Raw genomic sequence first — 230,686 nt, 5'->3', positions numbered from 1 at the left:
CCAGCTTTATATTGATTCCGTCGGCATCATCCAGCCTTTCTCTGCTCAGGTAATAGGCTCTCTTCATATTTCCCTGAAGAATGTAGAAAACAGAGATGGCAAGACCAATTCCTACTCCTTTTAATAAATCTGTAGCTACCACTGCCGCCACTGTTGCTACAAATGGAATAAACTGGAATTTTCCTAAATGCCAGAAATGCTTAAATGTAGCCGGCTTTGCCAGTTTATATCCTACCAGAATTAATACCGCAGCCAAAGTAGCCAAAGGAATCAAATTTAATACAACAGGAATGGAAAGTACACAGATCAGCAAAAATACACCGTGAATAATAGTTGACAATTTAGAGGTTGCGCCTGCATTAGCATTCGCAGAACTTCTTACAACTACAGATGTCATTGGAAGCCCACCAATAAAAGAACTGATAAGATTTCCTATTCCCTGGGCTTTAAGCTCAAGATTGGTATCTGTAATTCTTCTCTGGACATCCAATCTGTCCGATGCTTCTATACAAAGCAATGTTTCAATAGATGCTACGATGGCAATGGTAGCTCCAACGATCCAGACTTTAGGATTGGTAAAACCATTGAAGTCAGGCATTGTAATCAGATTTTTAAAATCATCAAAAGTCTGCGGAACTGGCAGCGAAACCAGGTGCTGAGTCTGAATAGCCAGGGAACTTCCAGACATCTTAAAGAGTTGGTTCAAAAGGATGCTTATAAGTACTGCTACCAATGCCCCGGGAAGCATTTTCATCCTTTTCAGTACGTGGATTTTATCCCATGCAATAAGAATGGCTACAGAAACCAAAGTAATTACGATTGCTCCCGGATGGATGGCTCCTAATAATTCTGTAAAATACCCGAAATTCAGACCGTTATCGAAAATAGATTCATGACCTTCATAATCTTTATCGAATCCTAATGCGTGCGGAATTTGTTTTAAAATAATAATAATTCCGATGGCAGCCAGCATTCCCTCGATCACGTTATTCGGGAAATAATTGGAAATGCTTCCGGCTCTTACAAATCCTAAAACCAATTGAATCAGTCCTGCAATAATCCCTGCACAAAGGAAAAGTTCAAATGCGCCCAGATCTGTTATCGCTGTTAAAACGATTGCTGTAAGACCCGCTGCAGGTCCGGAAACTGAAATATTTGAATTACTGATTGTTCCTACTACCAGACCGCCTACAATACCGGCAATAATACCGGAAAGTGGGGGAGCGCCTGATGCTAAAGCAATTCCTAAACACAACGGAAGTGCTACTAAAAATACCACGAGTCCTGAAGGAAAATTTTCCTTGATTCCTCCTATTAATGATGTCTTTTTCATAATGTGAAGCTGTAAGGTATAACCGGCTTATTTGCTTTTAAATAAGTCAATTATAAAAAGTTGAAAAAATTAATTTTAAATACGTGCGTATCCTATATCACAAAATGATATGGAAATGGTATCAAAAAATCTAATTATAGGGCTTACGCTTCCGGAGGAGGGGAAAATATGGTAAGTAAAGGTGATAGATGAAAAGAATCATCTATGAGTACAAAAGATACACCCTGAACGTCAGGTTCGGAAAACTTCAGGTAATCAAATACATCTAAAGGCTTCGGAATGGTCTTTTCGTAAACAATAAATGAGGATGGGTGAGAATGCGGCTCTTCTTCATTGATTATTATATTCGTTCTTGCAATATCCCAGCCCGCTACCGCAGCTATGCTTGGCAGCGCTGTAAAATTCAGAAAAAACGTTAATACAATAATACTCCAGAATTTCATGTTACATTCTTTTTAGAAAAACTATGTCGTCTTTCTGCTCATTACCCAATCAGAACCCGTAAGATTGTAGATCTTTTGGATGTCTTTTAATATTTTTTCAAAGTCAATCTCCAGATCAATGATTTTACCCGTTCTAAGATCAAATACCCAGCCGTGTACAATAGGACGCTCTTCTAAGATGTATCTTTCCTGTACGCAGGCCATTTTAATTACGTTGATGCACTGCTCCTGAACATTAAGTTCTACAAGTCTGTCATAACGTTTGTTTTCGTCCTGAATAGAATCCAGCTCTACCTGATGCAGTCTGTAAACATCACGGATGTTTCTCAGCCACGGATTTAATAATCCAAGATCCTGAGGCGTCATCGCTGCTTTTACACCACCGCAGTTATAATGTCCACAGACAATGATGTGGTTTACTTTCAGATGTTCTACAGCATATTGAATAACCGCTGTGGAACTCATATCTAACGTATTAACAACATTAGCAATGTTTCTGTGAACGAAGACTTCTCCAGGTTTGGCTCCCATCAGTTCTTCTGCTGTAGCCCTGCTATCCGAACAGCCAATATAGAGAAATTCCGGATGCTGAGTTTTTGCAAGTTCCTGAAAGAAGTTAGGATCTTCAGCTACTTTAGATTCTACCCATTTTTTGTTGTTTTCGAAAATAACCTCGTACGATTGTGACATAATTTTAAATTTTTTAAGGTTTATAATTATTTATTTCGTTTAAATTATTTTCAAAATCAATAGACCAAATCAATAATTATGCAAAAATATACTTTTTGTCAAAAACTCAATCACTTTTAACAAAGTTTAATATTAAAATATGCTTAAAATCATATGTAATATTCCGGTATTCTTTGTATAGCAATTATTGATATATCTATGGTAATCCAAACGTTTTAAAAAAACTACGATAAAATTACGAAGTAAAAAATTAAAATTTGAGATTTGTGAATTAAAATATTTTTAAATGTTATAAAAAAAAGACCCTTACGGATCTTTAATAATTGATTATTCTGGAAGTTTGTCATACTCCATACTCTTCATTTCTAAATTCAGGTATTTATTTTCTTCATTTTTATAGTGTTGAGGAGTTTCCAGACCCATATATTTCATAATGAGCGGGTAGATATAGGTTGTTTGAGTCTGCTTAGGCTCATGTCCGGTAATTCTGTAACTGGCAGGTACTTTATCCCCGTACCAGATGAAAAACGGTACTTGTGTAGATTCTTTAGAGTCCACGTGAAGCAGCTTGTCTCCTTGTATTTTAAGTCCGTGATCGGATGCGTAGATCACAACAGAATTCGTGTTTTTCAGCGTGCTGAAAATATTTTTGAAAACAGAATCGGTGTATCTTATAGAGCTGTCATAGCAGTCCAGGCCTTCAGAGTTCCAGTTTGGAGGAATTCTGTTACACGGATTCGGGTGGCTTCCCATAATATGAAGAACAATAAACTTATCTTCTTTCTTCTGAATCACATTTTTCAGCTCAGGAACAATAACTTCATCAAAACCGTTAATCCATTTTTTATTTTTAGCCATGGAAGCAATAGCGGTTATTCCTTTGGCACTTGCCTGTGTGCTTAACCAGAAAGAATTGTATCCACTTTGATTGGCAAGATTGATGATATTATAAGATAATTTATCATAGTGGTATGCAAATTCATCAGGATGAATGCTTGAAAGAATCAAGGGGACACTCAGATTGGTAATCCCTGCAGGAGAAACTGCATTGTCAAAAATCATCATATTCCCGACCTGGGCATCTGTATAAGGAGTTGTTTTTTTACGGTAGCCATATAAAGACATGTTCTGCTTTCTTTCAGATTCTCCAATAATAAGAATGACATTTTCTATGCCTGGCTGTATTTTTTTGATGTTAAAAACCGGGATATTTTTTTTAATTTCATTAATGTCCCTCTGGATATTTAACGCTGTATTGAAATCGGATAAATGGTAATACACATTCTTGATCATCTTACCTCCTCCTTTGTTGCTTATGTAGGTGTGTTTCAGATGATAACCAAAGGGAAGGATAAGCCATAACAATGCAATAGTGATAAATTTTGTATTAAATTGTACTATATCTTTTTTCAGGTACTTTACAGAGTAAAGTAACATTCCAAGAAAAACGAAAAATAAGATACCAGGCAGAATAAACATATAAGACATGCTTATGGCTTCATCAGGATTAGATTCAAGAATGCTGATGGCCATTCCCACATTAAACCCGGAATGATAAATAAGATAGCAGGATGCTGAAATCAGAAAGTTAATGCTCAATAAAAAACATAGAATAACAGCAATTACAGAGGTGTATTTATTTTTAAAAAGAAGCGCATTAAATACAAGGAAAGAACAAAACATAGTTCCATACTCAAAAAAGTTTCTGATACTGTCCAGTTTTTCAGCCCCAAAAAGATTATCAAAGATATAGGGAAAAGAAAGAAGAAAACCTGTAAGGTATAAGATGATGAGGAAAATTAGAATTATTTTTTTGATCATATTTGTATTTTATTGCTGGGCGTTCAGAATGAATTTAAAAATTAGCCTTTCTTTTCAGGTAATCTTCTGAGTGTCAAATCATCTGTTACGGAGAAAGAATTAATATCAGATAATAATTCTAGGAGATCAGAAACTCAAAAGAAGTTTTTGAAAGATAAAATTGTTACAATTTTATGACGGAGAGACATGTCTTTCCGCTTAGATTTCGGTTATGAAAGAAAATCTAACTATAGAATTGATAAAACAGATGATGTGTGGGAGTAATAAGAAAGTGCATTTTTCATCAGAAATTATTTTTAGTTAATAATAAGCCCGGGTTGTGTTTTTTAAGATTAAGCGGTTTTTTTCAGAACAAGCTGCATTGAGAGATTGAAGCGATCCGTATTGTAAAAGTATATTATCACAAAAGAGGATGATTGTTTCACTATTTCACAATCAAACAACGCATTGTTTACAAATGTACACGAAAAAACCGATACGTGCAAGTAGAATTTTTACTATAAGTACTGGGTTTACTATACTTTACGGTTGATATAATCCGTTGTTGCGTTGTCTGCAGGAATAATTTTTGCGGGATTTCCAATGACAACAGAATTGGAGGGAACGTCAAAGTTGACATAAGAATTTGGAACAATCAGTACATTATTTCCGATTGTGACAGAGCCTACAATAACGGCATTGGTGCCTATCCACACTTCATCACCAATTACGGGCGATCCTTCATTTTTTCCACGGTTTTGCTGGCCTATGGTAACACCTTGCGCAATATTGCAGTTTTTTCCAATAATCGTTTGAGGGTTGATGACTAGGCTTCCCCAATGCCCAAGATAAAACCCTTCCCCAATCTGGGTTTCGGGATAGATCTGAAATCCGTATTTGATCTGATAATGTCTTAAAACAATTCTCCAGAAAGTACGCAGAACAGGTGTTTTCTGATATTTCTGAGCCATTCTAAAGAGGTAGACGAAATGAAGATTAGGATTAATGCATTTTTTCCAAATCTGAATTGTTGAAAGCCATTTTCCGCTTTCTCTGTAAAAGTCTTTCTGAATGATGGAATAATCTGCCATGATCATATTTTTATGCTTCATCAATTATTTTCTGAAGGTGCTCTACAGACTTTTCCAAAACAAACGGAAGTTCTGTTTGCGAAATCTGTTTTTTATATTCTTCAGTGACATTTTTATCCGTAAGAAATTTTTTCATTCCTTCATATATTCCTTCTTCGGAGTTTTCTGTGATATTTCCTAGCTTTCCATCTTGCAGAAGATCTTTGATGCCGGAAATATCCGTTGCAGAAATAGGTTTGTTCAAAATAAGTGCTTCGGCAATAATAGTCGGGAATCCCTCATGCCTTGAAGACATAATGTAGAAATCTGCTTTTTTCATGTATGGATACGGATTGCTGCTGAACCCCATCATTTTTGCCGTATCCTGAAGACCCAGCCCATTGAGCTGGTTTTGAATAGTATCAAAGTCATATCCGTCACCAATAATCAGAAGCTGGTGTTTTAAGCCTTCATCAATAAGCCTTTTGTGAACATTTAGCAATCTGTCATAGCCTTTCTGGGGATATACCGTTCCTACAGTTACAAAAGTGGGAAGATCACTTTGGAATGGATAATCATTGATTTCAATATCTGCCTTTCTTAACGTATCATTCTTATCAATCGGATTGAAAATCTTTATAACCGATGCTTTCTCCGCTTCATTTTTAGCCAGTTTGTGCATTCCTTCCTGTAATTTATTAGATATTACAAGAATTTTATCAAATTTAAAGAATTGTCTAATTACTTCTGGAGTATATTCTTTCAGGTTGAAAATATCATTCTGTACCCAGATGATCTTTTTGGAGTCTTTTTGGGGGCTGGACAGTATTTCCCTGTGCATTGCATGAATAGCTGCAATCTCAACATCATATTTTTTATTTTTTAAAACAAATTTATAAAGCAGGAAAGGGAACCAAAGAAACATTTTCTGATATAGAACCCTATAGGCTTTCAAAGGGATATCCTGAGGTCTGTTGGTGGTGATCATCTCTCCCTTTGTCAGGTAGTACAGGGTTACCCATGAAGGTACCTCTTTTATATAGAGTCCGGAATAGAGATTGACCAGAAGATCAACGTCATACTTGTCAGAAGGAAGATTTTTCAGAAAATTGATCAATACCTTTTCGGCACCACCGTGACGCAATGAGCCTATACGAATGAGGAGCTTTTTCTTTTTCAAATTTGTTTTTTTGTGCGTTATAATTACAAAGGCAAATTTATTTAATTTTTCTCGCTTTTTTGTATTTATGAGGTAGATTTTCTTTGATGTAAGCATCTAGCTTCTTTCTGTCTTTCTCCAGTTCGCGAGGATATTCCGGATTGTTTTTTAAGACAATATCTCCATAATCCTCAATCGTACACAGAAATTGTGCCGGATTTCCTATAAAAACCGTATTGGGCGGCATAGATTGTGATAATACAGAGTTGGCTCCTAAAATACAGTTGTCTCCAATTTGTACATCCTGCATAATAACAGCGTTGAGACCGATAGTGCAGTTGTTCCCGATTTTTATTCTTCCCAGTATTCTTGCATCTTCATATCCCGGAAGCCTTCTCAATAACGTAGTCGTTCCACCATGGTTGACAAATCTTACATCTCCGGCAATATTTACATTGTCGCCAATTTCTATAAGATAGGGCTCTGTACCAAAATATACTTTATCAGGCATATTGAAATTCTTACCCACTTTCATACCTCTGTATTTTGCGGCTTCAAGACTGGCTCTATTCAAAAAAGAATGATAGAGTGAGTGTATTTTTAATAAAACTCTGAATATAAAAATCATCACACGTGTATCTTTGTTTTTGTTACTTTTGCAAAGAAAGAGAATTTAATTGATATGATGAAAATTTCAAAAATAGAATATTATCTCCCTCAACAAGTGCTAACTAACGAAGATCTTGAAAAATTGTTTCCCGAATGGAGTTCTGAACGTATTAAAGAAAAAGTAGGCATTTCCCAACGCCATATCTCCTCAGAAAATGAAACTGTGCTGGATATGGCTGTACAATCATCGGAAAAAGTTTTTGAAAGCTATGACCGGAACACAATTGATTTTATTTTGTTCTGTACCCAAAGTCCCGAATATTTTCTGCCAACAACGGCCTGTATTTTGCAGGACAGATTGGGGCTTAGAAAAAATATAGGAGCTATAGACTTTAATCTTGGCTGTTCAGGGTTTGTATATGGACTGGCCTTCGCGAAAGGCTTGATTTCTGCTGGAATTGCAAAGAGTATTCTTTTGGTGACTTCAGAGACTTATACCAAACATATTCATCCTGACGATAAGGGAAACCGAAGCATATTCGGGGACGCCTCTGCTTCAGCAATTATTGAAAAAGCAGAAGGTAACAATTATCAGTTCTGTCTGGGAACAGACGGAAGCGGTGCTGAAAACCTTATTGTAAAGCAAGGTGCCTTTAAAAAAGATTTTGAGCTGAATCCTGAGCATGAATTCAGTCCCGAAAATATTTATATGAATGGTCCTGAGATTTTTAATTTTACCATTGAAAATATCCCTGGATTGGTAAAAGAAACGCTGGAAGTAAACGGAATGACCATGGATGATATTGATCATTTTGTATTTCACCAGGCCAATTCTTTTATGCTGAATTATTTAAGAAAGAAAACAAAAATTCCGGCTGAAAAGTTCTATATTGATATGGAAAATACAGGGAATACCGTATCTGCCACTATTCCTATTGCCCTTAAGAATATGATGGATAAAGGAATGCTGAAAGCCGGAGACAAAGTTCTGATGGCAGGATTCGGGGTAGGGTATTCATGGGGAGCTACTATTATGGAAATTTAAAACAACAAACAATATAAAATTATACAATATGAAGACATCCGTTTTTTTAGAAAAACTACAAGAGGAATTGGAAGAGGATAATGCATTAACTACTGAAACGAATTTAAAAGCTTTGGAAAGCTATGACTCTATCAGTCTGCTTTCCGTTATAGCATTTGTAGATGAAAATTTTAACAAAAAAGTTGATACAAAACATTTTAAAGATATCGAAACTGTTTCAGATCTGATGGATGTTATTGGAAAAGAAAATTTTGAAGATTAATGGATGCATCTCATTAAACAATAAAATTATTCTCATCACATACGCTTCTTCCGGAATTGGGAGAAGCTTTTTTTATCGGAAGCAGTAAAAAAGCATCCGCTGAAATAGGACAGCCTGGAGATATAGCGAATGCCTGTATTTTCATGTTATCTCATGTCTGAAATGGATTACGGGAACCAATCTCGTAATTGACGGAGGATATTCCGCACAGTAACTATTGTTGATGCAGTGTTTCTATGATGTTTTCCACACTGTCAAATATTTTCTTATTGTCAAACTGACTTTCAATATTTCTGAGATTTTCTCTGATATGGAGAACAAGAGCAGGATCTGTAAGAAATGCTTTTATTCCCTTATACATCTCATCAACATCATAAGTGATGAGGTATCCTGTTTCTTTGTCTTTGATCATCAGCCCCACATCTCCCACATTGGTGGCCACAATAGGCTTCTGGAGAATCAGTGCTTCTGCAATCACCAGTGGCCATGCTTCAGATTCTGACGGAAGAACAAAATAATCCGCTTTTTTGATATAAGGATAAGGATTCATCTGATTGCCTGCCAGAATAAACGTCTTATCTACATTATTTGCAGCAGCCTGCTCTTTCAGGTTTTTCATTTCGCCACCATCGCCTATCACAATAATCGTGTGATGAAAACCGTCTTTGATAAGCCTTGTATGAGCCTCTATCAGTTTGTGATATCCTTTTCTTGAGTGAAGCCTGCCAATGGAAACAAAAACTGGTCCTTCAGGAAAATGATCAAGGTTTTCTTCTGCCTTACGTTTGATTTCTTCAATCGGAATCGGGTTGATGATGACACTCTCAGCCGGATAATTCAGATCCGGATAATAATCATGCATCATATCCTTAATTTTATGCGAGCAATACACCATATGATCAAACTGAGGAAAGCTCTTTAAAATGTTGGGTACCAAGGGCTGGAACTGAGGTACATTTATTTCAGAATGAAACCACCCGATTTTTTTCGAATTGGTATGCGTTGAATTCAGGATGGCATCGTAATCTCTGTAATCCATTCCAATTTCGATATCAAAAGTATCATTGATGAGCCGGTCTGCAATAGCAGGATTATTTTTCAGTTTTCTCAGCTTCAGTCTTCTTTTAACAAGCTGAAGTTTCTGTAAAAGAGAATTGGTGGAAAAATCTTCTTTTCCATCCGTAAGACATATTTTTCTGACATGTTTTGGAAGTTCATCCCGTAATTTTCCTTGGTTGAGGGTAAGGCACACCGTTATTTCAAATTTGTCCGGGTTGAGGTTGTTGAGAAGGCTCAACAATACTTTTTCTACACCTCCCATTTCCATGGAACGGTGTCTGAACAAGATTTTTATTTTTTTTTCTGACATTATCCGAAGATTGATTGTAAAGTAATTTTTATTTTTTTCATAATACGGAAAGGCATCCTATGCTGGTATTGCAGCAGCTCAAAGATTTCCTCTGCTCCTGTATAATTTTCAGGAACTTTTCGACCATTGATGGTGGTAAGGCCTCTCCGCTTCATCGTGTTGAAAATCACCTGAGCAAAATACTCGTGAGATTTCTTTTTATTATCATGCTGGGAAATACCTCCCTGATGTGTTCTGTAAAGGTAATTGGTATCATTAATGAACTGAACTTTCCCTTTCTCGTACATTTTAAGATACAGATCCTGATCTTCTCCTATCTTTAAATTCGGATTCATTTTTTCCGTCTGTTCATAAACTGCTTTTCGGAAGCTGACAAAATGAGCGATCTGAATGGGGAAATTAAAAAAGTAAGGATCGCCGTTCGGTACCTGCATGGCAGATCTGAACGGGGCGATAGGTTTCAGATCCTGATCACATGTCATAAATCTTGAATAGGTAAGAACCGTGTCTTTTTTAGCCTGAAAGATTTCCATGCATTTTTGAATGGCCGTAGGATGTATTGCATCATCAGGATCAAGAAATCCGCAGATGTCTCCTTCTGCCAGTTCAATCAGCTTACTTTTGGTCACCCCCACGCCGGAATTTTTTTCATTTTCAAAAAATTTAAACCTTTTATCATTGGAGATGATTTCCTGAACCATTTTTTTTTCGTTCTCAGAGGAGGCATCGTCTAAAATAATGGCTTCCCAGTTTGTATAGGTTTGCTGAAGGATACTTTCAAAACAATCTTTGAAAAAAAGGGCGTTGTTATAATGGGCAATAAGAATAGAAAACTTCATTAATGGTCCTTGAATATTAAATCTTGGCGATTGATTACAGTGGTATTAGACGGAATATCTTTGTGAATGGTACATCCTGCACCAATAATGCAGTTGTCTCCTATGGTAACTCCTTTTAAAACGGTTACATTGCTTGCAAGCCAGCAGTTGCTTCCAATTTTAATAGGAGCGGTGGTAAACTCGGATGAGAATAGTTTAAATTCCGGTTGAGACTGATAAGCGTGATTGTGGTCATACAGCTTTACGTTTTCCCCGAATAAGGTATTGTCACCTATTGAAATACTGTCCAGGCAGTTGATGGAGCAGAAGTTATTCATAAAAAAGTTATTCCCGATTTCTAAGGTGGCATTTTTCTCCACGAGAATGTGTACATAGTTTCTGAAGCTGACAGAACTTCCAATGGTAACCTTCTTAAGATTTTCATGCAGAACAAAATGATTACTAATCCCAAGCTTTATCCCCTTAAAAGAAACATGAGGGTGTTTTTTGAGACGAGAAATCTGGCTCCTCCGTTGAATTTTTGCTAAAATTTCATCAAGCATAGCTAAATTTATTTTTCACATTTGTAGGGTACAAAGATACTTTGTTTTGCATAATTATAATAATAAATCTTATTTTTGTGCCTTAAAATTAACACTTTATACGAAATAAAAAAGGCCTTCAGCGTTGATATGGCTCTGTTTTAATAAAGTAATGCATGTTGCAATTCTGTGAAGATAAGTCAGATTACATTTACCCGGTTTGTTGCTGCAATGGCTATCGTCATTTCGCATTTCAACAAAGATCTGTTTTTGTATAAGATAGATTATATTTCCAATCTTTTTCTGAGGGCAAATGTAGGGGTAAGCTATTTCTTCATTCTTTCGGGGTTTATAATGATCATCGCGTATCATAAAAAAGATAAAATTGACTACCTGGAATTCTATAAAAACAGGTTTGCAAGGATTTATCCGCTTTATATGCTGGGCCTGGTACTGTATTTCATAACGAGATATGAGATGTTCGACTGGTATAAGCTGGTTTTATACGCGTTGGGAATTCAAAGCTGGATACCGGGAGAAGCCATGATCCTGAATTTCCCCGGATGGTCTATTTCTGTAGAATTTTTCTTTTATCTGCTCTTTCCTTTTTTATACAATTATTTTTACGCTAAGAAAAATAAAACGATCTGGGTTTTTGCTGCCGGACTTTGGCTGGTAACACAGGTGTTTTCTAATTTATACCCTGTGTATGGTGCTTATGAGGGACCTCACACGAAAAGCCATGAGTTTTTGTATTATTTTCCTTTCTGGCACCTGAATGAATTTGTGATCGGTAATCTGGCAGGGATATTTTTTGTCAGGAATTACAGACAAAAGAATTATGATCGTCAGGTTGTTTTTCTGTTTTTTCTGATCATTGTATCTCTGATGTTTGTTCCTCTTTTTTATCATAACGGTTTAATGGCACTGCTTTTTGTTCCTGCCATTATGATGATCTCAGCTAATAATGGGAGAGTAAGTAAATTCTTTTCGCTAAAACCGCTGGAGTATCTGGGAGAAATAAGTTACGGCATTTACATTACTCATATTCCTGTTCTTTATCTGGTAAGGGAGTTTTTAAAATGGCAGCAGTATACTTTTAATATTGATATTGTATTTCTGATTTATATTATTGTGATGCTGCTCAGTTCGGCGGTTTTTTATCAGTTTATTGAAAAACCGATGAGAGATCTTTTGAGGAGGATTCATTTTGTAAAGCGTTGAAAATAAGTGCCCGGCTTCAAAACTAAATATTTAGTTTTGAAGCCGGGCGGTATATTGATCCCTACAATTTCAGGATCAGAATAAATCTTTTCTGAAATTGATATTGTACAGTCCGGAACGTATACTTTTATAATCTGTAAACAGATATTTAGTAATCATTCCCCATTTTTTCAGGAGTGGCGCATTGGCGATCTGAAAGCTTCGGTACACTCTCCTGATATGAAGCTTAATATCATCGGGAATGGTTTTTTCATTTTCTGCCCAATGATTGACTTCTTTCCACAGTACTACTCTTGTTGAAGCAGGTTTCACTTCTCTTGCATCTATTTTGGTGATTCTGTTATTCTCATGTACTCCTCGTACGGCTACCGCTTTGTCCAGAATTCCCGGGTATAAATTCAGATAATAGGAGAGTCTGAATAGGAACTCTGTGTCCTGATGAAGCCTTAAATGGGTTTTAAAGAAATATTCCATGTTTTTCAAAGAGCTTTTTCGGATGGTTAAAGCATCAATGCTGAAAAGTCCGAAAGTTCCTCTCATATTAAGCTGCCCCGGAAATACCTCTTTTGGATTATGCTTTTTATAAACAGTTGTAAGACGGTCGCCAAACACCCTATAATATTGCTCTTTTGCTTTTTCAGAATAGTAATGTACTCCTATAGCACCATACACGCCATCTACATCCTGACTGGAGAATAGTTCCCTTTCAGCATCAAAACGATTAGGCAAGTAATAATCATCTGCATCAAGGAAAGCAATAAAGTCTCCTTCCGATTTTTCTATTCCAAGATTTCTGCTGGCACCGGCTCCGTGATTTCTTTTATCCGGATGTTGATAGAGCTTTACTCTGTCATGTTTTTCAGCAAGCTCCCGGCATACCTCCAATGCGTTGTCCGGAGATTTGTCTTCTATTAATACCACTTCATATACCTCATTGAACTGAAGAGCAGATTCAACAGCCTGGGAAACATACTTCTCAGCATTGTATACGGGAATAATTACAGAAATTTTCATTATATCAAATTATGTTTTGCGGGTGTAAAACTAAGCTTTTTATTTTATAGCAATGATGGGGAAAGCCTTTTTGATCTTTAAATTAAGCTTTTTGTATAACTTCGGATATTCTTTTTCATTTCCCCAAATTCCATGTCTGGCTTTCCCCCGAATATAGGTTGCGATATTTACCTGGGGAATTTTTGGAATTTCGCTAAGAAGAAAATTGTATACTTCCTTATTTTCTATTTCTTCATCAAATCGGATGTAAATATGAAGAGAGTCTTCCTGTTTTAGAATTTTTGTAAAATCGTTGGCCATACTGCAGAATAATTGGGCATCTGTGAGATCAAACGCTGTAATTTCTATGATATGAAGAAAGGCTACAGGATGATGTCTTATGATCTCAAGCATTCTTGCACACCTCTTTTCAAAGGTATTTCTAAGCTTTGGGTCATCAATAACGGCTTTTGCGTGGGTAAATTCTGCTTCCGGATATTTTCCGGCGTAGGTATTTCCCTTTTCATTTCTTTTAAGATCAGACAGAAAGAATTTAAAATGCTCTTTAATATTCTGACTTACTATTCTAAGTCCTGAAATAGATTGTAAACGTATCCAGTCATAGGGCAGGCTCTGCGTTCTGATGTTGAGAATTTCTAAAGAATGAGCTGCATGACAGTCTTTGCCGATAGGAATAATGTACTTTTCTGATTTGTATTTTTTTTTAACCTCCAGGAAATATTTATACCTGGTTGAAGGGATGTAAAATAAAGGTATTTTCATCTTGAATAGGGTCTCAATTGTGTTTTTTGCATGTGTTTGATTTCCCAGATGTGTAAAGGTTAAATCAAATTAAATAATAATTCATATATTTTTTTTAATTCTTTTTACAGTGAGAAATATAATTCGCTAAAGTGGTAATTATTTATCTGAATTGTAATAATTTATATTTTGGCTGCATGCGAAAATAGCCGGGTAGTAAGAAAGATAATCCGTACCGTGTACTAGCGCTCTTTAATGGACTGTTAATAAAATACAAGAGATGAAAATTTAAAGTGAAGAAAAAAATATCTGTCAGAGTCCTCCGAAGTACATCATCGAGAGGCATAATAATGATACTTCTCAAATTCAAAAAATGATCATTTTGAATTTGAGAAGCTTATGGTAAAATGAAGATAAAACAGATTAGTAATTTACTGAAGATCTTTTATTGTCTGGAATTATTTGATTGGATAGTGATGAAACAATTACTTTTTAAATTTTTTCATCATATGTTGTATCACAAATGGAATTCTGGAAATATTATGCTTCATAGTTTTGAAGCTGTCTATTGTAAAGTCTGTGTCTTTTGTCATTCCAAATTCTGAAAAATTCACTTCAGGAACTGCCTTATGTTTAAATGTTGCATTCATCATATTAAACTGATGGATGATCTGTATGTACATTTCTTTACTGTCTTCTATAGAAAAATGTTCATAATGACGATAACTGTTGTGTGCTCTTTCTTTGAGTACCGTCTTAAAGCTGTCTACGCTTTCTGCCAGACTTACAAACGGGTTGGCTACAGCATTGTATACAGTTACAACGGCTTTACGGTCCGGAAGCATTGTAAGCTGGAATCCTCTTCTTAAATCAATTACGAGGTCATGGATCGGTTTGAAGTGTTCCTGTACCGTTTTTACATAATCTTTGTGAAGCATGTCATCATTATCCAGTTCACTAGTGATTACAAATTTTGTATCTGCCTGTAAGAATTGTGGGATAATTTCTACAGCTTTGGTTTTCATTACATCAAAATCTTCCACAAAAACAGCTTTGAACACAGGATATTCTGTTTCTATTTCTTTAATGATATTTCTGAATTTCTCAGAGGTATTAATATCAAAAAAAGTAAGCCAGATATAATTCTGGTTTGTTTGGTTTTTATAGGAAGGAAGAACGTACTTTCGAAATAACCTGAAGCGGTCCTCTAACCATTCTTCTGTAAGGGGTTTAAAGCCTGAACGGGTTTCGTCCCAGCCTTTTGTAGGAACATTGAATCTTGTCATTATTACGTGTACAAACTGACTCATCTAAATAAATTTATTAAAAAGTTGTATATTCTGTAAGGTTTGCTGTTGTATATTTTCTCCAGTTTTTGCTCATAGAAGGTTTTTCTATTGAGCAACGCAATGTAGCTTGGAAAAAACTCATGGAACAGCGCTTTGTGTTTTTCGTAAACGGTATGGTATATAATCTCCTTTTTGTTATCATTTTTGATGATATCATTGTTTCTGGAGTTTACAGGATGCATTCTATAATTAAATACCGGGTAATCTATTTTAGTAATAGGAAGCTCACGGTGAGAAGAAATCAGTTGAATCCAAAATTCCCAGTCTTCGAAACCGTGTATAAGTTCTTCATCAAAAACGATTCCCTGATCAAAATATTTTTTAGGAAACATAGAGGTACAAAAGAGTCTATTTTGGAGTAACAGCTCTTTCATACTGAACTTTTCCTGTAAATTGGAGGTTTTATTAATATGGCCAAAATACACGGTATCAGAAAAGACAATTAATGTGTCTTTATTTTTTTCAAATACTTCCAGCATTTTTTCTAACGCCAAAGGATTGAGAGTGTCGTCAGCATCTAACGGTAGAATATAATCCCCTGTAGCGGCTTTTATTCCTTTATTCCTTGCACTGGATACTCCGCTGTTTTCCTGACGAATATATTGTATTTTATCATCCGTCAGCTTTGTGGCCACACTTTGGGTGTCATCTGTAGAACCGTCATCTATAATAATACATTCCCAGTTGGTGTAGGATTGATTTTTAACAGATTGTATGCATTCTTCCAAATGTTTTGCATGGTTGAAACTAGGAACAATAATGGAAACTTTGTTTGTCATTCAATATGTTTTTATATTATAAATAGGCTGAGAATATTTTTTTTAAGTAGTCTTCAGAAGAAATTCCTGCAAAAAAAGATTCTGTAAGAGGATTAAACTCAATATTATAATTGGAGCCTTCGTTTATATTCTCGTAAACCGCTTTTTTACCAAGATGAATCTCCAGTTGAGACAAAATCTCAGAGAGAGAATATTGGTAAGGAAAAGTAAGGTTAACGGTTTCTTTGTTGAGGTCTTTTATATGATGTTTTGTGAATAAGCCAATGTCATCTATACCAATCAGTATTCGCCGTGCGTTGCTGTGAATGGTGATTGTCTTTTCTGAAAGAATAGAGTTCTTCAGGAAATTGATGAGAGTATTGGGATTTCCTCCGCGGCCTACAGCGTTTCCTACCCGAAAAATGACGTAGTTTTTGCAATGTTGAGTAATGATTTTCTCTGCATTGAGCTTGTGTGCTACATAAAGGCTGTCTGTTTTGGTAGGATCATAAATACTGCATGTGGAAAAATAGACCAGCTTTTTCTCCGGAAATTTTTCAATAGTAGATTCCAAAAGAGTGATTTCTCTTTCGAATTCAGAAGGGTTGGTTTCCAGTGAATTGGAAACTCCGGATGCAAAATAAATGACATCCTCTTTATCATAAGGTCTTACAGCATTAGCCAAAATTCCGTTACCAATAATCATATTTTCTTTTTCTAATTAAGCAGGTGTTATCTTGTTTACAGCACTTTTATAAATGCTTAAAGAGTTTAAACAATCCAAGTTTATCACCCAATTTAGCCCATCTCGATTTCTTTACACGATCCAGCTTATAAAGCACCTGTTCATATTTACTTTTTGGAACATATCTTTCAAGGAAAAGGTCTTCAATACTGATGTTTCTTCTTTCGGACATTTTAATCATGGCTACCCAGTGCCAGAATACAGCTTTCTCCTGATTGGTCGTAGTAGAAATACCATTTTGGTGAACTCTGTACAGATACAGGTCTTCATCAATGTATTTTACTGGAGCAACTTCACACATTTTCATGTACCAGTCTTTATCTTCTGCAATTTTCAAAAAGGGATCTATCCCTGCAGTTTTTTCATATATACTCTTTTTTAGAGCCGCGAAACTTGATATTTCTCCTTTAAAATTGTAGTAGGATTGGTCTAATTCAGTAATTTGTTTTGCTTTATGAACCGATTGAGGCTTAAGATTCTCATCACAAAATACAAGATTAGAATATACCAAGCCGGCTTCTTTATTTTCTGAGTGGGTTTTTAAAACAATTTCCAGGGCATGAGGAACCAATGCATCATCAGGATCAAGGAATCCGCATATTTCAGATTCTGCGAGAGAGATCAGTTTCTTCTTTGTGTATCCAATTCCCTTATTTTCTCCGTTTTGATGAATTTTAAAACGAGGATCGTTTTCTACGATTTTTTTTATAATCTCAAGAGATTTATCAGTGGATCCATCATCTAAAATGATAGTTTCCCAGTCTGTTTCAGTCTGAGCAATTAAGCTTTGGTAACATTCCTCGAAAAAATGTCCATTATTATAATTAGCAATAAGTACGCTGAATTTACTCATCTTGACTGTATTTGTTCAATATTTTTTTTAGTGCGTTCAAATAGGCGAAACCATATCTTCTATCTGGTTCCAGGATGTTCCCTTCTGCCCATTCATTCCATGATTTTACGATTAAGAATTGTTCAGGATAATCTTTTTTATCGTCAAGATAAGCAATAGCTTTTTCTATTTGCTGTTCAAATAATTCCGGAGAATTGTTAGTCAGTATGATACCATTATAACCACTTCGGGGAGTATTATCCCAGTTCGGTAAAATGCATGGATAGGTTGTTACATTGCTGTCTTCAAACTGTAAATCGTTGACTACTGCATTAGCATCCTGCATTCTGACTTTTGGCTGTTCCTTCTTCTTAATTCCTATTAACCCTTTTATTCTGTTCTTATAATATTGAGAATGAGAAATATATTCTTTTTTTCGGATATGAGGATTCCATGCTTTGTGAAAGGCATTGGATATTTTACCATCATACCCCAAGGATTGGAAATCGATATCATCAGGAAGTTTATTGGATGCCATGAAATATAGATCGTCAAATCCGTTTTTCTTGGCCAGTTCTCTGAATTTTGTAATATAGTAAGGATCACCTTCATTCAGATGATTGGCATCATATACAATGAAGACGGGTTTATTATCTACTTTTATATATCGGCTGTCTTTGAAAAAAGGAAGAAGATATTCGAAATGAGCAATCAGATCCTGCTCATCCGGATAGGTTTGTTTTACCAATATTTTTTCCGAAAGGCCATGCCAGATTCCCGACCAGGTTTCATTCGCCCAACAGAAACAGAAAGGAAAATCAGGCTTTCCTGATTGTAAGACATCGTTGGCTACACGTTCTAATAATTGCTTGCCGCTTCCAAACCAATAGTGATAATAGATGAACCCATGCACACCATATTCTTTCGCCATTTGAGCCTGCTGTTCTCTTACTTCCGGAAGACGAAGGTCATAATATCCTAGATCTGCAGGATATATAGGTTGGTCGTGCCCTTCAAACAAAGGTTTGGCCTTGCTTACGTTCGTCCATTCAGTAAATCCTTTTCCCCACCATTCGTTATTTTCTGGAACAGGGTGATATTGGGGAAGGTAAAAGGCAAGTGGTTTTATTTTTTTCATAATTGATCGGAAAATATTTTCTTAACGGATTCCAGATATTGCGTTCCAAATTTCATGTCGGGTTCCAGGTGATTGCCTTCAGCCCATTCATTCCATGCATTGATGAAAATAAAGTTTTCATCTTCGGAATATGGTGTAAAATCTGTCTTCACATTAGAAAGCCAATGTTCAAAATATTCCGGTGTAGAGTCTTCTAAGATCAGAGTAGGATTTTCTCCCCTTCTGGAAGTGTTATCCCATCCTGGTACCAGAGAAGGGTAGAGCTTGCATTGAAAATCTTTTTGAAGGATTAAATTTTCTCCCATCCACTTATAGGGAACTGAGTTGAATCTCTTTTTTACCGGTTGTTTTATAATGCGCCCCTTTATCTTGTCTATAATTGTTCTTTTTGGGGGTACGCGTCTTTCCCACATTTCTTTAAATACACTTTTTCTGCGGATCCCAAAAGGTTCAAAATCAACGGCTGCATCAAAGCCATCAACTAGCTGATCCCAGTCTTTTTGATAGGAGAAAACCATATGACATATATATAATTCCAATCCGGCTTCTTTCGCTTTTTCTCTCCAGCATTTGAGGGTTTCCTGTATGTTAGGGAAAACATTGGGTTTATAAATAACAATAACGGGTTTGTTATTTACTTTGATATATCTTGTATCCTTGAAGATAGGCAGAAGAAAATCAATATGATCTTCATCGTCCTGTACAGAATACTTTTGTTCAATCAGTACTTCATGCTCGTTGCCATCCCAACGTCGTGTCCAGTTTTCGTTGGCCCAGCAAAGCATGAAAGGTAAATCTTCTTTTGGGTTTTTTAATTTTCTGTCAATAGGTTCATGCATTAAGCGCTTCCCATTAAACCAATAATGATAATAACAAAACCCGTAGATTCCATAATGTTTGGCAAGTTGCTCCTGTGCCATTCTTGCTTCTTCCAGTCTCAAGTCATAAAAACCGAGATCTGATGGAAGATGTGGTTGGTAATGGTTATCAAATAGAGGTTTTGCTTTTGCGACGTTCGTCCATTCAGTAAACCCTTTTCCCCACCATTCATCGTTTTCCGGGAACGGGTGATATTGTGGTAAATGTATGGCGATTGGTCTTATTTTCATATTTATGTGCTTAAATTATCTGTTTAATAAATATCTGATCGTTTGTTTTCGAAGCAAAATTTTAGCCATTAAAGATTAAAAGATCATGCTATAATTTTTTAAATACATCATCATTGAGGTAAAAATATTCTTACCAGCTTTTATGATAAACTTTTTGAAGATAGAGCAACGTATTATAAGTAAATTTTCCTACGTTTTTCAAAATTAACTTTTCAGAAAGCGTTCTATTTTCGAGTTCTCTGAGGAATTTTTTATGGTCTTCAGTCAGTTTATTTGCCTTATAAGCATCATGAATAATTTTTAAAATTTTCTTTTTCATTTCAGGCTGCTCCTTGTGCTTGATATAAATATCAAAGAATGAGCTGGATAGAAAATCACTCTTTTTATGAGTGTTGGTGTTATGTATTCTATAACTGCATGATTGGGTGTTATCATAGATGAAATCATATTTCTGACTTAATCTCAGCCACATATCATAATCTTCAAAGGTTAAGTTTTCATCCCAGCCTCCTATCCCCTTTATCACAGAAGATTTTGTAACACAGGACATTGCGGGAAGAAAATTATAATCCAGTAATCTCTTGTAAAAATTTCCTGATTCAAGACTAAGATACTGATGGAAATAGGGGATGAACGTATTTTGGAAACGTACCGAATTCTCATCAATGATATAAGCATTTGAAAACACCATCGCTTCATGAGGAGATGAGTTTTCAAGTAATGCTACATGCCTTTCTATTTTATCGGGCTCTATAAGGTCGTCCAGAGCTATTGTAATGAGATATTTACCTTTTGAAATATTCAATAAGTCATTCAAAGACTTGCAGATCCCTTGATTTTGAGAATGGGTAATAAACTGGATATTCAGCTGGGAATTATCTTTGATCCAATTATTAATAACTTCCACAGAATTATCTTTAGAACAGTCGTCACAAATCAGGATCTCTATATTGCGATAGTTCTGAGATTTGAAACTTTCTAAAGATTCTACAACAAACTGTTGCTGGTTGTAGCTGAGGCATAAAATCGAAACCAGAGGGAGTTCTGTCATGATACTTTACTTTGTTGAATTCAAACTTTTTTTAGCGTTGAAAACCTTAAAATTTGTTTAGAATTTCTATTACTTTTTCAATTTCTTCTGCTGTCATTACAGGTGAAATAGGTAAACTTAATATTTCTTCATGAATTTTTTCACTAATCGGGAAAGATTGCTCACTCCACTCTTTGTAAGCTTGCTGTTTGTGAGGTGGAATTGGGTAATGTATCAGCGTCTGAATTTCGTTTTCCGTCAGATATTTCTGTAAAGCATCTCTTTGTGCTGTTCTGATCACAAAAACATGCCAAACGTGCTCTTTTTCATTTTCAGGATATTCCGGAAGTGTGATAGCAGGGTTTTTAATCTCAGAAATGTAACGCTTTGCAATTTGTCTTCTGGTTTCGTTTTCAGAATCTATATATTTTAGTTTTACATCTAAAACGGCTGCCTGAATTTCATCCAACCTTGAGTTGAGTCCCTGGTATATATTGACATATTTTTGATTTGAACCATAATTGGCCAAAGCTTTTATCGTAGCAGCAAGTTTTTCGTCGTTGGTGGTAACAGCTCCTGCATCTCCAAGAGCACCAAGGTTTTTCCCGGGATAAAAGCTGAATCCTGCAGCATCAGCCAAATTTCCTGATTTTTTACCATTCCATTCTGCACCAATGGTTTGGGCATTATCTTCAACGATCTTCAGGTTGTGGGCTTGAGCTAACTGTTGTAATTCTTCAGAAAAGACAATTCTTCCGTACAGGTGAACAATGAGAATTCCTTTTGTTTTTGAAGATATTTTTTCTTTAATTTTTGAGATATCAATGTTGTAATTATTAATATCGGGTTCTACAAGTACAGGAACCAATCCGTTATCCGAAACGGCAAGAATAGAAGCAATATAGGTATTGGATGGAACAATGATTTCATCACCAGGGCTCATGATGCCTAATTCTATATAGGCCCGTAATATAAGACGTAATGCATCCAGGCCATTTGCTACTCCGATAGCATATTGGGCTCCTATATATTGAGAAAGGTTTTCTTGAAAGGTTGAAAGCTCCTGTCCCATAAGATACCATCCGGAACGGAAAACCTGGGAAAGTTTTGCTTCAATTTCTTCCTGGTGTAGCAGATTTATTTTTTGAAGGTCTAAGAATTTTATCATTTGTTAATTATTATTAAGTGCTATAATGTTCTATAGGTTATACTTTATGATTAAAAGAATTCTTTTTCAGGATCAGTGAAACTGTTATAAAAGTAATGATAAATATAACACCATATATCAATGAGTTGTTTGTTGACAGCCATGGACCCTGAAATTGGAAGTACCTTTGAGCGGGAAATCCAAAAAAGTTTTTTGCCGGTAAGGCTTTATCCAGAAATCCTTCAGATACATTGATAGTGTACCAGAATCTTGACCATATCAACTGGAATGTAAAAATACCAATTAATTGATACTTGCTAAAATCTACTTTCTTTATGGAATCTAGAAACACAAATACAACAAAAGGGAAAAATTGTAAAAACTGTCTTGTTTCTGTCCCTAAAATAAAGAAGATGGAGAAAAGTATTATTATAATTTTCAGAAATGAATCTGCATTTTTTGCGACATAAGAAAAGAATGTATTACGATAGTATATGATCAGAACCACAAATAATCCGTAGTATATAAAATGCGTAATAAGAAACTTTAAAGGAAATGAAAATGCCTGAAACATTAGATTAAACAAAAATTCACCCGAGGAAAGAGTCTTCATATCTCTAAAATTCACGGTAAGAAATTTACTTGCAGCAAAGAATGCAAGTAAAGTAATTAAAGAAAAAATAAAATATGGCGAGACGAATCCTTTTCGGTTTATATTAAAACCATTGAGTAGTTTTAGAATATACCGGATGGAAAAAAATATAAAAGAATTGAGTAATATAAACGTTACTGGAATCAAAAACAGGGCAGACTGTACAGTATAATCCTTATGAGATATGGCGACAAACAATTCGTAATTTGAATATAAATAAAAGCCCTCAAATAAAAGACACAACGCAAAAGCTGGATATAAATACTTGTTGAAGTTTTTTTCAATAGCAAGTCCTTTTTCATCAAAGGAAATAAGGCTGGAGGTAATAAGTGATACCGCAATTAAAAAAGTGGTGGGAAAAACAAACATAGATACCATCAGTATGGCTAAAAAAGCAATTCTGTTTTTGATGATATAATAATAGTATAAAATAATCCCGGATGTAAAACCAAACAGATCCATCAGAATAGGATAATAGTTTGACAGCTTAAGTACAAAGAAATTGACGAAAAGAAAGCAAAAGCCAAGAATCGTAATATTTTTGCTATATCCTTTTATCTGTACAATTTTGTAATAAAAGTATAACGCAATGAAAATCGCAAGACCATTCAGCAGTATAAAAAGCCCCTGAATAGTTTGCAGTGTAAAAGTTATCCCAAACAGCCTATGGATAAAATGAGCTATTCCAGGCATTAGTAACCTGGAAACATAATAGGGATTAAAACTTTGTTCGGAAAAACTTTTCGAAAAATTTTTAACGATCCCGATATAGCTTTTTTCATCAAAAATATCTACGTATTTGAACGGTAATCTATCATTTGAGAGAAAAGCATAGAACAGGCACAATAGAAATACACCTATTATGTAATATGCAGAAGGTATTTTTTTTAATGTTGTCAGCATAATAGATCGTTATTGTTTCTCAATATCATTTTTTTCTTTAATAATATAGCCGGGACGATCTTTAACTTCTTCGAAAATTCGCCAGATATATTCTGCTATGATACCAAGAGAAAACAGGATAAGTCCTCCAAAAAAAGAGATAAACAATATGATACTCGTCCATCCTTTAGGCTGTATATCATTAAAAAAAGGACTGCCGAAAATTTTAATATAAATATAGAACAGAATAAGCAGGAACGAAATTAAGGAAACCCAAAGGCCAAGATTAAATATGAATTTTATAGGAAATGAAGAGGAAGAAAAAAAGGTATCCTTTGCCAGCGTTAGCTTCTTTTTTAGCGTCCATCTGGATTTTTGATTAATACCGAGGGGTCTTTTATATCCAAAATGATAAGGGTTAAATCCCAATCTCAAGATTTCCGCAACAGTTGATGTATTTCTGGGGTGTATTCTTTTGTTAAGGATGTCAATTATTTCCCGATCAATGAGGAAAAGATCGGCACCGCCTTTAGGAAATTTTACTTCCGTAAGATTGTTCATGATTTTGTAGTACGTTTCTGAAAAGACTTTGCTTTTCCAATTGTCATCACGCGTTATTCTATGAGGAATGATGATTTTTTCTCCCTGCAGCCAGATGTTGTACATTTCTACAATCGTATCATATGGTTGCTGTTCATCATCTACGATGGGCAATGCACAGGCTCCTTCAGCCAGAGAAAGTCCTGCAAAAATAGAATAATGGCTGGTGTAGTTTCTGCTAAGTTGATAAGCTCTTACGTTGCTCTCTTTTTTTTCCAGCTCTAATGCTACCTTGTAAGAATTGTCCAGAGATCCATCATCCATGATGATAAACTCAAAGGGAATATTATTTTGATCTAATAATTCTTTAACATTTTCGTACACGCTTACAATGCGTTTTTCGCTATAGTAAGAAAGAAGAATCAGAGATAGTTTTTTAGTCATCGTAAGGTGTTTTTTTAAGTAAGAAGATTATGGGCGTTTGATTAACTGTGCATTTTCAAAAAAATACTCATTGCCTGACTCATCTTTCATTTCAAGGTTTATGATTAAACCTGCTGTCGTAATATACCCCTTATGTTGAGCAGGATTGCCATACCATACCGTGTGGGCGGGTACATCTTTTGTAATAACGCTTCCGGCTCCGATTAAAGCATTTTCACCAATAACGTTACCTGCAATAATGGTAGAGTTGGCACCTATGGAAGCTCCTTTTTTGATTAACGTTTTACTGAACTCCAACGGATATTGCTTCGAGCGGGGAATAAGATCATTGGTGAAAGTAACATTCGGGCCAATAAATACATTGTCCTCAAGCGTTACTCCATCCCAAATCTGTACGCCCGGTTTAATGGTTACATTATCTCCGATTTTTACATCGTTCTCGATAAATACATTACAGTTGATGTTGCAGTTATTTCCAATTTCGGCATTCTTTAAAATAACGCAGAATTGCCAAACCATAGTATTTTCACCTATGTTTTCGGTTTGAACATCAGATAAGGGATGAATATTATTTTTCATTTTGTATTGTTAAATAAGTAGCATAATTTCTTATGTAGTCATTTTCGTTATAAGTATGCGAAGCCAATACCAGGCAAATAGCACCCGAAGAAAAGTTGATCTCCGAAGCCCAGATTCCCGGAGGAATATGAAGGCCTATATTGGGGCGGTTCAGGAAAACCTGTCTTTTGAACTTTCCGTCATCTAATGAAACTTCAAAACTACCGCTGGCTGCAATCAGAAACTGATGACATTCCTTATGAGAATGGGCACCTCTGCTTTCTCCTCCTGCAATATCATATAAATAGAAAACTCTTTTTACATTAAAAGGAAATGCAGAGTTGTTTTCAACCACCGTAAGGTTTCCTTCATCAAAACTGATTTTACCTAAATCAATAACATTACAATCAAATACTGAAACACTATTTTTCATCGGTCAATGTTTTAAATTCTTCAAAGTTTCTTATATAGTCGTCTTCATTGTAGGGTTTGTCGGAAACAATCAATGCTAATGAATTAGTAGAAAAGTTTTCCAATCTTCTCCAGAACATTTTAGGAATGTATAATCCGTAATAAGATCTGTTTAAAGAAAATCTCTGTTCTTCCTTTCCATTATGTATCACCACATCAAAGCTTCCGGAAAGAGCAATGATGAACTCCTGCTGTTCCTTGAATGCGTGGCTGCCTCTTACTTCACCTCCGGGCACATCGTATATCCAATAGGTTCTTTCTATTGGGAAAGGCAATTGATTGGGGTTTTCAAAAAAAGATAAATTTCCTCTTTTGTCGTATATTTTAGGAAGTTCTATTATTTTTGGAATCATGGGGTCTGTACTTTATATTCAAAAAGTGGTCGGGTTACTCCTGGGTAAACATACATTACTGTTCCTACCTTTACATTCTCTACTTCAAATCCTATAAATTCGTCTATACCAAAGAGAAGAATTCTCTGATCTTTTCCAAAATAGAGCTTGAAATAATAGTTTCCTGCATTGAGAAGTCCTGGAGGGATATCAAATTCTACAGTATATTCTCCAACTTTAGAATCATTATTTTCAGTAATGAGTTTTCCAACATGGAAAATGACCAGTTCTTCATAATTTTTCAATTCGAATGTCGTATCCAGTGTAATATCCGGACAGTAATTGTGAAAAACCAATTTGATCCGGACTCCGGAATCAATATCTATTAAATTTCCCTTGATAGGAGTTGCTGAAAACTCTTTTATTCTTATATTTTCATTCCCTATAGCTTCATTCAGATTACCGTTGTAATGATAGGAGCTTTCTCGGGCACTGCTTTTTTGATATTCTATAATGGTGCTGAGAATGTCGCCCTGGTAATCAATTTGCCCCTGGTTTAAAAGAATTCCTTTGGTGCATAATTCTTTAACGGCTGTCATGTTATGGCTGACAAAAAGAATAGTACGGCCTTCTCCTCTCGTCACATCATTCATTTTTCCAAGGCATTTTTTCTGAAACTCTGCATCTCCCACAGCTAAAACTTCATCAACGATTAGAATCTCAGATTCTAAGTGGGCTGCTACAGCAAAAGCCAGTCGTACATACATTCCGGAAGAATATCTTTTAACGGGAGTGTCAATATATCTTTCCACCCCTGAAAAGTCTACAATCTCATCAAATTTTCTTTTGATCTCTTTTCTTGTCATTCCCAAAATGGCGCCATTAAGAAAAACATTTTCGCGCCCGGTCATTTCAGGGTGGAATCCTGTGCCTACCTCAAGCAGAGAAGCAATTCTTCCGTTAGTGTAAATATTTCCGGTAGTGGGTTTAGTTACTTTACTTAATACTTTCAGCAAAGTAGATTTTCCTGCTCCGTTTCTGCCGATTATTCCTACGGCGTCTCCCTGTTCAATTTCAAAGTTGATGTCACGGAGCGACCACACATAATCCGAAGAACCTTTAGTTGTTCTATCATTAGCTTCCCCTATCTTAAGATATGGGTCTTCTTTTCCTCTTATTTTATACCAGAATCTGTTAAGATCGTGAGACAGTGTTCCGGTACCGACTTGTCCCAGTCGGTATTGCTTAGATATATTTTCTGCTTTTAAAGCGAGCATGATTTTAAATTTAAATTATTACAAGAAAATAATTACACGGTATCCATAAACGTTTTTTCAACTTTGTTGAATACAACAATCCCTATCATTAATAGGATAAGTATAATACCGGTGCTGATTGCAAGCATGGCAGGGGAGAAATCTCCTACGCCGATCCATGCATATTTAAAACATTCAAAAATACCAGTCAAAGGATTGTACAAAGCAATCTTTTTAAAGATACCTCTAAGAGCGGAAGTTGGATAGATAACCGGAGTTGCATACATATAGAGGCTTATTCCAAAGCCAAGCAGCATACTCAGATCTTTATATTTTGTGGTAAGTGATGAGAAAATCATTCCGACTCCTAAAGCAAAAAGTGCCATCAGTATTACCAGAAACGGTGTTGCAAGAACCCAGATATTGGGATGCACCTGTCCTTTACTCAAATAATAGGCCCATACAATAATGAACAGAATGAGCTGTACTCCAAATCTCATAAGATTGGATATTACTATTGATATTGGAGTCACCAGTCTAGGGAAGTATACTTTTCCAAATATTCCTGCATTCCCCGTAAAAGTAGAAGAGGTAGCTAACAATGAGGACGAAAAATAATTCCAAAGGGTAACGCCCCCTAAATAAAATAAAAGAGGTGGCGCCCCATCTGTAGATAGTTGGGCAATTTTTCCGAAAATAACCAGATAAACGATGGTTGTAAGAATGGGATTGATAAAAAACCAGATAGGGCCTAGAACAGTCTGCTTAAAACTGGATACAAAATCTCTTTTTACAAACATATAAACAAGATCTTTGTATCTCCAGACTTCCTTTAGCTTCAAGTCAAATAACGAATGATCTGCATCAATCGTTTCTGTCCACGTCTGTTGTGGTTCATTCATTTGTGTAATTTTTTGCAAATTTATAATAATTATTTATTACCCTGTTATTTAATTTTAAATTTTTCATTTTAATAAAATTAAAAATTAACAACTAATATATTGATATTTGCTGGTATAAACAAAAACTACTGGCTTTAAAGCCAATAGTTTGAGAATTTTATAAATTGTATTTATTATTTTACGATAAGTTGCTTCAAGTACTCTCCATAGCCACTTTTACCGTATTTGGCAGCGGTTTCTAGAAGTTTTTCTTCATTGATGAATTTGTTCCGGAATGCAATCTCTTCAATACAGCCAATTTTAAACCCCTGTCTCTTTTCAATAACGCTTACAAATTCTGAAGCATCATGAAGAGAATCAAAAGTTCCTGTATCCAGCCATGCCGTACCTCTGTCCAGAACAGCTACTTCAAGCTTTCCACTGTTTAAATAAACATTGTTGACATCAGTGATTTCCAGCTCACCTCTTGGAGAAGGTTTAATGTTTTTCGCGATGTCCACTACATTATTATCGTAGAAATACAGTCCGGGAACGGCATAATTTGACTTAGGTTGTAAAGGTTTCTCTTCAATAGAAACGGCTTTCAGATTCTCGTCAAATTCTACAACCCCATATCTTTCGGGATCTGCAACGTGGTAGGCAAAAACAACTCCTCCCTCGGGATTAGTTTTATTTTTTAATAAAGTTCCCATTTCGGAACCATAGAAAATATTATCTCCCAGTACCAGTGCAGCGGGATCATGGCCAATAAATTGTTCACCCAGAATAAAAGCCTGCGCTAAACCATCCGGGCTGGGCTGTACCACGTATTCTATATTACATCCGATTTGAGAACCGTCACCCAGAAGCTTGATAAAACCTTCCTGGTCGTGTGGTGTAGTGATAATCAGAATGTCTTTAATTCCTGCTAAAAGAAGCGTGGAAAGCGGATAATAAATCATAGGTTTGTCGTAAACAGGCATCAGCTGCTTGCTTACGGCAATGGTTAGAGGGTAAAGTCTGGTTCCGGATCCTCCGGCTAATATTATTCCTTTCATGTATTGGTGCGTATTATTCTTATTGTATTGGTATTGGTAGAATTTCTTTGTATATAAGGAAATTCTACTTCTCCTTTATTACGTCAACAGAAGATTTCTAGTTGTACTGCTTGCTATAATAATCCTGGTAGTTCCCTGAAGTTACGTTCTCCAGCCATTCTTTATTCTCAAGATACCAATCTATGGTTTTTCCCAAACCTTGTTCAAAAGTTACTGAAGGCTTCCAGCCAAGATCTTTATTTAGTTTTGTCGCATCAATGGCGTAGCGTTTATCATGGCCTGGTCTGTCTTTTACGAAGGTGATCAGTTTTTCAGAATAGCCTTCCGGTCTTCCCAGCTTTGCATCCATTTGTTTGATCAGCTCTTTTACGAGATCAATATTCTGCCACTCATTAAATCCTCCGATGTTATAGGTTTCTCCGGTTTTAGCTTCATTAAAGATCTGATGAATTGCCTTGGCGTGATCAATTACAAATAACCAGTCTCTCGTATATTTTCCGTCTCCATAAATTGGAAGAGGTCTTTCGTTGATGATATTGGATATACAAAGAGGGATCAGTTTTTCAGGGAAATGATTCGGGCCGTAGTTATTAGAACAGTTGGATACAATGAACGGCATTCCGTACGTGTTTCCGTAAGCTCTTACCAGATGATCAGAAGCGGCTTTGGAAGCAGAATAAGGAGATTGAGGATCATATGAAGTAGTTTCTAAAAAGAATCCTGTTTCTCCCAGGCTTCCATAGACTTCATCAGTGGAAATATGATAGAAAAGATTGTTTCGTTTTTCATCCGGAAATCTTCCGTGCGTATGGTCAGGGTTTAAGGTCCAGAACTCTTTACAGAGGTTGAGTAGATTAGCCGTTCCGTTTACGTTCGTATTGATGAATGCCATTGGATCTGTGATACTTCTGTCAACATGGCTTTCTGCCGCAAGATGTACAACAGCATCCGGATTGTATTTTTCAAAAACCTTTCTCAATTCTTCAGGTTTCGTGATATCTGCTTTTTCGAAAACATAATTAGGCTCATTTTCGATATCCTTTAAGTTTTCTAAATTTCCGGCATACGTAAGAGCATCAAGGTTGATGATGGTAGTGTCCGGATTATTTTTTACAAATTCTCTTACAACATGAGAGCCTATAAAGCCCGCGCCTCCTGTAATTATAATGTTTTTCATTTGTTTATTTTGAAATGGTTTTTCTTCCTATACTTTTATAATAAAACCCGTTTTGCTCGGGGATTTCCAGTGGGTACATATTTCTCCCGTCAAAAATAACCTTATTTTTCATTTTTCTGGCCATCAGTTCGAAATTAGGGTTTTTAAATTCAGGCCATTCTGTAGCAATAAATAATGCATCCACTTCCTCCAGCGCGTCATACATTCCTTTGGCGTACTGTATTTTGTTACCAAGAAGTTTCTGAACATTGCTTTCTGCAACGGCATCATATGCTACAATTTCGGCACCCTTTTCCAGTAAAAGGGCTATATTGTCTAAAGATGAAGCTTCTCTGATGTCATCGGTATTGGCTTTGAAGGCAAGTCCCCACATGGCAATTTTTTTTCCTTGGATATTTCCACCGAAATATTTTTCAATTTCAGATACCAAAATAACTTTCTGGGAGGTATTTACATTTTCAGTAGCTTCAAGAATCTGGAAGTTAAAATCTTCCTGTTTTCCGGATTTTATAAGGGCTTTTACATCTTTCGGAAAACAGCTCCCTCCATATCCGATTCCCGGGAATAAGAATCTGTGGCCTATTCTGTCATCACTGCCCATTCCAAGCCTCACTTTATCTACATCCGCACCTACTTTTTCACAATAGTTGGCAATCTCATTCATAAACGTAATTTTTACGGCTAAAAATGAGTTCGCGGCATATTTTGTAAGTTCAGATGATTTCTCATCCATAAATATAATGGGAATTCCTGTATTGGTAAAAGGCTGGTAAATTTTAGACATGATGTCTTTAGCCTTTTCTGAGCTGGCGCCTACAACTACTCTTGAGGGATTCATAGAGTCTTCAACGGCAAAGCCTTCCCTTAAAAATTCAGGATTTGAAACGACATCAAAAGGGATCTGTGTTTTGGCAGAGATTGTTTCTCTTACCCTGTCTGCCGTTCCTACAGGAACGGTGCTCTTATTAACAATCACTTTATATTCTGTCATCAGCTCGCCTATATTATTGGCTACATGAAGTACATAAGACAAATCTGCAGAGCCGTCTTCACCGGGAGGGGTAGGCAGTGCCAGATAAATTACTTCGCTCTTGTCCAGAGCTTCTTTAAGGTTGGTAGTGAAAAATAATCTCTCAGACTGAATGTTTCTTAAAAACATTTCTTCAAGGTTCGGCTCATAGATGGGAACTACGCCGTTTTTCATACCTTCTACTTTTTTTTCATCAATATCAACACAGTATACTGAATTGCCAAGTTCTGCAAGGGTGGTTCCTGTAACCAGCCCTACATAACCTGTTCCTACAATCGTTATATTCAAAATGTCTGTTTTTAAATTCTAATGGCAAAAATATAAAAATACTGTGACATATTCTTTTAATTTGTTGTAAATGAGTGGGGCGCTATTTACCTGATACTTAAGATAATTTTGCATTTTTAGAAAAATATCGTATATTTGCATTGGATTTACGGAAAAAATGGGAAGGCTTCGGAAGAAAGCCTTTTTTCGTACTGTAAATCAAGATAAATATATATGGAGTTTAGAAAAAGAATTGAAGAATTATTAAATGAATTCCTTGAGACCAGAAAAGATCTGTTTCTTATTGATCTTAAAATTTCTGCAGGGGATGATATTACAGTGATTTTAGATGGTGATAACGGAGTTTCTCTGCAAGACTGCCTGGATGCAAGCCGTGCAATAGAATTCAATATGGATCGTGAAGAGCACGACTTCAGCCTGCAGGTGATGTCTGCCGGATTAAGCGAACCATTATCCACACCAAGACAGTTCGGAAAAAATATTGGGAGAGAAATTGAGGTGATGCTGGAGGATTCTTCCAAAATTGAAGGAGAACTGTCAAAAGTAGATGAAGAGAAGATCACACTTACTTTACGTTACCGCAAACCGAAAGATATCGGAAAAGGAAAAGTAGATGTAGAAGAGGAGAAAGAGATTGCTTACTCCGAGATCAAAAAAGCATTAGTAGTAATTAAATTTTAAAAAGAAAAAAAAATAGATGGATAATATAGCGTTGATTGAATCCTTTGGTGATTTTAAAGACGAAAAGGGGATCAGTAAAATTGATCTTATGGCAATTATTGAAGATTCACTGAAGACTCTTTTAAGAAAAAGATTTGATTCAGATGATCATTTTGATGTGATTGTAAACCCGGATAAAGGAGATTTTCAGATATTTTTAAATAAAACAATTGTAGAGGACGAAATGTCTGAAGATGATGATTTGGAAATTGAAATTTCTGAAGCAAAAAAGATTGACCCTACCTTCGAAGTAGGTGAGGACTTTACAATGGAAATTCCTGTTGCACAATTGGGAAGAAGAAATATTCTTACCCTTAAGCAAATCCTGGCTACAAAGCTTCAGGAGCACAATAATGCAATGCTGTACGAGCAGTTTAGAGATAAAATTGGAGAAATAGTTGTTGGTGAAATCCACCATATCCGTCACAAACATGTGATTTTGCTGGATGATGAAGGAAATGAATTTATTTTACCAAAAGAAAACCAGATCCCATCCGATTTCTTTAAAAAGGGTGAGAATATCAGAGCTATTGTTGAGACAGTAGATTTCAAAGGTTCTAAACCACAGATTATTATTTCCAGAACTGCACCTAAATTCCTAGAGAAGTTATTAGAGCTGGAAATTCCTGAGATCCAGGACGGAACAATTATGCTGAAAAAAGTAGTGAGAATTCCTGGTGAGAAGGCGAAGATTGCAGTTGATGCTTATGATGACAGAATTGATCCGGTAGGAGCATGTGTTGGAGTGAAAGGATCCAGAATTCATGGCGTTGTAAGAGAGTTGAGAAATGAAAACATCGATGTTATTCAGTGGTCTAAAAACCCTGAGATTTTGGTGAAAAGAGCATTAGGAAATGTGACGGTCAATAAAATTGACATCAATGAGGATCAAAACTATGCATTAGTATATACTCCTGTTGAAGAGATTTCTAAAGTGATTGGAAAACAAGGACAGAATATCAGACTGGCTTCTTGGTTGTCAGGATATGAAATTGATGTATACAGAGAGTCCAGCGAGGATGACGATGTTGAATTAAGAGAATTTAACGATGATATCGAGCAGTGGATTTTGGATGAGTTTAAGAAAGTAGGACTTACAACTGCAAAATCAGTATTAGATAAAGAAACTGAAAGTCTTTTAAATATGGTAGACCTTGAAGAAGAAACAATCGAGGAGGTTAAACGTATTCTAAGAGAAGAATTTGAAGATTAAGATTTTAAATAAATTTTAATAAACAGTAAAAAAGAAATACTTTAATTTTAAAAATTAAAAACAGTAAATAATATAGATGCCAAAAATTAGATTAAATAAAGCGGTTAAGGAATTCAATATTTCGATGTCCAGATTAGTAGAGTTTTTACAATCAAAGGGTTTCGAGGTTGAAGGCAATCCTAACGCTCAATTGGAAGAATCGGCATATTCTGCATTGGAGGCTGAGTTTGCTAAAGACGGCGAACAAAGAAAAGCTTCCCATGAGGTGGTGATCACTAAAGTTCCGGAAGAAAAGCTGGAAATTGAAGAAAAGAAAACCCCTGAAGTGATAAGAGCTAAAGCAAATAAACCAGAAACTAGAATTTTAGGTAAAATTGATCTAGAACCTAAGACGCCTGAAGTGGAGGAGGCTCCTGCAGCTCCTTCAGCTCCTGTTGCAACACCGGTTGAAGAAAAGAAAGAAGAAATCGTGAAAGAAGAACAGCCGGAAGTAAAAGCAGCTCCTGAAAAGCAGGAATTCAAAGTTTTGGATAAAATTGATTTGTCTCAAATAGAATCTAGAAACAGACCTGTGAAAAAAGACAAACCAAAAATGGAGGAGAAAAAAGAAGAAGTGAAGCCTGTGGAAACAGTAAAAGAAACTCCGAAACCAGCTGTTGTTGAGGAGAAAAAAGTAGAAACTCCAAAAGTTGAAGCTGAACCTGAATCTCAGGAACCTCAGAAGATTGAGACGGTATATCAGAAATTAGACGGTCCTAAAATCGTTGGTGAAAAGATAGACCTTACTCAGTTTGCTCCAAAACCAGGTGCTGGTGCAAAAAAGAAAAGAAAGAGAATTGAAAAACCTGGCGGCCAGAATAACCAGCAAGGTCAGGGAAATAATCAAAACTCAGGAAATAATAACAATAACCAAGGTGGTCAAGGCCAAGGAGGAAACCGTCCGCATAATAACAATGGAGGACAAGGAGGAAACCGTCAAGGTCAAGGTGGTCAGGGAAACCGTCCGCAAGGTCAGGGTGGCCAGGGCGGAAACCGATTTGGAAATAACCAGGGTGGTGGAAACCGTCCGCAAGGTCAAGGTGGTGGCGGCTTCAAGAAAGGAGGCCAGAACAACAGACCTGGACAAAGAGTGATGCCGGTTGAATTAACTGACGAGCAGGTTAAAAACCAGATCAAGGAAACCCTTGAAAAACTTACCAATAAAGGAGGGAAATCTAAATCTGCTAAACACAGAAAAGACAAAAGAACTTTCCGTAGAGAACAGGATGAGCGTCAGCAGGAGCTTGAGGCACAAGACAGAACTCTTAAGGTAACAGAATTCATCACTGTAGGTGAATTGGCAAGCTTGATGAATGTTTCTCCAACTGAAGTAATCTCTGCCTGTTTCTCGCTAGGTGTAATGGTTACCATGAACCAAAGACTCGAAGCGGATACCTTATTATTAGTAGCAGACGAATTTGGTTATAAAATCGAATTCTCAGATGCAGATCTTGAAGATACAGATTCCGAAGAAGAAGTTGATACAGAAGACAGCTTATTGCAAAGAGCTCCTGTAGTTACTGTAATGGGACACGTAGACCATGGTAAAACTTCATTATTGGATTACATCAGAAAAACAAACGTAATTGCTGGTGAATCCGGAGGAATTACTCAGCACATTGGTGCTTATAATGTAAAGCTTGAAAACGGACAAAGAATTACATTCTTAGATACGCCAGGTCACGAGGCCTTTACAGCGATGAGAGCCAGAGGTGCTCAGATCACAGATATTGCCATTATTGTAATTGCTGCCGATGATGATGTAATGCCACAGACCAAAGAAGCTATTGCCCATGCTCAGGCTGCACAGGTACCAATGATTATTGCTATCAATAAAGTTGATAAGCCGAATGCGAACCCTGATAACATCCGTCAGCAGCTTTCTGGCTTGAACCCTCCGGTTTTAGTAGAAGAGTGGGGTGGAAATGTTCAGGCGCAGGAGATTTCAGCTAAATTTGGTAATAATGTAGATGTATTGCTGGAGAAAGTTCTATTACAGGCTGAAATGCTTGAGTTAAAAGCAAATCCTGAGCGTTCAGCAAACGGGGTTGTTATTGAAGCATCTTTAGATAAAGGTAGAGGTTATGTAGCAACCATGTTGGTGCAAACCGGAACTTTAAGAGTTGGAGACTATGTAGTAGCAGGTAAAAACCACGGTAAAATAAAAGCGCTGCTTGATGAAAGAGGTAAAAACCTTAAAGAAGCAGGTCCATCAATCCCTGCAACCATCTTAGGGTTGGACGGAGCGCCTACTGCTGGTGATAAATTCCGAGTATATGCTGATGAAAGTGAAGGTAAAGCTATTGCCAATAAGAGAGAGCAGTTACAGAGAGAGCTATCAATCAGAACGAAAAAACATACAACGCTTGAAGAATTAGGCAGACGTATTGCCTTAGGAGAGTTCAAAGAATTGAATATTATCCTTAAAGGTGACGTGGATGGTTCTGTAGAAGCGCTTTCTGATCAGTTACAGAGATTGTCAACAGAAGAGATCAGTGTGAAGATTCTTCACTCAGGTGTTGGGCAGATCACAGAGTCTGATATTAATTTAGCGGCTGCATCAGATGCAATTATCATCGGATTCAATGTTAGGGCTGGTGCTAATGCAAAAGAACTTGCGGATCGTGAAGAAATTGAAATCAGAACATATTCCGTAATCTATAAAGCAATTGATGAAGTGAAAGAAGCGATGGAGGGAATGCTTTCTCCGGAAATTCAGGAGCAGGTAATCGGTAATGTTGAGATTCGTGAAGTATTCAAGATTTCTAAAGTTGGAACAATTGCAGGTTGTATGGTTCTTACCGGAAAAGTAACAAGACAGTCCAAAGTACGTTTGCTAAGAGACGGTATTGTGAAATTCGACGGAGAGCTTGAAAGCTTGAAGCGTTTCAAAGACGATGTTAAAGAAGTTACAAAAGGTTACGAATGTGGTCTGAATCTAAAAGGTTACAACGATATCGAAACCGGAGATATTCTTGAAGTTTACGAAGAAGTAGCTGTTAAGAAAAAACTGAAATAGTATAAGTTTATGAGTTCATAAGACTCAATATCTCAATATTAATAGGCCGTCTCACTTGTGAGATGGCCTTATTATTATATATTGTTTTGTGGTATTCAAAAAAAACTGACGATGAATAACAAATAATAGAATAGTGGTAATCTCAATTATGGGTATAAAAAAACCTGTATAATAACTTATACAAGGTTTTTTGAATTTTTACTATTAAAATTCTAATAATTATTGATTGATAAAAGCCATTAGCTTAGCTATATCGCCATCATTAAATTTTAAGTTATTTGATTTAATATACGTATTGTACTCTTTCTCTTTTTCAGGGAAAAGTTCTGTTATCTTTTTTAGTGAAGATACTTTATTCATGTTTCCTGAAGTTGTTTTTATATAATAAACGGGATCTTGTTTTACAAACATGGCTGGTTTGCCTGTCTGATAAGTATTAGCTGCTGCAGCTGCGTCTTTAAAAATAGTTTTTTCCTTTTTATACACAGGGTTTTTGCCCTTTGCTATCTCGATCAGATAACCTTTCGGTTCCGTTGTGTTTTTAAAATACACAAAAGCTTGTTTTGATGAAAGAACTTCAATTCTGGCAAAATCATCCTGCTTAGGGAGAACTTCAGTTTTTCCATTGTTTAAAAACTCTATATCATCCGTGTAAGCATTATACCTCACGTCGATATTTCCATACTTTTCTCCCACGGAAGCTTTTTGAAAAAGTGGTGACTGATAAGGAGAACCTTGTATGTCTTCATATTTTATAGGAGCTCCGGTTCCTGAAGCAACTACACTTTCAAATACAGACTGAGAGCCTGTTACATTATTGATATTTAAAGACTGTTGCGCCTCTATAAATACAAATGGTAAAAATAAAGCGATGAATAATAATTTTCTCATTTTTAAATTATTTTTTGATTATCTTATCTATTTAATCGGTTATTATGGGTAAAGTTAGTAAAAAATGATGAATACTATAATGTTCCGATCAGATTTGTTAATTTAATTTCTTTCATAATAAATAAAGATCATCTCTAAAAATTAGATTTTAGAGATTTTTTTCGAAAAGATAGATTATAAAAATTTGTTTTAAGATGATTGCCTTCATAAGCGTTAATTGTGAATGTGAACTTTAACCAGTTTTTTAGCTAATTTTAACTTTTTAGTATTTACTTAATATTTCAAATTTTCTCTTCAGAATTTACTATTGATTACTGTATATAAATAGTAAAACTTAAATAAGTTGAGTTATACAAAGAACCCCAATCCCTGAAGCTTTAAGAAAAATGCAGGTACATACTGTTTCTGAAAAAGTAATGGTATGCTTTAAAGTAAGAGTTCTGATAAGCGATATGATTGAGTTTAGCATACATTATCAATATCTGAAATTTTTGAAATGTATTGTTAAAATATTCGCTTAATGGCCTAAATGCAATCAAAATCTGCATCTTTCCATTAAGGGTAAATTAGAAATATTCTGTAAGTTTACAGAGAAAGAACTGTTCTACGCAAACTCAAATAATTATATCCTAAATAGGTGAAAACCACTTTTTTATATAGGTGTATTTTTATTTTGTAAACCTGTTTAATTTATAAAGATTCTAAATAATATTTTTTATGTTATTAATAATTTGTTAAAATGAATTTAAAGCGCGAAAAAAATAATTTTCACATAATAAAAACTATCTATTATTATGGAATCTTATTTGATTTGCGTAAAATTTAAATGAAATATTAAAAAAAAGCGTAGTTTAAACATTGGTTTAATTTGTGGGTGTTAATATTTATTAACATATTTGCCCATTAAATATATTAAAATTTGTTAATATGAATGTTAAATTACGTGTACTGACAGCCGGTGTGTTATTTTTCACAGGGCAGGTAGTATTTGCTCAAAAAGACACAACAAGTTCTAAAAAAGACAAAGAACAGAAAATTGATGAGATTGTTGTGTTAGGTTATAGCAAGACATCTACTAAAGCTAAATCTAATGCTTCTTCAGTAACCATCGGTTCTGAAACATTAGAGAACAGACCAAATATTTCTGTTCTTAACTCTATACAGGGTACAGCTCCTGGTATAGTAGCGAACTCAGCGTCTGGATCTCCGGGATCTGGTAAGTTTAATATTATCATCAGAGGACTTAGTTCCCTAAATGGTTCTACGGATCCTTTATATGTTATAGACGGAATTATTACATCAGGGTCACAGTTTAGAAACTTAAACCCTAATGATATTGACACGTTCAGTATTCTAAAAGATGCACAGGCTACAGCAATTTATGGAAACAGAGCTGCAAATGGGGTTGTAGTAATTACAACTAAAGGCGGTAAGTTCAATTCTAAGCTTAGAATCTCTTATGATGCATTAACTTCTTTCTCCGTATTGCCAAAAACAGATTACAATATGTCTTCTGGAAGAGAGCTGTTACAGGTTCAGAAGAATGCCGGAGCAGGAAAAGGTTCTACCATGTCTCAAAATGATATCAATAATTTCACTACCAATACAGACTGGAGAGATCTTTTTTCCAGAGTAGGTATGAGCCAGCAGCATACGCTGTCAGTGAGTGCAGGTGGAGAAAACATAAGTAACTTCGTTTCATTAGGTTATGTGGACAGTGAAGGTAACATCCGTGGAACAGATTTCAAAAGATTTACTTTAAGAAATAACCTTAATGGAAAAAGCAACGATGGAAGATTAACATTTGGTGCTATTTTAGGGTTAGGGTTCTCCAAAAGAAATCAGTTGGATGACGAAACCAACACTGCTATTAATGCGAACACAGTACAGAACCCGCTATTTGGAACTGTGCTTTCCGCACCTTATTTACCAGCACCTACATTTACCAATGGATTGGGATTATTCAATCAGATAGGAACAGCGAGTGGTAATGGGAATGGAGCTTATATTCTTTATGATAACATCATGGGTGGTATCAGAAACCAGTTTACTGAAACCAGCTTAACGGCTAACGTAAGTGCTAATTACAAGCTTACATCAGATTTAAGCATCGGAAACAGAACGGGTGTTGATTATAAAAATTATCAAAGACAATTTGCCAGAGCTGCAAACGGTTATCTATCTTTAGTGGTAGCTGCAGGACAAGCTGCAAAATATGGTGGATTTGAACAGTTTAATACGATAAACGATTTAACGTTTAACACGACTACAAACATTACTTATAACCATTCATTTGGTGATCATACTATTACAGCTGCTGCTTATTTAGATTATATTAAAGTAAACTGGCAGAGTTATACTCAGCAGCAGAACGGTCTTGATCCTTTAGTTTGGGAGTTCGGTGCAGGAACGGGTTATGTTCCTTTCAACCCGGCTACTCCAAATATCTATCGTCCTTCTGCAAGTGCATTGAAGGTTACTGCAGGAACACTGGCGTATTTCGGAACATTAGATTATGATTACCAAGGAAAATATGGTGTATCTGGAGTAATAAGAAGAGATGGATCATACAGATTCCCTAAAGATAACAGATGGGAAACTTTCTGGTCAGTAGCGGCAAGATGGAATATTGATAAAGAAAGCTTCATGGAAGGATCTGGGTTCAATTTATTAAAACTTAGAGCTTCCCTTGGAACAACAGGTAACCAAAACTTATTTACGGTTGCTAATAATACCAACGTACTAACAGTAGGTCCTTCTTCGTATTTGGATTATAACGGACCGAATCCTACTACAGCTCCTGCTTACCAGAGTTTACCTGGATATTATCTGGCAAACCTTGGAAACAAGAACCTAAAATGGGAAGAAGTAAAACAGCTTGATTTAGGAGTTGATTTCAACTACAAAGGACTGGTAGAAGGTACATTTGATTATTATCAGAAAAGAACAACAAGATTATTTAATTCCATTCCGGTAACTTACGTTACAGGTCAAGGTGCCCTAAGAGGTAATAATGGTACAATGGATAATAAAGGAGTTGAAGGATCTTTAAGAGTTCATATTCTGAGAAAAGCCAATACAAAATTATCTGTATATGGAAACGTTGGGTATAACTCCAATAAGATTGTCAGCATGGAAGCAAATGACCTTACAGGAGATTTTGTTGACGGAGTTGGAGGACCTGCAGATCAATGGCAGCTTTATCCTTACTTAGGAGTTAATCCAGCTAATGGAGAGCAGTTATTCTTAGATAAGAACGGAAATGTAACTCAAACACCAACTGCTGCTGATAGAAGACTTACAGGAAAAAGCCCTATGCCTAAATATACGGGTGGATTTGGATTTAACTTCCAGCATGACGGGTTCTTTGTTGATGCATTATTTTCTTATCAGAAAGGAGGATATATCTATGATAACCTATATTCTTGGGTAATGAATCCTTCTTATGCAGCTTCCGGGCTTAACGTTTCTGCTGATTTGTTGAATGCATGGACTCCAAGCAATCCGAACGCTACGGTACCAAGCTTATCAGCAGTTAATGCAACATTAGAAGGTTCTTCTGATAGATTCCTTTTCAAATCTGATTTTGTTAGATTAAAGAATGTAAGTGTTGGATATACTTTCAGCAAAAAAATATTAGGCAACTTGCCAATTAATTCTATTAAGGTTTTTGCACAAGCTGAAAACATCTATACTTTCACAGGATGGAAAGGTTTTGATGTGGAGCCTATTACAACGTATTCACTTAACGTATATCCAAACCCGAAAACATATTCTTTAGGGGTTAATGTAGATTTTTAAAAAAAGAAAAAATGAATAAAATATATAAAAAAGCATTAGTGATAGCAGTATGTCTATCGTCAGTTGGTTTTACTTTAAACAGTTGTAAGGATGCTATTGATATAGAGCAACCTGGGTTACTGGATGATGCTACTTTATTTACAAGTGTATCAAATCTTAATGATTATTTAGTTGGATCTGTGTATGCCAACATGGATACTAATAATGATATTTATTTCTCTGCGGTATTTACTGACGAAGTAAAGCCAGGAGCAGGTAGTGGTGGTCAGGAATATGAAATACACCGTTATTTTATAGATCCAACTACGGTTCTAACAACAGGAATTTGGGCTCAGCATTACTTGGTAATTAACCGTGTAAACAGATTACTTGCTGGTGCTGCACAAGTTACTCCTGCTGCCAGTGAAGTAGCTCAATACAACTCGATTATTGCACAGGCAAGAGCTATAAGAGCTTTCTGCTATCTTCAGCTGGAGACTTTTTTTGCTCCGGATATGAAAGATGCAAACGGTTTAGGCGTTTTACTTTTAAAAGATGTACCAGCAGTTGATGTAAAACTTCCTAGAAGTAAGAATCAAGATGTTTATGATTTTATTAATGCAGATTTAGATTATGCTAGAAGTATTTTACCTTATAATGCTGCTGCAGGAAGATATTATGTAGATAAAGGATTTGTAAATGCAGTTTCTGCAAGATTTAACCTTTACAGAGGTAATACAACTTTAGCTAAGCAATATGCACAGGATGTGATATCTAATGCTGGATTGACATTAACCGCTGCGTCAGCATACCCAACAATGTGGAATGATACAGCAAGAGGAGAAATTATTTTCGCATTAAACAGATTAGCTACAGGGAACGGAAGCTCCATTGGAACAAGATGGAATACGAACAGTTCTAGTATTACAGGAAACCCAATGTGGGCTTTAGGAAGAAACCTGTTTAATATCATCAATACAACTCCAGGGGACGTTAGAAGAACCGTATATATTGATTCTTCGTCTCTAATTGATCCTAATTATTTAACAAGTACTTCTCCTAGGGATACTGATCAGCTGGTAATAGACAAATATCCTGGTAAAACAAGTGCTGCTACAAGAAATGATTTAAAGGTATTCAGATTATCAGAAATGTATTTCATCTTGGCAGAGTGTGAAACAGCAGCTAACAATTTTACTGGTGCAGCTACACTAATTCAGCAAGTAAGAGCGAAAAGATACAACAGTGGAACTGCTCCACTTCCAGTATATGCTTCGTCAGCAGCAGCTTATGCAGATATCTTAAAAGAGAGAAGAGTTGACCTTGCATTGGAAGGACACAGATACATCGATTTAAAAAGATTGGCTACTGCAGCTGGTGTTACTATGGATAGAAACCAGACGGATGATGTTGTTACGGTTACAAACCTTCCTAACAATAGCTATAAGTATACATTACCAATTCCAGCTCAGGAGATTAACCTAAACTCTCAAGTGCAACAAAACCCTGGTTATTAATATTAATTAAAAGCGAATTTTAGCTATGAAAATTTTAAAATATTTAAGTATTCCGATTTTTGCATTAATGATCTCTGCCTGTTCAGAGCCAGATGATGCAGTATATGATGGAGATAATTATTTGAGTTTTGGTGCTACAAGCTCAGAAGCAACAGTAGTAAAAGGCTCAACTTCTAAAGAGGTTGCAATAACATATACTACTTTAAGTGAAGCAAAACAAAATACAGATGTAACAATTGCTGTTGATGCAGCTAATTCTACAGCAGTAGAAGGTGTAGACTTTAAGATTGTAAATAAAACCGATAATCTTGCTGCAGGGCAAAAGGTGGGTAACTTTAAAATACAGTTATTAGAAAGTGGAGCTAAGGAAACTCAAAAAACAATTACTTTTAAAATTTCTTCTCCTTCAGTTGCTAATGCTACATTCAATCAGACTCACACGTTGAAATATTCATTAGAATGTCCATTTAACATGTCTGGTTTCACTGGAACGTATAAGGTAGTAACGGATACTTGGGAAGATTACTTACCAGGAGCGCTAATTACTATACAGCCAGGTCCTGCTGCTAACCAGTTTAAGATATTGTCAACTAACAATCCTTATATTAGCAACACAAGTACATCATATATGCTTGTTACTGTTCAAACCAATGGTAATATTACAGTAGCTTCTAATCAAAACTTTCTTTATGATGCGCCAACTGGTAGTATGTCAGTAACTGGTACAGGGACAGTTAATTTCTGTACTAATGGTATTAACATCTCTGCGCTTACTTTCTCAGGTGCTGCAGGTACTTCCAGCGGTAATAAATTTGTCCTAGTGAAAAACTAAAATTTTTCTAACAAATATCTCAAGCCCCACATTTTTGTGGGGTTTTTTATGTCCTTTTATTTCTTATTTTTGCTGTACAATAATGAATAATGAAGTACATCCTTTTCATACTCTTGTCTTTAAGTTTTGCTGCAAGGGCTCAGGTCGTTAATAAAGCCGGTACCAAGCCTCAAACCAAAAAAGCAGAAGACACACTCGTGATAGACTCCGGGAAGAAAGATTCCCTGAAAATTTTCAAACCTACTATTAATGATTACCTGTATCAGACTCAGTTTTCTGAAAAGAAAGTTTTTGATACTGTAATGACTTTTGATAAAACCTATATCTTTTCACAACAAAATAATAAAGATAACTTCGGAAGAATACAGCCAGCCAATATTGGTTCAGGATTTAATCCACTTGTATTCGAGGTAAATCCGGAAGAAAACCTTTCCCTATTACCTTCCAACAAATCGTATATGATTATTGGAGCAAACGATGTGAAATACTATGATGTAAAAACTCCTACCGCTACATTTATTTATCACAATGCTATGCGAAACGGAGCTGCTCTGAGATCTACCTACACTCAAAATATAGGAAAGAGATTCAATTTTGCGCTGGAATATATGGGACTTCGTTCTCAGGGACTTTACAGAAACTCGTTAGCCGCAAATAATAATACTATTTTCTCAGGACATTATGTCTCAAAAAGTGGAAACTATGAGCTTTTTGCCCACTATCTTCACCAGAATGTAAACAACCAGGAAAGTGGAGGTATTACTGAAGATAATCTCTTTATGAATGGAGACAGTAACTACAGCAACAGACAAAACGCTCAGGTTAGCTTAGCCTCTTCCAGCTCGCAGTTTGCTTACAGAAGATACTACCTGAGCCAGCAGTTTACTCCATTTAATTCTGAAAAATTTCCGTTCAGTATTAGACATATTATTTCTCATCAGGGAAATAAATACTATTATAACCAGTCGACTCCTGAAACCTACTGGTATGATGCTCCTACAGATTTAATAAACGGCTTTCCGCTGACAACAAAAAAATATTCCGAAAACTTAAGCAATACAGTCAGCTTAATTTTTAATAATGAAAAATTCAAATTAGACGCAGGTGTACGTTATCAGATCATTAAGTTTGGGGTAACAGATATTGCATCTATTAATAGTGCATTTCCTTTTCCCAATGAACTTAAAGAAAACAGGATTGGGGCTGTAGGAAATTTACAGGTAAAACTTTGGGATAAAATCCAGCTAAACTCATTTCTTGAATTTTCAAACGGAAGCCAGTTTAAAAGCTATCTTAAAACAACCAATAATCTGAAGTTTGAACCCATCAAAGATTATTTCGTTAATGCAAAGGTGAATTTCCAGAGTGCATATCCTTCATTCAACTATTTGATGAATACTTCCGTTTATAATAACTTCAATTATTATCTTGAAAATGCAAACAATCAGTCTGTCATGGAAGTAGGAGGAAGCGTTAACCTGAAATGGTTTAAAACCGAAATCTTTGCTAATTATTTCAGAATTGATAATTATACATACTTTGACAGCAGCATGAGCCCGAAACAAAGTAATAATTCGGTCAATATCTCTCAGATCGGAGGGGAGGCTACTTTCAGCTTCAAAAAATTCCATCTCAATACAAGACTGCATTTCCAAAATACCCTGACTAATAAAGAACTGCTTCCTTTACCTGGTTTCATCGGAAGAGCTAATTTCTTCTACCAGACACAGGCATTCAAAAAAGCGGCAGAAATTCAGGCGGGTGTTAAAGTATACTACTTCTCAAAATTTGCTTCAAGAGAATATTTCCCTGTTCTTAACGAATATATTCTTCCAAGAGCGGATTCATTCTCAATTGGAGGACAGCCTATTGCCGATATCTATATTAATATGAAAGTGAAAAAAATGTTCTTTTTCATAGAAGGGCAGCAGATAGGAACTGTTATTTCCAATAACAAAGCATACGCATTTCCACATTATCCGGTATATGATTTCAGACTGAACATCGGGATTGTGTGGTATTTGTTCAACTAAAAACTGTACAGGTTGAAAACAATTAATAAAATATCATTTAACGATATAGAAAGTATCCCTCAGCTCGTAAAAGATTTTTTACATCAGAAAATTGAGGGCTTTGAAAATCATACATTTTCCTTAGATCATTTTAAACAACAGATTCATCTTAAAAAAGACTCATTTTCATCCAAAAAAAGAGAGATTTTATTTGATGTGTTTGAAAGCCAGCTGTCAGAGCTCACTCTTTCTTCAAAGCAAAGAGAAAATATAGATCATCTTAAGCAGCCTGATACATTTACCATTACCACAGGGCATCAGCTGAATCTGTTTTCTGGACCTGTGTTTTTTGTGTATAAAATACTTCAGACCATCAAAACATGTACGTATCTGAAAGAAAATTTTCCGGATTTTAACTTCGTTCCGGTGTATTGGATGGCTTCAGAAGATCATGATTTTGCAGAGATCAATCATTTTAAAACCGAAAATAATTATTACGAAACCAATGAAAGATCAGGAGGTCCGGTAGGAAGAATAAAGATCAGTGATACTTATTTTATTTCTGAATTCGAGAAAGAATTCAAAGATTCTATTTTCGGTACCGAACTCATCTTAATGATGAAAGAAGCCTATAAGGCAGGAAATACTTTGACCGAAGCCATTAAGGTTCTTGTGAATCGTCTTTTCTCAGAATTTGGTCTTTTAATTTTAGATGGAGATTCTAAGAAACTTAAAAGTCAGATGAAGGAGATTTTCAAAGATGAACTTCTTCATTTTAGCTTACAGAAAACCGCTAAAAATAAAGTAGATCTTCTGACGGAAAAATACGGAAAGGTTCAGGTGAATCCCCGGGAAATTAATCTTTTCTACCTTTCTGAAACCAGAGACAGAATAGAGTTTAACGGACAGAAATACAGTATTGTAGATAAAAATATTCAGTTTACGGAAGAAGAAATTCTGGACGAGCTGGAAAATCACCCAGATAAATTCAGTCCCAATGCTGTGATGCGCCCGGTGTATCAGGAAAATGTACTTCCCAATCTGGCTTATATCGGCGGGAATGCAGAAATTATGTATTGGCTGGAACTGAAAGACTACTTTTCAAAAGTTGCCATTCCTTTTCCGATTCTTATCCCGAGAAACTCAATGCTTTTTCTGAAGCAAAAAACGTTAGGAAAAATTGAAAAGCTGGATCTTAAGATAGAAGATTTCTTCCGGAACTTTACAGCACTTACCAACCAGAAAATTTTAAAAGATAATCCGGTTTTACAATTACTCGAAGAGAAAGAAGAATTGCTTATCCGTAATTTCTCTGCCCTGAAAGCTTCTGCAGAAACCACAGAAAAATCTTTTGGTAATATGGTGAAGGCTGAAGAAGTAAGACAATTAAAGTCATTTAAAAGAATGAAAAAGCGCCTTCTTCATGCTGAAAAAATAAAACAAAATGAATTGCTGGAAAGACTTGAAAATCTGTTTTTAGATGTTCATCCCGCAAAAACATGGCAGGAAAGAGTATATAATTTTAGTGTATTCTTTTCAGATTATGGCTATTCGTGGCTTGAAAATTGTTTGGAAGAGATGGTGGTTCAAGATTCAAAATTAATAATTGTTGCCATTTAATTTTAAAGAAGTATTTTTGTAAATTATAATTATCGAATATGATAAAGAGGTTTTTTATTCTATCCAGTTTATGTATGGTTTTGGGAGTTTCAGCCCAGAAATCACATACCGTTGTGCAAGGCGATAATCCTTACAACATTGCAAAAAAGTATGGAATAACTGTAGATGAATTGCTGAAGCTAAACCCAAAACATAAAGATGGTAAACTGGCCATTGGAGATGTTTTAACTGTTAAATCAGAGAAAACAGCGACAACCGCCGCTGCCAAATCTGCTCCAGCCGAAAAAGCAGCTGCGAGCCCAAATACTTCTTCGTTGGGCAAAATTGTTTTGCAGCCAAAGCAGACAATTTATGGCATCACAAAACAATACAGAATTTCTGAAACTGATTTAAGAAAGCTGAATCCTGAACTGGATTCTCACATGAAGATCGGAGATGAGATTACTTTACCTCTAGCCAGCATAAAAAAATATGGTGGAACTCAACAGGCTGTGACAGGAGAAAAACATGCTGAACCTCCTGTAGAAAAAAATATAACAACCATTACTCCAACTACTACTCCAACTGCTGTAGAAGGAGAATCGTATGTGATTCAGTCTAAAGATAATTATTACAGAATTACAAAACAGTTTGGTATCAGTCAGCAGGATCTTTATGCCTTGAATCCGGGATTGGAAGAAAAAGGACTTAAGCCTGGAGATACCATTAAAATAAAAAGAGCAAGTACTTCCGGCAGTAATGATACCGTTTCCGAATCTTCTAATCCAAAAGCAAAGATGGATTCCGGGAACGAAAAATCATCCACCGCTTCCAATGTTGCTGTAGGTGATGATTATGTAACTTATACGGTTCAGCAGGGTGATACGGTATTCTCTATCGTAAATAAATTCGGTGTTTCCATTGATGAACTTATTGCTCTTAACCCGGAGCTTTCTCATGGGCTGAAGACCGGAATGGTTTTAAAGATCAAAAAACAGGATGCTGCCTATATAAAGAAAAATGGCGATGCACTTAGTGTTATCCTGATGCTTCCATTTGGCTACAGTACCAACGAAACCCAATACAGAGGAATGGCGCTTGACTTTTTAACAGGAGCCAAACTGGCAATTGAAAGGAATGCAAGAGGAGGGCAAAAACTGGATATTAAAATAGTAGATTCAGGAAACGAAGCTTCGTTCAAAAATTCTTTGACGCAGATCAACCCTGATAATACTGACCTTATCATAGGACCTTTCTTTAAATCTAACGTCATTGATGTTCTGGATTTTACCAAAAATCAGAAAATTCCAATTGTAGCCCCATTTGCCAACTCTCCGGAATTGTATAATTACAGTAATCTTATTATTGTTGAAACCAATAATAATACTTATGCTGATAAGATTGTAGAAGAGGTAAAAGCGGTATATTCTGATCAGAAGATATACATAGTGGCAGATGCTAAGAAAGAGGATGCCAACTACATTAAAGCAGGACTTGAAAAAGCAGTAAAGAATCCTAATATTATCATTGTAAACTCTTCCGCAGATATTCAGCCGGATCAGAATATGATGACAGGACAGTCTGCGCCTGTAATTGCTATTTTAGCCAATGATGATAACGCAGCAGGTGATGCTTTTGCCAACAGGGTTGCAGCTATGTCTAAAGAAGTACAGGGAATGAAAGCGTTCAGTATGTTCTATTCTCCAACTTTTGAGAAGAAAGTAGATGAGCTTAGCCAGGCGAGCCTTGTATATCTGATGGATAGAAAGATTAATACAGACGGAAGCTTTGAAAAAGAAATTCTGGCAGCCTATAAAAGCAAATACTGTAAAACTCCACCTAAATATGCAATCGTAGGTTTTGATGTTGTGAATGACATGCTGACCAGAGAAAATAAAAAAGGAGAGATCTTTAAGCAGATGAATAAAGTTCAGACTCAGCTTGCTACAAAATTTGAGTTTGTAAAATCTAAAGCTAATGGTGCTTATGTAAATACCGGTTATAGAGTAATCAGGTTAGTACCTTAAATGATTTATAGCTATTTAAAAGAATATTGTTAACATTATAGTTATATTTGCATAATATTTAATTCAATACATGAAAGCACTTGTATTTCCAGGGCAGGGTTCTCAGTTCGTAGGAATGGGAAAAGAATTGTATGATTCTAGAAAAGATATTAAAGATCTGATGGAATCTGCCAATGAAATTTTAGGTTTCGACATTCTTTCCATTATGTTTAACGGGACGGATGCGGATCTTAAGAAAACAGAGGTTACCCAGCCTTCAATATTTATACATTCAGTAGCCGCATTAAAAGCCGTAAACGGGCTGGGTGCTGAAATGGTAGCAGGACACTCTTTAGGAGAGTTTTCAGCTTTGGTTGCCAACGGCGTTTTATCCTTTGATGACGGTTTGAAATTAGTATCTGAAAGAGCAAAAGCGATGCAGGAAGCTTGTGATGCCAATCCAAGTTCTATGGCAGCGATCTTAGGATTAGATGATGCTAAAGTTGAAGAAATTTGTGCACAGATCAGCGGTATCGTTGTTCCTGCCAATTATAACTGTCCGGGGCAATTGGTGATCTCAGGAGAAACACCTGCAGTAGAAGAAGCATGCGTTAAACTTAAAGAAGCCGGTGCCAAAAGAGCATTGCTTTTACCGGTAAACGGAGCTTTCCATTCACCACTTATGCAGCCTGCACAGGAAAGACTGGCCGCAGCTATCGAAAAAACAAAATTCAGAAAAGCAACTATTCCTGTATACCAGAATATTACCACAACAGCGGTAACCAATCCTGATGAGATCAAACAAAACCTGATCGCTCAGCTTACCGGTCCGGTAAAATGGACACAATCTGTTCAGAATATGATTAAAGACGGTGCCTCTAACTTTGTAGAAGTAGGACCGGGAAAAACCCTTCAGGGATTGATCAAAAAAATTGACGGATCTGTAGAAGCAGCTTCTGCAATCTAAACAAAAAATATGAGCGCGATATTTTCACCGGGAAAGCTTATGCTTACTTCAGAATATTTCGCAATAGATGGAGCTCTTGTCTTAGCGGTACCTACCAGGCTGGGACAAGAGTTTTTCTTTGAAGAAATAAAAGATGGAAAGTCACTTATTCTTTGGGAAGCCTATCATCAGAATACATTATGGTTAAGAGCTGTCATTGATTATAAAAACTGGCAGATCTTAGAGACCAACCTTCCATCAAGTGCTGAATTCATTACCAAAACATTAAAGAATGTTCAGCAGCTTTCTAACAGTAAATTCAAAACTGATCTTACTTATCATTTAAAAACAAACCTTCAGTTTCCTGCAAATTATGGATTGGGGAGCAGTTCTACCCTGATGAATAATCTGGCAGAATGGGCGGAAATAGATCCTTTTTATCTTAATACAATCAGTTTGGGAGGCAGCGGATATGATATCGCCGTGGCGAAGGAAAAATCTGCCATCCTTTTTCAAAGTAAACCAGACATAAAATATGAGAAGGTTAATTTCAGTCCTTCTTTTAAAAATGAGCTGATTTTTATCCACTTAAATCAGAAGCAGGACAGTAGAGAGGGAATCAGTTTTTACAAGTCCAAAAAGAAGTCTCCGGAACTGGTGGATGAATTTTCAAATCTCACAAAAAAAATATTGTTATGCAATGAATTGGAAAAATTTTCCGAATTAATGATGATTCATGAGCATAAAATTGCGGATTTTCTTGAAATATCGACAGTTAAAGAAAAATTATTCTCAGATTGCCCTTCTTTTGTCAAAAGTTTAGGCGCATGGGGTGGAGATTTTGTAATGAGTGCCAAATTTGGGGACTATAAGAACTATTTTTGGGAGAAAGGTTTTACAACTATTTTTGAATGGCAAAATATAATTGGTTTGTAATCAGATAATTACGAACCCGTTTTTTTATTTGTCATTCTGACTTATATCAGTATATTTAAACCACCTTTAACAAATAATTAATATTATTTTTGTTGAAGTCAATAAAGAAATAGAAAATATAAGTAAAATGAAAAACACTAAAATCATCCAGGATTTAGAGAAATTAGGGATTAAAGGAAACTATGAAGTAGTGTATAATCCTTCTTACGAAGAATTATATCAGGCTGAGGTTTCTCCTGAAAATCAGGGGTTTGAGCAGGCTGAGCTTACAGAGTCTGGCGCAGTATCAGTAAAAACAGGAATTTTCACAGGTCGTTCACCTAAAGACAGATATATTGTTCAGGATGATGTTACAAGAGATACAATTTTCTGGGATGGTAAAGTAAACTTACCTACAACCGCAGAAATTTTCGGTTCTTGTAAGGAACTAGTGATGAACCAGCTTTCTGAAGCTAAGAAAATCTATGTAGTAGATGCATTCTGTGGAACAAATGCAGATACAAGACTTAAAGTAAGATTTATCGTTGAAGTTGCATGGCAGGCACATTTCGTGACCAACATGTTTATCCGTCCTTCTCACTACGAACTGGAGAATTTCGGTGAGCCGGATTTCACCGTAGTCAACGGATCAAAAACTACCAACCCGAACTGGGAAGCTCAGGGATTAAACTCTGAAAACTTTATCATGTTCAACCTTACTGAAAAACTACAGATCATCGGAGGTACATGGTACGGAGGTGAGATGAAGAAAGGGATGTTTGCCATGATGAACTATTACCTTCCATTAAAAGGTATGGCTTCTATGCACTGCTCTGCAAACGTAGGAGAAAAAGGAGATGTTGCTTTATTTTTCGGCCTTTCTGGAACAGGTAAAACTACTTTATCAGCAGATCCTAAAAGATATCTTATCGGTGACGATGAGCACGGATGGGATAACAACGGAGTATTCAACTATGAGGGAGGATGCTACGCCAAAGTTATTGACTTATCAGAAGAAAAAGAACCGGATATTTATAGAGCGATCAAAAGAGATGCACTTCTTGAAAACGTTGTTGTGAACAATGGAGTAGCAGATTATACAGACGGATCTATCACAGAAAACACAAGAGTTTCTTATCCAATTTACCATATCAACAAAATTGTACTGCCTTCTAAAGCAGGTCATGCTAAAAAGATTGTATATCTTTCAGCAGATGCATTCGGAGTACTTCCTCCGGTTTCTATCCTGAATGAAGATCAGGCTCAGTACCATTTCCTTTGCGGTTATACTTCAAAATTAGCCGGAACTGAAAGGGGAATTACAGAACCTCAGCCATCTTTCTCACCTGCATTCGGTGAAGCATTCCTTACATTGCACCCAACAATGTATTCTAAAACATTGATCGGGAAAATGCAGGAACACGGAGCAAAAGCCTATCTGGTAAATACAGGTTGGAACGGTACCGGAAAAAGAATTTCTCTGAAAGATACAAGAGCGATTATCGATGCCATCATTGACGGATCTATTGACAATGCTCCAAAGACTCAGGTTCCAATTATGAATCTTGAAATTCCTACTGAATTGCCAAACGTTTCTTCAGGTATTTTAGATCCTAGAGATACATATGAAAATGCTTCAGAATGGGAAGAAAAAGCAAAAGATCTTGCTTCAAGATACATTAAAAACTTTGAGCAGTACTGTGATACTGAAGAAGGTAAGAAATTAGTAGCTTCAGGACCTCAACTGCAGGAACAAACAATCTAATAGTTACCCATCAACATATAAAAAAGCCTCATCATTGATGAGGTTTTTTATTAATATTTTTGACAGTTTTCAATCAATTCATCCTGTTCGTCAAGTTTTAAGACTGTTGATTTGATTGATTCTTCAGTTAAATGTTTTATGATCATAAAATGTTTTGAAGAAAAGTAAGATTCTTCGTCCAATATCTTATCTAAATACTTTGGAGTAGTAAAAGTCATCCAGTATTTTACTTTGTTGGAAAAGGTAATGGTTACTTCTATGGCATCAGATTCAATATTTTCTATTGGATCATCTATGTTAATAGAAGTTATTTCCGGTTCATTGTCTGCGCTAAAAAAAAATTGTGAATACCACCTTAGTTTTCCTTCATCATTCTGAACTTTTACATTTTCAGTATCTATTTCTTCAACAATATAAGATTTTTTTTTCGTTAATTGCCCCGAATATACCCCAATGCCTGTGCAGTAGATTTTGTCCTTTATCTTCATAAATTATGTTCTAATTATCCACATACATCTGTGAAAATCTGTGCAATCTGTGGTAAAATAAACAACTGATTTATTTTAAACTCAATAAAGCCAATCTATACCCATTCATTCCAAAACCAGACAAAACCGCATCCGTATTAGCTGCTGTTACAGATTTCTGTCGGAATTCTTCTCTTTTGTAGATGTTACTAATGTGAACTTCTACTTTGGGCTTACGAATATTTTTTAAACAATCAGCAATTGCATAAGAATAATGGGTGAAAGCTCCGGGATTGATCACTACCGCATCAAAATCATCCTCCTGAAGTCTGTTGATAAGCTCTCCTTCAATATTAGACTGATAATATATTAATTCATGAGCCTGGAATTCGGACTTTAGATTTTCCAAATAATTTTCCATAGATACATTTCCATAGATTTCCGGCTCTCGCGTTCCTAATAAATTGAGGTTAGGGCCATTGATGATCAAAACTTTCATACCATAAAATTAAAAACTTTTTTCAATTAAACGTAAAAAATTTCATTACTGATCAGTTTTAATGCTTATTGAATTATTGATAATGATATTTATCATGTCTGAGAAAACGATAAGCTCTGTAACTGTTTATTGTTGCGTGTTTTATTAAAAAATTACGTTAATTTTTGAAAAATTATCATGAAAAACAAATAAGTCTACTTGTTTTGTAGACTAAAAGTTTTTAGCTTTGCAACCATATTTCGATCGGCTTATACAGAAAGATGGAGGGAACTGACCCTGTGAAATCTTAACAACCTACCCGTTGGGCAAGGTGTTACATTCAGCCTTTTTAGGAAAAATAAGCATTTGGTTTATCGTATTTATCGGTGCCCTTTGCTGACTTTTCTGCAAAGGGTAAAATTTTAATATATGATAAATAAAATGGATTATGATTAGCAAAAGTTTACTGAATTCAAAAGCCTGGATACCTCCGGTTGCAGCATTTTTCTTTGGCATTACCACTGCAAATGCGCAAAATTCAAAGCCCCAAAAAGATAGTCTTCGGGAAAAGGAGATTGATGAAGTAGTTGTGGTAGCTTACGGAAAGGCTAAAAGAAACAGTTATACCGGTTCCGTGGCCACAATTTCCAGTGATAAGATCAATAACAGACCAGTAACCAACATTACTAAAGCGTTGGAAGGTCAGGTGGCCGGAATTCAAACCACCAGCGCATCCGGGCAGCCAGGAGCAGTTTCTACGATAAGAATCAGGGGAATTGGTTCTATCAGTGCTTCCAGCGACCCTTTATATGTTGTAGACGGAATTCCTTTTGACGGAAACCTGAATGCTATCAGCCCGAGTGATATTGAGTCCATTAGCGTTCTGAAAGATGCAACAGCAAGTGCTTTGTATGGTTCAAGAGGAGCTAACGGGATTATTATCATCACTACAAAATCAGGTAAAAAAGGAGAAGCTAAAGTCAATTTTAATATCAGTCAGGGATTCTCCGGAAGAGCCGTAAAAGATTATGAACAGATTAGTACCGACCAATACTTTCAGTTATATTGGGAAGCATTGCGAAATGGATATCAGTCCGGCAAAGTGAATGCCCAGCAGGCTGCTCAGATGGCGACAGACAATCTTGTTTCATCACTGGGAATTAATCCTTACGGAACAGCTTATCCAAAACCGGTAGGAACAGATGGAAAGCTTTTACCAGGTGCATCAGCACTCTGGAAAGATGACTGGAGAGATATTTTACAAAGAGTAGCTTCAAGAAACCAGGTAGATCTCGATATCAGCGGAGGAAGTGAAAAAAGCAATTACTTCTTCTCTCTCGGATATCTTGACGATAAAGGAATGGCGATTGAGTCCGGGTATAAAAGGTATAATACCCGTTTAAAAATTAATTCTGAAGTGAAAAAATGGTTAAACGTAGGGGTCAATTTAAATTATACCAACAGCATTCAGCAGGCGCCGACTTCTTCAGACTCGAAAGCAAGCAATATCATTAATGCAGCAAGATTTATTCCTTCATTCTATCCTTATTATGAAAGAAATCCGGACGGTACTTATATTTTGGGTGCTGATGGAAATCCGATTTATGATTTTGGAAAATACAGACCTACGAATGCTCTTCAGAATCAGAATGCAGCAGCAACATTGCCTTTAGATAAAAACGATAATAAGGAAGATAATTTTTCAGGAAAAGGTTTCATGGAATTTACTTTCTTACCGGAACTGAAATTCAGAACAAGCTTCTCTGTTGATTTGGTGAATTATAACGGTCATTATTATTCAAATCCATTATTGGGACAAGGCGCAGAAACGGGAGGTTCGGTAACGAAAACCAATACCAGAACACTTTCTTATACCACAAGTAATATACTTACCTACGATAAGAAATTCGGGAAACATCACATCAATGCTTTGGCAGGACACGAATTCTACAAATACGATTATCAGACGATTTCCGGAACAAGAAGTCAGTTTTCACTTCCCTATTACTATGAGCCGGATGCTGCTTCTCTATTAGGAAGCTTCAGCGGGAACAGTAATAAATTAAGCCTGTTAAGTTTTCTCGGAAAAGTAGAATATGATTATAATAATACCTATTTCCTTTCTGCTTCAGGAAGAGCGGACAGTTCTTCAAGATTTGAGAAGGATAACAGATGGGGAAGATTCTGGTCGGTAGGAGGTTCATGGAAGATTTCCAATGAAGAATTTGTTAAAAATCTAAATGCCTTCAATCAGTTGACATTGCGTGCCAGCTACGGAGGTCAAGGGAATGATAAATTGCTTAGGCCAAACGGACAGCCGCTTTATTATGCGTATCAGGAGTTATACAGGTTTATCAGTCTTGGAGGTGAGCCGGGGACAACACTTGAAAAAACATCAACCAATAATGTGAAGTGGGAAACCAACCTTAATTTAAACGTAGGATTGGAGTTCGCAGTTCTGAATAACAGGATTAAAGGTAATATCGAATACTTTAAAAGAAAAAGCCAGGATCTTCTGTTTAATATGCCGGTCGCTCCTTCATTGGGAATCAGTGATTATCCCGCAAATATCGGAACCATTCAGAATACAGGATTTGAATTCTCATTATTCACCACTCCTGTTAAAACTGATGATTTCCAATGGAATGTGGATGTAAACCTGAGTACTTTAAACAATAAAGTAACCAAATTACCAGGAGGTTCTCTTGTTGTAGGAACCAAATTATTAACCGTGGGAGGGTCGGTGTACGATTTCTTTATCCCGGAATGGGCTGGGGTAGATCCAAACAATGGAAAACCATTATGGAAAACAGTTACAACGGATGCTAACGGAAACTCAGTGGAAGGAACTACCTCTGAATATTCTAAAGCTACAAAATTGTTGCAGGGATCTGCACTGCCTAAGCTGACGGGAGGGATCAGTACCAGCATCAACTATAAGAATTTTGATTTTTCAGGATTACTGACTTTCAAAATAGGAGGTAAGATTCTGGATAATGACTATACTTCTATCATGCATAACGGAAGTGCTGGTGGACGTGCATGGAGTGCTGAAATGCTGAACAGATGGACTCCCGATAATCCCAATACAGACGTTCCGGGATTGAGCACCACAACGAATAACTGGACTTCTACATCTTCTAGATTTTTATATTCCGGAACGTATGCAAGACTTAAAAATGTAAGCATAGGATATACACTTCCTGAAGCTTATTTTGAGAAAATAGGATTGAAAAAGTTCAGAATTTATATTCAGGCAGAAAACCTTCTGACCTTCTATAAACATAAAGGGATGGATCCTGAACAGGCTTTGGACGGGACCACCTATTACAGATATCCTGCGATGAGAACAGTTACTTTTGGTCTTCAGGCAACGCTTTAACCTTTTAAAATTGAAACAATGAAAAAATTACAATATATATCGTTTGCAATCATCGGATTTTTGTCGCTCGCAAGCTGTGAAAATGATCTGGACACGGCGCCAACGGACCAGGCTAACAGTGTGGAGGTTTTCAAAACCGCCGAAAGTGCAGAAACCGTAGTCAATGGTACCTGGGCAAAATTTAATAACGATGGGACAACATATGCCAATATCGGATATTCTACGGTTTTAAGAGCCAGCGATGCCATGGGAAGTGATGTGGCGGTTTTGACCAATAAATATGGTTTTGCTTCTACCTATGCCTTTACAGAAATGGTGAACAGTACATCAAGCCGTCCGCTATTTATCTGGTCTCTGTTATATTCCACTATCAATAATATGAACAATGTGATTACAAGAATTGATGGAACGGAAGGCAGCCAGGAGAAAAAAAATCAGGTGAAAGGACAGGCCAAAGCATTACGGGCTTTCTGTTATCTGAATCTGGCGAGTTTTTATCAGTTCAGCTATCTTAAAGATAAGTCCGCGTTGACGGCTCCGATTTATACAGAACCTTCTACGACAAGTACAGCTGGAAAGAAAAAAGCAAGCCTGGAAGAAATTTATACTTTAATTAAGAATGATCTTACCGATGCAGATAATCTGCTGAAAAATTATACAAGAAATAATAAAGACAAGATCAACCGTTCTGTTGTGAACGGTCTTTTGGCAAGAACCTATCTGAATACCGGTGAATGGAGTAAAGCATCAGCATCAGCTAAAATTGCCAGAGAAGGCTTCCCTCTGATGGCCCCGGAAAAATATAAAGATGGCTTTAATGACATCAATAATGCGGAATGGATCTGGGGACATGCACAGACGCAGGAACAGTCTGATGAAAGTTATGCGTTCCATTATCTTGATGTGTCTTCATCAGGAAGTTTTTATTATAGCTTTATGGCTGATCCTTATTTTAAAGATCTTTTTGATGCTAGTGATATCAGATTCCAATTGTTTTCATGGGATGGCCAGAAAGGAAGAGAAGGATTGCTGAGGTATGCCAAGTTTAAATTCAAACCAACCCTTATTGCAGATATTGTCTATATGAGAGCAGCAGAAATGTATCTGATTGAAGCCGAAGCCGAAGCCAGAAACGGAAATGTCTCTCAGGCAGTAGCCGTTCTGAATCAACTAAAATCTGCCAGAAATGCTAATGTTTACAGTGGCTCATTGTCACAGAATGCGGTAATAGATGCTGTTTTGATTGAAAGAAGAAAAGAATTGTTCGGAGAAGGATTTTCTCTTTCAGATATTATCAGAACGCAGGGAACAGTAGTAAGAAAACCATTTGTAGATGCAGAGGGTAAGCCGATAAAAGTTCAGATCACTACACCGGACGGAACGGTAAAAACAGTAGATGGCAGAGGACATTCTGTTCTTGATTTCCCGGATAAATCTGCTTTCACACCCAACAGTAATTATTATTTATTCAGTATTCCACAGAGAGAATCTGAAAACAACCCGAACTTATAAGGAGACATACTTATAATTAGATTTGATTTTTAGCCACTGCTTTTGCGGTGGTTTTTTTGTGAAATAAAAATCCCCCGATTATTCGGGGGATTGAGTTATGGATTATTGTAAACTTTATAAACTAACGGGATTTTATTTGAATATATTTGTCCAGTAAATATGGTAAACTGTTGTTCCTTATCTTTATTATGTAGTACGCTGTAATATTTGGACATTATCTCCTGTGGGTTTTGTAAACTTACCTGGAAATAATAATCTTTGGAATTCTCCATATTAAAATATCTGCCCATATAGCTTGGAAAATTAACTTTAGTACCAAAGGTTTTCTTTTCTTTAGATTTTATGATGATAATTTTTTTTGAAATTCTATACGCAATCTTCATCTCGTATTCATCGTATTCTTTTTGAAACTGTTTTCTAAATTTTTGAAATTCTATTGAGGTTAGATCAAATTGAGGATAACTATTGGTACTACTGGCTCCAAAAGAAAACATTGGTGATAAGCGTGTATTTTTTTCATAGAGATAATAGTCTGGCAATCCAATGAAAAAAGGTTCTACTTCATATTCAGGATCTTCATTGAATTCCAAATTATCCAACACCAATAAATAGTTTTTTTCTGAATTATTAGTAATTGTGTATATAATATTATTTTGATCAAAATAAGAAACCTTTTTTATCGTATCATTTAAAATTCTTATTTCGAGGTCATTTTGTCCAAAGTAATAGTTTGAAATAAGAAAAAGAAATATAAATAACATTTTGTTCATAATTTATTAAAGTAGTTATTATTTGTCCAATACAACATAAAAGACTTTTTCTCTATTAGGCTTTAGTATTATAGTATCCATAGTTTTCTCTACCCCAACCCCACTGATAATTCCTTTGTCTTCAAAAGCTGTTAATTTTTTATTTTTGAAAAAAGCTTCCCAATAAACATCTTTAATTCCTTCAAATTCTTTCACCGTTGTTATTCTCAAAGATATTTTATTTTGTTTGATTTTCTTGTTGTTAAAAACATTATAGCTTCTCGCATATTCAAGCCATGCATTACTAGTTTCTTTTCCATTTACATCATAAACAAAATACTTATTAATTAATGTTTTTTCTTTCTCTGCCTCTTTTAAGGAATTGGAATAATGAAGTTTTCCAACTCCCTTATCCATAGCTACAGCTCCAATTATAAAATATAATAAGGCTGAAAATGATGCTAACAAAATTATTATTGCGAAATAATTATAACTTTTTTTATCATTTCTTTATTAAGGATATAGGATAAATAGAGATCAATGATAATGCAATTATAGAAAGTGCAATTTTTTTATGTCTATCAATTTTACTTTTTAGTTCTTCCGCAGATTTGATTTGCTCTTTCGTTGGATTTAATCCTTCTAACTGTGTTTCGTATTTTTCAGAAATACATAAATCAAGATATTTTAAACCTGCTCCTACTATTGAAGCAAATAATACTATCGTAAGAATTTTTTTAATTTTCATAATCTACTTATTTAGGACCCCAAAGATGTTGAGACGGATTATATCCACGTTTATAATACTCTAATTGCTGAAAATCATATCGCATTCCTGCTGGTGTTTGGGCAGGTCTAATATTTGCCCCCCCCCTGTTGACGCGAGCGTCTCGCTCGTGTCTATCTATTACAAATATATAATTTTAGATTAGAGGAAAAGCCACTGCTTTTCAGTAGTGGCTTCTGATTATTTGAAATCACGAGCGAGACGCTCGCGCTAGCAGGGGGAATTTCGAAAATCTTTTTTGATTCTAAGATTTTTCTTTCCTTTTGTTATCTTTTTGTTTCTTGAAATTAGCTTGGTTATAGTTTCTTGATCTCACTCAGGTCTTATAGCTCTTTTACCGCCCTTCTTTTATACGAAAATAGAACTTACAAGGAAATGATGCTCAGAAAATAAAAACAGTCTTAAAATAGGCCTGTTCGTAGGTTGATTTTGAGAATTTATTCATCCTACCCAGAACTTATTGGAAGTTGTTGTTTTAATACAGTAAAAATTAGAATGAAAAATTCCTGCATCAATTGATACAGGAATTTGAGAAATATTAAAATATTACGGCTTTATAATTAGACTATCTCTAACATAAAAATCCTCCAAATATAATTTATAGCTATGTTCATTAAATTCTAAATATTGATTAATGACACCTACGAAATATTTCTGATTTAATAAATCCCTCATTTTGGGAATATACTGTTTATATAAATTTCCATGACCGAAATTGGTCTTTTTATTCACCAGAATATCATATAAAATTTCTTTTTTCTCGTTACATTTTAAATCAACAGCAGTAAATTCATATTTTGAATCATTTTCATGAAAATAGCTAAAATAGCTTTTTTTTAGAATCATAGCAGATTTTGAAGGAGAGCGATTTTTGATATTACAATGAATTACTCTTTCAACATTTTCCAATATATTCTTTGTGTCTTCTTCATCTGTCTTGTAATATAAAACAAAAGCTAGCTCATTAGGTACTAAAATGGTTAAATTTTCATTCGTCTTATTTGAAAATATTAAATAATATTCTTTTTTATTCAAATTGTATTTATATTCCAATGTAACGGTATCCTTTCTTCCTTCCTGTTTCTTTGAACAGGAGAATAAAAAAATCAATAGGAATATCATTATATATTTTTTCATTTGGATTTATTAAAAAAGTTGTTCATAATTTTAAGCATCAAGTCTTTTTGAAATATATGCCCTGGAGATGCAGGCATTAATCTGTCCAAATTAATTAGAGGTAATTTATTAATTGGGAGATTTTGCCATCCTTTATACTTCAAAAACTTATCTTCCCATACAGAGATTACACCATGGTGGTTTGTCAATTCATCAGGGAATGCTGTAATTCCCCAATTCGGAATCACCATATCAAATGAGCCTATACCTTTTGAGAAAAAAGTTCCATGCAATAGCTCATGTCCTGTAGTCTTTACTAACTGCTGGTAAGATCTTGACACATTGGGAGCAAAGACATATCGCATATATTTATTTTTATAGAATGGGGTTGTAGTTGCCAAAACTTCTTGTTTATCGCCATTTCTCAGAACCGTGCCATCAAAGGTATATCCTTTATCTTTCAAATATTGAGGGAGGTCATCTGCATCATGTAATGCAAGGACACTCGCATTAGTAGGTAATGCTCCTTTATATTCTTTATTTATAACTTTTAAAACCTGATCCGAACTATGTTCAACAGGAGTACCATAAATTCTTTCAGACTCGGTATCTAATACGTCTACTGTTTGACCTTGATAATCATTAGGTGTTGAAAAGAATTTAGCGCCATAATAAGATATTCCTGCTACAGCCCCACCAATGACAGCACCTTTTATTACTCCCTCAAGAAAGTTTTGTCCGGTAAGTAAAGCTGTTACACCTCCTGTTCCTGCTCCAGTGAAGGCACTACTTCCTACAGACCCCCAGAAACCACTGGCACTGAATACCTGTCCCAGTCCACCGGAGACTCCTCCTGTGACTGCGCCCATTAACAGCGCATTGGCAAAGCCATTCCATGACCAGCTATTCATGACCAGTGCCTGTATTGCATACATCCCTGCACTGATCAGTGTTCCTACTGCTACTCCCCAAATAATTGGGGCTAAATAAGTTAAAAAGAATCCGGCAACCCAAAACTCTCCACTTGGATCATTAAACATCAGAGGATTATTCAATACGTACCCATACTTGTTATAGTTTTGGGTATTGTAAGGATCCTGAATATTTTCATCTGCATTTAAGAATCTTCTCAATAAAGGATCATACAGCCTACCATTCATATGGATGATTCCTACCTCTGAAAAATGCTCATGACTAGTATAGCCTCTTTCCAATAATAACGAAGCATCGTCAATTATATTTTTATCAGTGACGATTGTCCCATTTCCTATTTGTAAATGTGTGAAATTACCCCATGCATCAAAATGTCTTTGTTCCAGTTTGTTTCCGGCTTCATCACTGATCGCTAAAATACTTCCAATATAGTCTTTATGCAAAAATTTATAAGAACCACTACTCTCCGCAAAGTTTTTTAAATATACAATATTTGATTCATAAGGATTCCCTCCAATATAAAGAATGTGCTTTTCTTTTCCTGTGGTGTTATCTTTTACCACTTCAAAGCTTCCATCTTCACTATAAAACTTAGTAAACTTACCATCACTATCGGAACTAAAATTACCTCCATAAGTTACTCTCTGTCTCATTGAAGTTAAGCCATACTGGAAGGCTGCATCACCTTTCATTCCATCAATGAATACAGGGTCATTGTTCTCATTGTAGGTAATGCTTTGTATTAAATCATTATTATAATTCTGCTCTCCGGCAGCATTTAATGTCATTCCTGTAGCTTGGTAAATCTTAGCAGAATTTTCAAACTTGATCGTTCCTATCTGATCGTTTTGGGTAATTCTTCCTTTGATGTCATAGACATTTCTGTTAGTTTGAGGCTTAACTCCCGTTACAGGATTCGTCCAGTTCACCAAACGATTATTATCATCATAATCAAAAGATTCATTAATGTTAAAATCTCCTCCGGTAGTTCTGCTCTTGAGTTCATTCCTGATTGCATCGAATGAATAGGATAGTTGCAGGATACTTGGTTTTACCTGTGAGGAATGATTCACATTTGTCAGGAAACCACTCGTATCATAAGTATTGTTAACATCTGTTGCGCCTAGTCTGGATTTTAGTACCTGACCTTTGGCGTTGATTTCTTTGAGTTCCCATAATATCTTACCTGCGGACTTATCTTTAATCTGGTACAACTCACCATTCCATGCACTGTACACATTTTCAATCTGAACTTTAGTAAGAACACCCGAAGAATAGAGTTGTTTTTCATAAGAAATTACCCTTGCTTTATCATCGTAAGTAATTCCTTTCTGGATAAAATATTTCCCATTACTGCTTTCGGATGAAGATAAGAGTCTTCCTTGTGGATCATAAGAAACATTGAAACTATACGGTTGTCCTTTAGATGTTCCCGATTTGGAAACAAGCCTTCCTTTATTATCGTATGAATACGAAATCAATTTATTGGTTGCCTGTCCTGCGTCTGTTGTGGATAATTCCTTTTGAGAAATAAGCTGACCTAAGTTATTATAGATAAATTCTTTCGTTCCTTTTGGACTGATTGTTTTTCTGGGTTGTCCGAAGCTATCATACTCATATTTATAGATTCCATTGGAAGGATCGTTAAATTCTGATTTTCTACCCCAGGAGTCGTACTTAGTAGTCACAATATTTTCAGCATATTGTGCCTTTATCTGTTCTCCTGCCGCATTGTAAGTAAACTGGATTGTTCCACCTTTATCCGTGGAAGAACTTACATTGCCTAAGGCATCGGTAGTTTTTGATGTTGTTCTCCCATATCCATTTAGTTCTTTTACAGTAGATGTTAAACCGGAAACAGAGGTCTCTATTTTTTTACCATTAAATGAAGTTGCCGTTATTTTAGCAGGAAAAACTGTGTCATCATAAACAATGGTATTAAATTGACTAGGACTCAGCCCTTCAAAGTAAGGCTCAGACTCTTTTATTTTTCTGCCCAGCACATCATACCCTGTCTCCTGAGAGACAAATTGTCCCTGTCCAAATGCCTTCGTAGAGACTTTATATTCCTGTCCCAGCTTATTGGTATATTTTTTTGAAATATCTCCATCTGAATCATACTGGGTAACGGTAATATTAGAATCGCTATCTCTGTTATATTGATAGGTGGTTGTGCCTTCAAGATTGGTTTTAGAGGTCAATAATTTCCCCCAAGCATCATAGGTATTAACAAGCGTATTTCCTAATGCATCAGTTTGCTTTTTTATCTGCCCCCAATCATTATATTCAATGCCTGTTTCTAATCCTAAATTATCTGTTTTCTTTATAACAAACCTTCCCTGAGGATCATACAGAGTAGCGTTTGTTTGGGTTTGGGAGTCCACACTATTGTTGATTGTCTTCTGAATAATATTTCCGAAACCATCATAATTGTATGTTTCAAGCAAATACCCTGTATTGTCCCGATTCCATGTTTTTAAGGTTTTTAATAGATTGTTTTCATAGACATATTCTTCTTTAGCAGATTTTGTATCACCATAAGCTTGCAGCGTTTCTGTTTTGCTTTTTGGACGTCCCACAAAATAATCAGAACCTGCTGCTGATATATTATGAATGTATTCAAAATCAGAAGTAGTCACTGCGTAGCCATTATTCACATTGGTTACTGTCTGTTTTGGAAGATAGTAATCTCCATAAATAATAGAACTGTTTGATAATGTTCCAATTAGGAAGTCTTTTGTTTTAGTGCTTTTTGGAACAGTCGCTGTAACAATCCTTGGCTTATCTGTATCAGAAACAGGAGTACTTACTATCTGTCCGTTCAACAATTTATAAGACTCATATAAAGTGGATTTAAAGCTTAATAACTGAGTATTGTTCTCAGAAATATCTGTTGGGAAAATGTTGTTTTCATTGGAGGTTCTGATGCTCCATTCTTTTACCGGGGCACCATCAAAAAGAGGATCAATCTCTACTCCTGACCAAATTTTAGTATTTTCAAATCCATCAGCATACCATGACGAGCGGGCAGACTGATGATATCCCATCATGCCTTTACCTTGTAAATGTCCTGTCATTCCTCTGTATCGGAAATCCTGCTTTCTGCCTTCTTGTCTAAGCTGAGAAACTGCATAGGACTGGTCTGCTCTGTTTAATGAAAAATATGGGTAATATTCTTTTTTTACTTTTTGGTAGAAATTGGGAAGGGCTGGATCATTCGGAATCACTTCCAGATAGTCTGCTGATGTGATGATACCTCCTTGCGTAATGGATTGTACTTGGGCTAATTTTCCAACGGGTGAAGAGGATTTTAGCTTATGCATTCTCTCTTTCCAGAATAATAGTACATCATAATAATTATTGTTGACTTTTACCTGTGTAGTAATCGGAGAGAATAAAGCAAATTCACTGGTACCTGTTACATAATTAGATCCTCCATAAGTATAACTGGTATAGAAGTCAGGATCGCCATTTGCCATAGCTCCATTAGCTGTATAGGAGGCAATAGTATAGCCATAATACCTGTTAAGTATAACTCCACTTGAATTTACCTGACCAGCTTTGTTAAAAGAGTTAATGTGTACAATGTCTGATTTGCCGTCTTTATTAATATCTGATGAAGTATAAAAATTCCTGTAAATATTAAAAGTAGGATAATTACTGTTTTGATAATCATCAGGTTTTCTATATTTCAAAAAGTCAGTTTTTAGGATATTGGAAAACTCTTTTCCAGTACCCATATAAAACCTCCAGTTATCTTTTTCCTTGTTATCTGTAGTTGGGATCGTAAAGTCAAGGTTTCCATCGCCGTTGAAGTCTCCAAATAATACTGTAAATTCCGGGGCTTTTGTTTCGGCTAAATTGCCTGTAAATTTTATCTTTTTGAGATACTGATTAGGAGCTGTTTTTATAAATTCAAAAACAGTATAAGCGGTATTGGAGACATTAATAATATCTACTTTCCTGTCCCCATCTATATCCAGATATTGTTGTTTATAATAAGAACTTTCATTGATTCCAGAATCTAGAGTATATGTAGATAAAGGATTATTAGCATTTTTTAAATCAACAATAAAACTTGCTATAGTATATGTATTGCATTCAAGCATACTGCATGGAGGAGGGCGGTTAGCCGTGTCATTGGATGTTTTATTAGCACAGTTAGGATCATAAACCCACTGGCAAATTTCTTTTTTTAATGTTAAAAATATATCTGAGATACCGTCCCCATTAATATCACCCTCATTTAAAGATGGTTGTTCTACATGACAACCTGCCGGTGGTGGTTGATTTTCTGCTGTACAATCGGTTTCGTCATACACTAGTTTTTCAAATACTTTTACAAAAACACTATTTCTGAATATATAGCCTACTAATTTACCTCCTTCATATTGAACAATTCCATTCCCATTATAGACTTGCCCTTCTTCATCGAGCAATGTATTAACAACTTTAGCTTCTGTATTAAAGGTTTTGCCTGGAGAAATATCAGTAAAGGTATTGTTAAGTCCTCCAAGCTTCACCACACCATTATTTAGAGAAAAATCCAAATATCCGTCACCGTTAAAATCACCTGTCAGCTTTACATTTTCAAAGCTATCTACATTATTGTTTGAAAATTCTAAAACAGGCTGTGTAGGAGTTGGATAAGTAAAAGATGCGGGATTGGCAAAATTATTATTAGTATTGCTATCAGCATTGTACTCTATTATGTTATCAACAATCTCATAATTCGTTCCATTTTTTAGATAATTAATTGCATATCGTTTAAATGGGTTTCCACTTGACATGACTTTAATTTCAGATAATAATTGGGTCTGTAAGAAACGAATACCTCCTACATAAGAGTCCTCAGCTAAGCTTCTATTAATATAGATAAAATCTATTTTGTTAAAATTAGGTTTATTTAACATCTCATTTCCTCCCCATTGGATACTTGAAATAATAGCTACATTTGAAACTCCTGTTTGTAAATAATCATATGTGATATAATTACCTTTATTGTCTTTCCATTTCACAATATTATATTCAATCGGTGTCCTGGCGCTACTAAGCCCTGAAGTAGTTGCTCCATACCATGCCTGCGATCCGTCCTCAAAAGTCACTTCCCAAAATTCAGGTCCTTGCCATGCCTGTCCGTTTATAGATCCAACAGATTTTATTTTGATATTAGAATATTTTTCTGTTACATATTCTGCACCATCTTTACCATATTCTCCTGATCTTAAAATTAATCTTTGACCATTGAAGCTATAACGATCTGTATAGTCCAATTGAACACCCTTAGCCTCAGCATCTTTATCAATTGTTTTTCCGGCTCTTGAAATAGAGGTAATTCCTGACAAGTTCCAGCCATATCCAGCTATACTGTTTCCTGTTCCACTGGTATATATAAGGTTGACTTGTGGGGCTACACTTTTCACTCCCGGAGGTAAGGCTATAGGTAAAGTAAACTGCAATTGCCCAGCTCCGTTAACTTCAATATTTCCTTTGGTATCATGAAAACTTTTCCCATCAGGAGCTGTCGTTCCGGAAGGATTATTAGCGCCGGCATTAGAATCAGTTGGTCCTCCGCCAGGATTCTCTGTTGCAGTTCCTATTTTAGCAATAAATGGATTCGAAATATCTGCTTTGGCATGAAATCCCTGAGCCATGACCACGGTCTGTGGATCCTGAACAGTTCGGCTGATGGTTTCAGTCTGATATAATATAGTTTGTGATAAGCTTAATACTGACCATAGAGACAGTATGAATGCTGAAAATAGTTTTATTTTCTTATCGTAAAGTTTCATGGTAATTATCGTTTGGTGATGTTTTTGCTGAAAGTTCTACCGTCTTTTAGCGTAAAGCGCAAAACATATACTCCCCAGTCATAACCTGTCATATTGATTTTAAGCTGACGGTTTAAGTCGGGGATGTTTTGCTGTTGAAATTTCCAGTGAATGGTACTATGCTGATACAATGAAACAGATTCTATGAGTCCATCAACTTCTTCTGTCCAGTCTATGGTAAGATAATCATTAACAGGAACAGGGTATAAGCGTATTTGTTTAAGGAATTCTTTTTCATCAATAACAGGAGCTTGTCTGCTAACGGCTGTTACTTTAGCTTCTTTTGCAACAATGTCTTCAGCCTTTTTACCAGCAGCGTCAATTCCTCTGTATCTTTGATTTCCGGCTTCATCATATTTGAAATAAACTTCGGTTTGGGAAAACCCAAGAAAACCTATCATCAGGGATGATAGAGAGAATAATTTTTTTTTCATTTCTGGTTATTTTTGTGTTGATAAGAGTTTTTGAACCTGTTGTTCTAGCTTTTCAATTCTTTCAGATTGTGCTTTTAAAGTTTTATTTTCATCCTGAAGTTGTTTTAATTGCGCAGCCTGATCCTTTATTTGCTTATTCTGATCAATAGAGTAGAGTGTAAGTTCTTCTATCTTTTGTAATAATTTAATTTGGAATTCACCTACATTTACTCCTTCTTTCTCCATAACTTTTGCGGAAGCAATTTCAGGAAGGTGCTTTTTCTCTTTAATATGCTTTTCAATATTTTCTAATGTTGGTAAATTATATTTCTCATCGAAAACAAAATCGGCAGTAGGAGTTAGAGTAACTTTTACTTCTTTAGCTTCAAATTTACCTTGCAAAGAAGTATTACCATTAGGTCTGATAGCCATTTGTATCTTCTTATTGGTAATAAAATTAATGGCTCCGTAAGTTGGGGAATCACTGTCATTTTCAATATTAAAATCTGCAAAATTTCCATATCTCAATCCGGAAGAAGAATACGCTGAATTTATTTCTAAATTAGCTTTATTATGAAACCCAATACTTACAATATTGCTTCCTCCTGACGCCCCTGACCCTAAAAATTGAGCCATTACAAAATTCTTGTCATTAGTAATCTCATGAGCAACTTCGAGTTTTGCTTGAGGATTAGTAGATCCAATTCCGACATTTCCATTCACATACATCTGCCCATCTTGTCTTAAAGAAAAAGTAACATCTTCTGTGCCTGTCCCGAAAATGATATTTTTCATGAAATATCTGTCAGGATTTCTTAGATGATTGGTTCTTAATTCAAAATGATTTGATCCTATGCCTCCACCTTCATAAATAGTCAATCGTGATTGTGGGGAGGAATAGTTTATTCCCACATTCCCGTTAGGCTTTATTTGAATTCCCTCTGTATTATTAGATTTTAAAATAAGAGATTGGGAATCTGTTGTTCCTATGAAATTATTTGATGAGTTGGTTCCTGAATTTCCTGTGGTATTCCAGGTTTGAGCAATTGTAAAGGATGACACTAATAAAGCAATCGAAAGTAATTGTGTTTTCATAATCATTAATTAAGATTTATATCTTTTTATTGTTACAGTATACATAGACAGCCACAAAGCTTGTCGTATGAGATTCAATTTATATAAAATACGAGTTGCGAATTTATAAAAAAATAGCTTAAATAATAAAAAATTATTCAAACTATTAACTTTATTTAATGAAAAATAATTAATTATGCTATTTTTTTTAACTTAAATTTGTAATTGCGTTATTTTGATTATAATAATCTTATTTGTAAATGTTTTTTTTAAACTAAGCATTATTAGATCAAATGAGTTACAATAAAAATTACATTATCAGCGAATAGGCGATATCGTAATTATCTATATTTTTCGAAAAAATCTCTACCTTTGCAATAATGAACCTCTTAAGATGGATATTGGCAATTTATTTCATGGCGCTGTCACTAATGCCATGTGCCGACGTATCTCATCCGCAGAATTCCGGGAATAAAATAATTTCTCTTAGTGTTCAGGAAAACCATTCAAAAGAAAAAGGAGATATCTGTTCTCCGCTGTGTGCATGCAGCTGCTGTCAGATGACGGTTTCAGCATTTAAAATAGATCCTTTGTTGGAAATTCCGGAACTGGTTCCGGCTTATTTTTCAAAGAAGATCTTATTTCACAAAAACGACTTTGCTTACCAGGTTTACGATCCTATCTGGCAGCCTCCTAAAATTTAATTTTTATTGATTTTTTAGAAAGTGATGCTTTCTAATAATAAACTGTGCTTGAAACTTTGCAATACCATTGCAGAGGGTTTCAGGATATTTTTGCTGCAGCATACTAATGCTGTATGCATTCATTTTTCAATAAAAATTAAATATCAATCGTGTTAGATAAAATCATAAAATTCAGTATCAAAAATAAGGTGATCATTGGTTTGATGACGTTGGTGCTGATTATCTGGGGAACATGGAGCGCCACCAGATTACCAATAGATGCTGTACCGGATATTACCAACAATCAGGTGCAGATCATTACCGTATGTCCTACGCTGGCAGGGCAGGAAGTGGAACAGCTGGTTACTTTTCCTATTGAACAGAGTATTGCCAATGTTCCCGATATCCAGGAAACAAGAAGTATTTCAAGATTCGGACTTTCTGTAATTACTGTGGTTTTCAAAGAAAATGTTGATGTGTACTTTGCAAGACAGCTCATCAATGAACAGCTGAAAAATGCAGTGGAAGAAATTCCGAAAGGAGTAGGAACTCCTGAGCTGGCTCCGGTAAGTACAGGGCTTGGGGAAGTCTATCAGTATATCCTTCACCCTAAAAAAGGCAGCGAAAAAAAATACAATGCCAAAGAGCTTCGCAGCATGCAGGACTGGATCGTTCGAAGACAGCTGAACGGAACACCGGGCGTCGCAGAAATCAACAGTTTTGGAGGAGAATTAAAACAGTACGAGGTAGCTATTGATCCCAACCGTTTAAAGGCAATGGGAACCAGTATTACTGAAATATTTACAGCCCTTGAAAAAAACAACCAAAATACAGGAGGAGCGTATATTGATAAGAAGCCCAACGCCTATTTTATCCGGGGAATCGGTCTGGTGACCTCTTTGGAAGATATTAAAAATATTGCCGTTAAAAACGAAACAGGAAGCGTTCCTATTTTTATCAAAGACGTGGCTGATGTCCGTCTGGGAAGTGCTGTTCGTTATGGAGCATTAACCTACGACGGAAAAGTAGATGCCGTAGGCGGAGTCGTGATGATGCTGAAAGGAGCAAACAGTAATGAAGTAGTCAGCAATATAAAAGCAAAAATTCCGACCATTCAGAAATCTCTTCCGGATGATGTTATTATTGAACCTTTCCTGGACAGAACAGACCTTGTAGACAGAGCCATCAGTACCGTACAGAAAAACCTTATCGAAGGAGCCCTGATTGTTATTTTCGTTCTTGTGATCTTCTTAGGAAATCTGAGGGCCGGGCTTATTGTAGCTTCTGCCATTCCGTTGTCTCTGCTGTTTGCATTAGGAATGATGAATGTTTTTGGGGTAAGTGCCAACCTGATGAGCCTTGGCGCCATAGACTTCGGGTTGATTGTGGATGGTGCCGTGATTATTGTTGAGGCTACCCTCCATCATTTAGGCGTAAGGAAATCTGCCCTTGCCTTAACTCAGTCTGAAATGGATGAAGAAGTTTTTCTTTCTGCATCAAAGATCAGAAGCAGTGCCGCCTTCGGAGAAATTATCATCCTTATTGTGTACATTCCTATTCTTACCCTGGCGGGAGTAGAAGGAAAGATGTTTACACCCATGGCAAAAACAGTAGGATTCGCTATCCTGGGAGCCCTGATTTTATCTCTTACCTATATCCCGATGATGAGCGCCCTCTTTTTATCTAAGAAAATTTCCCATAAAGAAACATTTTCGGATAAAATGATGAACCGTTTACAGAAAATATACCAGCCATTATTGCAGAAAGCCATTAAAGTAAAATATATTATTGTTTCTGTAACGGCTGTAGTTTTTCTTATCTCCGCGTTTATTTTTAAAAATATGGGTGGTGAGTTTATTCCTCAGCTGCAGGAAGGAGATTATGCATTTCACTGTATCTTACCACAGGGAAGCTCGCTCAGCCAGAGTATTGAAACCTCCATGCAGGCCTCAAGATTGATCAAGCAGTTTGATGAGGTGAAAATGGTAGTAGGGAAAACCGGTTCTGCTGAGGTTCCTACCGATCCAATGCCTCCTGAAGCTACCGATATGATTGTGGTATTAAAACCGCAAAGTGAATGGAAAACCAAGAAATCCTATAATGAACTGGCGGATGAAATCAGTGAAAAACTGGAAACGATTCCTGGAGTGTTTTTTGAGAAAAACCAACCTATTCAGATGCGTTTCAATGAGCTCATGACCGGGATCAGGCAGGATGTTGCGGTCAAGATTTTCGGAGAAAATCTGGATTCTCTTGCTGTATATGCAGATAAAGTGGGAAAGGTTATTCAGACTGTTGATGGAGCTACAGCCCCTCAGATCGAAAGAGTGAGTGGTCTTCCGCAGATTAATGTTCAGTATGACAGAACAAGAATCGCCAATTATGGATTGAATATCGAAGATGTCAACAATGCGGTGAGTACAGCTTTTGCAGGAAAAGCTGCAGGACAGGTTTTTGAAAATGAAAGACGTTTTGATCTGGTGGTTCGTCTGGACAGTCTTCACAGAACGGATATTTCAGATGTGAATAACCTGATGATCACTTCTGCTGCCGGAGCTCAGATTCCACTCTCGCAGGTGGCGAATATAAGCTATAAGCTCGGACCGGCGCAGATCAGCCGCGAGCAGGGCAAGCGAAGAATAGTAATCGGATTCAACGTAAAAGACCGTGATGTGGAAAGCGTGGTGAAAGATATTCAGGCAAAACTGAATAAAATGAAGCTTCCTTCCGGATACTACTTTACCTACGGAGGGCAGTTTGAAAATCTTCAGGAGGCGAGTCAACGTCTGATGATTGCTGTTCCTGTATCGTTGCTGCTCATTTTTATGCTCCTGTATTTTACATTCCGTTCATTTAAACAGGCAGCACTCATCTTTACCGCGATTCCTATGAGTGCAATAGGCGGTGTCTTTGCGCTTTTAGTGAGAGATATGCCATTCAGTATCAGTGCCGGGATTGGGTTTATTGCCCTTTTTGGAGTGGCAGTGCTGAACGGAATTGTTTTGATAGGAACATTCAACCAGTTAGAAAAAGAAGGCGAAACCGATATTCTGAAAAGAGTCTTTGAGGGTACGAAAACCAGACTAAGACCCGTGTTAATGACCGCTACAGTAGCTTCATTAGGATTTTTGCCAATGGCTATTTCCACCGGAGCAGGTGCAGAAGTACAGAAACCTCTTGCCACCGTAGTAATCGGAGGGTTGGTGACAGCTACTTTCCTTACCCTTTTCGTCTTGCCGATGCTGTATATCATTTTTAACACAAAAATTTTGAAAAGAAAAAATACTAATAAAGGAATGTTTACTGCAATGCTTGCTGTAGGATTCATGATGCTGGGACAGAATTTCAAAGCACAGGCCAGACCTATTTCTGTAGATGAGGCGGTTGAGCAGGCAGTGAATAATAATTTAACCCTCCAGTCAAAAGACTTAAGCATTAAATCTGCCGAAGCATTAAGACCCACAGCAAAAGAGCTTCCCAAATTAAGCTTTGAAGCCCAGCTCGGGCAATACAACAGTCCGAAGTTTGACCAGTCGTTTGCTATATCACAGAGTATTCCTTTTCCCACACTATTTAAGGCCAGAAAAGATCTGATCAATGAGAATATCAAAAGCAAGCAGATTGATAAGGAGGTTACGGCCAATGAATTGATAAAACAGGTTCGAACCTATTATTACCAGATTGAGTATTTGCAGTATAATAAAGCTCAGCTTACCAGTCTGGACAAATATTATGAAGAGTTTATAAGAATTGCCACCGTAAGATTCAAAGCAGGTGATATCAAGAAAATTGAAATCAGTACCGCAGAAACCCAGAAAGGAGAAATTGATCTGCTGCTCAGACAGAATGAAGTCTATCTGAATAACGCCTACAAAAATCTAAAGACGCTTATCAATACTTCCGAAGATATTGAAGTTCCTTTTAACAAAGAATACGCACCTTTAAAAGCAGAAAATGTGCTGGATAGTGCCGTTGTTGCGAATAATCCCACTGTAAAAGCTTTTTATCAGGAAATGGAAATTGCTGAAAAGAATAAAAAAGTGGAAAAGTCTCTTGGGCTGCCAGATTTCAGTTTAGGATATACCAACCAGTCCCTTATTGGTCTTCATACCGTCAACGGACAGGAGAATTTTTATAATGCAGGAAAACGTTTTCAGTCGGCAACAGTAGGAGTTGCTATTCCATTGACGTTTGGCGCTACAAAAGCAAGAATTCAGGCATTGGAATATGAAAGACAGGTTGCAGAAACCAACGCAAAAATGCAGCAAAAACAGCTTTCTGCCCAATTGGAAAATGCATTCAGCCAGTATCAGCAGGACATACAGCAATATGAGTATTACACCAATCAGGCACTGCCAAATGCTGAGAAAATTGTAAAAGCAGCTCAATTAGGATATAAAACAGGAGAAATTTCCTATGTAGAATATCTTTTTGCCCTGCAGACTGCCACGAATATTCAATTAAAATACCTGGAATCGATCCAGCAGGTCAATCAATCTGTCGTTACCATTAATTCAATTATCAATAAATAACATGAAACTAAAACGCAATATCATATATCTTACTGTCACGGCTTTTGCCCTTTTAAGCTGCGGAAAACAGGGAAAAACAGCAGAAAAAGCTGCTCTTACAACCGAACAGTCCGAAAAAGGTCACGAAGAAGAGCCCCAAACGATAGCATCACTTACGGAAGAGCAGATGAAATCCGTAGGGGTAGCTCTGGGAACTGTTGAAATGAAAGAACTGACATCTACCATAAAAGCCAATGGTTTGCTGAGTGTACCAAACAGCAATAAGGCAGCCATCACTTCCCTGTACGGAGGAATCATTAAAACAATCAACATTCAGGTGGGAAGTATTGTAAAAAAAGGGCAGGTAATTGCTACCATTGCCAACCCCGAATATATACAGCTTCAGGAAGATTATCTGACTACCAATAGCAGAATAACCTATGCAGAACAGGAATACAGAAGACAGAGAGAACTTTTTGATAATGATGCAGGTGCCAAGAAAAACCTTCAGAGTGCCGATGCTGAGCTGAAAACCTTAAGAACAAAAAGAGCATCTCTTTTGAAGCAGCTTCAGATGATGGGAATAAGTCCGGGTAAAGTCAGCAACGGAAACATGAAATCCGGATTGGTGATTACGGCACCCATCAGCGGAACAATCAGCAGTATTACGGCACAGATCGGAAGTTATGTGGATATTTCTTCTCCCGTTGCCACAGTGATTGATAATGGCTCTATTCATCTGGACCTTCAGGTATTTGAAAAGGATCTTCCTAAAATGAGGGTAGGGCAGATTGTTCATTTTAAACTCACAAACAATCCGGAAACTGAATATGATGCAAGGATCTACAGCATAGGATCTTCTTTTGAAAACGAAAGCAAAACCATCTCCATGCACTGCGAAGTGATCGGAAATAAATCCGGACTGATTGACGGAATGAATATCACCGGAATTGTAAGCCTTGATAAAAGTACAACCCCGGCAGTTCCTACAGAAGCAATTGTAGAAGCGGATGGAAAATATTACGTCTTTATCCAGACCGACAAAAAAGCGGAGCAGGAACATGAAGAAAAGGGAAAGCCACATTCTAAAACCTTAAGCTTTGAAAAAATAGAAGTAGTGAAAGGCACATCTGATATGGGATACACCGCAGTAACTCCGGTGGGAAATATTCCTGACAATGCGAAAATAGTAGTAAAAGGAGCATTTTTCGTGAATGCAAAACTGGTCAATTCCGGAGACCATGAACATTAATGAAAGTAATCAACACCAGCGAAATGTCGATTTTTATCCTTACATTAGAACTGTTTACGGAATAGTTTTATTGAATAAAAACGGCAGGAAAAAAAGTAAAGAGTATCTCACCGAATTTTAATAAATGACCTGATTATGTTATTAAACAAAAAAATATCAGTCTGGTATTTCATCCGTGAAATAAAAACCCAAATCCTGTTCATCGGAATATTTGCCGTAGCCATTGGTCTTCTGGACGAATTACCATGGTTTCGGAAAATCTCACTGCCCTTGAACATTCCTGCATTACTCGGAACAGCAGTATCATTGCTGCTGGCATTCCGGACTTCCCAATCCTACGAAAGATGGTGGGAAGCCAGAACAGTCTGGGGGGCTATTGTAAATGATTCCAGAACTCTTATGAGACTGATCATTCAGTTTGTGCCTGTAGGTGATCATAGAACAGTAAAAGATTTTGCAGAAAGACAGATTATCTGGACCTATGCACTTGGAGAATCTTTGAGAAAGCTGCCTTTTTCTGAAAAAGTTCAGCAGTATTTGGATCAGCATCAGATCAAAGCAGCCAATATTCCCAACGCAATTCTGGACGAACACTCCAGACAGGTGAAAAGAATTGCAGCTTCCAGAGAACTGACTGATTTTCAGCATATGCAGCTCAATGATATCATTACAAGGCTCTGTGACAGCATGGGAAAATGCGAAAGACTGAAAAATACAGTTTTCCCACGTTCTTACAGTGTTCTAGTTCATATTTTAATCTATGTTTTTGCCGCCATACTTCCTTTTGGACTTGATGATTCTCAGTTGATGGTAGAAATTGCAATCACTTTCCTGGTTCCTGTGACATTCATTGCAATTGAAAAAACATCTATCATCATGCAGGATCCTTTTGAAAACGGCCCTGTAGATACTCCAATGACTTCGCTGGCACAGACTATAGAAATCAATATCAGACAGATGACGGGTGAGCAGAATGTTCCCCCTAAAAAAGAAAATACATCTTATTATGAAATGTAATTAAACCATAAACCCTATGGAAAATACACCAACACAAACCGTTTCTGCAGGAAGCAGACATAAAAAGAACCTCCTGATTGTTCTCTGCCTTAGCGGAACCTATCTTATTGCCGAGGTAATAGGCGGTATAGTGACCAACAGTCTTGCTTTACTAGCCGATGCAGCCCATATGCTTACCGATGTGGTAGGATTATTGTTGGCATTTATTGCCATCAAAATAGGAGAAAGAAAAGCAGACCCTTCCAGAACATACGGGTATTACCGTACAGAAATATTAGCAGCCGTAATTAATGCAGTGGTTTTACTGGCCATTTCGGTCTATGTTTTGTTCGAGGCCTACCAGCGTTTTCAGAATCCGCCTGAAGTACAAAGTAAATCCATGCTGATTGTAGCAGGAATAGGATTGATCGTCAACGTGGTAGGAATGATGATTCTGAGAAAAGACTCCGAAGGCAGCTTAAATATGAAAGGTGCGTATTTCGAAGTTCTTTCAGATATGTTAACCTCAGTAGGAGTGATGATAGCGGGAGTGATTATGCTCACAACAGGCTGGTACTATGCAGATCCGTTGATCTCAGCAGCAATCGGGCTTTTGATCTTCCCGAGAACATGGAGACTGCTGAAAGAAGCCATTAACGTTTTGCTGGAAGGAACACCTAAAGATGTGGATATTCATGCGCTTCGGCAATCTTTGGAGAAAACTCCCGGCGTGAAAGATGTCCATGATTTACATGTATGGTCACTGACATCCAGTGTCAATGCGATGAGTGCGCATGTGGTAAAAGAGGCAGGATATTCTCAGAATCAATTATTAACTACATTGACAAACACTACGATTACTGATTTTAAAATCAGTCATACCACTTTTCAGATTGAAGAGGAAGGCTATGAAGAAAATGAAGTTCATCTGTAAAATTTTAAAAGCGAACAATGAAAAAAGATATAGAACACAAACTCATTGATAAAAATACCAAGCCTACCAGTATGAGAATCTTGGTATATGATTTCTTAAGCTCTCAGGAAGCAGCTTTATCCCTTTCTGAAATAGAAAATCATTTTGACAATGCAGACAGAATTACCATCTACAGAACACTGAAAACCTTTGAAGAAAAAGGAATTGTTCACAGCATTCAGGAAAATACAACCACGAAATATAAATTATGTGAAGACGATTGTGATGAAAAAACACATAAAGACTGGCACCTTCATTTCTACTGTAAAATATGCAAGCAGACCACCTGTAAGGAAGATATTTCCTTCCCGGAAAACATTCAGACCAATTTCAGGATTGACGAAATACGGTTGTTTGCCAAAGGAATCTGCGAAAATTGTCTTGAAAGTTTGCAATAGCATTGCATCAGTCTCATCTTTACATTTGTTAAAAAAAGTAAGTTATGGAAAAATGCTGTAGTACAAATCCCCAAAAGCCTGATACAAAAGGGCACAAACATAATCATGCAGAAGGAGACGGACATGACCATGACGGGCATGATCACTCTCACGACTCCGGAGACCAGACGGCCTTTCAGATGTTTCTTCCGGCTATTATATCCTTTATGATCTTATTAGCAGGAATTGCTTTTGACAACTATATAAAACCCGCATGGTTTACGGGCTGGGTACGTCTGGTATGGTATCTGGCGGCTTATATTCCGGTAGGATTTCCGGTGTTGAAAGATGCCTGTAAAAGTATCATCAAAGGAGACGTGTTTTCAGAATTCTTTCTGATGAGTATAGCAACAATCGGCGCTTTTGCCATAGGAGAATATCCTGAAGGAGTAGCCGTGATGCTGTTTTATGCCGTAGGAGAAGTATTCCAGTCTATGGCGGTTACCAGAGCCAAAGGAAACATAAAAGCGTTGTTGGATCAGCGTCCTGATGAGGTAACGGTTATGGAAAATAATCAGCCAAAGACAATGAAAGCCAAAGAAGCTAAAATTGGAGATATCATTCAGCTGAAACCCGGAGAAAAGCTGGCGCTGGACGGAGAACTTCTTTCAGATTCAGCTTCATTCAATACCGCAGCTTTAACAGGAGAAAGTAAACCTGATACCAAAAATAAAGGTGAAATAGTCCTTGCAGGAATGATCAATATGAACAGTATTGCTTTAGTAAAAGTAAATACAGCCTATGAAGACAGCAAGCTGAGTAAAATTCTCGAATTGGTTCAGAATGCTACAGCTCAAAAAGCACCTACAGAATTATTCATCAGAAAATTTGCAAAAGTATATACTCCCATCGTCGTATTTCTTGCCATAGGAATCTGTTTACTGCCTTATTTCTTTGTAAACGATTATCAGTTCAGAGACTGGCTGTACAGAGCATTGATTTTTCTTGTGATATCTTGTCCTTGTGCCCTTGTTATTTCAATTCCGTTAGGATACTTTGGTGGAATTGGTGCCGCCAGCCGAAACGGAATTTTATTCAAAGGAAGTAATTTCCTGGACAGCATTGCAGAGATTCAGAATGTAGTGATGGACAAGACAGGAACCATGACAGAAGGCGTTTTCAAAGTTCAGGAAGTCAGTATGAGTCCTGAATTTAAAAAAGAAGAAATCCTTCAGATGGTTAATGCCTTAGAAAGCAAAAGCACCCATCCGGTGGCAACGGCTATTCACAATTATGTAGGAGATATCAATCACAACATTCCTTTGGAAAATGTAGAAGAGATAGCTGGTCACGGATTGAAAGCGACTATTAACGGAAAAGAACTTTTGGTAGGGAACTTTAAACTGATGGATAAATTCAACATCAGTTATGATCTCAATCATGCCAATATTGTGTATACAGTGATTGCAGTAGCATATGACAAAAAGTTTGCAGGATATATCACGATTGCAGACAGTATAAAAGAAGATGCCAAAGAAACAGTAGACAAACTGCATTCAATGAATGTTAAGGCAACAATGCTAAGCGGTGATAAAAGTACCGTTGTAAAATATGTAGCAGATCAGCTGGGTATTGACAATGCCTTCGGTGATTTGCTGCCTGAAGATAAAGTAAATAAGGTTAAAGAAATAAAATCCCGAAATCAAACTGTAGCTTTCGTAGGAGACGGAGTAAATGATGCCCCTGTAGTAGCCTTAAGTGATGTAGGAATTGCAATGGGAGGCTTAGGAAGTGATGCAACTATTGAAACTGCAGATGTCGTAATTCAGGATGATAAGCCTAGTAAGATCCCAATGGCGATCAATATTGGAAAACAGACGAAAAAGATCGTCTGGCAGAATATCGTTCTTGCCTTCGCGGTAAAAGCTGTGGTGCTGATTCTGGGAGCAGGAGGACTTGCAACGATGTGGGAAGCCGTTTTTGCCGATGTAGGTGTTGCATTGCTGGCTATTTTAAATGCAGTAAGAATTCAGAGAATGAAATTTTAAAAAGTACATAATAAACACAACTCAATTATATTCAATGAAAGCTCTGCTGATCATCAGTGGAGCTTTTGTTCTACATTACACGTCATGCAGCCATTCTGTATAAATCCATAAATGATACACACAGTTTGTCAGTCCGTAGGAATCTCTACAAAAAACAAATCTTTCCTAATTAATAGATAAATGAAACCAGCATTGCAATTTTATCGGAGATAAAATCTTTGCGCCTTAAAACAGTAAGCATTAAAAAAACTTCCGGCTTCGCGATTTCCAACAAAACAAGACATTTTAAAAAACAAAAAGCTCTGCCAAAGACATTAGCAAAGCTTTTATTAACAAGATTAAACTTTTATATAAAGAACTAAGTTTTGGTTAGGTCTTAAGTTTGAATCAAAGTTCGGGATAAAATGATTCCGTTGATAGGCACAGTTTTGAGTTTTTTGTGGGTAACAGTACTCAGTCATAATGACATTCATCATAAATACATCATAAAACAGTTTTGAAGTAGTATATTTGTAACAGAGAAAAAAACCGTTGAAGGTATTCATTTCCATATTTATCATGTTTACTGTTGCAATACGTCCCGTTTTGCCATTGGTAAATTATGCCGTAAACTATGATTATATTGTGAAAAACCTCTGCGAGAACAGAAATGTACCTCAATCAACATGTAAAGGAAAATGCTATGTGGAAAAAGAGCTGGCGAAAACCGAAAAACAGTCCAGTAGCTCTCCAACCATAAAGATCGCAGGGCTGGATGTTTTTGTTTCTCATGACATCCTTTCTTTCATCTCTCATTTTAACCCGGAATCCTTTTCCGAAATTCCGGATTCCAGTTACTTTAATTCGCATTCCTCAGAATATTTTTCAAGAATATTCCATCCGCCATTAGCTTAATTTTTCGATAAACTATATTTTTAGTTGAATAATAAAGGTTCCCGCAGCTTTTATCAATGAGCTATTAGGATACAATTGGACTTTTTTAAGACTTACAGAGACACTTTTTCATAAAGTGAATGCTGTGTTTTTAGACTGTGTATTGTATCATAACTTAATTTAACATTATTAATTTCAATTTAACATTAAAATGAAATCTCCTATTATTTTGACTGCCATGCTGTCAATATCATTACTGTCGTGTGCCAAAGAAACCCCACAGGTAAAGCATGCAAGCCATATGGACTCTTCCGGAAAAAATATGGAAAACGTAAAGGTGGTGAATGAAATAGATCCCGTCTGTCATATGAAAACCGCCGGATCTGTTAAAGATACCGCGGTGTATAAAAATAAAACGTACGGTTTTTGCAGTGTCTCCTGCAAAGGTGAATTCAAAAAAAGTCCCGAGAAATATGCCCAAAAATAAAAAGACCAATAATAAAAGTAAAGTGATCATACCTATTGCGGTATTTGCATTGCTTTTTCTGGGAATCGGGGTAGGAATGGGGTATTTTAAAAAGAACCTCTATACCGTAATGAAAGTTCCGGATTTTGAGCTTACCGATCAGAACGGTAAAAAAATCACCAATAAAGATATGTTGGGAAAAGTATATCTCGTAGAGTTTTTCTTCAGCAGATGCCCTACCATATGCCCGGTAATGAATACCAATATGAAGGCTATTCAGAACCAGGTTAATGATCCCGGTTTCGGGATCATCTCCATCAGTATTGATCCGGAAAATGATACTCCCGCAGCCCTGAAAGAACATGCAGAGAGAATAGGGGCAAAGTCCCCAAACTGGCATTTCCTGACCGGAGACCGCACCTATATTGGTGATCTTGCAGATCAATTTAATATCTACGTTGGGGATAAGGAAGATGAAGGAGAAAGCCTGAACCACAGCGGAATGATTGCCCTGGTTGATAAGGAGGGAAATATCCGCTGCAGGTATAATAAAGAAAATATGCCCATTCTCTATTATTCAGGATTAAACTATGATGATCCGGAAGGGAAAAACCCAAGGCTAAACGGAAAATACCACCCGGACAGAGAAATCCTGATTGAGGATATTAAGAAATTATTGAAATAGGGAAGTGGGAAGCTGGATGTTTGAAGCAGGAAGTTATTCCAGACGTTGAAGTACCGGCGATTTTTGAGATAGAGATGAAGAAGTTATGTTATGACATTAATGGCTTCCATCCTCCATCTCCCATCTTCCAGCCTGATAGAAAATATTGTTCAACCATAAACAAAAACGTTATGAAGATTATGAAAATAGCTGCCTTAAGTGCAGTTTTCGCGGCTCAGTTTGCATTGGCTCAGTTTAAGCAGACACCTCTGCCTTATGCTTATAATGCTTTGGAAGGGAATATTGATGCCCAGACCATGGAAATTCATTATTCAAAACATGCAGCAGCCTATGTAGCCAACCTGAATAAAGCAATTGCAGGAACTCCCCAGGAAAAAGAAACGTTGTTTCAGATTCTTTCCAATGTTTCAAAACTGCCAGCCGCAGTGAGAAATAATGCAGGAGGACATTACAACCACGAGCTGTTCTGGACTGTTCTTACGCCTCAGAAAAATACACAGCCTTCAGCAAAGCTGGCCAAGGCAATTAATGAAACCTTTGGAAGCATGGATGCTTTTAAAGAAAAGATGGCGAAAGCCGGAGCAGACCGTTTCGGATCAGGATGGGCCTGGCTTTCTGTGGATAAAAGCGGAAAACTGTTCGTTTCTTCTACTCCTAACCAGGACAATCCTCTGATGGATGTAGTGGAAGAAAAAGGAACACCTATCTTCGGAATTGATGTCTGGGAACACGCTTATTATTTAAAATATCAGAATAAAAGAGCAGATTATCTCAGCGCCATCTGGAATGTTACCAACTGGAAAGAAATCAGCAGAAGATATGACGAAGCTGTAAGCAAGAAATAATCTGATGAAATTATTTTACAGCATACTTTTTACTTTTTATATGGTGCTAAGGCCTTTGGTACCATTGGTAGAGTATGCTGTAAATTATGATTACATCGTAAAAGTTCTCTGTATCAATAAAAACAGGCCGGAAATTCACTGTAACGGAAAATGTTACCTGAGTAAAGAACTGGCCAAAACGAATGATTCAGAATCTTCACCTTTTCAGAAACTCAAAAATTCAGGACAGAAAATCCTTGATATCTACATTCTGCCGGAAACCACAGAGATCCGCACTCCTGAAAAACGACCGTTTTTCAATTTCAATTTTACCTATGAAACAGCCTATTCTTTTCTGTTTCTTACCCACATTTTCAAACCACCGGTTTTTTAAGTTAACAATCACAATCTTACCCATAAAAGTGGTAAAAGCTGTCAGTTAAAAATCAAAAGTTTTTAAGCCGCTTAGTCATGCTTTTTGTGCAAATAATACAACACTTAAATGAGTTAAGTGAAGGATTTTTGTGCCTTTTATGAAGAAAATAAGCGGTTACAGCAATTCAACTAAAATTCAACTTAAAAAAATCAACAATGAAAATTTCTCAATTGTTATCACCATTCTTTATTGCCTTTACTTTATTCTCTTTCGTAGCCTGTGAAAGCAGCAGGGATAACGAAAATCCGCAGGATACCACCTACGGAAAACTTCAGATCAAATTTGAAAACGGATTTAATAATGTAGGAGATATTGTTTTGAATCAAACGGTTCAGACCTCTTCAAACGGACAGAAACATAATTTTTCTGCCTTGAAATACGTCATCAGTAACATCTCCCTGATAGACGAGAACGGAAACGAATTTAAATACAATGAAAACAATCCTGATAAAGGCGCTTTCATCGTAGATCAGGCAGATGCGGTTGCCGGAATTATCTATCTCAATCTGGATGGCATCCCAAAAAACAATTATAAGAAAATAAAATTTGGGTTGGGAATCAGCCAGAAAGCCTATTTATTAGGACAGGACGGACAGGCAGAATTCTGGACAAAAGCCAAGCAGAAAGGAATGTCTTGGTCATGGGCAGCCGGTTATATCTTCGTGAAACTGGAAGGAAAATATGGCTCGGATACGCCATCTAAAGAATTTATGAACCATACCGGAAATATGGGAAATACGGCAGCCAATAATACCGCGGATCTTTACCGTGAAATCACATTAAACCTACCGACAACAGCAAGAGTAACGGGGCAAATCCGTCCTTCTGTTCATATTCTTGCAGATCTGAACCAGTTTCTGAGTGGAGACCAACCGCTTACACTTACAACGGCCAATGACATGTTGATGGGCTCCAACCAGCACCTGGCAGATGTTACCAACAACCTTACAAAAATGTTTAAAGTAGATCACGTTCACAATGATTAATTTTTTTGTTAAAACGATATTGGTTCTGCTGATATTTCTGTTGAGTTGTATTTCCTGTTCTGATGAGGTGATTCAGCCGCTGGAAAAAGATGAAGCTTACAATCTGCAGTTTCCTTCTTATTTTCCTGAAATGACTTTTGATAAAGCAGCTAATCCAGTAACAAAAAACGGAGTGGAACTGGGACGGAAATTATTTTATGAAGGAAGACTTTCAAGAAACAATACCATTTCATGCGGTTTCTGTCATATTCAGGAAAATGCCTTTACCCATCACGGGCATACCGTAAGCCACGGTGTTGACGACAGAATCGGAATCAGAAATGCACCACCCATACAGAATATGGCTTTTTTAAAAAGATATATGTGGGATGGTGTCATTCACAATCTTAATGATCAGCCCATTAGCCCCATTACAGACGTTAATGAAATGGACAGCTCGATACCGGAAGCTATTTCAAAGATAAAAGATGACCAGAAGTATAAAAAACTCTTCAGAGAAGCCTATGGAGATGAAACCATTACCGGAGAAAGAATTCTGAAAGCATTATCACAGTTTATGGCTTCTTTAATTTCTGCAGATTCAAAGTATGACAGATTCAGACAGGGAAAGGAACAGTTAACTTCAGCAGAATCCCAGGGAATGGCTTTGTTCGGACAGAAATGCGCATCCTGTCATAGTGGAGAACTGTTCACTGATCAAAGCTTTAGAAACACAGGAATGTATTACAGCACAGAATTCAAGGATGCCGGACGCTATAGAGTGACCCTTAATCAGGCAGACTGGATGAAATTCCGGGTTCCAAGTCTGAGAAATGTAGAATATACCGCTCCTTACATGCATGACGGAAGGTTTTACACCCTGGAGGCAGTGCTTAATTTCTATTCGGATCAGGTAGAAGATAATGACAATCTTGATCCGCAGCTGAAACAAAACGGACATGTGGGAATTGCCATGAACAGTCAGGAAAAGCAGTCGATCATCGCATTCCTGAAGACATTATCAGACAAAAATTTTATATCCAATCCAAAATTTGCAGAATAATTGATAGACAACATGAAGAAGATTATAGTGATACTAAGTTTAGCCTTAACGGGCCAGATTCAGGCAAAGGCCATCAGAGACAGTGCGTATACTGCTCCGGAAACCTTGAGCAGAGTAGATTTTGATGATGATTGTGATGCGTGCGGCTGTGCGGCAGGAAACGGATCTTCAGGGTTTGAGTCTTTGCTGAACCCACAGTTTATCGGAATCAAATACTTTGCCCAGCATTATAAAGCCAAGGAAAATTTATTCGTTAAAGACCTTACACAGGATCAGTATTTCAATACCCTTCAGCTTTGGGGAAAAATTCCACTGACAAAAAAGCTGAGCGTTTATGCAAGCCTGCCCTTCCATTTCCATGAGAAGAAAACCCTGCAGGGAGATATCAAAATCAATGGAATAGGAGACCTGAACCTGATGGGAATTTACCAGCTGATGAGCTCTGAAGATAATTTTCACCACCTGAGCGGTGGTTTAGGCGTGAAAATTCCGCTAGGGAAATTTGATGAAAAAGGTGCATCGGGTGTTAATCCGAGCTTTCAGCTGGGAACCGGAAGCTGGGACTATCAGGCCGCTTTAAATTATAAATTTCAGAAAAATAAAGTAGCCGTATTGGTTAATACAGATTACACGGTTAAAACGGAGAATAAGAAAAACTACCGCTTTGGAAATCAATGGAATTATGCAGCAACAGGCTTTTATCAGGTTGCAGGAAGTGAAAAATCTATTTTTTCTGTAAAAACGGGGATTCAGGGAGAAGTATATGCCCAGAATAAACAATTTGATGAAGCACTGCCCAATACCGCAGGAAGTGCTTTGTACGGGAAACTGGGATTTGAAGCCTCTTATAAAAAGCTGAGCCTGGGAAGTGAACTCATGCTTCCTGTGTATACGCATCTGGCAGGCGGAGATATTGAAGCCAAATCGAGATTCAGTATTTTTCTGAATATTGGGATCTAAAGTGAAACCCTTATTGCAGTCATGTTAAAGCTCCTTCGGGAGCTTTAATTGTTTATAAATCATGATTTTAGTTGGGGGTTAGGAATAATTTTTTATCTTTGCCGGAATTTGGTGAGCCGTAAAAAGCTCTTAAAAGGGAATCCGGTGAGAATCCGGAACAGACCCGCTGCTGTAAGCTCCACACCAAAGTTTTTGAAGAATATATCCACTGTTTTTTAATGGGAAGGATTTCAAAAATGGAGTAAGTCAGAAGACCTGCCAGATAAATAATCGTTTGACGCTTTCGTGGAATAAAGCTTAGGACATCAATGATTCTGTGCAGTGACCGCTGTGCTTTGTCGTTGTATTCTTATATCCATTAGCGTCTTCATGATACTAAATGAGCTAATGGCGGCAAAACTAACTACTTCGACACTTCAAAAAGCTGTTTTCACAATACTGGTGATCACATCTCAACTTTTGTCTTCCCAAACTAAGAAAAAAGACAGTCTTAAAGAAGAGACCATTAAAGGAATTAATCTTTACAAAAAGAATTTTAAAGAAATCCTTCCTGCACAAACCCTGCAGGGAGAACAGCTGGAAAGACTGAACAGTCAATCTGTTGCAGATGCACTGAGGTATTTTTCAGGAGTGCAGATCAAAGACTATGGAGGATTGGGAGGTTTAAAAACCATTAATATCAGAAGTATGGGAAGCCAGCATGTAGGTGTTTTCTATGATGGAATTCAACTGGGGAATGCTCAAAACGGACTGGTAGACCTGGGAAGGTACTCTTTGGACGATCTGGAAGAAATATCATTGTATAACGGCCAGAAAAGTGAAATTTTTCAACCGGCAAAAGACTTCGGATCCTCAGGATCTATCTATTTACAGCCAAAAACTCCTGTGTTTAAAGGAACAAGAAAAACCAATTTGGTTATAAGAGCAAAAAGTGCATCCATTGATCTTTTCAATCCGTCATTCCGTCTGGAACACAAGATTTCAGACAGAGTTTCTGCCAGCTTCAGCGGAGAGTTTATGCAGAGTGACGGAATTTACAGATTTCGGTATGCAAAGAAATATCCTGATGGCCAGCAGGCGTATGATACCATTGCAAAGAGACAGGATTCAGATATCAAAGCAAAACGTTTTGAAACCTCTCTCAATGGAACTCTGAATAACGGAAGCTGGAATATAAGAGGATACGGATATATTTCAGACCGTGGAATGCCGGCACCCATTGTCAATGGACGTTTCGGAGGAAGAGGAGCAAGACTTTCCGATGAAAATTATTTTGTGCAGGCCAATCTGAGGAAAAAACTGTTCCCGAAATTTGAAACCCAGCTGAAAGCAAAATTTGCCTACGATTATACCCATTTTATAGACACGGTTCGTTCGCAGTCTATCATTCATACGGATAATACATATATTCAAAGAGAACTTTATCTCTCATCATCCAATATCTATTCAATCACGCCCGATTGGGATGTCAGTCTAAGCGGAGATTTTCAATACAATAATTTAGACGCCAATCTGGATAACTTTTCTTATCCTACGCGTTACACCACATTGGTAGCACTGGCAACAACATACCAGTGGAACAGGTTCAAAATTCTTGGAAGCCTTTTGGGAACTTTTACATTCGAGGAAGTGAGAAAAAACAAAAGACCGGGAGATGCCAGAGAGTGGACCCCTGCTGTATTTATGAGCTATCAGCCGGAAATCATTCCGGAACTTACTCTGAGAGCTTTTTATAAAAGAATTTTCAGGCTTCCAACCTTTAATGACCTGTATTACACGAATATCGGAAACACGTACCTGAAACCGGAATTCACCAGTCAGTATGATGTAGGATTTACTTATCAGAAGAATTATACCAACCGTTTCTTTAAAACCTTTTATGCTAAAGCAGACGGATATTACAATAAAGTACAGGACAAAATTGTAGCAGCTCCTAACGGAAGCATGTTCCGATGGCTGATGATGAATCTTGGAATGGTTGAGATTATAGGTGCTGATGTAAATGTGCAGACTGAGTTTCAGCTGGGAAAAGTTACTCTCAGACCGCTGCTTTCCTACACTTATCAGAGTGCAAGAGACATGAGCGATCCTGAAGACACCTTCTACCGCAATCAGATTCCCTACACCCCATGGCATAGCGGCTCTTTCAGCCTGATGGCTGATTATAAAGACTGGAGCTTCAACTACAGTGCAATGTATGTAGGAGAAAGATATGATGTGAACCAGGACAATATTCAGTACAATTATGTGCAGCCCTGGTATACCCACGATCTGTCCGTTCAGAAAAAATTCAACTGGGCGAATCATCAGTTCAAGGTAAGCCTCGAGATGAATAATATTTTCAATCAGTATTATGATGTTGTCATTAATTATCCAATGCCCGGAAGAAACTTTAAACTTATTCTAAACTTCACCCTATGAGAAAACTAAACTTCTATTTTTTATTCCTTGTCTTAGCTTTTCTTACATCATGCCGTACGGATGATATTATCGTCCGTCAGGAAGTGGTAGAAGGTCTTCCCTCAGAAAACACGGCTATAAAAGGTTTTTATATGCTGAATGAAGGAAATATGGGAAGTAATAAATGCACCCTGGATTTTTTTGATTACACCAAAGGAACCTATTTCCGGAACATCTACGCAGAAATTAATCCCAATGTGGTTAAAGAACTGGGAGATGTGGGAAATGATATTAAAGTATATGGGAGCAAACTCTATATCGTGGTCAATGTTTCCAATAAGATTGAAGTACTGGACGCCAAAACCGCGAAGCGTATTACTTCCATTCCGTTACAAAACTGCAGGTATTTAGCCTTTAAAGGGGGAAAAGCTTATGCCAGCAGCTATGCCGGCCCTGTAGCGATCAACCCGAAAGCGCCAAAAGGAAAAGTAGTGGAAATTGATACAACATCTCTTTCCATCCAGCGTGAAGCAGTAGTAGGATATCAGCCTGAAGAAATAGAGATTGTAGGAAATAAGCTATTTGTGGCCAATTCCGGAGGATATAAAGCTCCCGATTATGACAATACCATTTCCGTCGTTGACCTGAACACTTTTACGGAAATCAAAAAAATAGAAGTTGCCATCAATCTTCATCATCTTAAAAAAGACAATTACGGAGATCTGTATGTAACATCAAGAGGAGATTATTATAATATCCCTTCCAGTCTTTATTTAATAGATGCAGCTACCGGAAGCGTGAAGAAAAATTTCAATCTCTCTGTGAGCGAAATGACCATCGTGAATGATAAACTCTATTTCTACGGCAATGAATTCAATTACAATACCCACAGCTATAAAAAATCATTTGGAATGATTGACGTAAAAACAGAAGAGATCATCGCCAACAGAATTTTTGATAAAGAGTATGAAGATGCCATTAAAACTCCTTACGGAATTGCAGTAAATCCTATTACGGAAGATATTTATATGACAGATGCCAGAAATTATGTATCAATGGGATTTGTCTATTGCTTTGATAAAAACGGGCACTTCAAATGGAAAACAGAAGGCGGAAATATCCCAGCCCACTTCGCTTTTTTATACAAATAACCCAACTTTAAGAAATGAACAGAAATACCTTTACTTATTTGAAAACGGGAATTTTATCATGTTTCCTGATGAGTGTCATAGCCTGTAAACATGATGATGATGAAGAGTTTACATTCAACGGCCTCGATGATTCCTATACCATTGAGCGTTTCAAGGTGCTGAGTATTCCTACTCATGCTTCCGGATCGGTTGTGTGGAGTATTAATGATTCCATTATCTCTCAAAATGCAGAACTTGAATTTATCAGCCCAAAAGCCGATGCGTACCCTTTAACCTTAAAGATTAGCAATAAAGGAAACGAACAGGTTTTTCATTCCAAAATCATCGTTACCAAAGAAAAAACACCTTACAGCAAATACATTTCCAAAGTCCTGGAGTTCCGGCCGGCAATAGGACAGTTTATGAACGAAATACCCGAATATTTGCCAGGAAATACCAGCGCTGCTATGCTTCAGAAAGCCAATGAATCTCTGGTGGGAGGAAATTCTACCATGATCAGTCTGGGAGGATATGGAGGATACGTGGTTTTTGGCTTTGACCATACCATTCCCAATCTCAATGGGCGTGATTTTAAAGTGCTGGGAAATGCATTCTTTGGAAATGATGCTGCTGACCAACGTTCAGGATCATGTGAGCCGGGAATTATTATGGTAGCCTATGACCGAAACAAAAACGGTAAACCCGATACTGATGAATGGTATGAAATTGCCGGCAGTGAATATTTCAAAAACACCACAATAAAAGACTACAGCATCACCTATCATAAGCCTGATGAAAATAAAACCCCGGTACCCGGAACTGAATTCTGGCAGACCGATGTAGAATATATAAAATGGAATGACAATCTGGGAAATCAGGGCTTTAAAACAAAAAATACTTTTCACGTGCAAAGCTACTATCCTTTATGGTTTACAGAGCCATCGTACAGCTTCTCAGGAACCAGGCTGGCCAATAATTTTGTGGATCAGAGCGGAGACGGATCCTATTGGGTAGGAAAATCCTACGAGTACGGGTATGCAGATAATGCTCCGAATACAGATGAGGCTTCCAATATTGATATTTCATGGGCGGTAGACAGAAACGGAAAATATGTGAAGCTTCCCGGGGTCGATTTTATGAAGATCTATACAGGAGTTAATCAGGAAGCGGGATGGCTGGGAGAAGTTTCTACAGAAGTAGCGGGAGCTTATGATTTACATTTCAAATAATAATTCAATCTAATTTAAATTTATAAAAAATGAAAAAGTTTTATCTTTTTATCATGCTTTTTCTGTTTGCATGCCTGTCAAATGCACAGATAAAAGTCCAGGGAGTGCCCAGAAATGATATTTCAGGGACCAGTAAGCTTAATACCACTGCAATCAGCTTTTCTGATATTCAGTATTGGGTAGGATCGGGAGCCAATCAGGCTGCTTTCGTAGTACAGTGGAACGACAGTAAAAATCCGGATGCTATGGTCTGGGGATTCAAGTGGGACGGAAATGCCACAGGGGAAGATATGCTGAAAGCGATTGCTAAAGCAGACCACAGACTCTATACTTTGCTGTATCAGGGAACCCAGTTTGGATCAGCAGTCGGCGGAATAGGGTTTGATCTTAACGGGCAGAACACCAACGCACTGATCAAAAGCGGAAATACTACTTATCCGTTATATCCGGTGAATGGTTTTGTGAATACCAACGCTTATGATTTTGACAGCTATACCATTGTAGATGCTGCCAACGATCACTGGCAATCCGGATGGACTGTGAACGGATATTGGGCCTATTGGGTAAAGAATCCTGCTGATGCTGACTTTGGATATTCTAACGTAGGAGCTTCTTCACGGGTATTGGAAAACGGTTCATGGGATGTCTGGAACTTTAATGTAGGATTTAATGAAACTCCAGTTTCTTCTACACTTACTCCGGTTTCACCCTATGTAGCTTCTACTAACTTTACGAATGGTTATTTCATGGTGAACGAAGAATGGTTTGGCCATACCAACGGTTCTGTGAATTTCATTGACAATAATGGTCAGATCAATTATAGAGTATACAGTAATGCCAACAATAATCAGGCTTTCGGAGCGACTACACAATACGGAACGATCTACGGAGATAAATTTTATTTTGTGTCAAAACAGGCCGCCGACGGAGGAGATACCCAATATACTCCGGGAGGAAGACTTGTTGTAGCGAATGCACAGACCATGCAGAAAATTGCTGGATTCAACAACATCGGAGGTGGTGACGGAAGATCGTTTGTGGGCGTAAATGAGCACAAAGGATACATTGGAACTTCTACAGGAATCGTTCTGTTCAATATTGACAATTTACAGGTAGGTACTCTGATTGCCGGAACAGGCGGAACCGGACAGATCGGAAACATGATCCGTACCTCTCAATATGTGTTTGCAGTGAAGCAGGGAGCAGGTATTTTAGTAATTGACCCTGCTACAGATACAGTTGTAACCACTATCGCCGGAGGTTTCTACTCCGTTGCCCAGGCTAAGGACGGAAGTGTATGGGGCATTCAGGATCAAAAACTGATCAGCATTAATCCTACTACTTTTGCTACGCAGATTTATAATATCCCGACAACAAAATACTTTGGTGACTGGGGAGCCTGGAATGCAGGAAGATTTTCAGCGAGCAATAAAGAAAATGCACTATACTGGATCAATTCAATAAACAGCTTTAGCTCAGGAACACAGATTGTAAGATTTGATGTAACCACAAAGACATTCAACGAAAACTTCGCTGTCATTCCTGGTCAAACAGGACAGTTTAAACAGATTCCTTACGGTGCTGCACTTCGTGTAAACCCGGTTACAGGGGAATTGGTTCTGAATACCACAGAAAGCGGATACGGAGCACACTACCAGAAAAACTGGATTCATACCTACGATATGACCGGAGCGCTTATCAATACCAAAACATTAAATGATTACTATTGGTTCCCGTCACTAACGGTATTTACAAACAATTCAGTTCCTGTTGTAAGCAATGTTCTTCCTTCACAGATTACCGCGGGAAGTACAACGGCAATTGATCTGAAATCAATCGTTTCTGATGCAGATAATATGGCTGTGTCTGTAGTGAAATCCATAAAATCAAACAGCAATCCTACAGCCGTTTCTGTCTCTATCAATAATAATGACGAATTAGTTCTTACCCCTCTTACGACTGGAACCTCCGATATCGTGATCGGATTTAACTCCAATGGAAAACTGGTAGAAAAGACTATTACCGTAAACACTACGGCTTCAACATTAGCCACTGCTGAGGTGAAAAAACTGGAATTTGGTGTTTATCCAAATCCTGTTGTTGACTTCCTTACCATCAAAACACAGGAAAAAATTCAGAATGTTTCTATGTACGATGCTTCAGGAAGAGCAGTCAATGTACAGCTGAACAACGGACAGATCAATGTAAGTGCACTTCCAAAAGGTATCTACATTTTGAAAGCAGTTACAGATAAAGCGGTATATCAGCAAAAAGTAATTAAAAACTAATACGGTTTAGATCGTAATCTTGTTAATCTGATCCTGGCCAGCTTTGGTCAGGATTTTTTTATGATTTGAAAGAAGAGATTCAAAATGATAAGATTGCTGAAATGAATTCTATAAAAAACCCGGCAAGCCTAAAAGGCTTGCCGGGTTTGATTTGCTATATATCGTTTCTATTTGATGATCACCTTCTTAGAGTACGTTTTCCCTTCTTTTGTCTGAAGTTTCATGATGTATACTCCTTGTGGCTGTTGGGTGTTAAAAGTATGGGAAGTAAGCTTGGAACGGAATACCTCTTTTCCTGAAGTATTGGTTAAAGTAACCTCTGAACCCTCTGCCGCAACATTTTTGTCAAGAGTAAACAATCCGTCCTGGCTGTGAGCCATAAAATTGATGAATGGATCTTTGTATTGGTAAGCATAATAGACTCTAAGCTCCCCACCGATATTTAATAATCCTGAATTCACATTAATTTTGATGCGGTCGAATGGAATGTTCATAGTCATCTCAATTTCACCTTTGCTCGGATCTGTATCTCCCAGTTTGATAAGCTTTGTAGAAAGGCTCTGATAATCGTTATTGGAAACATCTCCATTAAATGTTTCGATAGATACACCTCCTAATAACTGAGCAGAAAGAGGAGTCCCGTTTGATCCAATCGCGAGAACAAGCTTGTTGGTATTGTTCGCGATGTTAGTGGTAGGGAAGATTAGCGTCTGTTCGGTTCTTGCCAGAAGGCCCACAGAAACCTGCAGAGTAGAGTAGTCGTTCTCATTGCTTCCTACTGCATTTTGAGGATTCAAGACACCGCAGCCTAAGCATACACCAAGTACCTGGTTGGTTTGGCTGCTTGCGTAGGTTTTTACAATCTGTGCTGAGGACATTGCGCTCGTTAAAAATAGGAATGATGCCAAAATCGCTGCTCTCATAGTGCGTTGGCGAAGTAATAAATAAGTTTTCATATGTAGAAAATTTTGGTTTTTTTAGCTTTATGTAAATTTATAAATAAAAAGATTATGTTACTTAATTTATTTCATAATTATGTGATTTGTTAATAATTTATTGATATTTATAATTATGATTTTGTTATTTTTAATAAGTGTTTTTTATATTCACCTGAAAACGAATGCAAAAAAATACGGCAGACCTTTATGAATCTGCCGTACTATTACTTTATAGTTTACTTATTTTATCATAATCTTTTTAGAATATGTTTTACCTTCCCTGGTTTGTACATTCATGATGTAAATCCCTTCAGGCTGTTTAGGTTCAAAAGTATTAGAATTGACTGTAGATCGGAATACTTCCTTGCCAGAAGTGTTATACAAAGTAATCTCGGAACCTTCTACAGGAACGTTTCCTCCAAGAGTTACCTGTCCGTTCTGGCTGTGAGCCATAATACTTGCTAACGGATCCTGGTAAGCATAATAAATTCTGAATCCGCCTCCAAGGCTTAATACTCCTCCGGTTAAACCGATTCTTATTCCATCATAAGGCTTTGCTGGCTTAAACTCTACAGTTCCTCTGTTTGGAGTTGCCCCCAGCTTAAGGAGGCTTACATCTATCGTTCTGCGGTCGTCATTAGAGGTTCCTCCGTTCATGGTTTCAAGGGTTACTCCACTTAGTAATTGTACGGATAACGGGATGTTGTCTGTTCCGATTCCTACCACAAGCCTGGTGTCTGCCCTCAAGTCAGGGAAAGTCAGTGTCTGCTGAATTCCTCCCAGTAAAGCTGTTCCAAGAACCATTGTTGAGTAATCATCCTCATTGAATCCAACAGCATTCTGTGGATTGTCTACACGGCATCCAAGGCAGGCTACTCCAAATACTCCTGAACTTTGAGCGTGTGCATAAATTCTGTTTTGTGCAAAAGATAAAGTGGTGGATGAAAACAGGAATAAAGCCATACATCCAGCCTTGAAAGAGAATTTTTTTCCCAGAGGTAAATTAATTTTCATGTTATATATTTTTTGAATTAATAGTTTTAGCCAAATTTAAGGATTAAAAGGACAATGAAAAAATAATATTTCCATTATTGGTGATATTTTTAATGAAAATTTAATATGATTTGATCACGGACTTGCCATTTTTCCTTGGTTATTTATTTTAATCAAAAAATAAGCTCTGAAGAATAAAGATGGAATAAGAAAGGGTAGGAGAGAATTTTTTCCCTTTAAATGAAGCCTAAGTGCTAATAATTCTTGTCCTGCTTCAGTAAAAGCATAGCAAAAGGATATATTAGTTAGACTGCCAGGCAGAAATTAGAAATATAGAAACAAAAAAAAGGACTTTCGAAAAAGTCCTTTTGTAGCCCGTAGGGGAATCGAACCCCTCTTACCAGAATGAAAATCTGAGGTCCTAACCGATAGACGAACGGGCCCTCTATCTTCCATTACCGAAGTAATGTGTTAGATTTTGTTTTTATAAGTATCAACTCTTAATGTAGCCCGTAGGGGAATCGAACCCCTCTTACCAGAATGAAAATCTGAGGTCCTAACCGATAGACGAACGGGCCGGTTAGATTTATTTAAATATAGCTTTTTCTACAGTGATCTTTATAAAACCACCGTTGTTACAGTGGTCTTATAAGATGTAAGTAGCCCGTAGGGGAATCGAACCCCTCTTACCAGAATGAAAATCTGAGGTCCTAACCGATAGACGAACGGGCCAGCTATATTATTACGCTAATTTATTAACGTGCTTTGTCAATTTGCTTTTCAAGTTAGCAGCTTTGTTCTTGTGGATAATGTTTTTCTTAGCTAATTTATCCAATAAAGCGATAACTTTTGGCAGTTGTTCTGTAGCAGCAGCTTTGTTCTCTTCATTTCTTAAAGCTTTTAAAGCTGTTCTAGCAGTCTTGTGGTAATATCTGTTACGAAGTCTTCTAGTTTCGTTTTGTCTGATTCTCTTTAGTGCTGATTTATGATTTGCCATATCGTTTAAATGTGAGTGCAAAACTATAAACTTTTTTTAAAACTACCAAATTTATTTTCAAAAATTTTAATTTTCTTCTGAAAGGTACTTTCTAAGCTTATCTATTGCTTGTTCTATTTTTAAATTTTCCTGTTCTTTATCTATTTTTTTGATCGTATTTCCGAGCATGATCAGTGCATTGTTCCATTCCCCAGTAGTGTTGGTGAAAGTGAGTTCGTCAATTGTTACTTCAAAAGCAACCCTTTCTCCAGTCCGGTAAAGCCTGAAACTGATTTTATCATCTTTGCCTGTAATCCCGTCTTCATTGATTTTTAAATCATAACTTTTTGGGTTAGAGTGGATTTTCTTAAAAAGCAATTGTGCTTCTTGTATTTTTAAATCCGGCATGATATAAAATTTGATAGCCTGTAGACAACTACAAACATGATTAATAAATAATATTTTTCATCGGTGTGACCATATTTGTGAGATCAATTATGGTTAAAAATTTTTGCAAATATAATGCTTTTGTCACATATAAGGAAAACGGAATCGGGATTTAAAATAAAATAAAACAGTACGGCTGTTTATTTCTCGTACAATTGCTTTAGTGTTTTGGTGTAATTAGTGCAGATAATTAATACGTTAGGAATATTTATTTTTGATTCGATGCTCATTGTAAATCGGAAAGTTTAAAGATAAAAATGAATATATCTCACCACTTTTCCGGTCAAAGTGATGAGATAATGGTCTGCCTTTTTTCAGACATGGATCATGTAAGCCATTGGCTTATCCACTCAGAATATTCTAAAATCTGGTTACGGTATGTTTTCCTTCTTATCAAATGTTTCCTGAAAAAGGAAAAGCTTCCTTATTATGATTTCCGTTGTAAATAAGCAAAGCCTGTATCTGTTCCTCTACCCGCTGTAGCAATTGCAATGTTTAGATGAGCAATAGCTTCGAGGTATCTTGCGTTTTTGATGCCGCCCACGATCATTCCCTCAAAACCAATATTGTCCGCAAGAGTTTTTATAATACCAGCTGCTTCCGAATCGTCGGATGCAATTAATGCAGTTAACTTATGTCCGCCTATTGATTGTTTCTCAGTTGTCATAACATCTGCGAAAATGGTATTGAATGCTTTTACTACTTTGCTTTCAGGCAGAAGACGGGCGGTTTGTTCCCCGCTGCTGTCGTCTCCTAAAAAGATGGGCGACCAATCTTCGGGATTAATGGCGTTAGTAATGTCTATTACAATCTTGCCTTTCAATCTGCTTTTATTTGTTGTGAGAACTTCATCCATTGCGAAATACGGAATCGCAAAACAGACAATGTCTCCCCATTCACAAGCCTCTGCAACAGATAGCTGGTCTCCATTTGGACGAGGAGTTCCATACTTTACAAGATACCCGGATTTTACAAATAATCCCCCAAGATTTGATGCTACATTTCCTGCACCAATAAAACTGATGTTCATACTATTTTATTTAATTGTACAGCAAAATTGTATATTTGCATAGTAATAACCAAATGGTGAGCAACTAATAAAAAAGTAAGTATGAGAAAAAAAGCATCTACAAACTTTGAAAACGAAAGATTTTTAGAATTCAACTGCCCTTTTATAACCACCCTTAGATTTATTGGAAAGCGCTGGAAGCCTGCAGTACTTTGGAAAATTAATGAGGGTATCATTAGATTTAATCAATTGAAGAAAGTACTCCCTTATATTAGTGACAAAATGCTTTCGGATACAATTGCTGAATTAGAATCGGATGGAGTGATCCGGAAAGAGATTTTTGATGAAATTCCATTACGTGTCGAGTATCAGTTAACAGAATTTGGAAAAGGTCTTTTGCCCGTTTTAGAAGCAATGGATCAATGGGGAGGGAAAACCATTCAGGAAATTAGGTCATAGGATATATTATAAAAAATCCCTGAATCTTACTGATCAGGGATTGTTTTTTTGTAGCCTATAGGGGAATCGAACCCCTGTTGCAAGAATGAAAATCTTGAGTCCTGACCACTAGACGAATAGGCCAAATTTTGAGGTTGCAAAGGTAATAATTAACTCTTTAACCTCAAAATTATTCTTTTAAATTATTTATAGACTTTCTGTATCACGGTGTTTTTGATGCCTTTAGCTTCAAGCTCTTTTTGAAGTTTCACAGCATCTTCCAGCGTGTAAACCTTTCCATAAGTGTAATAGAATACACCACTGTCTTTCTCTCTTTCCACATCTTTCAGGTTCTGAAGAATGTAAGAATTACCGTTCAGCTTATCACCGGAATATACTTCTATCGTATAATACCCCATGTTTATCCTTTGATTAGGCATGAAACCTACGGCAAAAGCATTTCTGAACCCTGCATCCTTGGCTGTTTTAAGATTGATATCTTTCACAGAAGCCATGTTCGTTACAGCGTAGTAATACTTGTACTGTCCGTTTTCTTTAAGCGTAAGAATATAATTAAGGCCTTTCAGGGCTGGATCATTTTCATTGTATTTCACTGGCGAACTCATCAGTAAGATTCTGAAATCATTTTTCAGAGGAACTTCTGCCGGCTTCTCAGGTTCAGGTTTCTTTACCGCAAAGGAACCTCCGGATTTTCTGTCGACTGCTTTTTTATAATCAATAATCGCGTTGTAGATACTTTCTGCAATCTCGGTCTGTCCTTTATCTGAAGCAATATAATGGCTTTCTTCCGGATGGTTGATAAAGCCTGTTTCTATCAGTACAGAAGGCATGGCATTCATACGGAGAACGTGAAGGTTTTTCTGGAAAACTCCTCTTGAGGATCTCTTATCCTTATTCACGAAGTTGTCTTCTACTAATCCTCCCAAAAGAAGACTTGATTCCAGATATTTACTCTGCTGAAGTTTCAGGGCAATTAATGATTCCGGAGAATCAGGGTTATAGGAACCGAAGGTCTGCTTATCTTTTTCGTCCAGGAAAATCACGTCATTTTCTCTTTTGGCCACCTCAAGATTTTCATTATTCTGGTTAGGTCCCTGCACATATGTTTCTGTACCGTAAGCTGTAGGTCTTTGGGAAGAATTACAGTGGATAGAGATAAAAAGGTCTGCTTTACTCCTGTTCGCCAGGTTGGTTCTGTCGGAAAGAGAAGGATATTCGTCAATTTTACGGGTATATATTACTTTGAAATCTCTGTTTTTCTCTAACATAGCCCCTACTTTTAACGTAATGGCAAGGGTAATATCTTTTTCTGCAATTCTTCCAATATCAGAATAAGTCCTGTTCGCTCCGTGGTCACTTCCCCCGTGTCCCGCATCCAGAACGATCGTAAACTTCTTTTGAGAGAAAATAAAGTTGCTGGTAAGGATAAGGAGAAATGATAAAATTATTTTAAAATTTTGTTTGTGCATCTTACAGTTATAAAAATTATATTAATTTTGAGCCTTAATTATATAGAATAACATTGGCCAAAACCGTCCTCAAAAATATATTACAAATTTTAATTATCCTAATTTTTAACAATTTTTTAGCACAGAAAACTCCTGAAAAATTGCCTAAAAATGCGGTTAATGATACTATTTCCAAAAAGGATACCATAGTTGTAAAGAAAGAAGCTTTAGACGATGTTCTCCGTACCAAAGCCGACGATCAGAGAAGAGATATCCCGAAAAAAATGACTTTCCTGAACAAGAATGCGCAGGTAAAGTATCAGGATATGCAGATTGACGCAGATTATATTTCAATTGATGATAATAAAAATCTGATCTACGCAAGAGGAAAACAAGATTCTTTAGGGAAGATCGTAGAACCCGTTATTACGACGCAGGCCGGGAAAAAATACGAAACCAATGAATTCAGCTATAATAAAAAGACCAAACAGGCCATTGCCTTCAATGCACGTACAGAAGAGAGTGAAGGGGTTATTATAGCGCAGAAGACCAAAAAATACAATGACTCCGTGTTTGCAATGAGAAAAGCAGATTATACTACGGATGACTACTTTATTAAGAAAAAAGATACGGCAGCAGATTATTTTATGAGAGCTTATAATATTAAGCTGATTAAAACCAAAAATAAATCGCAGATCGTTACAGGTCCTATTCAGATGTTTATTGAGCAGGTTCCTACCCCTCTTTATCTTCCGTTTGCTATCTTACCATTTTCTGCTAAAAGAGCAGCGGGTATTCTGATTCCCAGTTTTGGGGAAAGGGAAGATGTAGGGTTTTTCCTGAACGGTATTGGATACTATCAGCCGATTGGAGAGCACTTTGACCTTAAAGTTTTGGCAGATATCTATACGAAAGGAAGCTGGAATTTACGCCCTCAGGTGAACTATCAGAAAAAATACCGTTACTCCGGAAACTTTACGGCAGATATTGGGACCATGGTAAGAGGAATTAAAGGGCTGGATGATTATACAAAAAACAGTACGTATAGAATTAACTGGACACACTCCCAGGATTCGAAAGCAAATCCTTTCCTGACCTTCAGTGCTTCTGTGGATATTGTAAGTACAAAGTTTTACAACAATCCGCTGAATAACAACTATATTTTCAACCAGAATGTTTTGAATACCCAGCAGAACTCTACGGTAACCCTTACCAAAAGATTTCTGAAACTTCCAATGACCATTACAGGAACAGCATCTTATTCACAGAATTTTGCAACAGGTTTGGCAGACCTTCGTCTTCCGCAGATGAACGTAGCGATCAACCAGTTCTATCTGTTCAAATCAAGAACAGGAATCAGACAGGGACTTCTTGAAAATATCACCGTGAATACAGGTTTTAACCTTACCAATTTCGTCAATACTCAGGAAAATGAGCTGTTCAAAAAAGAAATGTGGGATAAAATGCAGACGGGACTTAAGAATAACATTGCACTGGCGACCAATACTACGCTGGCGAAATATTTTACCTTCAGCTTAAGTGCAAATATCGACAATGCTTTGACGACAAAAACATTGAACAGATATTACGATCCGGTAAAGAATGTCACTGTGGATGAGATCAATAAAAACTTTACAGGATATTCTACGTTTTCTACCTCTGCCAGCCTTCAGACCACTCTTTACGGAATGTTGAAGTTTAGAAAAGGATCTGCAGTGGAGGCGGTGAGACATATGATGACACCAAGCATCGGGTTTACTTACTCTCCGGACTTTTCAAGTCCTAATTTCGGATATTACAGAAATTATTACAATGCGACAGGAGCGCTGACGCCTTATTCTATTTTCGAAAAAGGAATTATCGGAAGCCCGTCAAGCGGAATGGTAGGAGCGCTTGGTTTCAATATCGGGAACAATATCGAGATGAAAGTAAAGTCTAAAAGTGATTCTACGGGAGTAAAGAAAATCAAAATTTTTGAATCTTTAAACCTTGCCGGAAGCTATAACTTTGCGGCTAAAGATCACCCTTGGTCTGTATTCACTATTAACGGGCAGTCTTCTTTCTTCAATAATAAACTTACCGTAAATACAAGTCTTTCATTAGAGCCGTATAAAATTGATTTCTCTTCAGGACAGGATACAGGAATAAGAACAGAACAGTTCGGGCACTTTAGCGTGCAGGGCTTCAATGTACAGTTATCCTATCCTTTAAGCAGCGAAATTTTTGGCGAAAAGACAGATTATGCTAAAAAATATTCTTCAAAAGGAGAAGTCCGAAATGAAAATTATTATTTTGATGATGATCATTATGCTCACTTTGATCAGGCATGGACTTTGAACATCAGTGCAAACTATGCTTACTCGAAAGGACTGAGCAGATTCGGCAACAAAATTGCATCTATTGGATTAGATGGAAGTATCAAGCTGACTCCTTACTGGAATATCAACGGAAGTACGCATTATGACATGGTGACTAAGGAGCTTGCTTATACAAGGATCGGTTTTTCCAGGGATCAGCGAAGTTTTACAATCAATTTTAACTGGGTTCCTTTCGGACAGTATAAAGTATATGACTTCTTTATCGGGATCAAAGCCAATATCTTAAGTGATGCATTGAAGTACAAAGACAGAAGCTTTACCCAGCCAAATGCGCCTTTCTAATATCAGATTGGCATTTGAGAATATAAATTTTATATTTGCAACCAAAATAAATTCTATTTAAAACACTTTTAGGAGAAAATCTTAAGTGGTGATTGCGTACAACCATAGAAAAAAAATAAATATCCGTATATGAAACAAATAATAAACACAGTTAATGCACCTGCAGCAATCGGACCTTATTCACAAGCTAATATGGCCAACGGAGTTTTGTATATCTCCGGGCAGATTCCTGTAGATCCTGCAACTGGCAAATTGGTGGAAGGTATTGAAAAAGAAACGCACCAGGTAATGAAAAACCTTGAAGCCATTCTTACTGAAGCAGGCATGACTTTCAAAAACGTTGTAAAAGCGACCATCTTCCTTAAAAGTATGGATGATTTTGCTGTAATGAATGACATCTATGCTTCTTATTTGGATTCAGAAAGCTACCCGGCACGTGAAACCGTACAGGTTTCCTGCCTGCCTAAAAATGTGGATATCGAAATTTCTATGATCGCACATCAGGATTAATGAATTTTATAAGAAATACAATTGCGGTTCTGGTAGGTCTTGGTATTGCAGGACTTATCATCACTCTTGGTATAAGAGCTTTTCCGCAATGGGTAACTTTTGAAGCTTTTGCGCCGTTTGAGCACTGGCAAAGGTTTCTTTTCAGCATGAAAGATGATAAGGCGTTTTTCGGCTTTCTATTGTTTATTTCCGGACTGGGAACTACAATTGGCGGAGTTGCTACGGCGATTATCGTAAAATATGCAAAAGTTGCTTATGCTATTCTGATCGGTTTTATCATGCTCTTTATAGCCATGCTGGATGTTATTATCTTTCCCTATCATCCTACCTTCTATAAGATTTCGATCTTCCTTACCTTTTTCCCGTTTTCCTGGATTGGCGGTAAGATTGTAGAAATCATTTATGAGCGGAACAAGAAGAAAAGGATTGCTGAAAAAATGAATAAACCTAAATAAAGATATAAAAAAACGCTGCAGATTTCTGCAGCGTTTTTTTGTGAGTACGAAAACTCATTTATCTTGATTAAGGCATTTTAAATCCTCTCTGGTAATTTCTTCCGTAGTCGTCCATATATTTTATTTGTGCGGTTCCGGAGAATTTATTCAGTAAGTTTTCCACATCTTTCTGTGAATTTACAGGCTTACCATTGATTTCTGTGATGATATACCCGTCTACGATTCCTGCTTTAGCCATTTCACTTCCTTCTACAACATTTTTAGCAACAACTCCGCTATTTAAGCCGTAATACGCTTTCGTTCTGTCATCAATGCTCTGGAATTCTGAACCGATTTTTTCGGTTACGCTAAGATCTGCTTTAGTTCTTGTAGAGGTTCCTCCTTTCTGGTCTCTAAGCGTTACATTAGTAGTGCCCTCTTTACCATTTCTTAAATAAGTTACCTGTACTTTATCTCCTGGACGTTTGCTTCCAATGGACATAGAGAGATCTGCAAAGTCAGTAATATCGTAGCTGTCTACTTTTGTGATAACATCTCCTTTCTTCAATCCTGCATCTTCTGCTCCGCTGTTTTCACCAAATCCTGTAATATAGATTCCTGAACCTACTTTTAAGTTAGTCTTATATTGCTGATTGTATGAAGTTACCAATTGATCATTTGAAAGGTCTAAAGACTGAACTCCCAGGAACCCTCTCTGTACAATTCCGAATTTCTTGATATCTTCAACAATTTTTCTCGCCAGGTTAGAAGGTACGGCAAATCCGTATCCCTGATAATATCCTGTAGTAGACTGAATCGCAGAGTTAATACCGATAAGCTCCCCATTCGTATTCACCAGAGCTCCTCCAGAGTTACCCGGGTTAATGGCAGCATCCGTTTGAATAAAACTTTCAATAGGGTTAGCCGCTTTTCCCTGACTGCTTAAAATTCCGATACCTCTTCCTTTTGCAGAGACAATACCAGCTGTTACCGTAGAATTTAACCCGAGAGGGTTTCCTACTGCAAGTACCCATTGTCCCACATCAATATTGTCAGAATTCGCAAAATTTAAAAAAGGAAGACCTTTTTCCTCAATCTTCAATAAAGAAATATCCGTATTAGGATCAGTTCCTACTAAAGTTGCGATGTATGATTTCTTATTGCTTAATACTACTTCCAGCTTATTGGCACCTGCTACCACATGGTTATTGGAAATAATATAACCATCCGGAGAGATAATTACACCAGATCCCATTCCTGACGGCATGTTGTCCGGAGCCTGCTGCTGCTTCTGTCTCTGCTGGCCTCTTCCCCCGAAAGGATCTCCGAAGAAAAAGTCGAACAGATCCTGTTCTGAAGCTCTGCTTGAAGTTCTGCTCTGGTAATTTTTAATGGTTACTACAGCCGGAACAGTTGTTTTAGCTGCTTTTACAAAATCATCACCTACAGCTCCGGTATTCATTCCTGCGAATGAAGTATTAGGGGCGGCTGTTGTGAAATAAGATTGATCTCCATTGTTGGAGCTGTGTCCGAAATATTGTAAAGCTCCAACGGTAGTAGCTCCGGAAATGACTCCAACTACTGCAAATGGTAATAGTTTTTTTAAAGTACTCTTCATTGTATATCTTTCTTGTTTATTAATTAATTTCTTTTTTATGTTTTTGAGTAAACAAATTTAATGTTAAATAAGTAAGCAATTAGTATGCTATGTTTCAATTTTAACTAAAATTTAACTGCTATTATATCATTTTATACCTTATGTCATAATTGTTAATGTCATGATTAACAAAAATTAAAAAAAAATTAAAGAAAATATGGCAGATTTATACTGTCAGGCAGATTGTAATTCTGTATTGATGGTGGTTTGCTCATGACTTGTGATTGTTGTCATAAAGATACTTAATTCTAAAATGATTATCTTTGCAAAAATTTTATTCTCACTTAAAACGTTTATAGCATGCAACTGTATAACACCTTAAGCGCAGAAGAAAGAGCTCAACTTATTGCTGAAGCCGGTAAAGACCGTCTTACTTTGTCTTTCTATGCGTATGCCAAAATCGAAGACCCTAAAAAATTTCGCGACGAATTATTTATAGCCTGGAATGCACTGGATGCACTTGGCCGTATTTATGTTGCCACTGAAGGAATCAATGCTCAGATGAGTGTTCCTGCAGATCAGTTTGAGGCTTTTCGTGATACGCTGGAAGTGTATGACTTCATGAAAGGAATCCGTTTGAATGTCGCGGTAGATCAGGACAATTACTCTTTTTTAAAATTAACCATAAAAGTAAGGAACAAAATTGTTGCTGACGGTCTGAATGATGAGACTTTTGATGTGACCAATAAAGGAATCCATTTAAAGGCTCAGGAATTCAATAATTTACTTGAAGATCCCAATACTATCGTTGTAGATTTCAGAAATCACTACGAAAGTGAAGTAGGGCATTTTGAAGGCGCAATTACGCCGGATGTGGAAAACTTCAGAGAAAGTCTGCCAATTATCAATGAACAATTACAGGACTTTAAAGAAGATAAAAATCTTTTGATGTACTGTACCGGAGGAATCCGTTGTGAAAAGGCCAGTGCCTATTTCAAGCATCAGGGTTTTAAAAATGTTTACCAGTTAGAAGGCGGGATCATTGAGTATACCCGTCAGATTAAAGAAGAAGGAATTAAAAGTAAGTTTATTGGTAAAAACTTCGTGTTTGATCACCGTTTAGGGGAAAGAATTACAGATGATATCATTGCCCAGTGCCATCAGTGTGGAAAACCTTGTGATAATCACACCAACTGCGCAAATGATGCCTGTCATTTATTATTCATCCAGTGTGATGAATGTAAAGCTGCCATGGAAAACTGTTGTTCTACAGAATGTCTGGATACGATTCATTTACCATGGGACGAGCAGGTGAAGCTGAGAAAAGGACTGCAGGTTGGAAATAAAGTATTCAGAAAAGGAAAATCTGATGCGCTGAAATTTAAAAAATCAGGTGATTTGCCAGATAAACCTTTAGCAAAGGCTGAAACTAAGAATATCCGCCAGAAAATTGCTGTTAAAAAAGAATTGATAGGAAAGGCAGAGCATTACTATTCAAAATCGAAGATTGCACAGTTTTTAATTGAAAACAAAGAGCTGTCAGTTGGAGATAAAATTTTAATCTCCGGGCCTACAACAGGAGAGCAGGAAGTTACCATTACTGAAATTTATGCAAACGGAGGTCCTTGTGAAACTGCAAAACCGGGAGATCAGATTACTTTCGAACTTCCATTCAGAGTTCGTTTGTCAGATAAACTGTATAGAATTGTGCAAAACGCATAATCCAACAAGTGCTGAAGCAGCAAAAGCTTGTTGAAGAGCAAATCTAATTATTATGCTAAAAGCTGAACTTAGAAAAAAATATACCCAAAAAAGAAAAGCCTTGCCCCGTGATGAGGCTTTCTTGTTATCTGAAAAGATTTTTGAAAATTTTGTTCAGTATTTCAGACCTGAAGAATCGGAAAAAGTACATGTTTTCATTCCTATTTTGGCAAGAAGGGAAATTGATACTCAAATCTTCATTGATTATTTTTTAGCCCGGAATATCCGTGTGTACGTTCCTAAAATTGTCGGAAATAAGCTTTTAAATATTGAAATCTTTGAAGACACTCTGTTTGAAACCAACAATTGGGGAATTTCAGAACCGGTTTCCAGTGAGGATTCAGGTGAAAGTGCATTTGATTATGTGATTACACCACTGCTGTACTGTGACCGTAAAGGAAATCGGGTAGGGTATGGCAAGGGTTTTTATGATGGACTGTTCCAAAGTATCTCTGTAGAGGCAAAAAAAATCGGAGTCAATTATTTTGGCCCCGATGAGTATGTGGATGATGTCTGGGAAAATGACATTCCCCTGGACTATTTGGTTACCCCCGTAGAAGTACTGTCTTTCTTAAGCGGCTTGGAATAAAAATCTAAAAAGTAAAATTTAAACTCTTTTTTAAGCTTGGAAGTAGAAAGCAGGATGTACTGTGCATTCTTTTCAAAGCTTCCCAAAGACTTGTTCTTATTGTCAAAATATTCTACATTAAACTTAGCATAGTCTAAAGTATCTTTTTTATAAAACTCTTTATAAACATTCAGATTGCTCACTTTGGCAGTCTTGGCTTTCATACTGTCCAGCTCTTTCAGTAAGGTTTTGAAGGTCAGAGAATCAGGTTTGTGAAAATAGCTTTCCATTTGAGAATAAATAAGCGTGTCTATTTCAGTATTTCTGTTTCCACTGAGGTATAGTGTAGAGAGATCAAGAAGTTCCTGTACCTTTTGTTTGGTGATGGAATTGATGGTCTGCATACTGTCCATCTGTACGGCAGGATAACTTTTTTCGTTGTTGCTGTTTCGGAGTTTATCGAGGTCGCTTACTTCTGAAGTTTTATTATTACAGGCCATAAATAACGTCAGAAGCACGGTGAAAATTAAAAAATTATTTATTCTTTTCATCTGTGGTAGCAATTTTAAATTTGATGGATACAATCTTACCCTTGGTATCCTTTTTCATTTCTATTACATTCAGGTTTTTCAGAGAGGTCGTCGGAGTGGTTACCAAAGTGATATATTTTTGCTTATTAAGGCTTTCTATACCATAGGTGTCATTATCATATACCTGATAGATGACAGCATTGTTGCTGATCAGATTTTCCAGCTGATTCCTTTTTTGCTTAATAAGGGCGACCTGTTCATCAGGATTTCCTCCTTTGATATCTTTTATGGAGAAATAATAGGCAGCCATCTTATAATCATCAGGCTTAAGCTCAATCTTTTCCTCTTCAGGAGCATTTTCCAGGTTTCTATTGACTTCCAGCGGCTCATAAAATGGAGCGCTGATGCGCATTTTTAAATTTTTATCCTTGGTAGAATAATAAAAACATTCACCGGGCTTTATTTTATACATCAAGGGTGACTCATTTTCTTTCACCACCATTATTTCTAAAGTATTAATCACGGAAACCCCTCTGTCTTTATCAATAAAACAATATTTGTAAGTTTTTGAAAAAAGTACATCTTTAAAACCTAAAAGTCCGGTTATGGTAATCAAAACTGAAGTGACCAGTGCCCAGGCATTCTTTTTGAAGAAATTTTTCTTTGCCGGAGCTGGTGAAATTTCAATTTGATTTAAGTCTGGTTTGTTTTGTGTAATGTTTTGATTTTCAGTGTTTGTTTTTTGTAAATCAGCATTTTGGGCGATGCCTGTTTCGGGTTTTTTAGGCTGAATTTCGTTTTTAACGGTTTCTGGAGCTTCAGAAACTGTTTTTTCAAGTTCATCACCATCTTCCTCATCTGGATTTTCATTTTCCTGCAGCAATTCGCCAGCAAAAAGATGCTGTTTCTTAAATTCATACCATGAGTCATAACCTGCATAAATACTCAATAAATTGAGCATATCTATTCTTGGAAGTTTAGTAACCGGTGATGTTTTGAAATAGGTATAAAATGACTTTTCACTGATGTTGCCTTTCGCCTTTTTTCGAAGGTCTTCCTGAAAATATATGATATCTATACCCTTCCACTTGGAAATATCATCCTGTGAAGGGGTATGTTCTTTTAAGTATTGACCCTGAACATCCTTTTTCAGCTGTTCAAAGTGTAATAGATCTAAATCTGTCAATTTTTCAAAAAATAATTAAATTGTTGATTATCAGCTATGTTTTTTTGTAAAACTATTTTACAAAGGTATTACAATTATTTTTCATAGACAAATTTTCTAACTGCTCTACCTTTGTCTTGTTCAAATAACAGAACAGAAGAAAATTTTATAAAACAATATTAACAAAATTAAATTTAATTTATTATGAAAAAGTCATTATTCGTAGCTGCTATCGCTGCAATCTCTCTAGTTGCTTGTAAAAAAACTGAAGCTACTGCTACTGAAGGAACTGCTGACTCTGCTGCTGCTAGCGTTGCTGATTCTGCTGCTGTAGTTACTGATTCTGCTGCTAAAGTTGTTGATTCTGCTGCTACTACTGCTGTAGAAGCTACTAAAGATGCTGCTGCTGCTACTACTGCTGCTGGTGCTGAAGTTGCTAAAGATGCTGCTAAAGGAGCTGGAGAAGCTGCTAAAGGAGCTGCTGATGCTGCTAAAGGTGCTGCTGACGCTGCTAAAGATGCTGCAAAAGACGCTGCTAAGAAATAATTCTAGCATACGCTTAACAATAAAAGAACCGTTTCACTCAGTGAGACGGTTTTTTTATGCTTAGTCATTGCGAGCCGAAGGCGAAGCAATCTCATTCAGAACAAAGTTCAATAGAGAATCTTACCAATCATACTTCAACATTATTTACCCTTTCTTCTGTTTTAAAGATTCATAGCAGGTAATGGCTACTGCATTACTCAGGTTTAAAGAATCTATACTGCCTGCCATCGGAATAAGAGTGTTTTTTCCTTTTCCAATCCAGAAATCGCTTAATCCTGAATGTTCCGTACCGAATAATACGGCTGAACGCTCTCTGAAATCTCTTTTATAAAGATCTTCAGCAGTTTCATCCATAAGCGTAGTATAGATATTGAAGCTGTTTTTCTGTAGAAATTCCAGTGTTTCTTCATTTTCTGCCTGATATACTTCCATTCCGAAAAGGCATCCTACACTGGATCTGATTACATTGGGATTATAAAAATCGGTTTTTCCGTCAGCTACAATCAGTGCATCTACTCCAAAAGCTTCACAGCTCCTTAAGATCGCCCCAAGATTTCCTGGTTTTTCTACTCCTTCCACAATAATTACCGTAGAATCTTCCCTAGGAACAAATGATGAAAGTGGGGTTTCTTTGGCCTGATAAATTCCGATAATTCCCTCTGAACTTCCTCTATACGCTATTTTTTCATACACTTTTTCACTTACATAATGTATTTTTTCACCGGGAAGATTTCCTTTAAAGATATTTTCACAGATAAAGAACTCCAGCGGTTCAAAGTCATACTGCATGGCCCTTTCATTTTCCTGCTGGCCCTCTACAACAAAAACTTTTGATTTTTTACGGAATCTGTTGTCAGTAAGGAGCTTAGTGACATTTTTTATTTTATCGTTTTGAAAACTTTCTATCAACATGCTGCAAAATTATGCAAAATTTATGATTGAACTTCTCTGGTTTTGATAAAAAGGCTTTTCCACGTTACTTCAAACGGGATTTTATTTTTTCTTTTAAAATGAATGATAAGTGCTATTACAACTACAATTGAGATCAGTTTATATAGATTTCCATAGAGGTTTCCTGAAACATTTTCTGATACATTAAAGATTTCCCAGTACAGATTCATAAAGAAATGAAGGAATACGGCAGTCCATAAGTTGTGTTCCGATTCAAAATATACCCAGGAAAAAAATACTGATCCAAGAAATGTAATGGCAAATATCTCTGTAAGTTCTGTTATATTCTGACTTTGATATAAATGGACCTGTGCAAATAGTAAAGAGCCTAATAATGCAGAGGATAAAAAACCAAACCTGGTGAACCTGTACAGTATACCGATAAGAAAAGCTCTGAAAATAATTTCTTCAAAAAATGCCGAAGACAGCGTATTAATAAACAGAGTTTCAATATTTATTTTACGGATTACTTTAAAATGGATCATGTATCCTATAAGCATGGGCAGAGTTCCGATAAGTGTCAAAATGAATCCCCGGATAATGGACTTGTGTAATGAAAGCAACTCTGAAATGTTTCTTTTAGGCAGCAAAATTTTTAATGTAACCATCAATGGAATTAAAGTTACTGAATAAGCAATTACATGAGCTATTGCTTTGCTGTGAAACAGGTTTTTTGAGAACGTCTGAATGTTTTTAAAAAAGAAAAAGTCGAAGAAATAATAGATTGTAAAACCTAGAATAAAGATAGAAAAGAAGCGGATGTTTTTACTCATGTCTGTTAAATTTTGAGCAAAAATGTAGCTTTAAATCTATGCTTTCAATTTAATGTGATGAATGACAAAGAAGAGTGACGAATGACAAAAATTAGGAATTCTGCTGTTGCAATTGTGGAATAATTGAAGGAATAAAACTTCTTGAAACCGGAATTTCAAAGTCAATTTCCGGAAGAATTAATTTATATCCCTGAGCATTTCCTTTGAGGTCTTTTACCTTTCTAAGATTTACAATATAAGAACGGTGGCATTTTTTAACAGAATCAGTTTCGATTTGTTGCAAAGCATTGGATAAACTTATTCTGATCAATACTTTTTTTACGCTGTTCTCCTCTAAAAAGTAAAATGTACAATAATTTTCCATCGACTGAACGCAGAGAAAATCTTTTTCATCGATGGTAAGTTCTATATTCTGAGCTGATATTTTTAACAGATTTTGTCGTTGTTCAGGAACTGAAGCGGTGAGTTGTTGAGAAATATCGTGGGCTTTCTTTTCATGAATATTCTTTAAATAAATGTACCGGGATAAAATATAGATGGTTGAAATGGGAATTCCAACTGCCAGAGAATACAGGAACATATAGAAATAATTTCCGAGATCAAGTTTTACGTGACTTAAGAATAGCGAATTGTAAAAGTAAGATAAAACCGAACCGAGGAATAAGATGGAGATTATTTTTAAAAGCTCTGTCCCAATATTCCAGTTGCTAAAACGGGAAGCTATACTATTGGAAATGAAAAATGCAGTCCCGAAAATAATACAATAGGGAAAAAGTAGTAAAAATTTGTAAGGGTGCTGGAAGTTTTCGGTACCAAAAGGCTGAAAAATTATCAGAAACAAATAGACTGCAATTCCTGCTCCCAGAGAAGAAATGAGGATCTCTTTGAATGATTCTGATTTTGGATAGGGATATGATGCAAAAGAAAACATAAAACCGGGATTTAGCTTTCTGATGGTTCAATGAAGCTGCTGTTGTCAATAAGACTTTGAGGCAGGTCTTTTTTATTTTTGATTCCTAATGACTTCAGTTTCTGAGTCTGGATCACAAGGTTATCATTTCCGGTGTGAAGCTGTTTGTAAGCATCATTAAATACATTTTTTGCCTGATCCAGGTTTCTTCCCACTTTTTCTAAATTGTCTACAAAACCTACAAATTTGTCATAGAGCCTGGCTCCGCGTTCAGCAATTTCTATAGAATTTCTGTTTTGATATTCGCGTTTCCAAAGATCTGCAATAAGCTTAAGAGAAGTAATGAGATTGCTTGGATTAAGTAAAAGGATTCTCCTTTCATAGGCATAGTTCCAAAGATTTTGGTCTGCCTGCATTGCGGCAATATAAGCGGGTTCACTTGGAATAAACATCATTACGAAGTCCAGTGATTTTCCATAGTCATCATAAGCTTTTTGACTTAATTGATTAATATGATTCTTAATAGATCCAAGGTGCTGGCTCAGTTTTATCGCATAAACATCAACATCGGTTTCGTCTACCAATTCTGTGAAAGCGGTCAGTGATACTTTAGAATCAATAATGACATTTCTCTCATCGGGATATTTTACAACGGCATCAGGCCGCATTTTCTTTCCGGAGAATTCTGAAAATAATGCTTTGTTATCTTCATCGCGCAATTCATGTTCCAGGAAATATTCTCTTCCTTTTACGAGTCCGGATTTTTCAAGAATACTTTCCAGAATCATTTCGCCCCAGTTGCCTTGGGTTTTACTTTCTCCTTTCAGGGCTCGGGTCAGTTTTTTGGCATCTTCAGAAATCTGCTGGTTCAGCTCTGCAAGTTCTTTTACTTTTTCTGCAAGAGAGAATCGTTCTTTATTTTCCTTTTCATAAGCTTCATTGACTTTATTTTTTAGATCAGCGATCTTTTCCTGAAAAGGTTCAAGGATATTTTTTAAATTATTTTGATTTAAAGCAGTAAACTTTTCTGTTTTTTCCTCCAGAATCTTATTGGCGAGGTTTTCAAACTGCAGTTTAGAATCTTCCTGAAGCTTGACAATTTCTTCTTTTTGCGTATCAAGAGATTGCTGAAGACTTTCATTTTTAGCAGAAAGCTCAGCGTTTTTAGCAAAGAGGGTCTGTTTTTCCAGAATATGGGTTTCTATCTGAGATGATTGGCTCTGATTGATTTGTTTTAACTCCTGAAACTGGAGCTGCAAAGAAGAATATTCTGCAGAGATTTTTGAAAACTCATTTTTCAGGTCATCCAGAAGATCCTGCTGCAGCATATTGGATTCTTTCTCTTTCAGGATAATCTGATTAAGTTCCTGAATCTTCAAGTGGGAATTTTCAAGATCAGATTGATTTTTAATAGATAAGCTGTTCAGTGTATCATAAGAACTTCTTGAAACCATTGATGATTTCAAAGCAAAATACAGGATCACCGCGCCAAGGATCATACCCGCAAACAACCCAATAAGTAAATATATCATCTCCATGTTTCAAAATTATGAAAAAAGGCTGGAAGTTACCTCTCTCTTCCAGCCTCAAGCTTCCTTTCTGAACAAGATTACTTATATTTATAGGAAATTTCAGAGAATGATGAATATTTTGTTGGTAGAAGATGATCAGAGAATCAGTAATTTCCTGATAAAAGGGCTTTCCGAAGCGGGTTATAATATGACTCTTGCGGATTCCGGGGAAAAGGCGCGTGAATTTCTTCATACCTATGATTTTGATATTATTTTAATGGATATTATGCTTCCCGGCCTGGATGGAATGCAGCTCACCCAGATCATCAGATTTAAAGGAAACTATACCCCGATTCTGGTTTTGAGTGCTTTGAACAGCCCGGACGATAAGATTAAAATGCTGGATATGGGCGCGGACGATTATCTGTCTAAACCTTTTCACTTTGAAGAACTGATTTCAAGAATTAAAGCCTTGACAAGAAGAAATAAACTGAGCTATCAGAAAGAAGACCAGTATTTATCTTGTGGAAATATTACAATTGATACAGATCTTCATAAAGTCACACAGAATGATAAGGAAATTGAGTTTTCTCCAACAGAGTACAAACTCTTTACTTTCCTGATGGAGAACAAAAATAAAGTACTGAGCAGAACTCAGATTTTGCATAAGGTTTGGGGAATTGATTTTGATAATTCAACAAATGTAGTGGATGTGTATATTTCCTATGTTCGCAATAAAATTGATGAGACAGAACACAAAATTATTCATACGGTAAAAGGAACCGGATATTTGATCAAAGACTGAAAATGACGCTCAGAAACAGATTTACCCTTATTTCAAGCCTTTCATTCGGCATTGTTTCTATCATCACATCGGCGGTGATATTTTTTGCCTACTATGACAGTACCAAGATTTTTTATTTTGAAAAGCTGAGAAATACGGCTCTTATTTCTGCTATTTATTATCTTGAAAAAGATGAGCTTCCCAAAGACCGCCACGCTCAGATCAAAAAAGAGTACAACCATCTGATTCAGAATAACAGGGTAGCGGTGTACAATCAGAATAACGAAGTAACTTTCGGGCATAACCTGAACGATAAAAACATAAAGCTTTCCCATTTGCAGGCTGTCCGGAATAATAAAGGAATCCAGTTCATGTCTGATAATCAATTCTACTATGGAATTTTTTATCCGGATAATCAGGGAGATTTTGTAGTATTTGTGAAATCTTCAAATGATTCCTTTCAGTCACAGATTCTGAGACTGGCCATTATTATGCTTTCCGTACTGTTAATTGGGCTGTTTGCAATTTATTTTCTCAGCAGATACCTTTCTAAAGTGGTTTATAAACCTATTTCAAATGTAGTGGAGCGCATCAATAAAGTAGAATATAATACTATTTCTACGGCCATCATTACCTCCACCAATACCCATGATGAGATCGAAGATCTGATAAAATCGTATAATAAACTGCTGGGAAGAATCTCTGAAAATGTGCTGTTACAGCAGAATTTTATCAATTATGTTTCTCACGAATTTAAAACCCCTTTAGCCGCGATCTCAGGAAATCTGGAGGTCTTTGCCCAAAAAGACCGTACACCGCAGGAATATAAAAAAGTAGCCAAAGAGTCATTGGAAAATGTGTACGAGATTGAAAATATTCTCAATAACCTTCTGCTGATGTCCGGAATGACAAAGCTTGAGTCTTCTCACAAACCTATGAGAGTAGATGAACTCGTCTGGAAGATTTATGAAAAATTAGAGCCTAAAGCAAAAGAGAACAATTCTTCTATTAAAATAGAACTTAAGGTAACAAAGCCATCTTTGCTTGAATTTCCCGGAAATGAAACATTGCTGTATCTCGCATTATATAATATTGTGGAAAATGCAGTTAAGTATTCTTACGGCAAACCTGTGGTGATTACATTATCAGAAAGGAATAACCAGCTTTACATAGAAGTCAGAGATGAAGGAAGAGGAATTCCGGCTGATGATCTGGTGAAAATAACTGAGACTTTTTACCGGGGGAAAAATGTAGATCAGGTAAAAGGAAGCGGAATTGGCTTATCCCTTTCGAAAAGTATTTTTGACCATCATCATATTGTGATGAAAATTGATTCTGCTGTTGATGCTGGCACTAATGTTCTTCTTGAATTTCCCGTTCATTCATAATGATATTATACGTAAAAATATCCGTGTCTTTCTTTTTTTAAAAAACTCTAATCAAACTCTAATGTTGAACTAACCGGATTTTAATTTTATTTGAAATTCCGTCTAATATAAGACAAATAGCTTTGTGGTCTTAAATAAGAGACCTTGAAAAAGCTATTTTTTACCCTATTTTATATTCACTGTTTCAGTTTCTTTTCAGCACAGATTTCAGACACCCTGAAAATTGGCAGAAAGGAAGCTGAAACTATTTTTCTCACTAAAAACCTGGACCTCATTGCACAGAAGCTTGAGATTTCACAAGCCGAAGCAAGAGCCGTTCAGGCTAAGTACTGGCCGAATCCCAAATTAAGCATTAGCGAAGTCAATCTGTGGAGAACCTATGACATAGAAGAGCAGCCGGCACTGATTGGAAACTGGGGAAAGAACACCCAGATTTCTGCTGAGATTGAGCAGGTGATTCAGACTGCGGGTAAAAGACGAAAAAATATTGAACTGCAGAAAATAGAAGTGGAAGGAGAAAAGTATGAGCTGCAGGAAGTTCTGCGTGAGCTTAAAAAGACACTCAGGAATACCATTACCGAAATCCTGTACAATCAGGAACAGCAAAAAATCTATCAGGGACAGATTGCTTCCATTGAGAAGTTAACAAAATCATACAATAACCAGCTGAGCCTTGGAAACATCAGTAAAGCTGAATATGTCCGTCTGAAAGCACAGGAAATTGAATTCAAAAAGAAGCTGATTTCTTTAAAACAGGAAATTGAAGATCAGCAGGTAGAGCTTAAAGCCCTATTAATGCTGCCTTCCCAAGCTTATCTGGTGATAACAGACTCATTGGTAATGCCTGAAAAACAGCTTTCTGAGCTGGAAGTGACACAATGGATAGAAAAGGCAAAAGAAAACAGACCGGATATCATGATTTCAAAAAATAAAGAGATTCATGCCGCCAAAAACCTGGAAATCCAAAATGCACTGAAAACACCGGATGTTGCCGTTTCCATAGGATATGACCGCGGCGGAAACATCATGAAAGATTTTATAGGCTTAGGAGTTTCTATGGATCTGCCCATTTTCGACCGTAATAAAGGAAATATTCAGGAAGCGAAACTTGAAGTTGAGAAAAGTAAGCTTGAAACCCGTAAAAATATGCTGAAATCTGAGAATGAAATTGTCTCTGTTTTCAGAAACTATATCAGAACACAGCAGGTTTCAGAAGAGATTGATGGAGATTATGAATCTACACTGGACGGTCTGCTGGTAAGCCATGAGAAAAATTTCAGACTGAGAAATATCAGCATGCTGGAATACATGGACTTTCTGGACACCTACATCGGAAATAAAATGATCATCCTGGATACAAAAAAAGAATTGAATCAATACTACGAAAACCTGCAGTATGTTGTAGGACAAGATTTATAAGATATGAACAAAAATAAGACCCTATACATTGCTGCGGCTTATCTGTCTGCCCTCATGATTTTTACAGGCTGTGCCGGAAAACAGGAAAATAAAGAAGCTGAAAAAGGCTACTGCATCAGCAAAGAACTTAAAAAAGATATTAAACTTGCCAAAGCAGAGATACTTCCCATAGAAGAAAGTATTACTCTTACCGGAGAAGTGGAAAGCAACTCCGATAAAACCGTTCCTTTCGTAAGCCTTGTGGATGGAGTGGTTATAGATACCTATTTCTCCCTTGGTGATTATGTAAAAAAAGGCCAAACATTGGCAAGCGTAAAAAGTACAGCTGTGAATGAAATGCAGGATGATACCCAAACTTTGCAGGCTCAGCTCGCCGTTGCGAAAAGAAAGCTGTCTTCCGTAGAAGCCATGTATAAAGATGATATTGCCTCTCAGAAAGATCTACAGGAAGCACGTTCTGAGGTAGCCATATTGCAATCTAATATTTCCAAAACACGAAAAAATATGCAGCTGTATTCAGCAGGTGGAAATACCATTCAGATCAAAGCTCCGGCAGACGGATATGTTATTTCAAAGAATATTTCCAAAGGAATGCCGGTAACAGCAGGGGGAGATCAGCTGTTTACCATTTCCAATCTGGATAAAGTCTGGGTAATGGCGAATGTGTACGCTACCAATATGAGGCATGTATATGTTGACCAGCCTGTAGTGGTGAAGACTCTTGCTTATCCGGATGACAGTTTCTCTGGAAAAATCAATAATATCTCTCAGGTTTTTAACGAAAATGAAAGGGTGCTGAAGGCTAAAATCATTATGGATAATAATGGAATGAAGCTAAGACCGGGTATGTCCGCAGATGTTGTATTGCCTATTAATTCACAAAACAAAAGTGCATTGGCTATTCCTGCAAAGGCTTTAATCTTTGATAACAACCAAAGCTATGTAGTGGTGTATAAAAAAGACTGTGAACTTGAGATCAGACCCGTAACGGAAATTGCTTCCAACAGCCAGTATATTTATGTAGAAGGCAATTTAAAACCAGGTGAAAATGTCATTGCTTCCAACGGACTGCTGATTTATGAAAACCTGAAAAATCAATTAAATAATTCCACGAAGTAATGCGAAAATTTGTACAGAATATAGTTTCCTTCTCGTTAAAAAACTCATTGATTGTTCTGTTGGGGACTTTTCTTTTGCTGGCCGGAGGAATCTATTCCTATATACATACTCCTATTGAAGCATTTCCGGATGTTACCAACACCAGAGTTAGGGTTATTACCCAATGGCCGGGAAGAAGTGCTGAGGAAATTGAAAAATTCGTCACCTTACCCATTTCCAAAGAAATGAATGCCATCCCGAATAAAACTTCCGTGCGTTCCATTTCATTATTCGGATTGTCTGTGGTGACGGTTATTTTTGATGATCATGTCAATGATTTTTATGCCCAGCAGTATGCTTCCAACAAGCTCGGAAATGTAAGCCTTCCCGCCGGAGCAGAATACAGCATTGAACCTCCTTCCGGTGCTACAGGTGAAATTTACAGATATATTATCAAAAGTAAACTTCCGATCAAAGAAGTGACGGCCATTCAGGATTGGGTGGTGGAAAGAGAATTGCTTGCTGTTCCGGGAGTGGCAGATGTGGTAAGCTTTGGTGGAGAAGAGAAAACTTATGAAATAAAAATTAATCCTACGGAATTACACAATTACGACCTATCCCCCCTGGATGTGTATGAAGCAGTTTCGAAGAGTAATATCAATGTAGGAGGAGATGTAGTGGCAAAAGGTGATCAGGCTTATGTAGTGCGGGGGATTGGTCTTTTGGAGAAAAAAGAAGATATTGAGAATATTCAGATCGAGGTAAAAGGTTCTACGCCTATTCTGGTGAAACACGTTGCAGAAGTAAAGGTGTCGGCAAAACCGAGATTGGGACAGGTGGGATATAACAAAGAGAATGATGTTGTAGAAGGAATTGTCATCATGCTTCGGGGTGAAAACCCAAGTGAAGTCATTGCAAGGCTGAAAGACAGAATTGAGCAGCTGAACGGAGGAGAGCTTCCCGGTGATGTTCAGATTGTTCCCATCATTGACCGTACAGAACTTGTGAATACAACGGTTCATACCGTGTCCAAAAACCTTATTGAAGGAGTTATTCTTGTTTCCATTATTGTGTTTATTTTCCTTTACAACTGGAGAACAACCTTTATTGTAGCATCCGTAATCCCTCTGGCTTTCCTGTTTGCGATTATTATGCTGAAAATTCAGGGACTGCCGGCCAACCTGATTTCTATGGGAGCTCTGGATTTCGGACTGCTTCTGGAAGGAACACTGGTCATTGTAGAACATGTCTTCGTTGCCCTCGAACTTAAAGCGAAAAAGATTGGACTGCGGAGATTCAACAAAATTTCAAAACTGGGAATCATCAAGAAAAGCGCAGGAAGTGTAGCAAGTTATATTTTCTTTGCTCTGTTGATTCTGATTGTTGCGCTGATGCCGATTTTCTCTTTCCAGAAAGTAGAAGGAAAAATGTTCTCACCACTAGCATTTACATTGGGGTATGCATTATTAGGATCATTGATCTTAAGTTTGACCTACGTTCCGGCAATGTGTAAACTGCTATTGACAAAGAATATTGAAGAGAAAGAAAACTTTATTTCAAGATTCTTCAGAGTGAATATCTATAGGATTTATGAATTCAGCGACCGTCACAAAAAAGGATTTATCATTGGTTTTGTTGCTTTGCTTGCTGTTTGCGGATGGAGATTCTCCAATTACGGATCTGAATTTTTACCCAAACTGAATGAAGGCGCCATCTACGTAAGAGCAACTCTTCCCAACAGTGTCAATCTGGATGAATCTGTACGGTTGACCAAAGAAATGAAGGAGATTCTCATGAAATATGATGAAGTGAAATTCGTGATGACCCAGACTGGCCGCCCGAATGATGGAACGGATCCCACGGGATTTTTTAATATCGAATTTAATATTCAGCTGAAACCCGAAAATGAATGGAAGAAAAAAATATCCAAAGAAGAACTCCTTGAGGAAATGAGAGTTTCTCTTGAAAAATATCCGGGGATCAACTTTGGATTCAGCCAGCCGATACAGGATAATGTGGAAGAATATGTAGCAGGGGTAAAAGCGCCGCTGGTCATTAAAATTTTTGGTAATGATCTTTTCGAACTTGAAAATTATGCCAATAAAGTAGCTAATTCCATCAGAACAGTTCCGGGAATATCAGATGTGAATGTTTTTAAAAATATCGGGCTTCCGGAATTGAGAATACAGCTTCATGATTCCAAAATGGCAAAATATGGAGTTTCAACAGCAGATGCACAGGCCGTGATTGAAATGACCATCGGAGGACAGGCGGCCACCAAGTTTTATGAAGAAGAAAGAATGTTTGATGTGATGCTCAGGTTCGAAAAAGAATACAGAGATACTCCTGAAAAGATGGGAAATATTCTCATCCCTACCCAGGACAATAAAAAAGTTCCGCTGAAAGAAATTGCCACCATTGACTATCATACAGGGCCGTCATTTATTTATCGTGAAGGGAACAGCAGATACATTGGAGTTGGATTTAATATTGAAGGACGTGACCTCGGAAGTACCATTAAGGAAGCAAAAGCAAAGGTAGATAAAGAAGTAAAGCTTCCTAAGAACCATAAAATGACCTGGGCCGGTGAATTTGAAAGTAAAGAAAGAGCCGCAAAACAGCTGGCTATGGTAGTGCCTATTTCTTTAGTGCTTATTCTGATGCTGCTGTATTTCAATTTCGGAAACATAAAGGACACATTGATTTCTTCCATTACACTGGCTTTTGCATTCATCGGAGGGTTTTTATCCCTTTGGTTGACGGGAACCATCTTCGGTATTTCAGCAGGAATCGGTTTCATCATCCTTTTCGGAGTGGCAACCATAGACGGGATCGTTCTGATTGGAGTCATGAAAGAGAACCTCCAAAACAGAATGTCACTTAAAGAATCTATTTCTCTCGGGGTAAAAAGCCGAATACGTCCGGTAGTGATGATCGCCCTGATGGGATCTATGGGACTTCTCCCCGCAGCAATGTCCAATGGTATGGGGTCAGAAATTCAGAAGCCTTTAGCCATCATGATTGTAGGAGGATTAATCATATGTATGCTTTTGTCATTTACTGTGCTGCCAATTATCTTTCATTATGCCTACCGTAAAAAGCATAAGGAAACAATATAGTTAGTTTCTTTTATTTTGTTCATTATGAGGCCGGGATCCGTGAGGAAGATCCCGGCCTTTTTTGTTAAGAGTTTTTTGTAGATTCTAAAATCTCAATATTTTTTACCACATCACTGCTTTCGCAATTTTTTAGTTCTTTTTAAGGGGATAGTTATAATTATAATATATTGAATAACTTGAGATTTAATTTTTATTATAGTTTGCATCGAAGTGAATTGAAAAAATATTATATTTAATAACTAAAACTCAAATGAATGAAAAAAAACTTTATTATCATGCAGCTCTTGCTGGCTCTCTTCTGTTTTACTTTACAGTCATGTAGAAATGATCTTCTCCTTGATCATCAGGAAATTTATGATAACAGCAATCAATTTAAACTTTACTCAAAGATAATTACGCTGACTGAAAGTAAGCATAAACCCAAACTGATGTCTGAACTGCAAAAAGTAGAAAATGATTTAAAGAAAATCAAACGATTTGTTAAAGGGAAAACTATTGATTATGATAATTTCACCATAGATACTGATTATATTGTCTTCATGGAAAACGGACCCAATTATCATACGTATACTTTAGATCAGTATCTTTTCAATATGAAATACCTGCATCAGGTGGTAAAAAAATAACAGGCTATAGAGTAGAGCCTTGCCCTTAACTAAAAAATACTATTATGAAAACAAATATTTTATTTACATTTTTTATTACTATAATCATTTTTACACAATGTAAATCACAGACAAGTCAACCTATAAACATAGCAGATTATCCCAACTTTTATAATCAGACTATTTCTAATTTAAATAATCTTATGCCAAATAAGACTAATTATTATAATCAACCGCTTTCAGTTTTCCTCCAAGCATTAGCTCAAAACAATATTGTTATAAAGGCTTATGATCCGGGGCCATTTGATAATAATTTCTTATCACTTATGTTTATTAATGATGCAGAAAGCTCTTCAATTATTTATCAAAATGGTTATGTTCAACCTCATATAGCAATAACATATCAACAAACTTTTGATTACCAACAAGCAAGTTCAATTTTAAATCAATATCATTGGTTTTGGAATCCTACAGCAGAGAACTTCTATAAAAATTTAATAATCAAAAAAATAGAATTCTGGTATGTAAGAGGATTAACAAATAAAGCTCAGGCTCCAAAATAATGAGATTTATTTTCTCTTTTTTTATAATGCTTTATTTTCTTAGTGCCTGTACTATGAAACAAAAATGTGCTGCATATCTTTCGACGTGAATTGAAAATATCAAACTTTTCCCTGCCAATAAAATAGATTCTGCCAAAATTAATTATAATTATAAATGCAAAAAGATCTTTAGAAAAGTGTGAAAAACAAGAAAATGCAATATGTATAGATGATTTAAGTACAATGATTTTGAATGCAGAATTTCTATATGGCATGAGTCACTTTAGATCTGTTTTATTTGAGAAATTTAACTCCCAAAAAATGTAAGAAAAGGAGAAAATAGGATTCGTATAATTTTAGGTATTAATGATAATTTAGAAAATATAGAGATTCTAAAATATACTGATAAAAATACCAAAAAAGCTATTGAAGAAGTTTTTAAAGTAAAAGAACTTAATACTTGGAAATCAGCAAAAATGTATGGTATTCTGGTAAAGGAACAATTTGAAATAAGTATTTTTATAGAAAATAAATAACAAAGACAAGCAATAGAAGTCTTGATAAGAGCATAGATAAAATTTAAATAGACAAACAATCCACCAATTCGGTGGATTGTTTGTCTATTTAAAGATACTGAAAAAGTGAGCCGGAAAGCTCACTTTATGTATTGTTTATTAGAATTATGGGGTAATGATAACCGGATCGGGAAAGGGTTCAAGAATCAGTGGTTTGCACATGGCTGCCGGTTGGCAGGTTCCCCCCATGCATATAAAATTAGTCATGGTGGTAGTACCGTCAGGACATCTGATCATGCCTTCACCATGGCATCCTCCGGGGCATTCTGCAGGATACAGTGTTCCTCCGAATACATCTTTCAATTCTGTTCTCGAAAGTTTTGTAAAATTCAGTTTTTTCATGAGATTAATTTTTAATTATGGTATTAATTTGGGTTAACTTACTTACAATGAGTAATGTAAATTGAATTTTGTTACACTAAAGTAGTTAAATTAATTCATTGGAGCAAGATATATCTTGTATTGCGCAGGCTGCTTGTCAATGATAATAAGATACATAGTTTGTTATGTATAAAATGAGTGTTTTGGTCTAGAAGAGTAAAAAAGGGCTATCCCAAAAGAGGAGATAGCCCTGTATTTTTATTACAAATTTCTCGGAACGTTACTTTTTAATCGCTTTGATTGCTTTTACAGTTCCATCTTCCATGTAGAGGTTGATCAGGTATAATCCTGAATTCAGCTCAGAAAGATTAAGTTCGGTGCTTGGGCTAAGGGTTTTTATTACTCTGCCCGAAACATCGCTTACTATAATAGATTTAACGCCTTTGATATCGGAAATTGTTAATTTATCATTAAAAGGATTAGGATAAGCAGAGATCTCTTTTTTCTTGCTCAGGTTGATATCTGAAGTAGAAAGTACATCCTGAACACTTATGGTGTAGTCTTCTGCCTGACCTTGGTTAAGATCCGCACATGGATTGGATAATTCTGTCCTTACAGATGTTGTTGAGCTGTTAAAATGATATTTGATTCTCATTCGGGTATTACCTAAAGCCGCAGTAGCGGGAACAGCGATAGTCTTATTAACGGTTAAAGGGGTACCGGTACCTCCCGCAAAATCAGAAGTGACAAAGTAAGATTCACCAGCATCGGCAAAACTTCCGTTTTGATTCCAGTCTACAAATACAGTAAATCCAAACCGGTTAGTGGTTCCTACTGAGGTACCTGTCATAGATATCGGATAAGAAGTACCTCTTACAACACTGGCTATTTTATTGGTGAAGTTTTCCTGGCCGTCACCAGTATTTGCAGTAGCGCTGGAAGCGTTTGTCATATTACTGAAAACAACATTTGATATAGGATATACACCAAGTTTGGCCAGAAGAGGACCACAATAAGGAGCAAAAGGATTAGCACCGGTTGTGAATGAAATTTCAGGACAGCCTGTAGCATCACCTAAAGCATTGGTAGGAGTTACAGTGGTATATAATGTTGTGTTTTGAGGAAAAGCACTGGAGGCTGTTGGAGTATAGAATGTATTAAATGTGGTTCCGGTATAGACGTTGGAGGCACCTGAGGTAGTACCTACTTTAATTTTATAGGATTCTGCGCCGGCTGTTGCTGCCCAGGAAATCTGCTGGCGAACCGATGTGCCGGTTGCGCCACTTACAGGAGCACTTATAGTGGTACATGCAGGTAGTGCCGTAACTTCCTGTTTAATTTTTACATTATCTATAAAACTGTAAAAGTCATATGTAGTTCCGGTAGTACCTACCGTCTGAATTCGGAGTATGAAATTTCCGTTTACATTCGCAGTTTCAGGGATTGTACCTGTATAGGAAGCGCACGTTTGGGCTGTGGCAGTTAATGTAATGGGTGTACTGACTGGTGTGTAGGTGGTTCCGCCGTCGGTAGAATATTCAACATTAATAGTTCCTCCGATTAAGGTGGAAGTATCGTAGGCAAGTGTTGAATAGGAAAAAGAAATATCAATCTTTTTTCCATTAGCGGTTACACTTGCCGGCTTGGTGTATAACAGGTTTATAGTCCTGTTAGCGGTACTCGAACCATATGATTCAGCACCTATGGATATTGCGCCGTCACAGTTTCCAACAATATATGTTGTGGGCGTTCCGGTGTATCCGCCGGTTATTGTAAAACCTGGATACGTTCCGTTTTCAAAACTTTCCGTGACTAAAATCTGAGCACTGCCCATTATAGAGAGTGCCGCAAAACTCAAGAATAGTAATTTTTTCATATTGGTAAAAGTTTTATTTACCGAATATAATACTATTTGACGATAAAACCAAATATTGAATAAAATCCACAATTATCAATAAGATCAATTATGGATTTTTATTTTATTTTAGATAATTTTGAATGTTTTGTTATTTTTATTCAAAACTACAAATTTTACCGATGAATAGGTAGGGTTGAGCGTTAAGGGTTTTCTTTCGAAATTTCATCGTGATGCTTCAGGTACAATGGCAGGGCAGCAGAACCATACCAGGAGAAAATCTCGTAGCTGAACACACCCGCCTGAACTGCCGGATCTGTTTTTACCCACTGCTCTGCTTCCTCCTTGGATTTTGTATTGAAAATAAACATGCCGCGGTAGTTTTCCTTATTCTTTTCAAGGAAAGGGCCGGCCACTACAATTTTACCTTCGTCCGCCAGTTTCCCGATATTGGCCATATGACCCTTCATGAGTTCTGCCATTTTGGTTTTGTCTTCCATCTTAACGGAACCTGTTGTCAGCATAACCATAGTATAAGGTTTCATTCCATATTTGTCTGCTCCTAAAGAAGCAGCCAGTTCCTGATTAAATACGGAATTTTCTTTTTTCTGCTGGGCAAATGAAAGTCCTGCAGCAAGAATGGTAACAGTGAGGGAAATTTTCAGATTCATATTTTTAGTTTTTAATTCTTAAAAATTCTTTTGCCAGTTCAATCATTTTTGGATCTCCCGTATATTTACCATGTTCATCAGAAAGTTTTACCGTAGGAATCCATTCTTTATTGGGAGCCTGTACACCAATCAGTTTCATGACGATATTCATTGGCTTCAGCCCTACATCATTGGTAAGATTGGTTCCGATGCCAAATGAGATTCCAATTTTTCCTCTGCAGTAATTGGTAATTTCCTCTACTTTTTCAAGATTTAAAGCATCGGAAAATATAATATATTTAAACATAGGATTGATACCGTTTCTTTGATAGTGGGCAATGGTTTTGTCAGCAAATTCTAAAGCATCACCACTGTCATGGCGGACACCATCAAAAAGCTTGGCAAATTTTTTGTCAAACTGCTGGAAGAAAACATCTGTAGTATAAGTGTCAGACAGCGCAACTCCGAGGTCCCCTCTGTAAACATCTACCCAGTGTTCCAGAGCCAGCTCATTGGCCATTTTGAATCCGTATTCGGCAGCGTGGAACATAAACCATTCATGCGCATGGGTTCCAATTGGCTTTACGCCGTACTTCATCGCAAAATGTACATTTGAACTTCCGATGAAAGTAGACTCTTTTTTCTGGGTTAAAGCTTCCATTACCAGGTTCTGAACCTTATAGGAATGTCTTCTTCTGGTCCCAAATTCTGCAAACGTTACTCCCAGCCTGCCTAGTGAGTCTGCCTTTTCCAGCGTTTTGCTCATAACCACTTCATTGGAGTCTCTTTCCATGTGGTTCATTTCATAATGCAGCTCGCTGATCAATGCCAGCAACGGAACTTCCCAAAGAATTGTTCTGTACCATAAACCTTCTACAATCACGGAAAGATCTCCTCCTTCCTGGCGTATTTTTACTTCGGATGGATCGTAGTGGTAGCCTTCTAAAAAATCAAGATAGGGAAGATCAATATAAGGGCATGTTCTTGCCATGAACTTTTTCTCGTCTTTCGTAAGTTTAAGTTCAGCCATTTTATTAACCGCCTCTCTTAAAGCAACATCAAATCCTTCCGGAAAATGGTGCTTTCCCCTGTTGATGAATTCATATTTTACAATAGAACTCGGGAATAGTTTTACCACAGCATTCTGCATGGTTATTTTATAAAAATCATTGTCCAGGATAGAGTTGAGTCTTACGTCGATCATAATATGTGTAATTTTAACGCAAATATAAATATAAAAAAATAAAAACGCCTAAATGTAAGACGATTTTTTTGAAATATTTTCAGGTTTTTGACGGAGCGATTTCCAAAGTAAGAATTATGTATTCAAACTTCTTTCTTCTGTTCGGTGATAGAATCGCTGACTGTAGAGCGGGCCTTGCGGTGTTGTTTTAATGGTGAGTGCAGGAATATAATGGTGATTTTTTTGTGATAAAATTTAATAATCTACTTTTGTTCTCTATTTTTACACAGGCAGTACAATGAAAAAATACGGATTTATAAGTGTTTTTATCTTTCTGGCAGGCTATTTTTTTTACTTAGTTTCAGAAACTCTTTCTTTACCTAAAGGGGTTGGTTACTTTTATCCTGTGGACGATGTGTATATTCATCTGGAGGTGGCAAAAAATATAGCGGATAAATTTTTATTTTCTGTAAACTCCAATTCATTTGATCCCGCATCTTCATCTATATTGTATAGTTTTTTTTTAAGCCTTTTAATAAAAATGCTGGGGGATTCATCTTATTATCCCTTGTTTATTAATTTTACGTTTGGGGTTTTAACAAGCTTTTATGCCGCCCATTTTGTTTTCCTTCAATATGGAAAAAAGTTTGCTCTTTTTTTTGCTCTTCTCCTGCAGCCCCTTGCAATGATCTATCTCTCCTCTATATTAGGAATGGAGCATACCCTTCATATGTTTCTGATAGTACTTTTTTTTATTTTTTATAATAAATTAGCCATAGGAAGCTTAAACGCTTTCTCGCATTTATTAATAGTTGTTTTCTTTCTTGGAGCGGTAAGATTTGAAAGTGTATTCTTAATTTCTGCCGTTGTTTTTGTTTTCATGCTTCAGAAGAAATTCAAACAGGGCTTGCTGATGGGTATTGCTGGATTTTCTCCCATAATTATTTATGGAATATATTCTCTTCTTATGGGAGGTTTATTTTTTCCCAATTCAATACTTGTGAAGAGTAATTTTCATGTTTCAGATGTAGAAGGTTTGATAGTAATTCTGAAAAGCAGGTTTCTGAGTATGGATTATATCAAATATCTGCTTCCTTTCAGTCTGTTTTATGGGATGTATGTTTTTTACAGGTACAGAAATTTAAAATTTCAAAGTGTTCTCGAAAGGGAAGCATTACCCATTATAATTTTGCTGACTTCTTACGGGCAGCTCATTTTTGGAATAATGACATTTCGATATGAAAATTATTTGATGATCGCCTATCTTTTTATTGTAGTCCAAATTTGTGATTTTTATGTTAAAACTTCAGATTTCTCTATTCCTAAGCTGTTTGCTGCTTTATTTGTAGGCTATTCGGTAGTTTTTGGACTATCTAAAATGTATTGGTACCATCCGGTTCTATATACTGATTCTAAAAATCTTTATTACAATCAATATAAGCTCGCGGAGTTTTTAAAAAAGTATTATCAGTCTGAAACAGTTGTAGCCAATGATATTGGCGCAATCACTTATTTCACGAATATTGAAGTTTTAGATATGTATGGATTGGGAAGTACAGAAGTTGCACAATATAAATATCAAAACCCTCTCCAGGATGATTTTTCGTATTTTATGGGAAAACTGAGTGCCAGTAAAAAAGCCCGAATTGCTGCGATATATCCGGAGTGGTTTGCAGGACAAGTCCCCAAAAATTGGATTTTTGTAGGAAGGTGGAAAATGAATGATTTCAGAAATCCTAATATAAGGTATGTCAACTTTTATGCTGTAACAAAAAGTAACATACCTTATTTAAGAAAAAGTTTAAAAGAGTTTGAATACAATTACTTTCCAAGATAAGAGTTATACATCCATACTTCTTTCTCCTGTTCGGTAATATAGTCGCTCATCTGAGAATTGGTACCTTCGTCTCCGGCTTTATCAGTAATATCTAAAAGCTCTCTCTGAAGATCAATCACAACTTTAAATGCGCTTAGAATCTGCTCTACACTTTTGGTGCCGTCAGTAACTTCTTTACTTTCTTTTATTGTTGCTACTTTTAAATAATCTGAATAATTGTGCGCAGGAGTTGCTCCTAACGTAAGAATTCTTTCTGCAATTTCATCGATCTTTAATACAAGGCTGTTGTACAATTCCTCAAACTTTGGATGGAGTGTGAAGAACTGATCTCCTTTAATATTCCAGTGTGAGCCTCTCGTGTTCTGATAGAATACAGAATAGTTAGCCAATAATACGTTTAGTTTGTCTGAAATGTTTTTGCAATCGGCTTCTTTAAGGCCGATAATACTCGCGTTTTTCATATGTATATATTTATTTTTTTAATGTCAGATACAATCACTTCATCCACTGAGTATATATGGAGTTTTTATATGTGACTGATAGTTTACCATTTTTGTACATCTCAAATTTACGAAATATCGTGCCGAAGTTCCATGAATATTAATAGATCATAACTATGAGAAAGTTTTTAAATATAGTTTGTAAGTATTAATATTGCAGAATATGAAAAGCTTTTTGATTACAGCGGCGGTATTTTTCGGGATTTGTTTTATCTATATCCTGACCATGCTGTCTGTCACGGAGAACAATTTTACCTATATCGTAGACGATGCTTATATTCATATGGCTGTGGCCAAGAATTTTGCTCTGCACGGAGTTTGGGGAATGACAAAATATGCCTTTTCATCATCTTCCTCATCGCCTGTTTTTACATTCATACTTAGTTTTCTGATTGCAGTTTTTGGAAATCATATTCTTATACCTTTGATCTTTAATTTGTCTGTGGCCTGTTTGCTTATCGCCATCCTTACAAAATACTTTTCAGGCTATCTGAGTGAAGCAAAACATATTACAGCAGCCTGTCTATTTGCTCTTTTTCTCGCTGTAATGCATGTACAGGTAGTGGCAGGAATGGAGCATGTATTGCAGGTGCTGATCATCGCTGTTAATATATATTGCTTTCAAAAGTGGTTTGAAAAAGACTTTAAGAGCAATTTTTTCTCCCTCGGATTTTATGGTACAATTCTTTTTCTGGGGCTTATCAGATTTGAAAGTATGTTTTACTTTCTGTCACTTGCGTTTGTCTTTTTATTGATCAGAAAATTCAAGGATGCATTTCTTGTCCTTTTGATTGGTTTCCTTCCCATTCTCTTGTTCGGATATTTTAATCAGCAGCACAGTGGATATTTTTTTCCAAATTCTGTTGTTGTAAAAGGAGCTTTGATTGATTTTTCAGGAAATGTACCAGGGCAGATCGGTAAGATCATTCTGTGGAATGTATTTTTGAATATCACTTTCTATAAAATAGGAATATTTCCTCTGCTGATAATTGCTGTTTTACTGTACAGGGATTATAAAAGTAAGTTGGTGTTTCAGGAAATGCTGAAAAAGAACTTTCTTCCCGTTGTTTTGGCTCTTACGCTGATCTTACATTGTCTGCTGGGCGATGTTAAAATTATCTTCAGATACGAAGCGTATCTGATGGCGGCATTTGTAATGGTTTTAGTTCCCAGGCTTACCGTTTTTATTACCAACCCTTTTTATGCCTTTAGAAAAGATAAGGCAACAGGAATTTTTATTGCTGCTAATGCCTTATTGTTGCTGTATAAGTTTGGCTTTGCCCACTTTATTATTACCAGCGGGAGCGCCAATATTTACGAACAGCAGATACAGTCTGCAAGATTTCTGAAAAAATATTACAATACTTCCCATATTGTTGCCAATGATATTGGGGCCATCTGCTATTATACGGATATTCATTTGCTGGATGTTATCGGGCTAGGGTCTAAAGAAATGTTAGATATTAAAGTCAGAAAAACCGTATTTGATGATGAGGTGGAGGAATTTCTTGCCGGTTATACTAAGGAAAATCACTACCAGCTGGCCATTATCTATGAGAAGTGGTTTGATGGACACATACCGGAAAGCTGGAAGAAAATAGCTGATCTGGAAGTCAGCGGAAAGAGTATCGTATTAGGGGACCGGCATGTGGTAATATATTCCATAGACCCTCTTTCCTCTGATGCGTTGAAAAAAAATATAAAAGATTTCAATTGGAACAGAAATGTGACAGTTAAAATAGTTGAATAAATAAAATTTCATAATTATTTAATACTCATTTTTTAGACTGTAAAATCTGCGGTACCTGATCTCTTTTCCTTTTATATATTATGTTTCTTTGATGAACATTCTGAAACCTGTTGTATTTTGCTGTAAGTATTTGATTTTAATTTTTATATAAGTGTTTGCAGATTAAAAAAATATTATTATTTTTGCACCCTAAAATAAAAAGCAATTAAATGCCTACTATTCAACAATTAGTAAGAAAAGGAAGAGCCACGCTTGCCAAGAAGAGCAAATCGGCTGCCCTTGATTCTTGTCCACAAAGACGTGGTGTATGTACGAGAGTATATACAACTACACCTAAGAAACCTAACTCTGCACTTAGAAAAGTAGCAAGGGTAAGACTTTCTAACGGTAAAGAAGTGAATGCCTATATCCCGGGCGAAGGACATAATCTTCAAGAGCACTCGATAGTATTGGTTAGAGGCGGAAGGGTGAAAGACCTACCGGGAGTACGTTACCACATCGTAAGAGGTGCATTAGACACCGCTGGTGTAAATGGAAGAACTCAGAGAAGATCTAAGTACGGAGCTAAGAGACCTAAACCAGGACAAGCAGCTGCTGCTCCTGCAAAAGGAAAGAAAAAATAATCATTAAATAAGGTACAAAAGCAATGAGAAAGACAAAAGCGAAAAAAAGACCGTTGTTACCAGATCCGAAATTTAATGATCAATTGGTAACGAGATTCGTAAACAACCTAATGCTTGACGGTAAGAAGTCAATCGCATTCAAAATTTTCTATGATGCATTAGATATCGTAGAAACTAAAAAAGGAGATAACGAAAAAACTGCACTTGAAATCTGGAAAGATGCACTTACAAATGTAATGCCTCACGTAGAAGTACGTTCTAGAAGAGTAGGTGGAGCTAACTTCCAAATCCCTATGCCAATCAGAGCCGACAGAAAAATTTCTATGGCAATGAAATGGTTAATCAAATATTCTAAAGCTAGAAATGATAAGTCTATGGCTTTGAAATTAGCTAACGAAGTAGTAGCTGCTTCAAGAGAAGAAGGTGCTGCTTTCAAAAAGAAATCTGATACTCACAAAATGGCGGAAGCTAACAAAGCTTTCTCACACTTCAAATTCTAATCTGAAATGGGAAGAGATCTTAAATTTACAAGAAATATTGGTATCGCTGCTCACATTGATGCAGGTAAGACTACCACTACAGAAAGGATTCTATTCTATACAGGGGTAAACCACAAAATTGGAGAGGTTCACGATGGTGCTTCTACAATGGACTGGATGGAGCAGGAAGCAGAAAGAGGTATTACGATTACTTCTGCAGCGACCACTTGTTCTTGGAACTTTCCAACAGATCAAGGAAAAGCTTTACCAGAAACTAAACCTTACCACTTCAACATCATCGATACACCGGGACACGTTGACTTCACCGTAGAAGTAAACAGATCTTTAAGAGTATTGGATGGATTGGTATTCTTATTCTCTGCAGTAGATGGAGTAGAGCCTCAGTCTGAAACAAACTGGAGACTTGCTGACAACTACAAAGTAGCTAGAATGGGATTCGTAAACAAAATGGACAGACAAGGTGCTGACTTCCTTAACGTGGTAAACCAGGTTAAAGAAATGTTAGGATCTAACGCAGTTCCAATCGTTTTACCAATCGGTGCTGAAGAAGATTTTAAAGGAGTTGTTGACTTAATTAAAAACAGAGCGATCATCTGGGATGAAGCAGGACAAGGAGCTACTTTCGAAGTAGTGCCAATTCCTGAAGACATGAAGGATGAAGTTCTTGAATACAGAGAGAAATTAGTAGAAGCTGTTTCTGAATATGACGAAACTTTGATGGAGAAATTCTTCGAAGATCCGGATTCAATTACAGAAGAAGAAATCAATGCTGCATTGAGAGCTGCTACTATCGATTTATCTATTATCCCTATGACTTGTGGTTCTTCGTTCAAGAACAAAGGAGTACAGTTTATGTTGGATGCAGTATGTAAATATCTGCCTTCTCCATTGGATAAAGATGATATCAAAGGTACTGACCCAAGAACTGATGCTGAAATTACAAGAAAACCATCTGTAGATGAGCCTTTCGCAGCATTAGCATTCAAAATTGCTACTGACCCGTTCGTAGGAAGATTAGCATTCTTCAGAGCATACTCTGGAAGACTGGATGCAGGTTCTTATATCTTGAACACCCGCTCAGGAGACAAAGAAAGAATCTCTAGAATCTATCAGATGCACGCTAACAAGCAAAACCCGGTAGAATATATTGAAGCTGGTGATATTGGTGCAGCGGTAGGTTTCAAATCTATCAAAACCGGTGATACGATGTGTGATGAGAAAAACCCGATCATTCTTGAATCTATGGTTTTCCCTGATCCGGTAATTGGTATCGCTGTTGAGCCTAAAACTAAAGCTGACCAGGATAAAATGGGTAACGCTTTAGCTAAACTGGCAGAAGAAGATCCAACGTTTACTGTTAGAACTGACGAAGCTTCTGGACAAACGATCATCTCTGGTATGGGTGAGCTTCACTTAGATATCATTGTAGACCGTATGAAGAGAGAGTTCAAGGTTGAAGTAAACCAGGGACAGCCTCAGGTAGAGTACAAAGAAAACTTAACAAAAGTTGCTCAACACAGAGAAGTTTACAAAAAACAATCTGGTGGTAAAGGTAAATTTGCTGACATTGTATTTGAACTAGGACCTGCAGACGAAGGTAAAGTTGGTTTAGAATTCATCAATGAGATCAAAGGTGGTAACGTTCCTAGAGAATTTGTTCCTGCAATTGAAAAAGGATTTAAAGCTGCAATGAAGAACGGTCCATTGGCTGGTTTCGAAGTTGAAGGTATTAAAGTTACTCTTAAAGATGGATCTTTCCACGCAGTGGATTCTGATGCTCTTTCATTTGAAATGGCTGCTAAATTAGGATTTAAAGAAGCGGGACGTGCTGCTAAGCCAGTAATTATGGAGCCAATTATGAAACTGGAAGTTGTAACTCCGGAAGAATATATGGGTAACATCATTGGTGACCTTAACAAGAGAAGAGGTACTATCAGTGGTCAGGAAGAGAAAAACGGTGCCGTTGTAATCAAAGGTTCTGTTCCACTTTCTGAAATGTTTGGATACGTAACTACTCTAAGAACACTTTCATCAGGAAGAGCTACTTCTTCTATGGAATTAGAGAAGTACCAGGCTACTCCACAAAACGTTGCTGAAGAAATCATAGCTAAAGCAAAAGGTTAATTTTTAAATTAAAGAAATGTCACAAAGAATCAGAATAAAACTAAAATCTTACGATTACAACTTGGTAGACAAGTCTGCTGAGAAAATCGTAAAAACGGTAAAGGCTACTGGTGCTGTTGTAAACGGTCCAATTCCATTGCCTACGAACAAGAGAATCTTCACAGTGTTGAGATCTCCGCACGTAAACAAGAAAGCAAGAGAGCAGTTCCAACTTTCAGCTCACAAGAGACTGATGGATATCTACTCTTCTTCTTCTAAAACTGTTGATGCTCTAATGAAATTAGAACTTCCTTCAGGTGTAGACGTTGAAATTAAAGTGTGATAAAAGCATACTTTGCAATGATTATACAATCCGTTCCTTTTTAAGGAACGGATTTTTTTATGCGTCCTATTTATAAACAAACCAGAATTAAAGCAGGTTTATCCGTCACCCACTCAGCTTTTTTTATTATACGTTCTACAACCATAAAAAGCCTTCGGGGGATAACTCATAATAATAGAATAGATCTGTTTGGGGATTCTAAAGAGTCTGTAGAAACCATTAAAAATCTGATATTAATAGTTCTTTTCAGCGTGACATATGTCACCTCTCTTTATTTATTTAGAATTAATAAAAATAATAATTTTGTAAAAAATTATCAGATGAATAAAGTAGTATCCTTTTCTCTGCTGGTATTGGGTGGGGTTCTTGCCAATGCGCAGAAAGTAAATGATTCAGTAAAGCACAAGAAAATAGAAGAAGTAGAATTATTTGGTGAAAAAAAGAAACAGCCGCAGGGCCTGGATGCCATTACCAGACTGCCTTTGAAAACCAGAGATCAGATTCAGAGTATTTCTATAATCTCCCATAAAGCGATTGAAGAACTAGGAGCACTTACAGTCACTGATGTAGCCAAAAACGTTCCGGGAGTAACTCTATTTTCAAGCTATGGTGGTGGAAACGAAAGTATGTCCATCAGAGGGTATCGTGGGGTTCCCGTATTGAAAAACGGAGTTCAGCTGGATTCTGATTTCCGTACCGCTGGGATGATCACAGATATGCAGGGAGTAGAAAGTATCCAGGTAATCAAAGGTTCTGCTGCCATTGGCCAGGGAATTGGAAACGGATTGGGATCTGCGGGAGGAGTCATTAATGTGGTGACGAAAAGGCCACAGTTTATTGATCAGACCAATGTAGGATTCCGTTATGGAAGCTGGGATTTTTACAGACCTACAGTAGATTTCCAGAGCGTATTGGATTCTCAGGGTAAAGTAGCAGTGAGATTCAACGGGGCGTATCAGAATAACAATTCATTCAGAAGCCACGTAAAAGGGGAAAGAATTTATGTAAATCCCTCCATTGCTTTCCGTCCTGATGATAAAACGTTAATCAATGTGGAAATGGATTATCTGCATGATAAAAGAACACCGGACAGAGGAACAATCAACCTTGCTCCGGGAACCGTTGAAGCATTGTACCACATGCCAAAAGGAAAGTTTTTGGGATATGCATCTGATTATTCAAAAACAGAAACCTTCAACTTTGCTACAACCATTGTACGTAATCTTACCGATAAATTAAAAGTGAGAGCCGCTTTCGTTAATTCCGTAAGCAACACAGATTCTGAAGCTTCATCCGTATCATTACCGGCAGGTGAAACCAATTATAATATCAGACAGCGTACCATAGGAAAATCGCAGGGTGAAGATATCAATAAAGTATTACAGCTGGACTTCATCGGAGAACAGATCAAAACAGGATTCATCAGCCATACCTTCCAGGTAGGTTTTGACTGGAGAGAAACCGAAACTTCATCTACAACATATGAAGCTTACAAAAACTCAATCGCACCTAGTAATTTAATTACAGCACGTGCCACAAAAATAGGAAGTACAACTTACGCTGCAAATCCACTGGATATTTTTGACGTAGTAAACGGAAGTATCCCGAATCAGCTTCCTGTGAATGTGATTTACAAAAGCCTTGGAAGATCAAACCCAGTTTTGACACCAAGTATCGGGGCGATGGCGCAGGATGTAATGACGATAGGAAAATATGTGAAAGCACATTTAGGAGTTCGTTACAGCAGATTGAACGGTTCTGCCAACGAGTCTGTAGATACATGGAATCCTAATTTCGGATTAATTGTTTCTCCACTTCCCAATGTGAACGTATTCGGATCATATACCACTACAACCTCTTTAAGATCTTCCAATAACTTCCTTTTAGACGGTGGCAGAGTAGGTCCATCAATGACGAAACAATGGGAAGCAGGGATTAAGTCAGACTGGTTCAATGAACGACTTAGATTTAACGTAACCGTATTTGACATTAAAACGGATCATCTTTCTTTCACCATCCTTGACGAAAACTACAACCCTGTTGTGATCAACAAACAAACCATGTATGGTCTTGCAGGAAACCTTAGAAGAAAAGGAGTAGAAGTAGAATTGATCGGAAGAATTCTTCCGAACCTTCAGGTGATGTCAGGATGGGCCTATCTGGATGCACAATATCAGGACAGCCCTGCCTATATCAACGGGTCAGCACCAATGAACGCTCCTAAACACACCGCAAACGGATGGTTGAATTATAAATTCAATAAAGGAACTTTATCAGGACTTGATGTAGGAGCAGGAATTTACTACGTTGGAAAAAGACCCGTTGACGAGTGGACTCAAAAAACATTTACTGCAGGCCACCTGAACAGTGTAAAACCGGGAGATAAACCTTTCGATATGCCTGAATATACTACAGTAGACGCTCAGGTAGGATATACACTTAAAAACGGAATGGGAATAAGAGTGTTTTTCAATAATATTTTTGATAGTGTAGGGTACAGCTCTTATTTCAGAGGAGGATTTATTGATCAGATTCAGCCTAGAAACTTTGCGGTGCAGGTAAATTATAAATTTTAATCAACAAAAGCATTATGAAAAATATCAGAACACTATTCTTTGTATTAGTTCTTGGAGCCATTGCGACGTCATGCTCCGGAGACAAAAAGAAAGGAATAGATTATAACCAGTTCAAAACAGAAGTGAAACTGACTCCTGAACAGGAAAAAAGCTTCAATGAGATCACTGCAAAGTATCAGCAGCTTCAGGAACAGAATTTTCAGGCTGCAAAAGCACAGGGAGGTAATATGGACCGCGTAGCTTTAGGTATCAGAAATGAAGAACTGAGAGCGCAGCAGTCTATAGAAATGGCAGCCGTTTTAGATGCTCCTCAAATGGAGAAGTTCAATAAGTTTGTTGATGAAAATTCCAGAAAAAGGCCAAGATATGACAATGCATTGTTAGAAAGAATCAAAACGGAAGCTCAGCTTTCCGAAGATGAATTCAAAATGGTGAATGCAGCTAATGATGCTTTTGAAAAAGCTTTCAATGATGCTCATGATGTCTATCACGGAAATAATGATCTGGCAAAAGAATACTGGGTGAAATTTGACGCTCAGAGAAAATTGGCCATTCAAAAAGCTCTTACTCCTGAACACTTTTCAAAATTCGAAGAGATTGTAAAAGATGTTCAGTTCAAAGGAAGAAAATAAACGACATTGATACCAGTGAGGGCAGGAAGCGGGAAGGAATAGTTGGATATCACAGTGGCAAAAGTTCTTACTGCTTTAAGAAAACGTATTCAATTTGGTGAATGTAGATTAGAGGTAAGCCAGTAAACTTTTAGACCATCATGGCTTCCATCATAAGCTTAGCGCACCGTTGCCCGAATTTGTATTAACTTTTTTTAATTTATTCATATCAATTTTAATTTAAAAACATTAAGACGGTATTTACTGTCTTAATGTTTTTGCTGTTAAACAATGAGATTATTATTCAAAAGTCTTTACAGGAAAAGAAGAAAAAACGAATCGGTTACCAAATACCTGATGTGGATCATGCACCTCTGGCTGGGACTTTTATCCAGTATTATTGTTTTTGTAATGTGCCTTACCGGATGCCTGTATGCCTTCAAAAATCAGATCACAGATTTCAGCAACAGAAATAAGATTTATATCAACTCAGATTCTGGAACGGCTATGAACCCGGATTTGATTCAGTCAGAACTATTAAAACAGAATAAAGAACTGACGTCACTGGTGATCCCCGATGATAAAACGAAAAGTTATGTGATAGGCTACCGCGAAAATAATCTCGATAAAAGTACTTATTATGACCAGTACACAGGTCAACTTCTGGGACAGCCGAATGTAAGTTCTGCTCAGTTCTTTGACACAGTGCTTGACCTTCACAGAAATCTGATGATGGGAAATGTGGGAAGGCAGATTGTGGGAGCATCAGTTTTACTATTCTGTATACTTCTTTTCTCTGGTTTAATTCTTTGGCTCCCAAAGAAACTTAAATTTCTCAAGCAGGGCCTAACAATCATGTTTAAAGCAAAATTTCAGAGAGTTAATTATGATCTTCATAATACACTTGGCTTTTATGCCTTTTTAATGCTTTTCTTTATGGCTGTTACCGGATTATATGTTACTTATCCATGGGTCAAAAACGGTCTCATTGTCAGCTTGGGAGGATCATCCATTGACTCGGTTTCCGGAGACAAAGATCAGAAGGACGATCCCTTTGGAGGACTGCTCGAAGATATGCTTCAAAAGCAGGATGAAAAGAAAAATCTAAAAAATGCAGCTTCAGCCTCTGTGGATAAAATTTTAAAATTGTCTCATCATCATTTACCTTACGATGCTGTTACCAGTATACAGCTTCCCAATAAACAAAATCCGAGATATGTTGTGATTAAGACTAACAGACAGAACTTTCTCGGGATGATGCTTCCGGATGAAGTCACTTTTGATAAAACCGGAGTCTTCAAAACGAAAGAACTGTTTTCAGACAAACCTCTCCACAAACAATTTACAGCTCTGGCAAAACCTTTGCATACCGGAGAGATTATGGGGCTGCCAAGCATTATTCTTTATTTCATCATTTCTCTTATCGGCTGCTCTCTTCCTGTGACAGGTTTTATCATCTGGTGGCACAAGTTCAGGAAAATGAAATAAAAGATAGGTTAAACAGCACTGAAGTACTTTAGATACCTCATATTGTTTATCTTTTCATGTTTTCAGATTAATTTTTTATACATTTAATGTTCTAAAACAGAGATTATGGGGCATAAAGGGAATCGTTTTTTTGAAAAATTTTCAAACTGGGCTGTAAAATTTACAGGAAGTGCCTATGCATTTGTAGGAGCTTTTCTTATTGTGGTAGTATGGGCAGTTTCGGGACCTTTTTTTGGGTATTCCGAAACCTGGCAGCTCGTCATCAATACCGGAACTACGATCATCACTTTTCTGATGGTATTCCTCATTCAGAAAGCGCAGAATAAAGATTCGAAAGCCATACAAATTAAGTTGAATGAACTTATTGCTGCCCACGAGAAAGCCAGCAACAGAATTGTAGATATTGAAGATCTTACAGAAGCTGAATTGGATCAGCTTCATATCTATTATGAAAAACTGGGCGAGCTTGCTAAAAAAGATGCAGATATCCACACTTCGCATTCTATTGATGCTGCCCAAAGAAATCAGGACTATAAATATGATTTCTTTAAAAGAAAACATGAAGAATGGATGCGGAAGCAGGACGAGAAAAAATAATTTTAGTTAAAAATTTTCTCAATATTTCGAATATTATAATATTTTTTTTATTTCCCTGCTGTGTTATTTATTTTTTAGCGCTTATTTCTGCTTTTTTGTTTATTTTTTAGTGTTTTTTTTGATAAATATTTACATTTGTTGAAAAAAATATATGAAAACAAAATTATTTTGCCTGCCTGCACTACTGTTGGCTGTTGCAGCAAATGCACAATGGAGCCGAGGACTGCCTGAGCAGAAAATCATTAAGAAAAGTGATCATTCAGTTTATTATCAACTTGATTTGGATCAGATAAGAACGCAGCTTCTGAGAGCCCCTAAAATAGGTGAAGGCGCACCCATCACAATCAGTATTCCTACCCTCGAAGGGAAAATTGAGAAATTTACAGTAAACAGTTTTCCGGTAATGGATGAGACGCTGGCAAATCAATACCAGCTGGGGTCTTATGTAGGAATAGGAATTGATGACCCTTCCAAATATATAAGATTCAGTGTTGCTCCCAATGATTTTCAATCCATGATCATTGGTACAGATGGTAAATATGAATTTATAGAACCGGCAACATCGGATAAGTCTTACTATTCTGTACACGGAAAAACCAATAAGAGTGGACATGCATTCACGTGTAATACGAAAGAGGATAAAGTGGCTGTTGCTAAAATGCAAAAGCTGATGAATTCCGGAACGGCAGCAAAATCGGGCAACAAAACTTTCCATACCCTTAGACTGGCAATGTCCGTAACCGGAGAATATACGGCTTTCTTTGGAGGAGTAGCAGGTGCACTTACACAAATCAATGCTACGTTATCAAGAGTAAATGGTGTATTTGAAAAAGAATTTAATGTACATGTTAATGCCATCAATGCTCCGGCGCTTATCTTTACTAATGCAGCCAACGATCCTTACAGTGCTTCAAGTCTAATGTGTAAATGGAATTATGAATTGATGAATACATTACATGGAGGGGCATACGGTGTTACAGATGCAGATTTTGATATCGGGCATTTATTTGGTGCAACAGGAGGCGGCGGAAGTGCCGGCTGTATTGGCTGTATAGGAAGTAATGATATTTCTACAAGTATAGATCCTAGTTGTGGGAATTCACCTTCTCCGGAAAATTATAAAGGAAGTGGATATACCTCCCCGGGAATTGATTATTACGCCAGTGGAACATGGAATAGCAATAGTACAGCTCAATTACCACCAAGTGGAGACGCCTTTGATATTGATTTTGTAGCCCACGAGATGGGGCATCAGTTAGGGGATTCCCATACCTACAGTTTCTTTGAAGGTTTTCTGAATCAGGAAGTAGAACCGGGTTCTGGTTCTACCATCATGGGATATGCCGGGATTACCGGACCAAATACAGATGTGCAGAAACACTCGGACGTCTATTTTCATAGCGTGAGTATTGAGCAGGTACAAAATAACCTTGTCTCTGTAACAGCTGATGTCGAAACTCCGATCACGAACAATACACCGGTGGTAACAGCGATGCCTACTACTTATACTATCCCAAGATCCACACCATTTGTACTTACAGCATCAGCAACAGATCCGGATGGAGATGCGTTAACCTATTGTTGGGAGCAGGTAAATCCAAGTACTTTGGGTAATGGCGTTACTAAATCTAATATCGGGAATACCAGTTCAGGAGCAAGTTTCAGATCTTGGGCACCTACAGCAAGCCCTACAAGATATTTTCCTAAACTGGCAACAGTGTTAGGAGGTGCGGTAAAAAATACAACAGATTTTGAAGCAGCAAGTACTGTGGCAAGAACTACCAACTTCCGCGTAACGGTAAGAGATAATAAACCTGGAGGACAGGCTCAGACTGCGTATGCAACACAAACGATTGTAGTAGGATCTGCAGCAGCATTTACTGTGAATACAACATCACTTACTCCTAATGCCAACTCAACTATTACATGGACGGTTTCAGGAACTACAGCTTCTCCATACAACGTAGCGAATGTGAAAATTGACTACACAGAAGATATGGGAGCTACCTGGACAGATCTTGCAGCATCAGTTCCGAATAACGGATCAGCAAGTGTTTTCATCCCTGCATCTTTGGCCGGAAAGACTATTCATCTGAGAGTTTCTGCTCTTGGAAACGTTTTCTATGCGGTGAAGCAGGCTGCAGTAGCAAGTCTGTTGGCTGTTTCTGAAGCAGGAAATGTAAAGTCAGTAAAAATCTATCCCAACCCTGCAGAAGATGTATTGAATGTTATGAATGTTTCAGCAAATGCTGCATACGAAATTTTCAATGCTCCCGGGCAGTTGATTTCAAACGGAACTATAGGTGAAGGTAAAATTAATGTGAGCTCTCTTGTAAAAGGTGTTTACTTTATTACGATCAACAACGGTAAAGAAGAAAAGACCACAACTAAATTTGTTAAAAAATAGTTGAACCAAAAATAAAATAAAAAACCTCTGAGTGATCAGAGGTTTTTTTATGGTTTATATTATCTCATAAAATAGCTGAAATAACTACAGCTTCCCATTAGGCTCTTAATTGTTTCAGTATCAGAATACTGGGCTTTCAACTGAGCAAAATAGGTTCTGTATTTCTGGTTTTTAAGATTGTCCATCTCCTTTTGACGGGCATCTTCCTTCTCAGACCATTTCGGATCAGAATAATCAAAATCTTTTGGTGCTTTGGCTTCATACTGGTAATATTTACCCTGTTCGGCACTTGCCATCTGGAATAAGATTCTCGCCCTTTCTTCTTTATTGTTGGAAAGCTTAAGTGCTTTTTGATAATAATTGATTGAAAGATCAAAGTTATCAGGTTCAATGTAAGAAGTATCCAGGAAGTTTTTATAATAATATTTGTAAGGTTTTTTTCGGTCTGTATTCCAGAAGTCGTATTTACCTCCGTTGCTGTTGTCAATATCCATTACGAATAGTTGACGGTAATAGCCTAAAATAGACGTATTGTACAATAGGTTCCCTACAAGCTGATTGGCTTTTGCCGCCTTTTCACCTGTTCCAGTTCCAATTTTTTTCAGCTGGATTAGGGCGTCTGCCAGTTCAAGTTTATTCATGCTGGTTTTGATGAAAGGGAAGTCTGCGTAATTTTCTGCCTTCATACTCTCCGCCTCAGGGCTTCCAAAACTTTCCCATACATTATGCCCGAATACAAGATTTGAGATATTGTTGAATCCGTCGTATTCGGAAGGTGTGTATTGTTTCGGAGTGATGGTCTGACCATTCTTTTCTGTCCATTCATAATTTTGTCTTGGAATTCCTGCAAAGCTTCTTGCTTTTTCATAAAAAGATTTCGCTTTATCAAAATCTGCAAGCCTCATCGCTCTGTCTCCATAGATGGTATTGAAGAAGGCATCTATATTACCTACACTGTCCATGTTTTTGGCAATGATCTGTTGCTCAAACTGGGTTTTATTGGGTTTTCTGTAAAACGCTTCCACACTTTTTACCAGACTGGAGTTCGGATTGTACTGAAGATCTGAAAGGTTATTATTCATCAGAAAAGATTTTCCGTCTTCTCCCTGAAGAAAATAACGGTTAGCAATAACATCTTTAAGGAAATCTGCAGTAGAAGGCACTTCTCCGTAATAATCGAAATTATCTGCAGAGGCCGTATCTTTTACAGCTTTTTTCTCAACGAAGTATTCCGAATAGTCTTTCATCAAATGATCTTCATAGTCTGCGTCAATTTTCGGCTGAGAAACAATATCATTCAGAACTTTCATTCTTTTGATCTCTTCCAGATATTCAGGATTGGTGGTTTTAATATCGTTCAGGATTTCTGTACTTTCCTTATAATCTTTCTTCAGGAATTTAAGATAAGCGTCTGCAATCTGCCAGTATTCATCCTTAGATTTTTCCTTCGTTTTATCCGTGAACTTTTCAAGATCGTCCAGGTAATCTGTCATCTTATCATCATAACCATAGCCGGAAGTAGTATAGAATGGAATCCTGTTTGGATTGCTCAGTAATTCATCATCACTTTGGTCAGCTTTATTTCCATCGGCAGATTCTTTAGATTTGGAACCTCCGAAGAGATTAGTAAAGAATCTTACAATCTTTTGCCAGAAAGATAGCTTTTCCTCTTTTACAACAGCTTTAGTTTCTGTTTTAGCATCTTTTGAATTGACATTATTATCAGATTTGCCTCTCTGTATATACGGATTATTAGCAGCATCTGAAGTATAGTAATAAGTGGGCAGGTAGCTTCTTTCCAGCTCATTAATACTTCTGGCAGCCATTACTTTCAGGATCTCGGAATCAGGATTGATTTCATACATTTTTTCCATCATAGGAATAGGATTGTTGAAATCCTGATATCCCAAAAGGAAATAAGCCATATTTTTTTCTTCATTCGTATTGGCTTTTTTCATGATATTGCTGAAAGAAGCCGTATCAGAAAGCTGCATAGAAACAAATGCAGATTCCTTACGGTCTTTGCTGTTCATAAATACCTGGAAGAAATTCCAGTTGGCATCACTGTTCATTTCCAATCCTCTTTGTGCTCCTGCCAGCTGGTCCAGGGCCATGAAGTAAACCGAACCTTTTAGTTGTATGGGGGCAACATAAGTTTTGAACGCCTGCACTGCAGAATCATAATTTCTTGTGTAATGATTAAGGCGTACCAGCTGATAGCCGTAGCGCTGCTTTATTTCCGGGTTTCTAGCGGCATTGTATAAAGAAGTGAGGGCTGCAATTGTTTTGTTATAATCAAGAGCTGTGGCATTTTTTCTGTTGGCATCTCTGTCGTAATAAAATGAGTTTTCATTTTCAATAAAATTGATGCTCATATAAGGCTCAAGATATTTAGCCTCAATCAGATAATCTATGCCTTCTTTATATCTTTGATAAAATCCCGTACCCAGTTTTTGTAAAAGGGGGTTGGCCGGATTTCCTTTTTTTAAAGCATTCAGATCGTTCATGCTTATCTTATATACCAGATTCTGAGTCTCGGAATAGCTAAGCTGATTGCTGAAAAATTTTTTCCATGTTTCAATATTGTCATCAGGAATTAATGCAGGGTTGTACCCGCCATAAAATCTGCTTGAATAATTGTGCAGAAAAGGAAGATAAGCCTTATCCTTGATGATGGTCTGCGTAAAAAGGTTGAAGTAATCATAATCAGGATCTGACCACGCGCAGGCATCAGACTGTGTATAGAAAAGTGATACAACCGCAAGTGAAAGAATATACTTTTTCATAGGGTGTGTAGTGTTTTTTTAGTTTATATAATAGTTTATGGTTTGGTCTGGACAGAGGCTGTCTTTCTCTTTTGGAGATTTAAAATTTTCGATCTAACACAAATTTACTATCTAATTGATAATAAATAATAGTAAAATGTGGGATTTTTTTCTGTAAAAACACAGTAACATCTTCAAGCTGTTCTTCAGAAATTTCCTCTGCCTTTATGGTGAAGCCTTTGTTTAAAAAACTTCCAAAGTAGAATCCGTCTTTTAAAACCTCGATCTCATCGTCGGATCGCTTTCTGAAGTTGGGGTTTTCAAGGTCTCTTTTGGATAAAGCATTGATCAGTTTATGCTTTCCTAAATGATTGGTGACGATTCCCCATGAATAAATGGGAAGTGCCACTTCAATTTTTTTGACAGGGTAGTCTTCTAATTTTGAGAGATAGCTTTTAAGGATATTCACATCCAGAATAGAATTCTTATCAGAATTTTCCAGAGGTGATGAAGTGGAGTAGCACATCAGGTATACTTTTTCCACGGGAGGAATTCCGGTTTGCTTTTTATCTTTTACCTGATGAAGACGCAGCGTACAGGTAATTTCTTTGCCGGAAATTCTTTTGAGCTCTTTCAGGAATTTAAAATAATCATTCCGGGTCCCGGCGGTCCAGTCACAGTCAATTTGAATTTCATTATTGATTGAAAGGTGGTATTCTTCCGATTTCTTTTGAATCAAATGATGAATACTTTCCGCCAGAAACTTAATCTCTTCCGAAGAAATACCCAATAAAGACTGATTGGTAATGAAAATTGTTGGAACAATCTGCTTATCTGTCTGAAAACTTGAATCTTTGGAAATCACAGCTACTGGCTGAAATTTTCCGTTCACTTTATCCACATCAAAAAATCTTGTATATAAATAAGGGGCGGCTGCTTTGCCCAGCGCTTTTTTCTCTTCACTGTCCAGCTTCAGTCGGGTTTTCCAGTAATAGAATGTGTAAGGATGATTCTCTTTCCTGCTGCATGATACAATAAGAAAAAGTGAACATAAAAATAGGATTTTAAAATTTTTCATTGGGATCAATCACTTTTCAAAAATAAAGATATTCAGGCAGAATATAAACCGTAAAATCACGGTGATTGAATTTCTCTCTTTTAAATGGTGAAAGATTTTTAAATTGTCGGTTCCTCACAATAAGAAAACCACCCCAGGAGGAGTGGCTCTCTCTATATACAATTTTAACTACTTGTAAAGTTCACTTTCACACTTACAGGTTTCTTTGTCTGTACTTTCCCGCGCTGAACAGCAGCCGTCAAGATGTAGGATATTTCCTCTTTCGTCCGTAAGGTAAATTTTGTCTCTGTCCAGTTTCACCATAAAACTTTCCTCATAGTTCTTGAAAACGACTTTCATTACTTTATTGGGTGCAAATTTCCCGGCATTTATATCTTCTTTCGTTTCTTCTCCGCTTGCCTGATTTACCTGAACATATCCGAAATGAACATCGCCGGTGTTTTTAATGTCCACATAATAATGAGGTGTTCCTGTTCCGCTGTACCCTTTCATGATGTCAAAGCTTCTGCGTCCCGTAAAAGGAACTTTCACCTGCTGAGCCAGCGTAAAAATGCTTATGCACAGAACTATTAAGCTAAAAATCTTTTTCATAATCTTTTTTTCAAAATTAAAAAGATTTACTAAAAGCATCCTCCGTAAAAACCCGGTTATTGAGTGGGATTTTTACAGGGGCAGAGGTAAAATTAAGATGATGCTAAAAAAACCACTCCTAAACAGAAGTGGTTGGTATATTAAGTTAAAATCAGATTAAAAAACGGTTGCTGCAAGCTGAATCCTTGCATACTTATTGGATGGATTCCACATGGCCATCATGGATACAGGAAGACTGTAATGATCTGTTATTTTGACAACTTTTCCTGCTTTTACGCCTACATTCACGATGTCAAAGCTGTTTTTACCGTTGCCATATAAGAATGTTTTGTCATTGAGAGCGAATCCTGCGCCTACAAAGGCATCCAGGTTTACTTTCTGCCCCTTAATAACAGGGTAGCTTGCCTGCACATAGGTCGAATATCTGTTTTTCTTATAGCTTCCATCAGGTTCCAGAATAACTTCTCCTGCATTTGCACCACCGTACAGCATGATATCAGCTTCAATATTGATCGGGAATGAAGGCCCGAACGTATAGTTTGTTCTTAAATCAATAATGTGGGCGGTTCTCCTCTGCGAATAGCTGAAGATATCATCAGCGGCTACAGCGGTATTAATGTTGCGGGAGTTGTAAAGATCCCATATTCCAATGTAAAAGCGTCCGTCAGAATACTGAACATAGTAATTGATCTCTTTATAATGGGTATTATCCTTATCATCTGCCAGTGCAGAAGCACCCCAGATTCCCACCTTCCATTTTTTCTCTCGATCCAGAGCATAAGACAGATTTCCCATTACCACAGGTTTATCAGTAATAATAAGGCCTCTCCATAAGTGATTGTTCTGAATGTTGGCCGTGAAATCAAGCCTTCCATCTTTGGTTTCCTTGGTTTCAACGTTTTCCTGTGAAAATACTCTTCCTGCTGCCAAAACAAGAAGGAAGATTCCCTGTAAGATTTTTTTCATCACCCGTTTATTTTAATAATCCATATAAAAGTGCTGCAATAACGGCTCCTGTAACAGGGCCTACTATTGGAATCCAGGCGTAAGACCAATCACTGCTTCCTTTTACAGGCAAGATAGCGTGCATGATTCTCGGAGCAAGATCTCTCGCCGGGTTAATGGCATATCCCGTTGTTCCTCCCAGAGATAAGCCAATTGCCCATACTACAAATGTAACCGGGATGGCGCCAATAGAACCTAACCCTACTTTAGCGGTTGGGTCTGCCTGTAAAGTAAGGCTTGGATCTGCAAAATAAAAAACACAGAATACCAGTACAAACGTTCCTATGATTTCGCTGGTAAGATTAGAAGAAGCTTTTCTGATAGCGGGAGTGGTGCTGAAACAAGCCAGTTTTGCCCCTTCATCTTCCGTAATTGCAAAATGATCTTTATGAAACAGCCATACCAGAAATGCACCAAGCATTCCTCCAATCATCTGAGCTGCAATATAAGAAGGAACCAGATCCCAGGAGAATTTTCCTGCGGCGGCTAGGCCAATGGTTACAGCCGGGTTCAGATGAGCCCCACTTATTGGGCCGGCAACGGTTACTCCCACAAATACGGCAAGTGCCCATGCGGTAGTAATCACAATCCATCCGGAATTATTTCCTTTTGTATCTTTTAAGACAACATTGGCTACAACACCGTTGCCTAACAATATAAGAAGCATCGTTCCGATAACTTCTGCAATAAATGGGGTCATATAAGTTTTTTTTTAAGTGAAAATTAATCTTCTATCCAGCTTTGAGCACTTTTTACAGCTTTCTTCCAGAAATGGCTCATCTTATCCACCTGCTCTCTCTTCAGTTGAGGATGGAAATCTTTATCTATGATCCATTGCTCCTGAATTTCATCAATATTTTTCCAGTATCCTACTGCAAGTCCGGCAAGATATGCGGCACCAAGAGCTGTTGTTTCAAGGGTTTTAGGTCTTGTGATTTTAAAACCGAAAAGGTCTGACTGAATCTGCATGAGAAGGTCACTTGCGGAAGCGCCGCCGTCAACTCTTAATTCAAGGCTGGCTGTTCCGGAATCAGCTTCCATGGCTTTTACAATATCATATACCTGAAATGCAATTCCTTCCAGGGTAGCTCGCGCGATGTGCCCGTCTGTAGTACCACGGGTAATTCCTACAATCGTTCCGCGGGCATACTGATCCCAGTAAGGAGCGCCCAGGCCAGTCAGTGCAGGAACGAAATATACGCCGCCATTATCCGGTACGGAAGCGGCCAGTTCATTCACCTGATCGGAAGAATGAATAATCTTAAGGCCGTCTCTGAGCCATTGGATGGCTGCGCCTCCTACAAATACACTTCCTTCCAGTGCATAGTTCACTTCTCCATTAATTTTCCAGGCTACGGTTGTAAGAAGATTATTTTTCGAAGAAACGGCTTCGGTTCCGGTATTCATTAATAAGAAGCATCCTGTTCCATAGGTATTTTTTACCATTCCCGGAGTAGTACACATCTGTCCGAATAACGCTGCCTGCTGATCGCCTGCAATTCCGGCAATCGGGATTTTGGTGGAGAATAAAGTAGTGGCTGTTTCGCCATACACTTCACTGCTCTGTTTTACTTCAGGAAGAATATTTTTAGGGATATTGAATAATTCTAATAAATCAGCGTCCCATTCCAAAGTATGAATATTAAGAAGCATTGTTCTGCTGGCGTTGGAAACATCAGTGATGAACATTTTTCCCCTGGTAAGTTTCCATACAAGCCATGTGTCAACGGTTCCGAAACATAATTTTCCTTCTTCAGCTTTTTGTCTTGCTCCTTCTACGTTATCGAGAATCCATTTCAGCTTGGTTGCTGAGAAGTAAGCATCGAGAACGAGTCCTGTTTTTTCTTTGATCTTTTCTGCATGCCCCTGTTCTTTCAGTTCGTCACAGTATTTTGAAGTTCTTCTGTCCTGCCATACAATCGCATTGTAAATGGGTTCGCCGGTTTCTTTATCCCAAACTATTGTAGTTTCACGCTGATTGGTAATTCCGATGGCGGCAACTTCAAGTCCTGAAATTCCTGCTTTTGCTATGATTTCTGCTGCTACGGAGATTTGTGAAGACCAGATTTCGTTAGGATCATGCTCTACCCATCCCGGAGTAGGAAATATCTGTCTGAAATCTTTCTGCGATACATATTTGATTTCTCCACTGTGATTGAAGAGAATCGCTCTTGAGGAAGTTGTTCCCTGGTCCAGAGCGAGGATAAGTTTTTCATTCATGTATATAGTGCTAATTTAGGTTGATAACTTTAGGTGAATAAGGCGTTAATAGATAGCCTCCTGCTAATTCAATAAATTCATTTTCCTGCTGCTGAGCCCATTCTTCAGAATAGCCTTTTTCTTCAGCAATGATTCTGGCTACGTTGTGAGCGCTGTCTATTGCGGCTCTTGCATCCAGAAACAATAAGCGTACTCTTCTGGCAAGAATATCTTCAATAGTCTCTGCCATTTCTGTTCTTACAGCCCATACTGCTTCTGCTACCGTGAAAGGGTGATCCGGGTGGATTCTTTGCGCGTATCGTGGATTACTTTGCTGCAATGCTTTAATGGCTGGAATGTCAGATCCGTAAACATACAGATGGTTCGTTCTGTCTACCTGTTCTGGCTTTATATTTCCATGGATGGAAAGGTTTTCCGTTTTAGAAGGGCTGTTGCCCAGTCTGTGAACTTTCATTGCTTCATCTACGGTATCTTCAGCCATTTTACGGTAGGTGGTCCATTTTCCTCCGATGATGGAAACCAGTCCGGTATCTGAAGTAATCACTTTATGGCTTCGGGAAACCTCTTTTGTGCTTTTGCTTCCGTCTTTAGGAGCTGCAAGCGGACGAAGACCGGCGAAAACTGATTTTACGTCTTCACGGGTCGGTTTTTTAGACAGATACTGTCTTGCCGTATTTAAGACAAAGCTGATTTCCTCTTCCAAAGCACGGGGTTCAAAGCTTTCATCTTTTAAAAGGGTGTCAGTAGTGCCTACCAAAGCTCTGTCATGCCATGGAACCACAAATAAGACTCTGCCGTCTGACGTTTTCGGAATCATGATGGCATCATCACTTTTCAGGAAAGATTTGTCCAGTACAAGGTGAATTCCCTGGCTTGGTACCACAAGTTTACCATGCTTAGGATTGTTCATGTTAAGGATGTCATTCGTAAATACACCGGTGGCGTTGATGACCACTTTTCCATGGATCTGATATTGCTCTTTAGTAAACTGATCTTCCGCAACTACACCTATTACTTTGTCAGAAGCATCTTTCAAAAGGTTAACCACTTTTACGTAATTAACAGCGCTGCCGCCTTTTTCGATGATCGTCTGGGTAAGATTGACCGCAAGTCTTGCGTCGTCAAACTGTCCGTCCTGGTAAACAACACCGCTCATTAAGTGATTTTGTTCAATAGTAGGAAGCTTCTCAACTGTTTTTGATTTGCTGATGTATCTGGTCTTACCTAAACTTAGTTTTCCGGCAAGAAAATCGTAAACCGACAGTCCTATTTTATAGTAGATTCCGCCCCACCATGTATAGTTCGGAATAATGAAAGACTGATTTTTTACAATGTGCGCTGCGTTTTTTGCCAGAAGACCTCTTTCTTTCAATGCCTCTTTTACCAAACCGACATCTCCCTGGGCAAGATATCTGACCCCGCCATGTACCAGTTTGGTACTTCTGCTGGATGTTGCTTTCGCAAAGTCATGGGATTCAAGCAAAACTGTTTTGAATCCTCTGCTTACCGCGTCTAATGCTGAACCTAAACCACTGGCTCCCCCTCCTATGACTATAAAGTCCCATTCTTTTACATGGGTTAATTTACTGAGTTCTTCGTTTCGTTTCATAAATGTTTCGTTTATGTTTCGTTTTCAAATATATAAATTAAAAATGAAAGCAAAAAGAAAATAAATGAAATTTTAAGATATGAAAAAAAAGCGGTATTTTTGAGGAAACGAATACAATGGAAAAGCTACTACCAAGGCAGGACGAAATATTGAAAGAGCTTGAAGAAAAAGGGCATGTCCTTGTTCAGGATCTGTGTGAAAAGCTCAATGTTTCTTCGGTTACGATCCGAAAGGATCTGAACTATCTTGAAGGTCTTGGGCTTCTTTTCAGAAATCATGGAGGAGCCAGTAAGCAGGTAAGGTATGCCTATGAGAAAAATGTAGTGGAAAAAGAAAGTATCAATGTGGAAGCGAAGCAGGCTATCGCAAAAGCAGCTTTGTCATTGATTCAGGAAAACGACAGTATTATATTGGCTTCCGGTACCACAATGCATTATCTTGCGAGAATGCTGGTGAACTTTGGGCCGCTTACGGTACTTACATCTTCTCTGAGGGTGGCCATTGAACTTTGCAATAACCCTCATATTAATATTATCCAGCTTGGAGGGGAGGTAAGAAAAAGCTCTACTTCCATAGTGGGGTCTATTTCTGAAGGAATTCTTAAGCAGTTTTCATGCAATAAACTTTTTCTGGGAGTAGACGGTATTGATCCGGAATTCGGAATCAGTACTTCGAATGCTGCGGAGGCTCATCTCAACCAGATTATGATGGAGTGTGCGGATCAAACGGTGATTTTAGCAGATTCCTCAAAATTGAATAAGAAAGGCTTTGGGAAGATTGCAGCGCTGGATCAGGTGGACTATCTGATTACTGACAGCGGTATTTCTGCTGAAGGCAGGGCAGAATTAGAGGAAATGGGAGTAAGTGTTTTGGCTCAATAAAGTTTCCATCTTTCCTTATTTTATACAATCAAAAATTAATCTTCGGAAAATTTGTTCTGAATTTTTCCAAAATCATCTAATTGATTAAAAATCAAAATATTTTACCCGAAATATTTGTCAGTTATAAAATTATTCATAAATTTGCACACTCATTTTAGGAGCGTAGTATGCCTATATCAAAAGTAGAAATTACTTCAGACTTCCGAAAAATGGGGATAAATAAAGGATAAATTTTATTATAATATAAACAATGTCAGGTATTATTGGTAAAAAAATCGGTATGACGTCTTTGTTTAACGAAGAAGGGAAAAACATTCCTTGTACAGTTATTCAGGCTGGTCCATGCTCGGTTTTACAGGTCAGAACCTTAGAAAAAGACGGTTATAAAGCTGTTCAGTTAGGTTTCGATGACAAGAGTGAGAAGAACGTTGGTAAAGCGTTAGCTGGCCATTTTAAAAAGGCTGGTTCTGCTCCTAAAGCTAAATTAGTAGAATTCTACAGAGAATTCGTTGATGAAGTAAAAGTAGGAGAAGAAGTAAAAGTTGATCTGTTCACAGAAGGTGAGTATGTTGACGTAACAGGAACTTCAAAAGGTAAAGGCTTCCAGGGTGTTGTTAAAAGACACGGATTTGGAGGTGTAATGCAGGCAACTCATGGTCAGCACAACAGACTTAGAGCTCCAGGTTCTATCGGTGCTGGTTCAGACCCTTCAAGAGTATTCAAAGGGATGAGAATGGCTGGAAGAATGGGAGGTGAGCAGGTAACTGTTCAAAACCTTCAAGTGTTAAAAGTTGATCAAGAACAAAATCTTTTAGTAGTAAAAGGTGCTGTTCCGGGAGCTAAAAATTCTTATGTAATTATCAGAAAATGGAACTAGTAGTATTAAATACATCAGGAAAAGAGACCGGAAGAAAAGTAACTCTAGACGAAACAGTATTCGGAATTGAGCCAAATCAGCACGCGGTTTACTTAGAAGTTAAACAGTACCTTGCTGCACAAAGACAAGGAACTCATAAAGCAAAAGAAAGAAGCGAAATTACGGCTTCTACTAAAAAGCTTAAGAAGCAAAAAGGATCTGGATCTGCTAGATATGGTGATATTAAATCTCCAACATTCAGAGGTGGAGGTAGAGTATTCGGACCAAAACCAAGAGACTACAGATTCAAATTGAACAAAGCTCTTAAGAGATTAGCTAAGAAATCTGTTTTATCTCAGAAAATGAGAGACAACAGCATTAAAGTTTTAGAAGATTTGAGCTTTGCAGCTCCTAAGACTAAAGATTTCATCAATGTATTAGATGCATTGGAACTTAACGGTAAAAAATCTTTATTCGTTCTTCCTGAAGCTAACAAGAATGTGTATTTATCTTCAAGAAACTTACCTAAAGCTAAAGTAATGAACTTCAACGAAATCAGTTCTTACGATTTAGTAAACGCAGGTGAGATTATTTTCTTCGAAGGTGCAGTTGAAAAATTCCAGGAAAATTTAAAGAAATAAGTCATGTCTATTATTATTAAACCAGTTATTTCAGAAAAGGCTAATTACCTTACAGATTTAAGAGGTTCTTATTCTTTCTTAGTAGATCCTAAGGCGAATAAAATCCAGATTAAAAAAGCTGTTGAAGCAGCTTACGGTGTAAAAGTAGCAGACGTTAACACAATGATTTATGCTCCGAAGGTTTCTTCAAAATACACTAAAAAAGGTCTTCAAGTAGGAAAGACAAATAAATTGAAAAAAGCGGTAATCAAACTTGCTGAAGGTGAGGTTATCGATATTTTTGCTGTAAATTAATTATTAATTATAAATAATAGTAATGTCTGTTAGAAAATTAAAACCTATCACCCCGGGACAGAGATTCAGAATTGTAAACAATTTTGAGGAAATTACTACCAACAAACCAGAGAAATCTCTTACCGTTGGTATTAAAAAGTCAGGTGGACGTAACCAAACAGGTAAAATGACCATGCGTTACACCGGAGGTGGACACAAAAAGAAATACAGAATTATTGACTTCAAAAGAAACAAAGCAAACGTTGAAGCCACTGTAAAATCTGTAGAATACGATCCAAACAGAACTGCATTTATCGCTTTATTAGAGTACGCAGACGGAGAGAAGAGATATATCATCGCTCCAAACGGTATCAAAGTTGATCAGAAAGTAGTATCAGGAGAAAGCGTTGAGCCAAACGTAGGTAACGCAATGAAATTGAAAAATATTCCATTGGGTACTGTGATCTCTTGTGTTGAAATGAAGCCTGGACAAGGTGCAATTTTAGCAAGAAGTGCTGGTTCTTCAGCTCAATTAACTTCCAGAGACGGAAAATATGCAATCATCAAATTGCCTTCAGGAGAATCCAGAATGATCCTTACTGAATGTATGGCAATGATTGGTTCTGTTTCCAACTCAGATCACCAATTAACGGTATCAGGTAAGGCTGGTAGAAGCAGATGGTTAGGTAGAAGACCTAGAACAAGAGCGGTTGTAATGAACCCGGTAGATCACCCAATGGGTGGTGGTGAAGGACGTTCTTCAGGAGGTCACCCAAGATCTAGAAACGGTAAACCGGCTAAAGGTTACAAAACTAGAAAGAAAAACAAAGTGTCTAACCGTTACATCGTATCTAAAAGAAAATAATTATGGCAAGATCACTTAAAAAAGGACCGTTCATTCATCATACTTTAGATAAGAAGGTTCAGGCAAATATAGAGTCTGGTAAGAAGACAGTTATCAAAACTTGGTCTAGAGCATCGATGATCTCTCCGGACTTCGTAGGACAAACTATTGCAGTACACAACGGGAAATCTTTTATCCCGGTTTACGTTACTGAAAACATGGTTGGTCACAAGTTAGGCGAATTTTCTCCAACAAGATCTTTCAGAGGTCATGGTGGTAACAAAAACAAAGGAAGCAGATAATCATGGGATCAAGAAAACAAGATAGTTCAATCGCAAGAAAAGAAGCTAACAAAGACGTTGTAAAAGCTTCATTAAATAATTGCCCGTCTTCTCCAAGAAAAATGAGATTAGTTGCTGATATCATTAGAGGAGAGCAGGTAGACAAAGCACTTTATATCTTAAAATATTCTAAGAAGGATGCTTCTAACAAGTTAGAAAAATTACTTCTTTCTGCTATGGCTAACTGGCAAGTGAAAAACGAAGGTGCAGACATTGAGGAAGCAAACCTTATCGTTAAAGAAATATTTGTGGATAGTGCAAGACAATTGAAGAGACTAAGACCAGCTCCGCAAGGTAGAGGGTATAGAATCAGAAAAAGATCTAACCACGTTACATTAATCTTAGGTAACAAAGAAAATTAATCAAGGTATGGGACAGAAGACAAATCCAATTGGTAACAGATTAGGTATCATCAGAGGATGGGATTCTAACTGGTTTGGTGGAAACGATTATGGAGACAGAATCGCTGAAGACTACAAAATCAGAAGATACCTTGAAGCTAGATTATCTAAAGGTGGTATTTCAAAAATTTATATTGAAAGAACTTTAAAATTAGTTACAGTAACTATTACTACTGCTAGACCGGGACTTATCATCGGTAAAGGAGGTCAGGAAGTTGATAAATTGAAAGAAGAGTTGAAGAAACTTACAGGTAAGGATATTCAAATCAACATTTTCGAAATCAAAAGACCTGAATTAGATGCTGTATTGGTTGCTGATAGTATTTCTAAGCAAATTGAAAACAGAATTTCTTACAGAAGAGCTGTTAAAATGGCAATGGCAAGTACTATGAGAATGGGTGCTGAAGGTATTAAAGTTCAAATCTCCGGTAGATTGAACGGAGCTGAAATGGCAAGATCAGAATCTTTCAAAGAAGGAAGAATTCCATTGTCAACTTTCAGAGCTGATATCGATTACCACTGGGCAGAAGCTCACACTACTTACGGTAGACTAGGAGTAAAAGTTTGGATTATGAAAGGTGAAGTTTACGGTAAAAGAGAACTTTCTCCATTAGTAGGACAACAGAAAAAAGGAGGTCAGTCAGACAGAGGAAACAGAGGAGGAGACAGAGACAACAGAAGACCTAGAAAAAACAACAACAATAACAATAATAATTAAAATTTTAGATTAGAAATTTTGAATTTTAAATTACCGTTACTTTTTTAAAATTAAAAAAAATCTAAAATCTAAAATCTAAAATCTAAAATTTAGAAATTATGTTACAACCAAAAAGAACCAAATTCCGTAGAGTTCATAAGATGAAGATGAAGGGGAATGCCCAGAGAGGTAGTCAACTTGCTTACGGAACTTTTGGGATCAAAGCAACGGAAGGAGCTTGGATCACTGCAAGACAGATTGAAGCAGCTCGTATCGCTGCGACAAGATATATGAAGAGAGAAGGTCAACTATGGATCAAAATCTTCCCAGATAAGCCAATTACTAAAAAACCAGCGGAAGTACGTATGGGTAAAGGTAAAGGTGCTGTTGAATATTGGGTAGCTGTAGTAAAACCAGGTAAAATTATGTTCGAAATCGGAGGGGTACCTTACGATATCGCAAAGGAAGCTTTAAGACTTGCTGCACAAAAATTACCAGTAGTTACTAAATTCATCGTTGCTAACGATTTTGTTAAACCTCTATAATCTTTGAATACAATGAAAAAAGCTGATATTAAAAATTTAAGCGCGGGTGATATTCAAGCTCAATTAACTGAAGCAAAAGCTCAATATTCTAAATTGAAATTGGCTCATGCAATCAGCCCAATTGAAAACCCGATTCAAATCAGAGATTTGAGAAAAACAATCGCAAGACTAAACACTGAGTTAACTAACAAACAATAATTTCATTTTACAATGGATAGAAATTTAAGAAAAGAAAGAATCGGAGTGGTTTCCAGCAATAAAATGGAAAAAACTATTGTTGTTAGTGAAACTACAAGAGTAAAGCACCCGATGTACGGTAAATTCGTTTTGAAAACGAAAAAATATACTGCACACGACGAGAACAACGAATGCACAGAAGGTGATACAGTTTTGATCCAAGAAACTAGACCTTTGAGCAAGAGCAAGAGATGGAGATTAGTAAGAATCATTGAAAAAGCTAAGTAATAATGTTACAAACAGAATCAAGATTAAAAGTTGCTGATAACACAGGTGCTAAAGAAGTACTGGTTATCAGAGTTCTGGGAGGAACCAGAAGAAGATATGCTTCAGTTGGTGATAAAATCGTTGTTACTATCAAGGATTCTACACCATCAGGAAACGCTAAAAAAGGTCAGGTATCTAAAGCTGTAGTAGTAAGAACTAAAAAAGCAGTAAGAAGAAAAGATGGATCATACATCAAGTTCGACGACAATGCTTGTGTATTACTAAACGCAGCGGGAGAAATGAGAGGAACACGTGTTTTCGGACCGGTTGCTCGTGAGTTGAGAGACAAAGAATATATGAAAATCATTTCATTAGCTCCTGAAGTACTTTAATTTTTAAAATTTTTAAAAGAAATGTCAAAGTTAAAAATAAAAAGAGGAGATAACGTAATCATTACTACTGGTAAGAAAGATATCAAAGGTAAGACTGGTGAAGTTATTGAAGTGATCAAGAAAGAAGGTAGAGACCCAAGAGTAATCGTTGCAGGACTTAACATCGTTAAAAAACACGTTAAGCCTTCAGCTTCTAACCCTCAGGGAGGAATTACTGAAAAGGAAGCTTCTATTCATATCTCAAACGTTGCTTTAGTTGGTAAAGACGGAAAAGCAATCAAAATCGGTTACAAAATCGAAGGAGATAAGAAAGTAAGAATTAACAAAAAAACGGGTGAAACTTTATAATTTGAATTAACATGGAATTTATAGCAAGACCCAAAAAAGCATATAAAGAAACAATTGTTCCTGCAATGATGGAAGAATTCGGGTACAAGTCAATCATGCAAGTACCTAGATTAGAGAAAATCGTTGTATCACAAGGTTTAGGAGATGCTACTGCAGATAAGAAAATTATTGATTATGCTGTAGAAGAATTAACGAACATCACAGGTCAGAAAGCAGTAGGTACAATCTCTAAGAAAGACGAAGCTGCATTCAAACTTAGAAAAGGAATGCCTGTAGGTGCAAAAGTAACTTTGAGAGCTCAGAGAATGTATGAGTTCTTAGACAGACTTACTTCTTCTGCTTTACCACGTATCAGAGATTTCTCTGGAATCAAAGCAGATGGTTTCGATGGTAGAGGTAACTACAACTTAGGTATTACTGAGCAAATTATCTTCCCTGAAATCGTAATTGACAAAGTGAAAAAAATCCAGGGGATGGACATCACTTTCGTTACTACAGCGAAAACAGATAAAGAAGCTAAAGCATTATTAACTCACTTCGGTTTACCATTTAAAAAGAACTAAGAAATGGCTAAAGAATCAATGAAAGCGCGTGAGCGCAAAAGAGAAGCACTAGTTGCTAAATACGCTGCTAAAAGACAAGCTCTTAAAGAAGCTGGTGATTACGAAGGACTTCAAAAATTGCCTAAAAATGCTTCTCCTGTAAGATTACACAACAGATGTAAACTAACAGGTAGACCAAGAGGATACATGAGAACGTTCGGTATTTCCAGAGTAACTTTCAGAGAAATGGCTAACAACGGTCTTATCCCAGGGGTAAGAAAAGCTAGTTGGTAATAATTACTAATTAAAAATCGGGACAATTAAGTTGTCTAGATACTAAAGAATAAAAATATCAGACCGAAGATTTCTGACGTCTGATATTTTAATCTTCAAGTCTTTTCAATACTGATTGTTCTTTAACCAATAATTTATAAAAGAAAAATGGTAACAGATCCAATTTCAGATTTCCTAACAAGAGTAAGGAACGCACAAAGCGCAGGCCACAAAGTGGTGGAAATTCCTGCATCGAAAATCAAAAAGGAGATTACTAAGATCCTATTTGATCAAGGGTATATCTTAAACTACAAGTTTGAAGATAACGCTGTTCAAGGAGTGATCAAAATCGCTTTAAAGTACGATAAGCAAACCAACAAACCAGCTATCAAGTCTATCCAAAGAGCTTCTAGACCAGGTTTGAGACAGTACAAAGGTTCTACTGAACTTCCAAGAGTACTAAACGGTTTGGGTATTTCTATCATCTCTACTTCTAAAGGAGTAATGACTGACAAGAAAGCTAGAGAAGAGAAAGTAGGCGGTGAAGTAATCTGCTATGTTTATTAATTTTTAATCAGAGGAAAATGTCAAGAATTGGTAAAGCAATTATAACAATTCCAGCAGGAGTTACAATCACTGAAAACAACGGTGTAGTAACGGTAAAAGGAGCTAAAGGAGAACTTTCTCAGGAGCTTACAGCAGGAATTACTTTAGAACAGAAAGATGGTGAACTTAACGTAAACAGACCATCTGATTCTAAACAACACAAAGCGCTTCACGGTTTATACAGAGCGTTGATCGCCAACATGATCGTAGGTGTATCAGAAGGTTTCGAAAAGAAACTAGAACTAGTAGGGGTAGGATACAGAGCTTCTCACGCAGGTCAAAAACTTGAGTTAGCTTTAGGATTCTCTCACGGTATCGTATTGGAACTTCCAAACGAAGTAAAAGTAGATACATTGACTGAAAAAGGTAAAAACCCAATTATTACTTTAACGTCTCACGACAAACAACTTCTAGGAATGGTTACTGCAAAGATCCGTTCTTTCAGAAAGCCTGAGCCATACAAAGGAAAAGGTGTGAAATTCGTAGGAGAAATTGTTAGACGTAAAGCTGGTAAATCTGCTTAATAAATTATAAGTATTATGGCATTAAGTAAATTAGAAAAAAGAATAAGAATCAAAAGAAGAGTAAGAGGGAAAATCTCTGGATCTTCTGAATTGCCAAGATTATCTGTATATAAAAGTAATAAGGAAATTTACGCTCAGTTAATCGACGATAAAAATGGTAAAACTTTAGCATCAGCTTCTTCCAGAGAGAAAGGGGTAGACGCTAAAGGTACTAAGACTGAAGTTTCTGCTGCTGTTGGTAAAGCTATCGCTGCTAAAGCTATCGCTGCAGGAATCGAAAGTATTGTATTTGACAGAAACGGATTCGTATACCACGGTAGAGTAAAAGCTCTGGCTGATGGTGCAAGAGAAGGTGGACTTAAATTCTAATCATTAAATTTCGGAAAATATGTTAGGACTAGATAATATAGAAAGAGTAAAACCGGGAGGATTAGAATTAAAAGATCGTCTCGTAGCTGTTAACAGAGTAACAAAAGTAACAAAAGGAGGTAGAGCTTTCGGATTTTCTGCTATTGTTGTAGTAGGTAACGAAGAAGGTATCATCGGTTTCGGTTTAGGAAAATCTAAAGAGGTAGCTTCTGCAATTGCTAAAGCAGTTGAAGACGCTAAGAAAAACCTGGTTAAAGTTCCTGTAATGAACCACACTATCCCTCACCAAACTACTGCCAGATACGGTGGTGCAGACATCTTCTTAAGACCTGCTTCCCACGGTACAGGACTTATCGCCGGTGGTGCGGTAAGAGCGGTATTGGAATCTGCTGGTATTCACGATATCCTTTCAAAATCTAAAGGATCTTCTAACCCTCACAACGTAGTGAAAGCTACTTTCAAAGCGTTATTAGACATCAGAAGACCTGAAGAAATCGCTAGAATGAGAGGAGTTTCTCTAAGTAAAGTGTTTAACGGTTAATCAATAAAGCAATGGCAACAATTAAAGTAAAGCAAGTAAGAAGCGCTATTGGTAGAACAAAAACCCAAAAGAGAACGCTTGAAGCATTAGGATTAAAGAAACTTCACCAAGTTGTAGAACATGAAGCTACTCCTTCTATCTTAGGAATGATAGCTGCAGTGAGCCACTTACTTGAAGTTCAAAAATAATTTTAAAAAAGAGAAATTAAAATGAATTTAAATAACATACAACCTGCTGCAGGATCTACTTTCAACTCAAAAAGAATTGGTAGAGGTCAGGGTAGCGGAAAAGGAGGTACTTCAACAAAAGGACACAAAGGTCAGAAAGCTAGAGCTGGTTATTCTCAGAAAATCGGTTTCGAAGGTGGTCAGATGCCTTTACAAAGAAGATTACCTAAATTCGGATTCAAAAACGTAAACAGAAAAGAGTTTAGAGGTGTGAACCTTGATACTATTCAAACTTTAATCGAGAACAAATCCATCACCGGAGATATCACGAAAGAAGTTTTAGTAGAAAACGGGATCGTTTCTAAAAACGAATTAGTGAAAATTATGGGTAGAGGAGAATTGAAATCTGCGGTTTCAATCTCTGCTGACAAATTCACTAAATCTGCTGAAGAGCTTATTGCTAAAGCAGGTGGAAAAGCAATTACCTTATAATACTTACTAATGAAAGAATTTATACAAACACTTAAAAATATTTGGAGTCTTAAAGAACTTAGAGATAAAATTCTCTTCACTTTAGGGATTATCCTTGTGTATAGATTCGCATCTTATATTTCACTTCCCGCAATTAACCTTGCAGAAGTGGGAGATCTCTTAGAGCATTATAAAAATCAAGGCGGTAACAAGCAAGGAGCAGGTCTCCTTGGCTTGCTTTCGTCGTTTACGGGGGGGGCTTTCAGCCACGCGTCCGTAATGGCGTTAGGTATCATGCCTTATATTTCTGCTTCTATTATTGTTCAGTTGATGGGAATGGCTATTCCTTATCTTCAGAAGCTTCAGAAAGATGGAGAGTCCGGTAGAAATACATTGAACCAAATTACAAGATGGTTAACGATTGGAGTTTGTCTGGTACAGGCACCTTCTTACTTAACTTCTATTACTCAATTATTCTTACCATATGCTCAGTTCCAGTCTGCATACTTTGTAGAGCCCAATTCTATCATGTTCTGGTTGCCAAGTATTGTGATCTTGGTTGCTGGTTCAGTATTCGCAATGTGGTTAGGTGAAAAAATCACCGACAAAGGTATCGGAAACGGTATCTCTATCCTTATTATGGTGGGGATCCTTTCAAGATTACCGGAGGCATTCGTTCAGGAAATGGCCGTGCAGAACGGAAAAGGAGGAATGGGATCTATCATGATCCTTATTGAAGTATTATTCTGGATGGTGGTAGTTCTTTTAGCGGTGATCTTATCAGTTGCTGTTAGAAAAATTCCAATTCAGTATGTAAGCAGAGCTCAAGCAAGAGGAGGTGTAAACAGAAATCTTATGCAGGGAGCAAGACAATGGATCCCATTGAAAGTAAATGCTGCTGGTGTAATGCCGATTATCTTTGCTCAGGCATTGATGTTCGTACCAGGATTATTAACAAAATTTGATGAATCCAATACTTTTCTTGCAGGTTTCAAGAATGTTTTTAGCTGGCAGTACAACGTATTGTTTGCCCTATTAATTATTATCTTCTCGTTTTTCTATACTGCAATTACAATTCCGGTAAACCAAATGGCTGATGATTTGAAGAGAAATGGAGGTTTAGTACCGAAAGTAAGACCAGGAAAAGAGACCGCTGATTATTTAGATGATATTTTATCAAAAATTACCTTGCCAGGTGCAATATTTTTGTCTATCTTTGCAATCCTTCCGGCAATTGTGCATGGAACCTTTGTTCAGACAGATGCGTTTGCCCTATTTTTCGGGGGAACGTCACTATTAATCATGGTGGGCGTAATTTTAGATACAGTTCAACAGATTAATACCTATCTGCTGAACCATCATTATGATGGCTTAATGCAGTCTAAATTATCAAGAACGACTGGATATTAATTTATGGCAAAACAAAAACATATTGAACAAGACGGCGTTATAACGGAAGCACTTTCGAACGCTCAGTTCCGTGTAGAACTAGAAAATGGGCATATTCTTATCGCTCATATTTCTGGTAAAATGAGAATGCATTATATTAAACTTTTACCCGGTGATAAGGTAAAATTAGAAATGTCTCCTTATGATTTATCAAAAGGGAGAATCACATTTAGATATTAAACAAACGCCAAATGGAGTCCTAGGTCTCCATTTGGCTATTGTTAAAAAATAAATACTATCAAAATGAAAGTAAGAGCATCAATTAAAAAAAGAAGCGCTGATTGCAAAATCGTACGCAGAAAAGGTGTACTGTTCGTAATCAACAAGAAGAACCCAAAATTTAAACAAAGACAAGGTTAATTAAATTATGGCGAGAATTGCAGGTATTGATTTACCAAAAAACAAAAGAGGAGTTATCGGTTTAACTTACATTTACGGAGTAGGAAGAAGTACTTCTTCTGAAATCCTTAAAGCTGCCGGTATCAGCGAAGACAAAAAAGTCAACGAATGGAATGACGATGAATTGGCTGCCATCAGAACATATATCTCAGAAAACGTAAAAGTAGAAGGAGAATTAAGATCTGAAGTGCAATTGAACATCAAGAGATTGATGGACATAGGATGCCAACGAGGAATACGTCACAGACTTGGATTACCTTTAAGAGGCCAGAGAACGAAAAACAACTCTAGAACCCGAAAAGGAAAGAGAAAAACTGTTGCTAACAAGAAAAAAGCTAGTAAATAATCGTTAGGAATTATGGCAAAACAAACTAAAGTAGTTAAGAAAAGAAAAGTAAAAGTTGAAGCTATTGGTGAAGCTCATATTCAGGCTTCTTTCAATAACATCATCATTTCTTTAACAAATAAAAACGGAGAGGTTATCTCTTGGGCTTCTGCCGGTAAAATGGGTTTCAGAGGTTCTAAAAAGAATACTCCATTTGCTGCTCAGATGGCAGCTGAAAATTGCTCTGCTGTAGCTCACGAAGCTGGTTTAAGAAGAGTAAAGGTGTTTGTGAAAGGTCCAGGGGCAGGTAGAGAATCTGCTATCAGATCTATCCACAATTCAGGAATTGAAGTTAGCGAAATCATTGATGTGACTCCTATGCCGCACAATGGATGTAGACCACCAAAAAGAAGAAGAGTTTAATTTTTAGAATTTACCCATTATGGCAAGATATATTGGACCTAAAACTAAGATTGCTAGAAAGTTTGGTGCTGCAATCTACGGAGATGACAAAAACTTCGAAAAAAGAAAGAACCAACCGCCAGGACAACACGGTCCTAACAAAAGAAGAGGTGCTAAAAAATCAGAATATGCAGTTCAGTTAGCAGAAAAACAAAAAGCTAAATATACATACGGTATTTTAGAAAGACAGTTTGCTAACTTATTTGAAAAAGCACACAGAAGCAAAGGAGTAACTGGTGAAGTTCTATTACAACTTTGTGAATCAAGATTGGATAACGTAGTATACAGATTAGGTTTTGCTAAAACCAGATCCGGAGCTAGACAGTTAGTTTCTCACAGACACATCACAGTGAACGGAGAGATTCTTAACATCCCTTCTTACTTGGTAAAAGCTGGTGATGTTATCACCGTAAGAGAAAAGTCTAAGTCTCTTGAGGTTGTTACCAATGCATTGGCTTCTAAGTCAAACTATGAGTGGTTACAATTCAACGATGAGAAGAAAGAAGGTACCTTCATTTCTGCTCCTGAAAGAATCCAAATTCCGGAGGACATTAAGGAGAACCTTATCGTCGAACTTTACTCTAAATAATTTTTTAATCAAATTTTTGCTCAACCCAATAATATGGCAATTTTACAATTCATAAAACCCGATAAAGTAATTTTACTTAACTCTGATGAATTTAAAGGTCAATTTGAATTCAGACCTTTAGAACCAGGTTTCGGGCTTACAATCGGTAATGCTTTGAGAAGAGTGTTGCTTTCTTCTCTGGAAGGATACGCTATTTCATCTATCAAAATAGAAGGTGTAGAGCACGAATTTTCAACTATTCCAGGAGTAATCGAAGACGTTACCGAAATTATTCTTAACCTTAAGCAGGTAAGATTAAAAGCTGCAGCAGAAGGCCAGGCTAACGAGCAGGTTGTTGCTAAAGTTTCAGGTCAAACGGTTATTACTGCTGGTGATTTAGGAAAGTCTATCAATGGATTCGAGGTTTTAAACCCGGATTTAGTGATCTGCAACCTAAACAGTGATGTAACTTTCGAAATTACTTTCAATATTGAAAAAGGTAGAGGGTATGTTCCTTCTGAACAAAATAAGTCAAACAACGCTCCAGTAGGAACTATTGCTATCGACTCTATTTTTACGCCGATCAAGAAAGTACAATACAGCATTGAAAATTATCGTGTAGAGCAAAAAACAGACTACGAAAAACTTGTATTAGATATAGAAACTGATGGGTCTATCAGCCCTCAGAACGCTTTAACAGAAGCTTCTAAGATATTAATTTATCACTTCATGCTATTCTCTGATGAGAGAATCACGCTTGAAACTGAAGCGGTAAAAGCATCTATCCAGTACGATGAAGAAACGCTTCACACAAGACAACTTCTTAAGTCTAAATTAGCAGATATGGATCTTTCCGTAAGAGCCCTTAACTGTCTTAAAGCTGCGGAAGTAGAAACGCTTGGAGAATTGGTTTCTTACAGTAAGTCTGATTTGATGAAATTCAGAAATTTTGGTAAAAAATCTTTGACAGAACTAGAAGAATTAGTGCATTCAAAAGGTCTTAACTTCGGTTTCGACGTTGCAAAATATAAGTTAGACGCTGATAAATAATTAATAATGAGACACGGTAAAAAATTCAATCACTTAGGAAGAACAGCTTCTCACAGAAGTGCTTTACTTTCTAATATGGCTTGTTCTCTAATTGAGCATAAAAGAATCAACACTACTGTTGCTAAAGCTAAAGCTTTAAGAGTATATGTTGAGCCTCTATTAACAAAAGCAAAAGAAGATACTACACACAACAGAAGAGTAGTATTCTCTTACCTTCAAAATAAATTTGCGGTTGCTGAATTATTCAGAACTGTAGCTCCTAAAATCGCTGAAAGAAACGGTGGTTATACAAGAATCATCAAGACAGGATTCAGACCAGGTGATGCTGCTGATACTGCTCTTATCGAACTGGTAGATTTCAACGAGCTTTACAACCCTAATGCTGAAGAGAAAAAAGCTACAAGAAGAAGCAGAAGATCAACTGCTGCTACTAAAAAAGCTGAAGCAGTAGTTGCTGATGCTCCTGTAGTAGAAGAAAAAGTAGAAGAAGCTAAAGCTGATACTACTGAAGAAAAAACTGAAGAATAATCATATTTTTTCAGATATTTAAAAAAAACCATTCGTTTTTCGGATGGTTTTTTTTATTTCGTTAATGTTTAATTAATATATTTAGAATAACTTTGAGGGTTTAAAAAAATCTTGGTCATGATTATCATAAAAGATAAGTTAGGAAAAACAATTTCCGGGGAGAGCATTAGCTTTATAGAAACTCCCAATAAAGAGGGAATTATTATTCCTGAATACATTATCATTCATTTTACGGCGGGAAGGGGAGCTGAAAATTCAATAAACTGGTTTAAAGATCCTACAGCAAAAGCTTCAGCACATGTTATTATAGATAGTGATGGCAGGATTACCCAAATGGTTGAATTCAATAAAAAAGCCTGGCATGCGGGAAGAAGCAGATGGGCAGACCGCTCAGGGTTTAATGATTTTTCCATTGGTATTGAACTTGAAAATCCCGGAAGGCTTACCAAAGTGAATGAAAGATTCTATGCATGGTTTGAAAAAGAATATTCAAAGGATGTAGTAGTAACGGCAAAGCACAAACATGAAAACGAAACTTCATACTGGCACAGCTTTACCGAGAAACAACTGGAAACGTGCTTTCAGGTTTGTAAGCTTCTGATGGAAACTTACCATATTAAAAATATTCTGGGGCATGATGATATTGCGCCTTTCAGAAAGAATGATCCCGGACCTGCATTTCCTATGGAGAACTTCAGGGCAAAGCTGTTAGGAAGAGAAGATGATACCGCAGACATGTATAAAGTGAATGCTGAGTATGCCAATGTAAGAAATGGTGCAGGAACTGAATTTGAAGCTATTGTAGAGCTTAAAAAAGATACTCAGGTTGAATTTATACAAAGTAAACTGGGCTGGTTTTATGTGTATGTGTTGTTTAAGCCGGGGAAAGACGGTGAACCAATCTATGGATGGATCAACAGTGATTTGCTTAAAAAGATTTAATATTATAAAAATAAAAATGTCCCACCTAGGTTTTGGGACATTTTTATTTTAAATCTTGGTTCTTTTCAATTCAATCACATTATTGCCTTGTTCCAGGTGAAGGCTGTCTCCTTTTACCCTTGCCGTCATATCATCTTTTTTGTAAATAGTTTCGTCACCTTTTGTTTCAGTCTTTGGTAGTGTAAATGTTTTTTTGTTGCTGGTGATAGCTACGGTATTTTCTTTCGGGTCGTTTTTGAAGACGACTTTTACTAATGTTCCGTCTGTAGCCTTATAAACAAAATCTGTTTTCTCAGTTTTCTGTCCATTAATATCTACTGATGAAGAGCTTTGTGTCACTGAATCTATTTTTCCGTTATTATCAGTAACTACAGTTTCAGAACTTTCTGTTTTGATAACGCTTTTGTTGCCGCTTTCATTTTTTTTACAGCTCACAGCTGTCAGTGCAAGTACAGCACCAAGTGCCAGAAGACTTTTTTTCATGATTATATTATTTGATAATTATTATGATTTTACCCTTTTAATTTGCAAAAATCATGCCCGCAAGATGATAAATTTCTTGCAATTTTGAAATAGAAATATTGTGTTTTTGCTTACATAAAATGGCCTTGTGAAAAAGCACTTTCATTGTGATCTCCTTATTTGCTGTGCTTCCAAATTTGTATCTGAGTTGTATTGTAAGAATGAATTTTCCTGAATAAAAATCTGATTCTACAAATGAAATTATTATTTATTCATATATTTCTTATTTATGTTGATATTAATTTAAATTAATCTTGATTTGTAAATGAAAAATTGATTAAATTTAAGAAAACTAAAAAACTCAACCATAATGAAAAACTCACCTCTCAATAGTACACAAACGTGTAATTGATTTCAATGTGTTTTCTGTTGAAATTTGCTGCAAACAAACAATGTCATGAGCATTTCCATCGCCATAGTAGAAGATGAAAGAAACTACAACAATGCGTTGAAGAAGGTCATCAATTACCAACAGGATATGAAGGTAATTGCTCAGTTCTTTGATGGGAGTGATGCCATGCAAAATCTGCCCGATATTTCTCCGGATGTTGTTATGATGGATATCCAGCTGCAGGATATGCTGGGTATAGAAATTATAGAGAAGCTGCGAAAAGAAATGCCCGATACACAATTCATCATGTGTACCAGCTTTGAGGATGATGAGAAGATCTTTAATTCTTTAAAAGCCGGTGCCATGGGGTATCTCGTGAAAGGAGAAAGTATGGATAAAATTCTTTCGTCCATCCGTGATGTTTACAGTGGTGGAGCTCCTATGAGTTTTTCTATTGCCCGAAGGGTTCTCAAACATTTTGAACGAAATCTCACCGAAATCAAAGGCTTCGATGAGCTTACAGAACGGGAAAAGGAAGTACTCGAGCTTCTTTCTGAAGGGCTTCTTTACAAAGAAATAGCCGATAAAAAATGTATCAGTATTGATACCGTTAAAAAACATGTTGGCAATATCTACAGAAAACTCCACGTCAACAATAAAGTGGAGGCCATCAATAAGTTTAACCATTTTAAAAACTAAGACATGAAAAAACTTAATTTTTTATTTTTCTTTTCCGTTTTCATTTTTATGTTGGAATGTAAAAAAGATAATCATACCATAAACAATCATAAAATGAAAATAATGAGTGATACAATAAAATACTCCGCGGATGCAAAAGGGAATAGACTTTCAGGCATTATAACAGTTCAAAAGAAAGGAGGGCCTAAAATATTCACTGCTGATCAACTCGATAGCTATCTGGCAGGAGAGTTTCTGTTTCACGCGGAAAAAGGAGTTTTAACGAAGTTGAAAAAGAATTCAGGTGAAAAGAAATATTTTGATACATATGATGTTGCTGTTTCAACTTTTAAAACATTATATGAAAATAAACATGATGAAAGTGTCGGTCTCAAACTTTGCTTTTTTGAATTAGATAAGGATTATGGTTTAATAAATGTTCCATCTCCTTATAAAAATTTCTTATATATGATAGCAGTGCCTGTTGATACAGACGGATTGCCGGTAGGTAGTGATAATAAATATGTAATTTTTAACTTATCAAAAGATTTTGATATGAACAAATCTAAAATACAGGATGAAGAATATGACAGATTAGCATCGTCCTTTAATGATAAAGGCAGCGAAATTTATGTGGCTCTGAAAGATTATTACTCCCGAAAGGGCAAAGGGAATACCACTTCTGTTTTTTATTCTTGGGGAGACATACGAGATAACATCAATAAGTTCTGCGATACTAATAAATACGATAATATTAAATTTAGATTAGCAGAAGTAATAGGAATAAATTCAATTAGATATTATATAGATCGTAATCCTCAGCTCAAACTTGATGAAGATAAATACGAATTTGCTTATACCGGAAGAGAAAAGCAATTGACTATAATAGGTGAATTTTATTTAATGAAAAGTTCAAACGGAGTTAAGCAGTCAGTAAGTTCAAATACTTATTTCGATATGGGCTCATTATATCCATAAAAATGCTCATTCAGATTATCTACATATCAATACTCTTTATAGATACTGTAAAGTCGATGGTTTTAGCCGGGAAGAAAGGTCTTTCCGGCCAAAACTATTTGGCAGTATACTTATTCGTATCGTTGTGCCTTGAGCTTTACGGGCATTATAAAATATACATTCAGGAATTTGATTTTGCCTATTTATTCAATTACTACAGTATTTTTCTGCTGGTATTCTTTAACAGATACTACGCAAAACTATTTCCCCGGCAGCTCAAGGCGATCTTCCAGTATATTCTTATTACCATACTTGCCTATATTGCTCTGTTTGTAAAATTTTACAGCGGAAACTATGACAATACTCTGGGAATATTAGTTTGCTTTTACTTTATCATTAATGCGCTTGTCTGGTTTTACACCAGGCTGAAAAACTTTGATGAAATAAAAATTTTTGATGACCCGCACTTCTGGGTTTCCTGTGGACTGCTTTTTTGGAGTATATTTTTTATTTTCAGATCCATCCCCATGTTTTTTCTTCAGGACAATGATCCTGAATTTCTGCAAATTCTAAAAACCATGCAGTACTGCGTTAATATCATTATGTATGGAATGTTCTATATTGCTTTAAGGAAATTCGAAATAGCAGAAAATAATACAGCATGAAACAGTTGCCGGATACTATAAGATTGGCTTATATTATTGCAGTAATTCTGTTAATAACTTTTGTTGTTTTCATTGTTTTTATTGTTGTTCTGTATAATAAAAGGCAGCTGTTTTTTATCCAACAGCAACAGCTCAAAGAAGCCGAGCATCAGAATCAGCTCCTTCAGAAAGAACTCGAAAAACAGAAGATTCTGGAGCAAGAGCGGGAACGTATTTCTCACGATATGCATGATGACCTTGGGGCAGGAATTTCTGCACTGAAACTTCAGGCAGAATTTCTAATGCAAAAAGCATCAGATGATGATCTGCAAAATGATATTGATGAACTTCTCAAAACTTCAGAAGAAATGAATATTTCAATGCGGGAAATGCTTTGGAACCTGAATTCAGGAAATGATACGCTTGGAAGTTTCGTGGATTATTCCATTGTATACACCGGGAATTTTTTAAAGAAAACAAAAATCATCATGCAGTCTGAAGGTGCAAATATCATTGCCGAAACCCCAATTTCTACCGAAATGAGGCGCAATCTCTTTCTCTGTTTAAAAGAAGCGGTGAACAACGCGTATAAACACAGCCATGCTGATATCCTGAAGCTCTCATTTTCACAGGAAGGAAATAGCTTTTCAATGAAAATATCCGACAACGGAACCGGAATTCAGAAAAAACAGCCGGAAGGAAACGGTCTCCGAAATATGAAAAGAAGAATGAGCGAGCTGTCCGGCCAATGTACAATCTTATCCGGAAATCCAGGTACCACTCTTATATTCAAAATAATACTCTAGAAATTGTAAAAAAATATATAGTTTTGATATTTTAGGCTTAAAATTTATTTAAAACTCATTTTATAAGTATAGTTTTTTCACCATTATTTACTCTTTGCAAATCCATGATCTTCTGCCGGAAAATTGTGGAATTATCATAATATAAATTAACTAAAATTTAACTTGGATTTATCTCAAAAAAATCCCTTGAAATACCATTGAAAGTTAAATTTTGATTAAATTTGTCTAAACTAAAAAAATAAAAAATGAGTGCAATTTCTTACATAGAAGCAAGACAGATTTTAGATTCCAGAGGAAACCCTACCATCGAAGTAGATGTATTTACAGAAAGCGGAGCTATGGGCCGTGCTGCTGTACCTTCAGGAGCGTCTACAGGAGAACACGAAGCAGTAGAATTACGTGACGGTGGTTCAGAATACCAGGGAAAAGGAGTTCTGAAAGCTGTTGAAAATGTAAAAGAAGTAATTGCAGAGCATTTAGTAGGACAGCCGGTTTTCGAACAAAACTATATTGATCAGATTATGATTGATCTTGACGGAACGCCTAACAAAGGAAATCTTGGTGCTAATGCTATTCTTGGTGTTTCTTTGGCAGTAGCCAGAGCTGCAGCTGCAGAATTGGGAATGCCTCTATACAAATATGTAGGAGGTGTTAATGCAAACACACTTCCTGTTCCGATGATGAATGTTATTAATGGCGGATCTCACTCAGATGCTCCTATTGCATTCCAGGAATTCATGATTATGCCGGTAAAAGCAGATTCTTTCTCTCATGCATTGAGAAAAGGAACTGAAATTTTCCACAACCTGAAATCTATCCTTCATTCAAGAGGTTTATCTACTGCTGTAGGTGACGAAGGTGGTTTTGCTCCAACTTTCAAAGGAACTGAAGATGCTTTGGATACTTTACTTCAGGCTATTGAAAAAGCAGGCTATAAGCCAGGCGACGACATTATGTTAGCGCTTGACTGTGCCGCTTCAGAATTCTATAAAGACGGAATCTATGATTACAGAAAATTCCAGACTCCGGATGCAGCTCAGTTTTCTAGCAGCGAGCAGGTTTCTTACTTAGCTGAACTGGCTGCAAAATACCCAATCATTTCTATTGAAGACGGTATGCAGGAAAATGACTGGGAAGGTTGGAAAATGTTAACAGATAAAATTGGTGACAAAGTACAGCTGGTAGGAGATGATTTATTTGTAACCAATGTAGAAAGACTATCCAGAGGAGTAAAAGAAAATATTGCCAACTCTATTCTTGTAAAAGTAAACCAGATCGGTTCTCTTTCTGAAACAATGGCTGCTGTACAAATGGCTCAGAATAATAAATTCACCTCTGTAATGTCTCACAGATCAGGAGAAACCGAAGATTCTACAATTGCTGATTTAGCGGTAGCAATGAACTGTGGACAGATCAAAACTGGTTCAGCTTCAAGATCAGACAGAATGGCAAAATACAACCAGCTGTTAAGAATTGAGGAAGCACTTGGCGAAACTGCAATTTTTCCCGGGTTGGAAGCTTTTAAAATCAAAAGATAATTAATCGAATTTATAAATAACGGCAAGCGAAATTTTTAGTTTGCCGTATTTTATGGAAAGTGGTATATTTAAAAAAAAAATAAATAATGTCAGACAACAAAGTAATATTGAATTACGCAGGTAATTCATATGAATATCCAATCGTGGATAGTACTATCGGAGACAGAGGGATTGATATTTCAAAATTAAGAGACCAGACAGGTTTAATCACTCTGGATTTAGGTTACAAAAATACAGGAGCTACTATTAGCGACATCACTTACTTAGACGGAGATAAAGGAGAATTATTCTACAGAGGTTATCCAATCGAACAGATTGCTGAGAAATCTAACTTTACTGAAGTAATGTATCTTTTATTACATGGAGAATTACCTACTCAGGATCAGTTTACTTCATTCGACAATAATATCAAAAAATATAACTTCATCGCAGACGAAATGAAAAAAATCATTGATGTTTTTCCTCGTTCTGCTCACCCTATGGGAGTTTTATCTTCTTTAACTTCTGCTTTGACAGCTTTCAACCCGAAGGCAGTGAACGTAAACTCTAAAGAAGAAATGGATCATGCTGCAGAGCTTATGATCGCGAAGTTCTCTCACCTTTGTGCATGGACTTACAGAAAAACCCAAGGTTTACCATTAAATCACGGGGATAACAACCTGAACTACGTAGAGAACTTCTACAAAATGGCATTCAGACTACCAAACGCTGACTTCGAAATTGATCCGGTAGTAGTAAATGCTTTGGATAAATTATTAATCCTTCACGCAGACCACGAACAAAACTGTTCTACTTCTACAGTAAGAATGGTAGGTTCTGCTCATACAGGTCTTTTTGCTTCTATCTCTGCAGGGGTATCTGCACTTTGGGGTCCTCTTCACGGAGGTGCGAACCAGGCTGTAATCGAAATGCTTGAATTGATCGAAAAAGATGGTGGTGACGTATCTAAATATGTTGCTAAGGCTAAAGATAAGAATGACAGCTTCCGTCTGATGGGATTCGGACACAGAGTGTATAAAAACTTTGACCCGAGAGCAAAAATCATCAAAAAAGCGGCTGACGATATCCTTACTGCACTTGGTATTCAGGATAAAGCTCTTGACATTGCAATGCAGTTAGAAAGAGTAGCACTTGAAGATGAGTACTTCATCGAAAGAAAACTATATCCAAACGTAGATTTCTATTCAGGAATTATCTACAGAGCGTTAGGAATCCCTACAGAAATGTTTACTGTAATGTTTGCATTGGGAAGACTTCCGGGATGGATTTCTCAGTGGAAAGAAATGAGACTGAAAGGAGACCCAATCGGAAGACCAAGACAGGTGTACCAAGGTGCTCAGCAAAGAAACTACATCGACATTGCAAGCAGATAATATTTGCTTATACCATAAAAGAATCCCAAAGCGCGCTTTGGGATTCTTTATTTTTTATACTTGGTAAGGGCAGTCAGTAATACATTAAGCTGTCTTTGATCTGGCAATTGCAGTATCATTTCAATGTGTTACATTTGTCTTATGTATGAAAGAAAAATTCCACCCAATCTGAACTGCGGACTCGATCTGATCGCTGAAGTGTTGTATGGCAAATGGAAAATCCGTTTGCTCTGGTTTATTAATGAAGGCCATCAAAGGCCCAGTGAACTGCAGCGAAAAATTCCTGATGCTACCCGGAGAGTACTGAATATACAGCTGAAAGAGCTCGAAGAACATGAGCTTGTTACCAGGAAAATTTATCCTGTTGTACCTCCAAAAGTAGAATACAGGCTTACAGAATTCGGAAAGACATTAATTCCCGTGATTGCTGTCTTAGGAAAGTGGGGAGATGATCATGAAGACCATTTAAGGACATTAATTCTGAAAAGATTAAAAAATGGGGAAGAATAGCTGATACCGCTTTGGCTGAACAAAATCGAGCGAAATAAGAAAACCTGCACAGAATGCAGGTTTTCTTATTTTTTTATTAAGGGCATACACAATTACCGCATGTCCAGATGATACAGTTGCCATCCGTGTCCCATTCGCAGCAGTATCTTGGTCTTGTAGGACCGATTCCGCCTGTTACTGATTTTTGTTGCTCTCTGCCTAGTTTTTGTGCATGTTTCAGCACTTTAATGTTCTTGTTCATGATTTTGTTGTTTTGATGTTAATAGTTAAGGTTTTAAAATGTATAATTTCGCGAAAATTATATCACTAATATATGAATTTAAATTGTAAAATGAGCGGATTTTTTATTCTTATCGGAATGTAACATAGTGAGTTGTAGATGATGAGGCTAGGATAATATGTCTTTTTGTTCAAAAATGGTAGAAAACAATTTCGGATACAATCAAATTTAATGCATAAAATAATCCAAAAGTTTTACAGGTAGAGACCTTTACTTATATTTGTACTATTGCATAAATCTTTATGAGACTAAATATTAAAAACGAAACGGGGAGGCTGAAGTCAGTAGTTCTAGGCCAGCCTAATTCACTGGGACCAGTTCCCACACTAGAGGAAAGTTATGATGCAAAGTCATACTACTCAATTGAACACAACATTTATCCTAAAGAAGAGGATATCATCAGTGAGATGAACGCTTTTGAAGCGGTTTTAAAAAAATATGACGTTGAAGTACTGCGTCCCAGTATCATCAAAGACTATAATCAGGTTTTTTCAAGAGATGTCGCGTTTGTAATAGATGACAAGATGATCATTTCTAATGTCATTGCAGACAGAGCAGATGAGCAGGAAGCCTACAAAAACGTTTTTGAAAAAGTAGCATGGAGAAAGATCATTAACCTTCCGGAAACGGCACATATTGAAGGAGGAGATGTGATTGTATGGAATGACTTTCTTTTTATAGGAACATGTTTCAGTGAAGATTACAGAAACTATAAAACCGCAAGAACGAATGAATATGCCATCGAAATCTTAAAAGAATATTTTCCAAAGAAAAGGATTATTGATCTGGAGCTGAAGAAAAATGATAAAGTGCCATTTGAAGGAATTCTTCATTTGGATTGTACCTTCAATCCGGTGGGAGAAGACAAATGTATTATTTATAAAAACGGATTTGTGGATGAAAGTGACTACCGTTTAATCATTGATATTTTCGGAGAAGAAAACTGTTTCCACATCAATGATGAAGAAATGTTTGAAATGTTCCCTAATATTTTCTCTATTTCTCCTGAAGTAGTGGTTTCAGACAAAGCATTTACAAGAATGAACAACCACCTGAGAAATGAGTGGGGAATGACGGTAGAAGAAATTCCTTACAGAGAAATATCCAAAATGGGAGGCCTGCTGAGATGCTCTACAATGCCGCTGGTTAGGGAGTAATTGAGTGGGAGAGTTTTTGGGTTTGAGAGTGGAAGTAGGGTACTATTTCAATCTTTAATCTTTTAATTTTTAAATCAAAAAAAATGCAGACAACAGATACCGTATTAATGATAGAGCCGATTGCATTCGGTTACAACGCTGAGACAGCGAAAAACAATTACTTTCAGGTGGAACAGACAGGGTCTGACATCCAGTCAAAAGCGTTGGCTGAGTTCAACACTTTTGTCGGAAAGCTGAGAGAAAAAGGAATCAATGTGATCACCATAAAAGATACATTGGATCCCCATACTCCGGATTCTATCTTCCCCAACAACTGGGTAAGCTTCCACAAAGACGGAAAAGTGGTTTTATATCCTATGTTCGCTTCCAACAGAAGAGTGGAAAGAAGGGAAGATATTATTGAAACCATTGAAGCCAATGGATTTGAAGTAGCTGAAATTGATGACTGGTCATTTTCTGAAACCCAGGGTCATTTTCTGGAAGGAACAGGAAGCATGATCTTCGACCACGATCATAAAATTGCTTACGGCTCGGTTTCTTTGAGGCTTGACGAAAAACTGTTCAGAGAATTCTGTGCTAAATTCGGATTTACACCGGTTGTTTTCCATTCATTCCAGACGGTAGGAACGGAAAGACTTCCCATTTATCACACCAATGTCATGATGTGTGTGGCAGATCAGTTCGTAGTAATTTGTCTTGACTGTATTGATGATGAGCTGGAAAGAGAAAAAGTAATAGAAACCATTAAAGGTTCCGGAAAAGAAATCATTGAAATTTCAGAAGAACAGATGCAGCAGTTTGCAGGAAATATGCTTCAGGTTCAAAATAAAGAGGGTGAGAAATTCCTTGTGATGAGCCAGACGGCTTACCAGTCTTTATCTCCGGAACAGGTATCAGCTATTGAAAAATACTGCGAAATTATCTATTCAGACCTTAATACCATTGAAGTAAATGGTGGAGGAAGCGCAAGATGTATGCTTGCTGAAGTTTTTCTTCCAAAAAAATAATATATTTACCAAAAAAATTAATTGAACCCATTATCAAGTAAAGGTTTACATATTCTTCTGACTTTGGAAACAGAGTCAGAAGATTTGTTATTAGACAGCAAAAGTTTTCTGGCGTTTACAGAAGAAATCCTGAAAACAAAAGAGGTGGAAATTGTAGGAGTAACCAATCATATTTTTGAAAATGACAGTTTTACTTCCGCAGTGATTCTGAAAGAATCTCACCTTTGCATTCATACATGGCCGGAATTTAAGCAGCTTACTTTTGATGTTTTTCTTTATAATTATACTCAGGACAATACCGAAAAAGTAGAGCAGATTGCAGATGAGGTGGTTCAGTATTTTAAAGCTAATACCATTCAGAAACACAAAATTTACAGATAAAAAATGCATTACGTCTGCCCGGCATGCGGCTCAGAAAATAAACTAGACCTTACTTTTCCCGTTGAGGAATATGTTTGTGGTACCTGCTCTCACCTCATTGATGTGGAGAGAAATAAGCCAAGCAAACATTTGAAAGTGCCCACAGAAAACGTTGCTTTAGACGTTGGACAGAAGGGGAAAATTGAAGGAGTGGAATATACAGTAGTCGCAATTATTGTTAAGAAATACGGAAACAGTATTTTCTGGCGTGAATATTCTTTAAAAGACAGCAAAGGAAATGACGCTTTCCTGAGTGAAAGCGACGGCCATTGGGTTTTTATAACCTCCATGCATCCTGATGATTTTAAAAATAAAAATTCAAAATTGCCCACCTATCTCGGAAGAACCTATCGCTGGTACGAAAATACACCATGCACCATTGATGCGGCAGCCGGTTTTTTTGATGAACACCTGGATTTCGGTATCGCTACCTACAAAGAATATGTCAACGGAACCCGTATGATCTCTCAGGAGAAGACGGGCAGGAAAAGCGAGTACTTCTATGGAGTACATATTTCGAAATACGAAGTCAAAAGAGCTTTTAAAATAGCTCATATGCCTTATTATACAGGAGTTGGGATCGTTCAGCCTTATTACTTTGATATGAAACAGGCTTTGAACATCTTTTGTGTGGCAGCATTAATGATATGTCTGCTTCAGCTCTATGTTTATACTTCAAGAACCAACGCAACCGTTTTTGAGCAGTCGGTCAACTTTGCTGATGTGAAAGATAAAGAACTGGTCAGCAAAAGTTTTACTCTTTCCGGAGGCTCAGCGCCATTGAAGGTAAATGCTTTTTCAGCAGTGGACAATTCATGGGCGAATGTTCAGCTAAGTCTTGTGAATGAAAATACGAACGAAATAGTATATACTTCAAAAGATATCGAACAGTATCACGGTTATGAAGATGGTGAAAGCTGGTCAGAAGGAAATCAGTCTGAGGAATTCAACCTTTGTGGGGTAAGTTCCGGAAAATATCATTTTCTTATTTCAGCCGAAAAAGAAGGTTCTTTATTGCCTGCATTTTCAGGCCTTCAGTCACCAGACTCAAAAATATTGATCTCAAGGGATAAATCCGGCATTCTGGACGTGACCGATATCTATAAAGCACAATCTACCACTTTCATAGACGGAAAGACGTTGGAAAAAGATACAACAGAATTGGGTAAACTGGTGAAAGCATCATTTGGAACCTCAAAAATAGACTCTCTGATCAATGTTGAAGGGCAGAGGCTTACAACAGATATTATTGAATCCAATAACGAGTTAAAGCTTAAGGCAACCTGGCTTCCCGTTTCATTCTGGAACTTCGGAGTGATCTTATTTATAATGATTATTCTGTTTGTAGCAATGCTCATGGGCAGACATGCCTTTAATGTGAAAAAATGGAAGAATAGTTCAAACACCCCTTATTCCACCTCATAATGAACACTATTTTACATTACATAAGACAACATTGGAAACTCTGCCTGATCGGAGGATTTTTCATGACCTGGTTTGTATATCTTACGTATCAGGGAAATCAGGTGTGCGACTGTGCCAAAACGGAAACGTACCGCGACGGAACGACAAGAAGCCACTCCAGAGTAGGATTCTACAGATATTATCACAAATAAAAAAATAAAACTATGGACAACATCAATTTCTTACCCATATTGAATTCGGTTCTGTACTCATTCCTGGGAATCGCAATTCTGCTTGTATGCTATTTCATCATCGAAAAGCTTACTCCGGAAAAAACATGGCATGAGATTGCTCAGAACAAAAACATAGCACTGGCTATCGTATTCGGAGCATTTATTATCGGAATTTCAATGATTATAAGCGCGGCAATTCATGGATAAGAAGAGGATTCCTCTTGAGCTGCTTTTATTGTTTTCAGTATTTGTCATTGCTACCTGTGGACTGATTTATGAGCTGGTGGCGGGAGCTCTGGCGAGCTATCTTTTAGGAGACTCTGTAAAGCAGTTTTCTTTCATTATCGGGGTCTATCTCTTTTCAATGGGAGTAGGTTCCTATCTTGCGAAATTCATCAAAGGAAATCTTATTGACAAATTCATTGAGATCGAAATCCTTGTAGGGATTGTAGGCGGAATCAGCTCAGTGGTGCTGTTTATTTTATTCAATACACTCGCGCACTTTGAAAGTGTGCTATATCTCTTTGTCTTTTTCACGGGCTGTCTTGTGGGAGTGGAGATTCCACTTCTGATGAACATCCTGAAAGACAGGGTGCAGTTTAAGGATTTGGTTTCAAATGTCTTCGCCTTTGATTACATCGGAGCTTTATTGGCGTCTATCCTTTTTCCATTGGTTTTAATTCCGAAATTAGGAATTGTAAAGACACCTCTTTTTTTTGGGTTGATTAATATCTCTATTGCGATATTTCTCTGCTATTATCTTACCAAAGAATTATCAAAACCTTTATCACTCAAAGTAAAATCTATTGCAGCATTTACATTCTTGCTGGGACTTTTCTTTTTCTCAGATATGATTCTGTCTTATTCAGAAGAAAAACTGTATGGAGAAAATGTGGTTTATACCAAGAGCTCACCCTATCAGAGAATCGTTTTAACAAGAAATACCCATGAATTTCGATTATATCTGAATAACAACTTACAGTTTTCATCCACCGATGAATACCGTTATCATGAAGCTTTAGTACATCCTGCAATGTCAATGGCCAAACATATTGATAATATTCTGATTCTGGGAGGAGGTGATGGCTTTGCAGCCAGAGAAGTACTGAAATATAAAGATGTTAAAAAAGTAACCCTTGTAGATCTTGATGGTGAAATGACCCAGTTTTTCAAAACCAATGAAACCATGCGCAGACTCAATCAAAGCTCTTTTTCTGATCCTAAAATGGAAGTCATTAATAAAGACGCTTATATTTGGGTTAAAGGCAGCAAAAAGAAGTTTGATGTCATCATCATTGATTTTCCGGATCCGTCCAACTACAGCTTGGGAAAACTATATTCCCTGCAGTTTTACAAAGAACTGGAGAAGCTTACAACCCTTGATACAAAAATTGTGGTTCAGACCACTTCTCCGTATTTTGCCCCGAAATCTTTCTGGTGCATCGAAAAAACCATCAATCAGATTTTTCCTTTCACAGCAGCCTATCACACCTATGTGCCGTCTTTTGGAGAATGGGGATTTTCTATGGCTTCTTTTGAACCTGTCAACAATAGAATCTACAGGAAGCTTCCCGGCTTGAAATACTATGATTACAACTTTTCGCAGATGGCTTATTTTAATAAGGATATGAAAGTGAAAGACGTAGAAGTTAACCGTCTGGATAACCAGATATTAGTCCGTTATTTCGATGAAGAGTGGGGGAAAGTACAGTAGAAAGGATTTTCTTAAAACGATAATTTTAGGTAGCCTGATGTTTCCCTTTTTGCAGTATTGCGGAAAGAAAGCAAAATCATTACTGCTTAAGATTACAGGAACTGATCATATTCTTGGTCATAAGTTGTGGGCAAAAGATTTTCCACAATGTTCAGAAGTTATCCACACAAAATATCTTATTGTGGGTGGTGGGATTTCCGGACTTTCGGCATGCCGGTTCTTCAGTCAGAATAATGAAGAGAATTACCTTCTCCTTGAAATGGAAAAGCACCTGGGAGGAAATTCTTCCAACGGGCAAAATGCATTTTCAAAATTTCCTTTAGGTGCACATTATTTACCGCTGCCTAATAAAGAAAATGTAGAAATTATAGACTTCCTGAAAGAGTGCAAAATCTGTCTTGGAACTGAGGATAACGGTGAGCCTGTTCTTGATGAATACCAAATGACTTTTCCACAGCAGGAAAGACTATTCTATAAAAATTCATGGCAGAATGATATTGTGCCTCAAAGAGGAATTTCAGCACCAATACAGCAGGAGCTTAACCGCTTTTTTAAGTTGATGGATGAATTCCGTGTAAAGAAAGATCCACAGGGAAAATATTGGTTCGCCATTCCTGTGCAGGATTCAAGCCGTGAAGATGAGGTTTTACAGCTTGAGAAAATCATTTTCAAAGACTGGCTCAAAGAAAATAACTTCCACTCCGAAGAACTGCTCTGGCTGCTGGATTACTCCTGCAGGGATGATTTTGGATTAGGAATAAATTATGTTTCGGCATGGGCGGGAATTCATTATTTTGCCGGAAGAAAAAACAACTGGAGCACGAAATACAAAGATCAGGTATTCACCTGGCCGGAAGGCAATGCAAGGCTGGCAAAACATTTTTCAAAATATACAGAAGGAAAACATATGCCCGAAAACTTAGTTTTTGATGTAAAAATTAATGATAAAGTTGAGGTGTTGAGTTTTGATAATGCCCAAAAGAAGACTAAAAAGATCATTGCAGATAAAGTACTGTTTGCAACCCCTCAATTTGTAAATGAAAGAATTTTTAATCATAAAAATGCTTCATCATTTCATTATGTGCCTTGGCTTTTAACAACCATTACGCTAAAGAATGAGTTTGGAGGAGATGAAGAGCTGGCCTGGGATAATGTGATCTACGGCTCTTCCGGATTAGGGTATATCTTTGACCAGCATCAGAATCTTAACCAGATTATAGGCGAAAAAGTAATTACCCACTATAAAAGTTTTTCAACGGCAGACTGCAGAAAAGCAAGAAAAAAGCTCTACGCCATGAAAGATGCTGAACTGAAAGATTTAGTTTTAAATGATCTGAAGAAAGCCCATCCTCTGATAGAAGACTTCGTCCTGGAAATGCAGTTTCACAAAATAGGACATGCCATGATTGCTCCCGTTCCTGATCAGATTTTTGGCGAAGAAACCGGAATCGCAAAAGAACCTATTGAAGGTAAAATTTTCTTTGCCCATTCCGATCTTTCAGGAATATCTATTTTTGAAGAAGCTTTTTATCAGGGAATCCGGACTGCAGAACAAATGATAAAATAATACAATGAAACAGCCGTGGATACATAACGCAAAAACAGACTGGTGGTTTATTCTATCGCCACCTTTTCTGGTATTGCTGATTATTTTTCTTTTTCAGAACCAGATTCAGGGGCTGGAAAATCACTATTCGTTTTATACATGGCTTTTCCTCATTGTTTTTGTGGACGTGGCTCATGTGTATTCCACCCTGTTTAAAACCTATTTTGTAAAGGGAGAAGTACAGAAAAATAAATTACTTTATCTGGGAATTCCCGTGGTAAGCTGGCTATTGGGAATGATTCTGTTTCAATTCGGAAGTCTTACATTCTGGTCGGTACTGGCACTGGTAGCCGTTTTTCATTTTATACGCCAGCAGTATGGCTTTATGAGGATTTATGCCCGCTTTGAACCGAATAGCTGGAGCAAAAAAATAGATGAAATCGCGGTGTACGCTGCAACCATTTACCCTATGCTTTATTGGTTTAAAACACCCCGTGCCTTTACATGGTTTGTCAGCAATGAATTTGATTGGTTTAAAAATCTTCCCAACTATATTCCTCTGATTACGATTGCATATGTTACAATTCTGATCATTTGGCTTTTTAAAACTGTTTTCGAAGTTTTTAAAACAAAAACTATGAATATTCCCAAAACCACACTGATCAGCGGAACTTTTCTTTCCTGGTATTTTGGAATCGTATACTTTAACAATGATCTTTTATTTACTTTGCTAAATGTGATTTCTCACGGAATTCCTTATATCGCATTGATTTACATCCGGGAAATACAGCAAAAAGAAAACAGTCAGCTGAATGGAATGCAGATATTTAAATCTTTTTCAGGAATATTTTTATTTATAGGGGTGATCTTATTTTTTGCCTTTTTAGAAGAATTTTTATGGGAAACGTTGGTGTGGAATGAACATTTTTCCCTTAATGTCGTTGTTTCAGAAAAATTATTTCAATTCCTGGTTCCGTTACTGGTGGTTCCGCAGCTTACTCACTATCTGCTTGATGGCTTTATTTGGAGAAAACCAAAAAAAGTTAGTTAACTTTGCTCCTAATCTTTAAAATCTAAAAATGAGACAATATTTTCTGTTACTGGCAGTTTTGCTGGGAATGATGGTGGGGGCTCAGCAGAAAACCTTCTGCAATCCCATTAATATTGATTATGGTTATACTCCTTTCGAAGTTTTTTCAAAACAGGGAAAACACCGTGCTACGGCAGATCCGGTAATTGTTAATTTTAAGAATAAACTCTTTCTTTTTTCCACCAATCAGGAAGGATACTGGTACAGTGATGATATGCTGGACTGGAAGTTTGTGAAAAGAAAATTTTTAAGAGATAATAAATATACCCATGATCTAAATGCTCCGGCGGTATGGGCTATGAAAGACACTCTGTACGTTTATGGTTCTACATGGGAGCAGGATTTCCCGATCTGGAAAAGCACAAACCCAACGAAAGACGACTGGAAGATTGCAGTAGATACATTGAAAGTAGGAGCATGGGATCCGGCATTCCACTACGATGAAGATAAAAATAAGCTTTATCTGTACTGGGGATCAAGTAATGAATGGCCATTACTGGGAACAGAAGTAAAAGTAAAAAATCTTCAGTCTGAAGGTTTCGTAAAGCCTATTATTAAATTAAAACCAGAAGACCACGGATGGGAACGTTTCGGGGAATACAATGACAATGTTTTCCTTCAGCCTTTTGTGGAAGGGGCATGGATGACGAAGCATAACGGCAAGTATTATATGCAGTACGGTGCTCCGGCAACGGAATTCAGCGGATATTCTGATGGCGTGTATGTCAGTAAAAATCCTTTGGAAGGCTTCGAATACCAGCAGCATAATCCATTCTCCTATAAACCGGGAGGTTTTGCCAGAGGAGCGGGGCATGGAGCTACGTTTGAAGACAATTATAAAAACTGGTGGCACATTTCCACCATCTTTATTTCTACCAAAAATAACTTTGAAAGAAGACTGGGAATCTGGCCTGCCGGCTTTGATAAAGACGATGTAATGTACTGTAATACGGCTTATGGAGATTACCCGACATATCTTCCGCAGTATGCACAGGGAAAGGATTTTTCAAAAGGTCTTTTTGCCGGATGGATGCTGCTGAATTACAATAAACCTGTTCAGGTTTCATCTACCTTAGGCGGTTATCAGCCCAATAATGCGGTAGATGAAGATATCAAAACCTATTGGAGTGCCAAAACCGGAAATGCAGGAGAGTGGTTCCAGACAGATCTTGGTGAAGTTTCTACCATTAATGCTATTCAGATTAATTATGCGGATCAGGACGCTGAGTTCATGGGAAAAACCCTTGGTAAAATGCATCAGTATAAAATCTATGGCTCCAACGATGGAAAGAAATGGAGTGTGATGGTAGACAAAAGCAAAAATACAAAGGATGTCCCTCACGATTATGTTGAGCTTGAAAAGCCAGCTAAAGCCCGTTTTCTTAAAATGGAAAATCTTAAAATGCCAACAGGAAAATTTGCTTTAAGCGGTTTCAGAGTGTTTGGAAAAGGAGCAGGGAAGCAGCCTGCAAAAGTGGAAGGTTTTGTACCATTAAGAGCAGATCCGAAAAAATACGGCGAAAGAAGAAGCATCTGGATGAAGTGGCAGCAGAATCCTGACGCAGACGGATATGTAATCTATTTCGGAAAAACTCCTGATAAATTGTACGGAAGCATCATGGTGTATGGAAAAAATGAATATTTCTTTACGGGAGCAGACCGAACGGATACGTACTATTTTCAGATTGAAGCTTTTAATGCTAGTGGCGTTTCAGAAAGAACTGCTGTTGCAAAATCAGAATAGTACATGTACAATATAAGGGATAACACGTTTTGAGAAATCAGAACGTGTTATTTTTTATCCGTTTTTTTATTCTTAAGAAATGCTTCTATTTTATCAATAAGAAACTGATCATGTGGATGTTTATCCCAATCCAGGTGCCCGCCATTGAAAAGATAAGACTCATGAAATACCTGGTTTCTAGTTAAAACTGAATCTAAGATTTTTCCTTGTGTAGAAGGGATAACACGATCCGAATTTCCATAATAAGATAAAGTAGGAGGAGAGCTTTGGCCAATCCATCTGACAGGGCTGGCAAAATCTATTCTGGATGTTCCCGGTTTCGGAATGCGAGGATCTACAAGCCTTCTCTCAACAAAAGAATATTCCTGATAATTTTTAAAACCAGGATCAGAGAGGTCAGCCGGACCCACAATATTGATGACCGCTTTTACTTTTTTATCTGTGTCAAACTGATAGGCATATAACATAGACAAATGACCGCCGGCACTGTTTCCTGATAGAATCAGATCAGGGCTGTAACCCAGTTTCTTTTTCATGAAGTCAATCACTTTTTTAATATCATCTGTCTGGTTCGGAAGGCCGAATTGATGTCCTGAAGCCAGTCTGTAATTCATATTCACGAAAATATGATCAGGAAATCTCTGCATCATGGAAAGCGTGAAAAAAGTAAGCTGAGACTTATCCCCGCCACGCCATCCGCCACCGTGTATCATAATAAAAACATCTTTTTTCTTTGTAGGGTTTGCACAGGGAATATAGAGGTCCATGATCTGTTCGGAAGTATTTCCATAATGAACATTTTCCTCTTTATCAAAGCTGATATTATTGCCCAGCTCTATCTTCTTTTCTGTACAGCTTGCCCATAAAAAGACTATGCTGATAAAAAGCAAAAGAATTTTAATACTTTTTTTCATAGTGATTAAATATAAAAAATCCGCTGAAAAGAATCAGCGGATACCGTAAGAATAATTGAATATGAAGAAAGATAATTCTCTTTATCTCGTTCTGCTTTTAATAGCATCTGATGCGCCTTCGATGTCTCTTACCTTTTTCACCTTCTGATTACCGAAATTGTAAGTAAGACTTACCGTTAAGCTTCTGTTGTACCGGTTCTGGTGGATGTAATTGTAATTTCCGTTATCCTGAAAATCTTCAATTTTGACGATGTTGGTATTTAAAACGTCATTGACATTCACGGCAAATGTCCAGTCGTTCCACATTTTCTTAAGGCTGAGGTCTAAGCTCATTAAACCTTTCAGAAGCCCAAGTTCGATCTGCTGCTTGTCTACGAAGAAATAATTAATCCCGAAGAACCACGTTTTCTTTTTGTCAAGGCGGATCGTGTTATTGGTCTGAATCAGAAGACTGGTAGAATTGGTTTTGTTGGTATAAACAATATCTTTTCCTTCCAGATTTCTGAACCGGTCTCCTGTAGTGGGATCCACATCAAGACTTCCGTTGTTGATATTATGCTGAACCCCGATATTGAAGTTCGTTGTCCAGTATTGTTTAAAGAATGATTTCTGAATTCCTACCATGGCAGACATCTCCTGTTTGTTTCCAAAATTGGTTCTGATGTATCTCAATACAGGATTGGCGCCCACGGTACCATCAGGTGATACAGGATATCCCTGCAGTGGAACCTGAGTGATAGCATCTTTAATATAAGAATGGTTTACAATCAGGAAATAGGAGTTTTTAAACATGTACGTAAGTTCCTGGTTATACGTAGAAGAAGCTTTTACAAAAGGGTTGTTCTGCGTGTAATTATCATCCGTTAATATATTTTTTACAGGATTGATCTCCCAGAAGCTGGGTCTTCTCATTCTGCTGGAAAAAGAGTAGGAAATATTATTTTTATCATTGATTGCGTAGTTGAAGCTCAGATAGGGAAGGAGATTGTTATAATTTCTCTCAATTCTTTTAAGAGCTTCAGTAGGCGCATTATCTGAAGTCCCCAAACTGTTGGTGATTTCATATCTGGCCCCGATTTTTCCGGAAATTTTATCTGAGAATTTCTTTTCTACGGTAAGATAAACGCCATAAATATTTTCATCGTAGATAAAATGGTTGGGCCTTGGATCCGGATTTTTTGTGGGATTAAAAAAATAGCTTATGTTTTTAGAATCGTTGTCTGTTTTGGTTTTGTTGTAATTTCCACCGATTGAAACGGTCAGATCATTTTTAAATTTCTGATTATAATCAACCATTCCCGAAAAGTTATTAATAATCTGAGGCAGATCCTGAAATACCTGTGTGGTCATATCACCTAATCCCATATTCAGATCAGACAAATACGTTCTGTTGTCGGTAAACTGGAATCTTTTGTAATTAAGATAAGCGGCATTTACATTAAGCTTACTGCCTAAAGAGTCTGTTTTTAGTTCATAATTTAAATTTACAGAATTATTGTAAGATCTGGAGTCTTCTTTATTTTTAGACCAGGTGTATTTTGTTCCGCCTTCTGTTTTGATGGTGTTGAAAAGATTAACTGTAGAATTATAGCTTTTATTCGCCCATGTATTCCAGGATAATGCCAGGTTACTTTTATCATTCAGCTGATAATCTATATTCAGATAACCACCGATATTTTTGTTAGGATCATCAATATCTCCCGTAGATTCATTAGACGTTTTAGCAGTTCCGTTTCTCAGTGTGTAGGTTTGTGCTTCAATATTCTCACCCCCGCTTAAACTGGCACTTATGCCTAACTTATCTTTTCTGTAATTGGCAGAGAAGCTTGCCTGGCTGCCATTGTATTTATTGGTGGTATTAGACATCCTCATATTTCCGTTGAGACCGTCACTCATTTTTTTCTTTAGAACGATGTTAATGATCCCATCAGAGGATTCTACCTGGTATTCACTTCCCGGAACCGTAATCACTTCTATTTTCTGGATGTTTTCTGCCGGGGTGTTTTTCAGAAACTGTGCCAGAGATTCAGAATCCATATTCGATTTTCTTCCGTTAATATAGATCAGGGCATTATTTTTTCCTGCAATTTTTAATGTCTTATCATCTGTTGAAGAGAGTAACGGAGTCTGCTTCAGCAGGTCAAAAGTAGTATTTCCCTTTGCTACAGGAGAAGCTGCTACATCATATACGAAACGGTCACTTTGTTTTTTGAAAACCTGTTTTGTAATGGTAACTCCTTCTATATTTTTTGTTTTTGCCGTATCAGATTTCTTTTCCTGAGCCAATGCGCAGGTACCGAAGATGATGGCCATTGACAAAATTATACGTTTCATGTCGTTTTATTTAAGAGTGGTTGAGTGATATAAGTTTTATAGATTAGGTTCTTGATTTTACAGCATCATTCGCTGATTTCATTTCCCTGGCTTTTTTCAGTTTCTGATTTCCAAAATTGTAAGTAACGCCGATGCTCACAAGCCTTGGATAATTGAAGTTGGCAATGTTATTATATTTTCCGTTGGGCTGTACACCTTCCACTCTGTAAAAGCTTTGGTTGAAAACATCGCTTACCTCTGCTAAAATTGTCCAGTCACCAATAATTTTCTTTACATTGAAATCAAAGCTTTGTCTTGCTTTTATCATACCTCCTTCCCTAGCAGTCTGGCTGGCAAAAAAGTAGTTAACACCTGCGAACCAGTCTTTTTTAGAAGAAAGCCTGATGACATTATTGAATGTAAGAGACATATTGTAGTTTTTAACATCAATAATGTAAGGTTCCACTACTTCAGTCTCTCCAGGAGCCGGCATAGAAGTTGGATCTTCCCAAACGCCTCCTTTGTAGGTTACATATCCTAAGTTGACCGAATAATTGGTTGTCCAGATTTCTTTGAACCATGATTTATTCATCCCCAGGGTCAACGCAAGCTCTCTGTTTTTTCCATAGTTGGTTCTGATATATCTTAAGAATCTTGTTGTTTCTGTAATAGCATTCCCACTGCCATCGTAGATGATATTTCCACTCGCATCTCTTTTAGGACCTGTTACCGTTCCCTGTAACGGAATCAGATCTGACGCTGCGGCATCTTCCACCATATTAAAGCTAAGATTGGCATAGAATGCATTTTTATACATATAGTTCAGCTCCTGATTATAGAATTTTGCTGCCAGTATAAAAGGGTTATTCTGCGTATAATTGGTAGGGGTAAAATACGTTCTGGATGGATTAAGTTCCCAGAACCTTGGTCTTCTGATTCTGCTGGAAAATGTGTAGCTCAGATTATGGTCTGAACTGATTGCATAATTTAAGTTCAGATAGGGCAGAAGATTGTTGTAATTTCTTTCAAATCCTGTTTTGTCCACAATATCTCCTGTACTTCTTGTCATTTCATAGCGTGCTCCTATTTTCCCGGAAATCTTTTCAGTTAGCTTTCTTTCATAATTAAGATAAATGCCAAGGATATTCTCTTTATAAATGAAATGATTGGTCTGAGTGGGATCTGTTACAAATTCCCCGTTTTTCAGCTTATCCTGCTGCGTATCATTATCTGTATTGGTATGGTTGTAGCTTACTCCCATTAACCACGTTGCCCCTTTAGCTGTCTTTTTCAGATAATCAATGTTGGCCGCATAATTATTGATGATTTGTGGTACAGACTGATGCAGGGCAGAATAATTATTGTCCGGATTAGTATCCAGCGGAAAACTTTCATTGAAACTCACCTTATCCCTGTTAAACCACAGATAAGAAACATTTGATGTAAGTTTACTGCCCAGAGAATCTGTTTTCATCTCATAATTCAGGTTAAATGAATGATTTCTCGTCTGTGCATCCTCATAATTAACTGTTCGGTTATTTAAAGCTCCGTTTTGCCAGTTGGTAATATCAAGCACTGAATTGAAACTTTTGTTATACCTCATGTTGTAAGATAATCCAATACTGTGTTTTTTATTGATCTCGTAATCTACATTGAAACCGCCGCCCAGCGTTTTATTAGGATCGTCATTAAATCCAAATGATTCATTTTTGAAAGTAGGATCTCCGTTAGAAAGCGTATATCGCTGCCTGTCTGTCCAGCTCCCTGTTCTGAAATTTGAGTTACCAGACCATTTGCCCTGTCTGAAATTAAAAGAGGCACCGGCGTTGGGATTGTTGTAATAAGCCTGCTCATTCTGCATCTTCAGGGTTCCGTTGTAACCGTTGTTTTTGCTTTTTTTCATTACAATATTAATGACTCCCTCTTTGGATTCAACCTGGAACTCACTTCCCGGAACTGTAATGACCTCAATTTTCTGTATATCCTCGGAAGGAGTAGACTTCAGCATTTCGATTAATGCTTCTGAGTCCATATTCGTTTTTTTATTGTTGATGTAAATGATCGCATCATTCTTTCCCAAAATCTTAAGCGTTTTTCCATCAATGCTTGAAATCATCGGAGTTTGCTTCAACAGGTTAAAGGTATTGGTTCCCTTAGCGATGGATGAAGATGCTACATCATATACCAAACGGTCACCCTGTTTTTTGAAAACCTGCTTCTTGATATTCACTGCATCAATAGCATTTACTTTCGTACTGTCCTTTTTCTGCTGAGCCGTTATAAGTCCACCGAAAAATAGCGCTGCAATTAGAATTTGAGTTTTCATGATATTATTTTTTAATTAATAGCTTGTATGGTTTGTTATTTTATATTGCAAAGATATATAATTAATTTAGTATTATGCAATACAAAGTACTTAAAAATATTTTTAAATAATTGTAAATTATTGATTTTCAGTTATTAAAAATTTGATTTAAATTATGAGTTCCCTTATCTCTCTGTACAATAAGACAACTGCAACATTAAAATTGTTACATGATTTCGTAAAATTTTAAATTGTGTAGGTTTGAAAATTTGAGAACAATCAGGCTCAATGTCAAAAAATAAAGTCTGGCAGAGGTAAGAAAAGGATGAGTATTTAGAAAATAAAACCGGCAGAAAAACTACCGGTAGTGTATTAAAAAAATAAATTTAAGATTAGTTCCAGCACAGATAAGAGTATGTTATCCTGTCATTCGTGTCTATTTTTGAAGTTGTACCAGCCTGTACTCTTATAGTGTGCCCGCCAGCACCTAGAGTGCTGCTGGTTACATAGCTGTAAGGAACTATAGAATGTATGCCGCTTGCAGATGCAGCAGCAGTTCCGACGCTGGCTACTGGCGTTGTAAGATTATCAATAAATAATCTGGTTCCTAAACCCGTGGCTGCGGAAGACCATACGCTTGGATATAAATCAAATTTACATTTGGAAGCTGATGGCAAAGTAACTGTAAATTGGAAATAACCCGCACCGTTGTTAGTGCCATCTCCAAAAGTAGCAGATACGGCATCACTCGTACCTCCTGCTAATACAATATACGATGAAGCAACAGTCGTTGTAACGGGTGTTTTCCAGAGAGGCGCGGCTGGTGTTCCATAATTGAACTCCAAGACAGCATTGGTCGTGTTGTAGATTACAGCACCTGCGGGAGGGGAGACAAGGGCATCTCTTTGGGGAGTCGTCATTCTGGGAGGGATAAAGGATCCTGTGCTGCTTACCACATCCAAAGCTCCCTGAGGACTTGATGTATTAATTCCAATACCTCCGTTTTGGCTGCTATATAGCACTGAGAACAGCAGCATTACTGCTGCCAATAAATTTTTTGTGTTCATTTTAAAAAGTATTTTTGTACGTGTAAAATTATAGCAATTGCTAAACTTTTAACCCAGCTATTTATTGTAAATCTTAGCCACCTGCTGTACAGAGCATATAATTAGGATTGCTTTACCGGATGTCATATCTATGTAATAGATGATGTCTGCTATAATTAATGGAATCGTGATTTACTGCCTTACGGATGTACTGCTTTTATAGGATTTATTTCATTAGAGGATCCGGTAGTGTTTCCTTTTTAGCTTATGGTTTTTAAATTCAGGTGATTCTGTAGTAATTTTTGACTATTCTATTGTTAGGACTCGGAATAATGGTTATGAAATTTGTATAGAGAGGAAGATCATATTTTAAATGAAAATAGGATATCAGCTCAATATTAAATTGTGATACTTTATAGTACAGTAGTAGCTCATCATTACAGGGAATGATGATTCTATAAAAATAGCTTACGGGAAAAAGGGTTCTTATACTATTCTCTGTCGAAACGGGCTAGTTTTTTATCAACCCAAACTGTTGCAAAAGGAAAGAATGCAGATAATAAGGCAAACACAAAATCTTCATCATCCCAGTTATAAATTTTTCTTGCAGGAAGGCACAGCAGAAGATAAAGTGTAAAAAACAATCCATGTAAACTGCCGATAACGCTGATGAATATAATAGAATATAAATTTTCAACATATCGGATCCAGATCATCGCAACACAGTACAGTAAAAGACATGAAATGGCTTCTGCAAGACAAATCTGCTTAAACCATTTGATGATTTTTTCCTGAGAATATTTTGAGAATATTTTTTCGATGAAGTCCATGAATAATTATTTATAGTAGATAGAAAAAGATATTTCGCCTTTTACAGGATATCCACCGTATTTTACTGGCTCAAATTTAGTGTATTTTATAAACTTTTTAATCTCTTTTTCGAAATAAGGGATATATTTCAAATTGTGATCATGAAAAATATGATGACTGAATTGATTCTTCAATACTATTCCTTTTGTATCTAAAATAAGCGTTACCAAAGTACTTGAACGGTATTTCTGAACAGAAGAATTATAATTTTCATAGCCTTCCGGATAAATAAAATGAGAGAAGAAATCTTTATTTAACTGATCATTATCATCTGTATAGCTGAGGGAGCCTTTTTTATAAGTCCACTCAGAATGCTCATCATAATCAAAAATTTTACCCGGGTGTTTTTGTACGTACAGCGCAACAGATTTTTTAACGAGCTCATCAATAAAATCTTTACCCAGCTTTTTTTCAGTCAGTTCAGTCATTAATGAATAATAACATTCACCGGAATATCCGCCTATATCACTACCCATCCATTCTCCACCCCAAATAATATTATGTTTTTGTAAAATCATTTTGAGTTCTTCGGCCGGCAAAAACTTATCACCAGAGGGGGCTGCAATATTTATATAATATTTGTGTTGGATTTCGGAATCTCTGACAGCTCTTATTGAATCTTCACTGCAGCGCTTTTTATTATAGCTTCTTCTTTCAGCAAGAGCAATTTTCCTAAATTCTTTAAGAGAATCACTGTTTGATGTCATTGATTCTTGAGCGTATAAAAAACAGCTTTGAAAGAAAACAAAGAATAAGAATAAATACGGTCTCATGGTTTATTGGTAAAAACTGCTGCCATCCAAATACTCAAACACTTCAGGAGGAAGCATCGGCCTTACATTTTTTCCATCTCTGATCATATTTCGGATTTCAGTTGCGGAAAGCTCTATAACCGGGGCTTTTATCAGAGAAATATTGTCGTGCTGTAAATATTCGGAATCCTTCTTTTCTCCTTCAAAGACTCTTGGATAGACAATAATATGATGATTTTTGATCAGGATATCAGAATTCTTCCACTTATGAAGGCTCTTCAGATTGTCTTCTCCCATGATAAGGCTGAAGGAATAATCAGGATATTTCTCGTGAAGGTAGGTGAGTGTATCAATGGTATAGCTTGGCACCGGAAGAGAAAACTCCACATTGGAAGCTCTCATATTCGGATAATTCTTCACGGCAAGCTGTACCATATCCAGTCGGTTATGATCTTTCAGTAAAGATTTTTTGTCTTTAAACGGATTCTGAGGGCTCACCACAAACCAAAGCTCATCCATGTCAGAATTTTCAAGAATATAATTAGCCAGAATAAGATGCCCGATATGAATAGGATTAAATGATCCGAAAAATAAACCGATTTTTTTCATTTTTTGTTTGGTAATAGGAAGTAGGTACCGGGTAGCAGTAGTTTGGAATATCCATATTCTGTTCAGGCGGTTATTACCTGAATCCTGCAACCTTACTTACTCTCTGAATTTTACATCCTTAATGTTAAGATAATGCGTTACATTACCCTTCCAGTGGTTTTCCTCAAGGGTAAAGGCAAGATCAAAATTTTTATTTTTAAAATCTTCAACAAATTGTCCAAGCTTGAATCCTACACATTCGATATTTCTCCCCGTAGACTCCTGTTTAATATAAAACTTAAGGTGATTATTATCTTTCCCCATTGTTTTTACATATCCAGACAATTTCTGATTCGTTAATGTAAAAATAGGTTTCATATTATGAGGCCCGAATGGGGCAAGCTTCCTGTGGAAGTTGATAAAATCTCTGTTGATTTCGTCAATTTTAATCTCCGTATCAATGGTAATAGAAGGTTCCTTCTGGTGTTCCTGGATTTTCTCCGAAACAATTCTCTCAAATTTCTCCTTAAATGCTGCAAACTTCTCTTTCTCCATAGAAAGTCCCGCGGCTGCATGATGTCCCCCGAATTTAAGGAAATATTCAGAACACAGATCAAGAGCTTCATGAACATCAAAATCAGAAACAGATCTTGCTGAAGCTACCATTTCGCCATTATTACCATCGGTAAACACAAGCGTAGGTTTATAATAAGTTTCAATAAGTCTTGAAGCTACAATACCAATTACTCCTTTATTCCACTCGGGATGGTAAACAATAGTGGTATGCTTGGTTTCCTGCTGGGATTCTATAATTTGATTTAATGCAGAAAGTGTAGAGTTCATATCCAGCTCGCGCCTTTCATCATTAAGATTCATGATGTCGTTTACAATCTGGTTGGCATGTTTCAGATTGTCAGAAACCATAAGTTCCACAGCGGCCTTACCATGAGATATTCTTCCGGCTGCATTTATTTTGGGAGCTATTTCAAAAACAATATTGGAAATTTCAAAATGAGAAAGCTTGTCCTCAGGAATTAAAAGTCTTAATCCAAGATTTCTGGTCTTTCTGAGTGTTTTTAATCCCATTTTAGCCAAAACTCTGTTTTCTCCCGTCATAGAAACAATATCTGCTGCAATGGAAATTGCCAGAAGATCTGTCAGTTCAAACAATTCAGCTTCGGGTAACTTATAGATCGTATTAAGTCCCTGGCAGAGCTTGAAACCCACTCCGCATCCAGAAAGTTCTTTGAACGGATAGCGGCAGTCAGTTCTCTTGGGATCAAGTACTGCAGCAGCATTAGGAATTTCGTCACCCGGAAGGTGATGGTCGCAGATAATAAAATCTATACCCAGGTTGCTGGCATAGCTGATCATATCCAGGGCCTTAATTCCACAATCCAGCGCAATGATTAATGAAAAACCATTTTCTTTGGCAAAATCAATTCCTTCAGTAGAAATTCCATATCCTTCAGAATTTCTGTCCGGAATATAATAATCCAGATATTTTTTCTCAACAATTTTGCTGAGGTAAAGATACATTAAAGCAACAGCTGTAGTTCCGTCCACATCATAATCACCATATACCAATATTTTTTCACCATTTTCAATTGCAGTGGCAATACGCTCTACAGCTTTTTGCATGTCTGCCATTAAAAACGGATTGTGTATATCGTTAAGATTCGGTTTGAAGAATTCTCTGGCCTTTTGATAATTGTCAATTCCTCTGAGAACGAGAATTTTAGATTCAAAAGTACCAAAACCAAGTGACGAACTTAGTCTGTCCACAACTTCCTCATCGGGTTCAGGCTTATAAATCCATTTTTGACTCATTTCACAAAAATAAGGAAAAAAGTTCTAAAAGCGGCTTTAAAAATCAGCAAATTAGATTTTGTAAATGAGCAATATCAGGCCGGTAAAATTTATAGCTCTTCATCAAAATTATTGTTTATTTTCTTTCAGAAAATATTTTTGCAGGAAGGCGGCGCTTTTGAAATCGCCTTTCTCAAATGCTTTGTCGGGTTGTTTTGCTGAACAGAAAAATCTTGGGCTTTTGATTTTACTTTTCAGTAATAAAAAATAACCTTCGGAGAAGATATGGGAGAATTTTTGACTAAATAATTGTTAAAAAAGTTTATCTTCGTGCTCCAAATTTTAAATGACTATGAAAAAAATTACGATGGGCCTTCTGTTATTCGGGGCTGTCTATTCGATCAATGCACAGAAAATTAACCTTGGGAAAGCTGCGGGAATAGTTTCGAATGGAGCAAAAGCATTGACATTTACCAACGATGATGCTATTAAATTATCCAAAGAATCAGTAGAATGGATGGATAAGAATAATCCTGTGGCAGGGCCTAAAGATCCGTACACTGTGAGACTGAACAAACTCTTCGGAAAACACAAATCTCAGGACGGCTTGAATCTGAATTACAAAGTTTATAAAGTAAAAGATATCAATGCTTTTGCCTGTGCAGACGGAAGCGTACGTGTATTTTCTTCGCTGATGGATATCATGACAGACAATGAACTGCTTGCTGTTATAGGGCATGAGATCGGGCATGTTAAAAATCAGGATACAAAAGATGCTATGAAATCTGCCTATCTGAAAGCAGCAGCTTTAGATGCGGCCTCATCAGCGTCATCAGCTGTAGCCACCCTTAATGACAGTCAGGTGGGAAAAATGGCTAATGCCTTTTTAGATGCTTCACACAGCAAAAAGCAGGAATCTGAGGCTGATACTTATTCCTACAACTTCATGAAAGCAAATAAATATGATGTGGTAGGAGCTTATACAGCTTTTAAAAAATTAGGCTTACTTTCAGAAGGAAGTACACAGACTAATTTTGAGAAAATGTTCAATTCTCACCCGGACAGTAATAAAAGAGCAGAAGCTGTTAAAAAGAAGGCAGAGAAAGACGGTTTGTGGAAAGATCCCGGAACTGTTTCTTTACCGACTGCAAAATTGACAAAATAATTATTTATTTATTGTTTAAACAAAAATACCTCAAAGCATTGCTTTGAGGTATTTTTATATAGATTTTAATGTTGTCCGGATTAAGAATACATTTTTTCTCTTAATTCTTTTACCTTTTTATCAGCAAGATATTCATCGTAAGTCATTTCTCTGTCAATAATTCCTGCAGGAGTCAGTTCAACAATTCTGTTACAGACTGTTGAAAGCATTTCGTGGTCATGAGATGCCAGTAAAAGATTTCCTTTGAAGTTGGATAAAGAGTTGTTCAGAGTTGTAATACTTTCAAGATCCAAGTGGTTGGTAGGTTCATCCAATAAAAGAACGTTTGCTTTCTGAAGCATCATTCTACTGAACATACATCTCATTTTTTCACCTCCTGAAAGTACTTTACAGGATTTCAGAGCCTCATCTCCTGAGAATAGCATTCTTCCCAGGAATCCTCTTACAAATTCTTCGTGACGCTCTTCATCATTTTTTGTAAACTGTCTTAACCAGTCAACCAAACTTAAATCTTCCTGAAAGAAGTTGGTGTTGTCCAAAGGCATGTGAGACTGATTGGTGGTAACTCCCCATGCAACTGTCCCTTTATCTGCTTCTACGTTTCCTGCCAGAATTTCGAAGAATTCTGTGATAGCTAAAGAGTTTTTAGAAAGGATGGCAACTTTATCCCCTTTTTTAAGATTCAGATCGATATTGGAGAACAGCAATTCTCCGTCTTTTGTTTTCTCAAGACCTTTTACATCCAAGATCTGATCTCCTGCTTCTCTTTCCATTTCAAAAATGATAGCGGGATATCTTCTTGAAGAAGGCTTGATGTCGTCAATATTCAATTTATCGATCATCTTCTTTCTTGCAGTAGCCTGTTTTGCCTTAGCAACGTTAGAACTGAATCTGGCAATGAAGTCCTGAAGTTCCTTTTTCTTTTCTTCAGCTTTCTTGTTTGCCTGAGCTCTTTGTCTTGTTGCCAGCTGAGAAGCCTGGTACCAGAAAGAGTAGTTACCTGTATAAAGGTTTAGTTTAGCATAATCCAGGTCACCAATGTGTGTACACACGGTATCCAGGAAGTGACGGTCGTGAGATACAACGATTACCGTATTTTCATAATCTGCAAGGAAATCTTCCAGCCACGAAATGGTATCAATATCAAGGTCGTTGGTAGGCTCATCCAGAATCAATACATCAGGATTTCCGAAAAGTGCCTGAGCCAAAAGAACCTTTACTTTGTCCTTATTCTCAAGTTCACTCATCATCTGCCAGTGCATATCATCTTTGATTCCAACGTTAGAAAGCATAGTCTGTGCATCAGATTCTGCAGTCCAGCCTCCCATTTCATCGTAAATGACACCTAGTTCACCGGCCTTAATACCGTCTTCATCAGAGAAATCTTCTTTTGCGTATAACGCATCCATTTCCTCCTTTATCTCAAATAATTTCTTATTACCTCTTAAAACTGCTTCAAGAACAGTATACTGATCATAAGCAAAGTGATCCTGCTCCAAAACTGACATTCTTTTCCCTGGTTCCAGAGATACATGCCCTGTTGTAGGATCCTGCTTTCCTGTTAATATTTTAAGGAATGTAGACTTTCCCGCACCGTTTGCTCCGATGATTCCGTAGCAGTTTCCTTTGGTAAACATAATATTTACCTCGTCAAAAAGAACTCTTTTCCCGAATTGTAAAGATAAGTTAGATACTGTTAACATATAGTTTTGTAAATTTGGCGCAAAAATACGAAAAGAATTTGGGTATTCTGTAATAATATAATAGTCAAGTTTTTAAATGTTTGGTATTTTTTATATATTTCATTAACGAAATTTTAAAATGATGAAGATTGAGAAAACAGTTAGCATATTAAACAAAAGAGCCCGTTTTGAATACGAAATTCTGGAGGAATACGAAGCCGGAATGGTTTTGACGGGTACAGAAATAAAATCTTTACGTTCATCCAAAGCATCCATCACAGAATCCTTCTGTCAGTTTATTGATGGGGAATTATACATCATTAACATGATGATTGATGAGTATAAATTAGGAACTTTTTACAATCATAAAACAAAAAGGGAACGGAAATTGCTCTTGCACAAAAAAGAATTGCAAAAACTTGAAAAAAAGTTAAAGGATGCTGGGAACACCATAATACCTTTAAAATTATATATCACTGACCGAGGTAAAGCAAAGGTGCTGATAGCGCTGGGTAGAGGGAAAAAGCTTTTCGATAAAAGAGAGGCGATAAAAGATAGAGAAAATAAACGTAACCTGGACAGAATATTAAAGAAAAGTTAAAAATCATTTGAAAAACTTTGTATATAAAGAAAAATTATATTTATTTTGCATTATCAATTATTTAATCATTTAATTCTATGAAAAATCTAAAATTAGGAATTTCAGCATTGGCGCTTACTGTTGCCTCTACTGTTTTCGCACAGACTACCAACAATCCGTGGTTAATCGGAGTTGGTGCTCATGCTGAAAACCACGTAGCAGCAAGAAGTAACTTCAGTAATACGTTCTCTGCTAACAATTTGACGAAAAGCATGTTCAATGTGAACAACTTTTCTATTACACCTCCATTATCTAAGCTAACAGTTGCTAGAAATGTTGGTAAAGGTTTAGTAATTGACTGGCAGACTTCTGTTGGAAATGTTGAAAACAAAAGATTCAACATGGGGAAAGAATTTTTCCTAATGACAGGTCTTGGTTTCCAGGCTCACGCTGCAGGTCTTTTATGGAACGAAGAATCTTGGTTTGATCCATATTTAAGAGTTGGTGCTAATTATTTAAGACATGATTATACAGCACTTACTTTCCCAAGAACATCTGTTGATGCTAACGGTAATCCAATCGAAAACGTAACTAACGGTAAGGATGGTAACGAAAACGGTAAAGCTAACCACTTTACTGTAGCTACAGGTGCAGGTGCTAACTTCTGGGTAACTAAGAACTTCGGTCTTGGTATTCAGGGTGATTATGTATCAACTCCAGGTGACCACTCTACAGTGGCTAACTTCTGGCAAGCTTCTGCTTCTATCTTATTCAGATTCGGAAACAGAGATAGAGATAAGGATGGTATCCTAGACAAAGATGACCTTTGTCCAGATACTCCAGGTTTACCAGAATTCCAAGGATGTCCTGATACTGACGGTGACGGAGTTCCAGATAAAGACGATCAATGTCCAGAAGTGGCAGGTCCAGTTGAAAACAACGGATGCCCTTGGCCAGATACTGATGGTGACGGTGTAATCGACAAAGATGATGCTTGTCCTACAGTAGCAGGTCCTGCTGAAAACAACGGTTGTCCTTGGCCAGATACAGACGGTGACGGTATCCTAGATAAAGATGATGCTTGTCCTACTGTTCCAGGTCTTCCAGAATACAACGGATGTCCTAAACCAAAAGACGTAATTGCTAAAGAAGCTACAGGTGCTCTTAAAGATATCTTATTTGATTTCAATAAGGCTACAATCAGACCTGAGTCTAGCGGTAAGTTAGATCAAGCTGCAACAATCATCAAGCAATCTAACGATGGTACATTCTTAGTAACAGGTCACACTGATAAGAAAGGTGCTGATGCTTACAACTTGAAACTTTCTAGACAAAGAGCTGCTTCTGTAGTAGGTGCTCTAGAAGCTAGAGGAGTTAATGCAAACCAGTTAAAATCTGTAGGAGTTGGTGAAAGAGACGCTACTGTTTCTGAAAAAGCTTCTGATGCAGAAAGAATGGTTGACAGAAAAGTAGTTGTTGAAGCTGTTAACGGTGCTGCTTGGGATGCACTTAAGAAATCTGATCTAGATGTTGTAGAGAAGAAGACTGTAGTGAAAAAAGCTAAGAAAGCTCCAGCTAAAAGAAAAGCTCCAGCTAAAAAGAAAAAATAATTAATTTTTCTAAATAATGAATACCTCCAATTTTTTGGAGGTATTTTTTTTTTGTTCACTTTTAACTAATTTTGTTGAAAATTTAAAAATTAAAATGGGAAGAGCATTTGAATATAGAAAAGCTTCTAAAATGGCCAGATGGGACAAGATGGCCAAAACATTCTCTAAAATAGGAAAGGACATTGCATTAGCTGTAAAAGCTGGCGGAACAGATCCCGAATCTAATCCCGCGTTGAGAAGATGTATCCAGAATGCGAAAGGGGCTAATATGCCTAAAGATAACGTAGAAAGAGCAATTAAGAAAGCGAGCGGTGCAGATGCAGAGAACTACGAAGAAGTTACTTACGAAGGTTATGGACAAGGCGGTGTTGCATTTTTTGTTGAGTGTACTACTAACAACACAACAAGAACTGTAGCTAATGTAAGAGCGGTTTTCAACAAGTTCGACGGTAACCTTGGTAAAAATGGGGAGTTGGCATTTATCTTCGACAGAAAAGGAATTTTCACGATCGATTTGACTCAGATTAAAATGGATTGGGATGATTTTGAAATGGAAATGATTGACGGAGGAGCAGAAGATGTAGAAAAAGATGAAGAAGAAGTAATGATCACAACTGCATTTGAAGATTTCGGGTCTTTATCTCACAAGCTGGATGATCTGGGAATTGAAGCTAAAAGTGCAGAGCTTCAAAGGATTCCAAACAATACAAAGGAAGTAAACGCAGAACAGTTCAAAGCGAATATGAAAATGCTGGAACGTTTCGAAGAGGATGATGACGTTCAAAACGTCTACCACAACATGGAAATCACAGAAGAGCTGATGAACTCTTTATAAAAAATAATATAGCATTCATATACAGTTAATTTTCAATTAGTTTCTTTGTACAAAACTATGAAAAGAAACGTTGAATTAGTTGTTATATCGGATGTTCATTTGGGAACTTATGGATGTAAGGCTAAAGAACTGTTGAGATATCTCAATTCTATCCAGCCTAAAACTTTAGTTTTAAACGGTGATATTATTGATATCTGGCAGTTTAAAAAGTCTTACTTCCCTAAACCTCATTTGAAGGTAATCCGAAAGATTCTTTCTTTAGCTACCAAGAACACAGATGTGTATTATATTACGGGCAATCATGATGAAATGTTCCGTAAGTTCACAGATTTTGAACTGGGAAAACTTAAAGTCTGTAATAAAGTCTGTCTGAATATTGATCAGAAAAAAGCCTGGATATTTCACGGTGATGTTTTCGACGCATCCGTCCAGCATTCCAAATGGATCGCCAAACTTGGCGGCAAAGGTTATGATCTTCTTATTATAATCAATAATATTGTAAATTGGTTCTTAGAAAAAATGGGTAAAGAGAAGTACTCGTTTTCGAAGAAAATCAAGAACAATGTGAAAAAAGCAGTAAAATACATCGGCGATTTTGAGCTTACAGCTTCTGAGCTGGCCATCGACAATCATTATGACTATGTGGTGTGTGGGCATATTCACCAGCCACAGATTCGTGAGGTTGTAAATAAAAAAGGATCCTGTACTTATATGAATTCAGGGGACTGGATTGAAAATCTCTCCGCTTTGGAATATCATGATAAGGAATGGAAAATTTTTTACTATGATGAGCATAAACATTTGCTGAAGGATGATGAGGCGGAAGAAATCCCGGAAATGGATAATTCTGCTCTTTTAAAAATTGTAACCAACTTTTCTAAATGAAAATTCTGTACGCATTCCAGGGGACTGGAAACGGGCATGTTGCCAGAGCGCAGGAAATTATTCCTATTCTTAAAAAACATGCCGCTGTTGATACCTTAATCAGTGGACATCAATCGCAGTTAAAGGCTGATTTTGATATTAATTTCCAATACAGAGGCATTTCCCTTCTTTATAACAAAACAGGAGGTTTATCCTACAGGAAAACATTTACTGAAAATAAATTTCTGGAAGCTGCCAGAACCATCAGGGAATTAGAGCTTTCACAATACGATTTAATCATTAATGATTATGAACCATTGACCGGCTGGGCTTCCAAACTGAAAAAACTTCCGATGATAGAACTCAGTCATCAGGCGTCTATGAGTTTTCCCGAAACTCCCAAGCCAAAGAAAAAAGATTTTTTAGGTGAAATGATTCTGAAATACTACGTTCCGGGTGACAGAAAAATCGGTTTTCATTTTGAAAATTACCATCCTCAGATCAAAAAGCCGGTGATCAGAAGAAAAATCAGAAATCTGAACCCGTACAAGCAGGGATATTATCTTGTCTATCTTCCCAGTTTTGCAGATGAAAATATCATCAAAGTTTTAAGAAAAATTCCGGTGGAATGGAAAGTGTTTTCAAAATACAGCAAAGTACAGGTAAAAGTAAAAAATGTGGAAGTGTTTCCTATTGATGAAAGCCAGTACCTCAAATATTTTGAAGGCTGTGACGGAATATTATGCAATGCAGGTTTTGAAAGCCCGGCAGAAGCACTTTTTATGGATAAAAAACTATTTGTAATTCCTATTCATAATCAATACGAACAGGAATGCAATGCATGTGCCCTTGATAAAATGGGAATCCCCAATTCAAAGGTTTTACATCTTCAGGAAATTATGGAGTGGGTAGCTTCTGATCATCATCTTAGAGTGGATTATCCGGATGATATTGAAGATATCCTGCTGAACGAAGTTTTAATTCTTTAAAAAAATATCATCCACATCACTCATTCTCATCATCACAGATCTGGCATAGGAACAGTGCGGATATACTTTCCAATTATTTTCTCTGGCAAATTTAATGGCTTCTTCCACTAAAAATTTTCCCATTCCTCTGCCTTCAAATTCCGGATGTACCAATACAAAAGAGATTATAAATTTATGATCTTCAGGAAAAATAGTATAAGTAAGTCGTCCTACTTCTTTTATTTCATTGTTTAAAGTAAGAACTCCGCCATTTCCGGATTTATTATTTTCAAATTTCATGATTCAGGACTTTACTATAAAGATACAAAAATTACACCGAGCTTTGCAAAAGCAATAAGCAATGATATCTTTAATTGTCTTTTCCTGTGTAGTAATTGTAATCTTTAATAATTACATTAATAAACTGTCTTTCGGTCATTTTAGTAGGGTCTATTTCCAGCTTAAGAATGCTTTTGATTTTATCGGATAGCTTACTAATGATCTGACGGTCATCTACTTTTAGTGCCTTTGTGTAGTTATCTTTAATAATTCTCATATCATTGTCACTCAAAGCGATCACCTGAGGAAAAGAAGGAACGTAATTTTCATGAATATTCTCAAGAATAGTATGAGAGATATTGACCGTATTTTTAAGAGAAATGACAGCGGTTCCGGACGCAATATCTCCCAGGCGCTGGTTATTTTTGGAGACAATCATAGAAATAAGGCCGATCACTCCGGCAAATGAAACATCAACAATTCTGAAAACCCAGCGGATCATATAATCGGCAAAGCTTGCCTGATAACCGTCTATTTTCACTACTTTTATTTTCATTAGTTTTTTTCCGGGGGTCTGGCCTTCCATAAGACTTTCCAATACCAGGGGATAAATATAGATCGGAAAGGTAAGGATAACATATACAGCACGTATGGACCAGTCATCAAGGCCGTTTAACAGATATCCCAAATCAAAAATATTGAAGAACAGATACAGGATAATGACCACATAAGCAATCCTGATCAGAAGATCAATAATGAAGGCAAGCATCCGTTCTCCTACACCCGCAATATTAAAATTAATATTTACATTTTGTGAGGTATTTATCGCGATTTGAGACATATTTTTTATTATTTTAGCCTTAATAATTATGAGAGAAGTTTATTTCATTAAACAAAATAAAGAAAAATGGTTGGGAATAGAACAGGTTATTCAAGGGAAAATTAAAAAAAATCCTGATGACCTGTCTTCACTGTATATCAACCTGATCAACGATCTTTCTTTTGCCCAGACTTATTATCCCAAAAGCAACACCACAGTGTATCTGAATCATTTGTCTGCCCAGATTTTTCAGAAGATCTATAAAACAAAGAGGGTGGAGCAAAACAGACTGGTGTACTTTTTCAAAACGGAAGTTCCACTGTTGATCTATCAGTACCGGAGGTATCTGATGTATTCGTTTCTTTTTTTCATTTTATTTACTTCAATAGGAGTGCTTTCTGCGATGTATGATAAAGGGTTTGTTAATATTATCCTGGGGGAAGGATATGTGAATGAGACCGTTGAAAATATTAAAAATAACAATGCGGTAGGCGTTTATCAGAGTGGAAGTACGTGGGGAAGCACCATTGGGATTATTTTCAATAACATTCAGGTAGGGGCAAAATTATATATCTATGGGATTGCCGGAGGAGTGGGAACGTTGTATGCTTTGCTTTCCAACAGTGTGATGCTGGGGGCTTTTCAGTATTTTTTCTATGATTACGGAGCATTGAAAGAAAGTGCAAGAGGAATTTGGCTTCACGGAGTTTTTGAAATTTTCGCGATGGTAGTGGAAGCGATGTGCGGATTGATTCTGGGTGCTTCCATTTTATTTCCAAGAACATTTTCAAGATTTAACTCATTTAAAAAAGGATTTAAAGATTCATTTAAAATATTTTTAAGTACTGTTCCTTTTACTATTTGTGCAGGAATTATAGAAGGCTATGTAACAAGACATGCATTGAAAATGCCTTTATTTCTGAATCTGCTCATCATCTTTGGCTCGCTGGCCATGATAGGATTCTACTATTTTGTGTATCCTTCTGCTGTCTACAAAAAAACTAATAAACACATCAATGATACAATTTTATAAAAAAAGAGATTTTGGAACTTTTATCAGCGATAGTTTCAATTTTTTCAAACAATACGGAAAGAATTATTTTAAAAACTATATTCTGATCAATGGCTTGCTGCTGATCTTAATGGTAGCCGTTGTTATTTTCGGATATAAAGAACTTTTTTCGCAGATATTCGGGTCCAATCTGGGGGGCGAAACCTATTATTTTGAGCAGTATTTCTCAGAAAATTCAGGAATGCTGATTACGGTAGGACTGCTTACTTTCCTGCTTTTCATGATTCTGATGATTGTCAATTATCTTTATCCGGTGTTCTACTTAAAAAGAATTGCACAGGGAGCAGAAAAAATAAAGACGGATGAAATTCTGACTGACTTTAAAAACAACGCAGGAAGAATCGGCAAGCTTTGTCTGGGGATGATCTTTATTGTAACCCCGGCAATTTTATTTGTAGTCGGTTTTTCTTATATTCTGATATTTGTTATTATCGGTTTATTTTTGATCCTGCTGCTTTATCCGACAATATTTAACTTTACAACCTTTCTGATGTATGATTATTTTAATTCAGAAAGAGGGTTCTGGGAAAGCTTGAGCTATGCTTTGCGTTCTCAGTTTTCTTACCCGAATGGCAGTGAAAAATCACCATTCTGGAAATATTGGGGAGCTGCATTTGTCATGTTTATTATCATGTACATGATAACATCCATATTTACATTGGTTCCTATGATTTTCTTTTACGGATCACTTCTTACTTCTTCGCCGGACGGAAATTTTGAGCAGGATCCTTTTACCGGGGTTGCAGGTATTCTGTTTTTTGTTTTTTATGGATTCTCGATGCTGCTTTCATTTTTTCTTTCAAACCTGATGTATGTCAATGCGGGCCTGATGTATTATGACAGCAGAACAGATCTTCATCAGAAAGTAGAGTTGGCAGAAATAGATACCATTGGAATCAATGAATAGAATTATTTTTTTTATACTGTTTTTTTTCTCTCTTGGGCTGGTTCATGCGCAGGACGACCAATCTGATTCTGATGATCTGGTAGATTCTTTATATAATACAGGTCACTACAGAAATATGCTGAGGGCAGATTCTGTGCTCATGGGAAACCCGGTATCGGAGAATGTAATCTATCCAAAAACATTTAAAGAGAATATTCCTTCAAGGTATAAAGGAAATGAATTCGATTATTCGGTATCCAAGCCGAGAGAATCTTTTTTTCAGAAGCTGATGAGGAAACTGGACCAGATTATACAGAGTATTTTTGGTGAAACTGCGCTCAGTAATTCGGCAAAATTTACCACTGTTCTTATTAGGCTGTTTGCCATTCTTCTCGTAGGGTTTCTGCTTTATTTCATCATTAAATACATCATGGGGAAAGATGGCAATTTTATTTTTGGTAAAAAGAATAAAAAGCTGGATCTCAATGTACAGGAGCTTCATGAAAATATCCATGAAATCAATTTCCCGGAAAGTATTTCGAAATTCGAACACGCGGGCGATTACCGTTCTGCGGTTCGTTATCAATTTCTGTTTGCCCTTAAAAAGCTGAGTGACAAAAAGCTGATCATCTGGAATCCGGAAAAAACAAATAAGGACTATGCCGCAGAACTCAAGGCTTCTCATCTGAAAAATGACTTCTCTGATCTTTCCTATATCTTTGATTATGTCTGGTACGGTGAATTCAGTATTGAAGAAGAAAGCTATCAGAAATTTAAAAATCAGTATCAGGCATTTAAACCATAACAATAGTAGCCATGAATAAAACTTTCAAAACATATGCTGTAATTTTCATCATCGTGATGATTGTTTTGGCATTGCTTGAAGTTAATAAAAAAGAAACGACAGACTGGCGGAAGAATTTTGATATCAACGAAAAGTCTCCGTTTGGATTGTTTGTTTTTAATAATGAAGCGAAAGATCTTTTTAAAAATAACCTGAAGAAAATTGAGCAGGTACCTTATGAATATTACAGCCAGCATAAAAAAAAGCCCCACAATATTGTAGTTATTGAAAATAATATTGACAGGGAGTCATGGAACAAAATTCTGACTCAGGTAGCGGAAGGATCAGATGCCATGCTGATGGTAACCCGTATGCCGAAAGAAGTTTCAGACAGCATCGGATATTATGATTCTGAGATCTCTTTTCAAGAAGAAAATGTACTGAAGCTCACGGATAAAAAATTCCAGAATGATTTTATTAAGCTGGATAAATTTCCGTCAGGAAGAGGATTTTCATTTATCAAACCTAATGTGGAAGTTCTGGGGAAAACTGTAGAGAGTAAGAATACGGATCAGGCTAATTTTATCAAGGTGAAATTTGGAAAAGGACATATATATGCTCATACCGAACCACTTTTTCTGACGAATTACTACCTTCTGAAACCCGGAAATGTAAAATATGCTCAGGATGTATTTTCCTATTTACAGGATAGAGAAACTCTTTGGTTTGTATCCGGCAAAAGTTCCGGATCCCGCTTCTTTATGAGATTCGTACTCGCTAATCCGGCTTTAAAATATGCCTGGTGGGTATTTTTGGGAGGGTTTATCCTTTTTATTTTCTTTAATGCAAAAAGAAAACAGAGAATAGTGCCTGTAGAAGAGCCGCTGAGAAATACCTCTCTGGATTTTGTAAAAAGTATTGGAAATCTGTATCTTCAGGAAGGTGATTTCCATGATATGATGGCTAAAAAAGCGCAGTACTTTCTGAATAAAGTGAGGATGGATCTGTTGATCGATACTCAGAATTTAGATGAAGAATTTGCTAAGAAATTACAACTGAAAACCGGGAAGCCGGCAGAAATGATCAGTGAAGCGGTAACACTTATCAAAAAAGCTCAGGACCCTTATGCCAGTGTAATGAAAGAAGACCTTACAAGGATCAACAAACTCCTTGATGAAATATTGAAATAACTTAAGAATATAACCTAACGATGTAAAAGTTTTCAATGCTGATAGCAGCCATTTACATGATGAAATTGTTATACAGATTGCTAAAACGTACCAATGAAAATTTATTATGGAAAATTCGGATAACCCTAATATAGAAAACCAAAGCTCCATCCATCTTAATAAACAGGAAGAGCAGTTTCAGTCGAGAATAGACATGATTGAACTTCGGGCAAGCCTGGAGAAAGTGAAAGCTGAGATCGGAAAAGTAATTGTAGGACAGGAGAAGATGATTGAACATCTTTTGGCAGCGCTGCTTTCCAACGGACATGTTCTTATTGAAGGAGTTCCGGGAGTAGCGAAGACCATCACGGCAAAACTTTTAGCCAAAACCATTGATGTAGGTTTCAGCAGAATCCAGTTTACTCCGGATCTTATGCCTTCCGATATCCTTGGAACGTCCGTATTCAATGTGAAAAATTCAGAATTTGAATTTAAAAAAGGACCTGTTTTCTCCAATTTCATCCTGATTGATGAGATCAACAGATCACCTGCCAAAACGCAGTCTGCATTATTTGAAGTAATGGAAGAGAGGCAGATCACAATGGATGGAACGCGTTATATTTTAGAAGAACCTTTCCTGGTTATCGCTACACAAAATCCAATTGAACATGAGGGCACCTACCGTCTTCCTGAAGCTCAGCTGGACCGTTTTCTGTTTAAGATCAATGTAGGATATCCTAATCTTGAACAGGAAATTGCGATCATTAAAAATCAGCACGAAAGCAAAAAAGAGGATAAGACAGAAGCAGTAAACCGTGTTCTTACAGCTGAGCAGTTGAAGAACTACCAGCATTTGGTCAAAGAAATTATTGTGGAAGCCCAGTTGATGGAATATATTGCGAAGATTATCATCAATACAAGAGAAAATCAATTCTTATATCTGGGAGCTTCTCCAAGAGCTTCTCTTGCGCTTCTTACAGCTTCAAAAGCATTTGCAGCACTAAGAGGAAGAGATTTTGTGACTCCTGAAGATATTAAAGAAGCAAGCTATGCTGTTTTAAGACACAGAGTAATTGTCTCTCCCGAAAGAGAGATGGAAGGTCTTACTGCAGATGAAATTATCCGTCAGATTTTAGAAGGAATAGAGATACCGAGATAGATAATAGATAGTAGGTGGCAGGCAGCAGTTGATGAGGGAAACTCGAGACGAAGTAACGTGCTTATCTACAATTTTTAAAAATAGCAAGAGACAGTTGTGCAGAAGTAGAAACATAATTAATCATTTCAAAAAATCTTGGTCTTTTAAATGAAAATGGTTATTTGAAACTAAATCAGTAAATTATAGAAATATCCAAAATGCTGAACGGACTCCTTAATTCCCTACAATAATAATGAATGTGAAAAAGCTAATAAACGACCACCTAAAAACCTTTCATCTGCAACCTGCCGCCTAACCAATGAAAAACTTATACATCAATACACGTTTCTTTTTTACACTCATCGGAGTGGGGATTCTGTATGTCCTGGCATTTTTCTTTCCGGTGCTGATGTGGATAGCCCATATTGTGCTTCTCATTTGTTTTCTGGCTGCAATGGTCGATTTTCTGTTGCTCTTTAATCAGAAGAATGCGCTGCAGGTTCAAAGGATTCTGCCGGAAAAATTGTCTAACGGAGATGAAAATTTTGTAAAAATTGATATCAGGAATAATTACAGCTTTGCCATAGCCATCAAGATTATTGATGAAATTCCGTTTCAGTTTCAGAAAAGAGATTTTTTGATTGAAAAGCAGATCGGCTCCGGAGCAAATACTTTTTTTCAATATTCATTAGAACCTAAAGAAAGAGGAGAATATCACTTTGGAGGTCTGAATGTGTATGCTTCATCACCATTGGGGCTGGTATCAAAAAGATTTACTTTCCAGAAAGATGCTATGGTGCCATCTTATCCTTCTTTTATTCATCTCAGAAAATATGAGCTAATGGCTATTCAGAGTGAATTTTTATTAGGTGGAATCAAGAAAGTTAGAAAGCTGGGGCACACGATGGAATTTGAGCAGATCAAAGAATACGTACCCGGTGATGATATCCGAACGATCAACTGGAAAGCAACCTCAAAGACCAACCGTCTGATGGTAAACCAGTTTCAGGATGAAAAATCGCAGCGTATTTTTATGCTGATTGATAAAGGAAGAACCATGAAAATGCCTTTCAACGGATTAAGCTTGCTGGATTATTCCATTAATGCAGCCATGGCATTGTCTCATATCATTTTAAGAAAAGGAGACAGAGCCGGAATGATGACCTTTTCCAAAAAAGCTGAAAATAAAATTGCTGCTGATAATAAGTCCGGACAATTGAAAAAGATCTCCGAAGCACTTTACAATATTAAAACAGATTTCTTTGAAAGTGACTTTAACAGATTATATCAGGATGTAAAATATTCCATCAGCCAAAGAAGCTTAATTCTGCTTTTTACTAATTTTGAAACACTTGATGCACTGAACCGTCAGCTGAAATATCTTCGCGGAATTGCCAAAAACCATCTGCTGGTAGTTGTATTCTTCAAAAACTCAGAGCTGCAGACTCTCATTCAAAAGAATCCTGAAAATATGCAGGAAATTTATAATGAGATCATTGCAGAAAAATTCGAATTTGAAAAGAAGCTGATCATTCAGGAACTCCGCAAATATGGAATTTATACCGTATATACTCTTCCGGAAAACTTGAATATTGATGTTATCAATAAATATCTGGAGATAAAAGCAAGAGGAATTTTATAACTTTGTCTAAGCAATAAGCAATAAGCAATAAGCAATAAGCAATAAGCAATAAGCAATAAGCAATAAGCAATAAGCAATGAAAATTACACTTAACAGAATAAACGACGATTTTTTATTTGAATGTACTAACGCTCAGGGAAACTCTATTCTTCTTGATAATACTTCCCAGCCTGGAGCCAAAGGGGTTTCTCCCATGGAAAGTGTGCTGATGGCTGTGGCAGGCTGCAGCGGAATTGATGTAGTTTCTATTTTGAAGAAACAACGTCAGGAAATCAGGAGTTTTCAGGCAGAAGTAGAAGGGGAGAGGGTGCAGGTAGAAGATGCAAAACCTTTTAAATCGATCAAAGTTAAGTTCCTTTTAGAAGGAGAAATTGATCCTAAAAAAGCACAGAAAGCAGCAGAACTCTCTTTTGAAAAATACTGTTCTGTTTCAAAAACACTGGAACCAAATGTGGAAATCGGGTACGAAGTATATGTAAACGGAGAAAAAGTTTAATCTTTATATAAAGTAAGAAAGCCGGATGATTCATCCGGCTTTTTTATTGCTCATTATCTATTACTGATCTAGAAGGTAAGTCTTGGTTTGATCAGTTTTGCAACGGTAGCTGTCCAGCCCGTCTGATGAGATGCTCCCACGCCGCGTCCGTTATCTCCGTGGAAATACTCAAAGAAGGTAATATAATCTCTGAAATGTTCATCATAATTGAACTTTGGGTTTCCTCCATTAAAAGCCCTTTGCCCATTTTCATCCTTCAAAAACAGGGAACAAAGTCTTTTGCTGATGTTTTGAGCCACTTCATCAAGATTTTTTTTATCTCCGCTTCCCGTTGGCAATTCTACTTTCAGACTGTTTCCATAATAATAATGAAAGCGCTGCAGGCTTTCTACAATCAGGAAGTTAATAGGAAACCAAATAGGACCGCGCCAGTTGCTGTTTCCCCCAAACATTCGGCTGTCACTTTCTGCGGGTGTATAGTACACCATATTTTCTGTCCCATGTACTGAGAATACAAAAGGGTTTTCTTCATACACCTTAGACATAGCACGGATTCCATAAGAACTCAAAAACTCCTTTTCATCAAGCATTCTGGACAATACCTTCGTCAGTCTGTTTTTACGCAGGATACTCATAAGGTGTTTCCGGCCGTGTCCTTCTTCGTCCCAGTGAGAAACCAGTTTGGTGAGTTCCGGTTTGTTTTTTAAGATCCATTCCATTCTGCTTCTGAAATTCGGCATCTTTTCCAGTAAACGGTGGTCTACAATCTCTACTGCAAACATAGGAATCAATCCTACAATGCTTCTAAGCTTTAAAGAAACACTGTCTCCGTTTCCAAGCTGAAGCACATCATAGAAAAATCCGTCTTCCTCATTCCAAAGTCCTTTTGTGCCCTCACCCAGATTTTCCATTGCCTCAGCGATATAAAGATAATGCTCAAAAAACTTGATCGCCATATCTTCATAAACCTGGTAATATTGGGCAAGCTCCATCGCAATACGCATCATATTCAGCGCATACATCGCCATCCAGCTGGTTCCGTCTGCCTGCTCAAGATGCTGGCCATCCTTTAGCTCCATATTCCGGTCAAATGCTCCGATATTATCGAGACCAAGGAAACCGCCGCCAAAGATGTTTTTCCCGTTTTTATCTTTTCGGTTTACCCACCATGTGAAATTAAGAAGCAGTTTCTGGAACACCTTCTCTAAGAATAGTAAATCTGGCTTTCCGTTATTTTTTTCATCAATTTTAAAAACACGGAAGCACGACCACGCATGTACAGGCGGGTTCACATCACTCATATTCCATTCGTAGGCAGGAAGCTGGCCATTGGGATGCATATACCATTCTTTCGTTAGCAGCAAAAGCTGTCCTTTAGCAAATTCTGCATCTATGATAGAAAAAGGAACACAGTGAAATGCCAGGTCCCAGGTAGCATACCATGGATATTCCCATTTATCAGGCATGGAAATAATATCCTTGTTGTGGAGATGATTCCATTCCGTATTTCTTACATATTCGTTAAAGTTTCTGGGGGCTTCAAAGTTAGGATCACCTTTCAGCCATTTTCCGATATTGTAGTGGTAAAACTGTTTGTTCCACAGAAGTCCCGCGAAAGCCTGTCTCTGAACATTCCTTTCGTCTTCGTTCACTGTATCATTCTGAATTTCTTGATAAAACTCCTCCGCTTCAGCCTGGCGGATATTGAAAATTTCATCAAAGCTTTCAAAAGGTGCTTCAGCTTCCTCCGGAGATAATCTGAATTCAAAAACTTTGGATTCTCCTGCTCCAATCATTTCATCAATCAGAAAAGAAGCTTTTGTTCCCTTTTTATCAGGGTTTACAGTATTCGTTTGATGAATAATAAAATTGTTGATTCCATCTTTGAAATAGGAATTTTCAGCTACAGGAGCTCCGTAAAGTTTAGAAGTATTGGTTTCATTATCACAAAATACACTTTGTGAATGGATGTTTCTGGAATACAGTTTCTTGATTGAAATGCTGTCGTGGGCGATATTGATACTTCCGTCATGAGAAGCATGGAGCTCACCTTTGTAGGTGTTATATCCCCATTTCCAGTTGTTTCTGAACCATAGAGTAGGAGCTACCAGAATAGGCGCTTCATGCTGGCTTCGGTTACAGATGGTTACTCTGGCAAGAATATCATTGTGATCTGCTTTACAGTATTCAATGAAAATATCAAAATACTCATCATTATCGAAAATTCCGGTGTCAAAAAGTTCATATTCCGGTTCCTTTTTGCTCCGTTTTGCGTTTTCAGCAACGATATCATCGTAAGGAAATTCATTGATCGGGTATTTATACACCATCTTCATATAGCTGTGAGTAGGTGTATTATCCAGATAATAAAATATTTCTTTAATATCTTCCCCGTGATTTCCCTGTGGATTACTCAGTCCGAAGAACCGTTCTTTCACCATTTTGTCTTTCTTGTTCCAGAAGGAAAAAGCAAAACATAAAAGCTGCTTTACATCAGAAATTCCGGCAATACCTTCTTCACCCCAACGGTAGGCGTAGCTTTCGGCATTATTATGATTGGTAAAATTCCAGGCATTCCCGTTCGGACTATAATCTTCACGTACATTTCCCCACTGCCGGTTGCTTACATAAGGTCCCCAGTTTTTCCATTTGGTATCTTGTAATCTATCTTTTTCGGCGGTCATATCTCATCATTTTTCAATACGAAGTTAGTTTTTTTGAAAGGTAATTCCAATTTTTTTCATCTGAATAATTATTAATATGCTCTTGAAATACTTGTGTTTAAGGACTTTTTTAAATATTAAAATAATTTTTTTTTGAAATTAAAAGAAAAGAATTACCTTTGCACCATTCGTTCATTCAAATATTGAAAATGTTATCAAGAAAGGTTGAGGGATTAGACCCTATGAAACCTTAGCAACCCTTTGCGCAAGCAAAGAAGGTGCTACGTTCTACCAAAATTATTTTGGACAGATAACTCACTGAAGTTCTTTTCAGCCATTTCCTGTGGCATTTTCAATTGTATTAAAATTTAATAGAATTGAAAACAGAACTAAACTATATTAATCTCACGTATCACACTTATTCCAAAAAGGAATACCATATCCCGTTAAGCTATCAGCTTTTTGGGAAAGATCTGTTTACAGCCCCTGTCATTGTAATCAACCATGCTCTTACCGGGAATTCCAATGTATCCGGAGAAAAAGGATGGTGGAAACAGCTGGTAGGAGAAAATCAGGTTGTAGATACGGATAAATATACCGTTCTGTGCTTTAATATACCCGGAAACGGATATGACGATTTTTTAATTGAAAACTATGAAGACTTCACTCCTTCAGATATCGCTTCGATATTTCTGAAAGGACTTGAAGCGCTACAGATAAAAAATGTATATGCCATTATAGGAGGCTCTCTCGGAGGAGGGATTGCCTGGGAAATGCTTGTCCAGCAGCCCGATCTCGCAGAAATATGTATTCCTATTGCCTGTGATTACAGAACGCACGACTGGCTTCATGCACAGTGCCTGGTTCAGAAATTTTTATTGAATGATAAAGAGGAACCATTACAGAAAGCAAGAATTCATGCCATGTTGTGTTACAGAACTCCAAAATCACTCAATGACCGATTTCAAAACCATTATAACGAGGAAAAAAAACGACTGGAATCAGAAGACTGGCTGGTTTATCACGGCAATGTTTTAAACGAAAGATTTAGTTTAAAAGCTTACAGGCTGATGAATCATCTCCTGATGAATATAAATGTTGCTGACGAAGCGCTGGAGAACATACAGGCACGAATGCAAATGATCTCCGTAGATACAGACTTATTCTTCCCGGCTTCTGAAATCCGAATGTGTTTTGAAAAATTAAAAGAGAAAAATAAGAATGTTTCTTATCACGAGATCCAATCTATACACGGGCATGATGCCTTCCTCATGGAATATCAACAATTAAATAATATCATAAAAAACATTTTATAGAAGTAATGAAAAATGCTAACGAAATAAAATTTTTGAAGAACAGATCAATCGTCAAATTTGAAGGAGAAGATTTCCTGGGAGAAATCGGGATTGACGGACGAATTTTTAAAGCGCTTACTTTAGCGCGTATCAGTGTAGGGGTAATTTCCCAACAAGCCGTAGAAAACGGAATTTCTATTCTGGTTCACGCCAATGATGCAGAAAAAGCAGTGGCCTGTCTTATCGATGAATTTGAGGCAGAAAGAAAATCAGGAAAAGTTTCCCAGATATATAGTATCAATAATGTTTCTGTGATTGGTTTTGTAGCAGAAGATTTCAATAAAGTCTTTGCAGAACTGGCAAGAAATAATGTTTTCCCATTGCTTTTAAACCAGGTGGCAGGAGAAAACAGAGTGAACATCGTTGTGACTTCTTCACAGGATGAAAAAACAAAAAATATCATAGAATCTGAAATTTTCAAAAAGCCGAAGACGGTTCATCTGGCAATCATTGGGCACGGAAATGTAGGGAAGACATTGATACAGCAGGTTCTGGAATCTGCAGACGAAATAAAAAAACGCAAGAAAATAGACCTTAAAGTAGTGGCGGTAGCCAACTCAAAGAAAATTGCCTTCAACAAAAAAGGATTTGATGCGAATTGGGGTGATGAGGTTTTAACAGCAGAACATCCGTCTAACGTGGAAGAGCTGATCAATTTCTCCAATGAAAATCAATTGGAAAATCTGATTGTTGTGGATAACACGGCAAGCAAAGATTTTGTTAAGAACTATCATGCTCTGGCAGAAAACGGATTTGATCTTGTCTCTTCCAACAAAATTTTCAATACCCTGCCGATAGAAGAGTACAGAAAACTAAGATATACGTTGAATAAAAACAACAGACGGTATTTGTATGAAACCAATGTGGGAGCGGGCTTACCATTAATTGATACCATTAAACTGTTACACCTTTCAGGAGAAAATATAACCAGAATCAAAGGTGTATTCTCAGGAACACTGAGTTATGTTTTCAATAATTTTTCTTTGAGAGATGATAAATTTTCAACCATTATAAATGAAGCTTTGGAAAAAGGATATACAGAACCAGATCCCAGAGAGGACCTTTCTGGAAATGATGTGGCAAGAAAATTATTGATTCTGGCAAGAGAACTGGATCTGATCAATGAATTCGAAGACATCAGTATTCAGAATCTGGTTCCGGAAAGCTTACTTGAGGTTTCAAAGTCGGAATTCCTTTCAAGACTGGAAGAACTGGACGAAGAATACCAGAAAATAAAAGAAAATCAGGAACCCGGACATGTATTGAGATATGTAGGTGATCTGCACGGAGACCTGCAGAAAGATAAAGGAGAGCTGGATGTAAAACTGGTTTCTGTACCTGCAACATCCGCATTGGGACAGTTGAAGGGATCAGATTCAATCTTTGAAATTTATACAGAAAGCTACGGAGAAAATCCAATTGTGATCATGGGAGCAGGAGCGGGAGCTCAGGTAACGGCGAGAGGCGTATTCGGAGATATTTTAAGAGTAAGTGAAACCAAATAAAATCAATGTAACAATCTAACAATATAGCAGTTTCTGCAGTTGTCATTCCGGGCATAGCGAAGAGCCAGCTCATTACACTGCTATATTGACAAATTAAAACGATATGGAAAATTTTGAAACATCAGCAATAAGAACCCAAACAGAAAGAACTCAGTTTGATGAGCATTCTACGCCACTATATCTTACGTCCAGCTTTATATTTCAGGATGCTGAAGATATGAGGGCAAGCTTTGCTGAAGAAAAACCTAAAAACCTATACAGCCGTTTTTCTAATCCAAACGTAACAGAATTCACAGACAAGATCGCTAAAATGGAAGGCGCAGAAGCAGGATATGCCTTTGCCACAGGAATGGCTGCCATCTATTCTACATTTGCAGCATTGCTGAACGCCGGAGATCATATTGTGAGCTGCCAGTCTGTCTTCGGGTCTACACACACCTTATTTACCAAGTATTTCCCGAAATGGAATATTGAAACTTCCTACTTTAAAGCAGAGGATGCGGCAAACGTTGAGCAATATATCAAGCCCAATACAAAAATCCTTTATCTTGAAACCCCTACCAATCCGGCCATTGAAATTCTGGATCTCGAGTTCTTCGGGCAGATCGCAAAAAAGCATAATCTTATTTTTATTGTAGATAACTGTTTTGCAACACCTTACCTGCAGCAGCCTATCAAGTACGGTGCAGATATTGTAGTGCACTCAGCTACCAAGCTCATTGACGGGCAGGGAAGAGTTTTAGGAGGGATAGCAGTAGGAAAAGAAGACCTGATCAGAGAAATTTATCTTTTTGCGAGAAATACAGGGCCTGCATTATCTCCTTTTAATGCCTGGGTTTTATCAAAAAGCCTTGAAACATTGGCGATACGCGTAGAAAAACATTGTGAAAATGCATTGAAAGTAGCTGAGTTTTTAGAAAATCATCCCAATGTGGAATTGGTAAAATATCCATTCCTGAAATCACACCCAAGTTATGAAGTTGCCAAAAAGCAAATGAAGCTGGGAGGAAATATTGTGGCATTCGAAATTAAAGGAGGAATAGAAGGCGGAAGAAATTTCTTAGACAAGATACAAATGTGCTCACTGTCTGCCAATTTAGGTGATACAAGAACGATCGTTACTCACCCGGCATCCACTACGCACTCTAAACTTTCAGACGAAGAAAGAAACGAGGTTGGTATTACAGCAGGGCTGGTTCGCTGCTCTGTAGGGCTGGAAAATGTAGAGGATATTATTGCAGATTTAAAACAGGCTTTGGATTAATGTAAAACAAGGCTGCATTCAAAACATGTAGAAATGAAAAATTCAGAACAATTATATAAAGCTTTATCCGAAAGAATTTTAATTCTTGACGGAGCCATGGGAACCATGCTTCAGAGATACAAATTTGAAGAAGAAGACTATCGTGGAGAACGTTTCAAAAACTGGGAACATCCCGTAAAAGGAAATAATGATCTGCTTTCTCTCACACAGCCTCAGGCTATCGAAGAAGTTCACAAGAAATATCTGGAAGCAGGAGCAGATATCATTGAAACCAATACATTCTCGGGAACTACCATTGCAATGGCAGATTATCACATGGAAGATCTGGTATATGAACTGAACTATGAGTCTGCAAAAATCGCCAGAAAAGCCTGTGATGAATACACCGCAAAAAATCCTGACAAACCGAGATTTGTTGCCGGATCTATAGGACCTACCAACAGAACGGCCAGTTTAAGCCCGGACGTGAATGACCCCGGTTACAGAGCTATCACTTTTGAAGAATTGAGAGTGGCGTATAAGCAGCAATGTGAAGCGCTGCTGGACGGAGGATCAGATATCCTTCTGGTAGAAACCATCTTTGATACCCTGAATGCGAAAGCTGCATTATTTGCCATTGATGAACTGCAGGACGAAAGAGAAATCAAAATCCCGATCATGGTTTCAGGAACCATTACCGATGCTTCAGGAAGAACATTGAGCGGGCAGACGGCAGAAGCGTTCCTGATCTCAGTTTCCCACCTGAATTTATTAAGTGTAGGTTTCAACTGTGCTTTGGGAGCCGACCAGCTGACCCCTTATCTTGAAACGCTGGCTCATAATTCAGAATTCTATGTCTCAGCATATCCGAATGCCGGGTTACCGAATGCATTCGGAAAATATGATGAAACTCCTGAAGATATGGCAAGACAGATCAAGGAATACGTGGAAAAAGGGCTGATCAATATTATCGGAGGATGCTGCGGTACAACTCCTGAGCATATCAAAGCGATTGCTGACCTGGTGCAGCCATATCCGCCAAGAAAATTGAAGGAATTTGTTTGATTTGATAGATTTTTTTAATTAAAATCAGGAAGGATGGCTGGATTATAACTGTTAACTTTAAGTAAACCACAAAGTTAACGATATGGAAAAGCCAATTTACTTAAAAGATCCGGAAGATGTCAGATTATTTAATGAACTGAGGAAGAAAGTGAACCAAAGAGTAGAATCCATTTCTGAGAACAGAGATATTTACATTCAAATGAAAGCAGTACTACTTCCGCTGGTTTATATGGGTTTATATTTTCTGGCTGTTTTGAATGCAGAAAAGCATTGGCTCTATATGCTGAGTTTTGTTTTAATGGGAATTTCTTTGGTATTAATTTATCTGAACTTAATCCACGAAGCAGCTCATAATAACATTTATAAAAGTAAAAGGCTGAACGGGCTGGTTCTCCATATTTTTGATTTTATAGGAGCCAATTCCTATATCTGGAAAAAAAGACATATCGCAAGCCATCATGCCTATCCTAATGTGGATGGATGGGATACGGATATCGAACAGAGCGGTTTGCTTTTAATTGTACCGTGGATTAAAGCGAAAGGAATACAGAAGTATCAGGATAAGTTTTTCTTTTTAGTCTATCCGTTGTATTTGTTCAATTGGATGTTTATAAGAGACTTCAGAGACTTCTTTGATAAGGAAAGAGTGATTTTGAAAACCCAGGGAAAGATACCCACCATTGAAAAAGTAAAAATGATAAGCTATAAGCTGTTCTATTTCTTTTATCAGATCGTGGTTCCTGTAGTGTTCTTTAAAGTATCAATAGGATGGGCTTTAGGAGCTTGGTTTTTACAGGTGATATCAGCAAGTATTTTTGCATTGTTTGTTTTACTGCCTTTGCATCCGCTTCCTGATAATGCTTTTCCAAAATTAAATAAAGAGAATGGTCTGCCGTTTAGCTGGCTTCGCCACCAGCTGGAAGTAACCAATGATCTCAAAGAAAATAACTGGTTGGTAAGAAATGTGTTGGGAAATTTCAATTTTCATGTTGCCCATCATCTGTTTCCCAATTACAGTTATATGTATTATAATGAAATTACAGAGGAGATTGAAGAATTTGCTAAAGAGCATGGTTTAGCCTATAAAAGATTTCCGCTGATTACAGCTTTAAGTAAGCATAGGGATTTATTGAAGCAGAATGCCAATAATGCCTACTATATTTTAGAAGAATAAAATGAAGTATTTAAGATTATCAGGCCTCGAGCCTCTTATCATAACCCCGGAAAGTAATTTCATCAATGTTGGTGAAAGAACGAATGTTGCCGGTTCCAAAAAGTTTTTAAGACTGATTAAAGAAGAGAAATTTTCTGAGGCATTAGATATTGCCCGTCATCAGGTAGAAGGTGGTGCCCAGATTCTGGATGTCAACTTTGATGATGGTTTGATTGATGGAAAAGCATCCATGATCAAATTCCTGAATTTAATTGCCTCCGAACCCGATATCGCAAGAATCCCGATCATGGTTGATTCTTCCAAATGGGAAATCCTGGAAGCAGGTCTTCAGGTAGCGCAGGGAAAATGTGTCGTAAATTCCATCAGCTTAAAAGAAGGGGAGGAAGAATTCATCAAACATGCCAAAGCTATTAAAAGATATGGGGCAGCAGTCATTGTCATGGCATTTGATGAAGTAGGACAGGCTGACAATCTTGAACGAAGAATTGAGATTTCAAAAAGATCCTATGATATCCTGGTCAACCAGATTGGTTTTCCCGCCGAAGATATTATTTTCGACTTAAATATCTTTCCGGTAGCCACAGGGATGGAAGAACACAGAAGAAATGCGATCGACTTTATCGAAGCTACTCGCTGGGTAAGACAAAATCTTCCTTATGCATCCGTAAGCGGAGGAGTAAGCAATGTTTCCTTCTCTTTCCGCGGAAATGATACCGTGAGAGAAGCTATGCACTCCGTATTCCTTTATCATGCCATTCAGGCAGGGATGAACATCGGTATTGTAAACCCTGCCATGCTGGAAGTGTACGACGAAATCAACAAAGAATTACTGGAGCTGGTGGAAGACGTTATTCTGGATAAAAGAGAAGATGCTACAGAAAGACTTCTTGATTATTCCGAAAAGCATAAATCAGTTAAAAAAGAAAAGACCGAAGATCTGGAATGGCGAAACAATCCGCTGCAGGAAAGAATTACCCATGCGTTGGTAAAAGGGATTGACCGTTTCATTGAAGAAGATGTAGAAGAAGCAAGACAATTGGCTGCAAAACCACTTCATGTCATAGAAGTTAATCTGATGACCGGTATGGGCGTAGTAGGTGATCTGTTCGGAAGCGGAAAAATGTTCCTGCCTCAGGTAGTAAAATCTGCAAGGGTAATGAAAAAGGCAGTAGCATATTTGCAGCCTTTCATTGAAGCAGAAAAAGACGGTACAAAACCTGCCAACGGAAAAATATTAATGGCAACCGTAAAAGGTGACGTTCATGATATCGGTAAAAATATTGTGAGCGTTGTTTTAGGTTGTAATAATTATGAAATTGTTGACCTTGGGGTAATGGTTCCCGCTGAAAAGATTATCCAGACAGCCATTGAAGAAAAAGTAGACGTTATAGGATTAAGCGGCCTGATCACACCAAGCCTGGATGAGATGGTATATATAGCTTCAGAATTGGAAAGACAGAATTTAGACTTTCCTTTACTGATCGGTGGTGCTACAACTTCAAAAGCACATACCGCGGTGAAAATCGACTTAAAATATAAAAACGCTGTTGTTCACGTAAATGATGCTTCAAGAGCCGTAAATGTGGTAAGCTCATTGCTGGGCGACAGAAATAAAGAATATGTTTCGGATTTAAAAAATGATTATTCCGATTTCAGAGAAAAGTTCCTGAACAGGCAGGTGGATAAAGATTATGTTTCCATTGAAGAAGCAAGAGAAAACAAATTTAAAATTGATTGGGAAAACGAAGAAATCTTCACTCCGAATATGGTAGGAGTAAAAGTCATCGAAAATCAGGATCTGAGAGAGCTTCTTCCTTTCATAGACTGGTCACCTTTTTTCAGAAGCTGGGATCTTCACGGGAAATACCCCAATATCTTAGAAGATGAGGTTGTAGGTGCTCAGGCTAAAGAATTATTCAAAGATGCTCAGGTGATTCTGAATAGAATTTTGGATGAGAAACTTTTAACAGCAAAAGCCATCTTCGGAATCTTTAAAGCCAATTCCAATGAATCTGATGATATCCTGATTTTTGACGAAAACAATAATGAACAGGCGAAATTTTTAACCCTAAGACAGCAGGCTCAAAGATCAAAAGGAAAAGACTATTTAGCTCTAAGTGATTTCATCGCTCCTCAAAGTTCAGGAAAAACCGATTATGTGGGAGCTTTCTGTGTAACCACCGGATTCGGAACCGATGAACTCTCTGCAGAATATGAAAAAGCGAATGATGACTATAATTCAATCATGGTAAAAGCCCTGGCAGACCGTTTTGCAGAAGCCTATGCAGAATTTTTACATAAAAAAGTAAGAACAGAATACTGGGGATATGCCAATCAGGAAAATCTAAGCAACGAAGAACTTATTGCCGAAAAATATAAAGGAATCCGTCCGGCACCAGGATATCCGGCATGTCCGGACCATCTCGAGAAGAAAACAATCTGGGACCTTTTACAAGTAGAAGAGCATACAGGGGTTTTCCTTACTGAAAGCCTTGCCATGTTCCCGACCGCATCTGTTTCCGGATATTATTTCGGAAGCCCGCATGCCAAATATTTCGGATTAGGAAAAATTACAGAAGACCAGCTTACAGATTATGCAGAAAGAAGAGGCTGCAGCATCCAGGAAGCGAGAAAATGGCTGTCACCCAATTTAGCAGATTAATATTGACATGAAGATAACAGAACACATTAAAAACGCAAATGGAAAAACTTTATTCTCCTTAGAAGTTGTTCCGCCACAGAAAGGAATAGGGATTGAAGATCTATACACCAATATTGATCCGTTGATGGAATTCAAGCCGCCTTTCATTGATGTTACCACATCCAGAGAAGAATATATCTATCTGGATAAAGGAAATGGCCTGATGGAACGCCGTATTACAAGAATGCGTCCCGGAACATTGGGAATCTGTGCGGCTATTCAACATAAATACAATGTAGATACAGTACCCCACCTTCTTTGCGGAGGATTTACAAAGGAAGAAACAGAATATCTTTTGGTAGACTGTATGTACCTTGGAATTGATAATGTAATGGCTTTAAGAGGAGATGCCATGAAAGGGCATCAGTATTTCGAACCCACTCAGGGAGGGCATGCAAGTGCTATGGATCTTGTGGGACAGATCAATAATCTGGGAAGAGGAAAATACCTTCACAACGAAGAACAGGTATGTGATGAACTGAACAAATTCTGCATCGGTGTTGCAGGATATCCGGAAAAGCATATGGAAGCCCCCTCCATGAATTATGACCTGAAATGGCTGAAACAAAAAGTAGATGCCGGAGCAGATTATATTGTTACCCAAATGTTTTTTGACAATAAAAAGTATATAGATTTCGTTCAGAAAGCAAGAGAAATGGGAATCACGGTTCCTATTATTCCGGGAATCAAACCTATCGCAACAAAAAAACACTTGAAAATCCTACCACAGGTATTTAAAATAGACCTGCCGGAAGAACTGATCAATGAAGTGGAAAATGCAAAAAATAATGACGCTGTAAAGCAGATCGGAATAGAGTGGGCCATTGCTCAGTGCAAAGAGCTTCTTGATTTTGGAGTTCCTGTTCTGCACTTTTACTCAATGGGCAAAAGCGACAATATTAAAAAAATAGCCGGTGAGCTATTCTAATAAAAGTACCAAAATGAAGGAACCCTGCTTTTTAAAGCAGGGTTTTTATTTTTAATCTGATAACAGATAAAGAAGCCATAGGCTATACATCCGCTTAGAAACAATCAATAAAGTTGATTTCGGCTTATCCCTCCTCAAAAATAATACAGCGGCAGATAAAAGCTTTGCATCGAATGTCTTAAAACATCCAGTAAAAAAACTCCGTTTTCTTTTCTAAAGAATCGGATGTCTCTCAAATTCCTTATTCCTGTCAAACAAATATCGGTACGTAGCGAGTTTTCGGGTAACAGTGGTATCAAGAGCTTCGGCAATCTTAATCATTTTAGGATTAAAATCGCCAATCCACTGCAGCTCCGTAATGGTAAAGTCCGTATGTTTTCTCAAATGCTGAGTTCCTTCCCAGATCATATATCCGTCAATGCCTTTTTTCTGCCACTCAGGAACAACACCGAAAACAAGACCAACCATTTTCTCATTCTTCTTAAATCGCTTTAAAAATAAAAATTTAAGCTTCTCAAAAATCCCGAACTTTCCATTAAGATATTTAGACCATTGGTTAACGTCAGGAATGTTGATCCACATGGCAATCGGTTTATCATTTTCATAGACAAACCAGGATATATGTTCATTAATGATAGGTTTCATTGTTTTGAACATTTTCAGAACTTTTGTTTCTTCCAGACTTTTTCCTTCCCCGTGAGAAGCCCAGGCCTTATTGTAAATTTCAGTAAAGTCTTTTGCAAACTTAGAAAGGTTGTTTTTTTTCATAGGCTTTGCTGAAATAGCCGGATTTTTTCTGTTCTTTTCATGAGCAATCTTAAAGATCCTCGAGACTTCCGCAAAAACAGGTCTCGTAAAACAAAGCTGCTCAAAATAGATTTGAAATCCATAATTTTCGAAAAGCTCTTTGTAATAAGGAAAGTTGTAATTCATTCCAAATAACGGTTCAATAAACCCATCAATTAAAAGTCCCCAGAATTTATCCCGTTCCCCAAAATTGATCGGACCATCCATTGCTTCCATTCCTTTCTCCGCAAGCCAATTTCTACAATGATCAAAAATGAAATTAGCCGTTTCCTGATCATTAATACAGTCAAAAAAGCCAATTCCTCCCGTTGGCTGTTTCTGCTCATAGCATCCATTCACAAAAACGGCTACTTTGCCAACTGTTTTGCCGGCATTTTTAAACAAAAATCTTTTACAGACCCCGTTTTTAAAGAATTTGTTTTTTTTAGGATCAAAAATCTCCTCAATATTTTGATTCAAAGGACGAATATAATTTTTGTCGTGTTGATAAAGGCGGGCCGGGAATTCCAGAAATTCCCTTTTTTGGAGTTGGTTTTGTACTTCTTCGACAATAATCATAAACTTTTAATCAGAAATGGGTATAAAAGATAATGTTTTTCATCCTATTTGAAATATAGAAAAAGATATTATCCGTATTTTTGCTGCAAATTAAATAAAAATGGTTGATTTTACTGATAACGACGATGATATTTTCACTGGAAAAGAACATACGCCTATAAGGGAAGATGCTTTTGATAAATCGCCACAGGAAAAAATTGAAAAAATTACTGAGCTTTTTGGCGAAATTATGCAAACCTTAGGATTGGATATGACAGACGATTCACTGAAAGATTCTCCAAGACGTGTTGCCAAAATGTACGTCAATGAGATTTTCGGAGGACTTCTTCCTGAAAACAAACCAGGAATCTCTACTTTTTCCAATAAATACAAATACCGCCAAATGCTGGTAGAGAAGGATATTACCGTATACTCTTTCTGCGAACACCACTTTTTACCGATCATCGGAAGAGCTCACGTTGCTTACATTTCCAACGGAGAAGTAATCGGTCTTTCAAAAATCAACAGAATAGTAGATTATTATGCGAAAAGACCACAGGTTCAGGAAAGACTTACCATGCAGATTGTAGATGCGTTGAAAGAAGCTTTGGGAACAAAAGATGTAGCCTGTATCATTGATGCAAAACACCTTTGTGTTAACTGCAGAGGAATAAAAGATACTGCAAGCTCTACCATTACTGCTGAATTGAGCGGCATTTTCAGAACAAACCCTATTACAAGACAGGAATTCTTACATTACGTAGGAAGCCACGCAAAACTGGATTAATAAATAATGAACTATCAAATCCTTAAAAATATTATTGATGCCGAACTTCTGAGATTTAAAACTATCTCTGAAGAAGAATGGTCGCATAAGAGTTTTGCTGAAAAGTGGTCCAAAAAAGAAATTATTGGCCATCTTTGTGACAGCGCTTTTACAAATATCCGTAGATTTGTTGTGACACAATATAAAGAGAATGAAAATATTGTATATGATCAGAATTTTTGGGTAAAAGCTCAGAACTATCAGAATGTTCCTACTTCAGATCTTCTGGATCTGTGGAAGTCTTTGAACTATCAGATGGTTCACATTGTAGAAAATATTCCGGATGAGGCATTACAAAGAACCTGTGATACCACCAAAACAGAACCTCGGGTGTATACACTGGAGTTTATTATTGATGATTATGTAGATCATTTACAGCATCATTTAAAAGCGATTTAATTATGATAAAATTTAAAAAAGTTTCAGATAAAATTTTTATCACGACAATTATTTGTTGTGACAGAATTATTTTTTAACTAATTTTTGAATCTTTAAAATCATTAAATCTTTTAACTTAAAAATAAATGCAATTAAAAATATATAACTCGCTTACTGCAGAAAAAGAAATATTCAAACCTATCTTAGAAGGAAACGTCGGAATGTATGTCTGCGGACCTACTGTGTACAGCAATGTGCATTTAGGAAATGTAAGAACTTTCCTTTCCTTCGATTTTATCTACCGTACCCTGGTGCATTTGGGGTATAAAGTAAGATATGTAAGAAATATTACCGATGCAGGACACCTTACCGATGATGGAAATGTAGATAACGACAGGTTTGTAAAGCAGACCAGACTTGAAAAGCTGGAGCCAATGGAAATTGTACAGAAGTATACCGTAGATTTCCACAAAGTATTGGATATGTTCAATCTTTTACCTCCCAACATAGAACCTACAGCCACAGGACATATTGTAGAGCAGATAGAACTAACTCAGAAACTTATTGAAAGAGGCTTCGCTTACGAAAGCAACGGTTCAGTATACTTCGATGTATTGGAATACAATAGAAGAGGATTGAATTATGGTGAACTTTCAAAACGTAATATAGAAGAGCTTTTCGCCAATACCAGAGACCTTGACGGACAGGGTGAAAAGAAAAACCCGCAGGATTTTGCTTTATGGAAAAAAGCATCTCCGGCTCACATCATGAGATGGAATTCCCCTTGGGGAGAAGGTTTTCCGGGATGGCACCTTGAATGTACTGCAATGAGTACTAAATATTTAGGTGAAACATTCGATATCCATGGAGGAGGAATGGATCTTAAATTCCCTCACCACGAATGTGAAATTGCACAGGGGAAAGCCTGCAATGATGCTGCTCCTGTGAATTACTGGATGCACGCCAATATGTTGACAATGAACTCTCAGCGTATGAGTAAATCTACAGGGAATTATATCCTTCCAATGCAATTAGTGACAGGAGACAATGATTTCTTTGAAAAACCTTTCCATCCTTCAATTGTGCGTTTCTGCTTCCTGCAGGCACACTACAGAAGTGTATTGGATATTTCAAATGATGCCATGATTGCCAGTGAAAAAGGATTCATAAGATTGATGGAAGCTGTAAAAGTGCTGAATACAATTACCCCTGATGACGCAAAACCATCCGGTTTCAGCCTGAAAGAATGGAAAGATAAAGCATATGAAGCTTTAACAGATGATTTCAATTCACCAATTCTGATTGCTCACCTGTTTGAAGCAGTGAAATACATTTTTGCTTTAAATGATGGTAAAGAAACAATATCAACAGAAGATCTTGAAGATTTAAAAGCTACACTCAATGCATTTATCTTTGATGTTTTAGGATTGCAGACCGTTGAAGAAAACAACAATGAAAAGCTGGATCAGACCCTGAAAGTTTTAATTGAGTTAAGAAATCAGGCCAGAAAATCTAAAAACTTTGAGCTTTCAGACCAGATCAGAGATAAGCTTCTTGCCGAAGGAATTGAATTAAAAGACGGAAGAGACGGAACATCATATGTTCTGAACTAAAAATATAACTTCGTTTTATACCCCATTCCGTAGGAGTCCTCTATACAAAGGATTCTTACGGAATGTTTTTTATTACTATAAAGATGTATCCGGTTTCCAGATTCTTACTCTTGCCCCCTCCAACTTTTAAACTTTCAAGTTTACCCGCACTCTCTCACGTCCGAAGATTATCCGGAGCTGTATCCTGCTATCCATTCTTACTCCTCGCGCCATCGTTCTCCATCCTCAAATCCAGCAGCCTTCTTCCGCAAGCTGTGGGGTAACCATTCCTATCAGGGCTAGGGAAGGGTATGTCAATTATAAATGATAAGTTTCGGGCTCGGATTATAAAGTTGCGAGTTCCTGATTGCTGGATTTCAATAATCAGTCTGGAGTTTTTAAATCTAATTCTTATAAAAGCTATAGTAAAGATATACTGCTATTCTCATGATCTCATTCAGTAGGAATCCAGACTTATTCACCGGAACTTTAAGGGATGTAAAACGAGGGTATAATGTCTAAGTTTTTTAGCAGTTAGTATTAGCAGTGTCATGCTGAGCAGAGTAGAAGCATCTTAATTAAGATCAACTCTTCCTTTTATATTGTATCCGTTGTCCACATTACAAATCCGTGCGATCTGCGGTAATAACCTTAAGTATATAATGTCATGTATCTATTGTACATATTCAATAGAAACTCTTTAACCCTTTTAATCAAAGAGACTCTCCTTGTTGGCTTCAGTCAACTCACATAGAAAGATGTCTACTATATAATATAAGTATACCTAGTATTACTTATTACTCATAAAAGGGGTCAAACTTCCGCTGTGTTCAATATTCCAAACAAATGTTTAAAATTTTTCTTCCTTTGAATCAGGTTCTTAGGGGTGAATATGAACAAAAGGTAACATTTATGTTAAATAAAACTTGTTTTGCGTGGTAATAAGTTGTTATCTTTGCCCCACTGAAAACGAGAGTTGATCAGTAAGCGCAGAGGAGCTTTTAGATAAGCATAAAACATGATGATACTTCATAAGAGAGGACTAAAAAAACTTTTAAATTTTTTGAGAAAAGAGTTGTGGTTTTAAAAATAGTTATTATCTTCGCAGTCCCAATTACAGGGAGCGCAGGAGTATAGGATTGAAGGTTTAGGAAAGGGTTAAGGTTACTTAAAAAACTTTAAAATTTCTTTCAGAAACATTTGGTCATTTCAA

General features: G+C 37.0%; 212 protein-coding genes, 4 tRNA genes and 3 riboswitches (1 of these 219 cut by a window edge). Of the genes, 131 read left to right on the top strand and 85 right to left on the bottom strand.

Annotation, left to right across the window (positions count from 1 at the left end; translation table 11 throughout):
- From BLW74_RS12765 to BLW74_RS12735, 7 genes are all read right to left on the bottom strand, one after another.
- Window positions 1-1,333 carry the 5' portion of a SulP family inorganic anion transporter gene (locus tag BLW74_RS12765; protein ID WP_089692795.1) on the bottom strand. It extends 260 nt beyond the left edge of the window, so 1,333 of the gene's 1,593 nt are visible here — the first part of the coding sequence; its start codon is at window positions 1,331-1,333; the stop codon falls past the left edge of the window.
- Window positions 1,334-1,476: 143 nt separating this feature from the next.
- A complete protein-coding gene (locus tag BLW74_RS12760) occupies window positions 1,477-1,776 on the bottom strand; it encodes a hypothetical protein (RefSeq protein WP_089692794.1) in 300 nt (99 codons plus the stop codon).
- A 21-nt stretch (window positions 1,777-1,797) separates the two neighbouring features.
- Complete coding sequence (locus tag BLW74_RS12755) at window positions 1,798-2,466, bottom strand: carbonic anhydrase (protein ID WP_089692793.1); 669 nt, start codon at window positions 2,464-2,466, stop codon at window positions 1,798-1,800.
- Between the two features lie 327 nt (window positions 2,467-2,793).
- Window positions 2,794-4,287 carry a phosphoethanolamine transferase family protein gene (locus tag BLW74_RS12750; protein WP_089692792.1) on the bottom strand — a complete coding sequence of 498 codons (1,494 nt, stop codon included), beginning with the start codon at window positions 4,285-4,287 and terminating at the stop codon, window positions 2,794-2,796.
- 515 nt (window positions 4,288-4,802) lie between these two features.
- Window positions 4,803-5,378: a serine O-acetyltransferase gene (locus tag BLW74_RS12745; protein WP_089692791.1), complete on the bottom strand. Its 576-nt coding sequence runs from the start codon at window positions 5,376-5,378 to the stop codon at window positions 4,803-4,805.
- On the bottom strand, window positions 5,368-6,516 hold the full coding sequence (locus tag BLW74_RS12740) for a glycosyltransferase (protein ID WP_089693570.1): 1,149 nt from the start codon (window positions 6,514-6,516) through the stop codon (window positions 5,368-5,370). The genes BLW74_RS12745 and BLW74_RS12740 overlap by 11 nt, the downstream gene beginning before the upstream one ends.
- 37 nt (window positions 6,517-6,553) lie before the next feature.
- Window positions 6,554-7,069, bottom strand: a complete 516-nt coding sequence (locus BLW74_RS12735) for an acyltransferase (protein WP_227413282.1) — start codon at window positions 7,067-7,069, stop codon at window positions 6,554-6,556.
- Window positions 7,070-7,177: 108 nt separating this feature from the next.
- On the opposite strand from BLW74_RS12735, the gene BLW74_RS12730 reads away from it, so the two are divergent.
- Together BLW74_RS12730 and BLW74_RS12725 are read left to right on the top strand one after the other, a co-directional pair.
- Entirely contained in the window at window positions 7,178-8,149 is a 972-nt protein-coding gene (locus BLW74_RS12730) for a 3-oxoacyl-ACP synthase III family protein (protein ID WP_089692789.1), read from the top strand.
- Window positions 8,150-8,177: 28 nt separating this feature from the next.
- Window positions 8,178-8,411 (top strand): phosphopantetheine-binding protein, encoded by a 234-nt coding sequence (locus BLW74_RS12725; protein WP_089692788.1) that lies wholly within the window; start codon window positions 8,178-8,180, stop codon window positions 8,409-8,411.
- Between the two features lie 13 nt (window positions 8,412-8,424).
- On the opposite strand, the gene BLW74_RS22800 is transcribed toward BLW74_RS12725, so the two are convergent.
- The 4 genes from BLW74_RS22800 to BLW74_RS12710 all read right to left on the bottom strand — a co-directional run bounded on the left by BLW74_RS22800 (window position 8,425) and on the right by BLW74_RS12710 (window position 11,161).
- A complete protein-coding gene (locus BLW74_RS22800; protein ID WP_262487322.1) occupies window positions 8,425-8,556 on the bottom strand; it encodes a hypothetical protein in 132 nt (43 codons plus the stop codon).
- 69 nt (window positions 8,557-8,625) lie between these two features.
- Window positions 8,626-9,780: a glycosyltransferase gene (locus BLW74_RS12720; RefSeq protein WP_228424890.1), complete on the bottom strand. Its 1,155-nt coding sequence runs from the start codon at window positions 9,778-9,780 to the stop codon at window positions 8,626-8,628.
- The gene (locus tag BLW74_RS12715) at window positions 9,780-10,619 is read right to left on the bottom strand and encodes a glycosyltransferase family 2 protein (RefSeq protein ID WP_089692786.1); all 840 of its coding nucleotides are present in this window, start codon (window positions 10,617-10,619) and stop codon (window positions 9,780-9,782) included. The genes BLW74_RS12720 and BLW74_RS12715 overlap by 1 nt, the downstream gene beginning before the upstream one ends.
- A complete protein-coding gene (locus tag BLW74_RS12710) occupies window positions 10,619-11,161 on the bottom strand; it encodes an acyltransferase (RefSeq protein WP_089692785.1) in 543 nt (180 codons plus the stop codon). Before BLW74_RS12710 ends, BLW74_RS12715 begins: the two co-directional genes overlap by 1 nt.
- A 168-nt stretch (window positions 11,162-11,329) precedes the next feature.
- Here BLW74_RS12710 and BLW74_RS12705 point away from each other — a divergent pair, with 168 nt between their 5' ends.
- Window positions 11,330-12,364, top strand: a complete 1,035-nt coding sequence (locus tag BLW74_RS12705; RefSeq protein ID WP_139265740.1) for an acyltransferase family protein — start codon at window positions 11,330-11,332, stop codon at window positions 12,362-12,364.
- Window positions 12,365-12,439: 75 nt separating this feature from the next.
- Here BLW74_RS12705 and BLW74_RS12700 read toward each other — a convergent pair whose 3' ends face one another.
- From BLW74_RS12700 to BLW74_RS12605, 20 genes are all read right to left on the bottom strand, one after another.
- On the bottom strand, window positions 12,440-13,378 hold the full coding sequence (locus BLW74_RS12700) for a glycosyltransferase family 2 protein (RefSeq protein WP_089692783.1): 939 nt from the start codon (window positions 13,376-13,378) through the stop codon (window positions 12,440-12,442).
- Between the two features lie 39 nt (window positions 13,379-13,417).
- Window positions 13,418-14,140, bottom strand: a complete 723-nt coding sequence (locus BLW74_RS12695; protein WP_089692782.1) for a DUF1796 family putative cysteine peptidase — start codon at window positions 14,138-14,140, stop codon at window positions 13,418-13,420.
- Between the two features lie 464 nt (window positions 14,141-14,604).
- Window positions 14,605-15,429 (bottom strand): glycosyltransferase, encoded by an 825-nt coding sequence (locus BLW74_RS12690; RefSeq protein WP_089692781.1) that lies wholly within the window; start codon window positions 15,427-15,429, stop codon window positions 14,605-14,607.
- Window positions 15,426-16,247, bottom strand: coding sequence for a glycosyltransferase family 2 protein (locus BLW74_RS12685; RefSeq protein WP_089692780.1), 822 nt, complete (start codon window positions 16,245-16,247; stop codon window positions 15,426-15,428). The genes BLW74_RS12690 and BLW74_RS12685 overlap by 4 nt, the downstream gene beginning before the upstream one ends.
- A 16-nt stretch (window positions 16,248-16,263) precedes the next feature.
- Window positions 16,264-16,932 (bottom strand): NAD-dependent epimerase/dehydratase family protein, encoded by a 669-nt coding sequence (locus tag BLW74_RS12680; protein ID WP_089692779.1) that lies wholly within the window; start codon window positions 16,930-16,932, stop codon window positions 16,264-16,266.
- Window positions 16,933-16,978: 46 nt separating this feature from the next.
- The gene (locus BLW74_RS12675; RefSeq protein WP_089692778.1) at window positions 16,979-17,824 is read right to left on the bottom strand and encodes a glycosyltransferase family 2 protein; all 846 of its coding nucleotides are present in this window, start codon (window positions 17,822-17,824) and stop codon (window positions 16,979-16,981) included.
- A complete protein-coding gene (locus BLW74_RS12670; RefSeq protein WP_089692777.1) occupies window positions 17,817-18,941 on the bottom strand; it encodes a glycosyltransferase WbsX family protein in 1,125 nt (374 codons plus the stop codon). Before BLW74_RS12670 ends, BLW74_RS12675 begins: the two co-directional genes overlap by 8 nt.
- Window positions 18,938-20,050: a glycosyltransferase WbsX family protein gene (locus BLW74_RS12665; RefSeq protein WP_089692776.1), complete on the bottom strand. Its 1,113-nt coding sequence runs from the start codon at window positions 20,048-20,050 to the stop codon at window positions 18,938-18,940. The genes BLW74_RS12670 and BLW74_RS12665 overlap by 4 nt, the downstream gene beginning before the upstream one ends.
- A 130-nt stretch (window positions 20,051-20,180) precedes the next feature.
- Window positions 20,181-21,101 (bottom strand): glycosyltransferase, encoded by a 921-nt coding sequence (locus BLW74_RS12660; protein WP_089692775.1) that lies wholly within the window; start codon window positions 21,099-21,101, stop codon window positions 20,181-20,183.
- A 46-nt stretch (window positions 21,102-21,147) separates the two neighbouring features.
- Window positions 21,148-22,248, bottom strand: coding sequence for a DegT/DnrJ/EryC1/StrS family aminotransferase (locus BLW74_RS12655; protein ID WP_089692774.1), 1,101 nt, complete (start codon window positions 22,246-22,248; stop codon window positions 21,148-21,150).
- A 37-nt stretch (window positions 22,249-22,285) separates the two neighbouring features.
- The gene (locus BLW74_RS12650; RefSeq protein ID WP_089692773.1) at window positions 22,286-23,782 is read right to left on the bottom strand and encodes a hypothetical protein; all 1,497 of its coding nucleotides are present in this window, start codon (window positions 23,780-23,782) and stop codon (window positions 22,286-22,288) included.
- 9 nt (window positions 23,783-23,791) lie between these two features.
- A complete protein-coding gene (locus tag BLW74_RS12645; RefSeq protein WP_089692772.1) occupies window positions 23,792-24,745 on the bottom strand; it encodes a glycosyltransferase in 954 nt (317 codons plus the stop codon).
- Window positions 24,746-24,772: 27 nt separating this feature from the next.
- On the bottom strand, window positions 24,773-25,324 hold the full coding sequence (locus BLW74_RS12640) for an acyltransferase (RefSeq protein ID WP_089692771.1): 552 nt from the start codon (window positions 25,322-25,324) through the stop codon (window positions 24,773-24,775).
- Window positions 25,314-25,736, bottom strand: a complete 423-nt coding sequence (locus BLW74_RS12635) for a sugar 3,4-ketoisomerase (RefSeq protein ID WP_089692770.1) — start codon at window positions 25,734-25,736, stop codon at window positions 25,314-25,316. The genes BLW74_RS12640 and BLW74_RS12635 overlap by 11 nt, the downstream gene beginning before the upstream one ends.
- Window positions 25,726-26,127 carry a sugar 3,4-ketoisomerase gene (locus BLW74_RS12630; RefSeq protein WP_089692769.1) on the bottom strand — a complete coding sequence of 134 codons (402 nt, stop codon included), beginning with the start codon at window positions 26,125-26,127 and terminating at the stop codon, window positions 25,726-25,728. Before BLW74_RS12630 ends, BLW74_RS12635 begins: the two co-directional genes overlap by 11 nt.
- The gene (locus BLW74_RS12625) at window positions 26,124-27,383 is read right to left on the bottom strand and encodes an ABC transporter ATP-binding protein (RefSeq protein WP_089692768.1); all 1,260 of its coding nucleotides are present in this window, start codon (window positions 27,381-27,383) and stop codon (window positions 26,124-26,126) included. Before BLW74_RS12625 ends, BLW74_RS12630 begins: the two co-directional genes overlap by 4 nt.
- Window positions 27,384-27,415: 32 nt before the next feature.
- On the bottom strand, window positions 27,416-28,264 hold the full coding sequence (locus BLW74_RS12620) for an ABC transporter permease (RefSeq protein WP_089692767.1): 849 nt from the start codon (window positions 28,262-28,264) through the stop codon (window positions 27,416-27,418).
- A 173-nt stretch (window positions 28,265-28,437) separates the two neighbouring features.
- Window positions 28,438-29,301, bottom strand: coding sequence for a glucose-1-phosphate thymidylyltransferase RfbA (rfbA, locus tag BLW74_RS12615; RefSeq protein WP_089692766.1), 864 nt, complete (start codon window positions 29,299-29,301; stop codon window positions 28,438-28,440).
- A gap of 97 nt (window positions 29,302-29,398) precedes the next feature.
- Window positions 29,399-30,478: a dTDP-glucose 4,6-dehydratase gene (gene rfbB / locus BLW74_RS12610; protein ID WP_089692765.1), complete on the bottom strand. Its 1,080-nt coding sequence runs from the start codon at window positions 30,476-30,478 to the stop codon at window positions 29,399-29,401.
- 4 nt (window positions 30,479-30,482) lie between these two features.
- Window positions 30,483-31,796 carry a UDP-glucose dehydrogenase family protein gene (locus BLW74_RS12605; RefSeq protein WP_089692764.1) on the bottom strand — a complete coding sequence of 438 codons (1,314 nt, stop codon included), beginning with the start codon at window positions 31,794-31,796 and terminating at the stop codon, window positions 30,483-30,485.
- Between the two features lie 213 nt (window positions 31,797-32,009).
- Between BLW74_RS12605 and rimP the strand changes: the two genes are divergently transcribed.
- The 3 genes from rimP to infB all read left to right on the top strand — a co-directional run bounded on the left by rimP (window position 32,010) and on the right by infB (window position 36,787).
- A complete protein-coding gene (gene rimP, locus BLW74_RS12600) occupies window positions 32,010-32,477 on the top strand; it encodes a ribosome assembly cofactor RimP (RefSeq protein WP_089692763.1) in 468 nt (155 codons plus the stop codon).
- Window positions 32,478-32,493: 16 nt separating this feature from the next.
- Window positions 32,494-33,729, top strand: coding sequence for a transcription termination factor NusA (nusA, locus tag BLW74_RS12595; RefSeq protein ID WP_047097519.1), 1,236 nt, complete (start codon window positions 32,494-32,496; stop codon window positions 33,727-33,729).
- Between the two features lie 76 nt (window positions 33,730-33,805).
- Window positions 33,806-36,787, top strand: coding sequence for a translation initiation factor IF-2 (infB, locus tag BLW74_RS12590; RefSeq protein ID WP_089692762.1), 2,982 nt, complete (start codon window positions 33,806-33,808; stop codon window positions 36,785-36,787).
- A gap of 219 nt (window positions 36,788-37,006) precedes the next feature.
- Here the strand turns inward: infB and BLW74_RS12585 are convergent, their stop codons facing one another.
- The gene (locus BLW74_RS12585; protein ID WP_089692761.1) at window positions 37,007-37,678 is read right to left on the bottom strand and encodes a hypothetical protein; all 672 of its coding nucleotides are present in this window, start codon (window positions 37,676-37,678) and stop codon (window positions 37,007-37,009) included.
- Window positions 37,679-38,605: 927 nt separating this feature from the next.
- On the opposite strand from BLW74_RS12585, the gene BLW74_RS12580 reads away from it, so the two are divergent.
- The 9 genes from BLW74_RS12580 (at window position 38,606) to pckA (ending at window position 53,050) form a co-directional block, all read left to right on the top strand.
- Window positions 38,606-41,479 carry a SusC/RagA family TonB-linked outer membrane protein gene (locus tag BLW74_RS12580; protein ID WP_089692760.1) on the top strand — a complete coding sequence of 958 codons (2,874 nt, stop codon included), beginning with the start codon at window positions 38,606-38,608 and terminating at the stop codon, window positions 41,477-41,479.
- 11 nt (window positions 41,480-41,490) lie between these two features.
- Complete coding sequence (locus BLW74_RS12575; protein ID WP_089692759.1) at window positions 41,491-42,975, top strand: RagB/SusD family nutrient uptake outer membrane protein; 1,485 nt, start codon at window positions 41,491-41,493, stop codon at window positions 42,973-42,975.
- A gap of 25 nt (window positions 42,976-43,000) precedes the next feature.
- A complete protein-coding gene (locus tag BLW74_RS12570) occupies window positions 43,001-43,807 on the top strand; it encodes a hypothetical protein (RefSeq protein ID WP_139265739.1) in 807 nt (268 codons plus the stop codon).
- Between the two features lie 89 nt (window positions 43,808-43,896).
- Window positions 43,897-45,840 carry a putative porin gene (locus tag BLW74_RS12565; RefSeq protein ID WP_089692757.1) on the top strand — a complete coding sequence of 648 codons (1,944 nt, stop codon included), beginning with the start codon at window positions 43,897-43,899 and terminating at the stop codon, window positions 45,838-45,840.
- A gap of 12 nt (window positions 45,841-45,852) precedes the next feature.
- The gene (gene bshC, locus BLW74_RS12560) at window positions 45,853-47,439 is read left to right on the top strand and encodes a bacillithiol biosynthesis cysteine-adding enzyme BshC (protein WP_089692756.1); all 1,587 of its coding nucleotides are present in this window, start codon (window positions 45,853-45,855) and stop codon (window positions 47,437-47,439) included.
- Between the two features lie 38 nt (window positions 47,440-47,477).
- Entirely contained in the window at window positions 47,478-49,445 is a 1,968-nt protein-coding gene (locus BLW74_RS12555) for a LysM peptidoglycan-binding domain-containing protein (protein WP_228424888.1), read from the top strand.
- Window positions 49,446-49,515: 70 nt separating this feature from the next.
- Complete coding sequence (gene fabD, locus BLW74_RS12550; RefSeq protein ID WP_089692754.1) at window positions 49,516-50,391, top strand: ACP S-malonyltransferase; 876 nt, start codon at window positions 49,516-49,518, stop codon at window positions 50,389-50,391.
- Window positions 50,392-50,400: 9 nt separating this feature from the next.
- A complete protein-coding gene (locus BLW74_RS12545; protein ID WP_089692753.1) occupies window positions 50,401-51,306 on the top strand; it encodes a GYDIA family GHMP kinase in 906 nt (301 codons plus the stop codon).
- 127 nt (window positions 51,307-51,433) lie between these two features.
- Entirely contained in the window at window positions 51,434-53,050 is a 1,617-nt protein-coding gene (gene pckA, locus BLW74_RS12540) for a phosphoenolpyruvate carboxykinase (ATP) (protein ID WP_089692752.1), read from the top strand.
- Window positions 53,051-53,100: 50 nt separating this feature from the next.
- On the opposite strand, the gene BLW74_RS12535 is transcribed toward pckA, so the two are convergent.
- Window positions 53,101-53,538 carry a hypothetical protein gene (locus BLW74_RS12535; protein WP_089692751.1) on the bottom strand — a complete coding sequence of 146 codons (438 nt, stop codon included), beginning with the start codon at window positions 53,536-53,538 and terminating at the stop codon, window positions 53,101-53,103.
- 70 nt (window positions 53,539-53,608) lie between these two features.
- Window positions 53,609-54,016, bottom strand: coding sequence for a type II 3-dehydroquinate dehydratase (locus BLW74_RS12530; RefSeq protein ID WP_089692750.1), 408 nt, complete (start codon window positions 54,014-54,016; stop codon window positions 53,609-53,611).
- 245 nt (window positions 54,017-54,261) lie between these two features.
- Window positions 54,262-54,360, top strand: a riboswitch (SAM riboswitch).
- An 83-nt stretch (window positions 54,361-54,443) separates the two neighbouring features.
- Here BLW74_RS12530 and BLW74_RS12525 point away from each other — a divergent pair.
- Window positions 54,444-57,377, top strand: a complete 2,934-nt coding sequence (locus BLW74_RS12525; protein WP_089692749.1) for a SusC/RagA family TonB-linked outer membrane protein — start codon at window positions 54,444-54,446, stop codon at window positions 57,375-57,377.
- Between the two features lie 18 nt (window positions 57,378-57,395).
- Window positions 57,396-58,889: a RagB/SusD family nutrient uptake outer membrane protein gene (locus BLW74_RS12520; RefSeq protein ID WP_089692748.1), complete on the top strand. Its 1,494-nt coding sequence runs from the start codon at window positions 57,396-57,398 to the stop codon at window positions 58,887-58,889.
- Window positions 58,890-58,984: 95 nt separating this feature from the next.
- On the opposite strand, the gene BLW74_RS12515 is transcribed toward BLW74_RS12520, so the two are convergent.
- The 7 genes from BLW74_RS12515 to BLW74_RS22695 all read right to left on the bottom strand — a co-directional run bounded on the left by BLW74_RS12515 (window position 58,985) and on the right by BLW74_RS22695 (window position 69,813).
- Window positions 58,985-59,659 (bottom strand): hypothetical protein, encoded by a 675-nt coding sequence (locus BLW74_RS12515; protein WP_089692747.1) that lies wholly within the window; start codon window positions 59,657-59,659, stop codon window positions 58,985-58,987.
- A gap of 18 nt (window positions 59,660-59,677) precedes the next feature.
- The gene (locus BLW74_RS12510; protein ID WP_139265738.1) at window positions 59,678-60,106 is read right to left on the bottom strand and encodes a hypothetical protein; all 429 of its coding nucleotides are present in this window, start codon (window positions 60,104-60,106) and stop codon (window positions 59,678-59,680) included.
- Between the two features lie 34 nt (window positions 60,107-60,140).
- Window positions 60,141-60,386 (bottom strand): hypothetical protein, encoded by a 246-nt coding sequence (locus tag BLW74_RS12505; protein WP_089692745.1) that lies wholly within the window; start codon window positions 60,384-60,386, stop codon window positions 60,141-60,143.
- 585 nt (window positions 60,387-60,971) lie between these two features.
- Window positions 60,972-61,562 carry a hypothetical protein gene (locus BLW74_RS12500; protein ID WP_089692744.1) on the bottom strand — a complete coding sequence of 197 codons (591 nt, stop codon included), beginning with the start codon at window positions 61,560-61,562 and terminating at the stop codon, window positions 60,972-60,974.
- Entirely contained in the window at window positions 61,559-68,266 is a 6,708-nt protein-coding gene (locus tag BLW74_RS12495; protein WP_228424886.1) for an RHS repeat-associated core domain-containing protein, read from the bottom strand. Before BLW74_RS12495 ends, BLW74_RS12500 begins: the two co-directional genes overlap by 4 nt.
- Before the next feature lie 5 nt (window positions 68,267-68,271).
- Window positions 68,272-68,739, bottom strand: coding sequence for a hypothetical protein (locus tag BLW74_RS12485; RefSeq protein WP_167358422.1), 468 nt, complete (start codon window positions 68,737-68,739; stop codon window positions 68,272-68,274).
- Between the two features lie 6 nt (window positions 68,740-68,745).
- Complete coding sequence (locus tag BLW74_RS22695; protein ID WP_228424884.1) at window positions 68,746-69,813, bottom strand: hypothetical protein; 1,068 nt, start codon at window positions 69,811-69,813, stop codon at window positions 68,746-68,748.
- A gap of 359 nt (window positions 69,814-70,172) precedes the next feature.
- Here BLW74_RS22695 and BLW74_RS12475 point away from each other — a divergent pair, with 359 nt between their 5' ends.
- The 19 genes from BLW74_RS12475 to BLW74_RS12385 all read left to right on the top strand — a co-directional run bounded on the left by BLW74_RS12475 (window position 70,173) and on the right by BLW74_RS12385 (window position 93,951).
- Window positions 70,173-70,496: a DUF6660 family protein gene (locus BLW74_RS12475; protein ID WP_089692743.1), complete on the top strand. Its 324-nt coding sequence runs from the start codon at window positions 70,173-70,175 to the stop codon at window positions 70,494-70,496.
- 149 nt (window positions 70,497-70,645) lie between these two features.
- Window positions 70,646-75,007, top strand: coding sequence for a CusA/CzcA family heavy metal efflux RND transporter (locus BLW74_RS12470; protein ID WP_089692742.1), 4,362 nt, complete (start codon window positions 70,646-70,648; stop codon window positions 75,005-75,007).
- Window position 75,008: 1 nt separating this feature from the next.
- On the top strand, window positions 75,009-76,238 hold the full coding sequence (locus BLW74_RS12465) for an efflux RND transporter periplasmic adaptor subunit (protein ID WP_089692741.1): 1,230 nt from the start codon (window positions 75,009-75,011) through the stop codon (window positions 76,236-76,238).
- Between the two features lie 135 nt (window positions 76,239-76,373).
- The gene (locus tag BLW74_RS12460) at window positions 76,374-77,255 is read left to right on the top strand and encodes a bestrophin family protein (protein ID WP_089692740.1); all 882 of its coding nucleotides are present in this window, start codon (window positions 76,374-76,376) and stop codon (window positions 77,253-77,255) included.
- A 16-nt stretch (window positions 77,256-77,271) separates the two neighbouring features.
- The gene (locus BLW74_RS12455) at window positions 77,272-78,168 is read left to right on the top strand and encodes a cation diffusion facilitator family transporter (protein WP_089692739.1); all 897 of its coding nucleotides are present in this window, start codon (window positions 77,272-77,274) and stop codon (window positions 78,166-78,168) included.
- Between the two features lie 17 nt (window positions 78,169-78,185).
- Complete coding sequence (locus BLW74_RS12450) at window positions 78,186-78,605, top strand: Fur family transcriptional regulator (RefSeq protein ID WP_002983024.1); 420 nt, start codon at window positions 78,186-78,188, stop codon at window positions 78,603-78,605.
- Window positions 78,606-78,649: 44 nt separating this feature from the next.
- Complete coding sequence (locus BLW74_RS12445) at window positions 78,650-80,632, top strand: heavy metal translocating P-type ATPase (RefSeq protein ID WP_089692738.1); 1,983 nt, start codon at window positions 78,650-78,652, stop codon at window positions 80,630-80,632.
- Between the two features lie 558 nt (window positions 80,633-81,190).
- A complete protein-coding gene (locus BLW74_RS12440) occupies window positions 81,191-81,526 on the top strand; it encodes a hypothetical protein (protein ID WP_227413278.1) in 336 nt (111 codons plus the stop codon).
- 190 nt (window positions 81,527-81,716) lie between these two features.
- Entirely contained in the window at window positions 81,717-81,992 is a 276-nt protein-coding gene (locus BLW74_RS12435; RefSeq protein WP_185116360.1) for a YHS domain-containing protein, read from the top strand.
- A complete protein-coding gene (locus BLW74_RS12430) occupies window positions 81,979-82,656 on the top strand; it encodes an SCO family protein (RefSeq protein WP_089692736.1) in 678 nt (225 codons plus the stop codon). The genes BLW74_RS12435 and BLW74_RS12430 overlap by 14 nt, the downstream gene beginning before the upstream one ends.
- A 170-nt stretch (window positions 82,657-82,826) precedes the next feature.
- Complete coding sequence (locus tag BLW74_RS12425; RefSeq protein WP_089693562.1) at window positions 82,827-83,501, top strand: superoxide dismutase; 675 nt, start codon at window positions 82,827-82,829, stop codon at window positions 83,499-83,501.
- A 4-nt stretch (window positions 83,502-83,505) separates the two neighbouring features.
- A complete protein-coding gene (locus BLW74_RS12420) occupies window positions 83,506-83,874 on the top strand; it encodes a hypothetical protein (RefSeq protein WP_227413277.1) in 369 nt (122 codons plus the stop codon).
- Window positions 83,875-84,071: 197 nt separating this feature from the next.
- Complete coding sequence (locus BLW74_RS12415) at window positions 84,072-84,902, top strand: MbnP family protein (protein ID WP_089692734.1); 831 nt, start codon at window positions 84,072-84,074, stop codon at window positions 84,900-84,902.
- A complete protein-coding gene (locus BLW74_RS12410; protein WP_089692733.1) occupies window positions 84,895-85,944 on the top strand; it encodes a cytochrome-c peroxidase in 1,050 nt (349 codons plus the stop codon). The genes BLW74_RS12415 and BLW74_RS12410 overlap by 8 nt, the downstream gene beginning before the upstream one ends.
- A gap of 12 nt (window positions 85,945-85,956) precedes the next feature.
- Window positions 85,957-86,904, top strand: a complete 948-nt coding sequence (locus BLW74_RS12405) for a transporter (RefSeq protein WP_089692732.1) — start codon at window positions 85,957-85,959, stop codon at window positions 86,902-86,904.
- Window positions 86,905-86,996: 92 nt separating this feature from the next.
- Window positions 86,997-87,181, top strand: a riboswitch (cobalamin riboswitch).
- Between the two features lie 110 nt (window positions 87,182-87,291).
- Window positions 87,292-89,325: a TonB-dependent receptor plug domain-containing protein gene (locus BLW74_RS12400; RefSeq protein ID WP_089692731.1), complete on the top strand. Its 2,034-nt coding sequence runs from the start codon at window positions 87,292-87,294 to the stop codon at window positions 89,323-89,325.
- The gene (locus tag BLW74_RS12395) at window positions 89,322-90,455 is read left to right on the top strand and encodes a YncE family protein (RefSeq protein ID WP_089692730.1); all 1,134 of its coding nucleotides are present in this window, start codon (window positions 89,322-89,324) and stop codon (window positions 90,453-90,455) included. Before BLW74_RS12400 ends, BLW74_RS12395 begins: the two co-directional genes overlap by 4 nt.
- A gap of 14 nt (window positions 90,456-90,469) precedes the next feature.
- Complete coding sequence (locus BLW74_RS12390; RefSeq protein WP_089692729.1) at window positions 90,470-91,663, top strand: cell surface protein; 1,194 nt, start codon at window positions 90,470-90,472, stop codon at window positions 91,661-91,663.
- 29 nt (window positions 91,664-91,692) lie between these two features.
- Window positions 91,693-93,951 (top strand): DUF5074 domain-containing protein, encoded by a 2,259-nt coding sequence (locus BLW74_RS12385; protein ID WP_089692728.1) that lies wholly within the window; start codon window positions 91,693-91,695, stop codon window positions 93,949-93,951.
- A 167-nt stretch (window positions 93,952-94,118) separates the two neighbouring features.
- Here the strand turns inward: BLW74_RS12385 and BLW74_RS12380 are convergent, their stop codons facing one another.
- The 8 genes from BLW74_RS12380 to BLW74_RS12345 all read right to left on the bottom strand — a co-directional run bounded on the left by BLW74_RS12380 (window position 94,119) and on the right by BLW74_RS12345 (window position 98,335).
- Window positions 94,119-94,907 carry a T9SS type A sorting domain-containing protein gene (locus BLW74_RS12380; RefSeq protein ID WP_089692727.1) on the bottom strand — a complete coding sequence of 263 codons (789 nt, stop codon included), beginning with the start codon at window positions 94,905-94,907 and terminating at the stop codon, window positions 94,119-94,121.
- Between the two features lie 222 nt (window positions 94,908-95,129).
- Window positions 95,130-95,903: a T9SS type A sorting domain-containing protein gene (locus BLW74_RS12375; protein WP_089692726.1), complete on the bottom strand. Its 774-nt coding sequence runs from the start codon at window positions 95,901-95,903 to the stop codon at window positions 95,130-95,132.
- A gap of 350 nt (window positions 95,904-96,253) precedes the next feature.
- Window positions 96,254-96,325, bottom strand: a tRNA-Glu gene (locus BLW74_RS12370).
- Window positions 96,326-96,388: 63 nt separating this feature from the next.
- Window positions 96,389-96,460: transfer RNA gene (locus BLW74_RS12365), tRNA-Glu, on the bottom strand.
- 82 nt (window positions 96,461-96,542) lie between these two features.
- A tRNA-Glu gene (locus BLW74_RS12360) sits at window positions 96,543-96,614 on the bottom strand.
- Between the two features lie 10 nt (window positions 96,615-96,624).
- Complete coding sequence (rpsT, locus tag BLW74_RS12355) at window positions 96,625-96,879, bottom strand: 30S ribosomal protein S20 (RefSeq protein ID WP_002983073.1); 255 nt, start codon at window positions 96,877-96,879, stop codon at window positions 96,625-96,627.
- A 66-nt stretch (window positions 96,880-96,945) separates the two neighbouring features.
- Complete coding sequence (locus tag BLW74_RS12350) at window positions 96,946-97,266, bottom strand: hypothetical protein (protein ID WP_089692725.1); 321 nt, start codon at window positions 97,264-97,266, stop codon at window positions 96,946-96,948.
- Between the two features lie 466 nt (window positions 97,267-97,732).
- Window positions 97,733-98,335 (bottom strand): NADPH-dependent F420 reductase, encoded by a 603-nt coding sequence (locus BLW74_RS12345; protein WP_089692724.1) that lies wholly within the window; start codon window positions 98,333-98,335, stop codon window positions 97,733-97,735.
- 81 nt (window positions 98,336-98,416) lie between these two features.
- Here BLW74_RS12345 and BLW74_RS12340 point away from each other — a divergent pair, with 81 nt between their 5' ends.
- Window positions 98,417-98,773: a winged helix-turn-helix transcriptional regulator gene (locus tag BLW74_RS12340; RefSeq protein WP_089692723.1), complete on the top strand. Its 357-nt coding sequence runs from the start codon at window positions 98,417-98,419 to the stop codon at window positions 98,771-98,773.
- A gap of 51 nt (window positions 98,774-98,824) precedes the next feature.
- Here BLW74_RS12340 and BLW74_RS12335 read toward each other — a convergent pair.
- Window positions 98,825-98,896 (bottom strand) — tRNA-Glu (locus BLW74_RS12335).
- A 59-nt stretch (window positions 98,897-98,955) separates the two neighbouring features.
- Complete coding sequence (locus BLW74_RS12330) at window positions 98,956-100,242, bottom strand: N-acetylmuramoyl-L-alanine amidase family protein (protein WP_185116359.1); 1,287 nt, start codon at window positions 100,240-100,242, stop codon at window positions 98,956-98,958.
- A 53-nt stretch (window positions 100,243-100,295) separates the two neighbouring features.
- On the opposite strand from BLW74_RS12330, the gene BLW74_RS12325 reads away from it, so the two are divergent.
- The 3 genes from BLW74_RS12325 to BLW74_RS12315 all read left to right on the top strand — a co-directional run bounded on the left by BLW74_RS12325 (window position 100,296) and on the right by BLW74_RS12315 (window position 103,846).
- The gene (locus BLW74_RS12325; RefSeq protein WP_089692722.1) at window positions 100,296-102,881 is read left to right on the top strand and encodes a putative LPS assembly protein LptD; all 2,586 of its coding nucleotides are present in this window, start codon (window positions 100,296-100,298) and stop codon (window positions 102,879-102,881) included.
- Between the two features lie 129 nt (window positions 102,882-103,010).
- A complete protein-coding gene (locus BLW74_RS12320) occupies window positions 103,011-103,391 on the top strand; it encodes a RidA family protein (protein ID WP_034694591.1) in 381 nt (126 codons plus the stop codon).
- Window positions 103,391-103,846, top strand: a complete 456-nt coding sequence (locus BLW74_RS12315; RefSeq protein ID WP_089692721.1) for a hypothetical protein — start codon at window positions 103,391-103,393, stop codon at window positions 103,844-103,846. Before BLW74_RS12320 ends, BLW74_RS12315 begins: the two co-directional genes overlap by 1 nt.
- Window positions 103,847-103,913: 67 nt before the next feature.
- Here the strand turns inward: BLW74_RS12315 and BLW74_RS12310 are convergent, their stop codons facing one another.
- Complete coding sequence (locus tag BLW74_RS12310; protein ID WP_089692720.1) at window positions 103,914-105,443, bottom strand: trypsin-like peptidase domain-containing protein; 1,530 nt, start codon at window positions 105,441-105,443, stop codon at window positions 103,914-103,916.
- Window positions 105,444-105,782: 339 nt separating this feature from the next.
- Here BLW74_RS12310 and trhO point away from each other — a divergent pair, with 339 nt between their 5' ends.
- Complete coding sequence (gene trhO, locus BLW74_RS12305) at window positions 105,783-107,144, top strand: oxygen-dependent tRNA uridine(34) hydroxylase TrhO (protein WP_089692719.1); 1,362 nt, start codon at window positions 105,783-105,785, stop codon at window positions 107,142-107,144.
- Window positions 107,145-107,196: 52 nt separating this feature from the next.
- A complete protein-coding gene (locus BLW74_RS12300; RefSeq protein WP_089692718.1) occupies window positions 107,197-107,772 on the top strand; it encodes a 5-formyltetrahydrofolate cyclo-ligase in 576 nt (191 codons plus the stop codon).
- On the opposite strand, the gene BLW74_RS12295 is transcribed toward BLW74_RS12300, so the two are convergent.
- Window positions 107,721-108,302 carry a hypothetical protein gene (locus BLW74_RS12295; RefSeq protein WP_089692717.1) on the bottom strand — a complete coding sequence of 194 codons (582 nt, stop codon included), beginning with the start codon at window positions 108,300-108,302 and terminating at the stop codon, window positions 107,721-107,723. The two genes, BLW74_RS12300 and BLW74_RS12295, sit on opposite strands and share 52 nt — an antisense overlap.
- A complete protein-coding gene (locus tag BLW74_RS12290; protein WP_089692716.1) occupies window positions 108,286-109,467 on the bottom strand; it encodes a hypothetical protein in 1,182 nt (393 codons plus the stop codon). The genes BLW74_RS12295 and BLW74_RS12290 overlap by 17 nt, the downstream gene beginning before the upstream one ends.
- A 183-nt stretch (window positions 109,468-109,650) precedes the next feature.
- Here BLW74_RS12290 and BLW74_RS12285 point away from each other — a divergent pair, with 183 nt between their 5' ends.
- Window positions 109,651-109,992, top strand: coding sequence for a hypothetical protein (locus BLW74_RS12285; protein ID WP_089692715.1), 342 nt, complete (start codon window positions 109,651-109,653; stop codon window positions 109,990-109,992).
- Between the two features lie 144 nt (window positions 109,993-110,136).
- On the opposite strand, the gene BLW74_RS12280 is transcribed toward BLW74_RS12285, so the two are convergent.
- The 4 genes from BLW74_RS12280 to rmuC form a co-directional block, all read right to left on the bottom strand.
- Window positions 110,137-110,904, bottom strand: a complete 768-nt coding sequence (locus BLW74_RS12280; protein ID WP_089692714.1) for a TrmH family RNA methyltransferase — start codon at window positions 110,902-110,904, stop codon at window positions 110,137-110,139.
- A 20-nt stretch (window positions 110,905-110,924) separates the two neighbouring features.
- Window positions 110,925-111,716 carry a CPBP family intramembrane glutamic endopeptidase gene (locus BLW74_RS12275; protein WP_089692713.1) on the bottom strand — a complete coding sequence of 264 codons (792 nt, stop codon included), beginning with the start codon at window positions 111,714-111,716 and terminating at the stop codon, window positions 110,925-110,927.
- Between the two features lie 91 nt (window positions 111,717-111,807).
- On the bottom strand, window positions 111,808-112,647 hold the full coding sequence (locus BLW74_RS12270; RefSeq protein ID WP_089692712.1) for a LytTR family DNA-binding domain-containing protein: 840 nt from the start codon (window positions 112,645-112,647) through the stop codon (window positions 111,808-111,810).
- A gap of 11 nt (window positions 112,648-112,658) precedes the next feature.
- Window positions 112,659-114,164: a DNA recombination protein RmuC gene (gene rmuC / locus BLW74_RS12265; RefSeq protein WP_089692711.1), complete on the bottom strand. Its 1,506-nt coding sequence runs from the start codon at window positions 114,162-114,164 to the stop codon at window positions 112,659-112,661.
- A 103-nt stretch (window positions 114,165-114,267) separates the two neighbouring features.
- Here rmuC and BLW74_RS12260 point away from each other — a divergent pair, with 103 nt between their 5' ends.
- The 7 genes from BLW74_RS12260 to BLW74_RS12230 all read left to right on the top strand — a co-directional run bounded on the left by BLW74_RS12260 (window position 114,268) and on the right by BLW74_RS12230 (window position 123,113).
- Window positions 114,268-114,942, top strand: a complete 675-nt coding sequence (locus tag BLW74_RS12260) for a response regulator transcription factor (protein WP_089693558.1) — start codon at window positions 114,268-114,270, stop codon at window positions 114,940-114,942.
- 2 nt (window positions 114,943-114,944) lie between these two features.
- Complete coding sequence (locus tag BLW74_RS12255) at window positions 114,945-116,309, top strand: HAMP domain-containing sensor histidine kinase (RefSeq protein WP_089692710.1); 1,365 nt, start codon at window positions 114,945-114,947, stop codon at window positions 116,307-116,309.
- Between the two features lie 144 nt (window positions 116,310-116,453).
- A complete protein-coding gene (locus tag BLW74_RS12250) occupies window positions 116,454-117,728 on the top strand; it encodes a TolC family protein (RefSeq protein ID WP_089692709.1) in 1,275 nt (424 codons plus the stop codon).
- 3 nt (window positions 117,729-117,731) lie between these two features.
- On the top strand, window positions 117,732-118,847 hold the full coding sequence (locus BLW74_RS12245; protein WP_089692708.1) for an efflux RND transporter periplasmic adaptor subunit: 1,116 nt from the start codon (window positions 117,732-117,734) through the stop codon (window positions 118,845-118,847).
- Window positions 118,847-121,945 carry an efflux RND transporter permease subunit gene (locus BLW74_RS12240; protein ID WP_089692707.1) on the top strand — a complete coding sequence of 1,033 codons (3,099 nt, stop codon included), beginning with the start codon at window positions 118,847-118,849 and terminating at the stop codon, window positions 121,943-121,945. The genes BLW74_RS12245 and BLW74_RS12240 overlap by 1 nt, the downstream gene beginning before the upstream one ends.
- Window positions 121,946-122,199: 254 nt before the next feature.
- Window positions 122,200-122,571 (top strand): hypothetical protein, encoded by a 372-nt coding sequence (locus tag BLW74_RS12235; RefSeq protein ID WP_089692706.1) that lies wholly within the window; start codon window positions 122,200-122,202, stop codon window positions 122,569-122,571.
- Between the two features lie 44 nt (window positions 122,572-122,615).
- Window positions 122,616-123,113 (top strand): hypothetical protein, encoded by a 498-nt coding sequence (locus BLW74_RS12230; RefSeq protein WP_089692705.1) that lies wholly within the window; start codon window positions 122,616-122,618, stop codon window positions 123,111-123,113.
- A 659-nt stretch (window positions 123,114-123,772) separates the two neighbouring features.
- Here the strand turns inward: BLW74_RS12230 and BLW74_RS22245 are convergent.
- From BLW74_RS22245 to pncB, 4 genes are all read right to left on the bottom strand, one after another.
- Window positions 123,773-124,009 (bottom strand): TIGR04149 family rSAM-modified RiPP, encoded by a 237-nt coding sequence (locus BLW74_RS22245; protein ID WP_139265737.1) that lies wholly within the window; start codon window positions 124,007-124,009, stop codon window positions 123,773-123,775.
- Window positions 124,010-124,268: 259 nt separating this feature from the next.
- Entirely contained in the window at window positions 124,269-125,864 is a 1,596-nt protein-coding gene (locus BLW74_RS12220; RefSeq protein ID WP_089692703.1) for a GEVED domain-containing protein, read from the bottom strand.
- Between the two features lie 182 nt (window positions 125,865-126,046).
- Window positions 126,047-126,514, bottom strand: a complete 468-nt coding sequence (locus BLW74_RS12215; RefSeq protein ID WP_089692702.1) for a YciI family protein — start codon at window positions 126,512-126,514, stop codon at window positions 126,047-126,049.
- Window positions 126,515-126,518: 4 nt separating this feature from the next.
- Window positions 126,519-127,697, bottom strand: a complete 1,179-nt coding sequence (pncB, locus tag BLW74_RS12210; protein WP_089692701.1) for a nicotinate phosphoribosyltransferase — start codon at window positions 127,695-127,697, stop codon at window positions 126,519-126,521.
- A gap of 277 nt (window positions 127,698-127,974) precedes the next feature.
- Here pncB and BLW74_RS12205 point away from each other — a divergent pair, with 277 nt between their 5' ends.
- Window positions 127,975-129,513 carry a hypothetical protein gene (locus BLW74_RS12205; protein ID WP_089692700.1) on the top strand — a complete coding sequence of 513 codons (1,539 nt, stop codon included), beginning with the start codon at window positions 127,975-127,977 and terminating at the stop codon, window positions 129,511-129,513.
- Here BLW74_RS12205 and BLW74_RS12200 read toward each other — a convergent pair.
- Window positions 129,498-129,974 (bottom strand): Dps family protein, encoded by a 477-nt coding sequence (locus BLW74_RS12200; RefSeq protein WP_089692699.1) that lies wholly within the window; start codon window positions 129,972-129,974, stop codon window positions 129,498-129,500. The genes BLW74_RS12205 and BLW74_RS12200 overlap by 16 nt on opposite strands.
- 202 nt (window positions 129,975-130,176) lie before the next feature.
- On the opposite strand from BLW74_RS12200, the gene BLW74_RS12195 reads away from it, so the two are divergent.
- The 10 genes from BLW74_RS12195 to BLW74_RS12150 all read left to right on the top strand — a co-directional run bounded on the left by BLW74_RS12195 (window position 130,177) and on the right by BLW74_RS12150 (window position 143,011).
- A complete protein-coding gene (locus BLW74_RS12195; RefSeq protein WP_089692698.1) occupies window positions 130,177-131,763 on the top strand; it encodes a hypothetical protein in 1,587 nt (528 codons plus the stop codon).
- Window positions 131,764-131,972: 209 nt separating this feature from the next.
- Window positions 131,973-132,386: a 30S ribosomal protein S12 gene (rpsL, locus tag BLW74_RS12190; RefSeq protein ID WP_002983146.1), complete on the top strand. Its 414-nt coding sequence runs from the start codon at window positions 131,973-131,975 to the stop codon at window positions 132,384-132,386.
- A gap of 23 nt (window positions 132,387-132,409) precedes the next feature.
- The gene (gene rpsG / locus BLW74_RS12185) at window positions 132,410-132,886 is read left to right on the top strand and encodes a 30S ribosomal protein S7 (protein WP_062673583.1); all 477 of its coding nucleotides are present in this window, start codon (window positions 132,410-132,412) and stop codon (window positions 132,884-132,886) included.
- A gap of 6 nt (window positions 132,887-132,892) precedes the next feature.
- Window positions 132,893-135,010, top strand: a complete 2,118-nt coding sequence (fusA, locus tag BLW74_RS12180) for an elongation factor G (protein ID WP_089692697.1) — start codon at window positions 132,893-132,895, stop codon at window positions 135,008-135,010.
- Between the two features lie 16 nt (window positions 135,011-135,026).
- The gene (gene rpsJ / locus BLW74_RS12175) at window positions 135,027-135,332 is read left to right on the top strand and encodes a 30S ribosomal protein S10 (protein WP_002661363.1); all 306 of its coding nucleotides are present in this window, start codon (window positions 135,027-135,029) and stop codon (window positions 135,330-135,332) included.
- 320 nt (window positions 135,333-135,652) lie between these two features.
- On the top strand, window positions 135,653-137,908 hold the full coding sequence (locus BLW74_RS12170) for a TonB-dependent siderophore receptor (RefSeq protein ID WP_089693556.1): 2,256 nt from the start codon (window positions 135,653-135,655) through the stop codon (window positions 137,906-137,908).
- 14 nt (window positions 137,909-137,922) lie between these two features.
- The gene (locus BLW74_RS12165; RefSeq protein ID WP_089692696.1) at window positions 137,923-138,540 is read left to right on the top strand and encodes a hypothetical protein; all 618 of its coding nucleotides are present in this window, start codon (window positions 137,923-137,925) and stop codon (window positions 138,538-138,540) included.
- 270 nt (window positions 138,541-138,810) lie between these two features.
- On the top strand, window positions 138,811-140,007 hold the full coding sequence (locus BLW74_RS12160) for a PepSY-associated TM helix domain-containing protein (RefSeq protein WP_089692695.1): 1,197 nt from the start codon (window positions 138,811-138,813) through the stop codon (window positions 140,005-140,007).
- 105 nt (window positions 140,008-140,112) lie between these two features.
- Window positions 140,113-140,604, top strand: coding sequence for a low affinity iron permease family protein (locus BLW74_RS12155; protein WP_089692694.1), 492 nt, complete (start codon window positions 140,113-140,115; stop codon window positions 140,602-140,604).
- Between the two features lie 151 nt (window positions 140,605-140,755).
- Complete coding sequence (locus tag BLW74_RS12150) at window positions 140,756-143,011, top strand: zinc-dependent metalloprotease (protein WP_089692693.1); 2,256 nt, start codon at window positions 140,756-140,758, stop codon at window positions 143,009-143,011.
- A 59-nt stretch (window positions 143,012-143,070) separates the two neighbouring features.
- Here BLW74_RS12150 and BLW74_RS12145 read toward each other — a convergent pair whose 3' ends face one another.
- From BLW74_RS12145 to BLW74_RS12115, 7 genes are all read right to left on the bottom strand, one after another.
- Window positions 143,071-145,797 (bottom strand): hypothetical protein, encoded by a 2,727-nt coding sequence (locus BLW74_RS12145; protein ID WP_089692692.1) that lies wholly within the window; start codon window positions 145,795-145,797, stop codon window positions 143,071-143,073.
- Window positions 145,798-145,876: 79 nt separating this feature from the next.
- Window positions 145,877-146,854, bottom strand: coding sequence for a hypothetical protein (locus BLW74_RS12140; RefSeq protein WP_089692691.1), 978 nt, complete (start codon window positions 146,852-146,854; stop codon window positions 145,877-145,879).
- A 168-nt stretch (window positions 146,855-147,022) separates the two neighbouring features.
- Window positions 147,023-147,445 (bottom strand): hypothetical protein, encoded by a 423-nt coding sequence (locus BLW74_RS12135; protein WP_089693554.1) that lies wholly within the window; start codon window positions 147,443-147,445, stop codon window positions 147,023-147,025.
- Window positions 147,446-147,601: 156 nt separating this feature from the next.
- Entirely contained in the window at window positions 147,602-148,414 is an 813-nt protein-coding gene (locus BLW74_RS12130) for a hypothetical protein (RefSeq protein ID WP_394331231.1), read from the bottom strand.
- Between the two features lie 4 nt (window positions 148,415-148,418).
- The gene (locus BLW74_RS12125; protein WP_089692689.1) at window positions 148,419-149,150 is read right to left on the bottom strand and encodes an MIP/aquaporin family protein; all 732 of its coding nucleotides are present in this window, start codon (window positions 149,148-149,150) and stop codon (window positions 148,419-148,421) included.
- A gap of 23 nt (window positions 149,151-149,173) precedes the next feature.
- Entirely contained in the window at window positions 149,174-150,670 is a 1,497-nt protein-coding gene (glpK, locus tag BLW74_RS12120) for a glycerol kinase GlpK (protein ID WP_089692688.1), read from the bottom strand.
- Window positions 150,671-150,680: 10 nt separating this feature from the next.
- Entirely contained in the window at window positions 150,681-152,279 is a 1,599-nt protein-coding gene (locus tag BLW74_RS12115) for a glycerol-3-phosphate dehydrogenase/oxidase (RefSeq protein ID WP_089692687.1), read from the bottom strand.
- 116 nt (window positions 152,280-152,395) lie between these two features.
- On the opposite strand from BLW74_RS12115, the gene BLW74_RS12110 reads away from it, so the two are divergent.
- The 30 genes from BLW74_RS12110 to BLW74_RS11965 all read left to right on the top strand — a co-directional run bounded on the left by BLW74_RS12110 (window position 152,396) and on the right by BLW74_RS11965 (window position 168,158).
- On the top strand, window positions 152,396-153,160 hold the full coding sequence (locus BLW74_RS12110; RefSeq protein WP_089692686.1) for a DeoR/GlpR family DNA-binding transcription regulator: 765 nt from the start codon (window positions 152,396-152,398) through the stop codon (window positions 153,158-153,160).
- 250 nt (window positions 153,161-153,410) lie between these two features.
- The gene (gene rplC, locus BLW74_RS12105; protein ID WP_027371722.1) at window positions 153,411-154,037 is read left to right on the top strand and encodes a 50S ribosomal protein L3; all 627 of its coding nucleotides are present in this window, start codon (window positions 153,411-153,413) and stop codon (window positions 154,035-154,037) included.
- Window positions 154,028-154,657 carry a 50S ribosomal protein L4 gene (rplD, locus tag BLW74_RS12100; protein ID WP_089692685.1) on the top strand — a complete coding sequence of 210 codons (630 nt, stop codon included), beginning with the start codon at window positions 154,028-154,030 and terminating at the stop codon, window positions 154,655-154,657. Before rplC ends, rplD begins: the two co-directional genes overlap by 10 nt.
- 3 nt (window positions 154,658-154,660) lie before the next feature.
- A complete protein-coding gene (gene rplW / locus BLW74_RS12095) occupies window positions 154,661-154,951 on the top strand; it encodes a 50S ribosomal protein L23 (RefSeq protein ID WP_047376571.1) in 291 nt (96 codons plus the stop codon).
- Between the two features lie 22 nt (window positions 154,952-154,973).
- The gene (gene rplB / locus BLW74_RS12090) at window positions 154,974-155,795 is read left to right on the top strand and encodes a 50S ribosomal protein L2 (RefSeq protein ID WP_027381305.1); all 822 of its coding nucleotides are present in this window, start codon (window positions 154,974-154,976) and stop codon (window positions 155,793-155,795) included.
- Window positions 155,796-155,797: 2 nt separating this feature from the next.
- Window positions 155,798-156,076: a 30S ribosomal protein S19 gene (rpsS, locus tag BLW74_RS12085; protein WP_002983209.1), complete on the top strand. Its 279-nt coding sequence runs from the start codon at window positions 155,798-155,800 to the stop codon at window positions 156,074-156,076.
- A gap of 2 nt (window positions 156,077-156,078) precedes the next feature.
- Entirely contained in the window at window positions 156,079-156,477 is a 399-nt protein-coding gene (rplV, locus tag BLW74_RS12080) for a 50S ribosomal protein L22 (protein ID WP_002983214.1), read from the top strand.
- Window positions 156,478-156,484: 7 nt separating this feature from the next.
- Entirely contained in the window at window positions 156,485-157,234 is a 750-nt protein-coding gene (rpsC, locus tag BLW74_RS12075) for a 30S ribosomal protein S3 (RefSeq protein WP_034694675.1), read from the top strand.
- 98 nt (window positions 157,235-157,332) lie between these two features.
- Window positions 157,333-157,758 (top strand): 50S ribosomal protein L16, encoded by a 426-nt coding sequence (rplP, locus tag BLW74_RS12070; RefSeq protein WP_029297776.1) that lies wholly within the window; start codon window positions 157,333-157,335, stop codon window positions 157,756-157,758.
- Window positions 157,759-157,770: 12 nt separating this feature from the next.
- Window positions 157,771-157,956, top strand: a complete 186-nt coding sequence (gene rpmC / locus BLW74_RS12065; RefSeq protein WP_027381309.1) for a 50S ribosomal protein L29 — start codon at window positions 157,771-157,773, stop codon at window positions 157,954-157,956.
- Between the two features lie 12 nt (window positions 157,957-157,968).
- Window positions 157,969-158,223: a 30S ribosomal protein S17 gene (gene rpsQ, locus BLW74_RS12060; RefSeq protein WP_027371715.1), complete on the top strand. Its 255-nt coding sequence runs from the start codon at window positions 157,969-157,971 to the stop codon at window positions 158,221-158,223.
- Window positions 158,224-158,225: 2 nt separating this feature from the next.
- A complete protein-coding gene (gene rplN, locus BLW74_RS12055) occupies window positions 158,226-158,594 on the top strand; it encodes a 50S ribosomal protein L14 (protein WP_002983226.1) in 369 nt (122 codons plus the stop codon).
- Window positions 158,595-158,615: 21 nt separating this feature from the next.
- Window positions 158,616-158,942: a 50S ribosomal protein L24 gene (gene rplX, locus BLW74_RS12050; protein WP_047427597.1), complete on the top strand. Its 327-nt coding sequence runs from the start codon at window positions 158,616-158,618 to the stop codon at window positions 158,940-158,942.
- A gap of 11 nt (window positions 158,943-158,953) precedes the next feature.
- Window positions 158,954-159,505 carry a 50S ribosomal protein L5 gene (rplE, locus tag BLW74_RS12045; RefSeq protein WP_027371713.1) on the top strand — a complete coding sequence of 184 codons (552 nt, stop codon included), beginning with the start codon at window positions 158,954-158,956 and terminating at the stop codon, window positions 159,503-159,505.
- 3 nt (window positions 159,506-159,508) lie between these two features.
- Window positions 159,509-159,778, top strand: a complete 270-nt coding sequence (gene rpsN / locus BLW74_RS12040; protein ID WP_002983233.1) for a 30S ribosomal protein S14 — start codon at window positions 159,509-159,511, stop codon at window positions 159,776-159,778.
- Between the two features lie 147 nt (window positions 159,779-159,925).
- Complete coding sequence (rpsH, locus tag BLW74_RS12035) at window positions 159,926-160,324, top strand: 30S ribosomal protein S8 (RefSeq protein WP_034694686.1); 399 nt, start codon at window positions 159,926-159,928, stop codon at window positions 160,322-160,324.
- A 17-nt stretch (window positions 160,325-160,341) separates the two neighbouring features.
- Complete coding sequence (rplF, locus tag BLW74_RS12030) at window positions 160,342-160,887, top strand: 50S ribosomal protein L6 (protein ID WP_089692684.1); 546 nt, start codon at window positions 160,342-160,344, stop codon at window positions 160,885-160,887.
- A gap of 15 nt (window positions 160,888-160,902) precedes the next feature.
- Entirely contained in the window at window positions 160,903-161,256 is a 354-nt protein-coding gene (rplR, locus tag BLW74_RS12025) for a 50S ribosomal protein L18 (RefSeq protein WP_034694689.1), read from the top strand.
- A 19-nt stretch (window positions 161,257-161,275) separates the two neighbouring features.
- Window positions 161,276-161,797 (top strand): 30S ribosomal protein S5, encoded by a 522-nt coding sequence (gene rpsE / locus BLW74_RS12020; protein ID WP_045491132.1) that lies wholly within the window; start codon window positions 161,276-161,278, stop codon window positions 161,795-161,797.
- A gap of 11 nt (window positions 161,798-161,808) precedes the next feature.
- On the top strand, window positions 161,809-161,985 hold the full coding sequence (rpmD, locus tag BLW74_RS12015) for a 50S ribosomal protein L30 (RefSeq protein WP_029297759.1): 177 nt from the start codon (window positions 161,809-161,811) through the stop codon (window positions 161,983-161,985).
- A gap of 21 nt (window positions 161,986-162,006) precedes the next feature.
- Window positions 162,007-162,456 carry a 50S ribosomal protein L15 gene (rplO, locus tag BLW74_RS12010; RefSeq protein WP_089692683.1) on the top strand — a complete coding sequence of 150 codons (450 nt, stop codon included), beginning with the start codon at window positions 162,007-162,009 and terminating at the stop codon, window positions 162,454-162,456.
- Between the two features lie 9 nt (window positions 162,457-162,465).
- Window positions 162,466-163,845, top strand: a complete 1,380-nt coding sequence (gene secY, locus BLW74_RS12005; RefSeq protein WP_089692682.1) for a preprotein translocase subunit SecY — start codon at window positions 162,466-162,468, stop codon at window positions 163,843-163,845.
- Window positions 163,846-163,848: 3 nt separating this feature from the next.
- A complete protein-coding gene (gene infA, locus BLW74_RS12000; protein WP_027381317.1) occupies window positions 163,849-164,064 on the top strand; it encodes a translation initiation factor IF-1 in 216 nt (71 codons plus the stop codon).
- Between the two features lie 63 nt (window positions 164,065-164,127).
- On the top strand, window positions 164,128-164,244 hold the full coding sequence (gene rpmJ / locus BLW74_RS11995) for a 50S ribosomal protein L36 (RefSeq protein WP_007839480.1): 117 nt from the start codon (window positions 164,128-164,130) through the stop codon (window positions 164,242-164,244).
- Between the two features lie 7 nt (window positions 164,245-164,251).
- Window positions 164,252-164,629, top strand: coding sequence for a 30S ribosomal protein S13 (rpsM, locus tag BLW74_RS11990; protein WP_002983260.1), 378 nt, complete (start codon window positions 164,252-164,254; stop codon window positions 164,627-164,629).
- Between the two features lie 12 nt (window positions 164,630-164,641).
- Window positions 164,642-165,031, top strand: coding sequence for a 30S ribosomal protein S11 (gene rpsK, locus BLW74_RS11985; RefSeq protein ID WP_002983263.1), 390 nt, complete (start codon window positions 164,642-164,644; stop codon window positions 165,029-165,031).
- A gap of 19 nt (window positions 165,032-165,050) precedes the next feature.
- On the top strand, window positions 165,051-165,659 hold the full coding sequence (gene rpsD / locus BLW74_RS11980) for a 30S ribosomal protein S4 (RefSeq protein ID WP_047096812.1): 609 nt from the start codon (window positions 165,051-165,053) through the stop codon (window positions 165,657-165,659).
- 33 nt (window positions 165,660-165,692) lie between these two features.
- Complete coding sequence (locus BLW74_RS11975; protein ID WP_047376582.1) at window positions 165,693-166,688, top strand: DNA-directed RNA polymerase subunit alpha; 996 nt, start codon at window positions 165,693-165,695, stop codon at window positions 166,686-166,688.
- A 6-nt stretch (window positions 166,689-166,694) separates the two neighbouring features.
- Window positions 166,695-167,216, top strand: a complete 522-nt coding sequence (gene rplQ, locus BLW74_RS11970; RefSeq protein WP_089692681.1) for a 50S ribosomal protein L17 — start codon at window positions 166,695-166,697, stop codon at window positions 167,214-167,216.
- 117 nt (window positions 167,217-167,333) lie between these two features.
- On the top strand, window positions 167,334-168,158 hold the full coding sequence (locus tag BLW74_RS11965; RefSeq protein WP_089692680.1) for an N-acetylmuramoyl-L-alanine amidase: 825 nt from the start codon (window positions 167,334-167,336) through the stop codon (window positions 168,156-168,158).
- Between the two features lie 48 nt (window positions 168,159-168,206).
- On the opposite strand, the gene BLW74_RS11960 is transcribed toward BLW74_RS11965, so the two are convergent.
- Window positions 168,207-168,641, bottom strand: a complete 435-nt coding sequence (locus BLW74_RS11960) for a hypothetical protein (RefSeq protein ID WP_089692679.1) — start codon at window positions 168,639-168,641, stop codon at window positions 168,207-168,209.
- Between the two features lie 436 nt (window positions 168,642-169,077).
- Between BLW74_RS11960 and BLW74_RS11955 the strand changes: the two genes are divergently transcribed.
- From BLW74_RS11955 to BLW74_RS11925, 7 genes are all read left to right on the top strand, one after another.
- Window positions 169,078-169,710, top strand: a complete 633-nt coding sequence (locus BLW74_RS11955) for a response regulator transcription factor (protein WP_089692678.1) — start codon at window positions 169,078-169,080, stop codon at window positions 169,708-169,710.
- A gap of 3 nt (window positions 169,711-169,713) precedes the next feature.
- A complete protein-coding gene (locus BLW74_RS11950; RefSeq protein ID WP_089692677.1) occupies window positions 169,714-170,667 on the top strand; it encodes a hypothetical protein in 954 nt (317 codons plus the stop codon).
- Window positions 170,668-170,669: 2 nt separating this feature from the next.
- Window positions 170,670-171,311, top strand: coding sequence for a hypothetical protein (locus tag BLW74_RS11945; RefSeq protein ID WP_139265736.1), 642 nt, complete (start codon window positions 170,670-170,672; stop codon window positions 171,309-171,311).
- Window positions 171,308-172,096: a sensor histidine kinase gene (locus BLW74_RS11940; protein ID WP_089692675.1), complete on the top strand. Its 789-nt coding sequence runs from the start codon at window positions 171,308-171,310 to the stop codon at window positions 172,094-172,096. The genes BLW74_RS11945 and BLW74_RS11940 overlap by 4 nt, the downstream gene beginning before the upstream one ends.
- A gap of 245 nt (window positions 172,097-172,341) precedes the next feature.
- Window positions 172,342-173,634: a phosphopyruvate hydratase gene (eno, locus tag BLW74_RS11935; RefSeq protein ID WP_089692674.1), complete on the top strand. Its 1,293-nt coding sequence runs from the start codon at window positions 172,342-172,344 to the stop codon at window positions 173,632-173,634.
- An 86-nt stretch (window positions 173,635-173,720) separates the two neighbouring features.
- Window positions 173,721-175,007: a citrate synthase gene (locus BLW74_RS11930; RefSeq protein ID WP_089692673.1), complete on the top strand. Its 1,287-nt coding sequence runs from the start codon at window positions 173,721-173,723 to the stop codon at window positions 175,005-175,007.
- Between the two features lie 141 nt (window positions 175,008-175,148).
- On the top strand, window positions 175,149-175,517 hold the full coding sequence (locus BLW74_RS11925) for a winged helix-turn-helix transcriptional regulator (protein ID WP_089692672.1): 369 nt from the start codon (window positions 175,149-175,151) through the stop codon (window positions 175,515-175,517).
- A 76-nt stretch (window positions 175,518-175,593) separates the two neighbouring features.
- Here BLW74_RS11925 and BLW74_RS22450 read toward each other — a convergent pair whose 3' ends face one another.
- On the bottom strand, window positions 175,594-175,758 hold the full coding sequence (locus BLW74_RS22450; protein WP_164723324.1) for a hypothetical protein: 165 nt from the start codon (window positions 175,756-175,758) through the stop codon (window positions 175,594-175,596).
- Between the two features lie 281 nt (window positions 175,759-176,039).
- Between BLW74_RS22450 and BLW74_RS11920 the strand changes: the two genes are divergently transcribed.
- From BLW74_RS11920 to BLW74_RS11875, 10 genes are all read left to right on the top strand, one after another.
- Window positions 176,040-176,954 carry a dimethylarginine dimethylaminohydrolase family protein gene (locus tag BLW74_RS11920; protein WP_089692671.1) on the top strand — a complete coding sequence of 305 codons (915 nt, stop codon included), beginning with the start codon at window positions 176,040-176,042 and terminating at the stop codon, window positions 176,952-176,954.
- A gap of 83 nt (window positions 176,955-177,037) precedes the next feature.
- Window positions 177,038-177,961 carry a citrulline utilization hydrolase CtlX gene (ctlX, locus tag BLW74_RS11915; RefSeq protein WP_089692670.1) on the top strand — a complete coding sequence of 308 codons (924 nt, stop codon included), beginning with the start codon at window positions 177,038-177,040 and terminating at the stop codon, window positions 177,959-177,961.
- 21 nt (window positions 177,962-177,982) lie between these two features.
- Window positions 177,983-178,342: an S-adenosylmethionine decarboxylase family protein gene (locus tag BLW74_RS11910; protein WP_089692669.1), complete on the top strand. Its 360-nt coding sequence runs from the start codon at window positions 177,983-177,985 to the stop codon at window positions 178,340-178,342.
- A gap of 3 nt (window positions 178,343-178,345) precedes the next feature.
- Window positions 178,346-179,806: a DUF4178 domain-containing protein gene (locus tag BLW74_RS11905; protein WP_089692668.1), complete on the top strand. Its 1,461-nt coding sequence runs from the start codon at window positions 178,346-178,348 to the stop codon at window positions 179,804-179,806.
- Entirely contained in the window at window positions 179,806-179,997 is a 192-nt protein-coding gene (locus BLW74_RS11900) for a hypothetical protein (RefSeq protein ID WP_227413276.1), read from the top strand. Before BLW74_RS11905 ends, BLW74_RS11900 begins: the two co-directional genes overlap by 1 nt.
- A 12-nt stretch (window positions 179,998-180,009) precedes the next feature.
- Entirely contained in the window at window positions 180,010-180,225 is a 216-nt protein-coding gene (locus BLW74_RS11895; RefSeq protein ID WP_045491052.1) for a DUF350 domain-containing protein, read from the top strand.
- Window positions 180,218-181,732 (top strand): polyamine aminopropyltransferase, encoded by a 1,515-nt coding sequence (locus BLW74_RS11890; protein ID WP_089692667.1) that lies wholly within the window; start codon window positions 180,218-180,220, stop codon window positions 181,730-181,732. Before BLW74_RS11895 ends, BLW74_RS11890 begins: the two co-directional genes overlap by 8 nt.
- A 37-nt stretch (window positions 181,733-181,769) precedes the next feature.
- The gene (locus BLW74_RS11885; RefSeq protein ID WP_228424881.1) at window positions 181,770-183,299 is read left to right on the top strand and encodes an NAD(P)/FAD-dependent oxidoreductase; all 1,530 of its coding nucleotides are present in this window, start codon (window positions 181,770-181,772) and stop codon (window positions 183,297-183,299) included.
- Between the two features lie 4 nt (window positions 183,300-183,303).
- Window positions 183,304-184,329: a hypothetical protein gene (locus BLW74_RS11880; protein WP_089692665.1), complete on the top strand. Its 1,026-nt coding sequence runs from the start codon at window positions 183,304-183,306 to the stop codon at window positions 184,327-184,329.
- 28 nt (window positions 184,330-184,357) lie between these two features.
- A complete protein-coding gene (locus tag BLW74_RS11875) occupies window positions 184,358-186,112 on the top strand; it encodes a discoidin domain-containing protein (RefSeq protein ID WP_089692664.1) in 1,755 nt (584 codons plus the stop codon).
- Window positions 186,113-186,159: 47 nt separating this feature from the next.
- On the opposite strand, the gene BLW74_RS11870 is transcribed toward BLW74_RS11875, so the two are convergent.
- The 8 genes from BLW74_RS11870 to recJ all read right to left on the bottom strand — a co-directional run bounded on the left by BLW74_RS11870 (window position 186,160) and on the right by recJ (window position 196,730).
- Complete coding sequence (locus BLW74_RS11870) at window positions 186,160-187,026, bottom strand: alpha/beta hydrolase (protein ID WP_089692663.1); 867 nt, start codon at window positions 187,024-187,026, stop codon at window positions 186,160-186,162.
- An 81-nt stretch (window positions 187,027-187,107) separates the two neighbouring features.
- Entirely contained in the window at window positions 187,108-189,360 is a 2,253-nt protein-coding gene (locus BLW74_RS11865; protein WP_089692662.1) for a TonB-dependent receptor domain-containing protein, read from the bottom strand.
- A 43-nt stretch (window positions 189,361-189,403) separates the two neighbouring features.
- Complete coding sequence (locus tag BLW74_RS11860; protein ID WP_089692661.1) at window positions 189,404-191,665, bottom strand: outer membrane beta-barrel family protein; 2,262 nt, start codon at window positions 191,663-191,665, stop codon at window positions 189,404-189,406.
- 371 nt (window positions 191,666-192,036) lie between these two features.
- Complete coding sequence (locus BLW74_RS11855; protein WP_089692660.1) at window positions 192,037-192,711, bottom strand: hypothetical protein; 675 nt, start codon at window positions 192,709-192,711, stop codon at window positions 192,037-192,039.
- A 470-nt stretch (window positions 192,712-193,181) separates the two neighbouring features.
- Complete coding sequence (locus BLW74_RS11850; RefSeq protein ID WP_089692659.1) at window positions 193,182-193,520, bottom strand: DUF3817 domain-containing protein; 339 nt, start codon at window positions 193,518-193,520, stop codon at window positions 193,182-193,184.
- A 6-nt stretch (window positions 193,521-193,526) separates the two neighbouring features.
- Window positions 193,527-194,267: a hypothetical protein gene (locus tag BLW74_RS11845; protein WP_089692658.1), complete on the bottom strand. Its 741-nt coding sequence runs from the start codon at window positions 194,265-194,267 to the stop codon at window positions 193,527-193,529.
- 69 nt (window positions 194,268-194,336) lie between these two features.
- Window positions 194,337-194,921: a nicotinate (nicotinamide) nucleotide adenylyltransferase gene (gene nadD / locus BLW74_RS11840; protein WP_089693550.1), complete on the bottom strand. Its 585-nt coding sequence runs from the start codon at window positions 194,919-194,921 to the stop codon at window positions 194,337-194,339.
- Between the two features lie 96 nt (window positions 194,922-195,017).
- Window positions 195,018-196,730 (bottom strand): single-stranded-DNA-specific exonuclease RecJ, encoded by a 1,713-nt coding sequence (gene recJ / locus BLW74_RS11835; protein WP_089692657.1) that lies wholly within the window; start codon window positions 196,728-196,730, stop codon window positions 195,018-195,020.
- A gap of 331 nt (window positions 196,731-197,061) precedes the next feature.
- Between recJ and BLW74_RS11825 the strand changes: the two genes are divergently transcribed.
- On the top strand, window positions 197,062-197,874 hold the full coding sequence (locus BLW74_RS11825; protein ID WP_089692655.1) for a M48 family metalloprotease: 813 nt from the start codon (window positions 197,062-197,064) through the stop codon (window positions 197,872-197,874).
- Window positions 197,875-197,954: 80 nt separating this feature from the next.
- On the opposite strand, the gene BLW74_RS11820 is transcribed toward BLW74_RS11825, so the two are convergent.
- On the bottom strand, window positions 197,955-199,577 hold the full coding sequence (locus tag BLW74_RS11820) for an ABC-F family ATP-binding cassette domain-containing protein (RefSeq protein ID WP_089692654.1): 1,623 nt from the start codon (window positions 199,575-199,577) through the stop codon (window positions 197,955-197,957).
- 121 nt (window positions 199,578-199,698) lie between these two features.
- On the opposite strand from BLW74_RS11820, the gene smpB reads away from it, so the two are divergent.
- From smpB to BLW74_RS11795, 5 genes are all read left to right on the top strand, one after another.
- Window positions 199,699-200,157 carry an SsrA-binding protein SmpB gene (gene smpB, locus BLW74_RS11815; RefSeq protein WP_034694839.1) on the top strand — a complete coding sequence of 153 codons (459 nt, stop codon included), beginning with the start codon at window positions 199,699-199,701 and terminating at the stop codon, window positions 200,155-200,157.
- Window positions 200,158-200,234: 77 nt separating this feature from the next.
- On the top strand, window positions 200,235-201,746 hold the full coding sequence (locus tag BLW74_RS11810; protein WP_089692653.1) for an OmpA family protein: 1,512 nt from the start codon (window positions 200,235-200,237) through the stop codon (window positions 201,744-201,746).
- A gap of 94 nt (window positions 201,747-201,840) precedes the next feature.
- Window positions 201,841-202,581: a YebC/PmpR family DNA-binding transcriptional regulator gene (locus BLW74_RS11805; protein WP_089693548.1), complete on the top strand. Its 741-nt coding sequence runs from the start codon at window positions 201,841-201,843 to the stop codon at window positions 202,579-202,581.
- Window positions 202,582-202,638: 57 nt separating this feature from the next.
- Window positions 202,639-203,466, top strand: a complete 828-nt coding sequence (locus BLW74_RS11800; protein WP_089692652.1) for a UDP-2,3-diacylglucosamine diphosphatase — start codon at window positions 202,639-202,641, stop codon at window positions 203,464-203,466.
- Complete coding sequence (locus BLW74_RS11795; protein WP_089692651.1) at window positions 203,463-204,434, top strand: glycosyltransferase family protein; 972 nt, start codon at window positions 203,463-203,465, stop codon at window positions 204,432-204,434. Before BLW74_RS11800 ends, BLW74_RS11795 begins: the two co-directional genes overlap by 4 nt.
- Here BLW74_RS11795 and BLW74_RS11790 read toward each other — a convergent pair.
- A complete protein-coding gene (locus tag BLW74_RS11790) occupies window positions 204,423-204,713 on the bottom strand; it encodes a GNAT family N-acetyltransferase (protein ID WP_089692650.1) in 291 nt (96 codons plus the stop codon). The genes BLW74_RS11795 and BLW74_RS11790 overlap by 12 nt on opposite strands.
- A gap of 70 nt (window positions 204,714-204,783) precedes the next feature.
- Window positions 204,784-205,533 carry an RDD family protein gene (locus tag BLW74_RS11785; RefSeq protein WP_089692649.1) on the bottom strand — a complete coding sequence of 250 codons (750 nt, stop codon included), beginning with the start codon at window positions 205,531-205,533 and terminating at the stop codon, window positions 204,784-204,786.
- Between the two features lie 28 nt (window positions 205,534-205,561).
- Between BLW74_RS11785 and BLW74_RS11780 the strand changes: the two genes are divergently transcribed.
- The 7 genes from BLW74_RS11780 to BLW74_RS11750 all read left to right on the top strand — a co-directional run bounded on the left by BLW74_RS11780 (window position 205,562) and on the right by BLW74_RS11750 (window position 212,699).
- Entirely contained in the window at window positions 205,562-206,545 is a 984-nt protein-coding gene (locus BLW74_RS11780; RefSeq protein ID WP_089692648.1) for a stage II sporulation protein M, read from the top strand.
- Window positions 206,529-207,491, top strand: coding sequence for a DUF4013 domain-containing protein (locus tag BLW74_RS11775; protein ID WP_089692647.1), 963 nt, complete (start codon window positions 206,529-206,531; stop codon window positions 207,489-207,491). The genes BLW74_RS11780 and BLW74_RS11775 overlap by 17 nt, the downstream gene beginning before the upstream one ends.
- Window positions 207,484-208,275, top strand: a complete 792-nt coding sequence (locus BLW74_RS11770) for a DUF4129 domain-containing protein (protein ID WP_089692646.1) — start codon at window positions 207,484-207,486, stop codon at window positions 208,273-208,275. Before BLW74_RS11775 ends, BLW74_RS11770 begins: the two co-directional genes overlap by 8 nt.
- A gap of 11 nt (window positions 208,276-208,286) precedes the next feature.
- On the top strand, window positions 208,287-209,444 hold the full coding sequence (locus tag BLW74_RS11765; RefSeq protein WP_089692645.1) for a hypothetical protein: 1,158 nt from the start codon (window positions 208,287-208,289) through the stop codon (window positions 209,442-209,444).
- 106 nt (window positions 209,445-209,550) lie between these two features.
- A complete protein-coding gene (locus tag BLW74_RS11760; protein ID WP_185116358.1) occupies window positions 209,551-210,582 on the top strand; it encodes an AAA family ATPase in 1,032 nt (343 codons plus the stop codon).
- A gap of 298 nt (window positions 210,583-210,880) precedes the next feature.
- The gene (locus BLW74_RS11755) at window positions 210,881-212,203 is read left to right on the top strand and encodes a DUF58 domain-containing protein (protein WP_089692644.1); all 1,323 of its coding nucleotides are present in this window, start codon (window positions 210,881-210,883) and stop codon (window positions 212,201-212,203) included.
- Window positions 212,204-212,279: 76 nt separating this feature from the next.
- Window positions 212,280-212,699, top strand: a complete 420-nt coding sequence (locus BLW74_RS11750; protein ID WP_089692643.1) for an OsmC family protein — start codon at window positions 212,280-212,282, stop codon at window positions 212,697-212,699.
- Window positions 212,700-212,767: 68 nt separating this feature from the next.
- Here the strand turns inward: BLW74_RS11750 and BLW74_RS11745 are convergent, their stop codons facing one another.
- Window positions 212,768-215,383: an MGH1-like glycoside hydrolase domain-containing protein gene (locus tag BLW74_RS11745; protein WP_089692642.1), complete on the bottom strand. Its 2,616-nt coding sequence runs from the start codon at window positions 215,381-215,383 to the stop codon at window positions 212,768-212,770.
- 188 nt (window positions 215,384-215,571) lie between these two features.
- Window positions 215,572-215,679: riboswitch (SAM riboswitch) on the top strand.
- Between the two features lie 60 nt (window positions 215,680-215,739).
- Here BLW74_RS11745 and BLW74_RS11740 point away from each other — a divergent pair.
- The 7 genes from BLW74_RS11740 to metF all read left to right on the top strand — a co-directional run bounded on the left by BLW74_RS11740 (window position 215,740) and on the right by metF (window position 225,333).
- A complete protein-coding gene (locus tag BLW74_RS11740; protein ID WP_089692641.1) occupies window positions 215,740-216,678 on the top strand; it encodes an alpha/beta fold hydrolase in 939 nt (312 codons plus the stop codon).
- Window positions 216,679-216,683: 5 nt separating this feature from the next.
- Window positions 216,684-218,222 carry an ACT domain-containing protein gene (locus tag BLW74_RS11735; protein WP_089692640.1) on the top strand — a complete coding sequence of 513 codons (1,539 nt, stop codon included), beginning with the start codon at window positions 216,684-216,686 and terminating at the stop codon, window positions 218,220-218,222.
- A gap of 103 nt (window positions 218,223-218,325) precedes the next feature.
- Entirely contained in the window at window positions 218,326-219,486 is a 1,161-nt protein-coding gene (locus BLW74_RS11730) for an O-succinylhomoserine sulfhydrylase (protein ID WP_089692639.1), read from the top strand.
- A gap of 33 nt (window positions 219,487-219,519) precedes the next feature.
- Window positions 219,520-220,530, top strand: a complete 1,011-nt coding sequence (locus BLW74_RS11725; protein WP_089692638.1) for a homocysteine S-methyltransferase family protein — start codon at window positions 219,520-219,522, stop codon at window positions 220,528-220,530.
- 82 nt (window positions 220,531-220,612) lie between these two features.
- Entirely contained in the window at window positions 220,613-221,704 is a 1,092-nt protein-coding gene (locus tag BLW74_RS11720) for a fatty acid desaturase family protein (protein ID WP_089692637.1), read from the top strand.
- A gap of 1 nt (window position 221,705) precedes the next feature.
- Window positions 221,706-224,366, top strand: a complete 2,661-nt coding sequence (gene metH, locus BLW74_RS11715) for a methionine synthase (RefSeq protein ID WP_089692636.1) — start codon at window positions 221,706-221,708, stop codon at window positions 224,364-224,366.
- Window positions 224,367-224,373: 7 nt separating this feature from the next.
- The gene (gene metF / locus BLW74_RS11710) at window positions 224,374-225,333 is read left to right on the top strand and encodes a methylenetetrahydrofolate reductase [NAD(P)H] (protein WP_089692635.1); all 960 of its coding nucleotides are present in this window, start codon (window positions 224,374-224,376) and stop codon (window positions 225,331-225,333) included.
- 213 nt (window positions 225,334-225,546) lie between these two features.
- Here metF and BLW74_RS11705 read toward each other — a convergent pair whose 3' ends face one another.
- Window positions 225,547-226,599: a hypothetical protein gene (locus BLW74_RS11705; RefSeq protein ID WP_317041036.1), complete on the bottom strand. Its 1,053-nt coding sequence runs from the start codon at window positions 226,597-226,599 to the stop codon at window positions 225,547-225,549.
- A gap of 199 nt (window positions 226,600-226,798) precedes the next feature.
- Here BLW74_RS11705 and folE point away from each other — a divergent pair, with 199 nt between their 5' ends.
- The 3 genes from folE to cysS all read left to right on the top strand — a co-directional run bounded on the left by folE (window position 226,799) and on the right by cysS (window position 229,494).
- Window positions 226,799-227,464, top strand: a complete 666-nt coding sequence (gene folE, locus BLW74_RS11700) for a GTP cyclohydrolase I FolE (RefSeq protein ID WP_089692633.1) — start codon at window positions 226,799-226,801, stop codon at window positions 227,462-227,464.
- Window positions 227,465-227,470: 6 nt separating this feature from the next.
- Window positions 227,471-227,902 (top strand): DinB family protein, encoded by a 432-nt coding sequence (locus tag BLW74_RS11695; protein WP_089692632.1) that lies wholly within the window; start codon window positions 227,471-227,473, stop codon window positions 227,900-227,902.
- Between the two features lie 125 nt (window positions 227,903-228,027).
- Window positions 228,028-229,494 carry a cysteine--tRNA ligase gene (cysS, locus tag BLW74_RS11690; RefSeq protein ID WP_089692631.1) on the top strand — a complete coding sequence of 489 codons (1,467 nt, stop codon included), beginning with the start codon at window positions 228,028-228,030 and terminating at the stop codon, window positions 229,492-229,494.
- Window positions 229,495-230,686: the final 1,192 nt, after the last annotated feature.

Origin of the sequence: Chryseobacterium culicis (genome assembly GCF_900108365.1) — a bacterium.
Taxonomy (GTDB): Bacteria; Bacteroidota; Bacteroidia; order Flavobacteriales; family Weeksellaceae; genus Chryseobacterium; species Chryseobacterium culicis.
The sequence above is the reverse complement of the archived record's forward strand: the minus strand, read 5'-3'. Positions and strand labels throughout refer to the sequence as shown.

Bases quoted from the DNA above. Each gene is read 5' to 3' on its own strand.
- BLW74_RS12575 (WP_089692759.1), top strand. From the start codon at position 41,491: ATGAATAAAATATATAAAAAAGCATTAGTGATAGCAGTATGTCTATCG.
- BLW74_RS12745 (WP_089692791.1), bottom strand. From the start codon at position 5,378: ATGAAGCATAAAAATATGATCATGGCAGATTATTCCATCATTCAGAAA.
- BLW74_RS11735 (WP_089692640.1), top strand. From the start codon at position 216,684: ATGAAAAATGCTAACGAAATAAAATTTTTGAAGAACAGATCAATCGTC.
- BLW74_RS11825 (WP_089692655.1), top strand. From the start codon at position 197,062: ATGAAAAAAATTACGATGGGCCTTCTGTTATTCGGGGCTGTCTATTCG.
- BLW74_RS11890 (WP_089692667.1), top strand. From the start codon at position 180,218: ATGGATAAGAAGAGGATTCCTCTTGAGCTGCTTTTATTGTTTTCAGTA.
- BLW74_RS12505 (WP_089692745.1), bottom strand. From the start codon at position 60,386: ATGAAAATTAAAAAAATTCTTACGATAGTATTATTTGCTTCAATAGTA.
- rpsK (WP_002983263.1), top strand. From the start codon at position 164,642: ATGGCAAAACAAACTAAAGTAGTTAAGAAAAGAAAAGTAAAAGTTGAA.
- rplX (WP_047427597.1), top strand. From the start codon at position 158,616: ATGTCAAAGTTAAAAATAAAAAGAGGAGATAACGTAATCATTACTACT.
- BLW74_RS12375 (WP_089692726.1), bottom strand. From the start codon at position 95,903: ATGAAAATTAATTTACCTCTGGGAAAAAAATTCTCTTTCAAGGCTGGA.
- BLW74_RS11940 (WP_089692675.1), top strand. From the start codon at position 171,308: ATGAAACAGTTGCCGGATACTATAAGATTGGCTTATATTATTGCAGTA.
- BLW74_RS12410 (WP_089692733.1), top strand. From the start codon at position 84,895: ATGATTAATTTTTTTGTTAAAACGATATTGGTTCTGCTGATATTTCTG.
- BLW74_RS11920 (WP_089692671.1), top strand. From the start codon at position 176,040: ATGAGACTAAATATTAAAAACGAAACGGGGAGGCTGAAGTCAGTAGTT.
- recJ (WP_089692657.1), bottom strand. From the start codon at position 196,730: ATGAGTCAAAAATGGATTTATAAGCCTGAACCCGATGAGGAAGTTGTG.
- BLW74_RS12300 (WP_089692718.1), top strand. From the start codon at position 107,197: ATGCTAAAAGCTGAACTTAGAAAAAAATATACCCAAAAAAGAAAAGCC.
- BLW74_RS11820 (WP_089692654.1), bottom strand. From the start codon at position 199,577: ATGTTAACAGTATCTAACTTATCTTTACAATTCGGGAAAAGAGTTCTT.
- BLW74_RS11860 (WP_089692661.1), bottom strand. From the start codon at position 191,665: ATGAAAACTCAAATTCTAATTGCAGCGCTATTTTTCGGTGGACTTATA.
- BLW74_RS11790 (WP_089692650.1), bottom strand. From the start codon at position 204,713: ATGAAATTTGAAAATAATAAATCCGGAAATGGCGGAGTTCTTACTTTA.
- BLW74_RS12625 (WP_089692768.1), bottom strand. From the start codon at position 27,383: ATGCTCGCTTTAAAAGCAGAAAATATATCTAAGCAATACCGACTGGGA.
- BLW74_RS11875 (WP_089692664.1), top strand. From the start codon at position 184,358: ATGAGACAATATTTTCTGTTACTGGCAGTTTTGCTGGGAATGATGGTG.
- BLW74_RS12685 (WP_089692780.1), bottom strand. From the start codon at position 16,247: ATGACAAACAAAGTTTCCATTATTGTTCCTAGTTTCAACCATGCAAAA.
- BLW74_RS12405 (WP_089692732.1), top strand. From the start codon at position 85,957: ATGAAGAAGATTATAGTGATACTAAGTTTAGCCTTAACGGGCCAGATT.
- rplR (WP_034694689.1), top strand. From the start codon at position 160,903: ATGGCATTAAGTAAATTAGAAAAAAGAATAAGAATCAAAAGAAGAGTA.
- rplO (WP_089692683.1), top strand. From the start codon at position 162,007: ATGAATTTAAATAACATACAACCTGCTGCAGGATCTACTTTCAACTCA.
- BLW74_RS22450 (WP_164723324.1), bottom strand. From the start codon at position 175,758: ATGAACAAGAACATTAAAGTGCTGAAACATGCACAAAAACTAGGCAGA.
- BLW74_RS12400 (WP_089692731.1), top strand. From the start codon at position 87,292: ATGGCGGCAAAACTAACTACTTCGACACTTCAAAAAGCTGTTTTCACA.
- BLW74_RS11905 (WP_089692668.1), top strand. From the start codon at position 178,346: ATGCATTACGTCTGCCCGGCATGCGGCTCAGAAAATAAACTAGACCTT.
- BLW74_RS12330 (WP_185116359.1), bottom strand. From the start codon at position 100,242: ATGCACAAACAAAATTTTAAAATAATTTTATCATTTCTCCTTATCCTT.
- smpB (WP_034694839.1), top strand. From the start codon at position 199,699: ATGAAGATTGAGAAAACAGTTAGCATATTAAACAAAAGAGCCCGTTTT.
- BLW74_RS22245 (WP_139265737.1), bottom strand. From the start codon at position 124,009: ATGAAAAAACTGAATTTTACAAAACTTTCGAGAACAGAATTGAAAGAT.
- BLW74_RS12115 (WP_089692687.1), bottom strand. From the start codon at position 152,279: ATGAAACGAAACGAAGAACTCAGTAAATTAACCCATGTAAAAGAATGG.
- BLW74_RS12345 (WP_089692724.1), bottom strand. From the start codon at position 98,335: ATGAACATCAGTTTTATTGGTGCAGGAAATGTAGCATCAAATCTTGGG.
- BLW74_RS12145 (WP_089692692.1), bottom strand. From the start codon at position 145,797: ATGAAAAAGTATATTCTTTCACTTGCGGTTGTATCACTTTTCTATACA.
- BLW74_RS12565 (WP_089692757.1), top strand. From the start codon at position 43,897: ATGAAGTACATCCTTTTCATACTCTTGTCTTTAAGTTTTGCTGCAAGG.
- infB (WP_089692762.1), top strand. From the start codon at position 33,806: ATGCCAAAAATTAGATTAAATAAAGCGGTTAAGGAATTCAATATTTCG.
- ctlX (WP_089692670.1), top strand. From the start codon at position 177,038: ATGCAGACAACAGATACCGTATTAATGATAGAGCCGATTGCATTCGGT.
- BLW74_RS11725 (WP_089692638.1), top strand. From the start codon at position 219,520: ATGAAAAATTCAGAACAATTATATAAAGCTTTATCCGAAAGAATTTTA.
- pncB (WP_089692701.1), bottom strand. From the start codon at position 127,697: ATGATCGACGTAAGACTCAACTCTATCCTGGACAATGATTTTTATAAA.
- BLW74_RS12715 (WP_089692786.1), bottom strand. From the start codon at position 10,619: ATGAAGTTTTCTATTCTTATTGCCCATTATAACAACGCCCTTTTTTTC.
- rplV (WP_002983214.1), top strand. From the start codon at position 156,079: ATGGGATCAAGAAAACAAGATAGTTCAATCGCAAGAAAAGAAGCTAAC.
- BLW74_RS11800 (WP_089692652.1), top strand. From the start codon at position 202,639: ATGAAAAGAAACGTTGAATTAGTTGTTATATCGGATGTTCATTTGGGA.
- BLW74_RS11720 (WP_089692637.1), top strand. From the start codon at position 220,613: ATGGAAAAGCCAATTTACTTAAAAGATCCGGAAGATGTCAGATTATTT.
- BLW74_RS11965 (WP_089692680.1), top strand. From the start codon at position 167,334: ATGATTATCATAAAAGATAAGTTAGGAAAAACAATTTCCGGGGAGAGC.
- BLW74_RS12650 (WP_089692773.1), bottom strand. From the start codon at position 23,782: ATGCTGACAACATTAAAAAAAATACCTTCTGCATATTACATAATAGGT.
- BLW74_RS12390 (WP_089692729.1), top strand. From the start codon at position 90,470: ATGAACAGAAATACCTTTACTTATTTGAAAACGGGAATTTTATCATGT.
- BLW74_RS12545 (WP_089692753.1), top strand. From the start codon at position 50,401: ATGAGCGCGATATTTTCACCGGGAAAGCTTATGCTTACTTCAGAATAT.
- BLW74_RS12240 (WP_089692707.1), top strand. From the start codon at position 118,847: ATGCGAAAATTTGTACAGAATATAGTTTCCTTCTCGTTAAAAAACTCA.
- BLW74_RS11925 (WP_089692672.1), top strand. From the start codon at position 175,149: ATGTATGAAAGAAAAATTCCACCCAATCTGAACTGCGGACTCGATCTG.
- BLW74_RS12755 (WP_089692793.1), bottom strand. From the start codon at position 2,466: ATGTCACAATCGTACGAGGTTATTTTCGAAAACAACAAAAAATGGGTA.
- BLW74_RS12340 (WP_089692723.1), top strand. From the start codon at position 98,417: ATGAGAAAAAAAGCATCTACAAACTTTGAAAACGAAAGATTTTTAGAA.
- BLW74_RS12110 (WP_089692686.1), top strand. From the start codon at position 152,396: ATGGAAAAGCTACTACCAAGGCAGGACGAAATATTGAAAGAGCTTGAA.
- rpmJ (WP_007839480.1), top strand. From the start codon at position 164,128: ATGAAAGTAAGAGCATCAATTAAAAAAAGAAGCGCTGATTGCAAAATC.
- BLW74_RS12760 (WP_089692794.1), bottom strand. From the start codon at position 1,776: ATGAAATTCTGGAGTATTATTGTATTAACGTTTTTTCTGAATTTTACA.
- trhO (WP_089692719.1), top strand. From the start codon at position 105,783: ATGCAACTGTATAACACCTTAAGCGCAGAAGAAAGAGCTCAACTTATT.
- BLW74_RS11895 (WP_045491052.1), top strand. From the start codon at position 180,010: ATGGACAACATCAATTTCTTACCCATATTGAATTCGGTTCTGTACTCA.
- BLW74_RS12230 (WP_089692705.1), top strand. From the start codon at position 122,616: ATGAAAACAAATATTTTATTTACATTTTTTATTACTATAATCATTTTT.
- BLW74_RS12310 (WP_089692720.1), bottom strand. From the start codon at position 105,443: ATGAAGAGTACTTTAAAAAAACTATTACCATTTGCAGTAGTTGGAGTC.
- BLW74_RS12515 (WP_089692747.1), bottom strand. From the start codon at position 59,659: ATGAACAAAATGTTATTTATATTTCTTTTTCTTATTTCAAACTATTAC.
- BLW74_RS12630 (WP_089692769.1), bottom strand. From the start codon at position 26,127: ATGATTCCAAAAATAATAGAACTTCCTAAAATATACGACAAAAGAGGA.
- fusA (WP_089692697.1), top strand. From the start codon at position 132,893: ATGGGAAGAGATCTTAAATTTACAAGAAATATTGGTATCGCTGCTCAC.
- BLW74_RS12425 (WP_089693562.1), top strand. From the start codon at position 82,827: ATGAAGATTATGAAAATAGCTGCCTTAAGTGCAGTTTTCGCGGCTCAG.
- BLW74_RS12465 (WP_089692741.1), top strand. From the start codon at position 75,009: ATGAAACTAAAACGCAATATCATATATCTTACTGTCACGGCTTTTGCC.
- BLW74_RS12285 (WP_089692715.1), top strand. From the start codon at position 109,651: ATGAAAAAGTCATTATTCGTAGCTGCTATCGCTGCAATCTCTCTAGTT.
- rplD (WP_089692685.1), top strand. From the start codon at position 154,028: ATGGAACTAGTAGTATTAAATACATCAGGAAAAGAGACCGGAAGAAAA.
- rmuC (WP_089692711.1), bottom strand. From the start codon at position 114,164: ATGGAGATGATATATTTACTTATTGGGTTGTTTGCGGGTATGATCCTT.
- BLW74_RS12385 (WP_089692728.1), top strand. From the start codon at position 91,693: ATGAAAAAGTTTTATCTTTTTATCATGCTTTTTCTGTTTGCATGCCTG.
- cysS (WP_089692631.1), top strand. From the start codon at position 228,028: ATGCAATTAAAAATATATAACTCGCTTACTGCAGAAAAAGAAATATTC.
- BLW74_RS12620 (WP_089692767.1), bottom strand. From the start codon at position 28,264: ATGAATGAACCACAACAGACGTGGACAGAAACGATTGATGCAGATCAT.
- secY (WP_089692682.1), top strand. From the start codon at position 162,466: ATGAAAGAATTTATACAAACACTTAAAAATATTTGGAGTCTTAAAGAA.
- BLW74_RS12125 (WP_089692689.1), bottom strand. From the start codon at position 149,150: ATGACCCCATTTATTGCAGAAGTTATCGGAACGATGCTTCTTATATTG.
- BLW74_RS11760 (WP_185116358.1), top strand. From the start codon at position 209,551: ATGGAAAATTCGGATAACCCTAATATAGAAAACCAAAGCTCCATCCAT.
- BLW74_RS11880 (WP_089692665.1), top strand. From the start codon at position 183,304: ATGAAACAGCCGTGGATACATAACGCAAAAACAGACTGGTGGTTTATT.
- BLW74_RS11775 (WP_089692647.1), top strand. From the start codon at position 206,529: ATGATACAATTTTATAAAAAAAGAGATTTTGGAACTTTTATCAGCGAT.
- BLW74_RS11770 (WP_089692646.1), top strand. From the start codon at position 207,484: ATGAATAGAATTATTTTTTTTATACTGTTTTTTTTCTCTCTTGGGCTG.
- rplQ (WP_089692681.1), top strand. From the start codon at position 166,695: ATGAGACACGGTAAAAAATTCAATCACTTAGGAAGAACAGCTTCTCAC.
- BLW74_RS12255 (WP_089692710.1), top strand. From the start codon at position 114,945: ATGACGCTCAGAAACAGATTTACCCTTATTTCAAGCCTTTCATTCGGC.
- BLW74_RS12165 (WP_089692696.1), top strand. From the start codon at position 137,923: ATGAAAAATATCAGAACACTATTCTTTGTATTAGTTCTTGGAGCCATT.
- BLW74_RS12170 (WP_089693556.1), top strand. From the start codon at position 135,653: ATGAATAAAGTAGTATCCTTTTCTCTGCTGGTATTGGGTGGGGTTCTT.
- BLW74_RS12380 (WP_089692727.1), bottom strand. From the start codon at position 94,907: ATGAAAACTTATTTATTACTTCGCCAACGCACTATGAGAGCAGCGATT.
- BLW74_RS11785 (WP_089692649.1), bottom strand. From the start codon at position 205,533: ATGTCTCAAATCGCGATAAATACCTCACAAAATGTAAATATTAATTTT.
- BLW74_RS12135 (WP_089693554.1), bottom strand. From the start codon at position 147,445: ATGAAAAAGATTTTTAGCTTAATAGTTCTGTGCATAAGCATTTTTACG.
- BLW74_RS12215 (WP_089692702.1), bottom strand. From the start codon at position 126,514: ATGAATCTGAAAATTTCCCTCACTGTTACCATTCTTGCTGCAGGACTT.
- BLW74_RS12680 (WP_089692779.1), bottom strand. From the start codon at position 16,932: ATGATTATTGGTAACGGAATTTTGGCTAATGCTGTAAGACCTTATGAT.
- BLW74_RS12460 (WP_089692740.1), top strand. From the start codon at position 76,374: ATGTTATTAAACAAAAAAATATCAGTCTGGTATTTCATCCGTGAAATA.
- rplC (WP_027371722.1), top strand. From the start codon at position 153,411: ATGTCAGGTATTATTGGTAAAAAAATCGGTATGACGTCTTTGTTTAAC.
- BLW74_RS12655 (WP_089692774.1), bottom strand. From the start codon at position 22,248: ATGATAAAATTCTTAGACCTTCAAAAAATAAATCTGCTACACCAGGAA.
- BLW74_RS12660 (WP_089692775.1), bottom strand. From the start codon at position 21,101: ATGACAGAACTCCCTCTGGTTTCGATTTTATGCCTCAGCTACAACCAG.
- BLW74_RS12500 (WP_089692744.1), bottom strand. From the start codon at position 61,562: ATGAAAAAATATATAATGATATTCCTATTGATTTTTTTATTCTCCTGT.
- BLW74_RS12640 (WP_089692771.1), bottom strand. From the start codon at position 25,324: ATGAAAAATAATATTCATCCCTTATCTGATGTTCAAACCGAAAACATA.
- BLW74_RS12195 (WP_089692698.1), top strand. From the start codon at position 130,177: ATGAAAAGCTTTTTGATTACAGCGGCGGTATTTTTCGGGATTTGTTTT.
- BLW74_RS12555 (WP_228424888.1), top strand. From the start codon at position 47,478: ATGATAAAGAGGTTTTTTATTCTATCCAGTTTATGTATGGTTTTGGGA.
- BLW74_RS12350 (WP_089692725.1), bottom strand. From the start codon at position 97,266: ATGCCGGATTTAAAAATACAAGAAGCACAATTGCTTTTTAAGAAAATC.
- rpsL (WP_002983146.1), top strand. From the start codon at position 131,973: ATGCCTACTATTCAACAATTAGTAAGAAAAGGAAGAGCCACGCTTGCC.
- BLW74_RS11755 (WP_089692644.1), top strand. From the start codon at position 210,881: ATGAAAAACTTATACATCAATACACGTTTCTTTTTTACACTCATCGGA.
- rpsS (WP_002983209.1), top strand. From the start codon at position 155,798: ATGGCAAGATCACTTAAAAAAGGACCGTTCATTCATCATACTTTAGAT.
- BLW74_RS12695 (WP_089692782.1), bottom strand. From the start codon at position 14,140: ATGAAAATACCTTTATTTTACATCCCTTCAACCAGGTATAAATATTTC.
- BLW74_RS12415 (WP_089692734.1), top strand. From the start codon at position 84,072: ATGAAAATTTCTCAATTGTTATCACCATTCTTTATTGCCTTTACTTTA.
- BLW74_RS12665 (WP_089692776.1), bottom strand. From the start codon at position 20,050: ATGAAAATAAGACCAATCGCCATACATTTACCACAATATCACCCGTTC.
- BLW74_RS11930 (WP_089692673.1), top strand. From the start codon at position 173,721: ATGTCAGACAACAAAGTAATATTGAATTACGCAGGTAATTCATATGAA.
- BLW74_RS12205 (WP_089692700.1), top strand. From the start codon at position 127,975: ATGAAAAAATACGGATTTATAAGTGTTTTTATCTTTCTGGCAGGCTAT.
- rpsG (WP_062673583.1), top strand. From the start codon at position 132,410: ATGAGAAAGACAAAAGCGAAAAAAAGACCGTTGTTACCAGATCCGAAA.
- rpsC (WP_034694675.1), top strand. From the start codon at position 156,485: ATGGGACAGAAGACAAATCCAATTGGTAACAGATTAGGTATCATCAGA.
- BLW74_RS11730 (WP_089692639.1), top strand. From the start codon at position 218,326: ATGGAAAATTTTGAAACATCAGCAATAAGAACCCAAACAGAAAGAACT.
- BLW74_RS11945 (WP_139265736.1), top strand. From the start codon at position 170,670: ATGCTCATTCAGATTATCTACATATCAATACTCTTTATAGATACTGTA.
- BLW74_RS12475 (WP_089692743.1), top strand. From the start codon at position 70,173: ATGAACCTCTTAAGATGGATATTGGCAATTTATTTCATGGCGCTGTCA.
- metF (WP_089692635.1), top strand. From the start codon at position 224,374: ATGAAGATAACAGAACACATTAAAAACGCAAATGGAAAAACTTTATTC.
- BLW74_RS11810 (WP_089692653.1), top strand. From the start codon at position 200,235: ATGAAAAATCTAAAATTAGGAATTTCAGCATTGGCGCTTACTGTTGCC.
- rplP (WP_029297776.1), top strand. From the start codon at position 157,333: ATGTTACAACCAAAAAGAACCAAATTCCGTAGAGTTCATAAGATGAAG.
- folE (WP_089692633.1), top strand. From the start codon at position 226,799: ATGGTTGATTTTACTGATAACGACGATGATATTTTCACTGGAAAAGAA.
- rpsH (WP_034694686.1), top strand. From the start codon at position 159,926: ATGGTAACAGATCCAATTTCAGATTTCCTAACAAGAGTAAGGAACGCA.
- BLW74_RS12645 (WP_089692772.1), bottom strand. From the start codon at position 24,745: ATGACTAAAAAACTATCTCTGATTCTTCTTTCTTACTATAGCGAAAAA.
- BLW74_RS12530 (WP_089692750.1), bottom strand. From the start codon at position 54,016: ATGAAAGTTTTGATCATCAATGGCCCTAACCTCAATTTATTAGGAACG.
- BLW74_RS11870 (WP_089692663.1), bottom strand. From the start codon at position 187,026: ATGAAAAAAAGTATTAAAATTCTTTTGCTTTTTATCAGCATAGTCTTT.
- BLW74_RS12585 (WP_089692761.1), bottom strand. From the start codon at position 37,678: ATGAGAAAATTATTATTCATCGCTTTATTTTTACCATTTGTATTTATA.
- BLW74_RS11765 (WP_089692645.1), top strand. From the start codon at position 208,287: ATGAATAAAACTTTCAAAACATATGCTGTAATTTTCATCATCGTGATG.
- BLW74_RS12690 (WP_089692781.1), bottom strand. From the start codon at position 15,429: ATGAGTCAGTTTGTACACGTAATAATGACAAGATTCAATGTTCCTACA.
- rplE (WP_027371713.1), top strand. From the start codon at position 158,954: ATGGAATTTATAGCAAGACCCAAAAAAGCATATAAAGAAACAATTGTT.
- BLW74_RS12635 (WP_089692770.1), bottom strand. From the start codon at position 25,736: ATGAAAAATAGTGTTTCAGTATTTGATTGTAATGTTATTGATTTAGGT.
- BLW74_RS11850 (WP_089692659.1), bottom strand. From the start codon at position 193,520: ATGGACTTCATCGAAAAAATATTCTCAAAATATTCTCAGGAAAAAATC.
- glpK (WP_089692688.1), bottom strand. From the start codon at position 150,670: ATGAATGAAAAACTTATCCTCGCTCTGGACCAGGGAACAACTTCCTCA.
- rplF (WP_089692684.1), top strand. From the start codon at position 160,342: ATGTCAAGAATTGGTAAAGCAATTATAACAATTCCAGCAGGAGTTACA.
- BLW74_RS11795 (WP_089692651.1), top strand. From the start codon at position 203,463: ATGAAAATTCTGTACGCATTCCAGGGGACTGGAAACGGGCATGTTGCC.
- BLW74_RS11855 (WP_089692660.1), bottom strand. From the start codon at position 192,711: ATGAACACAAAAAATTTATTGGCAGCAGTAATGCTGCTGTTCTCAGTG.
- BLW74_RS12155 (WP_089692694.1), top strand. From the start codon at position 140,113: ATGGGGCATAAAGGGAATCGTTTTTTTGAAAAATTTTCAAACTGGGCT.
- rpmC (WP_027381309.1), top strand. From the start codon at position 157,771: ATGAAAAAAGCTGATATTAAAAATTTAAGCGCGGGTGATATTCAAGCT.
- BLW74_RS12520 (WP_089692748.1), top strand. From the start codon at position 57,396: ATGAAAAAATTACAATATATATCGTTTGCAATCATCGGATTTTTGTCG.
- BLW74_RS12725 (WP_089692788.1), top strand. From the start codon at position 8,178: ATGAAGACATCCGTTTTTTTAGAAAAACTACAAGAGGAATTGGAAGAG.
- nadD (WP_089693550.1), bottom strand. From the start codon at position 194,921: ATGAAAAAAATCGGTTTATTTTTCGGATCATTTAATCCTATTCATATC.
- BLW74_RS12700 (WP_089692783.1), bottom strand. From the start codon at position 13,378: ATGAAAATTTCTGTAATTATTCCCGTATACAATGCTGAGAAGTATGTT.
- BLW74_RS12395 (WP_089692730.1), top strand. From the start codon at position 89,322: ATGAGAAAACTAAACTTCTATTTTTTATTCCTTGTCTTAGCTTTTCTT.
- BLW74_RS12280 (WP_089692714.1), bottom strand. From the start codon at position 110,904: ATGTTGATAGAAAGTTTTCAAAACGATAAAATAAAAAATGTCACTAAG.
- rfbB (WP_089692765.1), bottom strand. From the start codon at position 30,478: ATGAAAAACATTATAATTACAGGAGGCGCGGGCTTTATAGGCTCTCAT.
- BLW74_RS11780 (WP_089692648.1), top strand. From the start codon at position 205,562: ATGAGAGAAGTTTATTTCATTAAACAAAATAAAGAAAAATGGTTGGGA.
- BLW74_RS12670 (WP_089692777.1), bottom strand. From the start codon at position 18,941: ATGAAAAAAATAAAACCACTTGCCTTTTACCTTCCCCAATATCACCCT.
- eno (WP_089692674.1), top strand. From the start codon at position 172,342: ATGAGTGCAATTTCTTACATAGAAGCAAGACAGATTTTAGATTCCAGA.
- BLW74_RS12720 (WP_228424890.1), bottom strand. From the start codon at position 9,780: ATGTCAGAAAAAAAAATAAAAATCTTGTTCAGACACCGTTCCATGGAA.
- BLW74_RS22800 (WP_262487322.1), bottom strand. From the start codon at position 8,556: ATGAAAATACAGGCATTCGCTATATCTCCAGGCTGTCCTATTTCAGCG.
- BLW74_RS12580 (WP_089692760.1), top strand. From the start codon at position 38,606: ATGAATGTTAAATTACGTGTACTGACAGCCGGTGTGTTATTTTTCACA.
- rplN (WP_002983226.1), top strand. From the start codon at position 158,226: ATGTTACAAACAGAATCAAGATTAAAAGTTGCTGATAACACAGGTGCT.
- BLW74_RS12140 (WP_089692691.1), bottom strand. From the start codon at position 146,854: ATGAAAAATTTTAAAATCCTATTTTTATGTTCACTTTTTCTTATTGTA.
- BLW74_RS12535 (WP_089692751.1), bottom strand. From the start codon at position 53,538: ATGAAGATAAAGGACAAAATCTACTGCACAGGCATTGGGGTATATTCG.
- rimP (WP_089692763.1), top strand. From the start codon at position 32,010: ATGGAGTTTAGAAAAAGAATTGAAGAATTATTAAATGAATTCCTTGAG.
- BLW74_RS12220 (WP_089692703.1), bottom strand. From the start codon at position 125,864: ATGAAAAAATTACTATTCTTGAGTTTTGCGGCACTCTCTATAATGGGC.
- BLW74_RS12455 (WP_089692739.1), top strand. From the start codon at position 77,272: ATGGAAAATACACCAACACAAACCGTTTCTGCAGGAAGCAGACATAAA.
- rpsN (WP_002983233.1), top strand. From the start codon at position 159,509: ATGGCTAAAGAATCAATGAAAGCGCGTGAGCGCAAAAGAGAAGCACTA.
- rpsM (WP_002983260.1), top strand. From the start codon at position 164,252: ATGGCGAGAATTGCAGGTATTGATTTACCAAAAAACAAAAGAGGAGTT.
- BLW74_RS12570 (WP_139265739.1), top strand. From the start codon at position 43,001: ATGAAAATTTTAAAATATTTAAGTATTCCGATTTTTGCATTAATGATC.
- BLW74_RS11695 (WP_089692632.1), top strand. From the start codon at position 227,471: ATGAACTATCAAATCCTTAAAAATATTATTGATGCCGAACTTCTGAGA.
- BLW74_RS12235 (WP_089692706.1), top strand. From the start codon at position 122,200: ATGAAAAAAAACTTTATTATCATGCAGCTCTTGCTGGCTCTCTTCTGT.
- BLW74_RS12260 (WP_089693558.1), top strand. From the start codon at position 114,268: ATGAATATTTTGTTGGTAGAAGATGATCAGAGAATCAGTAATTTCCTG.
- rpsQ (WP_027371715.1), top strand. From the start codon at position 157,969: ATGGATAGAAATTTAAGAAAAGAAAGAATCGGAGTGGTTTCCAGCAAT.
- BLW74_RS11865 (WP_089692662.1), bottom strand. From the start codon at position 189,360: ATGAAACGTATAATTTTGTCAATGGCCATCATCTTCGGTACCTGCGCA.
- BLW74_RS12730 (WP_089692789.1), top strand. From the start codon at position 7,178: ATGATGAAAATTTCAAAAATAGAATATTATCTCCCTCAACAAGTGCTA.
- BLW74_RS12420 (WP_227413277.1), top strand. From the start codon at position 83,506: ATGAAATTATTTTACAGCATACTTTTTACTTTTTATATGGTGCTAAGG.
- BLW74_RS11955 (WP_089692678.1), top strand. From the start codon at position 169,078: ATGAGCATTTCCATCGCCATAGTAGAAGATGAAAGAAACTACAACAAT.
- BLW74_RS12275 (WP_089692713.1), bottom strand. From the start codon at position 111,716: ATGAGTAAAAACATCCGCTTCTTTTCTATCTTTATTCTAGGTTTTACA.
- rpsE (WP_045491132.1), top strand. From the start codon at position 161,276: ATGTTAGGACTAGATAATATAGAAAGAGTAAAACCGGGAGGATTAGAA.
- infA (WP_027381317.1), top strand. From the start codon at position 163,849: ATGGCAAAACAAAAACATATTGAACAAGACGGCGTTATAACGGAAGCA.
- BLW74_RS12150 (WP_089692693.1), top strand. From the start codon at position 140,756: ATGAAAACAAAATTATTTTGCCTGCCTGCACTACTGTTGGCTGTTGCA.
- BLW74_RS22695 (WP_228424884.1), bottom strand. From the start codon at position 69,813: ATGAAAACACAATTACTTTCGATTGCTTTATTAGTGTCATCCTTTACA.
- BLW74_RS11750 (WP_089692643.1), top strand. From the start codon at position 212,280: ATGAAAATTACACTTAACAGAATAAACGACGATTTTTTATTTGAATGT.
- BLW74_RS11900 (WP_227413276.1), top strand. From the start codon at position 179,806: ATGAACACTATTTTACATTACATAAGACAACATTGGAAACTCTGCCTG.
- BLW74_RS12270 (WP_089692712.1), bottom strand. From the start codon at position 112,647: ATGTTTTCTTTTGCATCATATCCCTATCCAAAATCAGAATCATTCAAA.
- BLW74_RS11960 (WP_089692679.1), bottom strand. From the start codon at position 168,641: ATGAAAAAAAGTCTTCTGGCACTTGGTGCTGTACTTGCACTGACAGCT.
- BLW74_RS12445 (WP_089692738.1), top strand. From the start codon at position 78,650: ATGGAAAAATGCTGTAGTACAAATCCCCAAAAGCCTGATACAAAAGGG.
- BLW74_RS12710 (WP_089692785.1), bottom strand. From the start codon at position 11,161: ATGCTTGATGAAATTTTAGCAAAAATTCAACGGAGGAGCCAGATTTCT.
- rpmD (WP_029297759.1), top strand. From the start codon at position 161,809: ATGGCAACAATTAAAGTAAAGCAAGTAAGAAGCGCTATTGGTAGAACA.
- rplB (WP_027381305.1), top strand. From the start codon at position 154,974: ATGTCTGTTAGAAAATTAAAACCTATCACCCCGGGACAGAGATTCAGA.
- BLW74_RS11950 (WP_089692677.1), top strand. From the start codon at position 169,714: ATGAAAAAACTTAATTTTTTATTTTTCTTTTCCGTTTTCATTTTTATG.
- BLW74_RS12430 (WP_089692736.1), top strand. From the start codon at position 81,979: ATGCCCAAAAATAAAAAGACCAATAATAAAAGTAAAGTGATCATACCT.
- BLW74_RS12750 (WP_089692792.1), bottom strand. From the start codon at position 4,287: ATGATCAAAAAAATAATTCTAATTTTCCTCATCATCTTATACCTTACA.
- BLW74_RS12200 (WP_089692699.1), bottom strand. From the start codon at position 129,974: ATGAAAAACGCGAGTATTATCGGCCTTAAAGAAGCCGATTGCAAAAAC.
- rpsT (WP_002983073.1), bottom strand. From the start codon at position 96,879: ATGGCAAATCATAAATCAGCACTAAAGAGAATCAGACAAAACGAAACT.
- BLW74_RS12435 (WP_185116360.1), top strand. From the start codon at position 81,717: ATGAAATCTCCTATTATTTTGACTGCCATGCTGTCAATATCATTACTG.
- BLW74_RS12315 (WP_089692721.1), top strand. From the start codon at position 103,391: ATGAATTTTATAAGAAATACAATTGCGGTTCTGGTAGGTCTTGGTATT.
- BLW74_RS11745 (WP_089692642.1), bottom strand. From the start codon at position 215,383: ATGACCGCCGAAAAAGATAGATTACAAGATACCAAATGGAAAAACTGG.
- BLW74_RS12485 (WP_167358422.1), bottom strand. From the start codon at position 68,739: ATGAAAAAAAAATTATTCTCTCTATCATCCCTGATGATAGGTTTTCTT.
- BLW74_RS11975 (WP_047376582.1), top strand. From the start codon at position 165,693: ATGGCAATTTTACAATTCATAAAACCCGATAAAGTAATTTTACTTAAC.
- BLW74_RS12440 (WP_227413278.1), top strand. From the start codon at position 81,191: ATGTTTACTGTTGCAATACGTCCCGTTTTGCCATTGGTAAATTATGCC.
- BLW74_RS11805 (WP_089693548.1), top strand. From the start codon at position 201,841: ATGGGAAGAGCATTTGAATATAGAAAAGCTTCTAAAATGGCCAGATGG.
- fabD (WP_089692754.1), top strand. From the start codon at position 49,516: ATGAAAGCACTTGTATTTCCAGGGCAGGGTTCTCAGTTCGTAGGAATG.
- BLW74_RS11885 (WP_228424881.1), top strand. From the start codon at position 181,770: ATGTTTCCCTTTTTGCAGTATTGCGGAAAGAAAGCAAAATCATTACTG.
- BLW74_RS11845 (WP_089692658.1), bottom strand. From the start codon at position 194,267: ATGACATCAAACAGTGATTCTCTTAAAGAATTTAGGAAAATTGCTCTT.
- BLW74_RS12675 (WP_089692778.1), bottom strand. From the start codon at position 17,824: ATGAGTAAATTCAGCGTACTTATTGCTAATTATAATAATGGACATTTT.
- rfbA (WP_089692766.1), bottom strand. From the start codon at position 29,301: ATGAAAGGAATAATATTAGCCGGAGGATCCGGAACCAGACTTTACCCT.
- rplW (WP_047376571.1), top strand. From the start codon at position 154,661: ATGTCTATTATTATTAAACCAGTTATTTCAGAAAAGGCTAATTACCTT.
- BLW74_RS12450 (WP_002983024.1), top strand. From the start codon at position 78,186: ATGAAAAAAGATATAGAACACAAACTCATTGATAAAAATACCAAGCCT.
- BLW74_RS12245 (WP_089692708.1), top strand. From the start codon at position 117,732: ATGAACAAAAATAAGACCCTATACATTGCTGCGGCTTATCTGTCTGCC.
- rpsD (WP_047096812.1), top strand. From the start codon at position 165,051: ATGGCAAGATATATTGGACCTAAAACTAAGATTGCTAGAAAGTTTGGT.
- BLW74_RS12320 (WP_034694591.1), top strand. From the start codon at position 103,011: ATGAAACAAATAATAAACACAGTTAATGCACCTGCAGCAATCGGACCT.
- nusA (WP_047097519.1), top strand. From the start codon at position 32,494: ATGGATAATATAGCGTTGATTGAATCCTTTGGTGATTTTAAAGACGAA.
- BLW74_RS12295 (WP_089692717.1), bottom strand. From the start codon at position 108,302: ATGAAAAGAATAAATAATTTTTTAATTTTCACCGTGCTTCTGACGTTA.
- BLW74_RS12495 (WP_228424886.1), bottom strand. From the start codon at position 68,266: ATGAAACTTTACGATAAGAAAATAAAACTATTTTCAGCATTCATACTG.
- BLW74_RS12525 (WP_089692749.1), top strand. From the start codon at position 54,444: ATGATTAGCAAAAGTTTACTGAATTCAAAAGCCTGGATACCTCCGGTT.
- rpsJ (WP_002661363.1), top strand. From the start codon at position 135,027: ATGTCACAAAGAATCAGAATAAAACTAAAATCTTACGATTACAACTTG.
- pckA (WP_089692752.1), top strand. From the start codon at position 51,434: ATGAAAAACACTAAAATCATCCAGGATTTAGAGAAATTAGGGATTAAA.
- metH (WP_089692636.1), top strand. From the start codon at position 221,706: ATGAAGTATTTAAGATTATCAGGCCTCGAGCCTCTTATCATAACCCCG.
- BLW74_RS12160 (WP_089692695.1), top strand. From the start codon at position 138,811: ATGAGATTATTATTCAAAAGTCTTTACAGGAAAAGAAGAAAAAACGAA.